The organism is Cellulosimicrobium sp. SL-1 (assembly GCF_011033075.1).
Lineage (GTDB): Bacteria > Actinomycetota > Actinomycetes > Actinomycetales > Cellulomonadaceae > Cellulosimicrobium > Cellulosimicrobium funkei.
Window position 1 is genome coordinate 285,406 of sequence record NZ_JAACJC010000001.1, and the last position, 225,640, is coordinate 511,045.

Genomic DNA, 225,640 nt, shown 5'->3' on the forward strand with positions numbered 1-225,640 from the left:
CCGGTGTTCCTCACGATCGTGACGATGCCGCTCACGTACTCGATCGCGAACGGCATCGGCATCGGGTTCGTCACGTGGGTCCTGCTGCGGACCGCGTGCGGGAGGGCGCGCGACGTCCACCCGCTGCTGTGGGTGGTCGCGGCCGGGTTCGTCGTGTACTTCGTGCGCGGTCCGCTCACCGCGGCCGTGGGAGGCTGAGCCTCGACATCGACCGCACGGCCGACGGGTCGCCCGCTCCTGGGGGTGGCCCGTCGGCGTGCGGGGAGCGGGAAGGGCGAGGCATGGCAAGAACAGCACGGGTGAGCGTCGACGAGCACCGCGCGGACGTCGCGGCCCTCCTCGCACCCCTCGTGGACGCGGCCCGACGCCGCGCCCGCACCGAGGACGTCGACCTCGCCGACGCGCTCGGCCGGGTCCTCGCGGGGGACCTCGTCGCGCCCGTCGCCGTCCCGCTGTTCCGCAACGCGCAGATGGACGGGTACGCCGTCCGCGCCGCGGACGTCGCCGACGCGCGGGGGGACGCGCCCGTCCGGCTGGCCGTGGTCGCCGAGATCGCGGCGGCGCCGGGCGTCCCGCCCCGGCTCGCGCCGGGCACGGCTGCCCGCATCATGACGGGCGCGCCCGTGCCCGAGGGGGCGGACGCCGTCGTGCCCGTCGAGGACACCGCGACCGGGACGTTCGCCCGCACGCCCGCGGGCACGGCGCGCGCGGGCGTCACCGACCCGGCGGCCGGACAGGCCTCCACGACGCCGGCCGACCCGGAGTCCGTCGAGGTCCGGGTGCCGCGGGCGGCGGGCGACTTCGTGCGCGAGGCGGGCTCCGACGTCCGCCCGGGCGACGCCCTGCTGACCGACGGGACCGTCCTCGCGCCGCACCACCTCGCGGCCGCCGCGGCGTGCGGGGTCGGGCGCGTCCGGGTCGTCGCACGTCCGCGGGTCGCGGTCCTGTCGACCGGGTCGGAGCTCGTCGGCCCGGGGGAGGCCCCGGGACCCGGGCAGGTCTTCGACGCCAACGCCGACGCGCTCGGCGCCGCCGTGCGGCGCGCGGGGGGCGACGTGGCGCTCACGGCCCGCTGTGGCGACGACGCCGAGCGGTTCGCCGCCGTGCTCGCCGAGGCCGCTGCGGTCGCGGACCTCGTCGTGACGTCGGGAGGCGTGTCGCAGGGCGCGTACGAGGTGGTCAAGGACGTCCTCGGCGGCGGTGCGTCGTCGGACGTGACGTTCCGCTCCGTCGCGATGCAGCCGGGCGGGCCGCAGGGGTTCGGCACCGTGGACGGGACGCCCGTGCTCACGTTCCCGGGCAACCCGGTGAGCGCGCAGGTTTCGTTCGCGATGTTCCTGCGCGAGCCGCTCGAGCGGGCCGCGGGGCTGCCCGGCGTCGAGCGCGTGCGCGCGGCGGTGCTCGCCGAGCCGCTGACGTCGCCCGCGGGCAAGCGGCAGCTCCTGCGAGGCGCGACCGGCCCCGGGGGCACGGTGCGCGTCGTCGGGGGAGCGGGCTCCCACCTGGTCGCGTCGATGGCGCGCGCGGACGTGCTCGTGGACGTCCCGGCCGACGTGACAGAGTGGGACGCCGGGACCGAGGTGGAGGTGCGGGAGCTGTGACGCAGACGACGGACGGCGGCGCGCCGCCCACGGACCCCAGCCGTGTGACGACGGACGTGCTCGACGACGCCGTGTCGCGCGCCGTCGAGGACGCCGTCGGGGGCCCCGAGTGCGGGGCCGTCGTGACGTTCCGCGGCGTGGTCCGCGACGTCGACGGCGGCCGGGGCGTGACGCGGCTCGACTACGAGGCGCACCCCGACGCCACGGCCGTGATCCGGCGCTGCGTCGCGGACGTGGCGGCCGAGACGGGGCTGCGGGTCGCCGCGGTCCACCGGTACGGCAGTCTGGGGATCGGCGACGTCGCGCTCGTCGCGGCGGCCGCCGCGGGCCACCGCCGGGAGGCGTTCGAGGCCTGCTCGCTGCTCGTCGAGCGCATCAAGGCCGAGGTGCCGATCTGGAAGCGCCAGCACTTCGACGACGGCGTCTCGGAGTGGGTCGGGCTGTAGGACGCGACCCTGGACCGCCCGCGAGACGACGAGAGGCGAGAAGTGGCCCCCGGCCGGAGCCGGGGAGGGGCCACTTCTCGCCTCTCGTGAGCAGTCTGATCCGCCGGGCGACGACGATGTCGGGCGGGGACCCGGCCGTGCGGGCCGGGAGGGGGAGGGTCGGGTCAGCGCTCGGCGGGGCGGTTGTCGAGCAGCATGCCGATGCCGAGGCCGACGGCGGTGCCGAGGACGAGGCCGAACCAGCTGAGCACGACGACCCCGACGACGGCGCCGACGGCCGCGCCCAGGACGCTCTTGGTGCCGGCCTTCCAGGCGGCGGAACGCTCGTCGGTGCGGTAGATCGGGAGCGCGGACGCGGCGTTGTCCTGGGTCGTCGAGGACGCGCCGGAGATCGAGGAGGAGGGGCGGTTGGTGGGTGCAGGAGAGATCGTCGTCACGACATCCATGGTAGGAAGAGACGGCAGCTCTGACCTGGGCTGATGCACCGAGGTGACCGGCTTCACCCTATGATCTGCGCCACCGCCGGCCGCCCGCCTCAGCCGCCGATCGCGCCCATGCTGCGTGTCGTCGCCGCGAAGGCGTCGGCGGCGAGCGTCGGGGCGTCGCTGCCGTGCGCGAGCGGCTTGCGCCACATCGCGCCCTGCCACGCGCGGGCGAGGGCGTCGTCGCGCTCGTCCTCGGCGAGGTCCGCAGAGCGCAGGATCGCGCGCAGGTCGGTCTCGTCGTCGCCGAACAGGCACGAGCGCACGGTGCCCTCGGCGGTGAGCCGGGTGCGGTCGCACGCGCTGCAGAACGAGCGCGTGACGGAGGCGATGACGCCGACCGTCTGGGGTCCGCCGTCCACGAGCCACTCCTCGGCGGGCGCCGACGGGTCGTCGCGCCCGACCTCGAGCAGGTCGAAGCGGGTGCCCAGCACGGCCAGGAGGTCCGTCGCCGACACGAGGTCGGCGCGCGTCCAGCGCCCGTCGGCGTCGAGCGGCATCTGCTCGATGAACCGCAGGTGGCAGCCGTGCTCGACGGCCCACGCGAGGAGGTCGGCCGCGCCCGCCAGAGTCTCGGGCATGAGGACGGCGTTGAGCTTCACCGGCGCGAGGCCGGCGTCGAGCGCGGCGCGGATCCCGGCGAGCACGTCGGGGAGGCGGTCGCGCCGGGTGAGGCGCGCGAAGTGCGCGCGGTCGACCGAGTCGAGGGAGATGTTCACGCGGTCGAGCCCGGCGTCGACGAGCCCGCGGACGCGCTTGTCGAGGCCGATCGCGTTGGTCGTCAGCGAGAGGGACACGCTCGGCGCGGCGTCGCGCGCGGCGCGCAGGATGTCGGCGAGGTCGTTCCGCAGGAGCGGCTCGCCGCCGGTGAACCGGACGTCGGTGATGCCGAGCCGCTCCACCGCGACCCGCACGACCCGGCCGATCTCGTCGGGCGTGAGCAGGTCCTCGCGGGGGATCGCGGGCAGCCCTTCGGCGGGCATGCAGTACGTGCACCGCAGCGAGCACTTCTCGGTGACGGAGATGCGCAGGTCGCGCGCCACGCGGCCGTACCGGTCGACGAGCGCGTCGGTCGCCGGGCGGGCCGGGTCCAGGTCGTCCGGGGCGCCGGAGGGCACGGCGGGCCGCACCCTGGGCATCCCGAGCGAGACGGCGGTCATGGGCCGATCGTAGTCGTCCGTCCCTCCGGGACGGTGACCTGCGCCTCACCGCGTGCTAGCGTGGAGTCCGTCGAGTGGAACTGCAATTCCATTAGACGGAACTTCTCTCCGTGGGTCGGAGGGGGTCCACGGCGGATTCAAGCCCTGTGTTTCGGGCGCGTCACAGCGGACGCGGGCCAGGACACGCAGGGGACTCACCGCAAGGGTTCACTGGAAGGACGCCGGTACGCCGGCACCCTGCGGAAGCGAGGCCACGATGCTCCACATCGTCGACCGGCTCGCCCCCTGGCTCGGTCCGGGGCAGCCGCCCTTCGCCGTGGCGACCGTGGTCGCCGCGTCGGGGTCCGTGCCGCGCCCGGTCGGCACCGCGATGGCGGTCCGCGCCGACGGCGCCGTGCTCGGCAGCCTGTCCGGCGGGTGCGTCGAGGGCGCCGTCCACGCCGCGGCGCTCGACGCGATCGCGTCCGGCACGAGCCACCGCGAGACGTTCGGGTACAGCGACGACGACGCGTTCGCCGTCGGGCTGAGCTGCGGCGGGACGCTCGACGTCCACGTCCAGCCCGTGCTCCCCGACGACGACGCGACGCGCGCCCTGCACGCGCTCGCGGCGCGAGCCGAGCCCGCCCCGCCCGTGGCGCTCGTCCGCCGCATCGACGGCGGCGCGCGCACGGCCGTCGTCGTGGACGACCCGAACGCCGCCGACGAGGCAGCGGTCGCCCGGGCGCTGCGCGGCCTCGTCGGGCCCGACAGCCTGACCGCCGCCGCGGCGCAGGTCGTGGCGGTGCTGCGCGCGGGCGGCACGGCGACCGTGCACGCGGCGCACGGCGGCCCGGGCGCGGCGCCGTCGCCGTCGCCTTCGGAGGGGTGCGCCGCCGCGCCGGCCCCGGCAGGAGCAGCCGCCGACGCGTGCGACGCGGCCGAGCCCGTCACGCTGCTCGTCGAGACGCGGCTGCCCGCGCCGCGCTTCCTCGTGTGCGGGGCCAACGACTTCGCGGGCGCGCTCGTGCGGCACGTCCGGCTCCTCGGCTACCGCGTGACGCTCGTCGACGCGCGCGAGGTGTTCGCCGACCCGCGCCGCTTCCCCGAGGCGGAGGTCGTCGTCGAGTGGCCCGACCGCTACCTCGCCGCCGAGGCCGCCGCGGGCCGGCTCGACGCACGGACCGCCGTCGCCGTCCTCACGCACGACGCGAAGTTCGACGTGCCGCTCCTGCGGCTCGCGCTGGACCTGCCGCTCGCGTACGTCGGCGCGATGGGCTCGCGCCGCTCGCACGCCCAGCGCGTCGCCGCGTTGCGCGCCGAGGGCGTGGGCGAGGCCGCGCTCGCGCGCCTGCGGTCGCCCATCGGGCTCGACCTCGGCGCCGTCACGCCCGAGGAGGTCGCCGTCTCCATCACCGCGGAGCTCGTCGCCACCCGGCACGGGCGCTCCGCCGTCGTCCCGCTCAGCAGCAGCTCGGGCCCGCTCCACGCGGAGCCCGCAGCACGACCGGACGGTGCACCGACGCACCGCCCCCACCCCGAGGAGGCCCCCTGATGGACCTGGGCACCGTCACCGACCTCGTCCCGACCGCCGACCCCGCCGACTGGCGCGAGGGCGACGCGTGGCTCGCGGGCGGGACCGTCCTGTTCTCCTACGGCAGCGAGACTCTCCGGCGCCTGCTCGACCTGACGAGCGCGGGGTGGCCCGCGCTGACCGTCACCGACGAGGGCCTCGAGATCGCCGCGACGTGCACCGTCGCCGAGCTGTGGGCGTTCGAGGAGAGCGCGCAGGCCGCGTCCGTGCGCGACCGGTGGCGCGCGCTGGACCTCGTGCGGCCGTGCTGCGACAGCTTCGTCGCGTCGTTCAAGATCTGGAACACGTCGACCGTCGGGGGCAACGTCTGCACGTCCCTGCCGGCCGGGCCGATGATCTCGCTCACCGCGGCGCTCGACGGCGTCGCGGAGGTCTGGGGGCCGGGCGGCACCCGTCGGGAGCAGCCCGTCGTCGACCTCGTCACGGGCGAGCTGCGCAACACGCTCGCGCCCGGGGAGCTCCTGCGCGCGATCCGTCTGCCGGACCACGCGCTGCGCTCGCGGACGGCGTTCCGCCGCCTGTCCCTGTCCAACCTCGGGCGCTCCGGCGTGCTGCTCGTCGGCCGGGTCGACCCGCCCGACGCCGGGGGCACGTTCGTCCTCACGGTCACCGCCTCGACGCGCCGCCCCGTGCAGCTCCGCTTCGCGGCGGACACGTTGCCCACGGCCGCCGACCTCGTCGCCACGCTCGACGCCGCGGTCCCCGCCGACCTCTACCACGACGACATCCACGGGCTGCCCGAGTGGCGCCGGGACATGACCTACCGCCTCGGCGAGCAGATCCGCGCGGAGCTCGTCGACGGCACGACCTCGGACGGAGGCCTCCGATGACGACGACGCCCGCCCCGCACCCGGCCCCGCCGGTGACGATCGACGGCCGCACGGCCCGCACCGAGCCCCGCGCGGGCCAGTGCCTGCGCACGTACCTGCGCGAGCAGGGCGCGCTCGGCGTGAAGAAGGGGTGCGACGGCGGCGACTGCGGCGCGTGCACCGTGCACGTCGACGGCGTCCCGGTGCACTCGTGCGTCTACCCCGCGCGGCGCGCGGCGGGCCACGAGGTGACGACGATCCAGGGGCTCGCGGCGACGTCGTGCCCGGGCGGTGCCGCCGGGGACGAGCCGGCGGGCGCGTGCGACCACGGCCCGCAGGACGCGCTGCACCCGGTGCAGCAGCAGTTCCTCGACGCGCAGGGCTTCCAGTGCGGGTTCTGCACCGCCGGGATGATCATGACCGCCGCGACGTTCGACGACGCGCAGCGCGAGAACCTGCCGCGCAACCTCAAGGGCAACCTGTGCCGCTGCACGGGGTACCGCGCGATCGAGGACGCGGTCCTCGGGCGCGGCGACACGACCGGGACCGCGCCGGGCACGGGCGAGCGTGCGCCGTCGGGCGGCGACCGGGCCTCTACCTCGCCGGACCGGGGCTCTACCTCGGCGGGGGAGGGCTCTGGCGAGGCGGGCCGGGCGTTCGGGCGCGACGTGCCCGCGCCCGCGGGCCGGGGGATCGTCACCGGGACGGTGCGGTACACGCTCGACGTGGACCCGGCCGACTACCCGGGCCTGCTCCACCTCAAGCTCGTGCGGTCGCCGCACGCGCACGCGCGCGTGGTCGCGATCGACACGACGGACGCGCTCGCGGTGCCCGGGGTGCACGCCGTGCTCACGCACGAGGACGCGCCCGCGACGCGGTTCTCGACCGCGCAGCACGAGCTGTTCACCGACGACCCCGACGACACGCGGATCCTCGACGACGTCGTGCGGCACGTCGGCCAGCGGGTCGCGGCCGTCGTCGCCGAGACCGTCGCCGCCGCCGAGGAGGGGGTGCGTCGGGTCCGCGTCGAGTACGCGCCGCTGCCCGCCGTCGTCGACCCGGAGGAGGCCATGGCGCCGGGGGCGCCGCTCGTGCACCCCGAGCTCGACGCCGCCGCCGCGCGCGTCTCGCGGCCGGAGGCGAACGTCGTCGCCGAGGTGCACAGCGAGCTCGGCGACGTCGAGCGCGGGCTCGCGGAGGCCGACGTCGTGCACGAGGCCACGTACCGCACCCACCGCGTGCAGCACGCCGCGCTCGAGACGCACTGCGCCGTCGCGTCCCTCGACGACGACGGGCGGCTCGTCGTGCGGTCGTCCACGCAGGTCCCGTTCCTCGCGCGCCGCCACCTGGCGCGCGTCCTCGACCTCGACCCGGAGCGCGTGCGCGTGCACTGCGAGCGCGTGGGCGGCGGGTTCGGCGGCAAGCAGGAGGTGCTCACGGAGGACGTCGTCGCGCTCGCGACCCTGCGGCTCGGCCGGCCCGTGCAGCTCGAGCTCACGCGCCGCGAGCAGTTCGTCGGCACGACGACGCGCCACCCGTTCCGCATCCGCGTGCGCGCGGGCGCGCGCCGCGACGGCACCCTCACGGCGCTGCACCTCGACGTCCTCAGCAACACCGGGGCGTACGGGAACCACGGCCCGGGCGTCATGTTCCACGGGTGCGGCGAGTCCCTCGCCGTCTACCGGTGCGACAACAAGAAGGTCGACGCCCACTGCGTCTACACGAACACGGTGCCCGCGGGCGCGTTCCGCGGGTACGGGCTGTCGCAGATGATCTTCGCCGTCGAGTCCGCGGTCGACGAGCTCGCGCGGCAGCTCGGCATGGACCCGGTCGAGCTGCGGCGCCGCAACGTCGTGCGCGACGGCGACCCCATGCTCTCCACGCACCCGACGCCCGAGGAGGACGTGCTCTACGGCAGCTACGGGCTCGACCAGTGCCTCGACCTGGCCGCCGACGCGCTCGCGCGCGGCCGGGCGCGCGACGTCGCCGCGTACGGCGCGCGCGCCGGGTCGGGGCCGGACGTGCTCCCGGACCTCGGCCCGGAGTGGGGCGTCGGGGAGGGGACGGCGCTGTCCATGATCGACACCGTCCCGCCCCGCGGGCACTATTCGCACGCGCGCGTGCGGCTGCGGCCGGACGGGGTCGTCGAGGCCGAGGTCGGGACCGCCGAGTTCGGCAACGGCACGACGACCGTCCACGCGCAGCTCGTCGCGAGCGCGCTCGGGCAGGACGCCGCCGACGTCGTCGTGCGGCAGTCCGACACCGACCTCGTCGAGCACGACACCGGGGCGTTCGGCTCCACCGGCACGGTCGTCGCGGGCAAGGCGTCGCTCGCCGCCGCGCAGGACCTGGCCGAGGCGGTGCTCAAGGTCGCGGCCGGGGTCGCGGGCGCCGCGCCCGGCGACTGCCGGCTCGTGCCCGGCGGCGTCGACTGCGCCGGGACGGTGCTGCCGCTGGCCGACGTCGCGCGCGCCGCCGACGACGCCGGGATCGCGCTCGTCGCCGAGGGTCGCTGGGGTGGCACCCCGCGCTCGGTCGCGTTCAACGTCCACGGCTTCCGCGTCGCGGTGCACCGCGGGACGGGGGAGATCCGCATCCTCCAGTCCGTCCAGGCCGCCGACGCCGGGGAGGTCGTCAACCCCCGCCAGTGCCGCGGCCAGGTCGAGGGCGGCATCGCCCAGGCCCTCGGCGCGGCGCTCTACGAGAACGTGGTGGTCGACGAGACGGGCCGCGTGACGACGGACATCTTCCGCCAGTACCACCTGCCCACGTTCGCGGACACCCCGCGCAGCGAGGTCTACTTCGCGCGGACGTCGGACACGGTCGGCCCGATGGGCGCGAAGTCGATGAGCGAGAGCCCGTTCAACCCCGTCGCACCCGCGCTCGCCAACGCGATTCGCGCCGCGACGGGCGTGCGGTTCACCGAGCTCCCGCTCGCGCGCGACCGCGTCTACCTGGGCATCAAGGCCGCCGCCTCCACCCGCTGAGTGCGGGAAGCAGTCCCGTCCGACGCCGGTCGGCGCGACTGCTTCCCGCACTCAGCGAGGCGTGGGGTCGTCCAGGAGGGCGAGGTCGGCCGCGGTGTCGAGGTCGCGGCCGTCGCCCGGGTGCTCGACGACGTCGACCAGGTCGGCGTGGGCGCGCAGGAAGTCGCGCGCTCCGTGGTCGCCGCGGGCGCTCGCGGCGGCGGGCCCCGCGAGCGCGGCGTCGAGGACGAGCGGGTGCGCCCACCGAGGGCGGTCCGCCCCCGCAGCGTCCTCCGCGGCGCCCCCGGCGAGCCACCGCGACGCGGTCACGCGCCCGGGGCGGTGCGCGGCGAGGAGGCGCGCGACGTCGTCGGGCCCGACGCCGGGCTGGTCCACGTGCGCGACGACGACCCGGGCGGGGGCGCGGCCGAGAGCGGAGGCGACGCCGACGCGCAGGGACGATGCCATCCCGGTGGCCCAGTCGGGGTTGTCGACGACGCGCACCCCGGGCCCGTCGAGCGACGACCCGGCCCGCACGCGCGCGGCCTCGGCGCCGAGCACCACGACGACGGCGTCGCACCCGCCCGCGAGCAGGGTCGCCGTCGCGTGCTCGACGAGCGCCGCGCCACGGTGGGGGAGCAGCGCCTTGGGCCCGCGCCCGAGGCGCGTCCCGGCCCCGGCCGCGAGGAGGACGGCGACGGTGGGTGTCGCGGGCGCGGTCGTCGGCGGCTTCGGCACCTGGCCAGGATAGGTCGCCGCCGACCCGGGGTCGGCGGCCACCGCGACACGGCGGGACGTCGAGCGCGACATCGGCGGTGACGAGCAGCGGGCGGCGTCGGTCCGCACCGCGTACGCCGACGTGATGTTCAAGCTCGTGCTCCTGCCGCTGTGGGTCGCGACGTACGTCTACGCGGGCAGGCAGTGGCAGGTGATGGTCAAGGCGAACACGGGACAGGTGGTCGGGCGGCGTCCCTACAGCGTCGGCAAGATCGTGCTCGCGGTCGTCGCGGGCCTGCTCGTGGTCGCCGCGCTCGTCTGGTGGTACGTGCGCTCGCAGACGTGAGCTGGTCAGTCCCGGCGCGCGTCGTACGCGCGCTGGGACGCCGACACCTCGTCGACCGCGCCCTCGAGGACGTCGATGAGCCCCGAGAGGCTGTCCGCGACGCGGCGCCCGAGGTCGGTGAGGGAGTACTCGACGTGGGGCGGGATGCTCGCCCGCACCTCGCGCACGACGATGCCGTCGCGCTCGAGGGACTGGAGGGTCTGCGCGAGCATCTTCTCGCTGACCCCGTCGATGCGGCGGCGGAGCGCGTTGAAGCGCACCGCGCCGTCGCGCAGGCCCGCGACCGTGAGCACGCCCCAGCGCCCGGTCACGGCCTCGAGCACGTGGCGCGAGGTGCAGCCGCGCTGGAAGACGTCGGCCACCATCGCGTCGGTGGGTCCGGTGTCCTCCGCGGGGCGGGCGTCGGTCGTCATCGCCCCAGGATACGGCGCGCTCGCGCGGACAGCACTGTGAGATTGAACGCACTCGCCTCTGGTTGGCACTTACGAAAAGTAAGCGCATGCTGGTGGTCGTGCGGCCGACCGGCCGCGCTCCCCGCACTCGAAGGAGCCCGCGCATGTCCATCGCCGTCACCGGAGCCAGCGGCCACCTCGGCCGCCTCGTCGTCGAGTCCCTCCTCGCCCGCGGGGCCGACGTGTCCCAGGTCGTCGCGCTCGCGCGCACGACCGCCAAGGTCGCGGACCTCGCCGACCGCGGCGTCGAGGTCCGCGAGGCCGACTACGCACGGCCCGAGACGCTCGCCCCGGCGCTCGCCGGGGTGGACGTCCTCGTGCTCGTCTCCGGCTCCGAGGTGGGGCAGCGCGTCGAGCAGCACCGCAACGTCGTCGACGCCGCGCAGGCCGCCGGGGTCGCGCGTGTCGTCTACACGAGCGCGCCGCACGCGACGACGTCCGCGCTCGTCCTCGCGCCCGAGCACAAGGCGACCGAGGAGCTCCTCGCCGCCTCGGGTCTCGCCACGACGGTGCTGCGCAACAACTGGTACACCGAGAACTACGTCGGCGACGTGCTCGGCGCGCGCGAGTCCGGCGAGATCGTCGCGAGCGTGGGCGACGGCCGCGTCGCGAGCGCGAGCCGCGCGGACTTCGCCGAGGCGGCGGCCGTCGTCGCGCTCGCCGCGCACGAGGACGCGTCCGCGCACGCGGGCGCCGTGTACGAGCTGAGCGGTGACGTCGCGTGGACGTACGACGACCTTGCCGCCGCGGCCGCCGAGGTGCTCGGGCGCCCCGTCGTCTACCGGCGCGTGTCGCCCGACGAGCACCGCGCGCTCCTGCTGGGCGCCGGCCTGGACGAGGGGACGGCGGGGTTCGTCGTCGCGCTGGACGGCAACATCCGCGACGGCCTGCTCGCCGAGGTCACCGAGGACCTGCGCCGGCTCCTGGGTCGCCCGACGACGCCGCTCGTCGACGGGCTGCGCGCCGCCGTCGCGCAGGGCTGAGCCGGACGGCGCGGCCGTCCGGGCGACCGGGCGGCCGCGCGACGGCGTCCGTCAGTGGGACGCCTTGACGACGAGCACGGGGACGGGCGAGTCGAGCAGGACGCGCTGCGTGGTGCTGCCGAGCAGGAACTTGCCGACGGGTGAGCGCTTGCGCGCCCCCACGACGACGAGGTCGGGGGTCGTGCGCTCGGCCTCGTCGATGATCGCCTCGGCCGGGTCGCGGTGCTCGGGGCGGTACGACACCTCGGGGCGCGCGACCTGGGCGGGGAGCGTGTCGAGCAGGTGGGCGAGGCTCGCGGGGACGCCCGCGTCGGCGTCCTGCGGCGTGAGCACGAGGACCGCGAGCGCGGTCGAGCGGTGGACCGCCTCGGCGACGGCCGCCCGGAATGCGGTCTCGCCCTGCGGGGAGTCGTTGTACGCCACGAGGACGGTCATCGCGCGGGCCCTTCCGTCATTCCGTCGTGCTGCGGTTGAACTCTCTCACAGCGCGGCGTCCGTCGCCGGTCGGCGGGTCGCCCCGTCGCCGGAGCCGCGGAGCACCGCGTCGGGCACCGCCAGGGTCGGGGGCAGCAGGGGCGGCACGACCTCCCGCAGGACCGTCTCGATCTCCCGCCGCCGTCGGGGGCCGAGCCGCTCGGCGGGCGCCGTGACGCTCACGGCGGCGACCGGCTGCCCAGCGCGCAGGACCGGGACGGCGACGCAGCTGATGCCCGGCTCGTTCTCCTCCGTCTCCGTGGCGAACCCCGTCGCGCGCGTGGCCTCGCACGTCGCCCGCAGCGCGGCGGGCGTGACGGGGTGGTCCTCGGGTGCGGCGCCGGCGTACCAGGCGAGCGCGCCGTCGTCGAGGGTCCGCTGGGAGAGCAGCGCGCGCCCGAGCGCGGTGGTCGCCGCCGGGCGGCGGCGCCCGACGGCCGACCAGACGCGGACGGCGCGGGCCGGCTCGACCTTGTCGAGGTAGACGATCTCGGTCCCGGCGAGGGTGCCGAGGTGCACGAGCTCGTCGGTCGCGCGGCACACCGCGACGAGCACCGGGTGCAGGAGCGCGGGGAGGTTCTCCTCGCCGAGGTAGACCGTCGCGAGCGCCGTCGCCGCGGGGCCGAGGCGGTAGTCGCCGGTCGTCGCGTCCTGCTCGGCGTACCCGCGGAACCGCAGGGCCGCGAGCGTGCGGTGCAGCGACGCCTTGTGCAGCCCGAGCGAGCGCGCGAGGTCCCCGAGCGCGACGCCGTCGGGGCCGGCCGCGGCGAGCGCCTCGAGCGCGACGAGGGCCTTGTCGACGCTGCCGAGCGGGCTCTCCGCCGACCCCGGGGTGCCCGACGGCGCACGGCCGGCTTCCGCCATGGTGACTCCTTCGCCTAGAGTGCGTTCCGTAGTGAACAACAGGTGTTCACCATAGCGAAACGGAGCCTGGATGTCATCCCTGGGACCCCTGGAGGGGATCGCCCGTGCCCGCGTCGTGCCGGTCGTCGTGGTCGACGACGCGGCGCAGGGCGTCCTCGTCGCGAGCGCGCTGCGAGACGGCGGTCTGCCCGTCGCCGAGGTCACGTTCCGGACCGCCGGGGCGCGCGCGGCGATCGAGGCCATCGCGCGCGAGGTGCCCGACGTGCTGGTCGGGGCGGGCACCGTCGTCACGGCCGCCCAGGTCGACGAGGCCGTCGACGCCGGGGCGCGGTTCCTCGTCTCGCCCGGCCTCTCCGCCGCGGTCGTGCGTCGCGCCCAGGAGCTCGGCGTGCCCGTCGTCCCGGGCGTCGCGACGCCGTCGGACGTCATCGCCGCGCTCGACCTCGGCCTCGACGTCGTCAAGCTGTTCCCCGCGAACGTCGTCGGCGGGCCCGCCGCGGTCAAGGCGTTCTCCGCGCCGTTCCCCGGCCTGCGGTTCGTGCCGACCGGCGGCGTGAGCGCCGCCAACCTGCTCGACTACCTCGCCCTGCCCGCCGTGCTCGCCGCCGGCGGCTCCTGGATGGTCGACGCCGCGCTCGTGCGCGCGGGCGACACCGTCGAGATCACCCGCCGCACGCGCGAGGCCGTCGCGCTCGCCGCGACCGCCCCCCACCCCGCCGAAGGAGCCTGACCCATGACCGACACGACCACCGCCCGCGCCCCGCTCGCCGTCCGCCCCGCGGCCGACTGCGCCTACGACGTCGTCGCGCTCGGCGAGGTCATGCTGCGCCTCGACCCGGGGGAGCGCCGCATCAAGACGGCCCGCCGCTTCGACGTGTGGGAGGGTGGCGGCGAGTACAACGTCGCGCGCGGTCTGCGCCGCGCGTTCGGCCTGCGCGGCGCGATCGTCACCGCGCTCGCGGACAACGAGGTCGGGCGCCTCGTCGAGGACCTCATGCTCACGGGCGGCCTCGACACGCGCTGGGTCCGGTGGCGCGAGGACGACGGCATCGGCCGCACGGTGCGCAACGGGCTCAACTTCACCGAGCGCGGCTTCGGGGTGCGCGGCGCGGTCGGCGTCTCCGACCGCGGCAACACCGCGATCGCCCAGCTCCGGCCCGACGACGTCGACTGGGACGCCGTGTTCGGCGGCGGCGTGCGATGGTTCCACACCGGGGGCATCTTCGCCGCGCTCTCGGAGTCGTCCGCCGACGTCGCGGAGGCGGCGATGGCCGCCGCGCGCCGCCACGGCACGGTCGTCTCCTACGACCTCAACTACCGCCCCTCGCTGTGGAAGGGCATCGGCGGCGTCGAGCGCGCGCAGGAGGTGAACCGCCGCCTCGCGCGGTACGTCGACGTGATGATCGGCAACGAGGAGGACTTCACCGCGTCGCTCGGGTTCGAGGTCGAGGGCGTCGACGAGAACCTCACCGACCTCGACACGTCCGCGTTCCGCGCGATGATCACGCGCGCGGCCGAGGAGTACCCGAACTTCCAGGTCGTCGCGACGACGCTGCGCGGCGTGCGGACCGCGACGGTCAACGACTGGGGCGCGATCGCGTGGTCGCGCGTGCAGGGCTTCGCGGAGGCGACGCACCGCCCCGGCCTGGAGATCCTCGACCGCGTGGGCGGCGGCGACTCGTTCGCGTCGGGCCTCGCGTACGGGCTCATGGAGCTCGGCTCGATCCAGGAGGCCGTCGAGTACGGCGCGGCGCACGGGGCGCTCGCGATGACGACCCCCGGCGACACGTCGACGGCGTCGCTCGCCGAGGTCCGCAAGCTCGCGTCGGGCGGCAGCGCGCGCGTGCAGCGCTGAACCGTCGGCCTCCCGTCTCCCGCCGTGCCGGGCCGCACGTCCAGGGTTAGTGTGGGCGCGCTGTCGGCGGGAGGCGGGAGGTGCGGCGTGGCTGGTGGGGCCTTCGTGCCCGGGCTGCCCCGCCGCGGCGCCGAGGAACCGCCGGACCTGGGCCGAGCCCTGGAGCACGCGCGCATCCTCCGCGCGGCGGGAGACCCGGCCGGTGCCGCCCAGGTCCTGGACCGGGCCTTCGCCGCCGAGGGCGTGCGGACCCGCACCGTCGCCGAGCGCGTCCGGTTCCGCGCCCTGGTGCTCCGTGCCGACCTCGCGCTCGCCCTGCACGACGACGCAGCCGCCGCACGGTTCCTCGAGGGCGCGGAGTGGTTCCGCGCAGGGGCCGACTTCCTCCCGCGCGTGGCCGACGCGCTCGCCGCCCTCGACGACGAGGTGCACCTCGCGGACGAGCTGCGTGACCGCCTCGCGAGCGAGCGCCGCACGGGCTGAGCCGCACCGGCAGACCTGCCCGGCCGGGAACCGCTCGCGCGGGAGCCGCGTTGGACTGCGCAGTACCGGTGCGGGCGCCGACGGCGCCCGGCCCATCTCGCGAGGAGGCAGACATGCTGTGCCCCACCGACCAGACCGTGCTCGTCATGACCGAGCGCAAGGGCGTGGAGATCGACTACTGCCCCACGTGCCGCGGCGTGTGGCTCGACCGCGGCGAGCTGGACAAGATCATCGACCGCTCGGTGGAGAGCGAGATCGCCGCCGAGGCCGCGGGGCCGGCCGCCGCCGTGCCGCCCGCCCCCGCCGCGCCCGCCCCGACGTCGTACCCGCCGGCCGCCGCCGCGGACTACGGCAGCCCCGCCCCGCGCTCCGGGGAGCGGTACGGCGACCGCCGCGACGACGACCGTGACCGCTACCGCGACGACCGGTACCGCGACGACCGCTACGACGAGCGCTCGCGCGACGACCGGTACCGCGACGACCGGGACCGCCGGTACGACGGCCGCGACGGCTACGACCCCCGCTACCGCAAGCGCAAGAAGAAGGAGTCCTGGCTCGAGGACCTCTTCGACTTCTGACGCGCCCCGTGGTCGACTGTCCCGCGTGACCGTCCTCGACTCGTTCTCGCTCGTCGGCCGCACGGCCCTGCTCACCGGCGGCAGCCGCGGCATCGGGCGCGCCGTCGCCCGCGCGCTCGGCGAGGCGGGGGCCCGCGTCGCGGTCACGGCGACCACCGCGGCGGCGGCCGACGAGGCCGCCGCCGCGCTCCGGGAGGCCGGCACCGACGCCCGCGGCTACGTGCTCGACGTCACCGACCGCGAGCAGGTGGACGACGTCGTCGCGCGCGCCGCCGCCGACCTCGGCACGGTCGACCTGCTCGTCAACAACGCGGGCGTGTCGATCGGCGGCGCGGCCCTCGAGATCGGCGACGACGTCTGGCACCGCACGCTCGCCACCAACCTCGACGGCGTCTGGTACTGCTCGCGCGCCGTCGCACGGGAGCTCGTCGCGCAGGGCCGGCCGGGGACGATCGTCAACGTCGGCTCGATGTCCGCGTCGATCGTCAACCGGCCCCGCTGGCAGCCCGCGTACCTCGCGTCCAAGGCGGCGGTGCACCAGCTCACCAAGGGCCTCGCCGCCGAGTGGGCGCCGCACGGCATCCGCGTGAACGCGGTGGCGCCCGGGTACGTGCGCACGGAGGCGTCGCCGGTCGACCAGCCGGAGTACTACGACGACTGCGTCGCGCCCGCCGCGATGCAGCGCTGGGCGGAGCCGGAGGAGATCGGACCGCCCGTCGTCTTCCTCGCGAGCGCGGCGTCGAGCTTCATGACGGGCGCCGTCGTCACGGTCGACGGCGGCTACACGCTGTTCTGACCGGGCGGGCGCCGTCCCGGGTCGTGCGCCGGGCTAGGCTCGGTCCCCGTGCGCGCAGTCCTGGGCAGGTGGGTCGACCCCTTCGTCGTGACCCTGCTCGTGGTGCTCGTGCTCGGGCTCGTGGTGCCCGTGGGGCCGGGCGCGCAGCGCGTGGTCGACGCCGCCGCGGACGTCGCGGTCACCGTCCTCTTCCTCGTCTACGGCATGCGCCTGTCCACGCGGGAGGTCTGGGCCGGGCTGCGCAACTGGCGCCTGCAGGGCGGGATCCTCGCCGCGACGTACGTCGTCTTCCCGGTGCTCGGGCTCGTCACGGCGTGGGCGATCGAGCCGCTCGTCGGGGCGCCGCTCGCGGCCGGCATGCTCTACCTCTCCCTGCTCCCGTCGACCGTGCAGTCGTCCGTGGCGTTCACGTCCGTCGCGCGCGGCAACGTCGCCGGGGCGATCTGCGGCGCGACGGTGTCGAACGTCGCGGGCATGGTGATCACCCCGCTGCTCGTGCTGTGGCTCATGACGGGGACGGGCGGGGGAGCCGACGGGCCCACGGGCGGGCTCGGCGGGCTGCGCACCGTGCTGCTCCAGCTGCTGCTGCCGTTCGTCGTCGGGCAGCTCCTCCAGCCCTGGGCGGGGGACTGGGTCCGGGCGCGGCGCTGGCTCACGCTCGGCGTCGACCGCGGCACGATCCTCGTCGTGGTGTTCGGCGCGGTCGCGGCGGCGTCGTCGGCGGGCGTCTGGTCGAGCGTGTCCGGGTGGTCGATCGTCGCGCTGCTCGTCGTGAGCGCGCTCGTCCTCGCCGTGATGCTCGCGGCCACGTGGTGGGGCGGCGCGGCGCTGGGGCTCTCGACCGAGGACCGGGTCGCGCTGCTCATGTGCGGGTCGAAGAAGTCGCTCGCGACGGGCCTGCCCATGGCGAGCGTGCTGTTCCCCGTCGCGGTCGCCGGCGTCGTGGCGGTACCGGTGATCGTCTTCCACCAGCTCCAGCTCGTCGTCTGCGCCGTCCTGGCGCGGCGCCTGGCCCTCCGCGACTGACGCCCCTGACCCGACTGACGCCGACCATGCGGAGGCGTCCCGTCGCGGCGGCCGGGCGGGCGACGACCGCATGCTCGGCGGGTCCGGGTGGGACTTCCGTCAGCCGCGGGCCGCTACCTGCTCGCGGACCTGGCGCTTGGCGCGCGTGAGCATGCCGTTCATGCCGCCGATGCGCAGCGGGCTCACCGCGCGCGTCAGGCCGATCGACATCGGGAAGTCGTCGGGCACGTCGAGCACCTCCTGCACCGTCAGGCCTGAGAGGCCCTGCGCGAGGATCGACGCGAAGCCGCGCGTCGTCGGGGCCTCGGCCGGGGCGGTCGCGTAGAAGTGCACGACGCCCGCGTCGTCGACCTCAGCGAAGGCCCGCACCGGCGACTGGCACTCCTCGATCCGCTCCAGCAGACCGGGCGCGCTGGCGTAGCGCTCGGGGAGGTCGGGCAGCTCGTTCGCGAACTCGAGCAGCAGCTGGAGGCGCTCGCGCTCCGGCATCGCGAGGAAGTCCTCGCGGATCTCCGCGAGCGTCGCGGGCAGGTCGGGCGAAGCGTCGGAGGGGGAGCTCATGGGGGCGATCCTCGCATCGGGGCCGGGGCGGCGGGACGGCAGTCCCACCGTGCGGAACGCTCCGCGGACGCGTCGTATGCCCGCGGCACGACGACGGCGCGCGGCCCGTCGTGGAGGACGGGCCGCGCGCCGTCGGGCACGCTCGCGCGGGACGCGGGTCAGTTGAGCGACGCCGGGGCCTCGCCGGGCTCCTCGCCCTTGACGATCGGCACGCGCACGGCGTTGCCCCACTCGGTCCACGAGCCGTCGTAGTTGCGGACCTTGTCGAAGCCGAGCAGGTACGTGAGCGCGAACCACGTGTGGCTCGACCGCTCGCCGATGCGGCAGTACGTGACGACCTCGTCGTCCGTCGCGAGGCCGAGGCCGCCCTCCTGGTAGATCGCCTCGAGCTGCTCGCGCGACTTGTAGGTGCCGTCCTCCGCGACCGCCGTCGCCCACGGCACGTTGCGCGCCGTCGGGATGTGGCCGCCGCGCAGCACGCCCTCCTCCGGGTAGTCCGGGATGTGCAGGCGCTCGCCCGTGTACTCCTGCGGGGAGCGGATGTCGACGAGCGGCCCGTTGCCGATGTGGGCGAGGACGTCCTCCTTGAACGCGCGGATCGTCACGTCGTCGCGCTCGACGACCGGGTACTCGACCGCGACCGGCTCGGGGACGTCCGTCGTGACCTCGCGGCCCTCGGCGATCCACTTGCCGCGGCCGCCGTCGAGCAGGCGCACGTCCTCGTGGCCGAACAGCGTGAAGACCCACGCCGCGTAGGCCGCCCACCAGTTGTTCTTGTCGCCGTAGACGACGATCGTCGTGTCGCGCGCGATGCCCTTGCTGCCGAGGAGCTGGGCGAAGCCCTTGCCGTCGATGTAGTCGCGCGTGTCGGGGTCGTTGAGGTCGGTGTGCCAGTCGATCTTCACTGCGCCGGGGATGTGCCCGGTCTCGTAGAGCAGCACGTCCTCGTCGGACTCGACGACGACGACGCCCGGCTCGCCCAGGTGCTCGGCGAGCCAGTCGGTGCTCACGAGGCGGTCGGGGTGGGCGTACTGCGTGATCTTCTCGCTGGTGTCGAGCGGTGCGGGCATGGTGTCCTCCGGCGCGTGGTGGGCGTTCGCTCGTCAGGCTAGGTCGGCCGTCCGCATCACGGAAGGCGGACGACGCATGCTGAGACGGTGTAAACGGACGCTGCGGACGGTGGGGGGTGGGCGCCGTCGGTGCGCGCCCGGAGGACGTCCCGTCCGGATGACGGGCGGTCAGCCCAGGAGCTCGCGCGTCGCGTCGCCGAGCGCCTGGTCGAGCAGCCCGAGACCGAGGTCGAGCTCCTCCTCGCTCACCGTCAGCGGCGGCGCGATGCGGAACACGCCGCCCATGCCGCGGAGCTGTACGACGTTCATGTGGAGCCCGAGCTCGAGCGCCCGCCGGGTGACGAGCGCGCCGAGGGCGTCGGCGCCCTCCTTCGTCTCGCGGTCGAGCACGAGCTCGATGCCCTGGAGCAGCCCGCGCCCGCGGACGTCGCCGATCGTCGCGTGGCGGTCCTGGAGGTCGAGCAGCCCGGCGCGCATGCGGTCGCCGAGCACCCGGACGCGGGCATCCATCCGCTCAGCCTGGAGCACGTCGAGCACGGTGGTGCCGACCGCCGCGACGAGCGGGTCCGAGACGTGCGTCGTGAAGAAGAGGAAGCCGCGCTCGTGCGCGCGCGCCTCGATCTCGGCGCTCGTGACGACGGCGGCGAGCGGGAGCCCGGCACCGAGGGTCTTGGAGAGGGTGAGGATGTCCGGCACCACGGGCTCGTCGCCGTCGCGCCCCTCGAACGCGTACCAGGACCCGGTGCGGCACAGCGCCGTCTGCGCCTCGTCGAGGATCAGGAGCATCCCGCGCTCGTGGCACTTGTCGCGCAGCGCCGCGAGGTAGCCCGGTGGGAGCTCGACGATCCCGCCCGAGCTGAGGATCGGCTCGACGAGGCACGCCGCGAGGCTGCCCGTCGACTGCACGTCGACGAGGTCGAACGCGAGGTCGAGCTGGCGGCGCCAGTCGTGCGTGCCGTCGGGCGCGAGGTGGTCGGGCCGGTACGCGTTGGGCACGGGGACGACGAGGTTGCCGGGCGCCGTCGGGCCGTAGCCGCGGCGGCCCGCGCTGTACGTCGCGGAGGCCGCGGCGTGCGTCATGCCGTGCCACGACCCGGCGAGCGAGACGACCTCGTGCCGCCCCGTGACGAGCTTCGCCATCCGGATCGCGGCCTCGTTCGACTCGGCCCCGGTCGTCAGCAGGAGCACCTTCTCGAGCGGGTCGGGCAGCGTGTCCGCGAGCCGGCGCGCGAGGTCGACGACCGGGCGCGACAGCATCCCGGAGAACAGGTGGTCGAGCGTCCCGACCTGGCGGCGCACCGTCTCGACGATCGCGGGGTGGCTGTGCCCGAGGATCGCGCTCATCTGACCGGACGTGAAGTCGAGGACGCGGCGCCCGTCCGTCGTCGTGACGAAGCTGCCCGCCGCGCTCTCGACGATCTCGGGCGTGAACGGCCCGCCGTACCGCACGAGGTGGCGGTCGGCGTCGGCCCAGAACCGCGCGGCGTCGTCCGCGGCGGCCCGGCCCCCACCGGGGGACGGGGCGGACGGCGGTGCGGGCGCGGGGGAGGGCGGGAACGTCATCCTCCGAGCGTAGGGACGCGCCGCTGTGCGCGACCAGCGCGAGTCTGCGTACAGTCTGTGCGGAGAAACCGCACAGAGAGGAGCGCACGTGCTCAATGCGGCCCGGCTGCAGATCCTCGCGCGGCTCGAGAGCCTCGGGACCGTGCGCGCCGTCGGGACCTCGCTCCACCTGAGCCCGTCCGCCGTCTCCGCGCAGCTCGCCGCGCTCGAGGCCGAGACCGGCGCGCGCCTCCTGGAGCGCACGGGTCGACGCGTCCGCCTCACGCCCGCCGGCCGCACGCTCGCCCGGCACGCGCGCGTCATCCTCGACCAGATGGCCCTCGCCGAGGCCGAGCTCGCCCACCCCGACGGCGAGCCGGCCGGCGTCGTGCGCGTCGCCGCGTTCTCGAGCGCGGTGCGCGCGCTCGTCATCCCGCTCGCGACGCGGCTCGCCGTCGAGCACCCGCGCGTCGAGGTGCAGGTCGACGAGCTCGACCCGCGCGAGAGCGGGCCCGCGCTCCGGCGCGGGGACGTCGACGTCGCGGTGACCGCCGACCTGCTCGACGGCGCGCTGCTCGCCGGGCCCGACGTCGCGACCGTCCCGCTGCTCGAGGACCCGGTCGTGCTCGTCACGGCGCGCGGCGACCGGGCCCCCGGCGAACCGGTTGACCTCGCGCGCCTCGCCGACGCGCCGTGGGCGGCCGACCTCCCCGGGCGCTACCTGTCCACGCTCGTCGAGAGCGCGTGCCGCGAGGCCGGCTTCGAGCCGCGCGTCGTCGCCCGGCTGCCCAGCTACGAGCTGCTGCTCGTGCACGTCGAGGCCGGGCTGTCCGTCGCGCTGCTGCCGGGCCTCGCCGTCGACCCGCGGTACGCCGTCGACGCCCGCCCGCTCCGCGCGCCCCGGACCCGCCCGGTGTACGCGGCCGTGCGCCGCGGGGCCGCGCCGACGGCCGCGACCACCGCCGTCCTCGGCGCCCTGCGCCGCGTCGCGCGCGAGGTCGCCGGTCCCGCGCCGCCCGGCACCGGCTGACGCCCGCTCGCGCCGGATCCCGCGCGACCTACACTGGCCCCAGCACCGCACGACGACGTGGAGGTCCCGTGCCGCGCACTCCCGCACCGCCGCCCCGCTCCGAGGAGCACCCGCGCCGCCCCGACGCGCGCCGCGACCCGCGCTCCGTGCGCGCCGCCTACCGCTCGTTCCTCGACCACGGTGTCCTCCCGCGCGGCGTCCACCCGCTCGTCGCCGACTCGTGGCGCCGGTCCGTGCACAGCGGTGTCGACCCGGAGGCGCCCCGCACCGACTCGGGCCTCGCCCACGACGACCTCGTCGCCTACCGCGAGGCGCACCCGCTCGCGGGCGTCATGCCGGTCGTGCGCGAGCTCGTCGTGGACGCCGCCGCCGACGACGGCCTCGTCGTCGCCGTGTCCGACGACGCGGGCCGCCTCCTGTGGGTCGAGGGTGACCGGGCGCTGCGCGACGCCGTCGACCGCGTCGGGTTCGTCGAGGGGTCGGTCTGGCGCGAGGAACGGGTCGGGACGAACGCGCCCGGCACCGCGCTCGCGACGCGCAGCCCGGTCCAGGTCCTCGGCGCCGAGCACTTCTCCCGGCCCGTGCAGGCGTTCAGCTGCACGGCCGTGCCCGTCCACGACCCCGCGAGCGGGCGCGTCCTCGGGGTGCTCGACGTGACGGGGCGCCAGTCCGCCGCGTCGGGCGTCGTGCTCTCGCTCGTGCGCGCGACCGTGCTGAGCCTCGAGCGCGAGCTCGCCCAGCGCGCCGCGGCGACGGGGCCCGACGACGGCCCGGGCCGGCTCCCGGGACCGCCCCGCGACGGCGCGCCCGAGCTGCTCGTGCTCGGGACGGCGCCCGTGCTGCGCTCGCCGGACGGCCTCGACCACCGCCTGTCGCTGCGGCACGCCGAGATCCTCGTGCTCCTCGCGGCGCACCCCCGCGGGCTGTCCGCCGACGAGCTCGCCGTCCTGCTGCACCCCGGCGAGCTCTCCGACGTGACCGTCCGCGCCGAGGTGTCGCGCCTACGGCGCGTCGCGGGCGCGCTCCTCGCGGGGTCGCGCCCCTACCGGCTCGCCCGGCCTCTGCGAACCGACGCCGACGTCGTACGGGACCACCTCGCGGTGGGCGATGTCCGCGGCGCCGTCGCCGCCTACCGCGCGCCGCTCCTGCCGCGTTCGGGTGCGCCCGCCGTCGAGCACCTGCGCGCGGAGCTCGCGGCCGAGCTGCGCACCGCCGTCGTGGCCGCGGGCGGCGCCGACGTGCTCGACGCGTGGACGCGCACCGACGACGGCGCCGAGGACCACGCCGCGTGGACGCGGCTGCAGCGCGTCGCGGACCACGGCAGCCCGCTGTGGCTGCGCGCCCGCGCCCACCTCGACCTGCTCGACGACGAGCTCGCCTGAGCTCGGGTGGGAGCCGCCCGCTGCAACGGTCCTGCAACCCTGCGCCGCCTAGCGTCGGCCGCACGGCGCGACGAGGCGCCGGGCCGCGCACCGCCGTCGGACGCTCCCCGCCCGACGGCGACCTCCCCCAGGGCGCGGCGAGGACCAGCACTGCGAGTCAGCACTGCGAGGAGGCAGACGATGACGGTCTACGCAGCCCCCGGCACGGACGGGGCGATCGCCGAGTACAAGGCCCGGTACGACCACTGGATCGGCGGCGAGTACGTCGCGCCGGCCGGCGGGCAGTACTTCGAGAACCCGAGCCCCGTGACGGGCCGGACCTTCACCGAGGTCGCGCGCGGCACCGCCGACGACATCGAGCGCGCGCTCGACGCCGCGCACGGCGCAGCCCGGTCGTGGGGCCGCACGAGCGCGACCGAGCGCGCCAACGTCCTCAACAAGATCGCCGACCGCATGGAGGAGAACCTCGAGCGGATCGCCGTCGCCGAGTCGTGGGAGAACGGCAAGCCCGTCCGCGAGACGCTCGCCGCCGACATCCCGCTCGCGATCGACCACTTCCGCTACTTCGCGGGCGCGATCCGTGCGCAGGAGGGGTCGATCTCCGAGATCGACGAGGACACCATCGCGTACCACTTCCACGAGCCGCTCGGCGTCGTCGGCCAGATCATCCCGTGGAACTTCCCGATCCTCATGGCCGTGTGGAAGCTCGCCCCGGCGCTCGCGGCGGGCAACTGCGTCGTGCTCAAGCCCGCCGAGCAGACGCCCGCGTCGATCCTCTTCCTCATGGACATCATCGGGGACCTGCTGCCGCCCGGGGTGGTGAACGTCGTCAACGGGTTCGGCGTCGAGGCGGGCAAGCCGCTCGCGTCCAGCCCGCGCATCCGCAAGATCGCGTTCACGGGCGAGACGACGACCGGCCGCCTGATCATGCAGTACGCGAGCCAGAACATCATCCCGGTCACGCTCGAGCTCGGCGGCAAGTCGCCGAACATCTTCTTCTCCGACGTCGCGGACGCTCGCGACGACTTCTACGACAAGGCTCTCGAGGGGTTCACGATGTTCGCCCTCAACCAGGGCGAGGTGTGCACGTGCCCGTCGCGCGCCCTCATCCAGTCGTCGATCTACGACACGTTCCTCGGCGACGCGATCGAGCGCACGAAGGCCGTGCGGCAGGGCAACCCGCTCGACACCGAGACGATGATCGGCGCGCAGGCGTCGAACGACCAGCTCGAGAAGATCCTGTCGTACATCGAGATCGGCAAGGCCGAGGGCGCGAAGGTGCTCACGGGCGGATCGCGCGCCGAGCTCGGCGGCGACCTCGCGGGCGGGTACTACGTGACGCCCACGATCTTCGAGGGCAAGAACTCGATGCGGATCTTCCAGGAGGAGATCTTCGGGCCCGTCGTCGCGGTGACCGACTTCTCCGACTTCGACGACGCCATGACGATCGCCAACGACACCCTGTACGGGCTCGGGGCCGGCGTCTGGTCGCGGTCGGGCAACACCGCCTACCGCGCGGGCCGCACCATCGAGGCCGGGCGCGTGTGGACGAACTGCTACCACGCGTACCCCGCCGCCGCCGCGTTCGGCGGGTACAAGGGTTCCGGCGTCGGGCGCGAGAACCACAAGATGATGCTCGACCACTACCAGCAGACGAAGAACCTCCTCGTCTCCTACTCGGCCCAGAAGCTGGGCTTCTTCTAGGCCAACCCCACCAGCCCTGCCCGCCCTACCGACCACGGGCTCGGCTCCCTCCCCCCCCGGCCGCCGAGCAGGTGGTCCTGGCTCGTCCGGCCGTCCGGACGGACCAGGACCACCTGCTCGCGGCGCCGGGATCGCCTGGTCGGCCTGACACGTGGAGGGTTTCGTGGCCGACGACGTTTCCTCGGTCCGTCCGGTTGGTGCGCCACCCGCGCGGGTCGCGCTCACCGACGACGCCGCGGCGCTGCTCGCGCGGCTGCGGACGATCCACGGCGAGCTCATGTTCCACCAGTCCGGCGGGTGCTGCGACGGGTCGTCGCCCATGTGCTACCCGCAGGGCGACTTCCTGCTCGGCGACGCCGACGTCCACCTCGGCGACCTCGTCGTCGACGTGCCCGGTCCCGGCGCGCCCCGTCCCGGTGCGGGCGGCCCTGCCGCGGACGGCCCCGCCGCGGCGGACGGCGCAGCGGGCCGGTTCGTCGTGCCCGTGTGGATGAGCCGCGCGCAGTTCGAGTACTGGAAGCACACCCACCTGACGATCGACGTCGTGCCCGGCCGCGGCGCGGGGTTCAGCGTCGAGGCGCCTGAGGGCGTGCGCTTCATCATCCGGTCGCGTCTGCTCACCGACGAGGAGTGGGCGGCGCTCGACGTGGCCTAGGCTGACCTCACCGACGAGCTCTGCGACGGGCTCCAGGACCGGCCCCGCAGCGGGGCCGCGACGGCCCGGGACCGGAGAGGAGGCGGTGCGATGAACGACCTGCTCGTCGTGGCGCGCGACCTCGCCTCCGCGCTCACGCTCCTGCTCGGCACGTCGACCCTCACGGCCACGCTCTTCCTCCTCGGCGCCACCGCCCTCGTCGCGGCCGTGGCTGCCGTGGCCGCGCGCTGGGGCGCACCCCTCGCGCTCGGTGTGGCGGCTCGCCCCGCGGGCCGCCTGCGCGACACGGTCGACGTCGGTCCCGCCGTCACGCAGAGCGACCCGGACGCCCCGGGTCGTGCCCGGCCCCGGGCTCCCGGCCGACCCCTCGGCTGATCACCCGGCCGAGGGACCTCATCGCACCCGCGTCGTTGCGCGGCGTGCTGCTGCCTGCCCACCGCAGGGTGATCGGCGAACGCGTACCCCGCACGTTCGACCGAGGACACCACCATGAACCTGCTCGACCTCCCGCTCGTCTCCACCGTGCTCGACGCCGCGTACCGCGCGCTGATGGGCCTGTCCGACCTGCTCGAACCCCTCGCGGGCGGCGCCGCGGCGGCGGCGGCCGTCGTCCTGCTGACGCTCGCCGTGCGCGCACTGCTCGTCCCCGTCGGCGTGTCGCAGGCGAAGGCGGAGCGCGACCGCGCGCGCCTCGCACCGCGGCTCGCCGAGCTCCAGCGTCGCCACCGGAACGACCCCGAGCGGCTGCGGCGCGCGACCGTGGAGCTGTACACCCGGGAGGGCACGACACCGCTCGCCGGGTGCCTCCCGATGCTGGCCCAAGCGCCCGTGGTCGGGGTGGTCTACGCGCTGTTCCTGCACGCGGAGATCGCCGGGCACGGCAACGCGCTGCTCGGCCACACCCTGTTCGGCGCGCCCCTGGGCTCGAGCCTCGTCGGCGGGCTCGGGGCGGGTGGTGTGCCGACCGTCGTGGTTGCCGGGGTGGTCGTGCTCGCGATCGCCCTCGTCGGCGAGCTCACGCGCCGCGCCTCCCTGCCCGGCGGTCGGCTCGCGCTGCCCCGGACGACGCCCGGCGCCGACACCGGGCCGAGCGTGCCCGGTGCGGCGGTGCTCTCCGGCCCGGGCCTGCAGAACGCGCTGGGTGCCCTGCAGTTCGTCACCGCCGTGATCGCCTGCTTCGTGCCCCTCGCCGCGGGCCTGTACCTGCTGGTGACGGTGACGTGGACTCTCGGGCAGCGCCTCGTCCTGCGCCGCCGGTACCCGCTCGTCCGCGGGGCGTAGCGGAGGCCGCGGGGCTGCCAGCGGACCGCCGGCCGCGCGAGAGTGTCGGGATAGGGCCGACCTGTCGCCCTTGCGCGAGGCCGTCAGCGCGCTCCCCGCAGCCCCGCGGCGACCTGGGGGCGGGCCGCGGCCCGCCCGCGTGTCACAGCGCCGCGAACCGGTCGACGGCGACGAACGCCGCGAGGGCGAGCAGCACCACGTTCGCCGGGACGGCCTTCGCCTCGCCGAGGCGCAGGTGCAGGGGGATCGCGCCGACCTGCGTGAGGGCGAGCCCGACTGCCGCGATCGGCGTGAGCACCGGCGCGACGCCGAGCGCCCAGGGGAGGATCACGCCCACGGCTCCGGCCACCTCGAGCCACCCGATGACGCGCACGCCCGCCGCGCGCTCGGGCGTCACCCAGCGCATCTGCTCCTGGAGCACAGGGATCGGGCGCAAGGCCTTCATGAGCCCCGCGCCGAGGAAGGCGAGGGCGAGCAGACCGGAGGCGATCCACAGGGCGACGTTCATGCGTGAGTCCTTCGAGAGGAGGCGGCGACGGCCCAGGATGGCCGGTCACTCTTTGTGCCTGGGCACATGATGGGTAACCATGAGCACCGGTACAAAAGGCACACCGGTGTGCGTGAGGCACACGGAGCAGCACCCGGAGAAGACGGAGACCCCCATGACGACGACGCCCAGCACGGACGTGCCGGTGGTGCGCGAGCTCGCCGAGCGCCACGGCATCCCGGTCGACCGCGGCTGCGCCGCGGCGGAGGCGACGAGCGAGGTGCGCTCGGTCCTCGACCGGGTGGGCGACAAGTGGAGCGTCCTCATCCTGGGGATGCTCTCCGCCGGCCCGCAGCGCTTCACCGAGCTGCTCCACGGGATCGACGGGATCTCCCAGCGCATGCTCACCCTCAACCTGCGCCAGCTCGAGCGGGACGGTCTCGTGAGCCGCACCGTGCACGCCGTCGTGCCGCCGCGCGTCGACTACGCGCTCACGGAGTTCGGCGAGACGCTGCTGCCGCCGGTGCTCGCGCTCGTCGAGTGGGCGCTCGCCCACACGCGCACCATCCGCGAGAACCGGGACGTGTTCGACGCGCGGCGCCCCGCCGGCTGAGCGACGGCCGACCGGCGAGAGGTCGTCCGGGGGCGGCGCGCGAGGGGGAGCGTCAGCCCGCGAGCGGGTCGGCCGCGCGCAGGTACCAGGGCTCCTCCCGCTCCAGCGACAGCGTCCAGAGGCCGGGGGCGCCCGTGGGCACCGCGAGGCACACGTTGCCGGTCACGGTGTCGCCCGAGCCGATCAGCCCCGTGCCCACGAGCGCCTGCGGCACCGCGCCGCACCCGCCGTCGGCGGGGACACCGTCGTCGCCGACGAACCCGATGTCGACGGCGCCCCACGCGGTCACCTGCGAGCTGAACCCGGTGTAGGTGGCGGTCACGGGCACGATCCAGTACTCGGTGCCGTCGGGCGGCGGACTGTTGACGTCGTCGTGCGCGAGCACCTCCGCGGTCGCCTCGTAGGGCTCCTCGAGGAGGACCTCCCACTCCTCGCCGCCGATCGTGTACCCGTCGAACAGCCACGGGTCGTCGCGCGTGCCCGTGCCCTCCCAGTCGCCCTCGGGCCAGTCCTCGTCCGACCAGCCGTCGCCCGGCCACTCGTCGTCGTACGCGTCGTCGGTCGGGGCCGTGACCCACGCGGCGATCCGGGCGCCCGCGTCCGTCGCGACGCCCGCGGCGAACCCCGTCCCGCCGCCGACGACGAGGCACACGACCCCGACGAGCAGCCCGACGGCCGTCCGAGACAGACCGCCACGCCCCGGTGCCGCGCGCGGCGGGGCCGGCTGGGGAGCGCCGGGGTACGGCGGCCCTGGGTGCGGTGCGAGGGGCTGCGGGGTGCCGGCGTGTGGAGGGCCGGGGCGCGCTGCGAACGGTGGCGCCGCGTACGGGTTCGGGTGCGCGGCCGGGCCGGGGGAGGAGGGCGGCGGGCCGGGAGGGGGCGTCGGCGAGGACGGCGGCGTCACAGGGGTGCTCATGGTGCTCCGGTGTCGTGCGGGCGGGCGCCCGGACGACAGGTGCCACCGTGCGTGGCCGGATGCTCCCACACTGCGGTCCCCGCCGTCGAGGGCGATGGCGCGCGCCCGTGAGCACGCCCTCGGTGCCGCCGCCGGGTGGGCGACGGCACCGAGGCCGTGGAGGGCGGGAGACCGCGCTACGGCTGGTCCACCTCGGAGCCCACGAGGAACTGCGAGTACGCCCCGATGGTGAGGAACGTCGGGAAGTCCTCGGCGAGCGCGACGGCGCGGAACACGTGCGCGGCGTCGTCGATCCGGTTCCCCGGGGTGCGTGGCAGGTCGTCGACGATCTCCGCGAGCAGCGCCTCGACGCGCTCGCGCGTGATCGGCACGCCGTTCTCGGTGCGCGTGCCGGACGCGATCCACTGCCACACCTGCGACCGCGAGATCTCGGCGGTCGCCGCGTCCTCCATGAGGTGGTCGATCGCGGCGGCCCCGACGCCGCGCAGCCACGACTCGAGGTACCGCACCCCGACGGAGACGTTCGAGCGCAGGCCCGCCGCGGTGACGGTGGCCCCGGCCCGGCGGGCCGACCCGATGTCGAGCAGCTCGTGCTGGCCCACCCGGACGTCGTCACGCTGCCGCGAGACCTGGTTCGGCGCGTCCCCCAGCACCGCGTCGAACTCGGTGCGCGCGACCTCGATGAGGTCGGGGTGCGCGACCCACGTGCCGTCGAACCCGTCCGTCGCCTCCCGGCGCTTGTCGGCGCGCACCTGCTCGAACGCGCGCTCGGTGACGTCCGGCCGACGGCGGTCCGGGATGAACGCGCTCATGCCGCCGATCGCGTGCGCGCCGCGCCGGTGGCACGTCTGCACGAGCAGCTCGGTGTACGCGCGCATGAACGGCGCGGTCATGGTGACCTGCGCGCGGTCGGGCAGCACGTACGAGTCGCCGCGCGTGCGGAACGCCTTGATCACGGAGAACAGGTAGTCCCAGCGCCCGGCGTTCAGCCCGGCGCAGTGGTCGCGCAGCTCGTGGAGGATCTCTTCCATCTCGAACGCCGCGGGCAGCGTCTCGATGAGCACCGTGGCGCGGATCGTGCCCTGCGGCAGGCCGAGGTACTCCTGGGCGAGCACGAACACGTCGTTCCACAGTCGGGCCTCGCGGTGGCCCTCGAGCTTGGGCAGGTAGAAGTACGGCCCCCGCCCGCGCGCCACGAGCTCGTGCGCGTTGTGGAACAGGTACAGCCCGAAGTCGACGAGCGACGCCGACGCCGAGACGCTCACGCCCGCCCGGTCGACGTACCGCATGTGCTTCTCGATGAGGTGCCACCCGCGCGGACGGAACACGATCGTCGGGAGGTCGGTCAGCGTCGTCGAACGCAGGCGGTATTCCTTGCGGTGGTCGCCCGAGCCGGCCGTGTGGGTCAGCGTCCCGCGGATCGCGTCGTGCAGCGCGAGCTGGCCCTCGATCACGTTGCGCCACGTCGGGCTGGAGGCGTCCTCGGCGTCCGCGAGCCACACCTTGGCGCCGGAGTTGAGGGCGTTGATCGTCATCTTGGGGTCGGTCGGGCCGGTGATCTCGACGCGGCGGTCCTCGAGGCCCGGCGCGCCGGCCGAGCCCGCGACGCGCCACGACGGGTCGTCGCGCACGGGCCGCGTCGACGGACGGAAGTCGGGGTCGATGCCGTCGGCGACGTCCTGCCGGCGCTGCTGGCGGTCCATGAGGAGCTCGTGGCGGCGTGCCACGAACCGGTCGTGCAGCAGCGTGAGGAAGTCGAGCGCCTCGGGCGTGAGGATCTCGCGGTAGCGCTCGCCGAGCGTGCCGGTGACGCGCAGGGTCCCGGTGACGCGAGGGCCGCCCGCGGGCGCGGGGGTCGACGGGGGAGAGGTGGTCGTGGTCAGCGTGGTCATGGCGTGCTCCGAAGGTCGATGTCGCGAGTAGAGCTCTGGTAGACCGAGGTAGGGCCCTGGTCTCGCGAGGTAGAGGCGTGGTCATGACCAGGCCTCTACCTCGCGGGACCGCTCCTCTACCTCGCGAGGGGCTTAGTGGAACTGGGCGGTCTCGGTGGACCCGGCGAGCGCGAGGGTGGCGGCGTCGGGGTTGAGAGCCGTGGCGACCCGGTCGAAGTAGCCGGTGCCGACCTCCCGCTGGTGGCGGGTGGCGGTGTAGCCGTCGGCCTCGGAGGCGAACTCGGCCTCCTGCAGCTCGACGTAGGCGGACATCGCGCGCTCGTTGTAGCCGCGCGCGAGCTCGAACATGGAGTGCGAGACGGCGTGGAAGCCGGCCAGCGTGATGAACTGGAACGCGTAGCCCATCGCGGCGAGCTCCTTCTGGAAGCTCGCGATCTGGGCGTCGTCGAGGTGCTTCTTCCAGTTGAACGACGGCGAGCAGTTGTAGGCGAGCTTCTTGCCCGGGTGCTGCGCGTGGATCGCCTCGGCGAACGTCCGCGCGAGCTCGAGGTCGGGCTCGCCCGTCTCCACCCAGATGAGGTCGGAGTACGGCGCGTACGCGAGGCCGCGCGCGACGACCGCGTCGAAGCCGGGGCGCACCCGGTAGAAGCCCTCGGACGTGCGCTCGCCGGTGAGGAACGGCTGGTCGCGCTCGTCGACGTCGGACGTGAGGAGGTCCGCGGCGAGCGCGTCCGTGCGGGCGATGACGATCGACGGCACGCCCGCGACGTCGGCCGCGAGACGCGCGGCGTTGAGCGTGCGGATGTGCTGGCTCGTGGGCACGAGCACCTTGCCGCCGAGGTGGCCGCACTTCTTCTCGGACGCGAGCTGGTCCTCCCAGTGCACGCCCGCCGCGCCCGCGGCGATCATCGAGTGCATGAGCTCGTAGGCGTTGAGCGGGCCGCCGAACCCGGCCTCGGCGTCGGCGACGATCGGGGCGAGCCAGTCGCGGTCGGGCCGCTGCCCGTCCGACGCCGCGCGCTCGGCCGCCTCGATCTGGTCCGCGCGCAGGAGCGCGTTGTTGATGCGGCGCACGACGGCGGGCACGGAGTTGGCGGGGTAGAGCGACTGGTCGGGGTACGTCTGGCCGGAAAGGTTGGCGTCGGCCGCGACCTGCCACCCGGACAGGTAGATCGCCTTGAGGCCCGCCCGCACCTGCTGCACGGCCTGGTTGCCGGTGAACGCGCCGAGCGCGGCGACCCACTCCTCGGTGTGGATGAGGTCCCACAGCGTCTCGGCGCCGCGCCGGGCGAGCGTGTGCTCCTCGCGCACGGAGCCGCGCAGCGCGACCACGTCCTCGGCCGTGTAGTCGCGCTGCAGGCCGGCCCAGCGCGGGTCGGTCGCCCACTGCTCGGCGAGCTCGGCGGCGCTCTGCGTCTGGTCACCCGGACGGGCGGACGGGCGCGCGGCGTCGCCGGAGGTCGGGGCGGTGCCGGGGCCGGTGACCGTCGCCGTCGTCGCGACGGCGCCGAGCGGGCGGGCGCCGCCCGCGTACTCGGACGGGGAGCGGCGGCTGACGATGGTGGGCCTGTTCACGGGTGCCTCCTGGTGGTGCGCCGGCCCACGTGGTGCGGGCCGGCCGGGCCGGTCGGTGGACCTCGGCGAGGTCCGTGCTTCGACCTTCCTCCCGCCCGCAAGCCCTTCTCAAGCCAGATCGGACGAAAGAAACGCGGTTCTTCTCTTGTGCGCAAGGAGTGGTGCGTGTCACTCTCAGTCATGGCTATCCCGACGACGCGACCGGCCGGAATCGCGGAACATGCGGAAATCCCGCTCGAGAGCGAGCCCGACGCCCTGACGATCGGCCGCAGGATCCGGCACCTGCGCACCGCTCGCGGCATGACGCTCGACGAGCTCGGCGCCGCGATCGGCCGCGCGCCGTCGCAGGTGTCGCTCCTCGAGAACGGCAAGCGCGAGCCGAAGTTCGGCCAGCTCCAGGCGGTGGCGCGAGCCCTCGGCGCGAGCCTCGACGACCTGCTCTCGCCGGAGCCGCCGTCGCGCCGGGACGCGCTCGAGATCGAGCTGGAGCGCGCGCAGCGCGGCCCGCTCTTCGACGCGCTCGGGCTGCGGCCCGTGCGGGTGGGCAAGTCGCTGCCCACCGACGCGCTCGAGACCATCGTCGCGCTCGAGCGCGAGCTCCAGCGCCTGCACACCGAGCGCGCCGCGACGCCCGAGGAGGCGCGCCGCGCGAACGCGGAGCTGCGCGCGACCATGCGCGCGCAGGACAACTACTTCCCGGAGCTCGAGGACGCGGCGGCCGGGCTGCTCGACGGCGTCGGGCACGCGGGCGGGCCGATGCCCCAGCGCGTCGCGGCCGACCTCGCCGCCCACCTCGGCTTCACGCTGCACTACGTCGGCGACCTGCCGCACTCCACCCGGTCCGTGCTCGACCTGCGCCACCGCCGCGTGTACCTGCCGAGCAACGGGATGCGCGGGCGGTCCAACGCGACGTCGGCGCTGCTCCAGGCGCTCGCGCCGCACGTGCTCGGGCACGCGGAGCCGCGCGACTACCGAGAGTTCCTCCGCCAGCGCGTCGAGGCCAACTACCTCGCCGCGGCGCTCCTGCTGCCGGAGCGGCACGCGGTCAAGGCCCTGCGCGCCGCGAAGGACGCGCGCGAGATCTCGATCGAGGACCTCCGGGACGCGTTCGCGGTGTCGTACGAGACCGCCGCGCACCGGTTCACCAACCTCGCGACGAAGCACCTCGGCATCCCGGTGCACTTCATGAAGGTGCACGAGTCCGGGGTGATCCACAAGGCGTACGAGAACGACGGCGTGCGCTTCCCCGCCGACCCGCTCGGCGCGGTCGAGGGGCAGTACGTGTGCCGGAGCTGGACCGCGCGCACCGTCTTCGCGGTCGAGGACCGGCTCAGCCCGTTCAGCCAGTACACGGACACCCCGAGCGGCACCTACTGGTGCACGTCGCGCGTGCAGGCGTCGGCCGACGGCGAGTTCTCCGTGAGCGTCGGCGTCCCGTTCGCGCACGTCAAGTGGTTCCTCGGGCGCGACACGACCGAGCGGCTCGTGTCCCGCTGCCCCGACGGCGCGTGCTGCCGCCGCCCGCCCGACGACCTCGCCGACCGCTGGGCCGGCCACGCCTGGCCGAGCGCCCGTCCGCACGCGTCGATGCTCGCGGCGATGCCGACCGGCGCGTTCCCGGGCGTCGACCAGACCGAGGTCTTCTCGTTCCTCGAGGCCCACGCGCCGGACTAGCCAGCCCGTGCCTGCGCGCGCTCCGCCCGGTGCGCGCCGTCCGCGCGAGCCGGGTCGGCGGACGCCGGTCGGCCGTCAGCCGATCGAGCCGCCCTCGACGGGGGCGACCATCGCGTCCTTGAGGCGCGCGGTGTCGGCGTCGGTCCAGCCGTCGGGCGCGTGCAGCGCGGCGAAGCCGTCGGCGTACTCGAGCTGGTAGACGTGCCCGTGGCCGGGCGGGATGTCGGACGCGGCCGCGACGAACAGGTCGCCCGTGAGCTGCCAGAACGTGACGAACGGGTACCAGCGCACGTCGCCGAGCACGTCGGGCCCGCGTGGCTCGCGGAGCCAGTCGGGCTCGGACCACAGGGTCTCCGGGCCCCACCAGGTGACGCCGTCGGACGCGTGCTGGAGGTACACGACGCGCGGCTCGTCCCAGCGCGGGCCGGGGCCCCAGAGGTCGGCGACGCCGGTCGCGACCGGGTCGCCCCAGCGGACCTGGCGGCCGTCGTCCACCACGGGGGCGTACTCGAGCGACCCGGGGTCGCGCGCGTCGGTGAGCTCGCGCCACATCGGCGTGAACCCGGGCGTCCCGGTGAACATGGCGCCGTCGGAGCGCGCCTCGACGTCCTGCACGCCGCTGAACGCGCCCTGCATCCCGAACGACCCGAGCGAGATGCCGAACGCGAGCAGGCGCGGGCGGTCGTCCTCGGGCAGATCCGACCACCGCGCGTACACCGCCTCGAACAGCGCCTTCCCCGCGGCGGGCGGGGTCGAGCGGTCGCCGACGAAGCTGATCCAGCTCGGCAGGTAGGAGTACTGCATGCTGGCGATCGCGGTGTCGCCGCCGTGCATGAGCTCGAGCGCCTCGACCATGGCGGGGTCCACCCAGCCGGTCCCGGTCGTGGTCGCGACGACGAGGACGGACCGGTCCCACGCGTCCGTCCGGTCGAGCTCGTCGACGACGCGGGCCGCCGTGGCGTCGAGGTCGCCCTCAGGGTCGAGGCCCGCGTACGCGTGGATCGGCTCGCGCACGTCCGCGGGGTCGACGACGTCGCCCGCCGCGGCGAACGCGCGCAGCTCGTCGAGGGTCGGGCCGGAGACGACGAACTTGCGCCCCTCCGCGCCGAGCGAGTCCCAGGGCTCGAGGGAGTCGGGGGAGCCGGACCGCTCGGGGAGCGTCGGGGGCGTGAGCCGAGGGCTGATCTCGGCGTTCGCCGCCGCGTAGACCGAGTTCAGCGCGCTGAGCGTGCCCGACCAGATGACGCCGTTGAACAGCAGGACCACGACGACGGCGACCGCGACGCCGCTGACGAACCGCGCCACGGGGGCGGGCACGACCTTGCCGACGAGGACGCTCAGCCATCGGGCGACGCGGCGCAGGCCGCGGCCCGCCTGGAGCACGAGCAGCGCGACGGCGAGCGCCGCGAGCAGCGTGACGACCTCGCGTCCGGGGACGTCCTCCGACATGCCGAACAGGTGCCGCAGCTCGATCTGGCGCCGCGCCCCGAGGATCAGCGCCAGCGGCACGAGCACGACGGCCGCCCCGGCGAGCACCCACCACGCGATCCGGCTCGCGCGCGCGGTCCACCGGATCCGCAGCCCGACCTTCACGGCGAACCACTCGACGAGCGCGCCGACGGCGTACCCGCCGACGGCGCTCACGCCCGAGATCACGGCCTGGTAGTACCAGGCGCGCGGGATGAGCGACGGCGTGAACGACAGGCAGAACCAGGCGAGCGCGACCACGAGCCCGGTCGCGGAGAACCGCCGGAGCCACCGCCCCCACGCGCCGTGCCGGGGGCGCTCCTCGTCGACGGGCTCGGGGGCGCGGGTCTCCGTCGTGGTGGGCTGCACCCCGCGATCGTAGGCGCGGCACCCCGAGCCGTCCCCTCGAACGGCCGGGGCGCCGTCGGTCCGCCCGAACCAGGCGAGCCCTATGCCTCGAGCAGCAGCGCCTCGCCCTGGCCCCCGCCGCCGCACAGCCCGACGGCGACGCGCCCGCCCCCGCGGCGCGCGAGCTCGTGCGCCGCGTGCACGGCGAGGCGGGCGCCGGAGGCGCCGATCGGGTGCCCGAGCGAGATGCCGCCGCCGTGCACGTTGACGACGTCCGGCGAGACGCCGAGCACGCGCGTGGAGACCGCGACGACGGTCGCGAAGGCCTCGTTGATCTCGACGAGGTCGAGGTCGTCGACCGTCCACCCGGCCCGGTCGAGGGCCTGCCGGATCGCGCGCGCGGGCTGGGAGTGCAGCGACGTGTCGGGGCCGGCGACCTGGCCCCACGTCCGCACGGTCGCCAGCACCGGCGCACCCGCGGACTCGGCCCGGGCGCGGGTCGTGAGCACGAGCGCGGCGGCGCCGTCGGAGATCTGCGACGCGTTGCCCGCGGTGATGGTGCCCTCGGGGGCGAACGCGGGCCGCAGGCGCGCGAGGCCTTCGACCGTCGTGTCGGGGCGCACGCCCTCGTCGTCGCGCACCTCGACCGGCTCGCCCCGGCGCTGCGGGACGCTCACGGGGGCGATCTCGGCGTCGAACAGGCCGTCCTTCGCCGCGGCAGCGGCGCGCTGGTGCGAGGCCGCCGCGACGGCGTCCTGCTCCTCGCGGGGGACGAACACGTCGCCCACGTTGGTGCGCTCGGTCGAGACGCCCATGGAGGCGTGGTCGAACGCGTCGGTGAGCCCGTCGCGCGCGACGGCGTCGACGAGCGTCGCGTCCCCGAACGCGAACCCGGCGCGCGACCCGGGGAGCAGGTGCGGCGCGTTGGTCATGGACTCCTGGCCGCCGACGAGCACGACCTCCGCCTCGCCGGAGCGGATCATCCGCGTGCCGTCGATGACGGCGGTGAGCCCCGAGAGGCACACCTTGTTCACCGTCACGGCGGGCACGTCCCAGCCGACGCCCGCGGCGGCGGCCGTCTGGCGCGCGGGGTTCTGGCCCGCCCCGGCCTGGAGCACCTGGCCGAGCACGACGGCGTCGACGGCGTCCGCGCCGAGGCCCGAGCGCTCGATCGCGGCACGCGCGGCGACGGCGCCGAGCTCGACCGCGGTGAGCGCGGCGAGCGAGCCCTTGAGGCGGCCCTGGGGCGTGCGGGCGGCGGCGACGACCACGACGTCGTCGGGGGAGTGCGGGGTGGTGGTGCTCACGGCTGGACCTCCAGGGGTGCGGACGGCGGTGTCTGCGCGGGCGCCGGGGGTGTGGTGCCCGCTCGTGCGGCGGCGGCGTCGACGTCGGCAACGGCAGTGTCGACCAGCCCGAGCAGGAGCCCGAGGAACACGTCCGGCTCCTCGAGGTGGGGGCTGTGCCCGACGCCGGGCCGCACCTCCTCACGGTACCGCCCGCCCGCGGCCGCGTAGGCGTCGAGGACGGCCCGGGTCTGGGCGACCATCGGCTGCGGCGGGTGCGTCTCGGCCCCGGGCCAGCCGGGGACGGCGCCGAGCGCGCCGAGCTGCGCGAGGTCGAACAGCGACGTGTCCGAGACGATCGCGTCGGCGTCGCCGCGCACCCACAGCACGGGCGCGGTGGCGCCGGACGTCGCGAAGCCGGACAGGTCGCAGTACTTCGCGCTGATCGCGTTGTTCATGCCGCGCGTCCCGGGGGCCACGCCGGGCCACGTGCCCGACGCCGTCCGGTCGCCCGGGTAGCTGTCGTCGCCCGTGCGCGTGGAGAGCACGGAGTCGAGCAGGAGCTCCTCGAGCGCGCCGAGCGGCTCGCCGAGCGCGGCCGGGTCGGCGACGTAGAAGCGGCGCAGCACGTCGCGGGGCGACCCGGCGTCCTCGCTGCGGTCACCTGCGGCGAGCGCCGCGACGAACGCCGGGTTCGCCGTGCCGCCGCCCGAGCCCGCGAAGTCGGGGGAGAGCGGCGTCCCGGCGACGTCGCGCGTGCCGCCGAACCCGTACGGCGACATGGGCGCCTCGAGCAGGATGCCGTCGAACAGGTCGGGCCGGTCGGTCGCGAGCTGCAGCACGACGCCCGCCCCCGCCGAGTGCGCGACGGCGACGAGCGGGCGCGCGAGGTCGAGCGCGTCGAGGACGGCCGCGACGTCGTCGGCGAAGTCCCGCACGCCCCGGGTCGCGTCGACGGGCCGGGGCTCGGCGTCGCCGTACCCGCGCAGGTCGACGGCGACGCCGCGCACGTCGGCGGGGAGCGCGCGCAGCAGCGGGTCGAAGAACGCCGACGACGAGCAGTTGCCGTGCACGAGCAGGACCGTCGCGCGGGCCGCACCCTCGGCGGCGACCTCGCGCACGTGCTCCCGACCGCGCGGGGTCGGGACGTCGCGGCGCAGCACGTCGCGCGTCACGACGGCGTCCCCGCGGCCTGCGTGGACGGTCCCGGGCCGGCGTCGGCGACGTCGAGAGGGGCGTCGTCGAGCGCGACGGCGAGGTCGGGCTCGGTCGCGGCCCGCACGTCGTCGACGCTCACGCCGGGCGCGGTCTCGCGCAGCACGAGCCCGTCGGGCGTCACGTCGATCACCGCGAGGTCGGTGATGACCCGGTGCACGACCCCGCGCCCCGTGAGGGGCAGCGAGCATGAGCGGAGGATCTTGGGAGACCCGTCGCGCGCCACGTGCTCCATGAGCACGATCACGCGGCCCGCCCCGTGCACGAGGTCCATCGCGCCGCCAGGACCCTTGACCATCTTGCCGGGGATCATCCAGTTGGCGAGGTCGCCCGTCTCGGAGACCTGCATGCCGCCGAGGATCGCGGCGTCGATCTTGCCGCCGCGGATCATGCCGAAGCTCAGCGCGGAGTCGAAGAACGCGGCGCCCGGCAGGACGGTGACGGTCTCCTTGCCGGCGTTGATGAGGTCGGGGTCGACGGCGTCCTCGGTCGGGTACGGCCCGACGCCGAGGATCCCGTTCTCCGACTGGAGCACGAGGTGCTTGTCCTGGGGCACGTAGTTGGGCACGAGGGTCGGCAGGCCGATGCCGAGGTTGACGTACCAGCCGTCCTCGAGCTCGCGCGCGGCGCGCGCGGCCATCTCGTCGCGGGTGAGCGGCACGGCTCAGCCCTCCTTCACGGTGGTCGCGGTGCCCGACGGCGCGGGCGCGGGCTGGTCGGTCGCGGCGGCCGAGCGCACGGTGCGGCGCTCGATCCGCTTGGGCACGTCCGGGCCCACCTCGACGACGCGGTGCACGAACACGCCGGGCAGGTGCACGGCGTCGGGGTCGATCTCTCCGGGCTCGACGAGCTCCTCGACCTGCGCGACGCACACGCGGCCCGCCATCGCGGCGAGCGGGGAGAAGTTGCGGGCCGACCGGTGGAACACGAGGTTGCCGTGCCGGTCGCCGCGCAGGGCGTGCACGAGCGCGAAGTCGGTGGTGATCGCGTCCTCGAGCACGAACTCGGCCTCGCCGGCGAACGCGCCGTCGCGACCGCGCGGGCCGACGCCGAACGTGCGCACCTCCTTGGGTGCGCTCGCCTGCGCGACGCCGCCCGCGCCGTCGTACCGCTGGGGCAGGCCGCCCTCGGCGACCTGCGTGCCGACGCCGGTGCGCGTCCAGAACCCGGCGATGCCCGCGCCGCCGGCGCGCAGCTTCTCGGCGAGCGTGCCCTGCGGGGTGAGCTCGAGCTCGAGCTCGCCCGAGAGGAACTGCCGCTCGAACTCCTTGTTCTCCCCGACGTACGAGCTCGTCATCTTCCGGATGCGCCCCGCGCCGAGCAGGACGCCCAGGCCCCAGTCGTCGACGCCGCAGTTGTTGCTCACGACCCACAGGTCGCGCGTGCCCTGGGCGAGCAGCGCCTCGATGAGCGCGATCGGGTTGCCGCACAGGCCGAACCCGCCGACGGCGAGCGACGCGCCGTCGGGCACGTCCGCGACGGCCTCGGCCGCGGACGCGACCACCTTGTCCAGCCCGGTCCCTCGTGGGGACGCGATCGTGGGGCTCATGCCGTGACCTCCTCGTCACTCGCCGGTCCGGGTCCGTCGCTCGTGACGGCGGCCAGGGCCCGCAGGGTCTCGCCCGCGACGGCCTCGACGCCGGGCGGGCTCATGATGATCGTGTAGTGATTGATACCCGCTACGTCGCGGGTGCGCAGCCCCGGCAGCCGCGCGCGCCACGCGGCGAGGTGCTCGGGGGAGTAGAGGGCCTCGGGCTCGTCGAGCAGGCCGCGCGGCGCGCGCAGCAGCACGAGGGGCACGTCGAGCGGGTGGTCGCCCGCGAGCGCGTCCGCGAGCGGCCCGCCCTCGTAGAGCTCGAGCGAGTCGGCGGAGACCGCCGCGCCCGACGACGCCGGGCGCAGCGCGGGCGCCTCGCCGACGAGGTCGTAGTCGACGTACCCCGCGACGACGTCGGCCCACGGCTCGTCCCACGCGCTCGCGAAGGCGGGGTGCGCGCGCCAGAACCCGCGGTACTCCTCGTGGTCGGCGAACGTGCGCTCGAGGCGCTCGACGGCCGGGCCGAGCAGGGCGCGCAGGACCTCGTCGTGCGTCGCGTCGGGCGCGAGCCCGGTCGGCGGCGGGAGCGGGATACCGCCGTCGACGAGCACGAGCCGGGAGACGCGGCGGGGGTGGCGGTGCGCGAGCACGACGGACACGAACGCGCCCATGGAGTGGCCGAGCGCGACGACGCGGTCGATCCCGAGCGCGTCGAGGACCGTCGCGAGGTCGTCCGCGTGCGCGCCCATGCCGTACGGGCCGGGCAGGCCGTTGCTGCGCCCGCGCCCGCGCAGGTCGGGCGCGACGACGCGCACGCCCGGCAGCGCCGCGACGACGGCCGGCCACGCGCGGTGCGACGCCGTGATGCCGTGCACGGCGAGGACGGTCGGGACGGCGTCGGGCGCGGGGCGCACACCGCCGTCGGGCCGGGCGCCGGGCTCGGGTGCGTGCGGACCGACCGGGTCCCACACGCCGACGCGCAGCCGCCCGCCCGCGACGGGGACGTCGAGCGTCGCGTAGGTGTGGGTCGCGGCGGTGACGTCGTCCGGCGCGGTCGTCGGCGCGGTCACCGGGCGCTCCAGCCGCCGTCGATCGTCCACGACGCGCCCGAGACCATCGACGCGTCCGGGCCGGTGAGCCAGCCGACGAGCGACGCGACCTCCTCCGGCTCGACGAGCCGCCTCACCGCGGACTCGGCGAGGAGCACCGTCGCGAGCACCTCGGACTCGGGGATGCCGTGCACGCGCGCCTGGTCGGCGATCTGCTTCTCCACGAGCGGCGTGCGCACGTACCCGGGGTTGACGCACACGCTCGTCACGCCGTGCGGACCGCCCTCGAGCGCCGTCACCTTGGACAGGCCCTCCAGGCCGTGCTTCGCGGACACGTACGCCGACTTGAACGGCGACGCCACGAGGCCGTGCACGGACGACACGTTGACGACGCGCCCGAACCCGCGCGCGTACATCCCGGGGAGCGCGGCCCGGACCAGCAGGAACGGCGCCTCGAGCATGATCGCGTGCAGCAGGCGGAAGTCGTCCGGGCGGAAGTCCTCGATGGGGCTCACGCGCTGCACGCCCGCGTTGTTGACGAGGACGTCGACGTCGAGCGTGAGGTCGTCGAGCGCGCGCGTGTCGGCGAGGTCCACGACCCACGCCTCGCCGCCGAGCTCGTCCGCGAGGCGCTGCGCGCCGCCGGGGTCGACGTCGGCGACGGTCACGTGCGCGCCGCGCGTGGCGAGCTCGCGCGCGCACGCGGCGCCGATGCCGCTCGCGCCGCCCGTGACGAGCGCACGACGCCCGGCGAGGGTCGGGGCGGTGCCGGGGCCGGTGGCGGGGACGGTCATCGCGCGTCTCCTTCGGTGTCGGTCGAGGTGGCGGGCCTGGTCCCGGTCGGCGGTGCGGTCCGCGGCGCGGCGAGCGCGCGCTCGATGAACTGCATGGTCTGCTCGAACACGTGCGGGGGGACCTCGGCGGCCGCGGTGTCGTACGACGGAGGCTCCGCGCCCTCGTCCCAGCGCCCGCCCCACAGAACCCAGCGCATCCCGACGATCTCGCCGATGCCCATGAGCGCCCACGCGGCGACCTCCGGGTCGACGTCGTGGCCGACCTCGCCGTTCGCGCGCGCCTTGTCGAGCCCGGTCATGTAGCCCTCGACGATGCGCGCGTAGTGGCGGCGCAGCGCCCCGGGCGAGACGAACTCGGCCTGCCGGACGATCCGGTAGAGCGCCGGGTGCTCGGCGGTGAAGCGGAAGAACGCCTCGAACCCCGCGCGCTCGGCGGCCAGGCGCGTCGTCGCCTGCGAGCTCGCCTCGATCATCGCGTGCCGCACGCGGCGGTTGAGGTCGTCGACGAGCTCGTCGAACACGTCGATCTTCGACTCGAAGTACAGGTAGAACGTGCCCTGACCCACGCCCGCGGACTCGGTGATCTTCACGATCGACGCGTCGTGGTACCCGACCTCGGCGAACACCTGCTCGGCCGCGGCGAGGATCTTCGCCCGGGTGCGGTTGCCGCGGGCGGTGCGGGGCTGGGTGCTCATGAGTCCTCCGGGACGGTCACGCGCTCGGCGAGCGAGCGGCGCGACACCTTGTGCAACGACGTGCGGGGCAGGGACGGGACGAGGTCGAAGCGGCGCGGGACCTTGAAGTGCGCGAGCTCGCGGCGGCAGAACGCCTCCAGCTCCTCGGCGTCGGTGGGGTGGCCGGCGCGCGGCACGACGAACGCGGCCCCGACCTCGCCCCACCGGTCGTCGGGGACGCCCACCACCGCCACGTCCGCCACCGCGGGGTGGCGGCGGAGCACGGCCTCCACCTCGGACGGCGTGACGTTCTCGCCGCCGACGATGAAGACGTCCTTGAGGCGGTCGACCACGCGGTAGCACCCGTCGACGTCGCGCTCGACGAGGTCGCCGGTGCGCAGCCAGCCGTCGCGCAGGACCGCGGCCGTGGCGGCCTCGTCGCGGAAGTAGCCCGCGAACACCCCCGGCCCGCGGACCAGCAGCTCGCCCGCCGCGGGCCCGTCGAGGTGGCGGCCCGTCACCGGGTCGGCGACGGCGACCTCGACGTGCGGGTACGGCGTGCCGGCCGAGCCGCTGCGCTCGCGGGCCTGGTCGTCGGGCAGGCACAGCACGTTGGGGCCCGCCTCCGTGAGCCCGTAGCCCTGCGAGAGGGCGACGCCGCGGCGGTGCCACGTGCGCAGCAGCGGCTCCGGCATGGGCGCGCCGCCCACGACGGCGTGCCGCAGCGACGACAGGTCGGCGTCCGCGAAGCCGGGGTGCTCCGCGAGGAGCAGGTAGTTCGTCGGGACGCCCATCATCGTCGTGACGCGGCGCTCGGCGACGAGCTGGAGCACGCGCTCTGGCTCGAACGTGCGCTCCAGGACGACGGTCGCGCCGGTCCACCATGCGAGCAGCGGCTGGATGTTCCACCCGCCCGCGTGGAACTGCGGCAGCACGCTCAGCACGACGTCGTGGCTCGTCAGCTCGACCGTGCGCGAGAGCGAGAGGTTCGTCCAGAAGCAGTTCGCGTGCGTGAGCAGCGCGCCCTTGGGCGTGCCCTGCGTGCCGGACGTGAACACGAGGAGGAGCGGGTCGTCGTCGCGCACGGGCCGGCGCTCCGGCGCGGGCCCCCGCCGTGACGGCGGCGGGACGTGCGCCTCGACGCCGCTGCGCCCGAGCTCCGCCCGCCGGGGCGGGCGGCCGGGCCGCTCCCCGTCGAGCCGGCGCAGCGGGTCGAGCCGGTCGAACGCCGAGTCCGCGAGGCCGGAGAACTCCTGCTCCACGAGCACGAGCGCGGGGTCGGCCTGCTCGACCTGGGCGGCGAGCTCGCCGGGCGACAGCCGCCACGACAGCGGCGCGAGGACGAGCCCGGCCTGCGCGCACGCGAAGAACAGCACGACCTGGTCGGCGCTGTTGCCCGTGACGGTCGCGACGCGGTCCCCGACGCCGTAGCCCGCCTCCCGGAACGCCGCCGCCAGGGCGCTCGCGCGCTCGTGCAGGTCGCGGTAGCGCAGGGTCACGCCGCGGTCGTCGACGGCGACGCGGTCGGGCGTCGCGAGCGCGCGGTCGCGCGTCCAGCGCCCGAGGGTGTGCAGGCCGTCCTGGGCGTCCTGGTGCTGCGTCGTCATGCCACCTCCTCCAGGCGCTCGCGGGCCTCCTCCCGATCCTCCCGCGGGCGGCGGCGCGCGGCGAGGCGCGACGCGGCGCCCGCGATGCCGCCGGGCAGGAACATCACGACGAGGATGAAGAGGGTCCCGAGCAGGAACAGCGGCTCGCTGAGCGGCACGCGCAGCACGGCCGGCAGGTCCGCGACGGCCGCGGAGCTCGCAAGCGTGCCGAGCCGCTGGTCGAGGATCGTGTAGAGCACGCCGCCGACGATCGCGCCCCACCGGGACCCGACGCCGCCGAGCACGACCATGACGAGCAGCGTGAGCGTGAAGTCGGCGGACGTCGCGCGCGGCACGGCGCCGGACTGGAGCAGCAGGTACGCCATGCCGACGACGGTCGCGAGCGTCGCCGCGAGGACGAACACGAGGAGCTTGACGAGGTAGGGGCGCCCGCCGATGACGCGCACGCGCATCTCGTTCTCGCGCGTCGCTGCCGCGACGTGCCCCGCGCGCGACCGCTCGACCCACAGCACCACGAGGTAGACGACGACGAGCACGGCGAGGGCGAGCCAGTAGAGGTTGCGCGTGTTGAGCACGCCCACGAACGCGTCGGGGACGTTCCGGGTCGCGAGCGCGAGGCCCTCCTCGCCGCCGGTCGTGCCCCCGGGGTTGCGGCGCACGAGCACGTTGCCCGCCTGGGCGAACGCGAGGGTGACCATGGCGAACGAGATGCCCGTGACCCGCAGCGAGACGGCGCCGACGACGTGCGCGAGGACGATCCCGCCGACGAGCACGAGCGCCGCGGCGGGCAGGAGCGGGATCTCGGTCGTGTCGAGCACGATCGCGAGCCCGTACAGCCCTGCCGCGAAGTACAGCGCGTGGCCGAAGCTCAGCAGGCCCGCGACCCCGAACAGCAGGTGGTAGCTCAGCGCGAGGGCGCCGACGAGCCAGCACATCGCCATCATCTGGAGCGCGCCGGGCGTGTACGTCGGGCCGGGCAGGACGCCCGGCACGTGGAGCGCGAGCAGCGGGAGGCACGCGAGCACCGCGACGAGCGCGACGCCCGCGAGCGTGCGGACCAGCGTGCCCGACGGCGCCCGGCGGGCGGGTCGGTCGGCGCGCGGTGCGTCGTCGGCGGGGGCGGCCGGGGCCGGGGGAGCGGTCTGGGTGGTCATGCGGCTGCCCTCCCGAGGAGGCCGGTGGGACGGACGAGGAGCACGAGCGCGAGGAGGAGCACGACGAGGAGGTCGCCGTAGCCGAGGTAGTAGTTCGCGAACTGCTGCAGGACCGCGACGAGCACGGACGCGACCGCCGCACCGGTCAGGGAGCCGAGCCCCCCGATGACGGTGACGATGAACGCGAAGATGAGCAGCGACCCGCCGAGGTGCGGGGAGACGTACCCGAAGTACTGCGAGGCGAGGACCCCGCCGAGCCCCGCGGCGGCGCCGCCGACCGCGAAGACGAGCGTGAACGCCTTGCGCACGTCGATGCCGAGCGCCGTGACCATGGACCGGTTCTCGACGCCCGCGCGGATGATGAGCCCGTAGCGGGTGCGCTGGAGGAACAGCACGATCGCGCCGAGCACGAGCGCCGCGGCGCCGATCGCGACGAACCGGTCGTTAGGCACCGGCGCGCCCGCGAGGTCGGTCGTGCCCTTGAGCCATGCCGGGCCGGAGATGAACTCGGGGTCCGACCCCCACATGCCCTCGAACAGCGCGACGGACGCGAGCGAGAGCCCGACGGTGACGAGCACCTGCTCGATGTGCCGCTCGTAGAGCGGGCGGATGAGCAGGAGCTCGGTGAGCGCCGCGGCCCCCGCCCCGACGACGGCCCCGGCGAGCAGCGAGAGCCCGAAGACGCCCCACGAGTCCGCGCCGAGCGAGCGCGCGACGAACCAGCCGCCGAACGCGCCGAGCGTGAGGAACGAACCGTGCGCGAAGTTGAGGACGCCCATGAGCCCGTAGATGAGCGACAGGCCCGACGCGACGAGGAAGTACAGCGCCCCGAGGCCGAGCCCCGTGACGAGGAGGAGGACGATCGTGCTCACCGGGCCACCGCCCCTTCGGTTCCGTGGTGGTCGACCTCGGCGTGCACGCCGAGGAGCTGCTGGACGCGGTCGGGGTCGTCGAGAAGCTCGCGCGCGGGACCGGTGTGCACGACGCGGCCCGCGTCGATCACGACGACGCGCTCGGCGAGCCGCTCGATGACCTCGAGGTTCTGCTCGACGAGCAGGATCGGGACCGTGCGGGCCGCCTCCGCGAGCGCGTCCGACACCTCCCCGACGATCCGGGGCGCGAGGCCCTTGGTGGGCTCGTCGACGAGGAGCAGGCGGTTGGCGTTGAGCAGGGCGCGCGCGAGCGACACCATCTGCTGCTGACCGCCCGAGAGGGTGCCCGCGCGCTGGGCGGCGCGCTGCACGAGGTCCGGGAAGAGCTCGGCGACGAGCTCGCGCCGCGGGTGGGCGTCGCGCTCGGCGAGGCGCAGGTTCTCCGCGACCGTGAGCCCGGCGAACACCTCCCGGTCCTCGGGCACGTACCCGACGCCGCGCCGCACGATCCGGTCCGTGCGCTCGCCGTCGACGCGCTCGCCCGCGAGCAGCACCTCGCCCCGGCGTTCGATCAGGCCGAGCACGGCCTTGAGGGTCGACGTCTTGCCGACACCGTTGCGGCCCAGCACCGCCGTGACCCCGGTGGCCGGGACGGAGAAGGTCACGTCCTCGACGACCTGCTGGCCCGCGATGCGCGCGGACAGCCCGCGCACCTCGAGGACTGGCACGTCGCTCCCGACCGCGGGCTGGGCGGTGCTCCTGCTGCTGCCGCTCATGCTGCCTCTCCTGCCGTGACGCCGAGGTAGGCGCTCTGCACCGTCGGGTCCGCCATGACGGCGTCGGGGGTGTCGCACGCGAGCAGCTCGCCGTGGTGCATGACGGCGACGCGGTCCACGAGCCCCAGCACGACGTCCATGTGGTGCTCGACCATGAGCACCGTGCAGCCGGTCGCGTGCAGGTCGCGGATGACCTCGACGAGGCCGGGCACGTCGGCCGACGACACGCCCGCCATGGGCTCGTCGAGCAGCACGACGCGCGGCTCGGTCGCGAGGAGCACCGCGATCTCGAGCTTGCGCTTGTCGCCGTGCGACAGGTCGCCCGCGGCGACCTCGGCGCGGCGCACGAGCCCGACGGTCTCCAGGTGCCGGTCCGCCTCCCGCGTCGCGGCGTCGCCACGACGCGGGAAGCGCAGCACCGACAGGGCGCCGCCGAGGCGCCCCTGCGCGGCGAGCCGCACGTTCTCCCGGACGCTCAGGCGCGGGAACAGGCTCGACGTCTGGAACGTGCGGCCCAGGCCCGCGCGGGCGCGCGCGGCCACCGAGGTGGTCGTCACGTCCGCGCCCTCGAGGAGCACCGCCCCGCTTGTCGGGCGGTGGATCCCCGAGACCAGGTTGAAGAGCGTCGTCTTGCCCGCGCCGTTCGGCCCGATCACGCCGAGCATCTCGCCCTGCCCGACGGCGAGGCTCACGCCCCGCAGGATCCGCGCGCCGCCGATCTGGAGCCCGAGGTCGCGGACCTCGAGCGCGGGGAGGGTGTGCGGCTCGCCCACGTCAGCCCGCCTCGGCCGGCGCGACGTCGTCGCCCGGCACCTCGGCGACGAGCTCGGGAGCCCAGCCGTCGCCCTCGGCCACGAGCTTCACCTGGTACATCGGCTGGACGAGCGCGTGGTCGGACGCGCGGACCGTCGTCGTGCCCTTGGGGCCGTCGAAGCTCCAGCCCTCGAGCGCGTCGACCATGGCGTCGACGTCGTCGCCGCCCTCGGCGATCGCGTGGACGATCATCTGCGCGGCGACGAAGCCGTCGGGCGTGAAGAGGTCGGCCTGCTTCCCGGCCTCCTCGACGGACGCGAGCATCGCGGCCTCGACCTCGGTGCCCGCGGCGCCGGGGAAGTAGTGGTTGAGGAAGTCGACCTTGCTCGCCGCGGCGCCGTACGCGCCGTAGGTCGCGACGTCGCCGAGCCCGGTGACGACCGTGGTCGCGTCGAGGACGCCCTGCTGGTCCAGGCCCTGCCACATCGCGCCCGACGTCGCCCCGGCCCACGCGACGAACACGAGGTCGGGCGCGGCGTCGACGATCTGGTGCGCGAACGGCGTGAACTCCGTCGCGTCCTCCGGGACGAGCACGCTCGTCACCTCGGCGCCCTGCGCGCCGAGGACGGCCTCGACCGCGGCGAGGTTGCCCTGGCCGAACGCGTTGTCCTGGGCGAACACGACGACCTTCGCACCGTCCGGGTCGACGAACGTGCCGGCGGTCGCCACGTCCTGGAGCGACTGGCGCCCCGAGCGGAACGTGTAGTCGTTGATGCCCGTGAGCGCGTCGACCGCGGCGGGCCCCGAGATGTAGAGCACCTTGTTCTGCTCGGCCTGCTCGGCGAGCTTGAGCGCCACGCCGGACACGACCGTGCCGCCGAGGATCTGGTAGCCCTTGCCGATGAGGTCCTTTGCCTGCCCGACGGCCTTGTCGGGGTCGCCGCCGTCGTCGTGGAACGTCACGTTGACGGGGCGGCCGTCGACCTCGCCCGTGCCGTCGGTCGCGTAGTCGAGACCGGCCTGGAAGCCCTCGTAGTAGGCCTCGCCGTAGGCCGCGAGCGGCCCGGTCTTGGAGTAGATGATGCCGACGTCGACCGGGTCGGCGCTCGTGCTGGTCTCGCCTCCGGCGCTGCCGCCGCCGCTCGCGTCGGTCGGCGCGCAGGCGGCGAGCGCGAGGCTCGCGGCCGCGAGCGCGGCGACGGCGAGCGCCGACCGCTGGGACTTCTTCGTCCGCATGACTTCGCCCTTCGTTGGGTGGTCCTGAGGGGGAGCGCCGCTCAAACATGAGAGGCGATTCAGGTTGCGGGAATCATGGATCCCCGGGCGGCGCGGTGTCAACCCGCGTCGGGAGGGACCGCCGCGCGCCCGGTGTCGCGAGCGCGCCGGTCGCGGCAGGTCTGATGTTGACAGGTGATTCAGGTCACACGTAGCGTCCGGTTCGCCCGGGTCCGGCGCGCGACGGTGCGCGCCACGGCGCGCGAAGCGCCGACGGCGACCCGACCTCGACGTGGAGGTTCAGATGGTCAGGCACTCCCTCAGACAGCGCGCCCGCGCCCGCCGGTGCGCCGTCGCGCTCGCCCTCGGCGCGGCGCTCGCGGTCGTGCTCGCCCCGCTCGTCACCGCACCGGCCACGGCCGCCGGGTCGTGGTCCCAGCGCACGGCCGGCGGGATGACGGTCGAGCTCTACCGGCCGTCGACGGCGCCCGCGCTCCCCGGCGGTCGGGCGCTCATGGTCTCCCTGCACGGGTGCGTCCAGACGTCGCAGGTGCTCAAGAACGGCGGCAACTGGACCGCGACCGCCGACGAGCACGGCATGGTCGTCGCGGTCCCCGCCGCGCCGAACGGCGGTGTCCTGCTCGGCTGCTGGGACTACTACGACACGAACCACAGCCGCACGAACCCCGCGCGGCACGACGACAACCTGCTCGACCTCGTCTCGACCCTGCTGGCAGACGCCTCGCTCGGCATCGACCCGGACCAGGTCTACGTCAGCGGCCTGTCGTCCGGCGGCGGCCAGGCGATGGTCATGGGCTGCCTCGCGCCCGACGTGTTCGCGGGCGTGGGGATCGCGGCGGGGCCGACGGTCGGGACGACGTCGGGCCAGATCGGGAGCGTCGCGACGACGCTCGCGCAGGCGCGCTCGACGTGCCGGACCTTCGCGGGGACGCACGCGGCGGGCTTCGGCTCGCAGGTGACGTCCGTCGTCTTCGGCAGCGCCGACACGACGGTCGCGACCGGGTACGGGACGCTCAACGCCCAGGTCATGGCCGACCTCTACGGAGCCGGGACCACGTCGTCGTTCTCGCTCGCCGGGCTTGCGGGCACGAACCGCGCGGGCACCGGGTCGCTGTGGTCCGACGCCGCCGGCCCGCGCGTCTCGCTGGTCCAGAACACCGGGCTCGCGCACGCGTGGCCCGCGGGCGGCGGCCCCGGAGGGTCCTACGTGTCGACGAACAGCATCGACTACCCGGCCTACCTCACCGACTTCCTGTTCGCGAACAACCGGCGCGTCGACCGCGACCCGGGCCCCGACCCGGACGTCACGGCGCCGACGGTCGCGATCACCGCGCCCGCCGAGGGCGCCGCCGTCTCGGGGACGGTCCGCGTGGAGGTCGCGGCGTCCGACGACCGCGCGGTCGACCGCGTCGAGCTGAGCGTCGACGGCGCGATGCTCGCGACGCTGCGCACCGCCCCGTACGGGTTCGACTGGGACACGACGGCGCTCGCGCCCGGCTCCCACGTGCTCACGGCCCGCGCGGTCGACGCGGCGGGGAACGCGTCGACCGCGCAGGTCGCGCTGACGGTGCAGGCGCCGACCGGGCCGTGGTGCGGCACCGCGACGAACGCGCAGCACCGGGCCGCGGGGCGCGCGATCTCCTACGGCGTGAACCCCTACAACCCGTACTACGCGGTCGGCTCGCTCGCGTACCTCGGCCAGGGCGACGCGACGGTCACGACGCTGCGCGAGGCCGCGCCCGGCCGGTTCGAGGTCGCCGCCGCCTGCTGAGCAGGGCGGGCCCGCTCGGGCTAGTGCTCCAGGCGGTCCTTCGGGTCACCGATGAAGTCGGTGACATCGTCCGGGAGGTCGTCGCGGTTCATGTCGTTCGAGCGGGCCCGGCGGGCGTCCCAGCGCAGCGCGAGCGCGGCCAGCACCGCCGCGACCGTGGACGCCGCGAGGATCGCGATCTTCGCGCCGTCGGTGTGCTCGGCGTCGGGGAACGACAGCTCCGCGATGAGGAGCGAGACGGTGAAGCCGATGCCCGCGAGGAACCCGACGGGCAGGAGGTCGCGCACCCCGATGCCGGCCGCGAGCCGCAGCGGCGTGAAGCGCGTGACGAGCGCCGTGACCCCGAGCACGCCCACGAGCTTGCCGACGACGAGCCCGAGGACGATGGCGAGCACGACGGGCTGCGTCAGCACCTCCCCGACGGGCGTCTCGCCGCCCACGATCGAGACGCCGGCCGCGAAGAACGCGAACACCGGCAGCGCGACGCCCTGCGAGAGCGGGCGCACCGTGTGCTCGAAGCGCTGCGTGCGCGGCTCCCGCTCCCCGTGCACCGCGAGCGCGGGGACGGTGAAGCCGAGCAGGACGCCGGCGATCGTGGCGTGGACGCCCGACTCGTGCATGAACGCCCAGGCGACCACCGCGACGGGCAGCAGGAGCCACCAGCGGGTGCGGCGAGCGCGCACGAGGACGGCGTAGAGCGCGACGGCGAGCAGCGCGAGGCCGAGGTAGCCCCACTGCAGCTCCGCCGTGTAGAAGATCGCGATGACGACGATCGCGAGCAGGTCGTCGACGACCGCGAGCGTGAGCAGGAACGTGCGGATCGCGACGGGGAGCCCGCGGCCGAAGACGGCGAGCACGCCGAGCGCGAACGCGATGTCCGTCGCCGTGGGGATCGCCCACCCGTGCAGCGCGCCCGGGTCGCCCGTGGTCAGCAGGACGGCGACGAAGATCAGGGCCGGCACCGCCATGCCGCCCATCGCCGCGAGCACCGGGACGCCCGCCTGCCTCGGGTTGCGCAGGCTGCCCGCGACGAACTCCTGCTTGAGCTCGACGCCGACCACGAAGAAGAAGATCGCGAGCAGGCCGTCGGCCGCCCATGTCGACAGCGTCAGGTCGAGGTGCAGCGGGGAGGACGGGCCGACGACGGTGCTCGACAGCGTGAGGTAGGACTCGCGCCAGGGCGAGTTGGCCCAGACCAGCGCGAGCAGCGCCGCGCCGATGAGCAGGGCGCCGCCCGTCGTCTCGCGCCCGACCCAGCGGCGCAGGCGTGCACCGGGGGAGGGGCGGTCGGTCTGCGGGGTGGTCGAGGGGCCGGAGGGCAGGGCGGGGTGGGTCATCGTGCTCCCGGGGTCGCTGTCGTGTCGCACGGCCGCGTCGCGGACCGTGGCCGACCAGACTTCCCGGCACACCGCCCACGATTCTACGGGGCGGCGCACCCCTCGCGGTCGACGTGTCCGGCTCGCGGTCCAGTCTCCTGGCGCTCGTCCCGCCGCGCGCGTCAGGGCGGGGTGTCCTCGGCGAGCGCGAGGAGGCGCGTCGTCGTTCTCCAGTTCCGGCCCGTCACCGGGGTCCCGGCCGCCTTCGCGAGGACGGCCGCCGTCAGCCTCGACCGACCGACGCCGTCGGGGTAGGCGACGTAGAGGACGCCGTTCGCGACGACGGCGCGCTCGGTCGTCAGGCGCGGCCCGAGCGCGGCGGCGGCGTCCGGGTCGACCGGCTCCTCGCCCACGTGGACCAGCAGCCCGGCCGGGCGGTCGGCGGCGTCGTCGGGCAGCGGGTTCCCGCGCACGATCTTCCGGAGGCGCTCGGTCGTGAGCACGGCCACGGCGGAGTCGACGCCGAACCGCTCGGCGACGCCGTCGTGCAGGAGGCGCGCGACGTCCGCGGGCGACGACGCACCGGACGACCCCGGCCCGACGACGAGGTTCCCGCTGTTCACGACCGTGCGGGCGTGCGCGAGGCCGAGCTCGCCCGCGAGGTCCCGCAGCGCGGTCGACGGGACCTTCCGCCCGCCCACGTTCACGGCGAAGAGCAGGCAGGCGTACGCCGTCACGACGACGTCCCCGGGCGACGGTGGGACCACGGCGCGGTCTCCTCGAGGCGCGCCGCGAGGGCCAGCAGCAGGGCGTCGTCCCCGTGGTCCGCGCCGAGCATCACCCCGACGGGGACGGTCGCCGCAGACCCGTCGGGGTCGGTGACGCGCGCCTCGCCGAGCGGGAGGGAGACCGCGGGCCGCCCCGTGAGGTTCCAGAGGCTCGTCCAGGGCGTGAACGCCGTCTGCGCCGCGAAGTCGGCGGCCGGGTCGTCGTCGACGCGCTGACTGCCGACGAGCGCGGGCGGCTGCGCGAGCGTGGGGGAGAGCACGACGTCGACGCCCGACCACGCGGCGGCGACCTCGCGCGTGAGCTGCTGCACCCCCGCGAGCGCCGTCGCGTACGCGAGCCCGCTCACCGCGCGCCCGCGCTCGCGCAGCCACCGCGTGAGCGGCACGAGCAGGTGCTCGCGCTCCGGCGGGACGGGTGCCTGGAGCGCCCCGACGGACCACAGCGCCGCGAACGCGTCCCAGCGCTCGGCCCCGAACGGGGGCGGGATCTCGACGACGTCGTGCCCGAGCCGGACGAGGAGCTCCGCCGCTGCGCGGGCGGCGTCGGCGCACGCCGGGTGCACGGGGGCGTCGGCTGCGATCACGGGCTCCAGCAGCAGCCCGACGCGGAGCCGTCGCCCGTCCGGCGGGGCGCCGAGCCGCGCGGTGAAGGTGTCGCCGGGCCAGGGGCGCGCGAGCACGTCGAGGAACGCGGCGGTGTCGCGGACCGACCGGGTGAGGACGCCGTGCGTCGCGAGCCCCGCGCCGTCGACCCCGTACGGGCCCGGGCTCACGAGCCCGCGCGACGGCTTGAGCCCGACGAGCCCGCACGCGCTCGCGGGGATGCGCAGCGAGCCGCCGCCGTCGCTCCCGTGCGCGACGGGGACGACGCGCGCCGCGACCCCGGCGGCCGCACCCCCGCTCGACCCGCCCGCGGACCGCGCGAGGTCCCACGGGGTGCGGGCGGTCGGGCCGACGTCGGGCTCCGTGTAGCAGGGCAGGCCGAGCTCCGGGGTCGAGGTCTTGCCGACCATCACCGTGCCCGCGCGTTGCAGGAGCGTCACGACGCCGTCGTCGTACGGGGCGGGGAACAGATCGATCGCGGCCGAGCCCGCGCGCATCGGCACGCCCTCGACCATCGTGAGGTCCTTGACGGGGCAGGGGACGCCGAGGAACGGCGGGAGGCCGTCGTGGGGACCGGCCCGGCCGTCGCGCCGCGCCGCCACGAGCGCGTCCTGTGCGGCGAGGGCCTGCGTGCGCGCCAGGTCCGGGGTCAGCACGGTGAAGGCGCCGACGGCGGCACCGACCCCGGCGGCGGCGTCGAGCGTCGCGTCGAGGACCTCGACGGGGGAGACGTCGCCGGCGCGCAGGGCACCGGCGAGCGCGGTGGCGTCGAGATCGAGGAGCTCGGGGGCCCTCATGGCTCGTGAACCTACGCGCGCCGTCGCACCCGCGCGACCGCGCGCCCGCGACCCGCGCGCGCGATCTCCGCGCGCGTGACCTCCGCCCGCATGGAGCCCGGCGGTCGACACCGGTCGAGCGGGAGGCGTATATTCCAACCGGAATATTCCAGCCGGGCGCGAGCTCCCCACCCGCCGGCCTGCTACCCCGCCACCCCGTCCCGGAGACCACCGTGACCTCCCCGCGCCTCAGCCCCACGGCGACCCTCGTGCTCGCCGTGCTGCTCGAGCAGCCCATGCACCCGTACGAGATGCTCGTGCGCCTGCGCAAGCGGCGCGACGACCGCCTCGTGCGGCTCAACCCCGGCGCCGTCTACCACGCGGTGGACCGCCTCGAGCGGGACGGCCTCGTCGAGCGCGCGGGCGTCGACCGGGACGGCAACCGCCCCGAGCGCACGCTCTACGCCATCACCCCGGCCGGCGTGGCCGCGCACGACGCCCGCACGCGCGACCTCGTCCGCGAGACGCCGCGCGAGTACCCCGCCTTCCCTGTCGGGCTCGCGCTCGTGCACGACCTCCCGCGCGAGGACGCCCTCGCGCTGCTCCGCGAGCGTCGCGCGGCGCTCGCGGCCGCGATCGACGGGGTGCGCGAGCGCCTCGACGACGTGGTCGCGCGCGGCCTGCCCCGCCGCTACCTGCTCGACGCCCACTTCGAGCTCCACCAGACCCGGGCCGAGATCGCCTGGCTCGACGCGACCGTCGCGGACGTCACGTCCGGCGCGCTGAGCTGGACCGAGGAGCCCGGGCCCGCGTTCCGCCACTCCCGCACGACCTCACCTCAGGAGTCCTCGTGACCACTCCCGCCCCGGGCACCGGCCCGGCCCCGGCACCCGCCGAGGCCGGCTCGCGCGTCGTGCCCCTCGTCGACCTCCACGGCCGCAGCGCCTGGAGCATCCTGCCGCCGCTCATCCTCGGCTTCTTCATGATCATGGTGGACACCACGATCGTGAACATCGCGGTCCCCACGCTCCAGCGCGAGCTCGACGCGTCGCTGGTCGCGGTCGGCTGGGTGAACAGCGCCTACCTGCTCTCGTACGCGGTGCTGCTTCTGCTCGCGGGTCGCCTGGGCGACCGGTACGGGCCCAAGCCGGTGTTCGTCGTCGGCCTGGCGGTGTTCACGCTCGCGTCCGCGTGGTGCGGGCTGTCGGGCTCGATCGGGATGCTCATCGCCGCCCGCGTGGTCCAGGGTGTCGGCGCGGCGCTCATGACCCCGCAGACGATGGCCATGATCACGCGCGTCTTCCCGCCGCGGCAGCGCGGAGCGGCCATGGGCCTGTGGGGCGCGACGGCGGGCGTCGCGACGATCGCCGGCCCGCTGCTCGGCGGGCTGTTCGTCGAGTCGTGGGGCTGGGAGTGGATCTTCTTCGTCAACGTCCCGGTCGGGGTCGTGGCGCTCTGGCTCGCCCTGGTGCGGCTCCCGCGGCTCGCGACGAACAAGCGCTCGTTCGACGTGGTCGGCGTCGTGCTGTCCGTCGTCGGGCTCTTCGCGGTCGTCTTCGGGCTCCAGGAGGGCCAGACGTACGACTGGGGCACGATCACCGGGCCGGTCACGGTGTGGGGCGTGATCGGCGTCGGCCTGCTCGTGCTGGCCGCGTTCGTGCTGTGGCAGCGCCGGCTCGGCGACGACGCGCTGCTGCCGCTGCGGCTCTTCCGCTCGCGCAACTTCTCGCTCGCGAACGTCGCGGGCATGTCCGTGTCGTTCGCGATGATCGGCATCTTCTTCCCGCTGACGATCTTCCTCCAGTCGATCCTCGGGCTGTCGCCCCTGCACGCCGCGCTGGTCAACCTGCCGGGCTCGCTCGTGTCGGGGATCGTCGCGCCGCTCGCAGGCCGCCTGTCCGATCGCGTGCCCGCGAAGTGGGTCGTCGCGACGGGGTTCGGCGTCCTCGCGGTCGCGATCGGCTGGCTCGCGGCGGTCGTCGGGCCGGGCGTGTCGGTGGTGACGATCGTGCTCCCCATGACGCTGTTCGGCATCGGCACCGGGTGCGTCTTCTCGCCGCTCGCGAACCTCGCGACGTCGGGCCTCGACCACCGCACCGCCGGGGCGGGCGCGGGCGCCTTCAACACGACGCGCCAGGTCGGCGGCGTGATCGGGTCGGCGGCGATCGTCGCGACGCTCACCGCGCGCCTCGCGGTGACCCTCCCGGCGGCCGCGCGGGACGCGGCGGCCTCGCTCCCCGAGCAGTTCCGCCAGCAGTTCGTCGACGGGTTCGCGAACGCGGGGTCGCTCCAGGGGGGCCAGGGCGGGTCGTTCGACCTCCCGCCGGGCGTGCCCGACGACGTCGCGCGCCAGGTCACGGACGCCGCGACCGCCGCGTTCCACCAGGGCTTCGCGACCGCCGTCGGGCAGACGCTCGCGGTCACGGCCGTGGTGCTCGTGCTCGGGTTCGTCGCCGCGATCGCGATGGCGCCGAAGCACGTCGAGTACTGACCCCGTCCGGGATCGACCCGACCGTCACGGCGCCGGCCCTCGGAGGGCCGGTCTCGGGCGCTCGGGTCGATCTCGCGCACCGGGGAGTGCGGCCTCCGCGTGAACGGGGGGTTAAACCTCGCGCGGAGGCGTGTCGGGGGTGGTGACCGGAATCACACGGGCGTAGTTTCGAGGAGACGGACGGCACCTTCGCCGTCCTCCGGGAGGCCAGCCGATGGGGTTCACGCTCCGCTCAGGAGGGCCGGCACCGGCGCTGCTGAGCCGTGGCACCCACGGCCCGACGGCCGGTCGCCCGCCTCGCCCAGAGAGAGAACGGCGCGCGTGCGCCGGAGGGGAGCCCTCGTGGTCCATTCCTCACCCACCCCCGGTACCTCACCCACACCGCAGGACGGCGCACCGGACGGCGCGCGCCGGACGTTCGTCGTCGACACGTCGGTCCTGCTGAGCGACCCGCGCGCCATCGGGCGGTTCGCCGAGCACGACGTGGTCCTCCCGGTCGTCGTCATCACCGAGCTGGAGGCCAAGCGCCACCACGCCGAGCTCGGGTACTTCGCGCGCAGCGCGCTGCGCATGCTCGACGACCTGCGGGTCAAGCACGGCCGGCTCGACGCCCCGATCCCCGTCGGCGACGTCGGCGGGACGCTGCGCGTGGAGCTCAACCACACCGACCCGGGCGTGCTGCCGGCCGGGTTCCGGCTGGGGGACAACGACACCCGGATCCTCTCCGTCGCGGCGAACCTCGCGGCCGAGGGTCACGACGTCACGGTCGTGTCGAAGGACCTGCCGATGCGGGTCAAGGCGTCGGCCGTGGGCCTGCGGGCCGAGGAGTACCGGCACGAGCTCGCCGTCGACTCGGGCTGGACCGGCATGGGCGAGATCTCGTTCACCGACGCGGAGGCGGCGGCGCTCTGGGAGCACGAGTCGGTCGAGCTCACGAGCCTGGACCCGGCGGTCGTCGAGGCGGCCGGCCCGCTGCACTGCCACACGGGTCTCGTCGTGCACTCGCCGCGCGGGTCCGCCCTCGGGCGCGTCACCGCGGACAAGCACGTGCAGCTCGTGCGCGGCGACCGCGAGGTGTTCGGGCTGCACGGGCGGTCCGCGGAGCAGCGCGTCGCGATCGACCTGCTGCTCGACGAGAGCGTGGGGATCGTCTCGCTCGGCGGGCGGGCCGGGACCGGCAAGTCGGCCCTCGCGCTGTGCGCCGGGCTGGAGGCCGTCATGGAGCGCCGGCAGCACCGCAAGGTCATGGTGTTCCGGCCGCTCTACGCCGTCGGGGGCCAGGAGCTCGGCTACCTGCCCGGCTCCGAGGCCGAGAAGATGAACCCGTGGGCGCAGGCCGTCTACGACACCCTCGGGGCGCTCGTCTCGCCGCAGGTGCTCGACGAGGTCATCGACCGCGAGATGCTCGAGGTGCTCCCGCTCACGCACATCCGCGGGCGCTCGCTGCACGACGCGTTCGTCATCGTCGACGAGGCGCAGTCGCTCGAGCGCAACGTCCTGCTCACGGTGCTGTCCCGCATCGGGCAGTCGTCGCGCGTCGTCCTCACGCACGACGTCGCGCAGCGCGACAACCTGCGCGTGGGCCGGCACGACGGCGTCGCCGCGGTCATCGAGGCGCTCAAGGGCCACCCGCTGTTCGCGCACGTCACGCTCACGCGCTCCGAGCGGTCGCCCGTGGCGGCGCTCGTCACGGAGATGCTGGAGTCGATCGAGGTCTGACCCGCCGCCGAGGTAGAGGCCTGGTCATGACCAGGCCTCTACCTCGCGGTGCCAGGCCTCTCCCTCGGCGGACCGGGGGTCTCGCTCGCGCGGCGGCGGGTCCGCGGGTGGACGAGGACCACCGCGAGGACGCCGACGACGGCGCCCAGGACCGTGTCGAGCGCGCGGTCGAGCGCGAGTGCCGACGGGTCGGCGGGGTGCGCGAGCGAGGTCATGAGCAGCGCCATGGGCGTGATGGTGAGCATCGCGAGCCCGTAGTGGCGCCCCACGATCGTCTCGGTGACGGTCTGGAGCACGACGACGACGGCGGCCGTCCCCCAGAACCCGAGCGGCGCGGCGAGCAGCGGCCAGGCGAGGAGCGCGCCCGCGACCGTGCCGGCCCCGCGCTGCAGCGCCCGCACGACGGCGTGGCGCGTCGACTCGCCCTGGAGCACCGCGGTCGAGCCCATGGTCGCCCACGCCGCGTGCCCGAGGCCGGCGACGGCGGCGACCGCACCGGCGACGAGCCCGGCGACGCCGACGCGCACGGTCGGGAGCCGCCATGGTCCTGCGGCCCGGGACCGTGCCTGGGCGCGCAGGGTCGTGCGGACCGCCGGGCCGGTGTCGCCGCGCGGCGCGCCGCTCGCGTCGAGCGCCTCCTCGACGGCGTCGAGCTCCGCGGCGAGCGCGGGGACCGCGTCCCGGGTCCGCCACCAGGAGGCGTCGTCCGCGAGGACGTCGCGCGCCCGGGCGACGGCACCGCGGGCAGCATGCGCGGCGTTCTCCGGGGCCCCGGGTCGTTCGGCGGCGCGCACGGCGTCGGCGGCGCGGCGGACGGCGAGGCGCGCGGGCGCCGTCGGGCGGACGAGCACGCCGGCCGTGCACACGAGCCCCGCGAGGAGCGCGCCGAACGCGGCCGCGAGCGCGCGCGGGGCGACGTCGGCGAGCGTCGGTGCGCCCGCGAGGCCCGCGCCCGCGGCGAAGACGACGATCGTCGCGCCGGGCGGGCCCGTGCGGACGAGGAGGCAGAAGGCCGTGGCCCCGGCGGCGAGGAGCGCGACGGCGGCGGTCGTGACGAGCGCGGGCGCGCCCGCCGCGGCGAGGAGCGTGAAGGCCGCGATCGTGCCGGTCATGAGCGTGCCGACGGTCGCGAGGAGCGTGGCCCGACGCCGGTACGGGTCGTACCGCCCGTAGAGCGACGTGAGCGCGCCGAGCGACGCGAACGCCGCGAGGTCGGGGCGCCCGAGCAGGCCCGGGACGGCGATCGCGAGCGCGACCGCGGCGCCGCAGCGCAGCGCGGCGGCGACCGTCGCGTCGGCGGGGCTCACGCGCAGGGCGTCGCGGAGGTGGGCGGGGTCGAGGACGTCCTGGGCGGCGGCGCGCACGGGCGCGAGCGCCGGGCGGGCGGGGGAGGAGAGGGGCATCGACGAACCAGCATAGCGGTGATTCCTCAGTGTTTCACCAGTGAAAGAGTGTGAGGCCCGCCCTATCCTGGGTCCGTGGACTACGTCGACCGCGTGCGCGCGGAGTGGGCTGAGCAGCGGCCGGACCTCGACACCGCGACGTCGGCGGTCGGGGCGCGGCTGCGTCGCGTCGCGGCGCTGCTCGAGGCGGCGCTGGAGCGCTCCGCGGCACGGCACGACGTCTCGCGCGCGGAGTTCGACGTGCTCGCGGCGCTGCGCCGCGCCGGGCGGCCGCTGCGTGCGGGCGAGGTCACGACGATGACCGGCGCCCCCGGCGCGTCGATCACCAAGCGCCTCGACCGGCTCGAGCGCGCCGGACTCGTCGAGCGCACCGTCGCGGAGCGCGACCGGCGCGGCGTCCTCGTCGCGCTCACCGACGCCGGGACGGCGCTCGTCGACGAGGTCTTCCCGCAGCAGCTCGACCGCGAGCGCGCGGCGCTCGTCGACCTCGACGAGGCCGAGCGCGCCGAGCTCGCGCGCCTGCTCGCCGTCGTGCTGCGCCGCCTCGACCCCGTCGACTACTGACGGCGTCGCGCGGTGACCGACGTCACCGCTCTCGGGCGCGGCGGGCGCCGCCGCCGTCGGGCTAAGGTGGTCCGTCTGTCCGACCCCGCGGTTGGAGCGGCCGGGTCTCGCCGAGCGTGACCGGTCCGGGCTGGAAACCCCACGATCCCCTCCCGCGCAGAAGGTCGCCCATGCCTGCACGTCTCTCCCCGCCCTCCACCGACGTCGCACCCGTCCCCGTCCCGACCGACCCCGCACCGAGGGCCGCTGCGGAGCGTGCGCCGTCTGCCCGTCGCTGGTGGGTGCTCGTCGTCCTCGCCCTCACCCAGCTCCTCGTGGTGCTCGACGGCACGATCGTGAGCATCGCCCTCCCGCAGGCCCAGGCGGAGCTCGGGCTCTCCGACGTGCAGCGCCAGTGGGTCGTCACCGCGTACGCCCTCGCGTTCGGCGCGCTCCTGCTGCTCGGCGGACGGATCGCCGACTATGCGGGGCGCAAGCGGACGTTCCTCGTCGGGATGGCCGGCTTCGGGGTCGCCTCGCTGCTCGCGGGCTTCGCGCGCGACGGCGGTGAGCTCGTCGCGGCGCGCGGCCTCCAGGGCGTCTTCGCGGCGCTGCTCGCCCCGGCGGCGCTCGCGCTGCTGACCGTCACCTTCCCCGCCGGCCGTGAGCGCAACACCGCGTTCGCCGTCTTCGGGTCGATCGCGGGTGTCGGCGCGGCCGTCGGCCTCGTCCTCGGCGGGCTCCTCACCGAGCTGGCCGACTGGCGCTGGTGCCTGTGGGTCAACGTGCCGGTGGTCGTCGTCGGTCTCGTCGCGGGCAGCCTCCTGCTGCGCGAGAGCCGCGCCGAGGGCGACAACCGCTACGACGTCCTCGGCGCGGTGCTCGTCGTGCTCGGTCTGGGTGCTCTCGTGTACGGGCTGACCCTCGCCGAGCACAGCTGGACGGCGCCCGGCACGCTCGCCTGCCTCGCGGTAGGGGTCGTCCTGCTCGCCGCGTTCGTCGTCGTGGAATCCCGCACGGCGCAGCCGCTGCTCCCGCTGCGGATCGTGCGGGACCGGGTCCGCGCCGGCGCGTTCCTGCTCCAGGCCGTGGTGGGCACGCTGATGATCGGGGCGCTGCTGTACCTGTCGTTCCACCTGCAGGTCGTCATGGGGCTGCCACCCCTGCGGGCGGGGCTGGGCTCGGTGCCGATGACGCTCGTCATCCTCGTGCTCGCGCCGGTCGTCACGAAGCTCCTGCCCCGGGTCGGGCCGCGGCCGCTCATGGTCGCCGGGCCCGTGGTCGCCGCCGTCGGGCTGCTGCTCCTGAGCCGCGTCACGGTCGGCGGCTCGTACGCCGCCGAGATCCTCCCGTCGCAGGTCGTGCTCGGCGTGGGCCTCGCGCTCGTCCTCGTGCCGCTGCAGAACGTGGCGCTGGCCGGCGTCGCACCGCACGACGCCGGAGCGGCGAGCGCGACCGTCAACGCGGCGATGCAGGTGGGCGGCTCGGTCGGCCTGTCCGTCTTCACGACGGTCTACGCGAACGCCCTGCCCGCCGCCGGAGCGCCCACGACCGCCGATCTCGTGGACGGCTACTCCGCCGTCTTCGTGGCCGCCGCGGTCACGATGCTCCTGGGCGCGGTCCTCGCGTTCGCCCTGGTGCGCGGCCCGAAGGAGCGGCTGCTGCCCGCGGGCGACGAGGTCGCCGTCCACCTCGGCTGAACGACCGCCCGGCCGCTGACCACGGGCGGGCGGCGGTGGAACGGCGAAGGCCGGGCGGAGCGGGTCGTCCCGCTCCGCCCGGCCTCCGTGGTCCCGGGTCGCGGACGCTCAGGCCTGCGGCGGGCGCGTCATCGACAGGACGTCGAGCGCCTCGTCGAGCTGCGCCTCGGTGACCTCGCCGCGCTCGACGAAGCCCAGGTCGATCACGGCCTGGCGGACCGTGAGGCCCTCCTTGACGGAGTGCTTCGCGACCTTCGCCGCCGCCTCGTAGCCGATGACGCGGTTGAGCGGCGTGACGATCGACGGCGACGACTCGGCCAGCGCGAGGGCCCGCTCGACGTTCGCCGTGATGCCCGCGACGGTCTTGTCCGCGAGGACGCGCGACGCGTTCGCGAGGAGGCGGATCGACTCGAGGACGCCCTGCGCGATCACGGGGATCTGCACGTTGAGCTCGAACGAGCCCGACGCGCCGGCCCACGCGACGGTCGCGTCGTTGCCGATCACGCGCGCGGCGACCATGAGCACGGCCTCGGGCACGACGGGGTTCACCTTGCCCGGCATGATCGAGCTGCCCGGCTGCAGGTCCGGGATGAAGATCTCGCCGAGACCCGTGTTCGGGCCGGAGCCCATCCAGCGCAGGTCGTTGCAGATCTTGGTGAGCGAGACGGCGATCGTGCGCAGCGCGCCCGAGAGCTCGACGAGGCCGTCGCGCGAGGACTGCGCCTCGAAGTGGTCGCGCGCCTCCGTGAGGGGCAGGCCCGTGTCCTCGACCAGCAGCGCGATGACGCGCTGGGGGAACCCGGCGGGCGTGTTGATGCCGGTGCCGACGGCGGTGCCGCCGAGCGGGACCTCCGCGGCGCGGGGGAGCGCCGACTCCAGCCGCTCGACGCCGTAGCGGATCGCGGCGGCGTACCCGCCGAACTCCTGGCCGAGCGTCACGGGCGTGGCGTCCATGAGGTGCGTGCGGCCCGACTTCACGACCGTGGCGAACTCGGCGGACTTCGCCTCGAGCGCCTCGGCGAGGTGGCCCAGCGCGGGCACCAGGTCGCGCACGACCCCGGCCGTCGCGGCGACGTGGACCGACGTGGGGAACACGTCGTTCGAGGACTGCGACGCGTTGACGTGGTCGTTCGGGTGCACGTCGCGCCCGAGCGAGCGTGTCGCGAGCGTCGCGAGGACCTCGTTCGTGTTCATGTTCGACGACGTCCCGGACCCCGTCTGGTAGACGTCCACCGGGAAGTGCGCGTCGTGGGCGCCCGACGCGACCTCGTCGGCCGCGGCGACGATGGCGGCGGCGACGTCCTCGTCGAGCACGCCGAGCTCCGCGTTCGCGCGGGCCGCGGCCTTCTTCACGCGGGCGAGCGCCTCGATGTGGCCGCGCTCGAGCGGGGTGCCCGAGATGGGGAAGTTCTCCACCGCGCGCTGCGTCTGCGCGCGGTAGAGGGCCTGCGCGGGCACGCGCACCTCGCCCATGGTGTCGTGCTCGATGCGGTACTCGGTCGTCGGTGCGGCCGTCCCGGCGGCGGCGCCGGGAGCCTCGGGAGATGCAGTCATGGGGCCATCCTGCCGCACCGCGCGCCGGCCCCCGCAACCCGCGTGAGCGAGGTCACGCGGGCTGCGGGGAGGGTCGTGCGCGGGTCGGCGGGCGCTGCCCCGGCGACGAGCGCGCCGGGGCAGCCGCGCAGCCCGGGCCGTGGGGTCAGGCGTCGGCGCGGGGCTGCTCGCCGACGTCGCCCACGACGTCGACCAGGTGCGCGCGGCCCTCGGCGAAGTCGTACTCGACGCCGACGATCGCGCAGCGGCCCTCGGCGACGGCCGCGGCGAGGCCGGCCGAGTAGGAGTGCAGCATGTCGACCGTGTTGCGCACGTGCTCGCGGCGGAGCACGGCGGGGTCGAGGTTCTCCAGCGTGCCGTTCCCGGCGCCCGTGATCTTCGCCACGGAGGGGATGACGCGGTCGACGACGGCCCGGACGAACCCGTTCGCCTGCGCGCCCGTCCGCAGGGTCTCGACCGCCGCGCCCACGGCGCCGCACGAGTCGTGCCCGAGCACCACGACGAGCGGCGCGGACAGCACCTCGACGCCGTACTCGATCGAGCCGAGCACCGTGGTGTCCACCACGTGCCCCGCCGTGCGGACGACGAACATGTCGCCCAGGCCCTGGTCGAAGATGATCTCCGCCGCGACGCGGGAGTCGGAGCAGCCGAACAGGACCGTGTGCGGGTGCTGCGCGGCCGACGTCTCGCGTCGTCGGTCCGCGCCCTGCGACGGGTGCAGCGGGGCGTCGGCGACGAAGCGGTCGTTCCCGGTCCGCAGCGTCGCCCACGCCTCGGCGGGGGTGAGCGAACGGACCGGCTGTGCGGGGGCGGGAGAGGTCATGGCTCCCATCATCGCGCAGGTCGGGGCGTGCCCCGCGTGCCCGTTCGCATGGCGGGCCGCGCCGGGGGGCGGTATCCATGGAGGGTGACACCCCCGGTACTCGGGGAAGCGCGACCGAGGGGAGCTGACGTGCGCCGACGCACCCGAGCGCTCGCCGTCCTGGTCGCCGCGGGGCTCGTGGCGCCGCTCGCCGCGTGCGGCCCGGGCGACGACGGGACGCCGGAGCTCACGTGGTACATCAACCCGGACAACGGGGGCCAGGCCGACATCGCGGCGGCCTGCACCGAGGCCGCCGGGGGCGCGTACCGCATCACGACCGAGCTGCTGCCGCGCGACGCCGCGTCGCAGCGCGAGCAGCTCGCCCGCCGCCTCGCGGCGAAGGACTCGTCGATCGACATCATGAGCCTCGACCCGGTGTTCATCGCCGAGTTCGCCGAGGCCGATTTCCTGGCCCCCGTGCCCGACGACGTCGCGCAGGCGACGACGCAGGACGTGGTGCAGGGCGCGATCGACGCCTCGACGTGGAAGGACGAGCTGGTCGCCATCCCGTTCTGGGCGAACACGCAGCTCCTCTGGTACCGCAAGTCCGTGGCCGAGGCCGCCGGGCTCGACATGTCGCAGCCCGTCACGTGGGAGCAGATCATGCAGGCGGCCCAGGACCAGGACAAGCTCCTGGCGGTCCAGGGCGCCAAGGCCGAGTCGCTCACGGTGTGGATCAACGCGCTCGTCGAGGGCGCGGGCGGCCACATCATCGACAACCCCGAGGCCCCGGCCGACGAGGTGAAGCTCGGTCTGGACACGGACGCGGGCAAGGCTGCCGCAGAGATCATCGGCGGCATCGGCACCTCGGGCGTCGGCGGGCCGGGGCTGCCGAGCGAGGACGAGCCCGCGTCGCTCACCAAGTTCCAGGGCGACCGCGGGTCGTTCATGGTGAACTGGCCGTTCGTCTGGTCGTCCACCCAGAGCGCCGTCGAGGCCGGGTCGCTCGACCAGGCGCTCCTCGACGACATCGGCTGGGCGCTGTACCCGCGCACGACGGAGGGCGAGGACGCCCGGCCGCCCTACGGCGGCATCTCGCTCGGCATCGGGGCGTTCGGCAAGCACACCGACCTCGCGTACGAGGCCGCGCAGTGCATCGTGAGCCCCGAGAACCAGGCCGAGTACTTCGTCACCAACGGCAACCCGGCCGCGAGCATCAAGGCCTACGACGACCCCGACGTCCAGAAGGCGTTCCCCATGTACGACGTCATCCGCGACTCGCTCGACCAGGCGGCGCCGCGGCCGCAGACGCCGTTCTACAACGAGGTCTCCACGGGCCTCCAGCAGACGTGGTACCCGCCCGCGTCGGTCGACCCCGACACGACGCCGCAGGAGTCCACCGAGTTCATCACCGCCGTCCTGCGAGGGGAGCGACTCCTGTGAACGCCGGACCCCCGACCGAGCCCGCACCTCGCGGCCGGCACGCCACCACGCCGTCGACGGCGACCGACGACGCCCCGCCGCGCGGCGGGGCCGCTCCCCGGTCGGGGTCGCGCGGCGCGCCGGACGCCGCCGCCAAGGCCGCGCGCAGCGACCGCTCCCGGGCCGAGGCCCGCCTCGGCTGGTACCTCGCCGGGCCGGCGTTCGTCGTCATGCTCGCCGTGACGCTGTACCCGATCCTCCAGGCCGTCTACGACTCGCTCTTCAACTACAAGCTCACCGCGCCGGACGACCGGTCGTTCGTCGGGCTCAACAACTACGTCGTGATCCTCACGGACGCCGTGTGGTGGCGGGACCTCGGGGTCACACTCTTCATCACGGTCGTCACGGTCGTCATCGAGCTGATCCTCGGCTTCGCCCTCGCGCTCGTCATGCACCGCGCGATCAAGCGCCTGCGCGGGCTCCTGCGCACCGCGATCCTCGTGCCCTACGGCATCATCACGGTGGTCTCGGCGTTCGCGTGGTTCTACGCGTTCGACATCACGTCCGGGTACGTCAACCACTGGTTCGACTGGGTGCCGGGGGTCGGGCCCGACCTCAACTGGTTCGCGCAGCAGGGCACGAGCCTGTTCGTCATCATCGCGTCCGAGGTCTGGAAGACGACACCGTTCATCTCGCTCCTGCTCCTCGCCGGCCTCGCGCAGGTGCCGGGTGACCTGGAGGAGGCCGCGAAGGTCGACGGCGCGACCGCGTGGCAGCGGTTCACCCGCGTCATCGTGCCGAACATGAAGGCCGCGATCATGGTGGCCGTCCTGTTCCGCGCGCTCGACGCGTTCCGCATCTTCGACAACGTCTTCATCATGACGAACGGCGCCAACGGCACCGAGGTGCTGTCGCTGCTGGCTTACCGCACCTCGATCGGCCAGCTCCAGATCGGCATGGGCTCCGCGATCTCCGTGCTGCTGTTCCTGTGCGTCGTGCTCATCTGCTTCATCGCGATCAAGCTCTTCAAGGTGGATCTCGCCGGCGCGAGGGGGGAGAAGTGATGGGCAGCGTCCTCAGCACCAAGGCCAAGATCTGGTGGGCCGTCATCACCGTCGTCGTGCTCGTCGGCGCGCTGTTCCCCGTGCTGTCGATCTTCATGACGAGCTTCAAGGGGCCCAGCGACATCAACTCCGGGACGTTCCTGCCGCCGCAGTGGAGCACCGACAACTACGAGCAGATCCTCGCGTCCGGCGGCTCCGCGCAGGAGCTGTTCCTCTCCGCGCTGCGCAACTCGATCGGCATCTCGCTCATCGCGACGGTCATCGCCGTCGTGCTCGCCACGCTGTGCGCCTACGCGATCGCCCGCCTCGACTTCCCGGGCAAGCGCCTCATCCTCACCACGGCGCTCGGCGTCTCGATCTTCCCCGTCGTGTCGATCGTCACGCCGCTGTTCAACCTCTGGCGCAACATCGGCCTCTACGACACCTGGCTCGGCCTGATCATCCCGTACCTGTCGCTCACCCTCCCGATCTCCATCTGGACGCTCGCGGCGTTCTTCCGCCAGATCCCGTGGGAGCTCGAGCAGGCCGCGCAGGTCGACGGCGCGACGCCGTGGCAGGCGTTCCGCAAGGCGATCGTCCCGCTCGCCGCGCCGGGCGTGTTCACCACCGCGCTCATCGCGTTCTTCATCGCGTGGAACGACTTCGTCTACGGCATCTCGCTCACGTCGACGAGCGCGGCCCGACCGGTCCCGGCGGCGCTCGCGTTCTTCACCGGGGCGTCGTACTTCGAGGAGCCGACGGGCGCGATCTCCGCGGCCGCGGTCGTCGTGACCATCCCCGTGGTCATCCTCGTCGTGCTGTTCCAGCGCCAGATCGTCTCGGGCCTGACCCAGGGGGCGGTGAAGGGATGAGCACCGCGTCCCCGGCCCGCCCCGTCCACCACCGCACGCACTCCCGGTCCGCCGGGCACCGTGCCGCACGCCGAACCCGAGGAGAGAGCTGATGGCGTCGATCACCCTCAAGGACATCGTCAAGCGCTACGGCGACGGCTTCCTCGCCGTGGACAACGTCAACCTCGACATCGCGGACGGCGAGTTCGTCATCCTCGTCGGGCCGTCCGGCTCGGGGAAGTCGACGGTCCTGCGCATGATCGTCGGGCTCGAGGACATCACGGCGGGCGAGCTCGAGATCGACGGCGTGCGCGTCAACGAGAAGGCGCCGCGCGAGCGCGACCTCGCGATGGTGTTCCAGAACTACGCGCTCTACCCGCACCTCACGGTCGCGGAGAACATCGCGTTCCCGCTGCGCCTCGCGAAGGGCAAGCACAGCGAGGAGGAGATCCGGGGGAAGGTCGAGCGCGCGGCCGACATGCTCGACCTGCGCGAGCACCTCGACCGCAAGCCGGCGAACCTCTCGGGCGGTCAGCGGCAGCGCGTCGCGATGGGCCGGGCGATCGTGCGCGACGCGAAGGCGTTCCTCTTCGACGAGCCGCTGTCGAACCTCGACGCCAAGCTGCGCGGGCAGACCCGCACCGAGATCGCGCGCCTGCAGCGCCGGCTCGGCACGACGACCGTCTACGTCACCCACGACCAGACCGAGGCCATGACGCTCGGCGACCGCGTCGCCGTCCTGCGCCGCGGCGTGCTCCAGCAGGTCGCGAGCCCGCGCGGCCTCTACGAGCAGCCGGTCAACCTCTTCGTCGCGGGCTTCATCGGCACGCCGCCCATGAACTTCCTGCCCGGCGAGGTCTCGGGCGGGAAGATCACGCTGCCGTTCGGCGAGTTCGACATGCCGGAGAGCATCGCGACGGCCGTCGGCGACCGCGGCCTGGTGATCGTCGGCCTGCGGCCCGAGCACTTCGAGGACGCGCGGCTCGTCGACCCGGCGAAGAAGGACCGGGGCCACACGTTCGAGGCGCAGATCGACGTCACCGAGTGGCTCGGCGCGGAGCTCTACGCCTACGTCCCGTTCGAGATGCACGAGTCCGTGAAGGGGCAGCTCGACGAGCTGGACCGCGAGCTCGACGGCGAGGGCGTGCGCACGCAGTTCGTCGTGGCGCTCGACTCGGCGTCGCGCGCGCGGGACGGCGACGTGACGGACCTGTGGTTCGACCCGACGAAGATGATGATCTTCGACCCGGAGACGAGCGAGAACCTCACGCGCGACACCGCGGAGGCCGAGCGCATCGAGCAGGAGAACGTCGAGGACCGCAAGCGCTCCCTGGAGCGGGCGCAGAAGCAGGACGCGCAGGTCTGACGCAGGTCTCGGCCGCCCGGGCTCGTGCCCGGGCGGCCGAGGCGTGCCCAGCCTCGTGGCCGCGCTCGTGGGCGGGCTCGCGGGCACGGCCTCGGAGCGGTGACCGGGCTCAGGCGGGGGCGAGCTCCGCGCGTCGCGGCGGGTTGGCCCCGGCGCGCGAGACGGTGACGGCGGCGACCGCGACGCAGCGGCGCAGCACGTCGCCGAGCACGGTGGCGTCGATCGCGCGCAGCGCCTCGCGCCGGTCCGCGCCGAGCAGGCCGGCCTCCCACAGTCCGTCGAGGAGCGCGCCCATGAACGAGTCGCCCGCGCCGACGGTGTCGACGACCTCGACGCGCGGGGCCGTGACGCGCTGCTCGCCGGCCGCGGTGACGGCGACCGCGCCCTCGCCGCCGAACGTCACGACGACGAGCGCCGGCCCCAGGGCGAGCCACTCGCGCGCGACGGCGACCGGGTCCGCGCCCGGCGCGAGCCACGCCACGTCCTCGTCGCTCACCTTGACCACGTCGGCGAGCGCGACGAGCGCCTCGATGCGGGTGCGCGCGTCGGCGGGGTCGCCCATGAGGGCGGGCCGGGCGTTGGGGTCGTAGGTGATCGTCGCGGTGTCGCGCGCCGCGGCGACGAGCGCGCGGACGTCGGACGCGCCGGGCTCGAGCACGGCGGCGATGGAGCCCGTGTGCACGGCGAGCGTGCCGGCGTCGGGAGCCGTGCCCGCGGGGACGCGCCACTCCAGGTCGAACTCGTACGTGGCCGCTCCGTTCGCGTCGAGGTGCGCGGTGGCGACGCTCGTCGTGGGGGCGTCGGTGCTGCCGGGCGTGAGGGTCACGGCCGAGTCGTCGAGCCACGCCCGCACCGCCTCGCCGTGCGCGTCGTGCCCGAGCCACGTGGCGAGCCGGGCGTCCCGCCCGAGCCGGCCGAGCGTGAGCGCGACGTTCGCGAGGCTGCCCCCGGGGTGCTCGGCGACGCTGCCGTCCGCGCGGTGCACGACGTCGACGAGCGCCTCGCCGACGACGAGGACGTGCCCGGCGGGCGCGGCGGCGGGCTGGGCGGGGTCCGTGCTCGTGCTCATGCGTCGTCTCCGGTCGGGTCGTCGGGGTCGGTCGTGCCGCGTGCCGTCGCGTCGTCCTGCGAGCGTGCCGCGTCGAGGCGGGCGCGCGCGCCGTCGAGCCATTCCTGGCAGCGCGCGGCGAGCGCCTCGCCACGCTCCCAGAGCGCGAGCGAGTCCTCGAGCGGCTCGCCCCCGGCCTCCAGCCGGGCGACGACCTGCACGAGCTCGTCGCGCGCCTGCTCGTACGAGAGCGTCGACACGTCGGGCGTGACAGCGTTGTCAAAGGAAGTCACGGCAGTATTCAACCCCATCTGTGCGTCGTGGCCCGACCGGTCGTCGGGCGGGCGGTCCAGAACCGGCGCGGGCGCGTCACGACGCCTCCCGGCCGGGAGCGGGTCCGTCGTCGTGCGCGCCGGTGACCGCCGCGTCCAGCGCGCCGCGCGCGAGACGCACGCGCACCGCGTCGCCCGTCGCGACGTCGCCGGGGGAGCGGACCACGTGCCCGTCGGCCCGCTGCACGACGGCGTACCCCCGCTCGAGCGTCGAGGCCGGGGACAGGGCGCGCACCTGGGCCTCGAGCCGGCCGACCTCGCCCGCCGCGCGCACGAGCCGCGCGTCGAGCGCCCGGCGTGCGCGGTCCCGCAGGCCGCCGACCCGCTCCTGCCGGTCGGTGAGCATCCGCCCGGGGTCGGCGAGCACGGGCCGGGACCGCAGCGCGTCGAGCCCCGCCTGCTCGCGGGACACGCGCCCCGCGATCGCGCTGCGCAGGCGCTGACGGCTCTGCGCGACGCGGGCGCGCTCCTCCGTCACGTCGGGCACCACGCGCTTGGCCGCCGCCGTCGGGGTCGAGGCGCGGTAGTCCGCGACCAGGTCGAGCAGCGGGCAGTCGGTCTCGTGGCCGATCGCGCTCACGAGCGGCGTGCGGCACGCCGCCGCGACGCGCACCAGCGCCTCGTTCGAGAAGGGCAGGAGGTCCTCGACGGCGCCCCCGCCGCGCGCGACGACGATGACCTCCACCTCCGGGTCGGCGTCGAGCGCGCGGATCGCGTCGCCCACCTGCTGCACCGCGTGCGCGCCCTGGACGGCCACCTCGCGGATCTCGAACCGGACCTGGGGCCAGCGGGCGCGCGCGTTGACCACGACGTCGTGCTCCGCCTTGGACTCGCGCCCGCACACCAGCCCGACGACGGCCGGGAGGAACGGCAGCGGCCGCTTGCGGTCGGCGTCGAACAGGCCCTCCGCCGCGAGCACGCGCTTGAGGTGCTCGATCCGCGCGAGCAGCTCGCCCACGCCGACGGGACGGATCTCGCGCGCCTGGAGCTGGAGCGTGCCGCGCCGCGTCCAGAACACCGGCTTCGCGTGCACGACGACGTGCGCGCCCTCCTCCACCGGCGTGCCCTGGAGCACGCGGGACGCGGCCGACACCGGGAGCGACATGTCGAGGTCCGTGTCGCGCAGCGTGAGGAACGCCGTCGACGTGCCCGGGCGCCGGTTGAGCTGGACCACCTGGCCCTCGACCCAGACCGGCGCCATCCGCTCGACGTACTGCTCGATCTTGCGCGACAGGAGCCGGACCGGCCACGGGTGCTCCGCGCTCGTCTCGAGCGCGCGCGCCGGCAGGGGGCCGCGGGCCGCCGGACCGGCGGGCGCGGCACCCGGACGCGGGGCGTCGTCGGGCAGCGGGAGGGAGGCGGTCACGGGACCAGCCTGCCGCACCCCACCCACGCCCACCCAACGCGCCGCGGGACCGAGCGCCCCGACCAGCGCGCCGGCCGCGCGCTCAGGGCGCGAGCAGGTCGACGGTGACGAGCCGGTAGCCCTGCGCGCGCAGGTCGTCGACGATCCCGGGCACGGCGTCGACGGTCGAGGCGTGGATGTCGTGCATGAGCACCACGCTGCCCGGTCGCGCGCCCTCCACCGCGCGGCGACGCGTCTCCGCGGCGTCGCGCGTCTTCCAGTCGAGCGTGTCGAGGTTCCAGAGCACCACCTGGAGCCCGGAGCGGAGCGCGACCGACCGCACGCGGTCGTCGACGTCCCCGTACGGGGGCCGCAAGAGCGTCGGGGTGACCCCCGCGGCGCTCTCGATCGCGGCCTGGGTGCGCGCGAGCTCGTCACGGACGGCGTCGTCGTCGAGCGTCGTGAGCTGCGGGTGGTCCCAGGTGTGGTTCGCGAGCAGGTGGCCGGCGGCCGCCGTGTCGCGCACGACGTCGGGCCGCTTCTCCACGTTGCTCCCGACGAGGAAGAACGTGGCCGAGACGTGCTTCTCCGCGAGCACCTGCAGGAGCCGCTCGGTGTCGGGCCCGGGCCCGTCGTCGAACGTGAGCGCGACGCACCGCTCGACCGCGCAGTCCACGCCCGTCGCCCGCGCCTGGTCGCGCCGCTGGGCGAGCTGGAGCGCCAGCCGGTCCGACCAGACGGCCTCCGTCGCCGCGAGCACCGCGTCGCGCAGCGCCACGGTCTCGGCGACCCGGGCGCCGCCCGGGCCGGCGTCCAGCGTCGTCGTCGCCTGCGCCAGCAGCCCGTCGAGCGTCGTGCGCGTGCCCTCGTCCGAGACGAGGCCTGCCGACTCCGTGAGGACGGGCCGGCCCTCGGTCGCCGCCGCCTCCAGACCGTCGTACGCCCACTGCCGCTGCGCGGTCGCGACGGGCTCCGCCGCCTCGACGACGGCGGTGGCGGCCTCGTCCAGGGCGTCCGCCGTGGGCTCGGAGCCCGTCACGACCTCGACGTGGACGGCGGGGCGCGAGCCCGGGCGCAGCGGGTTCGGGCGGGACAGGGCGTCCACGGTGCGGTCCTCCTCCGGGTAGGTCACCGGGGTCGTGCGGAGCGCGGTGGCCTCCTGGAGCGTCGCGGCCAGGGGCTCGCGGACCGCCGGGTCGTCCACCTGGCCGTCGCTCGCGGCGAGCAGCGCCGCGCCCGCGACCTCCGTCGCGGTCGTCGGGACGAGCCGCGTGAGGTACGCCGCCTCGGCCCGCGCGCGCCCGTCCGTCGCGTCCTGCGTCACGCGCGCGAGCTCGGCGTCGTAGCGCTCGACCGCGGCGACCCACGCGCGGTGCTCCAGCGTCCCGACGACCACGACCGCCGCCGCGACGACGACGAGCAGCAGCGGGACGAGCCACCACCACACGCGGCGGCGCCGTCGGGGCGCGTCGGGCACGGGTGACGTCGTGCCGCCCGGGTCGTCGCTCATGCCCTCGATCTTGGGGGGCGGCGGGACGGACGTCGACCCGGCGCGCCCGGCGGACGGGTGCGACACGCGTGCCGCACGCCGCGCCTGCGGAGGGTCTGTGTGCTCCTCGCGCGCGGGACGTGACGACGTCGGGGCCGGGCCGTGGGTGAGCGGGCTCACCGGGGTCGGGCGACCGCCGCTCGCCTAGACTCGGGAGCGTGAGCGTCCTCCCCGCCGGCTCGTCCGCGTCCCCGACCGACCGCCCCGTCGTGACCCCTGCCGTCGACGGGACCCGCAAGCGCGTCCTGCTGGCGGCACCGCGCGGCTACTGCGCGGGCGTCGACCGCGCCGTCGTCGCGGTCGAGAAGGCGCTCGAGCACTACGGCGCGCCGGTCTACGTGCGCAAGGAGATCGTGCACAACAAGTTCGTCGTCGAGACGCTCAGCGAGCGCGGCGCGATCTTCGTCGACGAGACCGACGAGGTGCCCGAGGGCGCGCGCGTCGTGTTCTCCGCCCACGGCGTGTCACCCGCCGTGAAGGCGGCCGCGGCCGCGCGCAACCTCGACACGATCGACGCCACGTGCCCGCTCGTGACGAAGGTGCACAAGGAGGCCGTGCGCTTCGCGAAGGACGACTACGACATCCTGCTCATCGGCCACACGGGCCACGAGGAGGTCGAGGGCACCGCGGGGGAGGCCCCCGACCACGTGCAGGTCGTCGACTCGCCCGACCACGTGGACGACGTCGTGGTCCGCGACCCGGACAAGGTCGTGTGGATCTCCCAGACGACGCTCTCCGTCGACGAGACGATGGAGACGGTCCGCAGGCTGCGGGAGAAGTTCCCGACCCTCCAGGACCCGCCGAGCGACGACATCTGCTACGCGACGCAGAACCGCCAGGTCGCGGTGAAGAAGCTCGCTCCCGACGCGGACGTGGTCATCGTCGTCGGCTCGGCGAACTCGTCCAACTCCGTGCGCCTCGTCGAGGTCGCGCTCCAGGCGGGGGCCGGGGCGTCGTACCGCGTCGACCACGCGAAGGAGATCGACCCGGCCTGGCTCGACGGCGCGACGACCGTGGGCGTGACCTCGGGCGCGTCCGTGCCGGAGATCCTCGTGGACGACGTGCTCGCCTACCTCGCGGAGCGCGGGTTCGGCGCGGTCGAGGAGGTCCGCACGGCGACGGAGGACCTCATGTTCTCGCTGCCGCGCGAGCTGCGCGCCGACCTCAAGGGCTCGACGGCCGACGGCGGGCGCCCCACCCGCGGCGGCCGCACCTCGCTCTCCGTCCAGCCCGTCTGACGCCCGCGCCGGAGCCCTCCGCGGCCGTCGGCCCCGGGGGAGCGGTCAGGCGCTCGCCCCGCCGGCCGACGGCTCCCGCCGGGGCTCGTCGCGGTCGTCCGGGCGCTCGTCGATCGCGACCACGGACTCGTTGACGGACGCGAGCAGCTCGGGTGCGCTCACCGCGCTGAGCTGCGGGTTCACCGTCGGGGGCGTCGTCAGCTCGTCGTCGACGACGTGCAGGTCCGCGAACCGGCGCGCGCTGACGAGCACGCGCGTCTCGAGCGAGCCGACCGTCCGGTTGTAGGAGTCCGCGGCGCTCTGGAGCTGGCGCCCGAGCTTCGCCAGGTGCGACCCCATGACCGCGAGCCGCCCGTGGAGCTCCTTGCCGAGCGTGAGGACCTGCTGCGCGTTCGTGGCCAGGGCGTCCTGCCGCCACGCGTACGCGATCGTCCGCAGCATCGCGACCATCGTCATGGGCGTCGCGATGACGACGTTCTTCGACACCGCGTGCTCGAGGAGCGACGGGTCCTGCTCGACGGCGGCCGAGAGGAACGACTCCGCCGGGACGAACATGACGACGAACTCCGGTGCCGGGCCGAACTGGTCCCAGTAGCGCTTGGCGCCGAGGTCGTCGACGTGCTTGCGCATGTGGCGGGCGTGGGCGGCCAGGCGGTCCGCGCGCACGGCCGGGTCGGTGGCGCCCTGCGCGTCGAGGTAGCCGAGGAACGCGACCTTCGCGTCGACCACGACCTGCTTGCCGCCCGCGAGCCGGACGACCATGTCCGGGCGCAGCGCGCCGTCGTCGGTCGCGACCTGGTCCTGCTCGACGAAGTCGACGTGGGGGAGCATGCCCGCCGCCTCGACGACGCGCCGGAGCTGGAGCTCGCCCCACGCGCCCCGCACCTGCGACGAGCGCAGGGCCGTCACGAGCTGCGACGTCTCGGCGCGCAGCAGCTCGGAGGCGTCGCGCACCCCGCGCACCTGCTCCGCGAGGCTCCCGTGCGCGGCGAGGCGGGCCCGCTCGGCCTCGGCGACCTCCGCGCGCACCTTCTCCAGCGCCCCGGCGAGCGGCTCGACCAGGTGGCGCACGGCTTCTTCGCGGCGCGCGAGCTCGGCCGCCCCCTGCTCCTGGCTGCGCCGCATGCGCTCCTCCGCCTGCACGAGGAACTGCTCCGTGCCCGCGGCGAGCACCTTGCGCGAGAGCGCCTCGAACTGGGCCTCGAGCCGCCGGTGGTCGCCCTGGATCTCCGCGACGCGGCGCTCGGCCGCGGCCCGCAGCTCCGCGAGCTGCTGCTCGTGGGTGGCCCGGGCGAGGTCGAGCCGCTCGTCCGCGCTGCGCTGGGCCGCGCCGAGCTGGCGCGCGAAGCCCTCGCGCTCCGCCTCGAGCCGTTCGGCGAGGCCCGCGCCGCGCGCCGCGTCCTGCTGCGCCTGGCCCAGGAGCTGGGTGAGACGGCGGACCTCCGCGCCCGCGGCGTCGGGCGAGGCGCGCCGCACCGCGAGCACGAGCGCGGCGCCGACCACCAGCCCCAGCACGAGTCCGACGGCGAAGAGCAACCATCCCGAGGAGTCCATGGCCGCACCCTCCCACGGGGCACCGACAGCACCGTCGGTCGGCGCGCGGGGCGGGCGCCGTCGCGCAGGTCGTGACAAAAGGCACCGCCCCGCGGCCGAGGGCTCGGCTACCTTGGCGCCATGGTCGATCCCCACCCCGCCCCACCTGTCGCGCCCGCCGGCGCGCCCGTCCCCGGCAGCGTGCCGGGCGTCGCGCCCGACCCCCGGCCCACGGCTCCGCCGGGACAGCCCGCGCCCCCGGACCCCACCGCCGCGCTGTCCCTGCGCGCCCTGTGGAAGCGCTTCGGGGAGAAGATCGCGGTCGCCGGCATCGACCTCGACGTGCCGGCAGGCTCGTTCTACGGGCTCGTGGGCCCCAACGGCGCCGGCAAGACGACGACGCTCTCCATGGCGACGGGCCTCCTGCGGCCCGACGCCGGCTCCGCGCACGTCCACGGGACGGACCTGTGGGCCGACCCGGTCGCGGGCAAGCGCCAGCTCGGCGTCCTGCCCGACGGCGTCCGGCTCTTCGACCGCCTCACCGGCGCCCAGCTCGTGACCTACGCAGGCCTGCTGCGCGGCATGGACCGCGACACGGTGGCGGAGCGCACCACGGAGCTGCTCGCGGCCCTCGACCTCGCGAAGGACGCCAACACGTTCGTCGTCGACTACTCCGCGGGCATGACGAAGAAGATCGCGCTCGCGACCGCGCTCATCCACGCGCCGCGCACGCTCGTGCTCGACGAGCCGTTCGAGGCCGTCGACCCGGTCTCCGCGGCCAACATCCGCGACATCCTCGCCGGCTACGTCGCCAGCGGCGGGACGGTCGTGGTGTCGTCGCACGTCATGGACCTCGTCCAGCGCATGTGCGACCACGTGGCGGTGGTCGCGGGCGGGCACGTCCTCGCGGCCGGCACCGTGGACGCGGTGCGCGGCGACCAGAGCCTCGAGGACCGGTTCGTCGAGCTCGTGGGCGGTCGGCAGAGCACGGAGGGCCTCGCGTGGTTGCGCAGTTCGTAAGGCTCAAGCTCACGCTCATGGGGAACGCGTTCCGCCGGAGCGTGTGGCAGACGATCGGCTTCGTCGTGGGTGTCCTCTACGGGCTGTTCGTCGTCGGGATGCTCGTCGTCGGGATGGTCTTCCTCGGCACCGAGGACGCCGCGCTCGCGGGCTCGATCACGATCCTCGCCGGGGCGCTCGCCGTCCTCGGGTGGTGGGTGATCCCGCTCTTCGCGTTCGGCGTGGACGCGACCCTCGACCCGCAGCGCTTCGTGCTGTTCGGCATCCCGCAGCGTCGGCTGCTCGCCGGCCTCGCCGTCGCGGGCGTCGTCTCGATCCCGGGCATCGTCACGGCCCTGGCGGCGCTCGGCGCGTCGTTCGCGTGGTGGCGCACGCCCCTCGCGGTCCTCGCCGCGCTCGTGGGCGCCGTGGTCGCGGTCGCGCTGTGCGTCGTCGGCTCGCGCGCGACGACGACCGCGCTGGCGCCCCTGCTCGAGTCGCGGCGCTACCGCGAGGTCGTGACGATCGCCGCGTTCGTGCCGCTCGTCCTCATCGGGCCCGCGTTCGCGTGGCTGGGGTCCCAGCTGGGCGGGGGCCCGGTCGACGGCGACGCGGTGCGCGGCATGGTGACGCGCCTCGCCGACGTCGCGGCCTGGACGCCGTTCGGCGCGCCGTGGGGGCTCGGCGCCGCGGTGCACGACGGCGCGTGGGGCCTCGCGCTCGCGCGGCTCGTCGTCGCGCTGGCGACCCTCGCGGTCGCGTGGGTCGTGTGGGACAAGGCGCTCGCGCGCGCCCTCGTCACGCCGCCCACCTCCGGCGGGGGCGGCCGCGCCAAGGGCCTCGGCTTCTTCTCGCGCTTCCCGGCGACGCCCACGGGCGCCGTCGCCGCGCGCACCGCAACCTACTGGCTGCGCGACCCGCGCTACTCCGGGTCGATCGCGGTCGTGCCGCTCATCCCCGTCGTGCTGCTCGTCGTCGGCGGCGGCACCGGCTCGGAGATCTTCCTCGCGCTCGCGCCCTTCACGGCGTGGATCCTCGGCTTCTCCATCTCGGCGGACATCGCCTACGACCACACCGCGTTCGCGCTCCACGTGTCGTCGGGCGTCCCGGGGCGGGCGGACCGCTGGGGCCGGGCGCTCCCGGTGCTCGTCGCCGGCGGGGCCGTGACCCTCCTCTTCGCGCTGGTCTCCGTCGCGGTGGCCGGGCGCTGGGACGCGCTGCCCGCGCTGCTCGGTCTCACCGCGGGCACGCTGCTCACCTCGACGGGCATCTCGAGCGCGACGTCGGCGCGCCTGCTCTACCCGGTGCCCAAGCCGGGCGACAGCCCGTTCAAGCAGCCGCAGGGCGCCGCGATGGCCACCCTCGCCGCCCAGACGGTCGCGATGCTCCTCGTCCTGGCGCTGTCGCTCCCGTTCCTCGTCCCGGGCGTCATCGCGATCGTCGCCGAACTGCCCGTGCTCGGGTGGGTCACCCTCGCGGTGGGCGTGGTCGTGGGTGCCGTCGTGCTCGTGCTCGGCGTGCGGTGGGGTGCCCGCACGTACGACCGCCGGGCGCCCGAGCTGCTCCAGCGCGTGCTGTCGTACGCCTGACGCGGGGGCCGGGACCGCGCGCCGCGGTCCCGGCCCGTAGACTCGGCCGACGTGGCACTCACTATCGGCATCGTCGGCCTGCCCAACGTCGGCAAGTCCACCCTCTTCAACGCCCTGACGCGCAACCAGGTCCTCGCCGCGAACTACCCGTTCGCGACGATCGACCCGAACGTCGGCGTCGTGTCCCTCCCGGACCCGCGCCTCGACAAGCTCGCCGAGATCTTCGGCAGCCAGCGCGTCCTGCCCGCCACGGTGTCGTTCGTCGACATCGCGGGCATCGTCAAGGGCGCGAGCGAGGGGGAGGGGCTCGGCAACAAGTTCCTCGCGAACATCCGCGAGGCCGACGCCATCTGCCAGGTGACGCGCGCGTTCTCCGACCCGGACGTCGTCCGCGTCGAGGGCTCGACGGACGCCGAGGGCGACATCGAGACGATCAGCACCGAGCTGATCCTCGCCGACCTCCAGACGCTCGAGAAGACGGTCCCGCGCCTCGAGAAGGAGGTCCGGATCAAGAAGGGCGACGCCGCCCTCCTCGACGCGGCCCAGAAGGCCCAGGCGGTCCTCGAGGCCGGCACGACCCTCTTCCAGGGCGCGGCCGCCGCGGGCCTCGACCTCGCGGACGTCGCGAGCCTGCAGCTCCTCACGGCGAAGCCGTTCATCTACGTCTTCAACACCGACGACGCGGGCCTCGCCGACGAGGACCTCCAGGCGCGCCTGCGCGCGCTCGTCGCGCCCGCCCAGGCGATCTTCCTCGACGCCAAGTTCGAGTCCGAGCTCGTCGAGCTCGAGCCCGACGAGGCGAAGGAGATGCTCGCGGAGTCGGGCCAGACCGAGGCCGGCCTCGACCAGCTCGCGCGCGTCGGCTTCGACACGCTCGGCCTGCAGACGTACCTCACCGCCGGGCCCAAGGAGGCGCGCGCGTGGACCATCCGCAAGGGGTGGACGGCGCCTCAGGCGGCCGGGGTCATCCACACCGACTTCGAGCGCGGCTTCATCAAGGCCGAGGTCGTCTCCTTCGAGGACCTCGTCGAGACCGGCTCCGTCGCCTCGGCGCGCGCGGCGGGCAAGGCGCGCGTGGAGGGCAAGGACTACGTCATGGCCGACGGCGACGTGGTGGAGTTCCGCTTCAACGTCTGAGACGCAGGTCACAGGCCTGGGCGCCCGCCGCATCGTGAGACGCGGCGGGCGTCCGTGCGTCCGGGGCCGGAGGTTTCGCGCGTGTTTCCCGGCCGTCGCGGCCCGGAAACGCGCCCGTACCGGCCAGTATCAACTCGGTAACGATCACCTGCCGCAACCGGGCAAGGGGGAGATCCTTCGCAACTTGCTGGGTAGCGTGGGCCCAAACCGTGGTGGGCATGCCCGTCCACGCGCGCCGGCCGCAGGGCGAGCGTGCGACGGACGGGGCGGCCGAGGGGCGATCGACGTCCGCTCGTCCGCGCCCACCATCCCTTGGAGGAGGAACATTGAAGATCAGGCGCACGAGTGCCGCCCTCGCCGTGACGGTCACGGGGGCACTGCTCTTCTCGGCGTGCAGCGGCACGTCGGGTGAGGGCGAGACCGACGGCGGCGACGACGCGGGCATCAACACCGCGACCGCCGTCACGGTCGCGTGGGAGGCTCCGCTCAACGAGCTCAACCTGAGCTCCCAGAACGGCAACGCGACGCAGAACGCCGTCATCAACTACATGCTCAACTCGGGCTTCAGCTACTACGACGCCGACCTGAACATCGTCAAGGACGAGTCGTTCGGCACGTACGAGAAGCTCTCGGACGACCCGCTGACGGTGAAGTACACGTTCGGCGACGACACCAAGTGGTCGGACGGCACGCCGGTCGACGCGACGGAGATCCTGCTGGACTGGGCCGGTCAGTCCGGCAAGTTCAACACGGTCGAGGCCCAGACGGACGAAGAGGGCAACGTCACGAACCAGGCCGAGGTGGACGCCGGTGTCTACTTCGACGGCTCGGACCCGGGCGTCGCGCTCATCTCGCAGAACCCCGAGATCTCGGACGACAACAAGTCGATCACCGTCGTGTACGACAAGCCGTTCGGTGACTGGGAGCTCAGCTGGACGAACGAGTTCGTCCCGGCGCACGTCGTGGGCCAGAAGGCGCTCGAGATCGAGGACCCGGAGGAGGCCAAGGCCGCCGTCCGCGACGCGATCCTCAACAACGACACCGCGGCGCTGGCGAAGATCTCGAAGTTCTGGAACGAGGGCTTCGAGTTCACCTCGCTCCCCGAGGACCCGTCGCTCTACGTCTCCAACGGCGCCTACACGCTGGAGGAGTACAAGGAGAACCAGTACCTCACGCTCAAGGCGAACCCGGACTTCAAGGGCAAGAACAAGGGCTCGGTCGAGACCATCACGGTCCGGTACATCGACGACCCGATGGCCCAGGTCCAGGCGCTCGAGAACGGTGAGGTCGACCTGATCGGCCCGCAGGCCTCCGCGGACGTCCGCACGGCGCTCGAGGGCCTCGACGGCGTCGAGACCCACTCGGGCATCGAGGGTACGTACGAGCACGTCGACCTGGTCTTCCAGAACGGTGGTCCGTTCGACCCGAACACCTACGGTGGCGACACCGAGAAGGCCAAGGCCGTGCGCCAGGCGTTCCTGCTGACGATCCCGCGCCAGACGATCGTCGACAACCTCATCAAGCCGCTGAACCCGGACGCCGAGGTGCGCAACTCGAACATCCTGCTCCCGGGCTCGCCGAACTACGACCAGATGGTCGCCGAGAACGGCTCGGACTTCTACCCGCCGGCCGGTGACATCGAGAAGGCGAAGCAGCTGCTCGCGGACGCCGGGGTCGCCACCCCGGTCCAGGTGCGCTTCGCGTACAACAACGAGAACACGCGTCGCGTGAACGAGCTCGCGCTCATCACCGACACCGCGGCGCAGGCCGGCTTCGAGATCGTCGACACGGGCCGCCCGGCCGCCGAGTGGGGCACGCTCCTCGCCACCGGCCAGGACCAGTACGACGCGTCGCTCTTCGGCTGGCAGTCGACCTCGACCGCGGTCACCGAGTCGGACGCCAACTTCCGCTGGGCGCCGAACCCGGGCGTCAACAACTACGGCAAGTACAACAACGCCGCCGTGGACGCCGCGCTCGACAAGCTCCAGGTCTCGACCGACCCGGAGGAGCAGTTCCAGCTCCAGCTCGAGGTCGAGAAGAACCTCTGGGCTGACGGCTTCGGCGTGACGATCTTCCAGTTCCCCGCCATCCAGGGCTGGGACGAGAACCTGAAGGGCGTCGAGTCGATCACGATCAGCCCGACGATCTTCCACGGGTTCTGGAACTGGACGTTCGAGGGCTGAGTGCCCTGAGTCCCCTGACGGGCCCTGCCGCCGCCCCGGCGGTGGCGGGGCACGTCCGGGTGTGAGACCGGGGGTCCCGGCGGTCTGTCCGCCGGGGCCCCCGGTCCTCGCGTGCACCCGCCCCGACGCCCAGACCCGCGGCGTCCCGGGCCCTCGGTTCACGACCACGCGAGACCCGCGCGTAGAATCGACCGGCCCCTGACCCGGGGTCCCTACCGACCAGCGAGGTAAGACCTCCGATGTTCTCCTTCATCTCGCGGCGTGTGCTGGCAGGGTTGGCGACCCTCCTCGTGTCCACGTTCGCGATGTACCTGCTCGTCGACGCCGCGATCCGGCCGTACATCTTCGCGGATCTCGAGTCGAGCACGAAGCCCAACAAGGCCCAGCTGATCGCCCAGCGCACCGCCGACCTCGATCTCGACACCCCGTCGGTGATCCGCTACTTCAAGTGGCTCGGCGACTTCGTCACCGGTGACCTCGGCACGGCCTGGCAGAGTGGCCAGTCCGTCTCGACCCTGCTCCAGGGCGCGGTCATCTCGACGATCCAGCTCGTCGCCGCCGCGACCGTCCTCGCCGTGATCTTCGGCGTCATGGTCGGCATCGTCAGCGCGCTGCGGCAGTACAGCACCTTCGACTACCTGACGATCTTCGTCTCGTTCGTGCTCTACTCCCTCCCGGCCTTCTGGGTCGCCGTCCTGCTCAAGCAGTGGGGCGCGATCGGCTTCAACGACTTCCTCCGCGACCCGAACCTCTCGATCCTCGTGATCGTGGGCATCGGCGCGATCTCCGGCCTGCTGTGGTCCCTCGCCTTCGGCGGGACCGCGCGGCGGCGGCTCACGGTCTTCGGCCTGGGCTTCGCGGCGAGCGCGCTCGCGCTGCTCTACCTGCAGCTCTCGGGCTGGTGGGAGAAGCCGAACCTCGGCCCGGTCATCATCGTCGTCACGGGCGCTGCGCTGGCCTTCGCCATCACCGCGCTCGTCTCGGGCCTGAAGAACCGCCGCGCCCTGTACGCGTCGCTCACCACGGTCCTGATCGGGGTCGTCGTCTACTTCCCGATCCAGTCGGTCCTCAAGCAGGTCGACAACTGGTGGATCGTGCTGGTGCTCGCCGTGGTCACCGTCGGCGTCGGTATCGGGGTCGGGTACGCGTGGGGCGGTCCCGACAAGGGCGTGTCCGCGCGTGCCGCCGCCATCACCGCGTTCCTCGTCGGGTCCATGGTCTTCGTCGACAAGGTGATGTCGGTCTGGCCCGCGTACTTCGGCGCACCGGCGATCAACGGCCGGCCCATCCCGACGATCGGCAACAGCACGCCGAACCTCGGCGGCAACTTCTGGGTGCAGGTCCTCGACCAGTACACCCACCTGCTGCTCCCGACGATCGCGCTCGTGCTCATCCAGTTCGCCGGGTACACCCGCTACTCGCGCGCCAGCATGCTCGAGGTGATGAGCCAGGACTACATCCGCACGGCGCGGGCGAAGGGTCTGCCGGAACGGACCGTCGTCATGCGCCACGGGTTCCGCAACACGCTGATCCCGCTCGCGACGATCGTCCCGATCGACGTCATCACGCTCCTGGGCGGCGCGATCATCACCGAGAAGGTCTTCGCCCGGCCAGGTATGGGCCTGCTCTTCCTCAACGCGCTGCAACGCGGCGAGATCGACCCCGTCATGGCGTACCTCGTCATCGTCGCGGCCCTCGCCATCATCGCCAACATCGTGGCTGACCTCATCTACGCAGCCCTCGACCCGCGGATCCGGGTGAACGCATGACCAACACACCGAACGACGCGTCGCAGAGCGGCGCGGTCGAGAACCAGATCGAGCTGCGCGAGGTCGAGGGCCTGTCCCAGGGCCAGATCGTCCGGCGGCGCTTCTTCCACCACAAGGGCGCCGTGGTCGCGCTCGTCGTGCTCATCGGCATCGTCGCGCTCGCGATCACCTCGATCGGCATCGGCGGCTGGCAGGGCTGGTACGCCTACAAGCCGTCCGGGCAGGGGTCCACGTACCCCCTGGTCAACGGCGGTGCACCGTCCGAGGCGCACATCTTCGGCCAGGACGAGGCGGGTCGCGACGTGTTCGCGCGCGTCATGCAAGGCACGCAGACGTCGCTCCTCGTGGTGCTCTCCGTCGGCGTCATCGCGACGATCGCGGGCGTCCTCGTCGGGGCGCTCTCCGGGTACTACCGCGGTCGTACCGACTCGTGGCTCATGCGGTTCACGGACCTCATCATCACGATGCCGGTCATCGTCATCGGTGCGGTGCTGGCCCTGCTCTCGGGCGGCAGCAACGCGCTCATCCTCGGGGGGTTCCTCGGGCTCGTGCTGTGGCCGCCGCTCGCGCGCCTCGTGCGCGGCGAGTTCCTCTCGCTGCGCGAGCGCGAGTTCGTCGACGCCGCCCGGGTCGCGGGCGCGAGCGACGCGCGGATCATCTTCAAGCACATGCTGCCGAACGCGGTCGGCGTGATCATCGTCAACGTCACGCTGCTCATGAGCTCGGCGATCCTGCTGGAGACCGCGCTGAGCTACCTCGGCGTCGGCATCCAGGCGCCGGCGACCTCGCTCGGCAAGCTCATCAGCGACTACCAGGAGGCGTTCGCGACGCGTCCGTGGCTGTTCTGGTGGCCGGGTCTGTTCATCGTCGCCATCGCGCTGTGCGTCAACTTCATCGGTGACGGCCTGCGCGACGCGTTCGACCCCCGTCAGAAGCGCATCCCCTCCGAGCGCAAGATGGCCCGTGCGAAGCGCGTCGCCCGCCCGACGGCCGCCACGGCGCCGAGCGCGACCGGCGAGGCCGGGGCCAGCTGATGACCGCCGTCGTCGCCGCCCGCCCGGGAGGTCGTGGACCTCTCGGGCGGCGCGGCGCGCCGCGGTCAGACGGTGAGCGCCACGACCGTCCCCACCGCGAGCGCGCCCAGCACGGCGAGCTGCACGACGTGCCAGGTCGAGCGGGCGCCGGGGGCGCCCTGGACCGCCCGGTCGAGGTGGCCGGCCGCCGCGAGCATCGCGTGGCGCTGCGTCACGGCGTCGGCCACGGCCTCGGCGCTCGCGCCGGCGACCACCTGCTCCTGGCCGACGGCGCGCCGTCGCGAGCTGCGCAGCCAGCGGGCCGTGCCGCTCGAGCGGGGCGCGGACCACGCGGTCACGCGTCCGCCGGCGTAGCGCACCTCGAGCGAGTAGCGGGTGTCGACGCCCTCGTACGCCGTCCACGGCACGTGCACGGTGCGCGTGACGTTGCGGACCTCGACCCCGCCGTCGGACACCTCGACGGCGGGACGCCAGAACAGCATCCAGACGAGGTACGTCACGAGCGCGGCGGGGAGCAGAGCCCCCAGGACCGCGACGACGTCCCCCGTCACGGCCGTGACCACGACCAGGGCGACGGCGACGGCGCCCGTCGCCAGCGTGAGGACTCGGCCGTACGTCGAACGGAAGACCAGCGTGGGACCCATGCGCCCATGCTCGCAGAGTCGCGGCGCCACGAGCGCCGGCTCCAGCAGGAAGGACACTGATCAGCGTGGCCATCGAGACGTCTCCCGCGGCCCCGGCCGCGCGCCAGGGCAGCCCCGTGCTGACCGTGCGCAACCTCGGCGTGGACTTCTACGTCGACAAGGCCTGGTACCCCGCGGCCGCGGACGTGAGCTACGACCTCCACTCCGGTGAGGTCCTCGCGATCGTCGGCGAGTCCGGCTCGGGCAAGTCCCAGTCGTCGCTCGCGCTGCTGGGCCTGCTCCCGCCGAACGGCCGCGCCAGCGGCTCGGCCAAGCTCGGCGACCGCGAGCTCATCGGCATGTCGCACGGCTCGCTGCGGCACGTCCGCGGCAAGGAGATCTCCATGATCTTCCAGGAGCCGATGACGGCGCTGAACCCCGTCTACACCGTGGGCTTCCAGATCGTCGAGACCATCCGGACGCACTTTAACGTCGGCCCCGCCGACGCGAAGAAGCGCGCGATCGAGCTCCTGCGGCTCGTCGAGATCCCCGAGCCCGAGCGCCGGTTCGACGCGTACCCGCACCAGCTCTCCGGCGGTCAGCGCCAGCGCGCGATGATCGCGCAGGCCCTCGCGTGCGACCCGAAGCTCCTCGTCGCCGACGAGCCCACCACGGCGCTCGACGTCACGGTCCAGGCGGAGATCCTCAAGCTCCTGCGCGACCTGCGCTACCGCGTCGACGCGGCGATCATCCTCATCACGCACGACATGGGTGTGGTCGCCGACATGGCGGACTCGATCATGGTCATGAAGGACGGCCAGGTCGTCGAGCGCGGCACGTCGGCCGAGATCTTCGGCAACCCGCAGCACCCGTACACGGTGCGTCTCCTCGAGGCCGTGCCGCACCTCGGCTCCAAGCGCGGCACGACGACCGCCACGGACCGCGTTCCCGGCGGCGCCCCGGCCCCGGAGCGGCCGCTCGTGCTCGACGCGCAGGACATGGTCATCGAGTACCCGGGCCGCGGCCGGCAGGCGGCGTTCCGGGCGGTCGACGAGGTCTCGCTCCAGATCCACCAGGGCGAGGTCGTCGGCCTGGTCGGCGAGTCCGGCTCCGGCAAGACGACGATCGGCCGCGCGGCCGTCGGGCTGCTGCCCGTCACGGGCGGCTCGCTGAAGATCGTCGGGACGGACATGGTGGGTGCCCGGCCCAAGGACCTCAAGCCGCTGCGCACCGAGGTCGGCATCGTCTTCCAGGACCCGGGGTCGTCGCTCAACCCGCGCCTGCCCATCGGCGAGTCGATCGGCGAGCCGCTCATGCTGCACAAGGGCGTCAAGGGCAAGGAGCTCAGCCGCGAGGTCGAGCGCCTGCTCGACCAGGTCGAGCTTCCCCGGGCGATGCGCAACCGCTACCCGCACGAGCTCTCCGGCGGTCAGCGCCAGCGCGTCGGCATCGCGCGGGCGCTCTCGCTGGAGCCGAAGCTGCTCGTCGCGGACGAGCCGACGTCGGCCCTCGACGTGTCGGTCCAGGCGAAGGTCCTCGACCTCTTCACCGACCTGCAGCGCGAGCACGGGTTCGCGTGCCTGTTCATCTCGCACGACCTCGCGGTCGTGGAGCTCCTGTCTGACCGCATCGCCGTGATGCACAAGGGCAAGCTCGTCGAGGTGGGCGACACGTCGCAGATCGTGCACGAGCCGAAGCACGCGTACACGCAGCGCCTGCTCGCCGCCGTCCCCGTCCCGGACCCGGCCGCGCAGCGCGAGCGCCGCGCCGCGCGCGACGCCCTCCTCGAGGCCGCCGCTCGCGACATCGCGAACGACGAGGTGTCCTCGCTGGCGGACGAGGAGCGCGCGCTCGCCGCGGCGCGCGAGGACGTGGACCATGAGCGCAGCGCCCCGCCCACCGCGGGCGCCGGCTTCTGACCGCACGCTTCACGGCTCGCTGAGCCCTCACGACGCCCCGGGGGCGGCCGCGCACGCGGCCGCCCCCGGGGCGTTCCTGCTGGCAGGACGCGCTCTCCTGCTGCCATGACGGGCGTTCTTGCTGCCGGGCGGGCGTTCCGGTTGCCGGGGCCCGCGCGTCCGACAAGCCTTGAGGCCATGAACGCCCCGCACCACGAGACGCCCCGCGAGCCAGCACGTGACGAGGAGGCCGCGCCGGCGCCCGACGGGGGAGGGGCCGACGCGCCCCGCGACGAGGGCGCCGTGAGGACCGACGCCGCGACGGCCGACGCCGTGACGACCGACGCCGCGACGGTCGACGCCGCGACGGCCGACGCCGTGGCGACGGACGCCGTGGCGACGGACGCCGTCGGGCCGGACACCGGCTCCGCGCCGGTCGTGTCCTCGCACGATCCAGACGCCCCCCGGACGGGTCGGCCGGACCCGCGCGTCTTCTACCCGGCGGCGGGGATCATCCTGGTCTTCGTCCTGCTCACGGTGCTCTTCACGGACACCGTCACGGCGGTGCTGGACACGCTCCAGACCGACGTCATCGGCGCTTTCGGCTGGTACTACGTGATCGTCGTCGCGGGCTTCGTCGTCTTCTCGCTGTGGATGGGCCTGAGCCGGTTCGGCGACATCGTGCTCGGCAAGGACGAGGAGACGCCGCTCTTCCGGCTGCCCGTGTGGTTCGCGATGCTGTTCGCCACCGGGATGGGCATCGGCCTCGTCTACTGGGGCGTCGCCGAGCCGCTCTCGCACTACGTGAGCCCCAAGCCCGGTGTCGAGGGGAGCGACGCGTCGCTCGCCCAGGCCGCGATGGGGCAGAGCTACCTGCACTGGGGCATCCACGCGTGGGCGATCTACGTCGTCGCGGGCCTCGCGCTCGCGTACGCGATCCACCGCAAGGGCCGCCCCGTCTCGATCCGCTGGGCGCTCGAGCCGTTGTTCGGCGAGCGCGTGAAGGGACGCCTCGGCGACGTCATCGACATCGTCGCGATCATCGGCACCGTCTTCGGCGTCGCGACGTCGCTCGGGTTCGGCGTGCTCCAGATCTCCGCCGGGCTCGGCTACCTCGACGTGGTCGAGCCGAGCACCGCGCTGCAGATCGGGCTCATCGTGGCGATCTCGGCGCTCGCGACGCTCTCGGTCGTGTCCGGTCTGGGCAAGGGCATCAAGTGGCTGTCGAACGGCAACATGATCCTGGCCGGTGTGGTCCTGGCGCTCGTGCTGGTCCTCGGCCCGACGCTGTTCCTCCTGCGCGAGTGGGTCCAGTCGCTCGGCTACTACCTGCAGAACGTCGTGCGCCTCACGTTCGACACCACCGCCTTCCAGGGCCAGGCCGGCCTCGAGTGGCAGTCGCAGTGGACGATCTTCTACTGGGGCTGGTGGATCTCCTGGGCCCCCTTCGTCGGGGTGTTCATCGCCCGGATCTCGCGCGGTCGCACGGTCCGCGAGTTCGTCCTCGGCACCCTGCTCGTCCCGACGATCGTCACGACGCTCTGGTTCTCCGTGTTCGGCGGGTCGGCGCTGTACCGCGAGCTCATGGAGCCCGGGAGCATGCTCGTGGACGGCGAGGTCGACACGGACACCGCGCTCTTCCAGCTGTTCGACGGCCTGCCGCTCGGGAACGTCCTCGCCGTGGTGGGGATCGTGCTCATCGTCATCTTCTTCGTGACGTCGTCCGACTCGGGCTCGCTCGTCGTCGACATGCTCGCGAGCGGGGGCAACCCGAACCCGCCCACCTGGAGCCGCATCTTCTGGGCGGGCACCTCCGGCCTGCTGGCCATCGCGCTCCTGCTCGCGGGCGGTCTCCAGGCGCTGCAGACGGCGGCGATCCTCATCGCGCTGCCGTTCTCCGTGGTGATGATCGGGATGGCCGTCTCCACGGTGCGTGCGCTCCGGGTCGAGCACGCCGCGATCCTGCGCGCCGAGCGGCGCGCCGCGCGCGCCGCGCTCACGGAGCACGTGACGACGCGCGTCTCGGAGTCGATCTCCGAGCAGTGGGAGGAGCTCTACCCCGACCGCCCGGACCGATGGCGCGCGCTCGTCCGTCGGCCGCGGCGCAAGACACCCTCCGGAGGAGGCACCACCTGAGGAGCCCTTCCGAACGGTGCACGACGGCGGGCATGGTGTCCCGAGCGCGGACCCGGTAGGATAGCCGGGCCCGGGTGACGGCCCGTGCTCCGTGATGCTGCGGCGGGCCGAGCCCGCCGTCGTGCGCGCTGAGGTGGCCGGCCGTCGTCGCCCCTCGTACCCCACGAAATGAGAACCGTAGATGTCTGTGCGCTCCGACCTGCGCAACGTGGCGATCGTCGCCCACGTCGACCACGGCAAGACCACGCTCGTCGACGCGATGCTGCGCCAGTCCGGCGCCTTCTCCGCGCACCAGCACGTGGACGAGCGCGTCATGGACTCCGGTGACCTCGAGCGCGAGAAGGGCATCACCATCCTCGCGAAGAACACCGCGGTGCGGTACGCCGGCCCGGCGGCCGCCGCGGTGGGCGAGCCCGACGGCATCACGATCAACGTCATCGACACCCCGGGCCACGCCGACTTCGGCGGCGAGGTCGAGCGCGGTCTGTCCATGGTCGACGGCGTGGTGCTGCTCGTGGACGCGAGCGAGGGCCCGCTCCCGCAGACCCGGTTCGTGCTCCGCAAGGCGCTCGCCGCGAAGCTCCCGGTGATCATCGTCGTCAACAAGGTCGACCGGCCCGACTCGCGCATCACCGAGGTCGTCGCCGAGGCAACGGACCTGCTGCTGGGCCTCGCGTCCGACCTCGCGGACGACGTGCCGGACCTCGACCTCGACGCGATCCTCGACGTCCCGGTCGTCTACGCGTCCGCGAAGGCCGGCCGCGCGTCGCTCGACCAGCCGCTGGACGGCCAGCTCCCCTCGAACGAGGACCTCGAGCCGCTGTTCACGACGATCCTCGAGAAGATCCCCGCGCCGACGTACGACGAGGGCGCGCCGCTCCAGGCGCACGTGACGAACCTCGACGCGTCGCCGTTCCTCGGCCGCCTCGCGCTGCTGCGCATCTTCAACGGCGAGCTCCGCAAGGGCCAGGTCGTCGCGTGGGCGCGCCACGACGGCACGCTCCAGAGCGTGAAGATCACCGAGCTGCTGGAGACGAAGGCGCTCGACCGCGTCCCCACGGACAAGGCCCGGCCCGGCGACATCGTCGCCGTCGCGGGTATCGCGGACATCACGATCGGCGAGACGCTCACCGACCCCGACGACCCGCGCCCGCTGCCGCTCATCACGGTCGACGACCCGGCCATCTCGATGACCATCGGCATCAACACCTCGCCGCTCGCGGGCAAGGGCGGCAAGGGCCACAAGGTCACGGCCCGCCAGGTCAAGGACCGCCTCGACGCCGAGCTCGTCGGCAACGTGTCGCTGCGCGTGCTCCCGACCGACCGCCCCGACGCGTGGGAGGTCCAGGGCCGCGGCGAGCTCGCGCTGGCGATCCTCGTCGAGCAGATGCGCCGCGAGGGCTTCGAGCTCACGGTCGGCAAGCCGCAGGTAGTCACGCGCACGATCGACGGCAAGACGCACGAGCCGATGGAGCGCATGACGATCGACGTCCCCGAGGAGTACCTCGGCGCGGTCACCCAGCTCCTCGCCCAGCGCAAGGGCCGCATGGAGACCATGTCGAACCACGGCACGGGCTGGATCCGCATGGAGTTCATGGTCCCGGCGCGCGGCCTCATCGGGTTCCGCACGCGGTTCCTCACCGAGACGCGCGGCACCGGCATCGCGTCGTCCATCTCCGAGGGCTACGAGCCGTGGGCCGGCGCGATCGAGACCCGCACGACGGGCTCGCTCGTCGCCGACCGCGCGGGCAAGGTGACGCCGTTCGCGATGATCAACCTCCAGGAGCGCGGCTCGTTCTTCGTCGACCCCACGCAGGAGGTCTACGAGGGCATGATCGTCGGCGAGAACTCGCGCAACGAGGACATGGACGTGAACATCACCAAGGAGAAGAAGCTCACGAACATGCGGTCCTCGACGGCCGACAACTTCGAGAACCTCGTCCCGCCGCGCCACCTCACGCTCGAGGAGTCGCTGGAGTTCGCGCGCGAGGACGAGTGCGTCGAGGTCACCCCCGAGGTCGTCCGCATCCGCAAGGTCGTCCTCGACCAGACCGAGCGCGCCCGCGCGGTCTCGCGCGCGAAGCGCGCCTGACGCCACCCACGGGGTGACCGTCCCGCAGAGCCAGCAGGCCGCCGTCGTGCCCGACGGCGGCCTGCTGGCCGTCCACGCCCACCCCGACGACGAGACCCTGGCGACGGGCGCGCTGCTCGCGACCTGGGCCCGCGCGGGGGAGCCGGTCACCGTCGTGACCTGCACGCGGGGCGAGCGGGGCGAGGTGATCGACACCCCCGCGCACCCGACGGGCGTCGGGCACCTCGAGGGCGACGGGCCCGCGCTCGCGGCGTTCCGCGAGACCGAGCTCGCCCGCGCGCTCGCCGCGCTGGGCGTGCGGGACCACGTCTTCCTCGACACCGTCACGAGCCCGGTCGAGCCGTCCGACGGCGGCGCGACCGTGCGGTTCGAGGACTCGGGCATGGCCTGGGTCGCGCCGGGCGTGGCCGGCGGGGTCGCGACCGAGCAGCTCCCGCCGCGCGCGTTCGTCGGCGTCCCGCTCGACGTGGCCGCCGCCCACCTGGCGGCGGTGGTCCGGGAGCGCCGTCCCGCCGTCGTGGCGACGTACGAGGCGGGCGGCGGCTACGGCCACCCCGACCACGTCCGGGCGCACGACGTCACGGTCCGCGCGCTCGAGCTCCTCGCCGCGGACGGCGAGCCGCTGCCCGCGCTGTGGCAGGTCGTCGCCCCCGAGACCACGGTGCGCGCGGCGCGCCGCGCGCTCGCCGAGCACCCCGGCGCGCGCGAGCTGCTCGCGGCCGACGCGCGGCTCACGCTCCCGGACCCGGACGAGGCGCTGCCCCCGCTCGCGCGTCCCGACGCGTCGCTGCCCGCGCTCGTCAGCGTGCCGGTGGGTCCCGTGCTCGACGACGTGCTCGGCGCGATGCGCGCGCACGCGACGCAGGTCCAGCACGTGACGGCCGCCGCGGGGGGCGAGCCGGTGCTGCTCGGGTGGTACGCCCTGAGCAACGACGTGCTGGCGCCCGTCCCTTCACACGAGTTCTACGCTCCCTCCGGCCCTGCTCTCCCGAGCGACCAGGTCCCGCCCGGACCCACGCGTTAGCCTGGGGCCCGTGGAGACCGGTATGGGGCGGCTCGTGGGCCGCGGGGTGGCGTGCGCGCTCGTGGGCGCGCTCGTCGGGCTCGTCGGCACGGTCGCGCACCGGGCGCACCTCCTGGGCGTCGACCTCCCGGGCGGGGCCGGGCTCGGCATCGTGCTCGCCCTGCTCACCGTCCTCGCGGCGGCCACCCTGGCCCGCGCCTGGGGCGGGATGGCGGGTCTCCTGGGCTTCGGCATCGGGTGGGTCGTCGCCGTGCAGCTCCTCTCGCTGCAGGGTCCGGGTGGCGACGTGCTCGTGCCGGCCGAGCCCGTGGGGTACGTCTGGATCTACGGGGGCATGCTCGTGGTCGCCGCGGCGGCCTTCCTGCCCCGGTCGTGGTTCAGCGACCGCCCGGTCCGCACGGCCCAGCACGGGCGTCCCACCAGGCACGACGGACCCGAGAACCCCCTCGCGTCCCGCTAGTATTCGCCGTGCGGATCCCCGCACACCCCTCGTCGTCGCGCGGACCGCCGCGCGCCTTTCGTCACGGAGACAGTGGATGGGTCAGCCGACCGACCGAGACGCCGATCTCGACTCCCCTCAGGACGCCGTGCCGGAGCCCGCCGAGACGGTCGAGCCCGCGGCTCCCGAGACGGCGTCCGGCCCCGACGCGCAGCGTGCCGACGCGTCCGGCGACGTCGCCCCGGTCGCTCCCACGCCGACGGACGAGTCCACGAGCGCGTCGACGGACGAACCGACGGGCGCGCCGACGGACACCGCCCCGGACGGCCCCGCGCCTGCGGACCACGGTCCTGAGGGTGCCGGCGCGGCCGAGCCCGGCCCCGTACCCGGCGCGACCCCGGCGGGCGACGCGCCGGCCCCCGGTGCAGCCACCGCCGACGTGTCCGAGGCCGGCTCTCCCGCGGCGGGGAGCCGCCCGGAGGTCGCCTCCTCGGAGCCGCTCGTCACCTCGGAGTCTGTCGCGGTCCCCGAGCAGACGGCCGTGACCCCCGAGCGGACGGCCGCGCTCCCCGAGCAGACGGCCGCGACCCCCGAGCGGACGGCCGCGCAGCCCACCGCCGCCTCGGAGCAGGGCTCCGCGGTGCCGGACGCCGCGAGCCCGGCACCCGCCTCGTCGTCGGACGCCGTGGACGCGAGCCCGGCCACCCACACCACGCCCGCAGCTCCGGCGGACGAGGCACCCGCCGAGACCCGCGCGACGACCGTGACGGACGCGGACGCCGGTGCTTCGGCGAGCGCCGCCCTCGAGCCCGACGCCCAGGACACCCCGGTCGAGAGCGGTCCGGACGCGTCCGTCGCGGAGTCGCCCGTCGCGGGTGCGTCCGCGCCGGGCGGGTCGACGGCCGACCCGACCGAGGCGAGCGGCGCGCCGACGTCGACCACCCCCGACGCGCCGGTCGCCGGCGCTGCCGAGAGCCCGGCCCTCGTCGGCACCCCGGACGGCGGCCCCACGGCCGAGAGCAGCCCGCGGACGGTCGGCGCTCCCGGCGGCAGCGACGCGGACGAGGCCGACGAGGAGCCGTACGTCCCGCGCGTGTTCGCGTTCGACCCGGACGTCCCGGCGGTGCTCGTCCCCGCACCGGGTGCCCAGGCCGACGCCCCGGCCGCCCAGGCCACGGGCACCGCCGACCGGGAGGCCCCGGCGCCCGTCGCCCACACCTCGGTCCCCCCGGACTCCACGACCTCGGACGACACGACCTCGGCCGACACGACCCCGGACGACACGGCCGCGGACGCGACGGCCGCGAGCAGCGCGACACCTGACGACCCGACGTCGGCCGACCGGTCGGCCGACGCGACCGGGGGAGGCCCGGCCGACGAGAGCACGGCCGAGCGGACCGCCGTCGTGCCCGTGAGCTCCGCGCCGGCGGGCGACCAGGGCCGACCCGCGGACGAGGGGAGCGACGCCGCGCCCGACGCGACGCGGGTGATCCCGCCCGTCGACCCGTGGTCGCGGCCCGCGCCCGTCGTGCGCACGTCGATCCTGTCTCCCGCGTCCCCCGACGAGCCGGCGAGCCCGGCGCCGGTCGCCGCCGGCGCGACCGCTCCGGCGGAGGCCCCGGCCGAGGGCTTCGGCGCGACGGCGCAGGCGGTCGCCGCGGGGACCGCCGCACCGAGCGCGTTCACGCCGGTCCCGCCCGACGACTCGCGCGAGGCCTCGCCCTTCGAGGGCTTCGACGAGGACGGGCCGCGGCGCGGCTGGGCCCGCGGGCTGCTGTGGACGGGGATCGCCGTCCTGGTCCTGGGCGGCCTGTACACCGGCGCCCAGTGGTTCTACTCCGACAAGGTCCCGAGCGGGACGAGCGTCGCCGGCGTCGACGTCGGTGGCCTGTCCCGGACGGCGGCCGAGGACCGGCTCGAGTCGGAGCTCGGGCCGCGCGCGGCCGAGCCGATCACGCTCGCCGCGGGCGAGGCGAGCACGACGCTCGACCCGGCGACGGCGGGCCTGACCTTCGACGCCGCGGGCACGGCCGAGGAGCTCACGTCGTTCTCGATGAACCCGGCGCGCCTGTGGCAGCACCTGTTCGGCGGCAAGGACGCGGAGCCGCTGGTCACGGTCGACGACGCGGCCCTCGACGCCCAGGTCGAGGCGCTGCGCGGCAGCCTGGAGATCGAGCCCGTGGACGGGGCCGTGCAGTTCGTCGACGGCGCGCCCACGAGCACGCCTGCCGCGGACGGCTCGGCGCTCGTCACGGACGAGGTGCCCGCGACCATCACGGAGAGCTGGCTCGTCACCGACGGGCCGGTCGAGCTGCCCACCGAGCCCGTCGAGCCCACGATCACGCAGGACGAGACGGACGCCGCGCTCGCCCTGGCGGAGAAGGTCGTGTCCGCGCCCGTCGTCGTCTCCGTCGGCGGCCAGTCGCCGGAGCTGCCCCCCGAGGCGCTCGCCGCGGCCGCCTCCTTCGCGGCGACGGACGGCGTCCTCACCCTGACCTTCGACGGCCCGGCGCTCGTGCAGTCCGTGGTCGACCGGACGAACGACCTGCTCACCGCGGCCGACGACGCGCACTTCGTCTTCCGGGACGGCGTGCCGGTGATCGAGGGCGGCCAGCCCGGCACGACGATCGACCCGGCGGCCATCGCGACGGCCGTCACGACGGCCGCCTCGGGCGACGAGCGCACGGCGACGGTCGAGCTCGTCGAGTCGGACCCGGAGCAGTCGGTCGCGGCGCTCGAGGCGCTGGGGATCAAGGAGAAGGTGTCGGAGTTCTCGACGCCCGTCCCCAACGTCCCCGTCCGCACCGCGAACCTGCAGCGCGGGGCGGAGAAGGTGAACGGGACGCTCGTCAAGCCGGGGGAGACCTTCTCGCTCGTCGACACGCTCTCGCCCATCACGCTCGAGGGCGGCTACTACGCGGCCGGCATCGTCGAGAGCGGGCGCCACACCGAGGGCGTCGGCGGCGGCCTGTCGCAGATGGCCACGACCACGTACAACGCGGGCTTCTTCGCGGGGCTCGAGGACGTCGAGCACCGCCCGCACAGCTACTGGTTCGAGCGCTACCCCGCGGGCCGCGAGGCGACGATCTTCGTGGGCTCGATCGACATGAAGTTCAAGAACGACACCCCGTACGGCGTCCTCATGCAGTCCTGGGTCGGCGGCGGCCAGCTGCACGTCGCGGTCTGGAGCACCAAGTACTACGACGTCGAGACGTCGTCGAGCGGCAAGTCGAACGTGGTCCAGCCGACGACGGTCACGCACTCGGGCGCCGACTGCGCCCCGACGCCCGCGGGCAGCCCGGGCTTCTCCATCACGAACTACCGCAAGGTCTACCGCGAGGGCGAGCTCGTCAAGGACGAGTCCTACCGGTGGACCTACAAGCCGGACAACGCGGTCGTCTGCGAGTAGACCCGGTCCACCCACGAACCACGGAGGTCTCATGCTCGGACGCAGCGAACGGGAGTCGGGAGCGCAGGCGCTGCTCGCGGCCACGGCGGCGGGATGGGTCGACGGCGACCCGACGGAGGCGCTGCTCGACCTCGGGTCGACGACGGCGACGCTGTCGACCGTCGCGAGCATCGACGCGCTGGCCGCCGTCGTGCACCTGGGCCACCCGGCGCAGCCGTCGCACGAGCTCGAGCGCGCGCTGCTCGCGGCGCCGCCGTCGCTCGTGCTGACCGGCGCGTCGGCGGTGCCGTCGCAGTGGGTCTGGGTCGGCCGGTCGACGGCGGCCCGCGACCTGACAGGGCACGTGGTGGTCGACGAGGCGGGCATGCGCGACCGGCGCCACGTGCTGCGCACGATGGGCGTCAGCCCGTCGCTCGTCCCGACCCGCACCACGCTGGAGGAGCGGGTCGCGCTCGCCGGCGCCGACGGCAGCCTCGTCGTGGAGCGCTCGGTGGCCCGCGGGCCGCTCGCCGCGCTCGGCTACGCCGAGCTTCCGGGGAGCGAGCTCCTCGGCGAGGGCGCGCCCGTCTGGTACGGGCTGCTGGAGAGCCGCGACGCGGCGCCTCGGGCGGAGGGCGTCGCCCAGGTGTGGCTCGCGTTCGGGCCCCGGGACGACCACCGCGGCTCGCTCCAGGAGACGCTCGCGCTCGTCGCAGCCGCCGGGATCGACCTCCAGCACCTGCGCAGCCACCGCTCGCAGGCGGGGCCGCACATCTTCTTCTGCGCGTTCTCGTGCCCTGACGCGACGACGCTCGACGCGCTCGTCGCGGGGTTCGGGGAGCGGGGCGTCGCGCACCGGGTGCTCGCGGTCCTGCCCGGGCAGGAGTTCGTGCCCGGCCCGGACGCGCTCGAGCCGCGCTGGGCGACCGCCCCCGACCCCGTCCACGCGTGAGCGTCGGGTACCTCGGCCCCGAGGGGTCGTTCACCCACCAGGCGGCGGCCGCGTGGTCGGCCGAGCACGGCCCGGTGGATGCCGGGCTCGCGGCCCGCGAGACCGTCGCAGACGTGTTCGCGGGCGTGGCCGCGGGCGTGCACGAGCGGGGCGTCGTCGCGATCGAGAACACGGTCGAGGGGTACGTCGTGCCTTCGCTCGACGCGATCGTCGGGAGCGCGAGCGTCGTCGCGGTCGACGAGGTCGTGCTCGACATCTCGTTCGACGCGTTCGCGCGACCGGGCCACGGCGACCTCACCGAGGTGACGGCGCACCCGCACGGGCTCGCGCAGTGCCAGGGCTTCGTGCGCCGGACGGGCCTCGCCCCGGTCGCGGCGTCGTCGAACGCCGCGGCGTGCCGCGACGCCGGCCCGCACCAGGTCGCCCTCGGCCCGACGATCTGCGGTGAGCTCTACGGCCTGGAGACGGTCGAGCGCGCGGTCGAGGACTTCGCGGGCGCGCGCACCCGGTTCCTCGTGCTGGCGCCGCGCGCGGAGGCCGCCGCGGCGCTCGGCCGGGCGCGCAGCGGCGGCGAGACGGCGTGGCGCACGATGCTCGCGGTGACGCCCGTCGTCACGGGACCGGGGGTGCTCGCGCGCATCACCCAGTCCTTCGGCGCGCGGCGCGTCAACCTCTCGAGCCTCATCACCCGCCCGCTCAAGGCGGTCGCGGGCACCTACGCGTTCGTCCTCGTGGTCGACGGCGCGCCCTGGGACGCGCCGGTGCGCGCGGTCCTGGAAGACCTCGTCGGGGCCGGGGACGCGCTCAAGACGCTCGGGGTCGTCCCGGCGCGCGGCGAGCTCGACGGGTCGGTGCGCGCCGACGTCGACGCCGCCCACGTCCCGGTCGGGAGCGTCGACGCGTCGACCGGCGCGGCGGGCCTCGCGACGGGGCTCCTGTGGTGAGCGCCGCGGGTGCCCCGCCGGAGCCTGGAACGTCCCGCTCGGCGGTCCGGGTCGGCGTCGTCGGCCTCGGTCTCGTCGGCGGCTCGGTCGCCCGGCTCCTGCACGACCGCGGGGTCGAGGTGACCGGCTACGACGCCACGGCGACCACGCGCGCGGCGGCGCGGGCTGCCGGTCTGCGCGTGGTCGGCGACGTCGCGGAGGTCTGCGCCGACGAGCCGGACGTCCTCGTGCTCGCCGTGCCGCTGCGCGCCATGCGGGCGGTCGCGGCCGACGTCGCCCGGCACGTGCGGGGCGCGACGGTCGTGACGGACGTCGGGAGCGTCAAGGGCGCGGTGCGCGACGCCGTCCGGTCCGCCGGGCTCGACGCCCGGTACGTCGGGGCGCACCCCATGGCCGGGACGGAGCACTCGGGCTTCGAGGCGTCGGACCCTGCGATGCTCGCGGGCGCGCGCTGGGCCGTGACGGTGGACGCGATCACGCGACCGGACGCGTTCACGAGCGTGCTGCGGCTCGTCACGGGCCCGCTCGGCGGCACGGTGCACGTGCTCACCGACGACGTCCACGACGAGTCCACCGCGCTGGTCAGCCACGTCCCGCACGTCCTGGCCACCGAGCTCCTGGGCGTCGTCGCCGACGCGCCCGTGCGCGACGTCGCGCTGGGCCTCGCCGCGGGCAGCTTCCGCGACGCGACGCGCGTGGGGCGTACCGACCCGCGCCGGACCGAGGCCATGGTCACGGACAACGCCGCGTGGGTCGCGTCCGCGCTGCGCGTCGTCGTGCGCGACCTCGAGCAGCTCGTGCGCGCGCTGGAGACCAACGCGCCCGTGGGGGAGTTCTTCGACCGGCCCGACCCGGTGCGCGCCGCGACGGGCGGCACCGGCGAGCCCGAGCGCGTGGACCTCGACGACGCGGGCACCTGGCGCGAGACGCTCACCGCGGCGGGGGCGCGCGGCGCCGTCGTCGTGGACGTCGAGGACCGGGCGGTCGTCGTCGCCTGAGCGGCCGCCCGCCGGGTCTGGGCGTCGCCCGCGGGTCACGTCGTCGCCAGGCGCCGTCCCCGGGCCCCGTCGACCGGTCGTCCGTCGGCCCCGGTCGTCAGTCCGGGCTCGACGCGGGCCGTCGCGGGGGCCGCGGCGGGACGGGCTTGCCGGCCACGATCGCGTCGAGCGGCACGGAGACCAGGGGAGGGGCGTCGTCGCGCGGGCCGTGGCCGCGGTGCGGCGGGGCGCTGCCGCCCGCGTCCTCGCGCAGCACGAGCGTGGTCGCGGTGGTCTCCACGACCACCCCGATCACGTCGGTGAGGGGCTTGCCCGCAGCGGCGGCGTCGTCGGGCGAGAGCCTGCGGCGGACGACGACCCGCGTCCCCGGCGCCCACGTCGTCCAGGGCGAGTCGGGCACGGGGCGGCTCCTCGGGTCGTGTGACGTTCGTCCACGGGCTGGTCAGAGAGGGTCGGGCACCGCCCGACCTGAGCGATACTAGTCGTGCATGCCCCTGTCATGACCTCGCCCCTCGCCGGGCCGGGTCCGGACGAACCCAGAAAGGTACTCGGTCGTGACTTACGTGATCGCCCAGCCGTGCGTGGACGTCAAGGACAAGGCGTGCATCGAGGAATGTCCTGTCGACTGCATCTACGAGGGCAAGCGGTCGCTCTACATCCACCCGGACGAGTGCGTCGACTGCGGCGCGTGCGAGCCGGTCTGCCCCGTCGAGGCGATCTACTACGAGGACGACGTGCCGACGGAGTGGAGCGACTACTACCGCGCCAACGTCGAGTTCTTCGACGACCTCGGCTCGCCCGGCGGTGCCGCGAAGATGGGTCTCATCGAGAAGGACGACCCGATGATCGCCGCCCTGCCGCCGCAGGCCTGAGCCTCCGGCGCCGGCGCTCGTGGGACTCGCCGACCTCTCCGGTCTCGCCTATCCCTGGGACACGCTGACCCCGTACGCGGAGCGCGCGCGAGCGCACCCCCGCGGCGTGGTCGACCTCTCCATCGGCACGCCGGTGGACACGACCCCCGCCGTGGTGCGCGACGCGCTCGCCGCCGCGTCCGACGCGCACGGCTACCCGACGACGCACGGGACGCCCGCCCTGCGCGAGGCGGTCTCCGCGTGGTTCGCCCGCCGTCGCGGCGTCCCCGGGCTCGACCCCGACGCCGTGCTCCCCACCGTCGGGAGCAAGGAGCTCGTGGGGCTGCTGCCCTCGCTCCTGCGGCTCGGGCCGGGCGACGTCGTCGTGCACCCGCGGACGGCGTACCCCACCTACGACGTCGGCGCGCGCCTGGCGGGCGCGACGCCCCTCGCCACGGACGACGTGGACACGTGGGCCGGGCGCGACGACGTGCGCCTGGTCTGGGTCAACTCGCCGAGCAACCCGACGGGCCGGGTGCTCGATGCCGCGCACCTCGCGCGCGTCGTCGCCGCGGCCCGCGAGGCCGGCGCGGTCGTCGCGAGCGACGAGTGCTACGCGGAGCTCGCGTGGACCGAGCCCTTCACGACGACCGGTGTCCCGAGCCTGCTCGACCCGGCGGTGTGCGGCGGGTCGCACGACGGCCTGCTCGTCACCTACTCGCTCTCCAAGCAGTCGAGCATGGCGGGCTACCGCGCGGCGTTCGTCGCCGGGGACGCGGCGCTCGTCGCGGACCTGCTCGCGACGCGCAAGCACCTCGGCATGATCGTCCCCGCGCCGGTCCAGGCAGCGATGGTCGCGGCCCTGTCCGACGACGCGCACGTCGCCGCGCAGCGGGACGTCTACGCACGCCGCCGTGAGGTGCTCGTCGACGCCCTCACCGGCGCGGGCCTCGTGATCGACCACTCCGAGGCGGGCCTCTACCTGTGGACGCGGCCCGCCGACGAGGCGGCCGGCGACTGCTGGCTGACGGTCTCCGCGCTCGCGGACCGGGGCATCCTCGTCGGGCCCGGGGCGTTCTACGGGACGGAGGGCGCGGGGCACGTGCGCGTCGCCCTCACCGCGACCGACGAGCGGGTCCACGAGGCCGCGGCTCGACTCTCCGGAGGCCTCCCGCTGGCGTGACCTGGATCACAGCGAGTGTGGTGTTCTCGTGACGGTTCCTGATTGGTCACGTGCGGGTGAGGCGGGGTACGGTCGACCGCGCGGCAACGGCGCGAGCAGCAGCAGGAAGGGAACCATGACCACCACTCAGCAGGCGAAGGTCCGCCTCCTCGTCGACGACCAGGCGCAGGACCTGCCCGTGGTCGCGGCGACCGAGGGCAACGACGGCATCGTCGTGTCCTCCTTGCTCAAGTCGACCGGCCTCGTGACCGTCGACCCCGGCTTCATGAACACCGCGTCGTGCGAGTCGAGCATCACGTACATCGACGGCGAGGCCGGCATCCTCCGGTACCGCGGCTACCCGATCGAGCAGCTCGCCGAGCGGTCGAGCTTCCTCGAGGTGGCGTACCTCCTCATCCACGGCGAGCTCCCCGACGCCGCGACGCTCGACGCCTTCGTCGAGCGCGTCAACCGGCACACGCTCGTGCACGAGGACTTCCGCACGTTCATGGGCACGTTCCCGCGCAACGCGCACCCCATGGCGGTGCTGTCGTCCGCGATCAACGCGCTGTCCACGTTCTACCCCGAGTCCCTCGACCCGTTCGACGACGAGACGGTCGAGCTCGCGACGGTCCTGCTCCTCGCGAAGTCGCGCACCATCACGTCGTACCTGCACCGCCGCCGCGTCGGCGAGCCGCTGCTCTACCCGGACTACTCGCGCGGTTACGTCGACGACTTCCTGCGCATGACGTTCGCGACGCCGTACCAGCAGTACGAGGCCGACCCGGTCGTCGTCGACGCGCTCGACAAGCTGCTCATCCTGCACGCCGACCACGAGCAGAACTGCTCGACGTCGACGGTGCGCGTCGTCGGGTCCTCGCACGCGAACCTCTACGCGTCCGTCGCGGCCGGGGTCAACGCGCTCTCGGGTCCGCTGCACGGCGGCGCGAACGAGTCGGTGCTCACCATGCTCGACAAGATCGCTGGCGCGGAGTACGACGTCGACACCTTCATGAAGAAGGTGAAGAACAAGGAGGACGGCGTCCGCCTCATGGGCTTCGGCCACCGGGTCTACAAGAACTACGACCCGCGCGCGGCGATCGTCAAGAAGTCGGCCGACGCCGTGCTCTCCACCCTCGGCAAGAAGGACCAGCTCCTCGACATCGCCATGGGCCTCGAGGAGATCGCGCTCAACGACGACTACTTCATCGAGCGCAAGCTCTACCCGAACGTGGACTTCTACACGGGCCTCATCTACAAGGCCATGGGCTTCTCGCCCGCCATGTTCACGCCGCTCTTCGCGCTGGGCCGCATGCCCGGCTGGATCGCGCAGTGGCGCGAGATGATGAAGGACCCGCAGACCAAGATCGGCCGCCCGCGCCAGGTCTACGTCGGCGAGACCGAGCGCGACTACGTCGCCGTCTCCGACCGCTGACGAGCCCTCCTCCGGACGCCGCGCCCCTCACCTCCCGGTGAGCGGCGCGGCGTTCGTCGTCCGCCCCGTCGGCGACCCGGCGTCGAGACCGACGACGGTCGGTCAGGACGCGTCGGGGACGGCGACGTGGACGCGCAGGGTGCCCGGGTCGAGCGGGGCGAGGTCGGCCGGGTCGGGGGTCGTCCACGTCGAGCCGTCGCGCGACCAGCGGCGGTCGCCGACCTCGACGGCGACGACGTTCGTGGCGTCCGCCGTCGCGACGGCCCACTGGGCGACGGCCCACGCCGACCGCTCGACGCCGCCGTCCTCCGCGGCGCCGGGGAGCGCGGACGCGTCGACCACGACCAAGCCCCCGTCCCCGCCGTCCGACGGCGCGACGCGGACGGCGTCGCCGAGGTCGCGCGCGGCGCGCTCCCGGAACGGCTCGGCGGGGTCGCCGTCGGCCGGGACCTCCTCCGCCGGGACCGCCGCGAGGTCGCACGTGAGCGACGCGGGCGACCAGCCGGTCAGCGCGGACGCCCACGCGCGCGAGCGGGGCTCGTGCTGCGCGTACGCGTCGGGGAACGCGGACCGCTGGACGGTCTGCGCGGCGACGGTGACCTCCATGCCCTCGTAGCCCTCGACCGTCTCGAGCACGTCGTAGAACGTGTTGGTCGAGTAGACGGGGTCCATGATCTCCGCGACGGTTCCCCACCCCTGCGAGGGGCGCTGCTGGAACAGACCGACGGAGTCGCGGTCGCCGTAGTCGATGTTGACGAGCCGCGACTCCTGCAGCGCGGTCGCGAGCCCGATGGTCGCGGCGCGGGCGGGCAGCCCGCGCCGCACGGCAGCCCCGCTGATGAGAGCCGCGTTGTCCGCCTGCGTCACGGAGAGGTACCACGTGCGGCCGTCGGCGGTCGCGGCGCAGCGCTCCGCGACGGGCGTCGCGTCGTCGAGCCGGTTGAGCGCGACCACGACCGCGCCGACCCCCACCGCGGCCACCGTGACGAGGGTGACCGCGGTGCGCAGGGGGCGTCGGCGCGACCGGACGCGCCCCGGCGCCGGGGCGTTCGGGGAGCGCGGGGGCTGCGTCGTCGTCATCGTCGAGGCGGGGCGTGCTCGGGAGGGGCCGGTCAGTTCGCGTGCAGCGCGGCGTTGAGCTCGACGCCCGCGCCGGTCCGCGAGACCGCCTCGACCCCACCGGTCAGCGAGTTGCGCCGGAAGAGGATGCCGGACCGGCCGGCGAGGTCGCGCGCCTTGACGACGAGCGGCTCGCCCGCGGCGTCCTGCTGCCCGACGACCGTCACCTTGGTCCCGGCGGTGACGTACAGGCCGGACTCCACGACGCAGTCGTCGCCGAGCGGGATGCCGAGGCCCGCGTTGGCGCCGAGCAGCGAGCGCTGCCCGACCGAGATGACCTCGCGGCCGCCACCGGAGAGGGTGCCCATGATCGACGCGCCGCCGCCCACGTCGGAGCCGTCGCCCACGACGACGCCCGCCGAGATGCGACCCTCGACCATCGACGTGCCGAGCGTGCCCGCGTTGAAGTTCACGAAGCCCTCGTGCATCACGGTCGTGCCGGCCGCGAGGTGCGCCCCGAGGCGCACGCGGTCCGCGTCGGCGATCCGGACGCCCGACGGCACGACGTAGTCCACCATGCGCGGGAACTTGTCGACGCCGAGCACGGTCACGGGCTGGCCGGTCGCGCGCAGGCGCAGGCGCGTCTCCTCGAAGCCCTCGACGGCGCACGGGCCGTGGTTCGTCCACACGACGTTCGTCAGCACGCCGAAGAGGCCGTCGAGGTTCAGGCCGTGCGGCACGACGAGGCGGTGGGAGAGCAGGTGCAGGCGCAGGTAGGCGTCGGCGGTGTCGGCGGGGGCGGCGTCGAGGTCGACCTCGGTCCGCACCACGACGACGTCCACGCCGCGCAGCTCGTCGCGCTCCGCGAGCGCATCGAGGGACGCGGGGACGGCGGCGTCCGCCGGGGCGGCGCCGAGCGCCGGCGCGGGGTACCAGACGTCGAGGGTCGTGCCGTCGTCGGTGACGGTCGCCAGGCCGAAGCCCCACGCCGTACGCGGCTCGGACGCGCCCGCCGAGGGGGCGGGCGCGGGGGTCGCAGAAGTCATGCGCCCCACCCTATCCGGCGCCGGTAGGGTGCTGGCGTGACCTCTCCCACCCCTGGCACCGGACCTGTGCTCGACCTCCACGGCGACCTCGTCGCCCTGTTCCGCGCGGTGTGCGACGTGCCGTCCGTGAGCGGGGACGAGCGCGCGCTCGCGGACGCGGTCGAGGCCGCGCTGCGCACGGTCGCGCACCTGGAGGTCGTCCGCGACGGCGACACGGTCGTCGCGCGCACGGCGCTCGGCCGGGAGCGGCGCGTCGTCGTCGCGGGCCACCTCGACACGGTGCCGCTCACGGTCCCGCCGAACCTGCCGACGCGCGTCGTCGGCGAGGGCGCGCACGCCGAGGTCTGGGGCCGCGGCACGGTCGACATGAAGGGCGGCGTCGCCGTCGCGCTCGCGCTCGCGGCGGAGCTCGACGCCCCGGCGCAGGACGTCACGTGGGTCTTCTACGACAACGAGGAGGTCGCCGCGGACCTCAACGGGCTCGGGCGCCTCGCGCGCAACCGCCCGGACCTGCTGGAGGCGGACTTCGCGGTGCTCGGGGAGCCCACGTCCGCCGGCCTCGAGGGCGGGTGCAACGGGACGCTGCGCGCCGAGGTGCGCGTGCCGGGCGTCGCGGCCCACTCCGCGCGCTCCTGGACGGGGACCAACGCGATCCACGCCGCGCACGAGGTGCTGGACCGCCTGGCCGCGTACGTCCCCCAGGAGATCGAGGTCGACGGCCTCGTGTACCGGGAGGGGATGAACGCCGTCGGCATCACGGGGGGCATCGCGGGCAACGTCGTGCCCGACGAGTGCGTCGTCACGGTGAACTTCCGGTTCGCCCCCTCCCGCAGCGTGGCCGAGGCCGAGCAGCACGTCCGCGACCTCTTCACCGGGTTCGCGGTCACCCTCACCGACGCCGCGCCCGGTGCGCGGCCCGGTCTCGACGACCCGCTCGCGGCGGACTTCGCGGCGGCCGTCCTCGGCGTGACCGGCGGGGCACCGGCCCCGAAGTACGGCTGGACCGACGTCGCGCGCTTCGCCGAGCTCGGCGTCCCGGCGGTGAACTTCGGCCCCGGGGACCCGCTGCTCGCGCACAAGGACGACGAGCGGTGCCCCGTCGGGCAGCTCGCGCTGTGCCGCGACGCGCTCCGTGCGTGGCTGACGGCCACCCCTGCGGCATAGGCTCGTGACCATGAGCGACACGGTGCGTGACCAGCAGGGTTCCGACGACGGCGTGCCCCAGACGGGCACCGGGTACCGCAAGGGGCCGGTGCTGCTCCGCGGCGACCAGATCCCCGGCCAGACGACGGACCAGCGCCTCCTCGACTCGCGCGGCAACGCGGACTGGGTGCACTCCGACCCGTGGCGCGTGATGCGCATCCAGAGCGAGTTCGTCGAGGGTTTCGGCGCGCTCGCGGAGGTCGGCCCGGCCGTCTCCGTGTTCGGCTCGGCGCGGACCAAGCCGGACCACGCCGACTACGCGCTCGCCGAGGACGTCGGTCGCCTCCTGGTCGACGAGGGCTTCGCGGTCATCACGGGCGGCGGCCCCGGCATCATGGAGGCGGCCAACAAGGGGGCGTCGGAGGCGGGCGGCCTGTCGATCGGGCTCGGGATCGAGCTGCCGTTCGAGCAGGGCATGAACCGCTACGTCAACCTCGGCGTGAACTTCCGCTACTTCTTCGCCCGCAAGACGATGTTCGTCAAGTACGCGCAGGGCTTCGTGGTGCTGCCGGGCGGGTTCGGCACGTTCGACGAGCTGTTCGAGGCGCTCACGCTCGTCCAGACTCACAAGATCACCGAGTTCCCCGTCGCGCTCGTCGGGACGGACTACTGGACCGGCCTGCTCGACTGGGCGCGGACCGCCGTCGTGGGGCGCGGGATGATCAGCGAGCACGACCTCGACCTGGTCCACCTGTGCGACGACCCGGCCGAGGCCGTCGAGTACGTGTGCGACCGCGGCGCCGAGCTGCGCGCGGAGGAGCGCGAGGCGACGGAGGAGCTCGTCCGGGCGCAGGCCGGCGACGCGAGCTGACGGGCGCGGCGCGATGACCGCAGGTCCCGGCGCGCCCGGCTCCGGCGCGGGCGAACCGGGGTCGCACCCGCCCGTCTCGCTGCCGCCCCTCGGGGTGCCGCCGCGCGGCACCTCGCTCGTGCTGCGCGGGCGCGAGCTCGACCGGCCCGCCGTGATGGCCATCGTCAACCGCACCGACGACTCCTTCTACGCCGGGGCGCGCCAGCTCGACGACCGCCAGGCGCTCGCCGCCGTCGAGCGCGCGGTCCGCGAGGGCGCCGAGATCCTCGACGTGGGCGGCGTGCGCGCCGGGGTCGGCCCGGAGGTCACCCCGGCGGAGGAGATCCGCCGCGTCGTCCCGTTCGTCGCCCGCGTGCGGTCGGAGTTCCCGGACCTCCTCGTCAGCGTGGACACGTGGCGGGCGGACGTCGCGCACGAGGCGGCGCTCGCGGGCGCGGACCTCGTCAACGACACGTGGGCCGGGCACGACCCGCGGCTCGTCGAGGTGGCCGGGCAGCACGGGATCGGGGTGGTGTGCTCCCACACCGGGGGAGCGCGGCCGCGCACGGACCCCGTCCGCGTCGCCTACCCTGCCCGCCCCGGAGCGGCCGACCCGCGCGACGGCGTCGTGCAGGACGTCGTGACGACGCTGCGGGCCGCGGCCGAGCGGGCGGTGTCGTGCGGCGTCCCGCGCGCGTCGGTGCTCGTCGACCCGACCCACGACTTCGGCAAGAACACGTGGCACTCGCTGCACCTGCTCCGCCGCACCGAGGTGCTCGCGGGGCTCGGCTTCCCGCTCCTCATGGCCCTGTCGCGCAAGGACTTCGTGGGGGAGACGCTCGACCTCCCGGCCGACGAGCGACTCGAGGGCACGCTCGCGGCGACGGCGGTCGCCGCGTGGCTCGGCGCGCGCGTCTTCCGCGCGCACGACGTGGCGGCGACGCGCCGCGTCCTCGACCTGGTCTCCGCCGTCCGCGACGAGACGGCCCCGGCAGCGGCCCTGCGGGGCCTGGCGTGACGACGCCGCGCACGGCCGCCCTTCCCGCGGCGCGGGCGCGGCTGCTGCGGCCCGCCACCTGGCGGTGGTGGGTGCAGGTGCTCGTGGTCTACGCCCTGGCTCGGGCGGTGAGCGCCGTCGTGCTGCTCGTCGCCGCGCGGTCCCAGGAGCAGAACCTGTGGACCGACGCCGCGCCCTCGTACCTCGCCTACGTCGGTCGGATGTGGGACGCGAGCTGGTACGAGCAGATCTACTCCTCCGGCTACCCGGACACGCTCCCCGTGGGCCCCGACGGCGCCGTGCAGCAGAACGTGTGGGCCTTCTTCCCGCTCTTCCCCGCGCTCGTCCGCGCGCTCGACGCCGTCACGGGGCTCGGCTGGGAGGTGCTCGCACCGACGCTCGCGCTCGCGTGCGGGGCGGGCGCGGTGCTCGTCGTCCATCGGCTCGTCGCGACGGCCGGGGCGGCCGCCGTCGAGCGGCGCCCGGGCCTGCCGCTCGCGACGGTGCTGCTCGTCAGCGTCTTCCCCTCCAGCCCGGTCCTCCAGGTCGCGTACACCGAGTCGCTCGCCCTGCTCCTCGTGGCCGGTGCGCTGCTCCTGCTCGCGCGGCGCCGCTACGCGGGGGCGGCGCTCCTCGTCGTGCTCCTCGGTTTCTGCCGCGCGGTCGCGCTGCCGATGGCGGCGGTCGTGCTGTGGCACGGCTTCGTGCGGTGGCGCCGCGGTGACCTGCGCGGGCCCGACGCCGCCCGGCTGGGCGGGCTGCTCGTCGTCGCCCTCGCGAGCGGGCTCGTGTGGCCCTGGCTGTGCGGCGCGGTCACGGGCGTGCACCAGGCGTACTTCCGCACCCAGGAGGCCTGGCGCGGCGGCGCGGAGGTCGTGCCGTTCGTGCCGTGGGTGGACGTCTCGCGGTGGCTCGCGGGCGACGCCGGCCCGTGGCTCCTCGCGCTCGTGCTCGTGGTGGCCGCCGCGCTCGTGCTCAACCCGGTGGCGGCGCGTCTCGGCCCGGAGATGCACGCGTGGTCCGGGGCGTACCTGGCGTACCTCGTGGCGACCGTCCAGCCGGGTACGTCGCTCGTGCGCTTCCTCCTGCTCGCGTTCCCGCTCGGCGCGGTGACGGCCGGGTGGACGCGGTCGCGCGCGTGGCTCGCGGCGGTGACCGTCGCGTGCGTCGCGGGCCAGGTGTGGTGGGTCTGGTCGCTGTGGCGGCTGGTCCCGCCGTCGGGCTGGCCGCCGTGACCGGGACGCCCGGGATGTCGGCACGCGTGAACTAGACTGTCCCCCGGGCGTCGTCCGAGGTCGGACGCCCCTCCTCGCGCGTGCGGGGTGGACTCGGGACAAACGGAAATGGAGTGCCATCGATGGCTGCGATGAAGCCGCGGACGGGTGACGGACCGCTGGAGGTCACCAAGGAAGGGCGAGGCATCGTCATGCGGGTCCCGCTCGAGGGTGGCGGGCGTCTGGTGGTCGAGCTCAACGCGACCGAGGCCAGCGAGCTGGGTGAGGCGCTCCAGGCCGTGGTGGGCTGATTGCCCGCACGTGAGCGCCGGGTCTCCGGAACCTCGGAGATCCCGCGCGCGCTGCCGGAGGTGGTCGGTGCACGGGGCGCGCTGAGCGACGCCCCGCTCGTCGACGAGGCACAGGCCGACGCGGTCGTGGTCGCCGTCGCGCCGCCGCGCGAGGCGGAGGACGGGCTGCAGCCGCGCGCCGGCACGGTCGACGCGACCCTGCGGTACGGCGTCGACCTCGCCGAGCTGGCCGAGCGTGCGGGCGGCCCGGGCTTCCGCGGCGCGGCCGGCGAGGTCGTGCGCGTGGACCTGCCGCGCGCGCACGTCGGGTCCACGACCCGGCTGCCGTGGGCGGGCCTGCCGCCCCGCCTCCTGCTGCTCGGCGTGGGCGCCGGCACCGCGACGGACCTGCGCCGCGCCGGTGCCGCGCTGGCCCGTGCGTCCCGCGGCCTCGATCGGGTCGTGAGCGCCGTGACCGCGGACGCCGGGGCGGCCGAGGTCCGCGCCTACGTCGAGGGCTACCTGCTCGCCGCGTACGCCCAGCCGCGTCGCGGCGACGCGCCCGCCGGCGCGCAGGACGCCGCCGCGCAGCTCGTGCTGCTCACGCCGCCCGACCGTCCCGACGTGGCGGCACCGATCGAGGCGGCGACCCGCGCGGCCGCCGCGACGTGGCTCGTGCGCGACCTCGCGAACACGCCGTCCGACGTCAAGGACCCGGCCTGGTTCGCCGACCGCGCCCTCGGGCTGGCCGACGCGCTCGGCCTCGACACCACCGTCCGCGGCCCCGCCGAGCTCGCCGCCGACGGCTTCGGCGCGCTCCTCGCCGTGGGCGCCGGCTCGGCGCGCGGGCCCCGGCTCGTCACCGTCACGTACGACCCCGCGGACCACGGCGTGACCCCGGCGACGGACCGCTCCGCGCCGCGGCACGTGGTCGTCGTCGGCAAGGGCATCACCTACGACACGGGGGGCCTGTCCATCAAGCCGCGCGAGGCGATGGTGCCCATGAAGACCGACATGGCGGGCGCCGCCGTCGCGCTCGCCGTCGTGCTCGGGGCCGCCCGGGCCCGCTCGGACCGGCGCGTCACCGCCGTGCTGCCGCTCGCGGAGAACCACGTCGGCGCGGCGTCGTACCGTCCCGGTGACGTGCTGCGCACGTGGTCGGGGCGCACGGTCGAGGTCGCGAACACGGACGCCGAGGGCCGGCTCGTCCTCGCCGACGCCGTCGGGTACGCCGTGCAGGAGCTCGCTCCCGACGTGCTCGTCGACGTCGCGACGCTCACCGGCGCGGCGAGCGTGGGCCTGGGTCGTGGCCACGGAGCCCTGTTCGCCACCGACGACGGGGTCGCCGACGTGCTCCAGGACGCCGCCCGCACGACGGGCGAGCAGGTGTGGCGCATGCCGCTCGTCGAGGACTACGCGGGTGCGCTGCGCTCCGACGTCGCCGACCTGCGGCACGTCCCTGTCGAGAGCCCCGGCGGTGGGGCCATCACGGCCGCGCTGTTCCTGCGGGAGTTCGTGGGCGACGTGCCCTGGGCCCACCTCGACGTCGCGGGACCGGCGCGCGCTACAGCCGACCGGCACGAGGTCGTGGCCGGGGCGACGGGCTTCGGTGCCCGGCTGCTGCTCGAGGCGCTCGACCGGCTCTGATCTCGGCCGGCTCTGACCTCGGCCGGCTCTGACGCGGCGGGTCAGCGGCGGACGGCGAGCAGGAGGCCGTCGCCGCTGGGCAGCAGCGCCGGCAGCACGCGCTCGTCGGACCGGAGCGACCGGCCGACCTCGCGCACGATCGTCGTGACCTCGTCGCGCCGTGCGGGGTCGGCGACGCGGTCGTGCGAGAGCGCGCCGTCGACCGCCAGCACGCCGCCGGGCCGCAGGAGGCGCAGCCCCTGCTCCACGTACTCGGGGTAGCTGTGCTTGTCGGCCCCGACGAGGACGAGGTCGTACGCGCCGTCGGTGAGGCGGGGGAGCACGTCGCTCGCGCGGCCCGGGATCGTGCGCGTGCGGGACGCGGGCACGCCCTCCTCCGCGAACGCCGCCTTCGCCGCGCGCTGGTGCTCGACCTCGACGTCGATCGTCGTCAGCACGCCGTCGGCGGGCATGCCGCGCAGGAGCCAGATCGAGGCGACGCCCGTGCCCGTGCCGATCTCGACGACCGCGCGGGCCGCGAGGGACGCGGCCAGGACCTGGAGCACGGCCCCGACGCCCGGGAGGACCGCGGGGCAGCCGAGCTCGGCCGCGCGGTCGCGCGCCCGCAGGAGGACCTCGTCCTCGGGGACGAACTCCTCGCTGTACACCCAGCTCGCCGCCTTGGCGCTGCGGTGGGTGCCGACGTCGCTGGTGATCAGGTCCTCCTGGTGGTCCGTCGTCCGGCCCCGGGGGCCGGGCCGGCACTGTCTCGGATCGTACCCGCCCCCTCCCACGCCGGCCCGTTCCCGCGCCGCGTGCGTGTGCACGGGCCGTGGACGTCGCGCGCACGTCCCGCGCGAGCCGGGGAACACGCGCCGAGGGCGGGACGTTCTTCTGGGACGATGGACCACGTGGACGACGCACGACCGAGGACCAGCACGCACGGCCAGCAGGACGCGGGCACGTGGGTGCCGCCGTCGTGGGACTCGATCGTGCGCGAGCACTCGGCGCGGGTCTACCGGCTCGCCTACCGCCTCACCGGCAACCGTCAGGACGCGGAGGACCTCACGCAGGAGACGTTCGTCCGGGTGTTCCGCTCGCTGTCGAGCTACACCCCGGGCACGTTCGAGGGCTGGCTCCACCGGATCACGACGAACCTGTTCCTCGACCAGGTCCGGCGCAAGCAGCGCATCCGGATGGAGGCCATGGGCGACGACGACGGGCACTACCCGGCGCGCGCCGAGGCCCAGCCGGAGCGCGGGTTCGAGCACGCGAACCTCGACCACGACGTGCAGCGCGCGCTCGACGCGCTCTCGCCCGAGTACCGGGCCGCCGTCGTGCTGTGCGACATCGAGGGCCTCTCCTACGAGGAGATCGCCGTCACGCTCGGCATCAAGCTCGGCACGGTCCGCTCGCGGATCCACCGCGCGCGCTCCCAGCTCCGCGCCGCCCTGCCGCACCGCGACCCCGCCGAGCGTCCGGCGTCGGACGACGCACCGACCGCCGTGGGCGCGCGGGGGGCGGCGTGACCCATCTCGGCTCGCGGCTCTCCGCGCTCGTCGACGGGCAGCTGTCGCCCGCCGAGGCGGAGCGCGCCCTGGAGCACGTGGCGTGCTGCCCGCGGTGCGCGGCGGAGCTCTCCGCGGCCCGGGCGGCCCGGCGCGCGCTGAGCGCGGCCGGGCCGGTGGAGCCGGCGCCGGACCTCGCCGCGCGCCTGCTCGCGCTGTCCGCCCAGATCCCGCCGACGGACGGCGACCCGCTGCGCGCGGCGCCCGCGCCGAGCGACCCCTGGGCCACGCCCGCGACGCTCCCGCGCGGCGCGTGGAGCGGCGAGGTGCGCCGCGGCTCGCTCCGGCGGCGGGTCGTCGGTCTCGTCGTCGGCGGCGTCGGCGTCGCGGCGGTCGGCCTCTTCGCGCTCGGGGAGAGCCCGCTCGTCACGCCGGACCTGCACCGCAGCGACCCGCTCACCGTGCTCGCGCAGGCCGCGCCCCGGGCCACGGGCGCGCTCGTCGTCGGCGGCGCGCGGACCGACGGCCTGGACGGCGGGTCGGGCGGGGGGACGGTCGCCGACGGCGGCGCGTCCGCCCTCGCGGCGCTCGCCGCGCAGGGCTGGACCTGCCCGACGCCGCTCCCCGAGGGATTCCGCGTGGCCGACGTGCGGGACGACGCGCGGCGCGGCGTGCTGGAGATCGACCTCGAGGCGCCGGGCGGGGAGGCGGTCGTGCGCGAGCAGACCGGCCTGCTGGACACGTCGGCGCTCGCGGGCGGCGAGACGTGGGACGTCGACGGGCGCCGCGTGCACGTGCTGTCCGAGGCCCCGTGGCACGTCGTGTGGCAGTCGGGTGACACGGTGATCGACGTCGTCGCCGACACCGAGCAGGAGACGGTCGCCGCCCTCGTGGCGGCGTTCCCGGCCCGTGACTACGATGCCGGGGTCCCGGCGCGCATCTCCCGGGGCTGGACGACCATGACAGGAGCGCTCGGCACCTCATGACCGACCCCCAGACCGGACCGGAGCAGCCCGGTCCGCGCGACGCCGCGCCGAACCCGTTCGCGCCGCCGTCGGCCTACCGCAGCGTGCCCGTCCCGCCGTCCGCCGAGGCGCCACGGCTCACCGAGGGCGCTGCGTCGGGCCACGCCGCGCCCGCGTACGGTCCGGGACCGGTCCCGCCGCCGCCTGCGGTGCCCGCGCCTGCGGAACCCTCGACCGCGGCGCCCACGGACCCCTGGGAGCGGCTGAGCGCGTTCGGCCAGCCCGAGGCGCCGACGCGCCCGGGCGGGTCCGTCGACCCGACCCTCGTGGGCGTGCCCCGCGGACCCGCCGGCACCGCCCCGCGACGCGGCCTGCGCCCGGCCGCCGTCGCGGGCGTCGCGGTGCTCGCGCTCGTCGCGGGCGCCGTCGGCGGCGTCGCGGCCGACCGCCTCGCCGACCCGCAGCCCTCCGGCTCGTCCGTCTCGGCGCTGCCGCCCGCGAGCGTCGAGCCCGGCGCGGACCGCCCCGACGGCTCGGTGGCGGACATCGCGGCGACCGTGCTGCCCAGCGTCGTCTCGCTCCAGGTCCGCGGGGCCGACGGCGTCGCGACCGGATCGGGCTTCGTGCTGCGGGAGGACGGCTTCATCCTCACGAACAACCACGTCGTCGCGTCGGCCGCCGACGGCGGCGACATAGTCGTGCTCTTCTCCGACGGGCACGAGAGCCCGGCCGAGCTCGTCGGGCGGACGGTCGACTACGACCTCGCGGTCGTCAAGGTCGAGGACTCGGGCCTCACGCCGCTCGCGCTCGGCGACTCCGACGAGGTGGTCGTCGGGGACCCGGTGGTGGCCATCGGCGCGCCGCTCGGGCTCAACGGGACCGTGACCACGGGGATCATCAGCGCGCTCAACCGCCCGGTCCAGGCGGGTGCCGCGGCGGAGACGGCGTTCATCAACGCGATCCAGACGGACGCCGCGATCAACCCCGGCAACTCCGGCGGCCCGCTCGTCGACGGCCGGGGCCAGGTGGTCGGCATCAACTCGGCCATCGCGCAGCCGCCGGGGAGCGGCGAGGCCACCGGGAGCATCGGGCTCGGGTTCGCCATCCCGTCGAACCAGGCCCGCCGGACCGCCGAGCAGCTCATCGCCGACGGCGTCGCGACGTACCCGGTGATCGGCGTGCTCCTCGACCAGCGCTACCAGGGCGAGGGCGTGCAGGTCTCGACCGACGCGCAGTCCGGGACGCCCGCGGTGACGCCCGACGGCCCGGCGGGCGCCGCCGGGATCCGGCCGGGAGACGTGATCCTGTCCATCGACGGCCGGCCCGTCACCGAGTCGGACGAGCTCATCGTCGCGATCCGGGCGAAGGCGCCGGGGGACGCGGTGACCCTGCGTGTGCGGACCGGCGACCAGGAGCGCGACGTGCGCGTCGTCCTCGACGAGGCCACGAGCGAGTAGTCTGTCGGCGTGTTCGGGATCAACGGAGCCGAGTTCGTCGTGCTCCTCATCGTGGCGGTCGTCGTCATCGGTCCCGAGCGCCTGCCGCGCTACGCCGAGCAGCTCGGGGCGTTCGTACGGTCCGCGCGGGGCTACCTGCGTGACGCGAAGTCGCGCGTGGACGCGGAGCTCGGCGAGGAGCTGTCGGACGTCGACTGGGCCAAGCTCGACCCGCGCCAGTACGACCCGCGCCGGATCGTCCGCGAGGCCCTCCTGGACGACGACCCCCTGCCCGAGCGCGTCTCCCCGCCCCGCCCGTCCGCACCCGTCGCGCCGACGGGGCCCGCCCCGTTCGACGACGAGGCCACCTGACCCCGTCGTCCGACCGCGGTACGACGGCGATTCGTTCCGGCGCCCGAGCACCTGTCAGAATGGGGCAATGTCCATCGAGGCGACGCACATCGGTCCGGCACCGGTCCCGGAGACCACGCAGGAGCCCGGGAGCCCGACGGGCACCCGGCCACGGATCCTCTCGGGCATGCAGCCCACCGAGGACTCGCTGCAGCTCGGGAACTACATCGGTGCGCTGCGCCAGTGGGTCTCCCTCCAGGACGCGTACGACGCCCTGTACTGCGTCGTCGACCTCCACGCGCTGACGGTCAACCCGGACCCGGAGCGGCTCCGCGAGCGCACCCGCCGCACGGCCGCCCAGTACCTCGCCGGCGGCGTGGACCCGGACCGCTCGGCGCTGTTCGTCCAGTCGCACGTGCCGCAGCACGCCGAGCTGTCGTGGGTGCTGTCGTGCCAGACGGGCTTCGGCGAGGCGGGCCGCATGACCCAGTTCAAGGACAAGTCCGCGAAGCAGGGCGCCGACGGCACGACCGTCGGGCTGTTCACGTACCCCGTGCTCATGGCGGCCGACATCCTGCTCTACGACGCGGCGCTCGTGCCGGTCGGCGAGGACCAGCGCCAGCACCTCGAGCTCACCCGCGACCTCGCGGAGCGGCTCAACGCCCGCTTCGGCGACGGGACCGCCGTCGTGCCGGAGGCCCACATCGTCCGGTCGGTCGCGAAGATCTACGACCTCCAGGAGCCGACGGCGAAGATGAGCAAGTCCTCGTCCAACGGCAAGGGCGTCATCTGGCTGCTCGACGACCCGAAGGTCGCCGCCAAGCGGATCCGGTCGGCTGCGACCGACTCCGGCACGGAGATCCGCTACGACCCGGTCGCCAAGCCCGGCGTGTCGAACCTGCTGACCATCTACTCGGCGCTCACGGGGCGGGACGTCGAGGCGATCGCCGCCGAGTACGACGGCCAGGGCTACGGGCGCCTCAAGGTGGACCTGGCGGACGTCGTCGTCGACTTCCTCGTGCCGTTCCAGGAGCGCGCGAACACCTACCTGGCGGACCCGGCCGAGCTCGACGCGGTGCTCGCGCGCGGCGCGCAGAAGGCCCGCGAGATCGCGGCCGGCACGCTCGCCCGCGTCTACGACCGCGTCGGCCTGCTGCCCGTGGGCGGGACGACCGCGTGAACCTCCCGGAGCGCGAGCCCCACCAGGTGCGGATCGGCATCGCGATCGAGGTGCCCGAGCCGTTCGCGACGCAGCTCCAGGACGCGCGCGCACGGTTCGGCGACCCGCTCGCGCGGTCGATCCCGCCGCACGTGACGCTCCTCGGCCCGACGGTCCTGGACCGCACCGCGCTCGACACGGCGCGCGCGCACCTGGCCGAGGTCGCGTCGACCGCGGCGCCGTTCCGCCTCCACCTGCGGGGGAGCGCGACGTTCCGGCCCGTCTCGCCCGTGGTGTTCGTCCAGGTGGTCGAGGGCATCGCGGAGTGCGAGCACCTCGAGAGCGCGATCCGCACCGGCCCGCTCGCCCAGGATCTGCGGTTCAACTACCACCCGCACGTGACCGTCGCGCACGAGGTGCCCGAGGCCGCGCTCGACGCGGCGTTCGACCAGATGGCGACCTACGACGCGCAGTTCGACGTCGCCGGCTTCTCGCTCTACGAGCACGGGGACGACGGCGTCTGGCGCCCCGAGCAGGTGTTCCCCCTCGGCGCGGATGCCGCGGGAGCGACCGTCTCGTAGCGTTCGGGGCGTGACGTCGCCCCGCCCCGCCGCCCCGCGCACGCGCGCGCGGGTGGACGCGCTCGTCGAGCGCTGGAAGGACAGCCGGCCCGGCCGCGCGACCTACCGCTACCTGTACGCGCGCGGCGCGCTCCTGTGCGGCGGCATCGCGTACTCCGCGCTGTTCTCGCTGTTCGCCGCGCTGACGATCGGCTACACCGTCTTCATGCGGGTCCTGGGCGGCCGCCAGGAGCTCATGGACGTCGTCTTCGGGGAGATCAACGAGCTCGTCCCCGGGCTCATCGCCCTCGACGGCCAGCCGGGCGCCATCCGGCCCGACCAGCTCCTGCTGGACTCCGGGCTCAGCGTCACGAGCGTCGTCGCGGGCGTGGTGCTGCTCTTCTCCGTCGTGTCGTTCATGTACCACCTGCGCGGCGCCGTGCGGACCATGTTCGGCGTGAGCGACGTCGGCCAGAGCCCCGTGCTCGCCCGGGCGCGCGCCCTCCTCGGGTTCTTCCTCCTCGCGCTGTTCCTCCTCGTCTCCGCCGTCGCCGGCATCGCCGTCACGTCCCTCGGCAACCAGCTCCTCGAGGCGATCGGGCTCTCCGGCGGGCCCGCCGTCCTCGTGACCGGTGCGGGCCTCGTCGTGAGCGTCCTGCTCGACGCGCTCGTCGTGGTCGTCGTCGTGCGGCTCCTCGCCGGGGTGCGGGTCCGACGCCGCGACCTCCTCGTCGGCTCGCTCACCGCCGCCGTCGGGTTCGGCGTGCTCCGCTACCTCGGGTCGTCGTTCGTCGAGAGCAGCGCCACGCGGAACGCCCTCCTGGCGTCGTTCGCCGTCCTCGTGACGCTGCTGCTCCTCGTCAACTTCACCGCGCGCATCCTCCTGGCCGTGTGCGCGTGGATGGCGAACCCGCCGCGCCCGCCCGACCCGGTGCCCGACGGCGCCCGGCACGCGCGCGACGGCCGTCCCGAGCTGCCCGTGCTCGACGGCGACCGGACGACCGACGGCCGTCACCTGCGGGCGCCGCACCACGCCGTCGAGAGCACGCGCGACCACGTCGAGGACAGACGTGACGCTGCCGAGGGCGCGCGTGACGCCGTCGTCCCGTCGACCGAGGAGCACGTCCGCGCCGGTCACGGGTCGCACCGCCCGTGGAGCCCGGTGGTCCGTGGTGTCCGCCGGGCCCGCCGTCCGCGCGGGACGTGACCGTCGCGCTCGGGCGGTAGGTCGAGATCGGCACGCGCTGCCGAGATCGGCACGTGCGGCTGCCGATCTCAGCCGCAGATGCCGATCTCGGTCGGGACTGCCGATCGCGGCCGTGACCGCTGGTCGCGGTGCGGGGCGCGTGGGCGCGGCGTCACCGGGGCACGACGAAGGGCGCCGACCGTGCGGTCGGCGCCCTTCGTGGCGGTGCGGGGAGCGTCAGAACGCGCGGGTGATCATCGCGCGCTTGACCTCCTGGATCGCCTTCGTGACCTCGATGCCGCGCGGGCAGGCCTCGGTGCAGTTGAAGGTCGTGCGGCAGCGCCACACGCCCTCCTTGTCGTTGAGGATCTCCAGGCGCTGCGTGGCGCCCTCGTCGCGGCTGTCGAAGATGAAGCGGTGCGCGTTGACGATGGCGGCGGGGCCGAAGTACTGGCCGTCGGTCCAGAACACCGGGCAGGACGACGTGCACGCGGCGCACAGGATGCACTTGGTGGTGTCGTCGAAGCGCTCGCGCTGCGCGGCCGACTGGAGGCGCTCCTTGCTCGGCTCGTTCCCGGACGTGATGAGGAACGGCATGATCTCGCGGTACGACGCGAAGAACGGCTCCATGTCCACGACGAGGTCCTTGACCACGGGCAGGCCCTTGATGGGCTCGACCGTGATCGGCTTGTCGGGGTTGACGTCCTTGAGGAGCGTCTTGCACGCGAGCCGGTTGCGGCCGTTGATGCGCATCGCGTCCGAGCCGCACACGCCGTGCGCGCACGAGCGGCGGAACGTCAGGGAGCCGTCGTGCTCCCACTTGATCTTGTGCAGCGCGTCGAGGACGCGGTCGGTGCCGTGCGCCTGGACGGTGAACTCGTCCCAGTACGCCTCCTCGCCGTGCTCCGACTCCGGGGAGTAGCGGCGGACGCGGAGCGTGACCTCGAACGAGGGGATCTCCCCGGCCTTGGGCTCGGTGGCCGGGCTCTCGAGTGTGGCAGTCATCAGTACTTCCGCTCCATGGGCTCGTACCGGGTCTGGGTGACGGGCTTGGAGCCCAGGGCGACCTTGTAGCCGTCGAACTGCTCGACGTGGTCGAAGTAGCCCGCGACGTGCCCGTCGGCGACGTCGCTGGCGGACGTCGGACGGCGGTAGGCCATCGTGTGCAGCATGTAGTTGGTGTCGTCGCGGTCCGGGAAGTCCTCGCGGTAGTGGCCGCCGCGGGACTCCTTGCGGTTGATCGCCGCGACCACGGTGACCTCGGCGATGTCGAGGAGGAACCCGAGCTCGATCGCCTCGAGGAGGTCGGTGTTGAACAGGCGGCCCTTGTCCTGCACCGACACGTTCTTGTAGCGCTTCTGCAGGTCGCGGATGTCCGCGAGGGCCTGGTTGAGCGACTCGCCCGTGCGGAACACCTGGGCGTTGGCGTCCATCGTCTCCTGGAGCGCCTTGCGGACGTCGGCGACGCGCTCGCCGTCGGGACGGTTGCGCATCTCCTCGAGCTGCGCGACGACGGCCGCGGCGGGGTTCTCCGGGAGCTCGCTGTACGACGCGGTCGCGGCGTAGGCGGCGGCCGTGCGGCCGGCGCGCTTGCCGAAGACGTTGATGTCGAGCAGCGAGTTGGTGCCGAGACGGTTGGAGCCGTGCACGCTGACGCACGCGACCTCACCGGCGGCGTAGAGGCCCTTGACGACGTTGTGGCTGTCGCGCAGCACCTCGGCGTCGACGTTCGTCGGGATGCCGCCCATCGCGTAGTGCGCCGTGGGGTACACGGGCACGGGCTCGGTGTACGGCTCGATCCCGAGGTAGGTCCGGGCGAACTCGGTGATGTCGGGGAGCTTGGCGTCGATGTGCGCGGGCTCGAGGTGCGTGAGGTCGAGCAGGACGTAGTCCTTGTTCGGCCCGGCGCCGCGGCCCTCGCGGACCTCGTTCGCCATGGACCGGGCGACGATGTCGCGCGGCGCGAGGTCCTTGATGGTGGGGGCGTAGCGCTCCATGAAGCGCTCGCCGTCCGCGTTGCGCAGGATGCCGCCCTCGCCGCGGGCGGCCTCCGACAGGAGGATGCCGAGGCCCGCGAGGCCGGTCGGGTGGAACTGGAAGAACTCCATGTCCTCGAGCGGCAGGCCGCGGCGGTAGGCCAGGGCCATGCCGTCGCCCGTGAGCGTGTGCGCGTTGGACGTCGTCTTGAAGATCTTGCCCGCGCCACCGGTGGCGAAGATGATCGCCTTCGCCTGGAAGACGTGGATCTCGCCCGAGGCGAGGTCGTAGGCGACGACGCCGGTCGCGGTGACCGTCTCGTCGTCGGGGATCTCGCCCGCGGAGAGGTCGTGGTCGGTGATGAGGTCGAGGACGTAGAACTCGTTGAAGAACTCGACGTCCTGCTTGACGCACTGCTGGTAGAGCGTCTGGAGGATCATGTGACCGGTGCGGTCCGCGGCGTAGCACGAGCGGCGCACCGCGGCCTCGCCGTGGTTGCGGGTGTGCCCGCCGAACCGGCGCTGGTCGATGCGGCCCTCGGGCGTGCGGTTGAACGGCAGGCCCATGCGCTCGAGGTCGAGGACGGCGTCGATGGCCTCCTTGGCCATGATCTCCGCGGCGTCCTGGTCGACGAGGTAGTCGCCGCCCTTGACCGTGTCGAACGTGTGCCACTCCCAGTTGTCCTCCTCCACGTTCGCGAGCGCGGCGCACATGCCGCCCTGCGCGGCGCCCGTGTGCGAGCGCGTGGGGTAGAGCTTGGAGATGACGGCCGTCCGGACCTTGCCGGACGACTCCAGCGCCGCGCGCATCCCGGCGCCGCCTGCGCCGACGATGACGACGTCGTACTGATGGGTTTGCATCGGGGTCGATGCCTCCTGGGAGAGAGCCGGGTGGAGCGAGAGGAAGACGGGGGCGTGCGGTGGTGCGGTGCTCAGGCCGTGCAGAACGACGCGAGCAGCTCGGCCGGGGCGTTCGCGGGGCAGGGCTCGAACGTGAAGATCACGAGGGTGCCGAGGACCGTGACGATCGTGAAGGCGAGGTACAGCGCGAGCTTGAGGACGAGGCGAGTGCCGTCACGCTCGGCGTAGTCGTTGATGATCGTGCGGACGCCGTTGGTGCCGTGGAACATGGCGAGCCACAGCATGAGCAGGTCCCAGATCTGCCAGAACGGCGAGGCCCACTTGCCGGCGACGAAGCCGAAGTCGATCGCGTGCACGCCCTCGCCGACCATGAGGTTGACGAACAGGTGCCCGAAGATGAGGACGATCAGCACGACGCCGGAGGCGCGCATGAAGATCCAGCTGTACAGCTCGTAGTTGCTGCGCGTGGCCTTGCGGCGCTTGTACGGGTCGCGCGGGCTCGCGACCTCGACCGTGGGTGCGGCGGCCATCAGTGCCCCCCTCCGAAGACGTTCATCAGGTGGCGCGGCAGGAACCCGGCCATCGTCACGACGAACAGGCCGACGACGACCCAGAGCATCGTGCGCTGGTACCGCGGGCCCTTGGACCAGAAGTCGACCAGGATGATGCGGATGCCGTTGAAGGCGTGGAAGACGATGGCCGCGACCAGGCCCGCCTCACCGATGCCCATGATCGGCGTCTGGTACGTCCCGATGACGGCGTTGTACGCCTCGGGCGAGACCCGCACGAGCGCCGTGTCGAGCACGTGCACGAGCAGGAAGAAGAAGATGAGCACGCCGGTCACGCGGTGCGCGACCCACGACCACATGCCTTCGCGGCCGCGGTAGAGCGTGCCGGCTGGTGCACTGGGCACTTTGGGGGCCTCCTGTGGCGAGATCAGGGGGAGATGTCACGTTCCGGCCGTGGTCCGGAACTCCCTCAGTCCGGACCCCGGGACCGTCGTCGGCATCGGTCTCAGGGCTTCCACCATAGTGACATCGACGTCATGATGCGGACCGCCGGGTGCGGCGGAACGGCCCCGTGCCGTGGGTTTGTGACTGATCCCACAGCCCGCGGGGGAACTGCGGCCCTCACTATGCTGGCCCTCATGGCCTCTTCGCCGCACGACTCCTCCGGCCCGTCCGGGTCGCCGATCCCCGGCTTCTTCGCCGTCGTCCCCGCGGGAGGCGCCGGCACCCGGCTGTGGCCGCTCTCGCGGGCGGGCTCCCCGAAGTTCCTGCTCGACCTCACCGGCTCGGGGCGCTCCCTGCTCCAGGCGACGGTCGACCGGCTCGTCCCGCTCGCGGGGGAGGAGGGCGTCGTGCTCGTCACGGGCGACCGGCACGTCGCGTCGGCGCGCACGCAGCTCCCGGGCCTGCCGGCCGAGAACGTGCTCGCGGAGCCGTCGCCCCGGGACTCGATGGCGGCCATCGGGCTCGCCGCGGCGGTGCTCGAGGAGCGGCACGGCGACGTCGTCGTCGGGTCGTTCGCCGCGGACCAGGTGATCACGGGTCGTGCCGCCTTCGAGTCCTCGGTGCGCGAGGCGGTGGAGGCGGCGCGCGCCGGGTACGTCGTGACGATCGGCATCGCGGCGTCGCGGCCGTCGACGGCGTTCGGGTACGTGCACAGCGGCGCCCCGCTCGGCGTCGCGGGCGCGCCGAGCGCGCAGCACGTGCGCGGCTTCACGGAGAAGCCGGACGCCGCGACCGCGCAGCGCTACCTCGCGTCCGGGGAGTACCGGTGGAACGCCGGCATGTTCATCGTGCGCTCGTCCGTGCTCCTCGGGCACCTCGCGGACCAGCGTCCCGAGCTCCACGACGGCCTGCGCGCGATCGCGGCCGCGTGGGACGGCCCCGACCGCGACCGCGTGCTCGCGGAGCGGTGGCCCGCGCTCGAGCGGATCGCGATCGACCACGCGGTGGCCGAGCCGGTCGCCGCGGTCGGGGGCGTCGCCGTCGTCCCCGGCACGTTCGGGTGGGACGACGTGGGCGACTTCAACTCCCTCGCCGCGCTCCTCCCGTCCGTCGACGGTGCCGGCTCCAAGGTGCTCGGCGACACGGGGCGCGTCGTGCGCCGCGAGAGCGCGGGCTCGGTCGTCGTGCCCGCGAGCGACCGGGTCGTGACGGTCCTCGGTCTCGACGACGTCGTCGTGGTCGACACCCCCGACGCGCTCCTCGTCACGACGCGGGCGCGCGCGCAGCAGGTGAAGTCGATGGTCGACACGGTGCGCGAGCTCGGGATGGACGAGCTCCTGTGAGCGCCGACGTGACCCTCGCCGCCCGCATCGGGGCCGCCGTCGCGTGCCACGTGGACGAGGTCGTGGCGATCCGCCGCGACATCCACGCCCACCCCGAGGTCTCGCGCGCCGAGACGCGCACCACGGCGCTGCTCGCCGACCGCCTGCGCGCGGCGGGCCTCGAGCCACGGCTCCTGCCGGGCACGGGGCTCGTGTGCGACGTCGGCCCGGAGCCGGGCACGACCGCCGCGGGCGTGCCCGACGGCGCGGCCGTCCCGGAGGGCCGCGTCGCACTGCGCGCGGACATCGACGCGCTGCCGCTGCAGGACCGCTGCGGCCTCCCGTGGGCGTCGACCGTGCCCGGCGTCGCGCACGCGTGCGGCCACGACGTGCACACGGCCGTCGTGCTCGGTGCCGGGCTCGTGCTCGCGGACCTGCACGCGCAGGGCGAGCTGCGCCGCGGCGTGCGGCTCGTGCTCCAGCCCGCCGAGGAGGTCCAGCCGGGCGGGTCGCTCGACGTCCTCGCGGCCGGGGCGATGGACGGGGTCGACGAGATCTACGCCGTGCACTGCGACCCGAAGGTCGACGTGGGTCGCATCGGCACGCGGATCGGCCCGATCACGTCGGCGTCCGACGAGGTCTCCGTGACGATCGCCTCCCCGGGCGGCCACACGTCGCGACCGCACCTGACCGGCGACGTGGTGTACGCGCTGGGCCAGGTCATCACGCAGGTCCCCGCGGTGCTCGGCCGTCGGCTGGACCCGCGCTCGGGCGTGAACCTCACGTGGGGCGCCGTCCACGCGGGCTCCGCGCACAACGCCATCCCGAGCACCGGGACGGTCCGCGGCACCCTGCGCTGCCTGGACGTGCGCGCGTGGGAGTTCGCGGGGCAGGTGCTGCACGACGCGGTGGAGCAGGTCGTCGCGCCGTACGAGGTCGAGGTGACCGTGCACCACACGCGGGGCGTCCCGCCCGTCGAGAACGACGAGCGCTGCACCGGCCTGCTCGAGGCTGCCGCGCGCGACGTCCTGGGCCCGGACAGCGTCGTGCTCACCGAGCAGTCGCTCGGGGGCGAGGACTTCGCCTGGTACCTGACGAAGGTGCCCGGGGCGATGGCCCGCCTCGGCACGCGGACGCCGGGCGGGCGCAGCTACGACATCCACCAGGGCGACCTCCAGGTGGACGAGCGCGCGATCGGCCTGGGCATGCGGCTTCTCGCGCGCGTCGCCGCGGGCCAGGACGGGTGAACCGGTCCCGACCCGTGGACAGGGGTGTGTCACGCCTCAGACGCAAAGTGACGCTTGCATAACGAAGCGCCCGCGTTACCGGCAAGTAACGTGCTGGACCCCTCGGGCTGATTAGTCTTCGGTCCTATAGAGGCCGACGGACCGGTCCTCCCGTGCAACGGTGCTCGGGAGGGCCCAGGGGTCCTTCCCTGCGCGGCACTGCTACGAGAACGACAGGAGCTATCAGGTGAAGAGAGCGACTCAGGTCACCGCCCTCGCGGCGGTCGCCGCGCTCGCGCTGGCCGCGTGCGGCGCCGCGCCCGAGGACGACGAGACCACCGGCGGCGGCGACAGCACCGCGGGCGGCAACTCCGACTTCTCCGCGTGCATGGTCTCCGACGCCGGCGGGTTCGACGACCAGTCCTTCAACCAGTCGGGCTACGAGGGCCTCGAGAAGGCCAAGACGGAGCTCGGCATCACGACGCACGAGGTCGAGTCCCAGGCGGACACCGACTACGGCCCGAACATCGACAGCCTCGTCCAGCAGGGCTGCAACCTCATCATCGGCGTCGGCTTCCTCCTCGAGGACCCGATCCAGTCGGCGGCCGAGGCCAACACGGACGTGCACTTCGCCCTCATCGACTCGGCGTTCAGCAACCCGGGCGCCACGGCGGACGACCCGCCGGAGCCGGTCGAGATCGACAACGCGAAGCCGATCCTCTTCAACACCGCGGAGGCGGCGTTCCTCGCCGGCTACCTCGCGGCGGGCATGACGGAGACGGGCACGGTCGCCACGTTCGGCGGCATCCAGATCCCGTCGGTCGCCATCTTCATGGACGGCTACGTCGACGGCGTGGCGAAGTACAACGAGGACAACGGCACCGACGTCAAGGTGCTCGGCTGGGACAAGGAAGCGCAGACCGGCACGTTCACCGGCGACTTCGACAACCAGGCGAACGGCCAGAACGTCACGCAGGGCTTCATCGACCAGGGCGCGGACATCATCATGCCCGTCGCCGGCCCGGTCGGCCTCGGTGCCGCCGCGGCGGCCGAGAGCGGCGGCGCGAAGATCATCTGGGTCGACTCGGACGGCTTCCTCACGACGGACTACGGGAGCATCATCCTCACGTCCGTGATGAAGCAGATCGGCCCGGCGGTCTTCGACACCGTGAGCGAGTCGGCGGACGGCAACTTCACCAGCGAGCCGTACGTCGGCACGCTCGAGAACGAGGGCGTCGGCCTGGCGCCGTTCCACGACTTCGAGGACGCGGTCCCGGCCGAGCTGCAGGACCAGCTCGCCCAGTACCAGGAGCAGATCATCGCGGGCGACCTCGTCGTCGAGTCGCCGAACGCGCCGTGACGCGACGCTGAACCCGCCGGCCGCCCACGGGCGACCGGCACCGGTGGCCCGGGCCCAGCGCCCGGGCCACCGTCATGACGACGACGGTGTCGTCGGGGCCGCGACGACGCGCCGCGCTCCCGCGGGTGCGGTTCGATGGAGTACCTCGACGGGATCGAGGTCGACACCGCGGTACGACTGCGAAGCACGAGGAGAGGCAGACCGGTGAAGCTGGAGCTGCGAGGGATCACGAAGGTCTTCGGGTCCCTGGTCGCCAACGACCACATCGACCTGGTCATCGAGCCCGGCGAGATCCATGCCCTGCTCGGGGAGAACGGGGCGGGCAAGAGCACGCTCATGAACGTGCTGTACGGGCTGTACGACCCGGACGACGGGCAGATCCTCGTCGACGACGTGCCCGTGCAGTTCGCCGGCCCGGGCGACGCGATGGCCGCGGGCATCGGCATGGTGCACCAGCACTTCATGCTGGTCCCGGTGTTCACGGTCGCCGAGAACGTCGCGCTGGGGCACGAGCCCGTGAAGGGCGCGGGTCTCATCGACGCGCGGCGCGCGCGCCGCCTCGTCCAGGAGATCTCGGACCGGTTCGGGTTCGAGGTGAACCCGGACGCGATGGTCGAGGACATCCCCGTCGGCGTGCAGCAGCGCGTCGAGATCATCAAGGCCCTGTCGCGCGACGCGCGCGTCCTCATCCTCGACGAGCCGACCGCGGTCCTCACGCCGCAGGAGACGGACGAGCTCATCGCGATCATGCGCGAGCTCAAGGCGGCGGGGACGTCGATCGTCTTCATCACGCACAAGCTGCGCGAGGTGCGCGCCGTCGCCGACCGCATCACGGTCATCCGTCGCGGCAAGGTCGTCGGCACCGCCGACCCGAGCGCGAGCGAGACCGAGCTCGCGTCCCTCATGGTCGGCCGGTCCGTCTCCCTCGGGGTCGACAAGGCGCCCGCGGAGGACGGTGACACCACGTTCCACGTCGACGAGCTCACGGTCATGGACGACGCCGGCACGGCCGTCGTCGACCGCGTGAGCCTGGAGGTCGCGCGCGGGGAGATCCTCGTCGTCGCGGGGGTCCAGGGCAACGGCCAGACCGAGCTCACGGAGACGATCGTCGGGCTGCGCAAGCCGGTCGCGGGCTCGATCCTGCTCGACGGCAAGGAGCTCGTGGGGCGCAGCGTGTCCCAGGTGCTCGAGGCGGGCGTGGGCTACGTGCCCGAGGACCGCAGCACCGACGGGATCATCGGGACGTTCTCCGTCGAGGAGAACCTCGTGCTCGACCTCGTGACGTCCGCGCCCTACTCGCGCGGCGGCGCGCTCGCGCGCGGCACGATCCGCGCGAACGCGGAGCAGCGCATCGGCGAGTTCGACGTGCGCACCCAGTCGGTCGAGACCCCGGCGGGCACGCTCTCCGGCGGCAACCAGCAGAAGGTCGTCCTCGCGCGCGAGATGTCGCGCCCGCTGCGCCTGTTCATCGCGTCGCAGCCGACGCGCGGCCTCGACGTCGGCTCGATCGAGTTCGTGCACCGGCGCATCGTGCAGGAGCGCGACAACGGCACCCCCGTGATCATCGTGTCGACGGAGCTCGACGAGGTGCTCGCCCTCGCCGACCGGATCGCCGTCATGTACCGCGGCCGCGTCGTCGGGGTCGTGCCCGGCGACACCGACCGCGACGTCCTCGGCCTCATGATGGCCGGGGTCCCGCTCGAGGAGGCCGTCGTGCAGGCCGCCGAGCACCACACGACCCTCGGCGAGGCGGACGCCGTCGCCGAGGACGCGCCGTCGGGCGCCGCACAGGACGCGGCCGCCGCCCGCGAGGAGGAGATCCAGTGACCCAGCAGGCCACGCCCGACGACGCGTCGGCGCTCCCGCCGACGGCGGCACCGCCGAGCGACCCCCAGAAGCCGGAGGCGCCGGCCGGGCAGGGCGTCCTGCGCGAGATGCTCGAGAGCAGCTGGCTCGTCTCGCTGCTCGCGATCGTCGCCGCGCTGATCCTGGGCGGCGTCCTCATCGCGGCCGCCGACCCCGCGGTCCAGGAGGCGGCGTCCTACTTCTTCGCGCGCCCCTCGGACTTCTTCCAGGCCGTCTGGGACGCGGTGTTCGGCGCGTACGCCGCGCTCTTCCAGGGCGCGGTCCTCAACGTCGACGCGCCCGACGTCTCGCGGGCGCTGCGCCCCCTCACCGAGACGATGACGGTCGCGACGCCGCTCATCCTCGCGGGCCTCGGGCTCGGCATCGGCTTCCGCGCGGGCCTGTTCAACATCGGTGCGCAGGGCCAGATCATCCTCGGCGGCATCTTCGCCGGGTTCGTCGGCTGGACGTTCGCGCTCCCGCCGGGGCTGCACCTCCTGCTCGCCGTGCTGGGCGCCGCGCTCGGCGGGGCTCTGTGGGCGAGCATCGCGGGCGTGCTCAAGGCCCGCACGGGCGCCCACGAGGTGATCGTCACGATCATGCTCAACAACATCGCGATCTACCTCGTCGCGTACCTGCTCACGACGAAGCCGTTCCAGGCGCCGGGCAGCTCCAACCCGATCAGCCCGCGCATCCCGGGGAACGCGCAGTTCCCGCTGCTGCTGGGCGAGGGCTTCCGCCTCCACGCGGGGTTCGTCCTCGCGCTGCTCGTCGCGGTCGGCGTGTGGTGGCTCATGGAGCGCTCGACGCTCGGCTTCCGCTTCCGCGCCGTCGGCGAGAACCCGCACGCGGCCCGGACGGCAGGCATGTCGGTCCCGTGGACGACGGTGTGGGTCATGGCCATCGCGGGCGCGCTCGCGGGCCTCGCGGGCAGCGCGCAGGTCCTCGGCACGGAGCACGTCCTCACGGCCGGCGTCGCGGCGAGCTTCGGGTTCGACGCGATCACGGTGGCGCTGCTCGGGCGGTCCCGTCCGCTCGGGACGGTGCTCGCCGGCCTGCTGTTCGGCGCACTGCGCGCGGGCGGGTTCGTCATGCAGGCCCGCACGGGGACGCCGATCGACATCGTCCTCGTCGTGCAGTCGCTCATCGTGCTCTTCATCGCCGCGCCGCCGCTCGTGCGGGCGATCTTCCGCCTCCCGACCCCGGGCGGCCCGACGCGCGCCGAACGGCAGGCAGCCCGCCGCCGCGCGAAGGCCGTCCCGACCACGACGACCACCCAGGAGGCCGGAGCATGAGCACCGCGACCACCACCCCGGCACCGGCCGCCGCGCCGGAGCGCGCGGCCAAGCCCCTGCCGCCCATCAGCTGGAAGGCCCCGGTGGCGTACGGGGTCATCGGGCTGCTGGCCCTCGTCGTCTTCGCGCTGCTCCCCGCGGGCGGCCAGCAGACGACGTTCCGCCTCTCGACGGCGAAGGACTTCTTCCAGATCGAGCCGATCACGGTGAGCTCCACGGGGGCGGCGCTGTTCCTGTCGATCCTCGCGCTGCTCCTCGCCGGCCTGTCGTTCTGGGCCGCGCGCGACCGGCGCAAGGTCGGCGTGTGGCTGCCGATCGTGTACGGCGTCGCGATCGTCTTCGCGTTCCTCTCCTGGGCCGGGGCCGGGAAGTCGGCGATCCCGCTGACGGGCCTGCTCCAGGGCTCGCTCTTCCTCGCGGTCCCGCTCGTGTTCGGCGCGCTGTCCGGCGTGCTGTGCGAGCGCGTCGGCATCATCAACATCGCGATCGAGGGCCAGCTCCTCGCGGGGGCCTTCCTCGCCGCGGTCGTCGCCTCGCTCACGTCGTCGGCGTACGCCGGCCTCATCGCCGCGCCGATCGCGGGCGCGCTCGTGGGCGTGCTGCTCGTGATCTTCTCGGTGAAGTACTGGGTGAACCAGATCATCGTCGGCGTCGTGCTCAACGTGCTGGTCGTCGGCGTGACGAGCTACCTCTACTCGACGGTCCTCAGCGCGGACCCGGCGACGTGGAACTCGCGCAACCCGCTGCCCGTCATCGAGATCCCGGTGCTGTCGCAGATCCCGGTCGTCGGGCCGGTGCTGTTCCGCCAGACCCTCCTCGTGTACCTCATGTACGTGGTCGTGATCCTGCTGCAGGTCTTCCTGTTCCGCAGCCGCTGGGGCCTGCGCCTGCGCGCGGTCGGCGAGCACCCGAAGGCGGCCGACACCGTCGGCATCAAGGTCAACGCGACGCGCGTGCGCAACACGATCCTCGGCGGCGCGGTCGCCGGCCTCGGCGGCGCGTTCTTCACCGTCGCCGCGGGGCTCGCCTTCGGCAAGGAGATGACGGGCGGCAAGGGCTTCATCGCGCTCGCCGCGATGATCCTCGGGCGCTGGAACCCCGTCGGCGCGCTCGTCGCGGCGCTCCTGTTCGGGTTCTCGGACAACCTCCAGACGGTGCTCGGCATCGTCGGGACGCCGATCCCGAGCCAGATCATGCTCATGACGCCGTACGTCGTGACGATCTTCGCCGTCGCCGGCCTCGTCGGGCGCGTGCGCCCGCCGGCCGCCGAGGGCATCCCCTACGTCAAGTGAGGACGGCATGACGGACGTGCACGACGGCGGCACCCGGCCGGGCGGGGGGACGGACCCGGACGGGTCCGCCGCCGGGCCGGCCGTCGACTGGGACGCGCTGCGCACCGCGGCGCGCGACATCATGACCCGCGCCTACGCGCCGTACTCGGGCTTCCCCGTGGGCGCGGCCGCGCTCGTGGACGACGGCCGCGTCGTCGTCGGCTGCAACGTGGAGAACGCCGCGTACGGCGTGACGCTGTGCGCGGAGTGCTCGCTCGTGAGCTCGCTCGTCGGCTCGGGCGGCGGCCGCCTCGTCGCGTTCGCGTGCGTCGACAAGCACGGCGCGCCGCTCATGCCGTGCGGCCGGTGCCGCCAGCTCCTGTGGGAGCACGGGGGGCCCGACCTGCTGGTCGAGACGGTGCGTGGTATCAAGACGATGAGGGACGTGCTGCCCGACGCCTTCGGGCCCGAGGATCTGGAGGAGCGCTCGTGACCAGCGACGACGTGGCCACGCAGGACGGCATCGAGGACGACGGCGAGGACCGCGGCACCGAGGGGCCGGCGCCGGAGGCGTTCGACGCGGTCGACGTCATCCGGACCAAGCGCGACGGGGCGCGGCTCGCGCCCGAGCAGATCGACTGGGTGATCGACGCCTACACGCGCGGCGTGGTGGCCGAGGAGCAGATGGCCGCCCTCGCGATGGCGATCTACCTCAACGGCATGGACCGCGCCGAGATCGACCGCTGGACGCAGGCGATGATCGCGTCGGGCGAGCGCATGGACTTCTCGGGGCTCTCGCGCCCGACGGCGGACAAGCACTCGACCGGGGGAGTCGGCGACAAGATCACGCTGCCCCTCGCGCCGCTCGTCGCGGTGTACGGCGTCGCGGTGCCGCAGCTCTCCGGCCGCGGCCTGGGCCACACGGGCGGCACGCTCGACAAGCTCGAGGCGATCCCCGGCTGGCGCGCGGCGCTGACCAACGCACAGATGATGAACGCGCTCGAGCACGTCGGCGCCGTGATCTGCCAGGCGGGCTCGGGCCTGGCGCCCGCGGACCGCCTCCTCTACGCGTTGCGCGACGTCACGGGCACGGTCGAGTCGATCCCGCTCATCGCGAGCTCGATCATGAGCAAGAAGATCGCGGAGGGCACGGGCGCTCTCGTGCTCGACGTCAAGGTCGGCTCGGGCGCCTTCATGAAGGAGCTCGGCTCGGCGCGCGAGCTCGCGCGCACGATGGTCGACCTCGGGACCGACGCCGGCGTGCGCACGGTCGCGCTGCTCACCGACATGTCGACCCCGCTCGGCCTCACCGCGGGCAACGCGCTCGAGGTGCGCGAGTCCGTCGAGGTGATGAAGGGCGAGGGGCCGCAGGACGTCGTCGACCTCACGGTCGCGCTCGCGCTCGAGATGCTCGCCGGGGCGGGCCGCCCGCAGGACGAGGACGACGTGCGCCACGCCCTCCTGGGCGGGCGCGCGCTCGACAAGTGGCGCGAGATGATCGCGGAGCAGGGCGGCGACTCGCGCGCCCCGCTGCCCGTCGCGCGCGAGCGCGAGCACGTCGTGGCCGACCGCGACGGGGTGCTCGAACGGCTCGACGCGTACGCCGTCGGGGTCGCCGCGTGGCGCCTCGGGGCAGGCCGGGCCCGCAAGGAGGACCCGGTGCAGGCGGGCGCGGGCGTCGAGCTGTTCGCCAAGCCCGGGGACACCGTCCGCAAGGGCCAGCACCTCATGACCCTGCACACCGACACCCCGGAGCGCTTCGAGCGCGCGGTGCAGGCCCTCGACGGCGCATGGTCCGTCGCGGAGCCCGGCACCGTGGTCGAGCGCGGCTCGGTCGTCCTGGACCGCGTCGACTGAGCGTGTCGGCCGACGAGCAGGGCCCGCCCGAGCCGGCCGACACGCGCCGGCCGCGGTCGGTCTACGGCGTGGGGACCGAGCCCGACGCGCGGTTCAGCCTCGCCAACGAGCGCACCGCCCTCGCGTGGGTGCGCACCGGGCTGGGCCTGGTCGCGGGCGGCGTCGCGCTGACGTCGTTCGCGACGTTCGCGGGCATGGCGGGCCTGCTCGACGTCGTCGCGGGCGTCGCGTGCCTCGCCGGCGCCGGGTTCGCGGGCTACGCGCTCGTGTCGTGGCGCCGTAACGAGCGGGCCCTGCGGCTGCGGTGGCGCCTCCCGGCGCCGAGCGGCCTGCCGGTGCTCGTCGTCGGCGTCGTCGTGCTGGCCCTGCTGCTCGCGGGCTACGCCGTCGGGGCGGCGACCGGAGGGTGAGCGTGCCGTCGGGGGAGCCCGGCGCCGTGCCGCCGCGGGACGAGGGGCTGCAGCCCGAGCGCACGGCGCTCGCGTGGCAGCGCACGGTGCTCGGGGTCGTGGTCGGTGCGCTCGTGCTCGCCGCCGCCGGGCTGCGCTCCGGCTCCGTGGTCACGGTGTGCGCGGCGGTCGCGGTGGCCGTGCTCGCGCTCGTCCCCGCGGTGCTGCGCCCGCCGACCGGCGGGCTCCCGCGCGACGGGCGGCTCCACTCGTGGTCGTTCCTCGTGCGCGTCGGCGGCCTCGTCGTCGTGCTCGCCCTCGTGGGCGCGGCCTGGGCGTTCGGCCGGGTCCTCGGCGGTGCCGCGTGAGGCGCGGGCCGGGGGCGCTGCGGGCGACCGACGTCGCGCGCCTCCTCCCGGCACGCACCCTGCCGCCGTCCCCGCCGCCTGGCGCCTACGCGCCCGACGCCGCGACCCCCCACGTGCTCGACCTCGCGCGCCGCGCAGGGCACCCCGAGCACCGCGTGCGCGCGCTCGCGACGACCCTCGACGGGCTGCGGCCCGCGGACCGGCGTGCCGTCGTCGACCCCCTGCGCCGGCTCGACCGGCCCGACGAGGGGCTCACGGTCCGGACGCTGGAGATCGCGGGCGCGCCCGCGCGCCAGACCGACGGCACGACATGCGGCTCGGCCGTGCTGGGCCTCCTCGCCGCGGCGGGCGACCCGGTGCTCGCCCTGTGGCTCGCCACCGGGCTGCGCCCGGGGGACGCCGCGCGGCACGACCCGGCGGACGCTCGCGCCCGGGGCGGCGTCGAGCGTTTCAGGACGCTCCAGCAGGCGCTCAAGCGCCGCACGAACCGGCGCGCGCTCGGGCCGCTGCCGTGGCCCGCGGCGCTCGGGACGCCGCCCTGGGGCGCCGCCCGGACCGCACGCCACGCGGACGTGCGGTTCGTGGACCGGGTCGTCGCGGGGCCGGGCGCGGAGCGTGTCGTGGGCGCCGCGCTCGCGGCGGCGGCGCGCGGCGTGCCCGTGCCGCTCTTCACCGGGGGAGACCTCGCGCTCGGGCTCGCGACCGCCGTCCCGCGCCACGTCGTGCTCCTCACCGACGCCGACGCCGGGGCGGGATGGTGCCGGGTCTACGAGCCGTCGTCGGGCACGCTCCGCACCGTCGCGGCGGGCGCGCTCCTCGACGGTGCCCGGGTGCCCGCCGTGCGCCGCGCGCTCGGGGGCTGGCCGCACGTGTGCTGGGCGCTCCTGCCCGACGGCCGCGCTGGCGAGGGGGCGCGCCCGGCGGCAGGATGGGCGCAGCCGCCACGACCGTGGTGAGCACGCCGATCGTCGAGGAGGAGTCGCGATGAGCACCGTGCCCGGGAACGACGCATGGCGGGACGCCGGACTGGACGAGCAGGGCGAGGACGCCGTCAGCCTGGTGGAAGAGGTCGAGGACGACGACCCCGGGGTCGAGGACCCCGTGCACGAGGTCGACGAGTACCAGCCGCGGACCCCACGCCCCGACCTGGAGGGCGAGGCCGCCGAGGCCGACGTCGTCGAGCAGGCGTCCGCCGTGCCGGGCAGCGACGACGACTACGCCTGACCGTCCGCACCCGGCCGGTGCGCTCGGCGCGAGGCGGGGCGTACCGGCCGGTACCGTGAGCGCATGACCACCGAGAACGCCCCGCTGACGGTCGACGTCATCCGCGCGCTGCCCAAGGTCGTGCTGCACGACCATCTTGACGGCGGGCTCCGCCCCGCCACGATCCTCGAGCTCGCCGCCGACGTGGGGCACCAGCTCCCCGCGGACGACGCCGAGGCGCTCGGCGCCTGGTTCGCGGAGTCCGCGGACTCCGGGTCGCTCGTGCGCTACCTCGAGACGTTCGACCACACGATCGCCGTCATGCAGACGCGCGACGCCCTCGCCCGCGTGGCGCGCGAGGCGGTGCTCGACCTCGCGCGCGACGGCGTCGTGTACGCCGAGCAGCGCTGGGCGCCCGAGCAGCACCTCCAGCGCGGCCTCACCCTCCAGGAGACGGTCGACGCCGTGCAGTCCGGCATCGAGCAGGGCGTCGCCGAGGCGGCCGCCGAGGGGCGGACCATCCGCGTCGGGCAGCTCGTCACCGCGATGCGGCACGCCGACCGCTGGTCGGAGATCGCGGAGCTCGCCGTCGCGAACCGCGGGAACGGCGTCGTCGGGTTCGACATCGCGGGCGCGGAGGACGGCTTCCCGCCCTCGCGCCACGTCGAGATCTGGCGCTACCTGGCCGAGCAGGACTTCCCCGTGACGATCCACGCGGGCGAGGCGGCGGGACCGCAGTCGATCGCCGAGGCCGTGCACCTCGGCCAGGCGAGCCGCATCGGCCACGGCGTGCGCATCGTCGAGGACATCGCGTTCGACCCGGAGTTCCCGCACAGCGCCGAGGGCGAGCCCGGGACGGCCGCGCTCGGCCTCCTCGCGCACTGGGTGCGCGACCACCAGATCCCGCTCGAGCTGTGCCCGTCGTCGAACGTGCAGACCGGGGCGGCGACGTCGATCGCCGACCACCCGATCACCCGCCTCAAGGAGCTCGACTTCGCGGTCACGCTCAACACCGACAACCGGCTCATGTCGCGCACGACGATGACCCAGGAGATGGCGCTCCTCGTCGAGCACGCCGGCTGGACCATCGACGACCTCGCGGACGTCACGATGACCGCCGCGTGGAGCGCGTTCGTGCACCACGACGAGCGTCGTGCGCTCGTCGACGACGTGATCCTCCCCGGCTACCAGCAGATCGAAGGAGCGCAGCTGTGAGCGACGCGACCGGCACGCAGCCCCTGGACGCGGCGGGCCTGGCCCGCTTCGTCGACCACACGCTGCTCAAGCCCGAGGCCACCCCCGCGGACGTCGCGGCGCTCGTCGAGGAGGGCGTCCGCCTGGGCGTCTACTCCGTGTGCGTCTCCCCGTCGATGCTGCCCCTGGACCCGGCGACCACGCGCGAGCGCGGGCTGCTCGTCGCGACGGTGTGCGGCTTCCCGTCGGGCAAGCACCACAGCGACGTCAAGGCGTTCGAGGCCGCCCGGTCCGTCCGCGACGGCGCCGACGAGGTCGACATGGTCATCGACGTCGGCGCGGCCAAGGCCGGCGCCTGGGACGCGGTGCGCGACGACGTCGCGGCCGTCCGCGCCGCCGTCCCTGCGGACAGGGTCCTCAAGGTCATCATCGAGTCCGCCGCGCTCACGGACCACGAGATCGTCGAGGCGTGCCGCGCGTCCGAGGCGGCTGGCGCGGACTTCGTCAAGACCTCGACCGGGTTCCACCCCGCGGGCGGTGCCTCCACGCACGCCGTCTCGATCATGGCCGAGACCGTCGGCGGTCGCCTGGGCGTCAAGGCGTCCGGCGGCGTCCGCACGCTCGCCGACGCCCTCGCGATGATCGAGCACGGCGCCACGCGCCTCGGGCTGTCCGGCACCGCCGCCGTCCTCGCGGGGTTCGACGGCGCGGACGCCCCCGCCGGCGGGGACGCGGGCTACTGACGCCGTGGCACGTCTCCTCGACCTGTTCCTGGCGGAGGCGGGACCGGCCACCCGCGCGCGGGTGGCCGCATGGTCGGCCTCGGGCGACGGCTGGACCGAGATCCCCGGAGACGTCGTGGACGTCGAGCTCTTCCGGGCGGAGCGCGTCGCCGTGATCGCCGGGGTCCTCCCGCCCGACGGCGAGGAGCGGGTACCGCTGGACGCGTTCCTCGCCGCCGTCGCGCAGGCCTGACGAGCCGGGGTCCCCGGTCACCGGAACGTTCCGGCGACCGGGGACCCCGGCTCGTGGTGGCTCAGAGGCCGAGCGCGCGCGTCATGTCGGCCTTGACGCGGTCGAGGCGGTCACGGGCGAAGGCCCGGGCCGCGGTGAGGTCGTCGTGCGAGGCGTCCGGGGCGACCGGGACCACGACCTCGAGGTAGCACTTGACCTTCGGCTCCGTGCCGCTCGGGCGCACGATGACGCGCGTGCCGTCCGCGGTGAGGATCCGCACGCCGTCCGTCGGCGGGAGCCCGTCCAGGCCCGCGGAGAGGTCGGTGACGTCGGAGACGCCGGCCCCCGCGAGGGTGCGCGGGGGAGCGGCCCGCAGGTGGGCCATCGTCTCGCCGATGCGGTCGAGGTCCTCGAACCGGGCGGAGAGCTGGTCGCTCACGTGCAGGCCGTGGGCGCGCGCCAGGTCGTCGAGCGCGTCGACGATCGAGCGCCCCTCGGCCTTGAGGCGGTTCGCGAGCTGCGCGACGAGCAGCGCCGCGCTGATGCCGTCCTTGTCCCGGACGTGGGCCGGGTCGACGCAGTAGCCGAGCGCCTCCTCGTAGCCGAACACGAGGCCGTCGACGCGCGAGATCCACTTGAACCCGGTGAGCGTCGTCGCGAAGCCGAGCCCGTGCGCGGCCGCGATCTTGCCCAGCAGCCGCGACGACACGATCGAGCAGGCGAGCACGCCTCCCGGGGCGCCCGACGCGGCGACGCGGCGCGCGACGTCGTCGCCCAGGAGCGCGCCGACCTCGTCGCCGTGCAGCATGCGCCAGCCGTTCGACCGGGCCGTCTCCGCGCCCTGGTAGGTCCCGACGCGCGGGTCGAGCACCGCGACGGCGCACCGGTCGGCGTCGGGGTCGTTGGCGAGCACGACGTCGGCCGCCGCGTCCTGCGCGACGGCGAGCGCGAGGTCCATCGCGCCCGGCTCCTCCGGGTTGGGGAACGCGACGGACGGGAAGTCGGGGTTCGGGTCGAGCTGCTCCTCGACCGGCACGACCGTCGTGAAGCCCGCGTCGCGCAGGACGTGCGCGACCGTCTCGCCGCCCACGCCGTGCAGCGCCGTGGTGACGACCTTGAGGTCGCGCCGTGCGCCGTCGGACAGCGCGAGGACCGACCGCTCGTAGGCGACGACGACCTCGCGGTCCAGCACGGTCCACCCGGACGACGCGCGCGGGACGGACCGCGCCGGCCCGACGGCCGCTATCGCGGCGGCGATGCGCGCGTCGTAGGGCGGGACGATCTGGGCGCCCTGGCCCGAGTCGGTGACGACGCGGCCGCCGAGGTAGACCTTGTACCCGTTGTCGGCAGGCGGGTTGTGGCTCGCGGTCACCATGACACCCGCGTCGGCGCCGAGGTGGCGCACCGCGAAGGCGAGGACGGGCGTCGGCAGGGCCGACGGCAGGACGAGCACGTCGAGGCCCGCCGCGGTGAGCACGGCCGCGTTGTCCACCGCGAACGTGCGGGAGCGGTGCCGCGCGTCGAACCCGACGACGACGCGCGGTCGCGCCGCGCCGCCCGCGCCCGCCGGGCCCAGGGTGTCGAGCAGGTAGGCGCCCAGGCCCGCGGCCGCCCGGATCACGACCGCGCGGTTCATGCGGTGCGGCCCCGCCTCCATGCGCCCGCGCAGGCCCGCCGTGCCGAACTCGAGCGGGCCGGAGAACCGGTCCTGCAGGTCGGCGAGCGCCCGCACGCGCACGTCGTGCTTGCGCGGGTCGGGGGAGTCGACGAGCTCGAGCAGACGGCGCAGCTCGTCCTGGTCGCTCGCGTCGACGTCGTCGTCGATCCACGCCGTGACGCGCGCGAGGAACGCCGCGTGGTCGGTCCCCGGGTCGAAGGTCGGGTCGTCGGCCGGGTCGGCCCGGTGCCCCGCAGTGCGGTCCGTCATGTCACACCAGCTTCGCGATGTCGGCCAGGAGGGCGCTGATCCGGGGTCCCGCGGCCTGGCCGGCCTCGATCACCTCGGCGTGGGAGAGCGGCGTCGGGCTGATCCCGGCGGCGAGGTTCGTCACGAGCGAGACGCCGAGCACCTCCAGGCCGCAGTGCCGGGCCGCGATGGCCTCGAGCGTCGTGGACATGCCGACGAGGTCGGCGCCGAGGATCCCGGCCATCCGGACCTCGGCGGGCGTCTCGTAGTGCGGCCCGGGGAACTGGGCGTACACGCCCTCGGGCAGCGTCGGGTCGACACGGTGCGCGAGCTCGCGCAGGCGCGGGGAGTACACGTCGGTGAGGTCGACGAACGTCGGCCCCTCCAGCGGGCTGCGGGCCGTGAGGTTGATGTGGTCGGAGAGGAGGACGGGCGTGCCCGCGCCCCACTCCTGGTTGAGCCCGCCGCAGCCGTTCGTGAGGATGAGCGTCTCCGCGCCGGTCGCGGCGGCCGTGCGCACGCCGTGCACGACGGCGCGCACTCCCTTGCCCTCGTACAGGTGCGTGCGCGAGCCGAGCACGAGGGCGTGCCGCACGGAGCCGTCGGCGCGCTCGACCCGGATGGACCGTGTCACCGAGAGGTGCCCCGCGACCGCGGGTGCGGAGAAGCCGGGGATCTCGTGCGTCGGGACCTCGGCGACGACCTCGCCGAGCAGCTCCGCGGCGCCGCCCCAGCCCGACCCGAGCACGAGGGCCATGTCGTGGCCGTCGACCCCGGTGGCCTGCGCGATGTGGTCGGCCGCGGCCCGGGCCACGAGGAAGGGGTCGGTCGCGGGATCGTCGAGCGGGGGTGTGCTCGGAGGCGTCGTCGTCATGGTCGCAAGGCTAGTCCGTCCCCGGGCCCGCGACCTGACGAGCACCGCCGCCCCGCGCGGCACGCCGGACCTGCCGGGACGTCTCGCATGCTGACACCGAGGGACGCGACGGCCTGACAGAATGTCCGGCGTGACGCACGTGAGCATGGACTCCTCGACCGCCCCGGACAGCACCCGCATCGTCGTCGTGGGGGGTGGGCCCGGCGGCTACGAGGCCGCCCTCGTCGCCCGTCGTCTCGGCGCCGACGTCACCGTCGTCGAGCGCCACGGGCTCGGCGGCGCGGCCGTCCTGACGGACGTCGTCCCCTCGAAGACGCTCATCGCCACCGCCGACTGGATGACGATCGCCGAGCGCGCCGCCGAGCTCGGCATCCGCCTCCCCGTCGACACGGCCAAGGCGCAGCACCCCGCGATGCGGCGGCACATCGTCGACCTCGAGGCCGTGAACACGCGCGTCATGGCGCTCGCGGCGGCGCAGTCCGCCGACATCCACGCGCGGCTCGAGCGCGAGGGCGTGCGCGTCGTCATCGGCGAGGGCCGGCTCGACGGCCCCGAGCGCGTCGTGGTCGACGCGCCCGACGGCACCGACGGCCCGCTCGCGCTCGACGCGGACGTCATCCTGCTCGCGCTCGGCGCGACGCCACGCGTGCTCCCGACCGCGCAGCCCGACGGCGAGCGCATCCTCACGTGGACGCAGCTCTACAACCTCTCCGAGCTCCCGGAGCGGCTCGTCGTCGTGGGGTCGGGCGTCACCGGCGCCGAGTTCGCGGGCGCGTACAACGCGCTGGGCTCGGACGTCGTGCTCGTGTCGAGCCGTGACCGCGTGCTCCCCGGCGAGGACGCCGACGCCGCCGAGCTGCTCGAGGGCGTGTTCCGCTCGCGCGGCATGACGGTCATGTCCCGCTCGCGCGCCGAGTCCGCCGAGCGCACCGAGGACGGCGTGCGCGTCACGCTCTCCGACGGCCGCGTCGTCGAGGGCTCGCACGTGCTCATCGCCGTCGGCGCGATCCCCTCGACGAGCGGCATCGGCCTCGAGGAGGCCGGGGTCCGGCTCACGCCCAGCGGGCACGTCGAGGTCGACAAGGTGTCGCGCACGTCGGTGCGCGGGATCTACGCCGCGGGCGACTGCACCGGCGTGCTGCCCCTCGCGTCCGTCGCGGCGATGCAGGGCCGCGTCGCCATGTCGCACGCGCTCGGCGACGCCGTCGTGCCGATCAAGCTGCGCACCGTCGCGGCGAACATCTTCACGGCGCCCGAGATCGCGACCGTCGGGTACAGCGAGGAGCAGCTCAAGGCGCAGAGCAGCAAGTACGTCACGACGGTCCTGCCGCTCGCGCGCAACCCGCGCGCCAAGATGCTCGGGATGCGCGACGGCTTCGTCAAGCTGTTCGCCCACCCGGAGGCGGGGGTCGTGCTGGGCGGCGTGGTCGTCGCGCCGCGCGCGAGCGAGCTCGTGTTCCCCATCACGCTCGCGGTCTCGCACCGCCTCACGGTCGACGACGTCGCGTCGGCCTTCACCGTCTACCCGTCGCTCAGCGGCTCGATCGCCGAGGTGGCGCGCATGCTGCACCACCGGGAGGACTGAGCACCCGCAGGCGGTCCCGGCGGGCGGAGCGCCTCAGCCGAGCGCGGCGACCAGCCGACGGGCGCTCGCGGCGGGGTCCTCGGTGCCCGTGACGAGCGTGCGGTGCGCGAGGCTCCGCGTGCCCGGGTCGTCGAACCACTCGGCGAGGAAGTCGTGCCCCGCGGGTCGCCAGTCGGTGCCCTTGGCGGCGAGGGAACGGGCGCGCAGCACGCCGAGCGCGTGCTCGCGGTCGGTGCTCGGCAGCACGAGGACGACGTGGGGGACGGACGCGAGCGCGGCGCGGACGCGGGCGAGCTGCACGGGGTCGGTGTACGACGCGTGCCCCGCGCCGAGCGCCAGCACCGAGCCCGGGTGCTCCGCGACCGCGCGCTCCGTCGCATGCGCGCGGGCCGGCTCCCACTCGCGCTCGGCCGCCACGCGGCCCACGACGCCGACGCGCTCGACGAGCCGCTCGACGCTCCAGCCGACCTCCGGGTAGTAGCGGTCGGCCACGGCGTCGAGGTCGACGAACGGCACCCCGAGCCGCTGCGCGACGAGCGCGCCGAGCGTCGACTTGCCGGTCGCCGCGGGACCGAGCAGGACGAGGACGGGCGCCGGGGGACGAGCGTCCGGCACGTCAGAGCCGTCCGTCGAGACGCAGGCTCCCGTCGGCCCAGGCGAGCTCGGTGAGCTGGAAGCCGGGGAACGTGTGCTCGAGCACGCCGCCCAGGAGCGCCTGCACGTCGACCGCGACGCGCGCCTCGGGCAGCACGCGCACGGCCTCGGGCGGCAGGCCGTGCGAGCGCAGGGCGCCCTGCAGCGGCGCCTCGACGAAGCCGAGGAGCTTGTGGGCGGGCAGGCCGGCCGCGCTCGCCTCGACCGCGAGCACCGCCGTGCCCGCGACGACGGACTCCACCCGCAGTGTCGCGCGGACGACCGGGACGAGCCGGGCCGCGAGCCGGAGGGCCGACGGCGGGTCGGGCACCTCGCGCAGGTCGACGACGACCCGCACGTCGTCGCCCTCGCTCGCGACCGACCGCACGTACGGCGGCAGGCCGCCCGTCGCGCGGGCGATCTCGACGGCCTCGGTCACGGTCAGCTCGATGCGCACCCGTCGACCCTAACCCGCCGCCCCGCGCCCGGGTCGGGCCGCGGGCGCCGGGATCCCGGGCCGAGGTGGCCGGGACGGTCTCAGTCCTGCGCGCGGAGCTCGGCGAGCAGCGGGCGGTGGTCGGACGCCGTGACGTCGAGGACCTCGACCGACCGGAACGTCACCGCGGGGGAGCCGAGGACCCAGTCGATCCGGTGCGCCGGGGCCACGGCGGGCGACGTGAGCGCCGTGGGGTCGCCCGCGACGTCCTGCCCGCTCTCGAGACCGGCGTCCTCGAGGAGGGCGATCTCGTCCCAGCCGGGTTCCGCGTTGAGGTCGCCCGCCAGGACGTACGCGTCCCCGACCGGCTCCGCGGCGAGGAGCGCGTCGAGCTGGTCGAGCCGGGTCGGGGTGTTCTCCTCGCGGTGCTGCACGTGCACCGACGTGACGCGCACCGGGACGCCCGCGGCGTCGACCGTCGCGGAGACGGCCGAGCGCTCCTGGGGACCGGCGCCGTAGGGGAGGGCGTGGCGCACGACGTCGGTGAGGTCGCCCCGCAGCGGGTCCCAGAGGATCGCGTTGCCGAACTGGCGGTCGGCCGCGGGCGCGAAGACGACCCGCATGCCGGTCGCGCGCGCGAGGTACGTCGCCATGTCGGCACCGCCGCCGAGCACCCAGCCGCGGGACACCTCCTGGAGCGTCACGACGTCGGCCCCGGACTCCGTGATCGTCGCCGCCATCGCGTCGAGCCGGACCGACGGGTCGGCGCTCACGCCGTAGTGCAGGTTCCAGTCCAGCAGCCGGAGGTCGCCCACCGGGTAGTCGGCGACGGCGGACGTCGTCGTCGGCACGTGGACCTGGGAGACGCCGACGAGCGCGAGCAGCGCGACCGCGCCCCCGAGGGCGAGCGCGAGCGGCCCGCGCTCCCGAGGGGCGGGCCGCTCGTCGTCCGGGGTCGGCGCGGCGCGGTGCGCACGCCTCCCCGCGACCACGGCGGGGACGGCCACCGCGAGCGCGGCCGCGACGGGCAGCAGGGTGTGAGGGAACGGCAGCGGCACGTCGTACTCGAGCTGGTAGCCCAGCAGCGGGACGGCGACGCCGAGACCCGCGGCGCTCGCGGCGCCGGCGAGCCGGAGCCACGTGAGCGGCAGCGCCGGGCGGGTCAGCGCGAGGGCGAGCGTGCGCCCCGCGACCGGGACCAGCAGCACGAGCAGGGCGAGGAGCACCCAGCCCCACGCTCCCGGCCCGTCGACCCGGGGGACCGCGAGCAGGACGACGGCGACGCCCACCACGAGCACCGCGGGCGGGAGCCACACACCGGGCCGGGACCGCGCGGGTCGCGGGACGGCCCAGGCCGTGAGCAGCGCGGCGACGGCGAGCCCGGTGACCGCGAACGGGAGCGAGACGCCCGTCTGCGCCGCCGCGAACGCCGGGTTGGCCAGCACCTGCACGGCGAGCGCGACGAACGGGCCGAGCACCCACAGCCCGCGCGACCCCGGCAGGGCGTCGCGCCGGCGCAGCACCCACGCGCAGGCGAGCGCCGCCCCCGTGATGGCGGCCGTCACGACCCACGCGCCGACGTCGGCCCGCCAGTAGGCGTCCCACGTGCCCAGGGCCGCGCTCAGCGCCGCGGCGAGGAGCGCGCCGAGCACGACGCCCAGGGCCACGAGGCGGCCCCGCGCGAGGCCGTCGGCCGCGCCGGGGCGGGCGCCGCTCACGAACCCCGCCACGAGGACGAGCACGCCGATCCCGAGCGCGACGGTCGCCAGGCCCACGCCGTACCGGACGAGCCCGAGGTCCGCGCCCGAGGCGATCGCCGTGCCGAGCCCCTGGAGCACGAGCCGCGCCACGACGAGCGCGGAGACGGCGAGCAGCACGACGCGGCCGGTGAGCTCGAGCCGCGCGGCGATCATCGCGACGAGCAGCCCCGGCGCCGCGTACGTCGCGAGGGCCGTCAGGGCCACGGTGACGACCCCCGCGGAGAACGCGTGGTCGAGCAGCGGGCCGCTCGACCGCACGAGCTCGACCACGGTCGCCGTGACCGTGACGACGAGGAGCAGGAGGGCGAGGTCGGCGCGGTCGCGCGGGACGACGGGGGCCGGCGCGGGGTTCACGAGGTGTGACGCTACCGCCATGGGCGCGCGCGGCACAGGACGGCCGGCGTGCGGGCGGGCGGCGTCGGTGCTCGGGACGCCGCCCGGGCCCTCAGTCCTCGGACGGGCCCTCGAGCAGGGCACGCAGCCCCGGCCAGGCGTCCGCGAAGGCCGGGAGGAGGTCGAGGCCCGCGACGTCGTCGACGGGGACCCACCGGACCTCGATGCTCTCGGCGTCGGTCGCACGCGGCTCGACCGGCGTGCCGTCCACGACCTCGGCGAGGACCGTCGTGTACCGCCACGGGCCGTGGTCGAGCACGCGCTCGCCCACGACGCGCACGGCCGCGGGGTCGATCCCTGCCTCCTCCTCCGCCTCGCGCAGGGCTCCCTGCGCGGCGGTCTCGTCCGGCCCGACGGCGCCCCCCGGCACGCCCCACGTCCCGCCCTGGTCGGACCACGGGGCCCGGTGCTGGAGCACGACGTCGGTCGGCCGCCCGGTGCCGTCGCGCCGGGCGAGCAGCAGCCCGGCCGCCCCGAACAGCCCCCAGTGCCGACGTCCGCACGCGCACTCGACCCAGCCGTCGCCCGGCTGGAGGTGGCGGGGGAGCCGGGTCGGCGGCTCGTCGGGGTCGCGGGGGGCGGTCGGGATCGTCACGAGCCCCATGCTGCCAGCCCGGTGCCGTGCCCCGCCGCGCGCGGCGGTGCGCCGTCGGCGAATTCCGTGGACCGTGCGGGTGGCGCCCGGCACGATGTCCGGGTGAGCCATACGCCGTACGAGAACACCGACGCCGCGCCCGCGGACGCCGTCGACCGTCCCGCCGAGGACGACACGCTCGCCCGGCCCCGGTGGCGCCGGGACACCGCGGTGTTCCTCTCGGGGCAGACGGTCTCCCTGTTCGGCTCGATGCTCGTCCAGTACGCCGTCATGTGGCACCTGACGATCGAGACCAAGTCCGGCTCGGTGCTCGCGCTGAGCACGCTGTTCGGGTTCCTGCCGCAGGCCGTCGTCTCCATCTTCGGCGGCGTGTGGGCGGACCGGGTGAACCGCAAGGTGCTCGTGATCGCCGCCGACGCCACGATCGCCGTGACGACGCTCGCGCTCGCGCTCCTCATGCTGGGCGGGGCCGACGACCTCTGGCTCATCTACGCCGCGCTGGCCGTCCGCTCGACGGGCGCCGGCGTCCAGACCCCGGCCGTCGCGGCGCTGCTCCCGCAGATCGTGCCCACGAGCAGGCTCCTGCGGGTCAACGGCATCAACCAGTCGATCCAGTCCGCGATGATGCTCCTCGCCCCCGCGGTCGCTGCGGCCCTGTACGCGAGCCTGTCCCTGGTCGCCGTGTTCTTCGTCGACGTCGTCACCGCCGCGATCGGGATCGGGCTCCTCCTGCTCGTGCCCGTCCCGACCCTCGCGCGCGCCGCCGCGGGTGAGCGCGCCGGGTACTTCGACGACCTCGTCGAAGGGTTCCGCTACCTCGGGTCGCACCCGTTCGTCCGGTGGGTGCTGGGCCTCTACGCCGTCGTGTTCCTGCTCATCGTCGCGCCGTCGTACCTCACGCCGCTCATGGTCGCGCGCACCTTCGGCGAGGAGGTCTGGAAGCTCACCGTCAACGAGGTCGCGTTCTCCGTCGGGATGCTCCTCGGGGGCGTGCTGCTCGCGACGTGGGGCGGCCTCAAGAACCGGATCGCGATGATCGTCGGCTCGACGTTCGTCTTCGGCCTGCTGTCGGTCGCGATGGGCGTCTCGACGAACATGTGGGTGTTCTTCGTCTTCATGTTCCTGCTCGGGCTCTCCGTGCCGCCCTTCTCCACGACGTCGATGACCGTGCTCCAGGAGACCGTCGAGCCGGAGCGCCAGGGCCGGGTCTTCGGGTTCGTCGGCATCGTCATGGCGGTCTCGATGCCGCTCGGCATGGTCGTGTTCGGCCCGCTCGCGGACCGCTTCTCCGTCGAGTCGTTGCTCGTCGTCTCCGGGGTCCTCATGTTCGTCGTCGTGACCGTCGCCGTCGCGCTGCCCTCGGGACGGCGGGCGATGCGCGCCGCCGCCCAGCCCGGCTGACAGCAGGCAGACGGCGAGCTCGGCACCCGCGGTCAGGATCGGCAGTCGGTGCTACCGAACTCGACCTCGGGTGCCGAGCTCGGTCGGAGGTGCCGATCTCGGGACGACCGCGTCCACCCCGACAAGGTGCCGGGGCGGGACGCGCAGGTCAGTCGACGATCTCGCAGATGGCGGTGCCCGAGCTGACGCTCGCGCCCGCGGTCGCCGAGAGCGAACGGACGGTGCCGGCGCGGTGGGCGAGGAGGGGCTGCTCCATCTTCATCGCCTCGAGCACGACGACGAGGTCGCCCTCGGCGACCTGGGTGCCGTCGGCCACGGCGACCTTGACGATCGTGCCCTGCATGGGCGAGGCGAGCGTCGTGCCGGACCCGCCGCCGTTGGACTTCGCGGCGCTGCGGCGCGCGGGGCGTCGGGCGGCGTTGGCGGTGCGGGCGCGCCCGGCGGCCATGCCGAGCCCCGCGGGGAGCACGACCTCGAGCCGCTTGCCGCCGACCTCGACGACGACGCGCTCGGTGGCGAGCGGCTCGTCGTCCTCGTCCACGGGCGCCGCCGGGGCCGGTGCGAGCGTGGCGAGCCGGTCGGCGAACTCGGTCTCGATCCACCGGGTGTGCACGCGGAACGGCTCGTCGTCGGTGGGGACGAACGCCTCGGCGTCGAGCACGGCTCGGTGGAACGGGACGACGGTCGGGATGCCCTCGACCTCGAGCTCGCGCAGGGCGCGGCGGGCGCGCTGGACGGCCTGCTCACGCGTGGCGCCGGTGACGACGAGCTTGGCGATCATCGAGTCGAACGCGCCGGAGATCGTGTCGCCCTCGACGACGCCGGAGTCGACGCGCACGCCCGGCCCGGACGGGAAGCGCAGGCGCGTGATGCGCCCCGGGGCGGGGAGGAAGTTGGCCGCCGGGTCCTCGCCGTTGATGCGGAACTCGATCGAGTGGCCGCGCACCTGCGTGGAGGTGTACCCGAGCGGCTCCCCGGCGGCGATGCGCAGCTGCTCGCGCACGAGGTCGATGCCGGTGACCTCCTCGGAGACGGGGTGCTCGACCTGTAGGCGGGTGTTGACCTCGAGGAAGGAGATGGTGCCGTCGGCGCCCACGAGGAACTCGCACGTCCCGGCGCCCACGTACCCGGCCTCCCGGAGGATCGCCTCGGACGCCTTGTACAGCTCGGCCTCCTGCGCGGCGCTGAGGAACGGCGCGGGAGCCTCCTCGACGAGCTTCTGGTGGCGACGCTGGAGGGAGCAGTCGCGCGTGGAGACGACGACGACCGTGCCGTGCTCGTCGGCGAGGCACTGGGTCTCGACGTGCCGGGGGGTGTCGAGGTACCGCTCGACGAAGCACTCGCCGCGCCCGAACGCCGCGGTCGCCTCGCGGACGGCGGACTCGTAGAGCTCGTCGATCTCGTCGGTGGTGCGCGCGACCTTGAGGCCGCGGCCCCCGCCGCCGAACGCTGCCTTGATCGCGATGGGCAGCCCGTGCTCGGCCGCGAACGCGTGGACCTCGCTCGCGTCGGCGACCGGGTCGGGCGTGCCGGGCACGAGGGGGGCGCCCGCACGGTGCGCGATGTGGCGGGCGCTCACCTTGTCGCCGAGCGCGTCGATCGCGGCGGGCGGCGGGCCGATCCAGACGAGCCCGGCGTCGAGCACGGCCTGCGCGAACTCGGCGTTCTCGGCGAGGAAGCCGTACCCGGGGTGCACGGCGTCGGCGCCGGAGCGGCGCGCGACGTCGAGCAGCTTCGCGATGTCGAGGTAGGTCTCGGCCGCGCGCGTGCCGCCGAGCGCGAACGCCTCGTCGGCGAGGTGCACGTGCAGGGCCTGGCGGTCGGGGTCGGCGTAGACCGCGACGGACGCGATGCCGGCGTCGGCGCACGCGCGCACGATCCGGACGGCGATCTCGCCACGGTTGGCGACGAGGACCTTGCTCAGGGGGCGGGTGGGGTTCGCGGGCACGGCTCACGGTAACGCGTGCGCACGGCGCGGTTCACGCTCCTGCGCGCGGTACCGGACAAGATTGGAGAACAAACCAAGCCGCGCCGAGGGCGGTTGTCGGAAACCTCCATAGCGGCCCGTCCCTGGGCTCCGTGAGGTGCGCGGCGTTGTCCGGCCTCGACAACGGGCGCCGCGCAGCGCGTCAGGCGCGCAACGCGTGCCAGGCCACGCCGACCTCGCGCAGGAGCGACCGCACGAGCGGCAGGCTGATCCCGACGACGCCGTGGTGGTCGCCCTCGATCCGCTCGACGTACGGGCCGCCGAGGCCGTCGACCGTGAAGGCGCCGGCCACGTGGAGCGGCTCGCCGGTGGCGACGTAGGCGTCGATCTCGTCGTCGGCGAGGTCGGCGAAGTGCACGACGGTCGAGCTCGTCGCGCCGACGGCGTCGCCCGTGCCCCCGGCGTCGGCCGGGCGCAGGTCCACGAGCCAGTGCCCGGTCTGCAGGACGCCGGCACGGCCGCGCATGGCGCGCCAGCGGGCGCGCGCGTCGTCCGCGTCGGCGGGCTTGCCGAGCACCTCGCCGTCGAGCTCGAGCATCGAGTCGCACCCGACGAGCAGCGCGGCGTCGTCCTCCGGCGTCCCTGGGGCGGTCGCGTCGAGCGTGCGCACGACCTCCTCCGCCTTGGCGCGCGCGAGCACGAGCACGGCGTCGACGGGCGCGAGCCCGCCACGTTCCGCGGCGGCGTCGCGCAGCACGGCGTCCTCGTCGACCCCGGACACGCGCACCAGCGGGTCGACGCCGGCCGCACGGAGCGTCGCGAGGCGGGCGGGGGAGCGGGAGGCGAGGAGCAGTCGGAGCACCCGCGCAGACTACCCGGCGCGGCTCGCGGCCCCGGCTACGCCAGGAGCAGCGCGGCAGCGAGGAGCACGACGGGCGAGCCGACCGTCGTGACGAGGATCGTGTCGCGCGCGAGGATCTCGCCGCGCCCGAACCGTGCCGCGTAGTTGTAGACGTTCTGCGCGGTGGGCAGTGCGGCGAGCGTGACCGCCGAGGCGACGGCCGCGTCGTCGAGCCCGAGCACGAGCCGGGCGACGACGAACGCGACCACCGGCATCACGACGAGCTTCGCGGCGCTCGCGACGCCGACGGCCGCGCGCGGCTCGCCGCGCCGGAGCGGGCGCGTGCCGTGCAGCGACATGCCGAACGCGAGCAGGATCATGGGGATCGCGGCGCCGCCGAGGATGTCGAGCGGGGCCATGACCGCGACCGGCGGCGTCCAGCCGCTCACGGAGACGACGGCGCCCGCGAGCGACCCGAGGATGATCGGGTTGCGCACGGGCTGGGCGAGCACGAGCCGCCACGACGTCCGTCCGGTCGTCGTCGCGTCGAGCACGAGCAGCGTGAGCGGCGCGAGCACGAGGAGCTGGAGCAGGAGCACCGGCACGACGGCCGTCGCGTCGCCCAGCACGTAGACCGCGACGGGCAGGCCGATGTTGTTCGCGTTCACGTATCCCGAGCCGACGACGCCGACCGTCGCCTCCGGGGCTGGCAGCCGCAGCCAGAGCCGATCGACGGCCACGAAGACGCCGGCCGTGACGACGGCGGAGGTCGCGGCCACCGCGAGGGGCGCATGGAACAGCGCGCCGACGTCGGCCCGGGCGAGGACGGTGAACAGCAGCGCCGGGCTCGCGACGAAGAATCCGACGCGGTTGAGCGCGGTCCGTGCGTCGGGGCCCCCGACGTCGAGACGTGCGGTGACGTACCCGGCGGCCACGACGACGGCGATGACCGCGAAGCCGGTGAGGACGGCGCCCATGGGCTCAGAGCACCCGGGCGCCCACCGGCCCGGGACGGCGCGCCGCCGTCCCGGGCCGGCCGTGCGCGGGGGTCACGACGAGAGCGCGTCGCGCAGCACGTCGAGGCCCACGGAGCCGAGGTTGAGCGCACGCTCGTGGAACGCCTTCGCGTCGAACTGCTCGCCGCGGGACTGCGCCGCGGCGCGCGCGTCGTCGCGCGTGGCCTCCCACAGGCGCTGCCCGACCTTGTACGACGGCGCCTGCCCCGGCCAGCCGAGGTAGCGGTCGAGCTCGAACCGCACGAACGAGTCGGGCATGTTGACGTTCGCGCGCAGGAACGCGAGCGCCTTGTCGGCGTCCCACGTGCCACCGCCCCACTCCTGCGGGGCGGGGAGCCCGAGGTGCACGCCGATGTCGAGCACGACGCGCGCGGCACGCATGCGCTGCGCGTCGAGCATGCCGAGGCGGTCGCCGTCGTCGTCGAGGAACCCGAGGTCCGCCATGAGGCGCTCCGCGTACAGGGCCCAGCCCTCGCCGTGGCCCGAGACCCAGCACGCGAGGCGGCGCCACGTGTTGAGCGTCGCGCGCGCGTACACGGCCTGGCCGCACTGCAGGTGGTGGCCGGGGACGCCCTCGTGGTAGACGGTCGTCTTCTCGCGCCACGTGTTGAACTCGGTGACGTCCGCGGGCACGGACCACCACATGCGGCCCGGGCGGCAGAAGTCGTCGCTCGGCGGGGTGTAGTAGATCCCGCCGGTCTGCGTCGGCGCGATCATGCACTCGAGGTCGAGCACCGGCGCCGGGATGTCGAAGTGGACGCCGTTCAGCGCGGTGACCGCGGCGTCCGAGGTCTCCTGCATCCAGGCCTTGAGCGCGTCCGTGCCGAGCAGCTTGCGGCTCGGGTCGGCGTCCAGCGCCGCGACCGCGTCCTCGACGCTCGCGCCGGGGCCGGCGATGCGGCGCGCGATCTCCTCCTGCTCCGCGACGACGCGCGCGAGCTCCTCCAGACCCCACGCGTACGTCTCGTCGAGGTCGACCTCGGCGCCGAGGAACGTGCGCGAGAAGAGGGCGTAGCGCTCGCGGCCGACGGCGTCCTCGGTGCGGGCCTGCGGGGCGAGGGTCGTCTCGAGGAAGTCCGCGAGCCGGCCGTACGCCTCGCGCGCGGCGGCGGCGCCGTGCTCGAGCTCCTTGCGCACGAGCGAGCACGCGGCGGAGTCGTCGAGGACGGCGTCGGCCTCGGGGCCCGAGACGAACGTCGTGAAGAAGGAGCCCTGCGGGTCGGCGAGCTCGCGTGACTGCGCCACGCCGATCCGCACCTGGCGGATCGCGGCGACGTTGCCGCGCGACGCCGCCTCCGCGAGCGACGCCATGTAGCCGTCGATCGCGCCGGGAAGGCCGTTCAGGCGGGCCGCGACGTTCTCCCACGCCTCGACCGTGCCCGTCGGCATGATGTCGAAGACGTCGCGCAGCTCCTGCACGGGCGACGCGATGTTGTTGAGGCTCGCGAGCGGCTCGCCGGCCTCGTGCAGCTCGAGCTGCAGGCCGATGCGCTCGCGCATCGCCGCGAGGGTGACGCGGTCGACGTCGTCGACCGGCTCGAGGCCGTCGAGCTCGCGCAGCACCGCGCGGTCGGCCTCGGCGCGCGCCTCGTGCCCGGCGGGGGACAGGTCGGTGACGAGGTGGTCGTAGCCGGACAGGCCCATCGAGGTGGCGGCCAGCGGGTCGAGCTCGGCGACCTGCGTGACGTACGCCTCGGCGACGGCGTCGATCGGCGTGGGAGTGCGGTCGGGGGTCCCGGCGGAGGCGCCGGCGGTGGTGGTGGTGGTGTCGCTCACCCGGACGAGACTACTCGGCGCGGGGCGGGCGCTCCGTCGGATCCTCCGGGACTTTCGGCCCGTCCTGAGGTGCCCCGTCGCCCGCGACCGGGCGTCCCCCGCGCAGCGCGGCGAGCAGGTCGTCGGCCCAGTCACGGTGGTAGCGCACGAGCAGCACGCCGGTCGCGTCCTCGTCGTCGGTCGCGTGCCAGACGGCGACCGGGTCACCCGGGCGCGGGCCCGCCGTGCCGGTGGGCGCGACGACGCGCACCGGGCGCGCCGTCGCCGCGCCCGAGCTCGTCGTGACGACGAGCGTCCCGCGCACGTCGTGCGCACCGGGCTGCGGGGCGTCGGTGGCCGGTGCGGGCACGGTGAGCGTGCCCGTGGCCCGGACGGGGGCGGCGAGCAGCGCGTCGCGACCGCGCGCGAGGCGCGCCGTGGCGCGGTCGTCCTGGTAGCGCACGAGCGCGAGCACGGCCGTCAGCAGCAGGCCGAAGGTCGCGACGACGACGAGCGCCTCCGGCACGGGCCAGCCGCGCGACGCGCCCGCGCGCTGGTAGACGAGGAGCGCGACCGTCGGCACGAAGGCGACCGCCCAGGCCCAGCGTCGCCACGCCGCGACGGGCGCGACGGGCGGCAGCGCCGTCGGGTCGGTCTCGACGGCGTCGGCCGTCGGAGCCTGCTCCACGAGCACCGCCCGCTCGGGCAGCCGACGCACGCGCGGGGAGGTGCCGGGCGTCGTCACGAGCGCAGGCTCCAGCGCCAGGAGTCGGCGTTGTGCCGTCCCGAGCGCCCACCGAAGCTCTTCGCCGTCGCGCCGTCGCCCGTCCCGCGCAGCACGCGCGCCCGGTTGGTCCACTCGTCCACGGGCGCGACGTCGTCGGGCACGTCGCCGGCCGCGGCCGCCGCGGCGAGCCCGGCCACGAGCGCGGCGACCTCGAGATCGTCGGGGGCGCCGCGCACGACGCGGACGCTCGGGGCACCGGGCACCGGCTGCTGCTCGCTCACGCGTCGTCCTCGTGCTCGTCCGTGCCGCGGACCACGCCCCACTCCGGGACGTCGTAGCCCGCCTCGGTGAGGCGCGCCTGCGCCTCGTGGCCCCACGAGTCCAGCAGCCCGACGACGTCGTCCAGGTCCGGGCCGCCGGGGCGCGAGACGACGACGTACTCCAGGGTGAACGTGTCGTCCTCCAGGTCCGCGGGCGCGGCGTCCGCGTCGTCGGCCTCCTCGCCCTCCGTCGGCTCCCACACGGACGACGTGAGGTCGGGGTGGATGCCGAGCGCCTCGTGCAGCACGTCGAAGAGCTGGGCGTTGAGCGCGCCGACGCGCGCCTCGAGCGCGAGGACGCGCGGGTCCTCGTCCGCCTCCGACGCCCCGAACTCGGCGCGCACCCCCACGGCGGTGCCGACGTACTCGTGCAGCGCCGCGGCGAGCGCGTCGACGACGGCGTGCATCGGTGCCGGGTCGACCGCGCCGAGCGGCGCGGGGCCGTGCGTGGCGTCCTCGTGGCTCATGACCGTCCTTCTCTCGGGCCGCTCGTGCGGCGGGTCGTCGGGGGCGTGCGGTCCGCGACGCTCACAGGGGGATGTTGCCGTGCTTCTTGGGCGGCAGGCTCGCGCGCTTGGTCCGCAGCGCCCGCAGCGCACGCACCACCTGCACGCGCGTCTCGGACGGGCGGATCACCGCGTCCACGTAGCCGCGCTCCGCGGCGTCCCACGGGTTGACGATCGCGTCCTCGTACTCGGCGACGAGGCGCGCGCGCTCCGCCTCGACGTCGTCGCCCGCGTCGGCCGTCCGCTTGAGCGCCGCGCGCTGCAGGATGTTCACCGCGCCGCCCGCGCCCATGACGGCGACCTGCGCCGTCGGCCACGCGAGGTTGACGTCCGCGCCGAGCTGCTTGGACCCCATGACGATGTAGGCGCCGCCGTACGCCTTGCGCGTGATGACCGTGACGAGCGGGACCGTGGCCTCCGCGTAGGCGTAGATGAGCTTCGCGCCGCGGCGGATGATGCCCTGGTGCTCCTGGTCGACGCCCGGCAGGAAGCCCGGGACGTCCACGAGCGTGAGCACGGGGATGTTGAACGCGTCGCACGTGCGCACGAACCGCGCCGCCTTCTCGGCCGCGTCGATGTCGAGCGTGCCCGCCATCGCGAGCGGCTGGTTCGCGACGACGCCGACCGACTGGCCCTCCACGTGCCCGAACCCGACCAGCACGTTCTTCGCGAACAGGGGCTGCACCTCGAGGAACGCGCCCTCGTCGAGCACGTGCTCGATCACCGTGCGCATGTCGTACGGCTGCGAGTCCGAGTCCGGGACGAGCGCGTCGAGCTCCTCGTCCTCCTCCGTGACCGCGAGCTCGACGTCGTCGGGCAGGAACGACGGCGCGTCCGACAGGTTGTTCTGCGGCAGGTACGACACGAGGTGGCGCACGTAGTCGATCGCGTCGTCCTCGTCGCTGCCCAGGTAGTGCGCGACACCGGACCTCTCGTTGTGCGTCAGGCCGCCCCCGAGCTCCTCGAAGCCCACGTCCTCGCCCGTCACCGCGCGGATCACGTCCGGCCCGGTGATGAACATGTTCGACGTCTTGTCGGCCATGACGATGAAGTCCGTGAGGGCCGGGGAGTACACCGCGCCGCCCGCGCTCGGGCCGAGGATGAGCGAGATCTGCGGGATCACGCCCGACGACGCGACGTTGCGGCGGAAGATCTCCGCGAACTGCGTGAGCGCCGCGACGCCCTCCTGGATGCGGGCCCCGCCGCCGTCGGAGATGCCGATGAGCGGCACCCCGGTGCGCAGCGCGAGGTCCTGCACCTTGGTGATCTTCTGCCCGTGGACCTCGCCGAGGCTGCCGCCGAACACCGTGAAGTCCTGCGAGTACACGCACACCTGGCGGCCGTCGATCGTGCCGTGACCGACGACGACGCCGTCGCCCGCCAGCCGCTTCTTCTCCAGACCGAAGTTGTGGGAGCGGTGCTTCGCGAACGCGTCGAGCTCGACGAAGCTCCCCTCGTCGAGGAGCGCGTCGATGCGCTCGCGGGCCGTCTTCTTGCCGCGCGCGTGCTGCTTGGTCCGCGCTGCCTCCTCGGGCAGCCCGACCGCCTCCGCACGACGGCGGTCGAGGTCGGCGAGCTTCGCCGCGGTCCCGGTGAGGCGGGGCGCGTCGGCGCTCTCGGTCGTCGCGGGCGAGGTCGTCGCAGAGTCCGTCACGCACCCGAGCCTAGTTGGAGGATCGCACCCACTCGATGCGGCCGCCGCCAGCACCGCGGGGGCCTGGGTTGGTGGGTACCCACAACTCGGCCGGTCGCAGGTCGGCCGGTCCCCGCCTCGTGCGGCGCCCGCGCGGTGCGCGAGGATGGCGGGCATGGCGACCGCGCACGACCCCGAGACCCCGTCCGGCGACGAGCGACCCCCGCTGCGGGCCGACTTCCTGCGCGAGCTGCTCGTGGCGCCCGCCGGGCCGCTCGCCCGGCTCGAGGTCGTGCCCGAGTCCGCGTCCACCAACGCGGAGCTCGCGGACGCCGTCGCGCGCGACCCGGCGGCGTGGCCCGCTCCCGCGCTCCTCGTCGCCGAGCACCAGCCCGGGGGCCGCGGCCGGCTCGGCCGCTCGTGGACGACGCCGCCCCGCACCGCCCTGCTCGGCTCCCTCCTCCTGCGGCCCGACGTGCCGCGCGAGGCCCTGAGCTGGCTCCCGCTGCTCGCCGGGCTCGCGACCGCCCGCGCGCTGCGCGCCACCGCCGGCGTCGAGGCCGTCGTCAAGTGGCCCAACGACGTCCTCGTCCCCGACCCCGGCGCGGGCGAGCCCGCACCGCTGCGCAAGGTCGCCGGCATCCTCGCCGAGGTGCTGCCCGACGGCGGGGTCGTCGTCGGCGTCGGGCTCAACGTCGCGCAGCGGCGCGACGAACTGCCCGTCCCGACCGCCACCTCGCTCGCCCTCGCCGGAGCCGCGACCACCGACCGGGAGGTCGTGCTCGTCGCGCTGCACGAGGCCTTCGGCGAGGTCCTCGCGCGCTGGCAGGACGCCGGGGGCGACGCGCACGCCGCCGGGCTCGACGCCGACTGCGCCGAGGTCAGCGCGACGCTCGGCACGCGCGTGCGCGTCGAGCGCGTCGCGGGCGGGGACGTCGTCGGGCTCGCGACCGGGCTCGCCCCCGACGGCGGCCTCGAGGTCCGCCTCGACGACGGCACGACGACCGTCCACCACAGCGGCGACGTGCACCACCTGCGCCCCCACGCCTGACCGGCCCCCGACGGCCCCCCGAGATCGGCGGTCCGCGGCCGGATCGGCGGTCGTGCGTGCCGATCTCGCGTGCGCCTGCCGACGTCGACGAGCCCGGCCGAGGAATAGGATCGCCGGGTGCCAGTGGACCCGGAGAACGAGCTCGCCCCCGCACCGTCCGCGACGACCGCGGAGGACGGCGCGCCGACCACCGAGGCCGAGGCGACCGAGGCGGTGCTCGACGAGGCGCTCCTCGGCGGACCCCGCACCCTGACCGTCGAACGGCTCGCCGAACGGGCCGGCGTCGACGAGGACCGCGTCCGCGCCTACTGGCAGGCGCTCGGCCTCCCGCTCACCGAGGGCGAGGAGCACGCCTTCACCGAGCGCGACGCGCAGGCGCTCGCGGACGTGTTCGCGTTCGCCGAGCAGGAGCAGCTCGACCAGCGCGCGCTCACGACGCTCATCCGTTCGACGGGGCACACGACCGAGCGCCTCGTGCTGTGGCAGGTCGAGGCGCTCGTCGAGCACCTCACGCGGCGCTTCGACCTCGACGACACGAGCGCGCGCCTGCTCGTGCTCGACCGGCTGCCCGAGCTCGCGCCCGTCCTCGAGGAGCAGCTCCTGCACGCGTGGCGGCGCCAGCTCGCGGCCGTCGCCGGGAGGTTCGCGGTCGAGTTCTCCGACGCCCGCGCGACCGCGGTCGACGAGCACGAGCTCCCGCTCCCGCGTGCGGTCGGGTTCGCGGACATCGTCTCCTTCACGCAGCGCACGCGCGGGCTCGGCTCGAGCGAGCTCGCCGAGTTCGTGCAGCTCTTCGAGACGAGCGCGCGCGACGTCATCACCGCGGCGGGCGGTCGCGTCGTCAAGACGATCGGCGACGCGGTGCTCTACGTGGCCGACGACGTCGCGACCGGCGCGCGCGTCGCGCTCGGCCTGGCCGCGGCGGGCGGCCGCGAGGAGGACGTCGACGTGCCGCCCGTGCGCGTGAGCCTCGTATGGGGCCGCGTGCTGTCCCGGTTCGGCGACGTGTTCGGCCCGAGCGTCAACCTCGCGGCGCGACTGGTCGACATCGCCGACCCGACGACCGTGCTCGTCGACCGCGAGACCGCGGGCCTGCTCGCCGGCGACCAGCGGTTCGCGCTCACGGCGCAGCCCGAGACGGAGGTGCAGGGTCTCGGCACGATCGAGCCCGTGCGCCTCCAGTGGGCCTACCGCGGCTGACCGGCTGCGCCGGTTGCGCGGTCGCCGACGTCCGCCCGCCAGGGTAGGGCCCGGTCAGACGGCCTCGAGGAGCCCCGGGCCGTCGTTCGTCACCGAGTTGACCAGGGTCGAGATCTCGCGCGCGACCATGGGGACGTCGTCGTGCGGGCCGCCGAGCCCGAGGAGGTCGGCGGCGCCCCGCGCGTCGACCGCCGGGTCGAGCCACGCGTCCCAGGCGTCGGACGGCAGGGCGAGCGGCATGCGGTCGTGGATCTCGGCGAGGTAGGGCGCCGCGTCGGTCGTGATGATGGTCGTCGAGACGAGCCAGCGGTCCGGGTCGTCGTCCGCCTTGGTGCGGTCGCGCCAGAACTCGTAGAGCCCCGCGAACGCGGCGCTGCGCCCGTCGCCGGGCGCGATCCAGTACGGCTGCTTGGGGACCTTGCCCCGGCGCGCCGGCGCGCCCGTGGACCCGGCGGGGGACGCGCCGTCGGGCAGGACGCGCCACTCGTAGTAGCCGTCGGCGGGCACGAGGCACCGTCGCACGCCGAACGGCTTGGCGAACGCCGGCTTGTCCAGGACCGACTCCGCGCGCGCGTTGATCATCCGCGCGCCGCCCTTCGGGTCCTTCGACCACGACGGCACGAGGCCCCAGCGCGCGAGCCGCAGCGAGCGGCGCACCTCTCCCGTGTCCTTCGCGGCGCGCTCGACGACGATCCGCACCGGGTCCGTCGGCGCGAGGTTCCACGACGGCGGGAGGAGGCGCGCGTCGTCGGCCACGTCGGCGATCGCGAACTCGTCCGCGAGGTCCTGGGCGTCCCGGAAGGAGGCATAGCGTCCGCACATGCCTCCAGGGTGCCGCACGCCACCCACGCTCGCGCCGGGCCGGCGGGCGCGCGCACGGGGAGGGCCGCCGGGGGAGAGCAGGGTCACGCCCGGAAGCCCGGTCCGCACGCGATCGAATCGTTACGATGGGAGTCATGCCACCCTCCTCGGTCGACCCCGCCGTGCCCCGACCGAGATCGTCCGCCCGCTGGGTCCTGCTCCTCGGCGCGCTCGCCACGCTGCCCGCGCTCACGGTGGACATGTACCTCCCGCTCCTGCCCGAGGTGGGCGCCGAGCTCGGTGCGCCCGACTCCCTCGCGCAGCTCACGCTGTCCGGCATGCTCCTCGGTGGCGCGGTCGGGCAGCTCGTCATCGGGCCGCTCTCCGACCGCTACGGCCGTCGTCTGCCCGTGCTCGTCGGGCTCTCGCTGCACGTCGTCACGTCGCTCCTGTGCGCGTTCGCGCCCAACATCGGCATCCTCGTCGGCCTGCGCGTGCTCCAGGGGTTCTTCAACGCGTCCGCGTCCGTCGTCGCGATCGCCGCCATCCGCGACCGGTTCACCGGGTCCGACGCCGCGCGCGTCCTGTCGCGGCTCATGCTCGTCATCGGGCTCGCGCCGCTCCTCGCGCCCTCCATCGGGTCGTTCATCGGCGCGCACGCCACCTGGCGGGCGGTCTTCTGGGTCCTCGCGCTCGGCGGCGTCGTCCTCGGCGCGATCGTCCTGTTCTTCATGCCCGAGTCCCTGCCGCTCGAGCGGCGTCGCCCCGCCGGGGCGCGCACCGTCCTGCGCGGGTACGCAGGCCTCCTGCGCGACCGGCACTTCGTCGCGCTCGCCGTGCTCCCCGGCCTCGGGCAGGCCGTCCTCATGAGCTACGTCGTCGGCTCACCCTTCGTCCTGCAGGAGGGGTACGGGCTGAGCCACGGGCAGTTCGCGCTCCTGTTCGCCGTGAACGGCATCGGGCTCGTGCTGTCGGCGCAGGCGAACGCCGCGCTCGTCCGCCGCGTCGCACCCGTGCGGCTGCTGCGGACGGCGCTCGTCGTGCAGGGCGTGTTCGCCGTCGGCCTCCTCGTGGTCGCCCTGACGGGGGCGGGCGGGATCGTCGGGATCGTCGCCGCGCTGTTCCTCGTCCTGTCGATGCAGGGCCTCATCCCCGCGAACGCCTCCGCGCTCGCGCTGACCCGGCACGGCGAGATCGCCGGCACCGCCGCCGCGGTCATCGGCGCGTTCCAGGCAGGCGTCGCGGGGCTCGTGAGCCCGCTCGTCGGCGTCCTCGGCGGCGACGCCGTCGCGATGTCCACCGTCATGCTCGGGGCGGTCGTCGCGTCGATCCTCGTGCTCGCGCTCGCCACGCCGGCGTTCCGCCGCGGGGGCTGGCACACGCCCGTCTGACCCGGTCTTCGCCGCCCTTTCACACGTCCTCCCGCTGGTCCGGCGCACGCATTCGCGCCCGACCCTCTACTCTCGGACCGTGCCGAAGACCGCCCCCGCCTCGCCGCCCGCACGCGCGAGGTCCCGCGCGACGCAGGAGACACGCTCCCGCAAGGGGGCGACGGACAAGCCCGCCGGGGGCCCGCACCACGCCCGCGCGCTCCGCTCGCACCGCGTCGCCCGCGCGATCGGGCTGGTCCTCACCGGCGCGTTCGTCTTCCTGGCCGTCGGCGCCGGAGCCGTGTACCTCGACCTCAAGTCGAAGATCACCGTGAGCGACGTGTCCGAGTACGTGGTCGGCATGCCGACCGAGGAACCACCGAAGGACCCGTCCGACCCGTTCGCCGGCAAGGCGCTCAACATCCTCGTCATGGGCACGGACTACCGCGACGCCGAGAACGCCGCGCTCGCGGGCGAGGAGGAGGGAATGCGGTCCGACACCACGTTCATCGTGCACGTGTCCGGCGACCGCACGCGCATGGAGGTCGTGTCGATCCCGCGCGACTCGCTCGTCGACCTGCCCGCGTGCAAGCTTCCCGACGGGTCGATGTCCTCGCCGCGCCGCAACACCATGTTCAACGAGGCGTTCCAGATCGGGTCGGGCGGCGTCGACGACATGGACGCGGCCGCCGGCTGCACGATCTCGTCGGTCTACAGCCTCACGGGCGTGCCCATCACCAACCACGTCGTGGTCAAGATGACCGGGGTCGTCGGCGTGGTCGACGCGATCGACGGCGTGACCATGTGCTTCCCGGAGCCGATCAAGGAGGATCCGCGGTACGGCACCCTCGACCTGCCCGCCGGCGAGCACACGCTCAACGGTCACGAGGCGATCGGTTTCCTCCGGGCACGGCACGGCAAGGGCATGGGACTCGAGATGGGCTCCGACCTCACGCGCATCGCCCGGCAGCAGGCGTTCATCGACTCGGCGGTGCGCGAGCTGCTCTCGCAGAACATCATCACCAACTCGCCCCAGCTCTACGGGGTCATCGAGGCCGTGCTCGGCTCGATCAGCGCGGACCCCACCATCGCCGACCCGACGGCGCTCGCCGGGCTCGCGTTCAGCCTGCGGGCCATCAAGCCCTCCGAGGTCGTCTTCACCCAGGTCCCCGTCGTGGACGCGGCGAGCGACCGCAACCGCGTCGAGTGGACGGCGGAGGCCGACGCGATCTGGCAGCGGCTGATCGACGACGCACCCCCGCCCGGCCACGAGCCCGTCACGGACCCGCGCGACGACGCCACGGCCCCCGCGGACGGCGCGACCGACCCCGGAGCGGGGACCGACCCGGGCACCACCGACCCCGGGACCGGTGCCGTCGACCCTGGCACGGGCGCGACGGACCCGGGAGCGGGGACCGACCCGGGTGCCGGCGCGACGGAAGCGCCACGCGACGGCGTGTGCCCCTGACGTCGCTCAGGGCCGCGACGCGCCGAGCGCGGCCAGGCGTCGCACGGCCTCGTGCAGGACGTCCTCGCGCTTGACGAACGTGAACCGGACGCGCGACGCGAGCGCGCGCGCCGTCGTCGACCCCGGGGTGCAGAACGCGCTCACGGGGACGGCCACGACGCCCGCGAGGGCGGGCAGCTCGCGGCACAGCGCGGTGCCGTCCTCGACGCCGAGCGCGGCGCCGTCGGCGATGACGAAGTACGTGCCCTGCGGCACGACGACGTCGAACCCCGCGCGGACCAGGCCCTCGCACAGCAGGTCACGGCGTGCGGCGAGCGAGTCGGCGAGCGCGCGCGGGGTCTCGTCGTCCGCGAGCGCGTCGGCGATCGCGGGCTGGAACGGCGCGCCCGACGTGTAGGTGAGGAACTGCTTCACCGTGCGGACCGCCGTGACGAGCGGCTCGGGGCCGTGCAGCCACCCCACCTTCCACCCCGTGAACGAGAACGTCTTGCCGGCCGAGGAGATCGTGATCGTCCGCTGCCGCATCCCCGGCAGGGTCGCGATCGGCACGTGCCGGGCGTCGTCGAACGTCAGGTGCTCGTACACCTCGTCCGTGACGACCACGACGTCGTGCCGGCGCGCGACGGCGGCGATCGCGTCGAGCTCGTCGAGGTCGAGGACCGTGCCCGTCGGGTTGTGCGGCGAGTTCACGACGATCAGGCGCGTCCGGTCGGTGACGGCGGCGCGCAGCGCGTCCACGTCGAGCCGGAAGCGGTCGGGGCCGGGGAGCAGGGGGACCGTGACGTGGCGCGCGCCCGCGAGCGCGATGCACGCGGCGTGGGAGTCGTAGAACGGCTCCAGCGTCACGACGTCGTCGCCCGGCCCGGCGAGCGCGAGGATCGTCGCCGCGAGCGCCTCGGTGGCGCCCGTCGTCACGAGCACCTCGGTCTCCGGGTCCGGGTCCAGGCCGTAGTGGCGGAACTGGTGGCTCGCGACCGCGTTGCGCAGCTCGAGGACGCCCGGGCCCGGCGGGTACTGGTTGTGGCCGTCCTCGATCGCGCGCACCGCGGCGTGCTTCACCGCGGCCGGGCCGTCGACGTCCGGGAAGCCCTGCCCGAGGTTGATCGCCCCGGTGCGCTGCGCGAGCGCCGTCATCTCGGCGAAGATCGTCGCCGCGACCGCGCCGTCGGCGCCCAGGAGGCCCGTGGCGCGCGCGGCGGCCTGCCAGCGGCCGGGCGGGAGGTCCGTCATGGCCCGACCCTAGCCGTCGCGACGACCACGATGTGGGACGCCGGAAGGGGGGTCCCCTCTCGACGGCGCGGGATTCCGGGGCGCCCGCGACCTTGTCCACAGGGGCGGTTCACGGGGGCGCGTCCATGCCCTACTCTCTGGCGCAGATCGTTGACGACCGGCGGGGCAGCCGGCCGACGGAGCAGGGGGAATGCTCGACATGTCTACGGACACGCACGCCGTCGGCGTGCTCGAGGGCGAGGTGCGCGAGCTCGTCCGACGGCGCGGGGTGGACCCCGCGCGCGACCGCGCGGCCGTCGACCAGCTCGTGCGCGACGTCGTCGCGGACTACGAGACGCGCAGCGCGCTCGGGGCCGTCGTGCCGCTCGCCGACCCCGCCGCTGCCGGTCGTGCGGTCGTCGACGCCGTCGCCGGGCTGGGGCCGCTCCAGCCCTACCTCGACGACCCGGAGATCGAGGAGATCTGGATCAACGCGCCCTCCCAGGTGTTCGTGGCGCGCAGCGGCTCGTCGGAGCTGACGACGACGATCCTCACGGCACAGCAGGTGCGCGACCTCGTGGAGCAGATGCTGCGGTCGTCCGGGCGTCGGCTCGACCTGTCGAGCCCGTTCGTCGACGCGTGCCTGCCGGGCGGGGAGCGGCTGCACGTCGTCATCCCCGACGTCACGCGCAGCGAGTGGGCGGTGAACATCCGCAAGCACGTCGTCCGGGCGTCGCACCTGGACGACCTGGTCCGGCTCGGCGCGCTCCCGCCCCAGGCCGCCGCCTTCCTCGACGCGTCCGTGCGGGCCGGGCTGAACATCCTCGTCGCGGGAGCCACGCAGGCGGGCAAGACGACGATGCTCAACGCCCTCGCCGGGTCGGTCCCGCCCGCGCAGCGCGTCGTCACGTGCGAGGAGGTGTTCGAGCTGCGCTTCGCCGTGCGCGACGTCGTGTCGCTCCAGTGCCGGCAGCCGAGCCTCGAGGGCACGGGCGAGATCCCCCTGCGGCGCCTGGTGAAGGAGGCGCTGCGCATGCGCCCGGACCGCATCGTCATCGGCGAGGTCCGCGAGGCGGAGAGCCTCGACCTGCTCGTCGCGCTGAACGCCGGAGTCCCGGGGATGTGCACGATCCACGCGAACTCCGCCCGGGAGGCGATCACCAAGATGTGCACGCTGCCCCTGCTCGCGGGCGAGAACGTCTCGGACCGCTTCGTGGTGCCGACGGTCGCGTCCGCGATCGACCTCGTCGTGCACCTGGGCGTCGACGCCGACGGGCGTCGCGGCGTGCGCGAGATCCTCGGTGTGACGGGCCGCGTCGAGCAGGGCGTCGTGGAGGCCGCGGAGATCTTCGTCCGCTCGGGCGACCGTCTGGTGCGCGCGGGCGGTTTCCCGCCGCGCGCCGAGCGCTTCGCCCGCGCGGGCATCGACCTGGCAGCGGTCCTGCGGGCGGGCCCGGCCGGGGCCGACGTGCTCGACGGCGCCGCGCCGACGAGGGTGGGCTGACCGTGGGCGTGGCGGTGGGCCTCCTCCTCGGCGCGGGGCTGTTCTGCGTCTGGTGGTCGTTCTGGGCGCCCGGGCCCCCGCGCGTGCGTCGTGCCGACGGGTGGGCGGCACGCACGCAGGACCTGCTCGTCCAGGCCGGCGCACCGGCAGTGACACCCGGTGCCCTGGTGGTCGCGAGCGTCGGCGTCGGGCTCGTCGTCCTCGTGGTCGGGACCGTCCTCGCGCGGTCGTGGACGATCGCGGCCTGCTTCGGTGTGATCGCCGCGGGAGCGCCCTCCCTCCTCGTGCGGTCCCGCGCCCGGCTGCGGCGTGCGCGGCTCCGGGAGGTCTGGCCCGAGGTGCTGGACCACCTGTCCTCGGGCGTGCGCGCGGGGCTGTCGCTGCCCGAGGCCGTCGGTCAGCTCGGCGAGCGCGGTCCGGTCGAGCTGCGCGAGCCGTTCACCCAGTTCGCGCGGGACTACCGCGCGTCCGGCCGGTTCGGGGAGTGCCTCGACCTGCTCAAGGACCGGCTCGCGGACCCTGTCGCCGACCGCATCGTCGAGGCGCTCCGCATCACGCGGGACGTCGGCGGCACCGACCTGGGTCGCCTCCTGCGCACCCTGTCTACCTTCTTGCGCGAGGACGCCCGCACGCGCGGTGAGCTCGAGGCCCGCCAGTCGTGGACCGTGAACGGGGCGCGACTCGCGGTCGCCGGCCCGTGGGTCGTGCTCGGCTTCCTCGCGACGCGCCCGGAGACGGCGGCCGCGTACAACACGATGGCGGGTGCGGTCGTCCTGGCCGCCGGCGCCGCGTGCTCCGCGGCGGCGTACCAGCTGATGCTGCGGATCGGGCGGCTGCCCGAGGAGGAGCGGGTGCTGCGATGAGCGCCGTCGACGTGTCCTGGACCGGTGCCGCGCTCGGCGCGCTCGGCGGGCTGGGTGTCCTCCTCGTGGTCGCCGGGCTCCGGGGGCGGTCAATCCGGCTCGACGAGCGGCTCGCGCCCTACCTGCGCACCCACGACCGCACGTCCGTCCTGCTGCGCGACCACCCCGTGCGATCACCCTTCCCGACCCTCGAACGACTCCTCGCGCCGCTGCTCGCCGACGCGGGCCGCGCGCTGGAACGGTTCGGTTCGACGGCGTCCGACGTCCGGCGCCGCCTCGACCGTGCCGGCCGCGGACGCAGCGTCGAGCAGTTCCGCGCACGGCAGCTCGTGTGGGGCGTCGTCGGGCTCGGCGGCGGGACGGCGCTCGCCGTGCTGCTCGCGGCGACGCGGGGGTTGTCCGTCGCCGCACTGGTGGTCCTCGTGCTGCTGTGCGGCGTCGGCGGTGTGCTCGCGTGCGACCACGCGCTGACCCGCGCCGTGCGACGTCGGGAGGAGCGCATGCTCGCCGAGTTCCCCACGGTCGCCGAGCTCCTGGCGCTCGCGGTGAACGCGGGCGAGGGGCCGGTCGCCGCGCTCGAGCGCGTCGCGACCACCGCGCACGGCGAGCTCTCCGGCGAGCTGCGCACGACCCTCGCGACCGTGCGTGCCGGGACCCCGCTCGCCCGGGCGCTCGAGCAGCTCGCCGACCGCACCGGGCTGCCGAGCCTCACCCGTTTCGCGGAGGGTGTCGCGGTGGCCGTGGAACGGGGGACCCCGCTCGCCGACGTGCTGCGGGCGCAGGCGCAGGACGTTCGTGAGTCGGGACGTCGCGCGCTCATGGAGGCGGGCGGGAGGAAAGAGGTCGTGATGATGGTCCCGGTCGTCTTGCGATAGGCGTATCCCTTAGACGCCAAACAAGCGCGCTCCGGAGTGAACGAAATCGTTGCGCCTCGCCTTCGCGCTCTCGCGTCTTGCGATCGCTGCCACCCACTCCATACGCGCACGCTTCACGAGGTCCGGGGCGACGCCTGGGTCTGCCTCTAGCCGATCGAAGCGCGCCTTCGCCTCGTCGACCAGGGCCGTCGCTGCCCGCAGATCGTCCTCTAGCTTCACGCGGTGCTGCTTCGCGTTCAGACTCTTGGCGGCCTGTGAGTCCTGGTTCGTCTGACCCTGCCAGTAGGCGATGAAGGGGCGACCCGTATCCTCGTTCCACTGGACGACAGGCGTCGGCACCGTCGAGAAGCCGCCCAGCGAACGGATCTCCCAGCCCGCCTCGGCGAACTCGCGCACGAGCGTCTGCAGGTCGTCACGTGTCATGGAGACACGCTCGTCGGTGGACGGAGTTTGTGCTGGCGGCTGGGTCGTGTCTGCGTCAGAACCCGGCCCTGGTGCCGGGTCCGTCCCGGGCGAGGGCGCAGGGACTGGATCGACGTTCGCTAGCGCGTCCTGCGGCCCCGTGGGGTCGAACTTTGCTCCCGTCCCACCGGGGGCCGAGACCTCCCGAAGGTTCTTGATGCGCTCGGAGATCGGCGAGCGGAAGACCAGGACGGCCAGTACGACGACTGCAGGCCACAGGAGAGCCGCCAGGAAGTCAAGAAGGTTCATGAGCGGAATCCTGGCACCCGCACCGCTCTCCTGGCTCGGACCCGCCTGCGTGCCACGTATCACACGGCGTTTCACCCCCGTACGTCTGTCAAGGCCCCTCCCCATGGGGCATGATCAGCCCATGGACACCACGCGAGGATCAAGGGCGACCCTCGACCCGGTCGGCGAGTTGGACTCGGTCGCAGCCAAGTACGAGGAGTATCTGGTGCTCGCCAGGATCACGGAGATTCCTGGTATCGACGTCAACGGGCCTGCCGAGGTTTACGCTCCTCGGTCGGAGCCGTTGACCCTGAGCATCGCTCGTATCTAGTTCCGGGCATGCCTTCCTGGAACGAACTGCTCGCTCAGGTCGGGGGGCAGGAAGAGGCCGAGCGCCCAGCGTGGTTGCTCGCGGAGATGACCAAGACGCTTCAGCGCGTAGGCGCGTTGCGGGCGGGCGATGGCGGTGCGCCTCGCAACGTCCTGATGTACGCGTCGGCGTTCCTCCAGAAGGGTGCGGCTCCCGGCGAGCACCTCATGATCACGTCTGAGGACATCAACGGCTACATGACTGTGATCCACGGTATGGACTGCAGTCGAGGACTCACCTTGCTCCTGCACACCCCTGGCGGAGTGACCAACGCGGCGGAGACTGTCGTTGCGTACCTGCGGTCAAAGTTTGACGACGTTGAAGTCGTCGTCCCAGCGTTGGCCATGTCGGCCGGGACGATGATCGCCCTCGGAGCCGATCGAATCGTTATGGGTCGGCAGAGCCAACTTGGACCCATCGACCCGCAGATCGGGGTCGCGCCCGGGCGCACGGTGTCGGCGCGCGCCGTCGTTGAGCAGTTTGAGCGGGCGCGGAAGGAAGTGGCAAAGGACCAGACGATGGCCCATGTCTGGGCACCCATCGTCGCTAGCTTGGGTCCAGCGCTGCTCCAGGAGGCGCAGAACAGCCTCGACTACTCAGAGTCGATGGTCGCGAAGTGGGTAGCGGGATGGATGTTGAAGGACGAGGCGGACGCTGACAAGGCCGGTCGAGCTGTCGCTCGACACTTCAACGACGCGAGCACTCACAAGAGTCACGGGAGACGGATCGACAGGGACGAGGCCCGGGAGCGACGAGTAGTCGTAGAGGATCTCGAGGCTTCGCAGGGCGTCCAGGAGGCGGTGCTGACCGCCTATCACCTGATGACGATCCTCTTCGAGCAGACTTCCTTTACCAAGATCCTCGGATCCGACGTGGGAAAGAACTGGATCAAGAACTGGAACTGAGCCGCTCTTCTTGGCAGCGACGTCGGGCTCGCCGGACGCCGTTGCGCTCGGCGCGGATGAGCAGGGCCCGGAGCACGACGTCGCGGCGGTCGGCGGTGTGCTCCAGGAGCCCGAGCCCGGTACGCGCCTTCGACTCGGCGTCCAGGAGCCGGGCGAGGCCGACGAGGGTGTCGGTCTGCTTCAGGGCCTGGAAGCGGAGCCACTCCAGGATGTCCCGGAGCGCGGGGTCCAGCGGCTCGGGCTTGTCCGACTCCTCGGGCGCGGTGGTGGTCATGGCTGCCTCTCGTGGGTCCGCGGGGACCGAGGGGGGCATTTCGAGGAACCCCGGCACCGGCGGTGGTGCGCCGCCCCGGGAGTGTGGTCGGGGCGGCGCACCGGTCAGGGGGTCGTCTCGGCGACGTGCGCGACGGCGAACGCGGCGGGCTGGGTGACGTTGAAGCCCACGCGGGCCTCGGCACGGAACCGGACGGTGTTGTTCGCGAACAGGTCCCCGCCGTCCGACCAGGTGACGTCGAGCGTGCCGCGCTCCGCGAGGACTCCGGCCTGGAAGTCCCCGAGGATCGCGGTCCCGGCGGGGACGACATCGGTGATGACGCACGGCACGCCGAACAACAGCGGCGTGACTCCGGCCGCGAACGACGGCGCGTACAGGAGCCGCCCGTCCGCGTCACGGAGCAGTTCCACGGCCTCCCAGTCCGCCGGGTTGAGCGCGTACGCAGTGGGGACGAAGGCCGCGCTCTGGAGGACCGTCAGGGCCTTGCGGAGCGTGGTGAGCGCGTCGGTGGCGAACGCGACGTCCTGGACGCCCTCCTGTGCGGACGGCCCCGCCGAAGACTGTTCGGGCTGGCTAGGCACCCGGAGGTGCCCTCGCGGACGAGGTGGCGGACGGATCGACCGGGTGCAGGTTCGTGCCTGCTCGGCTCTCGCGACCACATCATCGAGCGGTGTCGTCACGGCCAGGCTAGCGACCCGCTCCGCGGTCCTCCAGTGTCCAGCCGGCTGGGACGCTCAGGTGAGGTCGGCCAGGAACGCCTCCCACGTCGTGCCCGCAACCCCGGACCGGTGGGCTTGCTCGATGAGCACGATCAGCACACCGATCACCTTCCGTGCGTCCTCCAGACTCAACTGGTCGAGTGCGTCGTCCAGCATGGCGATGCCCTCGGGCGATCCGTCCTCCGCCTTCCGCAGCATGGCCGCGATGTCCCGGCTGTTCAGCGCGCTCGACTCGTTCATCTCGTCCTCCTGGGGTCGGTCTTCAACAAAGTGGGTCGTTCTGTGCAGGCCGCCGTGCGGCGACACGTACCTGTCCGTCGAGGGGGGTCCTCGATCTGTGCATCGGCGCGCTCTACGCGCCGTACACGTCCGGAAGCCGGTGACTCCGTGTGACGATCTGGCCCCCTCCCGGTAGCCGAGACGTCGGGCTCGTCTCCCGCTCGGTCTTGCGGCTCTCGCGCGGCGGGCTCGGCTTCGAGCTCCACTCGGTCGCGGTTGTCGTCGGTCGTCGAGGTCGACGGGTTGGGTCTGACCGACTGGGGAGCGGCAGGCGAGGCGGGGTCCCCGATGGCCGAGTGGATTGACGAGCTCAAGGCTGACGACGTCGTCACGGAGGCTGTCACCTGCTTCGGGTAGGTCGCGTGCTGGGGGGCTAGCGGTCATGCCCCTTCTCCTTCGGTGGTGCCCGTTCGAGGATCGAGCGGGAGCGTGGGCTGCTCAGCACGAAGCAGACGACGGCGCTGGTACCGGCGGTGCGCCGGGCGGCAGCGGCGGGTGAGTCCGGGCTCGGACAGCCACTCACCGCACACGGCGCACTTCTCCTGCGGCGGCAGCGTCGGGGTTGGGGTCATCGGTCGGCTCCCGCCGCGAGCCGGGAGCGGAGGACCTTCAACGGGTCACGTGCTCCGTCGAGGCCCTGCTCGGTCCGGGTCTTGATCTCCAGGTAGCCGGTCCAGGGGTCACCACCGCCGAGCCGATACGCGTCCGCGATGAGTTCGGGAATCTCCAGGGGCAGGTTTCGCTGCCTGCGCAGCGTGAGGAGTGCTCGCTCGGCGTTCGGGTGGTGGGGATGAGTCGTCGTGATCCTTCCCCCGCCCGTCGCCGCGTCGGGGGCGGACGCACCTCGCCCGCGCGAGGGGTTGGGTAGTGGTTCTTGTAGTGGTTCCCGCCTCTGTGAGGGGAGTCTGGGAGTCCCCGTTTTGAGAACACTGGTGTCCTCAGAGAGGCGTCTGGGAGCGTCCAGACTCCTCTGTGGAGGGCCGCTGGTGCCGTTCCAGACACCCCTGTCGGGGGCTGCTGGAGCAGACTCAGCCGTCTCTGTCGGGGGCGTCTGGATGGAGTTGGGGACCGTGAGCTGATACCGGGTCGAGCGGTGCTGGCGCGCCTGCTCAACGACGACGAGCCAGCCACTCGCGCGAAGCCCTGCAAGGGCACGGTCGACTCCGTTGCGGGAGAGCCCCGTGAGGCTTTGGAGCCGCGCGCGCGTTACCCAAACCAGTTCGGTCCCTCGGCTCGCATGCCGCGCGAAGCACAGGGCGACCAGCCGCTCGGTCGGGCGCAGCGACGAGTCCCACACGGCGTCCTCGAAGGCACGCCGGGGTGTCACGACCCGACCCCTCGCCACCTGTCGGTCGCCCTCGATACGCTGGGCACGACCTTCGCGGACTGGGTGTCTTGGGGGGTCACGACGCCGCTCCTGCCGCCGCCGGGGCGGCGTTCCCCTGCGCGGCTCACGAGGTGCCTCCTCGCCGACGTCGGGGCTTGCGGGCGGCCTCTTCGGCGGCCAGGCGCTCGGCGGCCATCTCCCGGGCGATGGGACCGAGGATGCGGACTATGGCCGCGCGCTGCTCCTCCGTGAACGGTGGAGCAGCGGCGACGATCACATCGGCGCGCGCCTCTATGCGGGCCTGGGTCTTGGAGTCCGTCATTGCCGGACTCCGCCCATGAGCAGGTTCGCGACCTCGCGGCGCTGGTTGAGCGTGAGGGTGGGGTCGGCGGCGAGCACCTGCCGGACGTGCCGGGTGAGCATCGCGGTCGCGAGGACGCGACGGGCGTGGACGAGGTCGGGATCGTCGGCCGGTCGCCGGTGGGCTAGCGAGGCTACGGTGTTCCGCAGCCGGACGATGTTGGGCTCGTCCTGAACGGTGGGATCGGACATCTGGACGCTCCAGGCACGGGATGACGTCCACCCCGCCTAGGTGGCTGGAACGTTCCCGATCGAGGCCTGCTCCTCGCCGTTGCGAGGGGGCCTCCCGTCTGGAAGCGCGGTCCTCCTAAGACGCTAGTGCGCTTGGACACCTTCGTCCATACGCACTGGAGACGACTGGTGCGTCAGTCGAACCAGGAGATGTCCAGTGCTGGAAGCCCAGCCCGCGCGGCTCTGTCGACCCTTTCGACCGTGGTGCTCGGGGACCAGTTCGGAGTGCGTCGGCAGGCGTGGCACCAGAACTCCACGGTGCCCTGGACAGGAGCGGGGGGCGTCTCGACCCGCCTGCTCGACCGTCGATGCCACGCGTACGTCATGAGCACAGTCGGGGGTTCGCCCGCGCGCCAGGCGAACGCGAAGGGCAGCACCAGTCGCTCGTGTTGCCCGCGGTCGGTGCAGACGACGGGAATCGTCGTGAAGCCGTCCATGGCGTCCATGCGGGGGACCGTAGCCTGTGCTTCGGGGGTCTTGCGGGCGCGGTCAGGCGCGTCCGGCGACGGTAGACACCTTCCAAGCGATGTCCACCTTCTCCGGGTCGAACGTCCTGCCCGGACCTTGCGGCTGGATCACCACCGAGAACAGGTGCCGGATCAGAGCACGCCGCTTCTCCAGGGGCGCGCGCTCCCACATCTGCTCCGGCGTGTCGTCGGCGTCCTTCTTGGTCACAAACTCCGAGAACTCCGGTGCGGGAGCCGCCGCCCGCATTCGTGCCCGGGCGTCCGCGATCTTCGGCTGGATGGTCACGTTCAAGCGCTCGATCATGCGGACGGCCGTCTCGGGGTCGCCGCTCCCGAGGGCGTCCACGGCTCGGGCGAGTTGGGCCTGGAGTGCGTCGACCTCCTCCTCGGCAGCTCGCATGGCCTCGGGGTCGCCGCCGAACAGCGCGGGCGCGTCCGGCTGGGCAAGACGCTTGACGATCACTGTAGTGACGAGACGCTCCACGTCCTCCGCGACGCGGCGGACCCGTAGGCACTCCCGGCACTGGTAGGCGGGCTTCTGCCGCCCCGTGACGATCCGCATCATGCCGCCGCACAGGCCGCACACGGCGATCCCGGAAAGCAGGTGCTTGACCTCCGCCCCGCGGTTCGTCCGGCGGGTCGGGTCGGTGAGCAGCGCGACGAGCCGTGCCTGCTGCTCGGCGCTCCACAGCGGCTCCCACCGCCCCGTGCCGATGACCTTCCCGTTGTGCGTCCGCAGACCGGCGTTGCGCTCGCGCAGGAGGAGTTGTCGGACGCTCGTGGCGTTCCACGTCATCGTCGCCACCTTCGTGCTCCCCGGCCGGGAGTGCGCGGCGGGGGTGGGCAGCTCGCGGTCGTTGAAGTCCTTGACGATGGACCGGATTGACTCCCGGTTGAGCACGCGCCGGGCGACTTCATCGAGGATCGCGGCCTGCTCCGGGTGACGCGCCTCCTGGCCGTCCACGACGTGCCAGCCGTACGGGACGAAGCCGTGCCGCTTGCCCTGCTCCGCCTTCTGCTGGAACGTGCGCTTGGTCCGCTCGCTCGTCTCCTCGGCCTCCTGCGCATCCCAAGCGGCGAGGGTTCGCGCCACGGCCCTTCCCTGGGAGGTGTTGAGGTTCAGGTCGCCTAAGGAGCGGGTGACGATCCGCAGCCCCCGCGCCTCGACCAGGGCGATGAGGTCCTCGAACTCCAGCGGCCGACGGGTCAGCCGGTTCGACTTGTCCCCGATGATCACGTCGAAGTCCCCGGCCCAGGCGCGCCGCAGCATCTCCTGGTAGAGCGGGCGAGGCTTCCGGCTCCGGGTGGACGCGCCCACGTCGTTCTCAACGTACTCCGCGACGACCTCGTAGTCGTGCCGTTCGGCGTAGGCCCGGATGTCCTCATCCTGCCTCGCGACGCCGTCCCCGAGGCCTGTTCTGTCGCTGCTGATGCGCGTGTAGATCGCTGCTCGTAGTCCCATACTCCTAAGATACGCCTATCGCATACCCGTCCCCGTCGTCTTCCTCATCCTCCCCGTGACGGTGGTCTACGCCGTCTTCCCGTCGCTCGCGACCCTGCGGCTCGGCTTCTGAGCAGCAGCGACCAAGTGTCCGGGACGACCGCCCGGCACGACCGATCGAAACGACGACGAAGGAGAACCATGCAGGGGTGGAATCGAGGGAACCAGGCGGTGCGCGCCGCAGCGCGCGGCGCGCTCGGGCGGCTGACCGGTCAGGACCCGGAACGCGGCGACGTGCCGGGCTGGGTGCTCATCACCCTGATGACGGCCGGGTTGGTGATCGCCCTCTGGGCCGTCGCCGGGCCGGCGCTGACGCAGGCCTTCAGCAACGCCATCTCGAGCGTCGGCGCCCCCTGAGATGGTGCGTCGCGGTGGTCCGGGAGCCGGCGTCGAGGACCCGGAGCGGGGCTCCGCCGTCGTCGAGTTCACCCTCGTCTCCGTCCTCGTGCTCGTGCTGTTCCTCGGGGTCGTCCAGGTCGCGCTCGCCGTCCACGTGCGCGCGACGCTGGTGGACTGCGCGGCGGAAGGTGCCCGCGTCGCGGGCCGTGCCGACCGTGGCCCGCACGACGGTGCGGACCGCACGCGCGACCTCGTCGTGTCCGCGCTCTCGGCGCGGTACGCGCAGGACGTCGTCGCGCGCCGGACCGTCGTGGACGGTCTGCCCGTCGTCGAGGTCACGGTGACCGCGCCGCTCCCGGTCGTCGGACTGCTCGGCCCGGCCGGAGCACTCACCGTCCGCGGTCACGCGCTGGAGGAGGCCCCGTGACGCGCCTGCTCGCTCGGCTCCGCGCGAGGCTGACGGGGCAGCGCGCGGACCGGGGGAGCGCGGTCGTCGAGTTCCTCGGTGTCGCGCTCGTCCTCCTCCTGCCGGTCCTGTACCTCGTGCTCACGGTGGGGCGGGTGCAGGCCGCGACGTTCGCCGTGGAGGGCGCCTCCCGCGAGGCGGCGCGTGCGTTCGTCACGGCGCCGTCGAGCGACGACGGGGCCCGGCTCGCCTCGGCGGCCGTGGCCCTGGCGCTCGACGACCAGGGTTTCTCCCCGGCCACCGACGGCCTGACGATCTCCTGCTCGTCACGGCCCTGCCTGGAGCCGGGCGGCGAGGTGACGGCGCACGTCCGGCTCGACGTGCCGCTCCCGCTCGTGCCCGAGCTCGTGCGGGGGGTCGTCCCCCTCGTGGTCCCCGTGGAGGCGCGGCACGTCGTGTCCGTCGACGCGTACGCGGCGAGGCGGCCGTGAGCGCCCCGCCACCCCTGGGCACCTCGACACCCGGGGGCGCACCCGGACGCGGTCCCGGGCGGCGGTCCGGCGCAGTCGGGCGCGGTTCGGCGGCGCTCGTCGCGCGGCTCCGGGGCTCGAACGAGCGGGAGAAGGGCCGCATCCTGCTGCTCACGAGCGCGTTCGTGGCGTTCGCGCTGCTCCTCGTGACGGTCGTGGTGAGCGCCACGGAGGTGCACCTCGAACGCAAGCGGCTCTACGCGCTCGCGGATGCGCTCGCCCTCACGGCGGCCGACTCGACGACCCCTGAGACGTTCTACTCCGGCAGCGCGGCGCCGCCGGTCGAGGGTGCCGTCCTCACGCTGACCGACGCCGGGATCCGCGCGGACGTCGACGACTATCTCGTCCGGAACCCCGCGGCGCTCGCCGGTCTGAGCGAGGTCGTGGTGACCGACGCGTCGACCGGCGACGGGCGCACGGCGTCGGTCGGCCTCGCCGCGCGGGCGCGACCCGCGATGATCAGCTGGGTGACCGGGGCGTGGAGTGATGGCATCATCGTGCGTGCAGAGTCACGTGCCAGAGCGTGGTGAGCACCTGTTGCTGTTCGACGAAGAACGTCCAGGGAAAGGAATACCGCAGCGTCGCGTGAGCGCGCTCGCGCGCCTTTGTTCACTTTCTTAACTTTGGATGGCCACTTCTGGTTCGGCCCTGTCAAAACCCCAGGTTCGCCGCTATGGTGATCCGGTCCGACAACAACTCCAACGATGGAGAGCTACAACATGAACGCACGAGCAACGAAGAAGCTCGTCGCCGGGGGTGCCCTCGGTGCGATGCTCATCGGCACGGTCGCCCTCGCGTCCGCCGCCTCCGCCGACCCGGTGGACGGCACCGACGTCGACGTCTCCGTGGAGATCGAGTCCAACGTGGAGCCGGGCAACCTCGCCCTCACCGTCGCCGCGAGCTCGACCACGCTGACCGAGGCCGACGAGTCGTCGGTCGAGGGCACGCGCGAGTTCAACGGTGCGCTGCCGGAGGTCACCGTCACCGACACGCGGACCGAGGTGCCCGAGGGCGCCTACTGGTACGTGCTGGGCAGCGCGTCGGCCTTCACGGGTGACGCGGGCGAGATCGGTGCCGACAACCTCGGCTGGGCCCCGACCCTCGTCGACGGTGGCGACACCGGCCTGGTCTCCGAGGGCGAGCCGGTCGAGCCCTCCCTCGAGAACGGCCCGGGTCTCGTCGACCAGGAGCTCCTGGTCTCGACGTTCGACTCGGCCGAGGTCAACCCCGAGGGTTCCTGGACCGCCGGCGCGAACCTCACGCTGCGCACGGGTGAGGACGTCGCGCCGGGCGCGTACAACTCGACCATCACGCTGTCCCTGTTCGAGGACTGAGCCGTCCCGACGTCCCGGTGACCGGTTCCGACCGGGCACCGACCGAGTAGTCACACGACGGGTCGCACCGTCCCGCACGACCACGGTCGTGCCGGGCGGGCGACCCGTCGTCGTACGGAGAGAAGCCCCTGCGTGATCCCCGCACCAACGCACCCCGCCCGCACCGGGTCCCCGTCCCGCCGCCGCGGGCGTCGTCTCGTCCTGGCCGCGACCGCCCTCGCCCTCGGCCTCCTGCCCGCGACCCCGCTCGCCGTCGGCGCGTCCGCGACGACCGCCGCCACGAGCGCGCACGCCGGCGTCACGAACGCGCAGGCCGACGTCGTGAGCGCTCTGCCGACGGCGCTGCCCCTCGACACCGAGGACCGCATCACGTGGGGCGCCAAGCCCGCGGACGCGAACGGTCCCGACGGGCGTCGCGGCGTCGACCTCGTCGCCGACCCGGGCACGACGGTCGAGGAGCACATCGCCGTCTCGAACTTCAGCGACGTGCCGGCCACGTTCGCGCTCAAGGCCGCGGACGGCTACCTCACCGCCAACGGGCGCTTCAACATGCTCTCCTCGGACCAGGAGTCCACCGACGCGGGGACGTGGTTCACCGTCCAGGAGAGCGTCGATGTGGGCCCGAAGGAGACGGTCGTCGTCCCGTACACGATCACGGTCCCCGAGAACGCGACCCCGGGCGACCACCCGGCGGGCATCGCCGCGTCGGTCACGAGCACGGGCGGCGGCGAGGGCGGGACGAGCGTCGGCGTCGAGAGCCGTGTCGGGTTCCGCGTCACGACGCGCGTCACCGGCGAGGTCCAGCCCGCGCTCGCCGTCGAGGACGTCAAGGCGTCCTACGCGCCGTCGTGGAACCCGTTCGCCGCGGGCGACCTCAGTGTCTCCTACGACGTCGCCAACGACGGCAACGTGCGCCTCGGCGCCGAGGGCCAGGTCGCGACGTCCGCACTCTTCGGCGCCGTGACGGACGAGGCGACGGCGGAGCCGCTCGGGGAGGTCCTGCCGGGCGGATCCCTGCGGAGCAAGGTCGCGTTCGCCGACGTCTGGCCGCTCGGACCGGTCAGCACGACGATCACCGTCACGCCGACGGTCGTCGGCGACGACCAGGTGGACGCGCAGCTCGACCCGGTCACGGTCACCGTCACCACGTGGGCGGTCCCGTGGCCGCAGCTCCTGCTCCTCGCGATCGTCGTGGTCGTGATCGTGGGCGTCCGGGACGACCGCCGACGTCGGCGCCAGCGCCTCGAGGCGATGCTCGCGAAGGCGCGCGACGAGGGCCGCCAGCAGGCGACGACCGCCGAACCGACGCCGTCGACCACGGGCGGCTCCGCCGCGCAGGGCGGCACGAAGGACTGACGGCGACGCGCCGTCGGGCGCGCCTCGCCCGGCGGCGCCGCACCCCGCGCCGCACCCTGGTGACGAACCCCCGCGGCGGCCACGCGCACGGACCCCGCGCGGAGCCCCCGCGCTCTCCCCTCGCTGGCCTCGCGACGGCGCCGACCGCGCGCGGGGTCGCGTAACCTTGAACCTCGTGGCCACCATCGACTTCCCGTCCGAGATCAAGGCGCTGCGGAGCACGCTCGAGTCCATCGAGAGCGTGAGCGACCCGGAGGAGCTGCGCGCGACGATCGCGAACCTCTCGGAGAAGGCGTCGGCGCCCGACCTGTGGGACGACCCCGACGCGGCGCAGAAGGTGACGTCGGCGCTCTCCGCCGCGCAGTCGGAGCTGGACCGGGTGAAGAAGCTCGGGCAGCGCATCGCCGACGTCGAGACCCTGGTCGAGATGGGCCAGGAGATGGAGGACGAGGACACCCTCGTCGAGGCCGAGAACGAGGTCGCCGCCATCCGCAAGGACCTCGACCAGCTCGAGGTCCGCACCCTGCTCGCCGGCGAGTACGACGCGCGCGAGGCCGTCGTGACGATCCGCGCGGGCGCCGGTGGCGTCGACGCGGCCGACTTCGCGGAGATGCTGCTGCGCATGTACCTGCGCTGGGCGGAGCGCCACGGCTACCCGACGACGGTCCTCGACACGTCGTACGCCGAGGAGGCCGGGCTCAAGTCCGCGACGTTCGAGGTGAAGGCGCCGTACGCGTTCGGCCACCTGTCGGTCGAGGCGGGCACCCACCGCCTCGTGCGCATCTCGCCCTTCGACAACCAGGGCCGTCGCCAGACCTCGTTCGCGGCGGTCGAGGTGATCCCGCTCATCGAGCAGACGGACTCGATCGAGATCCCGGAGTCGGAGATCAAGGTCGACGTGTTCCGGTCCTCGGGCCCGGGCGGGCAGTCGGTCAACACGACGGACTCCGCGGTGCGCATGACGCACATCCCGACGGGCATCGTCGTCTCGATGCAGAACGAGAAGTCGCAGATCCAGAACCGCGCCGCGGCTCTCCGCGTGCTCCAGTCCCGCCTGCTGCTCGTGCGCCAGGAGGAGGAGAACGCGAAGAAGAAGGAGCTCGCGGGCGACATCAAGGCGAGCTGGGGCGACCAGATGCGCTCCTACGTGCTGCAGCCGTACCAGATGGTCAAGGACCTGCGCACCGAGCACGAGGTGGGCAACCCCTCGGCGGTGTTCGACGGCGACATCGACGGCTTCATCGAGGCCGGGATCCGCTGGCGCCGCGGGGTGCAGAAGGAGGCCTGACCTTCCGCGGCCGCCCCGGGCCGATTGATCCGAGCAACGGATCGATGCACCCGGGCGCGGCGTGTCCGCCCCGCCGGGCCGGAGACACATGCCTACCCTCGGGATCGTGCGACGAACCCCGTTCGTCCACGGATCGACCCCCGACCCGAGGAACGTGCCGCTGTGATCCGCTTCGAGAACGTCACCAAGGTCTACGCGCGCGGCGCGAGGCCGGCCGTCGACGACGTGTCGTTGGAGGTCCGGCGCGGCGAGTTCGTCTTCCTCGTCGGCGCGTCCGGCTCCGGCAAGTCGACGTGCCTGCACCTCGTCCTGCGCGAGGAGCGCCCGACGAAGGGCAAGGTCTTCGTGGCGGGCCGCGACCTCGGGTCGATGTCGAGCTGGAACGTCCCCAAGCTGCGCCGCCAGATCGGGGTGGTGTTCCAGGACTTCCGCCTGCTGCCCAACAAGACCGTGTTCGAGAACGTCGCGTTCGCGCTCCAGGTGATCGGCAAGCCGCGCCACACCATCGCCATCACGGTGCCCGAGACGCTCGAGATGGTGGGCCTCGCGGGCAAGGAGAAGCGTCGCCCGCACGAGCTCTCCGGCGGTGAGCAGCAGCGCGTCGCCATCGCGCGCGCCATGGTCAACCGCCCGCCGATCCTGCTCGCCGACGAGCCGACCGGGAACCTCGACCCCACGACGTCCCTCGGGATCATGCGCCTGCTCGACCGCATCAACCGCACCGGCACGACCGTCGTGATGGCGACGCACGACGAGGAGATCGTCAACCAGATGCGCCGCCGCGTCGTCGAGCTCGACACCGGCACGCTCGTGCGCGACCAGGCGCACGGCTCGTACGGCGCCCGCGGCCAGGTCATCCCCGACCCGACGTCCGGCCCGGCGCCCGAGTCGGCGCCGACCGCCGTCGTGCGCCGGACCGCACGCCCGTCCGCGGCGCCCGACCCGGCGTCGTCCTCGACGCAGGACCCGGCCGAGGCGCCGGACCGGACGCCGGCGACCGGCGCGACGCCCGCGGTCGACGCGTCGGGCCGGCCACCGCTGCCCCGGCGACGCTCGACGCGTCGCCACGTCGACGCGACGGCGGGGGAGTGAGCGGCGTGCGACTCCAGTTCATCCTCGCGGAGCTCGGCCAGGGCCTGCGGCGCAACGTCTCCATGGCCGTCTCCGTCGTGCTCGTCACCTTCGTCTCGCTCACGTTCGTCGGGTCGTCGCTGCTGCTCCAGGCGCAGATCGGCAAGCTCAAGGACGACTGGTACGACAAGGTCGAGGTGTCCGTCTTCCTGTGCCCGGCGGGGTCACCGTCGCCCACGTGCGCGGCCGGGGAGGCCACGCCCGAGCAGATCGCGGCGATCGAGGACCTGTTCGACACCGAGCTCGGCGACGAGATCCAGACGGTGTACTTCGAGTCCAAGGACGACGCGTTCGCGGCGTTCACCGAGCGCTACCCCGACGGGTACCTCGGCACGCAGCTCACGGTCGACGACATGCAGGCGTCCTTCCGCCTCAAGCTCACCAACCCGGAGAACTACGAGGTCGTCAACGACGTCGTGACGGGGCGGCCGGGCGTCGAGGTGGTCGAGGACCAGCGCCGCATCTTCGACTCGCTCTTCCTCGCGCTCAACCGCGCGTCGCTGCTCGCGGCCGGCCTCGCGGCGGTCATGCTGCTCGCCGCCGTGCTGCTCATCACGACGACGATCCGCCTCTCCGCGCTGAGCCGACGGCGCGAGACGGGCATCATGCGGCTCGTCGGGGCGTCGAACCTGTTCATCCAGCTCCCCTTCCTCCTCGAGGGGGCGATCGCCGCCGTGCTCGGCGCGGTCCTCGCGGTGGGCGGGCTCTGGGTCGGGGTGAAGTACCTCGTCACCGACTGGCTGTCCCAGTCCGTGACGTGGGTGGCCTACGTCGACGAGGCGGACGTGCTGCGCATCGCACCCGTGCTCGTCGGGATCGCTTTCCTGCTGGCGGCCGTGTCCTCGGTCGTCACGCTCAACCGCCACACGAGGGTGTGAGATGACCCGGGACCTCCGCCGCGCGACAGCGGCTCTGATCACCACGACCCTGCTCCTCGTGGGCGGCGTCGCCTCGGCGTCCGCCGACGACATCGACGACCGCCGCGCCGCGGCGGAGCGCCGCCAGTCCGAGATCCTCGGCAGCCGCGAGCAGCTCCAGTCCGAGCTCGAGGACACGGACGCGGCGCTCGCCCAGGCCGTCGTCGACCTCCAGGCCATCGAGGCCCGGCTGCCCGTCGCGCAGGCCGAGCTCGACGCCGCCCAGGCCGAGGTCGAGCGGACGCAGCGCGAGGCGGAGCTGCTCGCGCAGCGGCTCGAGGACGCGCTGGGCCAGGAGGCCGCGATCAGCGCAGAGATCGAGCGCGGTGCGACCGAGGTGGCCGACGCCAAGTCGAGCATCGCCGAGATGGCGCGCCAGGCGTACCGCGGTCAGGGAGACGTCTCGAGCCTCGGCATCGTCACGGGTGCGCAGAGCACCGAGGAGTTCATCGCGGAGTACGCCGTCTCCTCGACGGCGGCACGCAGCCAGTCCCGCTCGCTCCAGGAGCTCCTCGAGGCGGAGTCCGTGTCGCGCAACCGCGAGGCGCGCCTCCAGGCGGTGCGCGAGACGGTCACCGACCTCAAGCAGCAGGCGGACGAGAACCTCGTCGCCGCCGAGGCAGCCCGCACGGCCGCGGCCGACCGCAAGGCCGAGGTCGAGCAGCTGATCGTCGACCAGCAGGCCAAGAAGGCGACGATCGAGGAGCGCAAGTCTGCGGCCGAGGCGAAGGTCGCCGAGAACGAGGCCGCGCAGCAGTCCCTGCAGAGCGAGATCAAGGGCATCATCGCGGAGCAGGCCGAGCGTGACCGCAAGGCCGCCGAGGAGGAGGCGCGCCGCCAGCAGCAGAGCCAGCAGTCCGGCGGCGGCGGTGGCGGCGGGGGCGGCGGGTCGTCCTCCGGCGGGGGTGGCGGCGGGGGCGGGGGTTCGTCCTCCGGCGGCGACCGCGGCAGCATCTCGAGCTTCCTGTCGTACCCGACGGCGGTGCCCTACGTCACCTCGAGCTACGGGATGCGGCTGCACCCCATCCTCGGCTACTACCGCCTGCACGCGGGGACGGACCTGCGGGCCTACTGCGGCACGCCGATCATGGCGTCCGGCCCCGGGACGGTCGTCCACGCCCAGTGGCGCAACGGGTTCGGCAACCAGGTGCTGATCAACCACGGCACGGTGGGCGGCAAGAACCTCATGACGAGCTACAACCACCTCACGCGCTTCGCGGTGTCGTCGGGTCGGACTGTCAACAAGGGCGACGTCATCGGGTACTCGGGCAACACCGGCCTCTCGGGGGCGTGCCACCTGCACTTCGAGGTGTACGTCAACGGGTCGACGATCGACCCGATGTCCGTGCTGCGCTGACCGGGCCGGGTCGCGCTCCGGGCGTCGCGCCCGACCCGTCCCGGCCCCCGCGCGACCGCACCCGGGGGATAATCGGTACCGGGCGCCGTCGGGCACCCGTACGCTGGGGCGCCCGCACGGCTCGGGGCCGGCGCACGGACGGTGCCCCGGACGAGCACCCGGGCGACAGCACCGACAGCAGAGAAGGACGGTAGGACACGGATGGCGAAGGACAGCGGCCGCAAGGTCGTCGCCAGCAACCGCAAGGCACGCCACGACTACGTGATCGAGGACGTGTACGAGGCGGGGATCGTCCTGTCCGGGACCGAGGTCAAGGCGCTGCGGATGGGCAGGGCGTCGCTCGTCGACGGCTACGTCGCGGTCGACCGCGGCGAGGCCTGGCTCGAGAACGTCCACATCCCCGAGTACACCGAGGGCACGTGGAACAACCACGCCCCGCGCCGCAAGCGCAAGCTGCTCCTGCACAAGGAGGAGATCCTGCGCCTCGAGTCCAAGACGCGCGAGAAGGGGCACACGATCGTGCCCCTCGCGCTGTACTTCCTCGACGGCCGCGCCAAGGTCGAGATCGCGCTCGCGCGCGGCAAGAAGGAGTACGACAAGCGCCAGGCGCTCCGCGAGAAGCAGGACAACCGCGAGGCGCAGCGCGCCATGCGGCAGCGCGAGCTGCGCTGACGCCGCGCGGGGCGTCCCGCACGCGGTTCCTGTGCCCGACGCCGGCCCCACCCGCTGGTGACGCCGTCGCCCTCGACGTACGGTCGAGGGCGAGACGACGACCGCGAACCAGGAGGCCCCATGGTCAAGCTCCGCCAGTACATCCCGCGCCTCGCGGCGGGGGCGTACATCCTCAACTCCGGCCTGAGCAAGCGCGGTGCCGACGAGGAGACCGCGCAGGGACTGCACGGGATGGCCGCCGGCACGTACTCGTTCCTCGGGGACGTCGAGCCGAAGCAGTTCACCAAGACCCTGTCGACCGCCGAGATCGCGCTCGGCGCGGCCCTCGTGGCGCCCTTCGTCCCGACCGGTCTCGTCGCCGTCGGGCTCGGCGTCTTCTCGGCCGGCCTCGTCGGCATGTACCTCAAGACGCCGGGCATGACGCGCGAGGACGGGGTGCGACCCACCGAGCAGGGGACCGGGCTCGCGAAGGACGTGTTCCTCCTCGGGATCGCCGGCGGGCTGCTCGTCGACTCGCTGAGCCGGAAGAAGTAGCCGCGACGCGGGTACCGGCGGTGCGCGACCGCCGGTACCCGGCCGCGCGGAAATATCCGTGCGGGGCACGGCGTTGATCGCGTAGGCTGGACCTGCTGCACGAGGTCCGGGTCCGCCCGGGCGTCGCGCAGTGCTTGACAACTGCACAGGGGGTGATCGGTTTCGACGGTGGTCGTGCTTCGAGGAGAAGCGGGCCGAGGATGCAGGCTTATCTCGTAAACGATGTCTGCAAAACACAGGTGCCGATAACAAGCGCACCGACTTCGCCCTCGCCGCCTGAGCGAGCCCCGAAGTCCGTCAGCCCGAGCTAGCTCTCGACTCGGATCCTGGCGTCATCTAGAGAGCCACTGCTCGCAGTCCTCGTCACCGGGGCTGCGGGGACTTTCAGGTGACTGAGCCCGTCCGCATCTTGTCTGCGTGAGTGCGGGGGCCGAGAAAAACGACAGCAGACTGCGCCCGGAGAAGTCCTCGATCGGCGTCACCGGACCGGGGTTCGATTCCCCGCACCTCCACCCCTGCGGCGACGGCCCGCACCCCTCTCGGGGTGCGGGCCGTCGTCGTACCGGCGCTCTGTGCGGTCACCAGCCGTGGCGCTCCCAGGCCGCCGCCGCCTCGTCGCCCTCGAGCCACTCGAGGCGCAGCCGCCGCCCCCGCACCTCGAGCCGGGCGTCGTCGTCACGAGGGAGCGGGGGCGCGCCGGGGTCGTCGCTGTACAGGTCCTCGTCGTCGCCCGCGCCGTCGAGGTGGGCCCGCCACTGCACGCGCGGCTCCGGGTTGACGTGCCGGGGGAACGTCTGCGGCCCGACCGTGTCCCAGTGCGTGCACACGCGCGTCACGAGGTGACCGGCGAGCCGGGCCGTGCCCTCGTCGTCGGCCCACAGGCGCGCGACGCGACCGGTGCCCTCGGGGGCGACGGGCTCAGTCACGGGCGGACGCCCCGACGAGCGGAGCCCGCCCCGACGACGGCGCCTGCGGGTCGTCGTCCGGCCCCGTGCCGCCGTCGTCGGCCGGGGGAGCGCCGCCGTCCTGCGCACGACGGCGGACCCGGCGCAGCACCCAGCGCACGACGAGCAGGACGAGGCCGACGACGACGAGCCACGGGAGCAGCGCGCCGAGGACGACGACCAGGCCGTTGAGCGTGGTCAGCAGAGCGTTCCAGCCGTTCTGCAGCCCGCCGAGAAATCCGCCGGGGGCGAGCTGCTCCGTCGGCACCACCTGCACGACGGTGACGTGCAGCGTGGACATCGAGACCTGGTCCGTGAGCGCGGCGCGCTGCGACTGGAGCGACTCGAGCTCCGCCTGGCGCGTCGTGAGCTCCTGCTCGGCGGCGAGCAGGTCCGCGGTCGTCGCGGCGTCGCCCATGAGCGTCCGCAGGCGCTCGACCGACGTGGTGAGCGCCGCGACGCGGGCGTCGAGGTCGCGCGCGGTGCCGGTCACGTCGACCGCCTCGATCGCGAGGTCGCGCACCTCGCCGACCTGACCGAGCGCGTCCACGGTCGCGGTCGTCTGGGCCGCCGGCACGCGCACGGTCAGCTCGGCCGTGGGTCGCGCGTCGCCCTCGGGCTCGGACTGCCGTCGGCTCTCGACCCGCCCGCCCGCGCTCTCCGCGAGCTCGGCGACCTGCTCGGCAGCCGCCGACGGGTCCTTCGCGACGACGGTCACCGAGCCGGTCGTGACGATCTCCCGGTCCGCCTCGACCACGGCGTCCTCGTCGCCGGTCGTGATCCCGGCCGGGGCGCCGGACGAGGCGTCGGTGCCGTCGACCACCGCCGCCTCGGACCGCGCGCCGGAGTCGAGGGCGGCGTCGCCGACACCCGGCGTCGCGGAGCAGCCGGCCAGGAGCGCGCCGCCGAGCACCAGGGCGGCGACGACGGCGAGAGGGCGAGTGGTCCGCATGCTGCGAGGGTAGGGGGCCAACCGCGCGAACCGGACAGCCGCACCCACATCGTGACCGTCTTGTGAACTGTCCGTGATCCGACCGTCGCCCGGCGCCGTGCGGACGCGCCGGTCAGCGCGCGAGGATGGGCGCGTGCTCGTGTGCTGCGGACTCGTGACCCTCGACGTCGTCCAGGTCGTCGACGCCCTGCCCGGACCCGACGAGAAGGTCGTCGCGCGGTCCTTCGCCGCGACCTTCGGCGGCCCGGCCGCGAACGCCGCGGCCACCGCCGTCGCGCTCGGCGTCCCGACGGCCCTCGTGACCGCCGTGGGCCACGGGCCCCTCGCCGCGGTCGTGCGGGCCGAGCTCGAGTCCTCCGGCGTCACGCTCGTCGACGCGGCGGACGGCGTCGCCGGGGCGGTGCAGCCCGCGGTCTCGACGGTGCTGGTCACGCGTGCGACCGGCGAGCGCGCGGTCGTGAGCACCAACGCCTCCGGCTTCGGCGACCTCACCGATGCGCGGCTCGTCGCGCCGGGTCGCACGACGGACCCGCTGGACGAGCTCGGCCCCGGGGACGTGCTGCTCCTCGACGGCCACCACCCGGGGCTCGCGCTCCGGGTCGCGCGCCGCGCGCGGGAGCGCGGGTGCGCCGTCGTGCTGGACGGGGGCTCCTGGAAGCCCGACGCGCCCGCGATGATCGGGCTGTGCGACGCCGTCGTCGTGTCGGCGGACTTCCGGCCGCCCAGCGTCGCGACGGACGACGTGCTCGACGCCGTCGCCGCGCTGGGCCCTCGGTTCGTCGCGCGGACCCGCGGTCCGCGGCCCGTCGAGGTGCTCGACGCGGGGGAGAGGTACGAGGTCGCGGTCCCGCGGCCGCGCCGCGTGGTCGACACCCTGGGTGCGGGCGACGTGGTCCACGGCGCGTTCGCCGCGGCGGCGGCGCACGGGTCGTCGTGGCGCGCGGCGCTGGAGGACGCCGTGCTGGTCGCGTCCCGCTCGGTCGAGCACGCCGGTGCGCGGGGCTGGATCACCGCGACGTCGTGACGTGCGGGGCCGTGGGACCAAGGTCCCGGGTCGTGGCCTACTCGGCTACATTTCGGTCACGAAGCCGGGAGGGAGTTGACAGCCACTTAGTAAAGGCAGTCTACTAACAAACATGACAACGGCAGTCACCGGCACCGGCGCACCGAGGAGGCGACTGAGCACAGGGCTCAGGCCGACCTCCAAGGTGCTCCCCGAGCACGCTCGGGCCCACAACCGGTCGCTCGTGCTGCAGCACCTGTTCCACGAGGGGCCCACGTCGCGCGCCGACCTCGCGCGCGCCACCTCGCTCACCCGCGTGACCATCTCCGACCTCGTCTCCGTGCTCATCGCCGAGGGCCTGGTCGAGGAGCTCGGCGTCCGCCCGGGGCAGCGCGTGGGCAAGCCCGCGATCCTCGTCGGCATGCGCACGAGCGCGTACCAGATCGTCTCCGTCGACCTCACCGACGACGAGGTCCTGCGCGGCGCCGTCGTCACGCTCACGGGCGACTTCGTCGTCCGGCAGAGCCTCGCGGTGGACGGCCGCACCGGCACCGAGCTCGTCGACCTCCTCATGCGCTTCTGCCGCGGCCTCATCGCGTCCGCGACCCAGCCGGTCATCGGCGTGGGGATCGGGTCGCCCGGCGTCGTCGACGCCGAGGGCCGCGTCATCGAGGCGCCGAACCGCCGCTGGTACGACGTCCCCCTCGCGGCCCAGCTCACGGAGCGGCTCGGGCTCGCGGTCCACGTCGCCAACGACGCCAACATCGCCGCGCTCGGCGAGTTCACGTTCGGGGGAGCGGCCGGGGACGGCCTGCTCGTCCTCACGGTGGGCGAGGGCGTGGGCGCCGGCATCATGGTCGACGGCGCACGCGTGCACGGGCACGCCGACGCCGCCGGCGAGCTCGGCCACGTGACCGTGGTCGAGGACGGCGAACCGTGCGCCTGCGGGCGCCGCGGCTGCCTGGAGACCGTCCTGTCCGTGCCGGCGCTGCGCCGCGCGGTGGACGGGCTCGACACCGAGGCTTCCGACGCCGTGCTGGCGTCGGTGGGCAGGACGCTGGGCATCGCCCTGGCCCCTGTCGTCAGTGCGCTCAACCTCGCGGAGGTGCTCGTGAGCGGTCCTGCGGACCTGCTCGACGGCCCCCTGCGCGAGTCGGCGTTCGAGACCATCCGTTCCCGCACCATGCCGGTCATCGGCAGCGGGCTGCAGGTGCGGATGGCCACGCTCGACGAAGACGTCGTCCTCGCTGGGGCCGCCGTCCTCGTCCTCTCCGGACAGCTGGGGGTCTCGTGAGCCGACGACGCTCCGCCTGACCCACCCTGCCCGACCGGGGCGCGGGCCACGACCCGCCCCTCACGACCTCCTGGGACCCCCAGTGCAGCACCCCCGGGAACGCAGTAACACAGCAGCACCCCTGCACACGCTCGATTACGCAGGACTCCTGCCACACCTCCGGTGGGGGCATCGCCGCCACCACCAAGAATCACCGAGAGGAAGCACCCAGTGAAGAGGAACCGTCTCGTCGCCGCCTCCGTGGCGTCGACGATCACCCTGGCGCTCGCGCTGACCGCCTGCAGCACCGGCGGCGGGAGCGACGACAACGGCTCCGGCGACGGCGAGTCCGCCTCCGGCGACATCCGCGTCTGGCTCAACGGGTCGGACACGCCCGACGCCGCGCGCGACTACCTCAAGACCACGTTCGAGGAGGAGAACCCGGGCAGCACCCTCACCATCGAGGAGCAGTCCTGGACCGGCCTCGTCGACAAGCTCACCACGTCGCTCTCCGGCTCCGACAGCCCGGACATCGTCGAGGTCGGCAACACGCAGTCCCCGGCGTTCACGTCGGCCGGCTACTTCCGCGAGATCACGGAGGACGAGTTCCAGTCCCTGGGCGGCGACGACCTGCTCGGTGGCTTCGTCGAGGCCGGCGACTGGGAGGGCAAGCACTACGCCCTCCCGTACTACGCCGGCTCGCGCGCCGTGTTCTACACCCCGCAGGTCACCGGCTCCACGCCGGTCCCGACGACGCTCGACGAGTACGTCGCGACGGCGAAGTCGCTCAAGACGGACACGGTCTCCGGCGTCTACTGGCCCGGTCAGGACTGGTACAACGCCCTGCCCTTCGTCTGGGAGAACGGCGGCTTCATCGCCGAGCAGAACGACGACGGCGAGTGGGAGGCCGGGTTCTCCTCGGAGGGCGGCCTCGCCGGCCTCGCGCAGGTCCAGGACCTCATGACGAACGCGTCGCTCGCGCCGAAGGACGGCCAGGAGACCGATCTCCAGGTGCCGTTCTGCGAGGGCAAGGTGGCGTTCGTGTCGGCCCCGACGTGGATCGCCGGCACCATCAAGACCTCGGCCACGCCCGAGGACCCCAAGACCACCCCCGGGTGCCTCGAGACCTACGGCTCCGACCTCGCGGCGTTCCCGCTGCCCGGCAAGACCGCGGGCGAGCCGGCGGCCGTGTTCGCCGGTGGCTCGAACATCGCCGTCGCGGCGAAGTCCAACAACCCGGACCTCGCGTACAAGGCGTTCGAGATCATGATGAGCGACGAGTACCAGACCATCCTCGCCCAGGCGAACATGATCCCGGCGAAGAAGTCGCTCGCGAACCAGGTGCCGCAGGACAACCCGATCGCCCAGGCGGGCGTCGAGGCGGCGCAGAACGCTCGCCTCACCCCGGCGTCCCCGAAGTGGGCCGACGTCGAGGCGCAGAACGTGCTCCAGAGCGCCTTCACGAAGATCGCCAACGGCGACGACGTGCAGACGGTCGCCGAGGAGCTCGACGCGAAGATCGAGTCGATCCTCAACAGCTGAGCCGGTCCGACGGTGCCCGGTGACCGCCGGGCACCGTCGGAGGCTCGAGCCGTCAGGGGTGGGGACTCCTTCGCCGGAGCCCCCACCCCTTCCCATGACGAGCCCCGGAGGCACGTCGCCTGCGCACCACCGCGCAACCCCTGACGGAGTGAGGAAATGAGCTCAACCACCCTCGAACCCCGCACCGAGCGCTCCGGCGCGCCCGTGCGGCCACCCAAGAAGCGGCGTCCACCGATCCTGCCGTGGACGCTCCTCGTCCCCAGCCTCGTCGTGCTCGGCATCCTCGTCGGATACCCGCTCGTGCGGCTCGTCATCATGTCGTTCCAGGAGTACGAGCGGGCCCAGCTCATGGGCCAGCCCGCCGAGTGGGTCGGCTTCGACAACTACGTCCAGGTCCTCACCGACGTCGACGGCTTCTGGACCGTGCTCCTGCGCAGCTTCGTGTTCATGGTCGCGTGCGTCGTCCTGACCATGGTGCTCGGCACGCTCATCGCGCTGCTCATGATGCGTCTCGGCAAGGGCTTCCGCCTGCTGGTCTCGGTCGGGCTGCTGCTGGCGTGGGCCATGCCGGCGCTCGCCGCGACCATCGTCTGGGGCTGGATCTTCGATACCCAGTACGGCGTCATCAACAACCTGCTGACCACGATCACGGGCGACAACTGGATGGGCCACTCGTGGCTGCTCAACCCGCTCCAGTTCTTCCTCATCGCGACGATCGTCATCGTGTGGGGCGCCGTGCCGTTCGTCGCCTTCACGATGTACGCGGGACTGACGCAGATCCCCGGCGAGGTCCTCGAGGCCGCCCAGCTCGACGGCGCCCGCCCGGTTCAGCGGTTCCGGCTCATCATGGTCCCGTACGTCCGGAGCATCATCACGGTGCTCATCGTGCTGTCGATCATCTGGGACCTGCGCGTCTTCACGCAGATCTACGCCCTTCAGGGCGTGGGTGGTGACCGCGACAAGACGAACACGATCGGCGTGTACATCTACCAGATGGGCATGGCCCAGGGGCACTACGGGCTCGCGGGCGCCATCTCGGTGATCTTCGTGTTCATCATGCTCGGCATCTCGTTCTACTACGTGCGCCAGACGGTCCGGGAGGAAGAACTGTGAGCACCGTCCAGACCACCCCCCGCGCCGCGGTCCGGCACGCGTCTGCCGCAACGGGCCCTGCCCCTCGCGTGAGCCGTGAGAAGCAGCGCAAGAAGCTGGCGAACGTCGGCTACGCGATCCTGGCGATCATCGTCTTCGTCTCGTCGGTCTTCCCCGTCTACTGGATGATCAACACGTCCTTCCTGCCGTCGAGCCTCGTGCGCGGGACGGAGCTCAAGTTCTTCCCGACGCCCGACGTCTTCACGCTGAACAACTACGTGACGGCGATCACCGACGAGACCCGCGCTCCGTTCATCCCGGCGATGGGGAACTCGCTCACGGTGACGTTCTTCACGCTCGTCATCGCCATGGTCCTCGGGTTCCTCGCGTCGCTCGCGGTGACGCGGTTCCGGTTCAAGGGCCGCCGCACGTTCATCCTCGCGATCCTCGTGGTACAGATGATCCCGGGCGAGGCGATGATGATCTCGATCTTCCGGATCATCGACAACTGGCAGATGCTCAACACCATCGTCGGCCTGGGGATCGTCTACGTGTCCGGCGTGCTGCCGTTCACGATCTGGACGCTGCGCGGGTTCGTCAACGGCGTTCCCGCGGACCTCGAGGAGGCCGCCATGATCGACGGGTGCTCGCGAGGCAAGGCGTTCTGGAAGATCACCTTCCCGCTCCTGGCCCCCGGGCTGGTCGCGACGGGTGTCTTCGCGTTCATCCAGGCGTGGAACGAGTTCGTCATGGCCCTGATCATCATGCAACGCCCGGAGTCCATGACCTTGCCGGTCTGGCTGCGCACCTTCCAGCAGGCGACCCAGGCGACCAACTGGGGCGCGCTCATGGCCGGCTCGGTGCTCATCGCCATCCCGGCGGTGGTCTTCTTCCTCATCGTCCAGGGTCGGATGACCGGTGGCCTCGTCTCGGGTGCGGTGAAGGGCTGACGTGAGCGACCTGAGCACGGCTGCCTCGCTCGACGGCGAGGCGGCCGCAGCCCTGGCCGGACGCCCCGGTCCCGGGACCGCGTCACGGCGCGGCCCCGCGGGACCGGGCAGCGCGGTGGGCCTCGACATCGGCGGCACCAAGGTGCTCGCGGCCTTCCTCGGCCCCGACGGGGTCGCGCGCGAGACGCTGCGGCTGCCGACGGTGCGCGGACCGGAGGGCGTCGTGTCCAGCGCGGCGCGCGCGGTCCGCGAGGTGGTCCGGCGCGCCTGCGGTGACCTCGCGGACGTCGACGGCGTCGGTGTCGGGGTCCCCGGGCTGGTGGACCCCGCCGACGGCTCCGTCGTGCACGCGGTGAACCTCGGCATCGAGGGCGGACGCTTCGCCCTCGCCGAGGCGCTGTCCGCGGAGCTCGGCGGCGTCCCGGTCCAGGTCGACAACGACCTCAACGTGGCCGCCCTCGGTGCCTCGCACCTGCGCGGCGCGGAGGGGGAGGACCTCGCGTTCCTCGCTCTCGGCACCGGGCTCGCGGCCGGCATCGTGCTCGGCGGCGAGCTCCGCCGTGGCGTGAGCGGCGCGGCGGGGGAGATCGGGCACATCCCGATCGACCCGCGCGGGCCCGAGTGCGCGTGCGGGCAGCGCGGGTGCGTGGAGGTCTACGCGTCGGGCTCCGCCGTGTCGGCGCGCTGGCCGTCGCGCCACGGCAGACCGGCCCCTGCCGAGCTCTTCGAGGCCGCGGCCGCGGGCGACCCGGAAGCGATCCGGATCAAGGACGAGTTCGCGTCCGCCGTCGCCTCCGCCGTGCGGATCCTCGAGCTGACGGTGGACGTGCGCCACGTGGTGCTCGGCGGCGGCGTGTCCGCGCTGGGCCAGCCGCTGCTGGACGCGGTCCGCGACGCGCTCGACGCGCAGTCGAGCACGTCCCCCTTCCTGTCTTCGTTGCGTCTGTCGGAGCGGGTCTCCCTCGCTCCGTCGGACGTCCCGGTCGCCGCCGTGGGCGCTGCTCTCGTCGGCCGTCGAAAGGTGTTGTGATGGAGGTCGTGATCGCTCCGGCGGAGCGGTTGGCGGTGCTGGCTGCGGATGCCGTGGAGGCGGTGGTGCGGTCGGGGCCGGGGGCGGTGCTGGGGTTGGCGACGGGGTCGTCGCCGTTGAAGGTGTATGACGAGCTGGTGCGGCGTCATGTGCAGGAGGGGTTGTCGTTCGCGGGGGTGCGGGCGTTCATGCTGGACGAGTACGTGGGGTTGCCGGTCGATCATCCGCAGCGGTACCGCAACGTGATCGAGACGGAGATCGCCTCGCGGGTGGACTTCGCTCCGGGTGCGGTGCAGGGTCCGGACGGTAACGCGGAGGACCTGGTGGCGGCGTGCGCGGCGTACGAGGAGTCGATCGCGGGGGCGGGGGGTGTGGACCTGCAGATCCTGGGGATCGGGACGGACGGGCACATCGCGTTCAACGAGCCGGGGTCGAGCCTGGCGTCGCGGACGCGGATCAAGACGTTGACGGCGCAGACGCGCGAGGACAACGCGCGGTTCTTCGGTGACGACGTGGATCGGGTGCCGCGGCACTGTCTGACGCAGGGTCTGGCGACGATCATGTCGGCGCGGCACCTGGTGCTGCTGGCCACGGGCAAGGGCAAGGCGGAGGCGGTGCACCAGCTGGTGGAGGGTCCGGTGAGCGCGATGTGGCCGGCGACGATCATGCAGATGCATCCGCACGCCACGGTCCTGGTCGACGACGCGGCGGCCTCGCGCCTGCAGCTCGGCGACTACTACCGCCAGACGTACGCGTCCAAGCCCGACTGGCAGGGCCTCTGACCCGACGGGTCGACGACACCTCGCGGGAGCTCCCGCGACACCGAGCCGCCCGTCGGCGCGCGGTCCACGCCCCTGGACCGTGCGTCGGCGGGCTTCGTCGTCTCCCGTCCCCGCGGCCCGTGGTCCGCGCGGCGGGTGTCGCACGGCGCGCGGACCGGCCGCGGCGACGGCCGCCCGACGTGTGGGCGTCGCGACGTAGACTTCACTCCATGATCGAACTCCGCGCGAGCACGCCACCCGGGGGTCCCGAGGACCCGTTCCGGACTCCTGCGACCGAGCCGACGACCGGCACGTCGACCGGGGTGCTCGAGCGCGAGGAGACGCGCGAGCAGACCGAGCCCGGCGACCACGAACGCTTCGCGCACTACGTGCGCAAGGAGAAGATCATGCAGTCGGCGCTCTCCGGCAAGCCGGTGATCGCGCTGTGCGGCAAGGTCTGGGTGCCCGGCCGTGACCCGAACAAGTTCCCCGTGTGCCCCACGTGCAAGGAGATCTACGAGGGACTGCGAGACCCGCAGGACGGCGAGGGTGACTCCGGCAAGTGAGCGCGGAGCACCACACGACGTCCACCGGTCACTCCGCCCCCGACTCCCGTAGCAGGACCTCGCCGCCGGCACCCCAGAGCCCGTCCTCCGCGGCGGCGTCGCACCTCTCGCCGGCGTTCCCGCGGCGCGCCCCGTGGGGCTCGGCGTCCAAGCTGCGCGCCTGGCAGGCCGAGGCGCTCGAGCTGTACCGCACGCGCGCGCCGCGCGATTTCCTCGCCGTCGCGACACCCGGCGCGGGCAAGACGACGTTCGCGCTGCGCGTCGCGACCGAGCTCCTGGAGCAGGGCGTGGTGCGGCGCGTGACCGTCGTCGCCCCGACCGAGCACCTCAAGCACCAGTGGGCCGACGCCGCGGCGCGCGTCGGCATCCGGATCGACCCGAACTTCCGCAACAGCCAGGGCCGGCACGGCGCGCACTACGACGGCGTCGCGCTCACGTACGCGCAGATCGCCGCGAAGCCGGCGCTGCACGCGGCGCGCACGACGGCCGACCGCACGCTCGTCATCCTCGACGAGGTGCACCACGGCGGCGACGCGCTGTCGTGGGGCGACGCGGTGCGTGAGGCCTTCGAGGACGCGACCCGGCGCCTCGCGCTCACGGGCACGCCCTTCCGCTCGGACACCGCGGCCATCCCGTTCGTCGAGTACGAGCGCGGCCCCGACGGCATCCGGCGGTCGCGCGCCGACTACACGTACGGGTACGGCGACGCGCTGCGCGACCACGTCGTGCGGCCGGTGCTGTTCCTGTCCTACTCGGGCAACATGCGCTGGCGCACGAAGGCCGGCGACGAGGTGAGCGCGCGTCTCGGCGAGGCGCTCACCAAGGACATGACGGGCCAGGCGTGGCGCACCGCGCTGGACCCGAACGGCGAGTGGATCCCGTCGGTCCTCGCGGCCGCGGACAAGCGGCTGACCGAGGTCCGGCGGGCGATCCCCGACGCGGGCGGCCTCGTCATCGCGACCGACCAGACGGACGCGCGTGCGTACGCGGGCCACCTCGCACGCATCACCGGGAAGTCGCCGACGGTCGTCCTCTCGGACGACGACGGCGCGAGCAGCCGCATCGAGGAGTTCTCCGACGGCGACGCGCGCTGGATGGTCGCCGTCCGGATGGTGTCGGAGGGCGTCGACGTCCCGCGGCTCGCGGTGGGCGTGTACGCGACCTCGACCGCGACGCCGCTGTTCTTCGCGCAGGCCGTCGGGCGGTTCGTGCGTGCCCGCAAGCGCGGCGAGACGGCGTCGGTGTTCCTGCCCAGCGTGCCGCACCTGCTCGAGCTCGCGAACGGGCTCGAGATCGAGCGCGACCACGCGCTGGACCGGCCGCTCACCGCGGAGGAGCAGGGGGAGGGGTTCAACCCCGAGGACGCGCTCCTCGCCGAGGCGAACCGCGAGGACAAGGCGTCGGGCGAGCTCGTCCAGGGCTCGTTCGAGGCGCTCGAGGCCCAGGCGTCGTTCGACCGCGTGCTGTTCGACGGCGGCGAGTTCGGCACGGGCGCGGACGTCGGCTCGGACGAGGAGCTCGACTTCCTCGGGCTGCCCGGTCTGCTCGACGCGGACCAGGTCACGACCCTCCTGCGTCAGCGGCAGGCCGACCAGATGAGCGCGCGCTCGCGCACCACGCAGTCCGCGGAGCGCGAGCGGGCCGAGATGGACCATCGGCGCGCCGCGGAGCTCCGCAAGGAGCTCCAGCAGCTCGTCTCGGCGTGGTCGCGCCGCAGCGGGCAGCCGCACGGGTCGGTGCACACCGAGCTCCGCCGCCGCTGCGGCGGGCCCGAGGTCCCGCTCGCGACGGTCGAGCAGCTCGACGCGCGGGTCGCGACGGTGCGCGGCTGGTTCGTCGGGAAGCGGTAGCCCGCGCGGCCCCGGCGGCCGGGCGCGCACGCCCGGCCGCGACCGGGTCGCGGCCCGGTCGGGGAGTCAGGACAGCGTGTGCACGACCGTCGGGATCGCCGGGTCGCCGGCGGAGAGGCGGCGCGCGCCGCGGGGCAGCTCGGCGCGCGCCTCGCGGTGGCGGTGCGCGGCGTTCTCCACGCCGTACGACCCGACCCAGCGCGAGTCGACGGCGCCGTCGACGACGAGGGGCACCTGGAGCCGGCGGAGATCGACGTCGTCGGGCTCCCACTCCTGCACGGCGAGGTCGGCACCCGTGACGACGACCTCCTCGACCGCGCGCCCGTCGGCGTCGTAGCGGCGGGCGGCGCACTTGCGGCCGCCCGTGCTCGTCTTGGCGGTGGACGCCTTGGCGACGGGCTGGAGCACGCCGCTGGAGTCGGCGCGGGCGACGAGCTTGTAGACCATGCCGCACGTGGGGGCGCCGGAGCCGGTGACCAGGGAGGTGCCGACGCCGTAGGAGTCGACGGGCGCGGCGGCGAGCGACGCGATGGCGTACTCGTCGAGGTCGGAGGTCACGGTGATCTTCGTGTCGTGCGCGCCGAGGGCGTCGAGCTGGCGGCGCACCTCGACGGCGAGGACGCCGAGGTCGCCGGAGTCGAGCCGCACGGCACCGAGGCGGCCGCCGGCCGCCTCGACGGCGTTCTCGACGCCGCGGCGCACGTCGTAGGTGTCGACGAGCAGCGTGGTGCCGGGTCCGAGGGACGCGACCTGCGACGCGAAGGCGGACTTCTCGTCGTCGTGCAGGAGCGTGAAGGCGTGCGCGGCGGTGCCGATGGTCTCGAGGCCGTACCGGCGGCCCGCCTCGAGGTTCGACGTCCCGGCGAACCCGCCGACGACGGCGGCCCGCGCCGCGGCGACGGCCGCCTGCTCGTGCGCGCGCCGCGCCCCCATCTCGAGGCACGGGCGCTCGACGGCGGCGCTCGTCATGCGGGACGCGGCGGACGCGACGGCCGAGTCGTAGTTGAGGATCGACAGGACGAGGGTCTCGAGCAGCACCGCCTCGGCGAACGTGCCCTCGACCGTCATCACCGGCGACTGGGGGAAGAAGACCTCGCCCTCGGGGTACCCGGTGATCGTCCCGGTGAAGCGGTAGCCGGCGAGGAACTCGAGGGTGCGGTCGTCGACGACGGACTGCGCGTGCAGCCAGTCGAGCTCGGCGGCGGAGAAGCGGAACGACGACAGCGCCTCCAGGACCCGCCCGGTCCCGGCGAGGACGCCGTACCGCCGACCCGGCGGGAGGCGGCGCGTGAAGACCTCGAAGAGGCAGTGCCGGCCCGCGGTGCCGTCGGCGAGCGCCGCCTGGAGCATCGTCAGCTCGTAGCGGTCGGTGAGGAGCGCGGTCGACGCACCGGGCTGGTACGTCGGCTGGTACGACGGCCGCTGCGTCGGCGAGGCGGAGGGGGCAGCGCTGTCGGTCGCGGGGAGGGCGACGCTGCCCGGGTCGGCGAGGCTCATGCGGAATACCGTAGGGCAGCGACCGCCGCGGTGGGCGCCGACAGGCCCGCGAATAGAGTGGTGACGTGAGACCCCACCCGATCTTCACCCGCCCCGCTGCCGCGCGGGCCTCCCTGACCGTGCCCGAGGAGGCGGTCCGCACCGAGGAGGCGACCCGGCTCGACAGCCCGTGGGTCACCCTCGTGTGGAACGACCCGGTCAACCTCATGAGCTACGTCGCGTACGTGTTCGAGTCGTACTTCGGGTACTCCACCGCGCGCGCCCACGAGCTGATGATGCAGGTGCACCAGGAGGGGCGGGCCGTCGTGTCCACGGGCGACCGCGAGCGCATGGAGGTCGACGTGCAGGCGATGCACTCGTTCGGGCTGTGGGCGACGCTCCAGAAGGACGGCGAGCAGTGAGGCCGTTCCGCGCGGAGGCGCACGGGTACGTCGCCGAGCTCGAGCCGTCGGAGCGGATCGTGCTGGCGCAGCTCGCGGGCGACGTCGCGCAGATGCTCCAGGAGGGCGTCCCCGGGCGGGCGTCGGACGCGCCGGGCCGGTCCGCGCCCGACGACGCGTGGTCGCCCCCGGGCTGGACGGGCCCGACGCCCGGTGGGGGCGGGACGGACGCGACGCCGCCCCCGGACCCGGCCGTGCGCCGTCTGCTCCCGGACGCGTCGGACGACGTCGAGGTGGCGCACGAGTTCCGGCGCTTCACGCAGGACGACCTCGCGGCGCGCAAGGTGGGCCGGCTGGTGCTGCTCGGCCGGATGCTCGTGGACTCCGAGCCGGCCGAGGCGGCGCCGTTCGTCGTCGGGCGCGAGGAGGCGCAGGACGTCGCGGGCGCCCTGACCGACGTGCGCCTCGTCCTGGCCGAGCGCCTGGACCTGCGCACGGACGAGCAGGTCGAGGGCCTGTACGACGAGCTGGACCGGGAGGGCGACGACGGCCCGGACGACGGCGAGGTCGGGGGCGCGCCGCGCCGCTTCCTCGTGAGCGTGTTCCTCCTCACGGGGCTGCTCCAGGAGTCGCTCGTCGACGGCATGCTCGCGGACCTGCGGGCGGGGCGGGGCGGTCCGCGCCCCGGGCCGCGGGGCTGAGCGTGGCGGGGACCTGTGGGCGCTGCCACAGCGGCGTGCGCGTGGTTCGGGGCGCCTGGCGCGGGGCGGCGACAGTAGGCTCGGCCGGGTGAACGACGCTCCCATCGGGATCTTCGACTCGGGCGTGGGTGGCCTGACCGTGGCACGCTCGATCCTCGACCAGCTCCCGAACGAGGCCCTCCTCTACATCGGGGACACCGCGAACAGCCCGTACGGGCCGAAGCCGCTCGCGGCGGTCCGGGCGATGGCGCTGGCGATCATGGACCAGCTCGTCGACGACGGCGTGAAGATGCTCGTCATCGCGTGCAACTCCGCCTCGTCCGCGGTGCTGCGCGACGCGCGCGAGCGGTACACGCAGCGCCACGGCCTCCCGGTCGTCGAGGTGATCCTCCCGGCGGCACGTCGGGCCGTGGCCGCGACGCGGTCGGGGCGCATCGGCGTCATCGGGACGCGGGCCACGATCACGTCGCGCTCGTACGAGGACGCGTTCGCCGTGACCCCCGGCCTGACCCTGACGACGCAGGCGTGCCCCGAGTTCGTGCCGCTGGTCGAGCAGGGCGTGACGTCGGGCCCCGAGGTGCTGGAGGTCGCGCACCGCTACCTGGACCCGGTGAAGGCCGCGGGCGTGGACACGCTCGTGCTCGGGTGCACGCACTACCCGCTGCTGACGGGCGCGATCTCGTACGTCATGGGCGACGAGGTCACGCTCGTGTCGAGCGCGGAGGAGACCGCGAAGGACGTGTACCGCACGCTCGTCGCGCACGACCTCGAGCGCTCGCGCGACGCGGGGCCGCCGCAGCACCGGTTCCTCGCGACGGGGAGCGCGGAGCCGTTCGAGCACCTCGCGCGCCGGTTCCTCGGCCCCGAGGTGCTGAGCGTGGAGGCGGCCTGATGCGTCTCGTCACGGTCGGGTGCTCGGGTTCGTTCGCGGGCCCGGCGTCGCCCGCGTCGTCGTACCTGGTCCAGGTCCCGGCCGCAGAGGCCGCGGCCGCGGGGTTCGAGGCGCGCGACTGGAACGTCGTGCTGGACCTGGGCAACGGGTCGCTGGGCGCGCTGCAGCGGTTCGTCGAGCCGCTCGACGTCGACGCCGTGGGACTGTCCCACCTGCACCCCGACCACTTCGTCGACGTGTGCGGCCTGTACGTGTACCTGCGCTACCACCCGGTGCGCGGCTCGACCCGCACGGGCGTGCCGAGCCGGCTCACGGTGCTGGGCCCGGCGGGCACGGCCGCCCGCATCGAGGCGGCGTACGGCGCGGAGCCGGGTGACGGCGTGACGGAGGAGCTCGACGTGCGCGCGTGGGAGCCGGGCGCGCCGGTCCGGGTCGGCCCGCTCGCCCTCGAGCCGTACCGCGTGTTCCACCCGGTCGAGGCGTACGGGGTGCGCGTCACCGGGCCGTCCACGCTGCGCCCGGGGGAGAGCGCCGTCCTCGCGTACACGGGGGACACGGACGCGTGCGACGGCGTGGTCGAGCTCGCGCGCGACGCCGACCTGCTCCTGTCGGAGGCGGCGTTCCACGAGGGCCGCGACGACGGCGTCGAGCGGGGCATCCACCTCACGGGGCGGCGCGCGGGCGAGGTCGCGACCGCGGCCCGCGCGCGCCGGCTCGTGCTCACGCACCTGCCCGCGTGGAACGACCCCGAGCGCTCGCGCGCCGAGGCGCGGGAGACATACACCGGCCCGGTCGACGTCGCCACGACGGGCGCGGTCTTCGACCTCTGACCGCTGAGCGCGGGGACGAGCCACCGTCGGCAGCCCGGGAAGATGCGACCATCCACCGCGCTCAGCGGTGGGCCGGGGGTCGGTAGGGTGGCGGCATGACCATCCCCTCCTCGTCTCCGGGCACGGCCGCGCCCCTCCGCGCCGACGGCCGCACGCCCGACCAGCTCCGCCCCGTGACCATCACCCGCCACTGGCTCGACCAGGCCGAGGGCAGCGTGCTCGTCGAGTTCGGCCGCACGCGCGTGCTGTGCGCGGCGTCGTTCACCGAGGGCGTGCCGCGCTGGCGCAAGGGGTCGGGCGAGGGCTGGGTCACCGCCGAGTACGCGATGCTGCCGCGCGCGACGAACGAGCGCAGCCAGCGCGAGTCGGTCAAGGGCAAGATCGGGGGGCGCACGCACGAGATCTCGCGGCTCATCGGCCGGTCCCTGCGCGCGATCATCGACGTCTCCGCGCTCGGCGAGAACACGATCGTGCTCGACTGCGACGTCCTCCAGGCCGACGGCGGCACACGCACCGCCGCGATCACCGGCGCCTACGTCGCGCTCGCCGACGCCGTCGCGTGGGGCCAGCGGCACGGCCACATCAAGGGCGGCAAGCCCGTGCTGACCGACTCCGTCGCGGCCGTGAGCGTCGGGATCATCGACGGCACGCCCATGCTCGACCTCCCGTACGTCGAGGACGTCCGTGCCGAGACGGACATGAACGTCGTCGTCACGGGCTCCGGGACGTTCGTCGAGGTGCAGGGCACCGCGGAGCACGCCCCGTTCGACCGCGCCGAGCTCGACGCGCTGCTCGACCTCGCGGTGGCCGGCACCGCCGACCTCACGGCGATCCAGCGCGCGGCGCTCGCGGCGGACCCGCGGTGAGCGGCACGCCCGAGGCGACCGGCGTCGTCGTGCCCGACGGCGCGCGACTCGTCCTCGCGACGCACAACCCGGGCAAGATCGCCGAGCTGCGCGCGATCCTCGCGGCCGAGCTCGACGCGCACCCGGGGCTCGAGCTCGCGCCCGAGGCGATCGTCGGCGCGGGCGACGTCGGCGCGCCCGAGCCCGTCGAGGACGGCGTGACGTTCGCCGAGAACGCGCTCATCAAGGCGCGCGCCCTCGTCGCGGCCACCGGGCTGCCGGCCGTCGCGGACGACTCCGGTCTCGCCGTCGACGTGCTGGGCGGCGCACCCGGGATCTTCTCGGCGCGCTGGGCGGGGCGGCACGGCGACGACGTCGCGAACCTCGAGCTCCTGCTCGCGCAGCTCGGCGACGTGCGTGCGGAGCACCGCGCGGCCGGTTTCGTGTGCGCGGCGGCGCTCGTCACGCCCGACGGCACCGAGGTCGTGCGGACGGGGGAGATGCGCGGGACCCTGCTCACCGCGCCGCGCGGCGCGAACGGGTTCGGCTACGACCCGATCCTCCTGCCGGACGAGCAGCCCGGCGCGGGGACGGCCCGCTCCGCGGCCGAGCTGAGCCCGGCGGAGAAGAACGCGATCAGCCACCGCGGCAAGGCGTTCCGCGCTCTCGCGCCGGACGTCGTCGCGGCGCTCTCAGCGCGGTAGGGGGCGGCCGGCGAGCTCGCGCTCGCGGCGTCGGCGGTCGCCCGGCCGCAGGACGCCGACGAGCGCGACCACGCCGCGCCAGCCGAGCATCGTCACCGCGAGGAACCCGAACGACACGAGCTGGAAGGCCGGGGCCACGCCCTGGTCGGTGAGCACGCGCAGCAGGACGCCCAGCGCCCACGTGCAGCCCCAGACGACCACGCCCGTCGGCCACAGGGCCCACGGCCGACGCCACGCGCGCGTGACGAGCCAGCCCAGCGCGGCGCCCGCGGCGAACGGCCACGCCACGACGAGCAGCCGCGTCAGGCCCTCGTCGGCGGAGTGCGTCGCGAGGCCGCCGGTCGCGAGCGCGAGGACGCACGCGACGTCGGCCAGCGCGGCGAGCACGACGAGCCCGGGGCGACGAGGGCGCGGTCCGGTGGGCGCGAGGTCGGTCATGCTCCCGACGGTACCCCGCCCGCGGGACCGTCTCCGCACGGCCCGGACCGGCCCTGGCGGGTCGATCCCGGGACGCGGAGGGTCGATCCCCAGGAACATAGGGTGGTCCCCGTGCACCTCGCCGCCGACGACCTCGCCTTCGCCTACCCCGGACGCCCCGTCCTCGGCGGGGTCGGGCTGCGCGTCGCCGCGGGGACGCGGCTCGGGGTCGTGGGGGAGAACGGCACGGGCAAGTCGACGCTCCTGCACGTGCTCTCCGGCGACCTCGCGCCCGGCCGCGGGGAGGTGCGCCGCGCGGGCTCGCTCGCGCTCGTCGAGCAGGAGCTCGCGATCGCGCCGGGCCAGACGGTCGGCACGCTCGTCGCCGCGACGCTGAGCGGGCTGCGGGCGGTCGCTGCCGAGCTCGAGGCGGCGGCCCGGGACTTCGACCACGAGGCGGGCGACCTCGCCGAGCTCACGGAGATCCTCGCCCGCGCCGAGCACCTCGCCGTGTGGGACGCGGACCGCCGGGTCGACGTCGCGCTCTCGCGCCTCGGCGCGTGCCGCGACCGGGACCGCGAGCTCGCGACCCTGTCCGTCGGCGAGCGCTACCGCGTGCGGCTCGCGTGCCGGCTGGCCGAGCGCGCCGACCTGCTCCTCCTCGACGAGCCGACCAACCACCTCGACACCGGCGGGATCGACTTCCTCACCGGCGAGCTCGTCGCGTGGCGCGGCGGCGTGGTGATGGTCACGCACGACCGCCAGCTGCTCGACGACGTCGCGACCGAGATCCTCGACCTCGACCCGGCGATGGACGGGAAGCCGGTGCTGTACGGGCAGCCGGGCTACCTCTCCTACCGGTTCGCGAAGAACCGGGCGCTGCACCGCTGGCGGCAGCGGTTCCGGGCGGAGCAGAAGCGCGCGGAGAAGCTCGCGGCGGTCCTCGACGCGTCGTACGAGGGGCTGTCCGACGAGTGGCGCCCGCCCAAGGGCAGCCAGAAGCACCGCCGCGCGACGCGCGCCCGGATCCACGTCAAGGCCGCGGACCGGCGCCTCCAGCAGCTCGAGGCCGAGGCCGTCGAGGTGCCCGTGCCGCCCCTCCAGCTCGTCTTCCCCGAGCTCCCCGCGATGTCGCCGGGCTGGGAGCCGGGCGACCCGGTGCTCGAGCTGCGCAGCCCGCGCGTCGGGCCCGACGGCGGAGCGCGCCTCGACCTGCCCGGGACCCGGGTCGCGCTCCCTCCCTCGGGGCGTCTGCTCGTGACCGGGCCGAACGGCAGCGGCAAGTCGACGTTCCTCGCCGCGCTCGCGGGCCTGGTGCCGCTCGACCGCGGCACCCGGTCCGTCGTCGACGGCGCGCGGCTGGGCGTCGTCGCGCAGGAGGGCCCGGCGCTGCCCCCGGAGGCGGAGGACCGCACCGGGTTCGACGAGTACGCGCGCGAGGCGCTCGACCTGCTCGACGCGGGCCGCCTCGACCCCGAGCACCTCGTCCCCGTCGCGTTCCTGGGCCTGCTCACGGAGGAGGACCTGGAGCGGCCGCTGCGCGAGCTGTCCGCGGGGCAGCGCCGACGGTTCGACCTCGCCCGCGCGCTCCTCGCGGCGCCGCACGTGCTGGTCCTCGACGAGCCGACCAACCACCTGTCGATCGACCTCGTCGACGAGCTCACCCAGGCGCTGCGCGTCACGCCCGCGGCGGTCGTCGTGGCGACGCACGACCGCCGCATGCGCGAGGACCTCGACGACTGGCCCCGGCTCGAGCTCGGCTGACCCGCAGCGCCCTCAGCGCCGGACCGGCCGGAGCGTCGTGGCCAGGGGGCGGGCGGGCCCGGCTGGTCAGCGGCCCTCGGCCGGGCTCTCCGCCGGGACGAGCACCTTGCCCAGCGCGCGACCCCACGCGCGCGCCCGGTCGAGCTCGCCGTCGTCCAGGGGTCCCTCGACGTCGCCGACGTAGAACGACGCGGACGGGACCACGAGCCGGAACCCCGCGCGGCGCATCGCCCTGGCGGCGCCGCGGGCTGCCGAGCCCGGGAGCGAGCGGACCTTCGTCGCGCGCGTGTCGAACGTCGCGGCGAGCCGCCCCTCCTCCTGTGGCGGGAGGGACTCCACCCACTCGCGCAGCCCGGTGGCCCGGTCGGAGACCGGGCCCGTCGCGCGCTGCACCGCCTCGGCGCGGGTCGCGGGGCGCGTCATGCCCAGGGCGTGCGTCGGGCCGCCGGCGACCACCAGCTGCACGTGGCGCAGGGCGTCCGGGTGGGCGGCCGGGTCGGTCACGTCGACGACCTCGACGCGCACCGTCTCGCACAGCCCCTCCGCGATGGCCTGCGCGACGCGTTCGCTGTTGCCGTACATCGACTCGTAGACCACTGCGGCGTCCATCGCGCTCACCCCTTCGTCGACCGCCCGTCCGGACCGGACGGGTCCCCTCCCTCCAGCGTCCGGCTCCGAGGGCGCGAGGCCCAGGGCCGACGGGAACGAGCGTGCGGGCCCTTGGTCCCGGGCGCACTGCCGGGGCGCGAGAGGGTCAGGGCGCGGGGCGCAGGCGGGAGTCGACGAGACGCACGACCCACGCGAGGGCGAGGAAGACGACCGCCACGACGGCGGTGTTGACGAGCGCCCGGCCGAGGCCGAGCTCGCCCACGTCGAGGAACGGGTAGGGGTACCAGCCGACGACGGCGCCCCGGACGAACGTGTACGCGATCCACGCGAGCGGGTACGCGACGGACCACCAGACCGTCGCGGCGTCGACCCGCGGGCGCGGGCCCACGAGTCCCCACGCGGCCACCGCGAGCAGCGGCGCGACGAGGTGCAGCAGGAGGTTCGAGACCTGGCCGGCGCTCGTCAGGTCCTGCAGACCGCGCAGCACGGTGTTGTAGACGATCCCGGTCACCGCGATGCACAGCAGCGCGTCGAGGCGCGCGACGCGGAAGACGGTCCCGTCGCGCGCGGGTCGCGCCGCGAGCAGGACGGAGACGACCCCGACGAGCAGGTTCGACTGGATCGTGAAGTAGGAGAACAGGCGCACGAGGCGCTCGGCCTGGCTCGGGGCCGTGCCGGGACCGTCGACGAGCGCGATCGCGACCTCCAGGAAGACGCCCGTGAGCGCCGCGACGGCGACGAGCGCGTGCAGGGTGCGGGCCACGACGTGCCGGCCCGCGTCGACCCGGACGCCTGGCGCGTCGGTCACGGCAGGCGGCCGACGTACGCCATCGCCTGGCGCAGCAGCACCCCCTGGCCGCCGCGCATCTCGAGCTGGACCTCGTCGCTGCACGCCTGCTCGGGCGTGAGCCACGCGAGCTCGAGGGCGTTCTGCTGCGGCCGGCAGTCGCCCGTCACCGGCACGACGTACGCGAGCGAGACCGCGTGCTGGCGGGGGTCGTGGTAGGACGTGATGCCCGGCGTCGGGAAGTACTCGGCGACCGTGAAGGGCTGCGGGGACGCGGGCACCTGCGGCAGCGCGACCGGGCCGAGGTCCTTCTCGATATGGCGCAGCAGCGCGTCGCGGATGCGCTCGTGGAACATGACCCGCCCGGAGACGAGGGCCCGCGTCATCATGCCCTCGGGCGTCACGCGCAGCAGGAGCCCGACCGCGACGACGTCGCCCGAGTCGTCGACCCGGACGGGGACGGCGTCGACGTAGACGAGCGGGAGCTGGGCGCGCGCGACCGCGATCTCCTCGGCGCTGAGCCAGCCCGCGGGGCGCGGGTTGTCGTGGGAGAAGTCGTCGGGCGGGAAGTCGGCGGTGTCGGTCACGCGACTGTTCTACCCCGAGCGGTGCGGCGGGGCGAGTCCGCCCCGGGCGCCACTGCCCGGTCGTGCGGCCTTCACGCGGTGCCGGGCGCCTCGGCGTGCGGCTCGGAGACGCGCGCCACGATCTCGACGAGCGCCTGCTCCGCGACCGGTGCGGGCAGCACCTCCATGAGGGCCATGAGCGGGGCGAGGCGGTCGGGCAGGACCGACGCGCGCGGCCCCCGGTCGTCGTCGCCCTCGGGCCCGCCGTCGTCCGCGGCGAGCACCCCGACGAGCGCGCCCCACATCTCGTCGGCGGTGGGGGCGGCTCCTGGCGCGAACCCCCCGGCGAGCGCGGCGAGCACCCCGCTCACGTCGGGGCGCCCGGCGCCGCGGACGGCGTCGGCGCCCGCGCCGAGCGCGGCGACGAGGCCGTCGAGACCGGCCTCGGTGACGGGCGTGACGGTGAGGTGGGTCGTGTGCGGCAGGCGCGTGCCGTCGTCCTGGACGAGCCCGGGCTGCGGCTGGAGCACCCACCCGAGGGACCGGACGGCGTCGGCCCACAGGTGCGGGTCGACGCGCCGCTCGGGCGGCACGGACTCGTCGGTCGCCACGGCGACGAGCGGGCCGGTGGGGCGGCCGACGACGCGGAGCCCGTCGATCGCGTCCACCGCCGCGCGCAGGGCGTAGGTCGCGCGCACGCACCGCGCGGTGAGGGCCGTGTACCCCGCGGTGCCGAGGGCCTGGCTCACGGCCCACGCCGCGGCGAGCGGCGCGGCGGAGCGCGACCCGGACAGCGTCGGGTTGACGACCGGGTACCCCGGCCAGCCCGTCGTCGCGAAGAACTGCCGGCGCTGGCGGTCGCGCCCGCGCACGAGCAGGACGGACGCGCCCTTGGGCGCGTAGCCGTACTTGTGCACGTCCGCGGAGATGCTCGTCACGCCCGGCACGGAGAAGTCGAACGGCGACACCTCCTCGCCCCCGGCCGCGGCCCAGAACGGCAGCACCCAGCCGCCGACGCACGCGTCCACGTGCACGGGCACGCCGCGTGCGGCGGCGGCCTCGGCGACCTCGGCGACCGGGTCGACGACGCCGTGCGGGTACGACGGCGCGGACACGACGACGAGCGCGACGTCGTCGGCGTCGAGCGCCGCGACGAGGTCGGCGGCGGCGGGCGTCCCCGTGACCGGGTCGACGGGGACGAGCGTGAGGTCCACGTCGAGGTGCTGCGCGGCCTTGCGGAACGCCGCGTGCACGCTCACGGGGGCTACGACGCGGGGCCGCACGTCCGGGTGCTCGGCGCGGAACCCCTCGCGCGCGATCTTCACCGCGAGCAGGCAGCTCTCCGTCCCGCCGGACGTCACCGAGCCCACGACGGCGTCGGGCCCGTCGGCCGGCCCGTGCAGCATCGTGCGCGCGAACCCGAGGAGCTCGCTCTCCATGACGGCGACCGACGTGAACGTCGTGGGGTCGAGCCCGTTGACCGGCTGGACGGCCCGCGCGGCGGCGGCGGCGAGCTCGTCGAGCTCCGCGAGACCGGGGTCGTAGACGTAGGACAGGACGCGTCCGCCGTGCGTCGGGGCGTCGGCCGCCCGGAGCGCGGCGAGCCGGTCCAGGATCCCGTCGGTGCGCAGCGGCACCGCGTCGGCGGGCCGCGGCAGGGTGCCGGGGACGGTCGCTCCCGCGTCAGTCACGGGGTCGGTCGGTCGGGGCGTGGTCACGCGGCAGCTCCGGTGCTGTGTCGTCGATGTCCCCCCTGCGCAGACCGTATCGCACGAGCGGGACGAGGCTCAGCAGGACGAGCGCGGCGGGCACGACCGAGAAGGAGAGCGCGATCCCGTCCACCGCCGCGGCCGGCTGGGCGACCGTCTCGCCCGCCCGCGTGGACACGTACCCGGTGATCCCGAGGACGAGCGAGAGCACCGCGGCACCGAGCGCCATGCCCGTCGTCTCGCCCGCCGTCCACACGCCGCCGAAGGCGCCGCCGCGGCCCTCGCCGTGCGTCCGCGCGTCGTGCGCGATGGCGTCGGGGAGCATCGCGAGCGGCAGCGCCTGCATGCCCGCGTACGCGACGCCGGCGAGCGCGGTGGGGACGTAGACCCACGCACCGGGTGCCCACACGAGCGGGACCATCCCGAGCGCGGCGACCGCGAAGAGCACGGTCGCGACGACGAACCCGCGCTCCTTGCCGTCGCGGCGCGCGAGCCGGGTCCACAGCGGCATGCAGAGCAGCGCGGGCGCGACGAGCGCCGCGAAGAGGTAGCTGACGGCCGCCTCGTCGCGCAGCACGTACCGCGCGACGTACGCCGCTCCGGCGAGCATGAGCCCCGTCGCGACGGCCTGGAGCACGAACGCGGCGAGCAGGGTGCGGAACGGGCGCGAGCGGCGCAGGGCGTCGACCGCCTCACGCACGGCGAGGGTCCAGGCGCGCGACGCCGATGCCGGCGCCGTCGAGCCCGTGGCGGTCCCGGGTGAGGCGGTGGTCGCTCCGGCCGAGGCGGTGGTCGCTCCGGCCGAGGCGGTGGTCGCGCCGGCCGGGGGAGCGGGCGTGCCGGCGCCGCGGGGTGCGCGCGGGGCGACCCGCGCGGCCACGAGCATCCCGGCGCCGATGACGACGCCCGACACGACGCCCATGACGAGGTACCCCGATGTCGAGTCCCCGCCTCCGCGCAGCGCCGGTCCGCCCGCCCCGAACAGGAGGATCGCGAACGCGAGCGTCGCGACGCGCCACGCGAGCAGGCGGGTGCGGCCGTCGTACGTGGGGTCGAGCTCCGCGGGCAGCGCGATGTACGGCACCTGGAACAGCGAGAACGCCGTCGCGGCGAGCAGGAACGCGACGAGCACCCAGATCGCGGCGGCGGTCGGCCCGGCGGCCGCGGGGACGGCGAACGTCAGCGCGAAGAGGACGGGCAGTGTGAGGGCGCCCAGGGTCATGAAGCGACGGCGCGACCCGGTGCGGGCCAGGTCGCGGTCCGACCCGTAGCCGATGAACGGGTCGACGACGACGTCCCACACCTTGGCGCCCGTGACGATGAGCCCGGCGACCGCCGCAGGTACCGCGAGCGCGTCGGTGAGGTACACGAGCAGGACCAGGCCGGGCAGGGTGCCGAACCCGCCGGTGCCGACGGACCCGGCGGCGTAGCCCGCGATCGTGGTGCGCGAGAGCCGGTGCGCGGTGGTGTCGTGCGTCACAGGGGCAGCGTAGAGGGTGCGCGGGCCGGGCCTGCGCGGTCGTGCGCGGGGAATACTCCGGGCAAGGTGTGTGCTCTACGTAGCAGACCCCCAAGCCCCCAGGAGGAACATCCATGGCCACGCAGACGCTCACCGAGTCCACGTTCGAGCAGACGATCAAGGAGAACGACATCGTCCTGGTCGACTTCTGGGCCGACTGGTGCGGACCGTGCAAGATGTTCGCGCCCGTCTTCGAGGCGTCGTCGGAGGAGAACCCGGACGTCGTGCACGGCAAGATCGACACGGAGGCCGAGCGCGGCCTGGCCGCCGCCGCCAACATCACGTCGATCCCGACGCTCATGGCGTTCCGCGAGGGCATCCTCGTGTTCTCCCAGCCCGGCGCGCTCCCGGCCCCGGCGCTCAAGCAGGTCGTCGACGCCGTGAAGGGCCTCGACATGGAGGACGTGCGTCGTCAGATCGCCGCGGCGAGCGACGGCTCCCCGGCGCAGGACGCCTGAGCCTGCACGACACCACGACGGCCCGGCACCCTCGGAGGGTGCCGGGCCGTCGTCGTGTCGTGGGCCGTCTCGCGCGCGGGCGCTGCGTAGCAGGTGTGGAGCCGGTGCCCGTACCGGCAGGGGGCAAGTGGTGCGGGCACCGGCTCTGCCACCACGGTAGACACCGACCTGGACGGTCGTCCAGGTCGGGTGCGGGTGAATCCGGGGAGTGCTGCCGTGCCGTCACGACGGGGACTCCGGCGGGGTCGGGGAGGGTGCGCGAGGCGGGACTCGAACCCGCACGTCCGAGGACACCAGGACCTAAACCTGGCGCGGCTGCCAGTTACGCCACTCGCGCGCGGTGGTCAGTCTACGGCGCGGGCGGCGCGGCCCTGGCGGCCGGTGCGCGTCGCTCGACGCGCACCGGGCCAGGACGGCGCCGCCCGGGTGCGCTACCTCGGGTCGATGCCGAGGTCGCGACGGAGCTTCGCGACGTGGCCCGTGGCCTTCACGTTGTACTGCGCGAGCTCGACCTTGCCCTCCGGGTCGACGACGACCGTCGAGCGGATGACGCCCACGACCGTCTTGCCGTAGAGCTTCTTCTCGCCCCACGCGCCGTACGCCTCGAGGACGGACCTGTCCTCGTCCGACACGAGCGGGAAGGTCAGGTGCTCGGCCTCGACGAACGCGGCGATCTTGTCGACCGGGTCGGGGGAGACGCCGACGACCGAGTACCCCGCGCCCTGGAGCGAGGCGAGGTTGTCGCGGAAGTCGCACGCCTCCGTCGTGCAGCCGGGCGTGCCGGCCGCGGGGTAGAAGTAGACGACGACGTGCTTGCCGCGCAGGTCGGAGAGCGTGACGGTGCTGCCGTCGGCGGCGGGCAGGGAGAAGTCGGGAGCGGTGTCGCCGACGGTGAGGCGCGTGGACATGGATCTCCTTCGGTCCGGCCAAGGTGTGGTTCGAGCGTAGGTGAGGGTGGGCGGCACCGGTAGCGTTGTCGCTGTGAGCAAGACGACGTCCGCCCCCGCCACCGCCTCGTCCCGCCCGTCGCCGTCCCGGCCGGCCGCCCGCGACCTCCCGATCCGGATGCTGCACGACCGGCTGCTCGTGGACCCGGAGGTCGACGCGAGCGAGCGGCAGAGCTCGGCGGGGCTCGTCATCCCCGCGACTGCCGTGGGCCCGAAGCGGCTCGCGTGGGCCGTCGTCGTCGCGGCCGGTGAGCACGTGCGACAGGTCGCGGTGGGGGACCGCGTGCTGTTCGACCCGGACGAGCGCGCCGAGGTCGAGCTCGGCGGCAAGGACCTCGTGCTGCTGCGCGAGCGGGACGTGCACGCCGTCTCGCAGGAGGTCGAGGAGGACGGCCCGACGGGGCTGTACCTCTAGCCGGGGCCGCTGCGCGGGCTCGCCGGGCCGTGTCGCCGACGTCACACGGGCGCGGGCGGAACGGATTTTCCCGGCGCGCCCGCGGCTGCTAGTGTTTTCTCTCGCGCGCCATTAGCTCAATTGGCAGAGCAGCTGACTCTTAATCAGCGGGTTCGGGGTTCGAGTCCCTGATGGCGCACCACCACCGATCGGGCCGTCCGCATGGCGGGCGGCCCGAGCCGTGCCGGTCGAGAGCCGGCGCGGCCGGGCGGGCCCGGTCTCCTCGCGGAGATCGACGGTCCTGGCCGCTGGTAGTGTTCCCTCTCGCGCGCCATTAGCTCAATTGGCAGAGCAGCTGACTCTTAATCAGCGGGTTCGGGGTTCGAGTCCCTGATGGCGCACCCTTCCTGACCAGGCCGTCCACCTCCGGGTGGGCGGCCTTCGTCGTCCGCCGCCCGGGCGATCCGCCCTCCCGCTCCACCCGTGCCGGTCGCCCGCCGCAACCGTCGCCGTCCGTTTCGCCGGAGTTCGCCCGGCACCGACCTCGTGTTCACGCCCGCCGGGAAGGGTCCGGTGCGGGCGTCGTCGCCGCTCGGCAACGTCGCCCGTCGACCCGTTCGCCACGGAAGGGAACCACGATGGACACGTCTGTGCCCACGCACAGGACTTCGGGACGCGCCGAGAGAGGCAGCGAGAGACGCACCGAGAGACGGACCGACGGCGGCGCGCGGCGCCGCGCCGCGGTCGCCGGGGCGCTCGGGGCGGTGCTCGTCGCCGGCCTGCTCGCGCCCGGCGCCGCCGCCGCGACCGCCCCGGGAGCCTCCCCGACCCTCGACCGGACGGCCGCCCGGTCCACCGGGGCCGCCCCGGAGACGCGGCCGGTGCTGAGCCCGACGACCGGCACGTTCCTCGACGGCACGGTGCGCGTCGCGGCCGACCCCGTCCGCGCGGGCGATGCCGTCACGGCGCTCGCGGTCGACGGCACCGCCCTCGACGCCTCAGCGACGCCCGCGACGGCGCGCCTGCTGTTCGACGTCGGCAGCAACTCGATCGAGAAGCGGTACGGCAGCCACGTGCTCGTCAACGGCGAGCGCCTCGAGCTCGACCGCGACATGGTGTCCGAGCGCGTCGCGCTCGACGTGCCCGCGCAGTGGCTCGTGCCGGGCGAGAACCGGGTGCGGTTCGTCGTCGGCGCGGTCACGACGTCGTGCGGCACGAACTACGACGACTACGACCTCACGGACGTGTCGCTCGAGCTCCTGGGCGAGACGGCCGACGGCTCCGCCAACAGCTTCTCCTACGCGTTCGGCGACGGCTCGTGCGGCACGAACACGTCGCGCGTCCTCTCCGCGGACCTCACGTTCGACCTCGACCAGGACCCGGCCGCGACGACCGGCCTCGCCGCGGAGCTCGACACCACGACGCTCGAGAACGGCGCCCACACGCTCACCGCGACGACCGCGTCGGGCGCGAGCGCGACGAGCGCGGTCACCGTGAACAACGGCGCCCCGGGGGCGCCCGTGATCCTCCCTGCGGACGGCGCGCTGCTGCACGGCCCGCAGACCGTGCTCGCCACGCCGCCCGCCGGGGGCGAGCCGCCCGTCGGCATCGAGCTGGACGGCGCCCCGTTGACCACCGTCGCGACGCTCGGCACCGGCTCGTCGCGGTTCGTCTTCACCGTGGGCTCGAACTCGATCGAGGCCCGCTACACCAACCACCTGCTCGTCAACGGGCAGCGCATCGACCTCGCGGACCGCGACTACGTGAGCGAGACGGTGCGGATCGACGTCCCGAACGCCTTCCTGTCCCCGGGCCGCAACGTCGTGCGCTTCGTCACGGGCACGTACCCGACGGCGTGCGGCGACAACCGCGACGACTTCGCGATCTCCGGGATCGCGCTCGACGTGACGGACGGCACGGCGACCGGCGTGGGCATCGCGCCGTCGTACTCGATGGGCGACGGAGACTGCGGCACGAGCACGACGAAGCCGCGCGAGGTCGACCTCGCGTTCGACGTGACGCGCGACGCCGACGCGCCCGCGACCGGCCTGCGGGCCGACGTCGACACGACGACGCTCGCCGACGGCGAGCACACGATCACGTCGGCGACCGCCGCGGGTGCGGCCGCGCGCCGGACGGTGACCACCGACAACACCGGTCCCGCGATCGTGTCCAGCACGCCGGCGGCGGGGGCGGAGCTCTCGAGCGCGACGAGCCTCGCGGTCGAGCTCGCGGACGCGTCCGGCGTCCTGTCCGGCCCCGACGTCACGCTCGACGGCGAGCCGCTCGAGCTCGGCGCGCCCGTCGGCCCGGGGCTCGCCCCGGGTGCGCACACGCTCGTCGTCACCGCGACGGACGTGCTCGGGAACGCGAGCACGCACGAGATCGCGTTCACGAGCCTCGGCGTGCCCGACGTCCCGACCGACCTCGCGCCCGCGCACGGCACGCGCGACGTCGCGGGGAGCATCGACCTGTCCGCGCGCGTCGCGGCGCCCGGCGGTGGCGACGTCACCGCGACGTTCTCCCGCGCCGACGTCACCGCCCCGGCGCTCGTCGCGCAGGGCGAGTCGGCCGAGGTCCCGACGACGCTCCCGGTCGAGGGTGAGCAGCCCGCCGCGGCGGACGCGCTCGCCCCGGGCGACGACCTGACGCTCGACTCGCCCCCGAGCCGCGACGTCACCTACCAGCGCTTCGAGCTGCCCGCCGAGGGCTCGACCTCCGGCCAGGTCGTGCGCTGGGAGGGCGTCGTGGACCCGCAGCGGCTCGCGACGCTGCACGTGTGGGACGGCGAGCGGTGGGAGCCCCTCGCGTCCACGCGCGGCGCGGTCGAGGGCACGACGTCGCTGAGCACCGTGCTCCGCGACGGCGCCGCGACCGACGGGACCGTGCACGTCCTCGTCACGGGCACCGACCCCTTCGCCGACGACATCGCCGCGGGCGGGTCGCGCGACGAGACCGACTTCGCGCCCCGCGAGGACTACGACTTCTCGCTGGTCCACCTCACCGACACGCAGTACCTCACCGAGGGAGCGGTCGAGCAGGAGACGGCCGAGGAGCGCGCCGTGTGGGCGCAGGCCTACACGGACCTCACGCAGTGGGTCGTGGACAACGCCGAGGCGCGCGGGATCGCGTACGTGGGTCACACGGGCGACGTGAACGAGAACTACACGCGCCTGCCGGCCGACGACGCGATGGCCGCCCAGGTCCGGGGCGAGTACGCGTTCTCCTCGTCCGCGCAGCAGATCCTCGACGACGCGAACATCCCCAACGGGGTCCTCGCCGGCAACCACGACAACCTCACGGGCCAGGACAACGGGCCCGGGGCGCTGTTCAACGAGTTCTACGGCCCCGAGCGCTACGAGGCCCTGTCCGCGCGGTGGGAGAACGCGTCCTACGGCGGGCCCTGGCGCGAGGGCGACAACCAGAACCACTACGACCTGTTCAGCGCGGGCGGGCTCGACTTCGTCGCCGTGTACCTGTCGTACGGGGTGACGGACGAGGAGGCCGCGTGGGCCGACGCCGTCCTCGAGCAGTTCCCCGACCGCAACGCGATCGTGCTCACGCACGACTACCTCGTGCCGAGCTCGAACCCCGACGGTCGGGACTCCGAGATCTCGACGCCCGACGGCCGCCTCGTGCACGCCAAGGTCGTCGAGCCCAACCCGAACGTCTTCCTCGTCCTCGCGGGGCACCGGCACGGCGTGGGCATCAACGTGCGCCAGGACGTCGGGACGCCGGGCAGCGGGGTCGTCGAGCTGCTGGCCGACTACCAGTTCTACGAGGTCACGGCCGAAGAGGCGGGGCTCACGGAGATCGGCGGCTACGCGCCCGACGAGGGCCTGCGGCTCGGCGCGAGCTTCCTGCGCCTGCTCCAGTTCGACGTCGACCGCTCCGAGATGATCGTCGACACCTACTCGCCGTGGCTCGAGAACTTCGGCGCCACCGAGTACGACGACGAGCAGCGCTACGACGGCCGCGAGGACGACTTCACCGTCCCCGTCGACCTCACGTCGCGCGTCACGAGCCTGGCGACCGACGCCGTGTCGCTCTACGCGCCGGGCGAGGAGGTCGGCAGCGTCACGGTGCCGTCGGGGGAGGTCGCGACCGTCACGTGGGACGGGCTCGAGCCGGGCGCCGCGCACGCGTGGACCGTCACGGCCACCAGCGCGGGCGGCGGCACCGCCGTCTCGCCGGTGAGCACGTTCACCACGGCGCCCGCCGAGGACGGCCTCGTCGTCGAGACGACGGCGCGAACGCAGTGCCTCGGCGGCACGGCCTACGTCGCCGTCCGGGCCCGCAACGCGGACACCGTCCCGGTCGACGTCACGCTCAGCACGCCGTACGGCGAGCGCACCGTCACGGGCGTGCGACCCGGCGCGTCGGCCTACCAGGCGTTCTCCGTCCGGGCGTCCGACGTCGCGGCGGGCACCGCGCACGTCGCCGCGAGCGGGGACGGCCGGTCGTCCGCCGCGGACGTCCCGTACGACGCGCTCGCGTGCGGCTGACACCGCGCTGATCCGCCGGCGTCGCGCCGCTGACGCGGCGCCGACGGCACGACGGCGGCCCCCGGACCGGACGGTCCGGGGGCCGCTGCGTCGCCTGCCCGGTCCGCAGGGGGAGCGGGACGGTCAGACGGCGGCCCACCCGCCGTCGCTGTGCAGGACGGCGCCCGAGACGTTGGCCGAGTCGTCCGACAGGAGCCACGTGATCGCTGCGGCCAGCTCCTCGGCGCTCGCGGCCGGCGGGACGGTCGTCGCCATGACCGGTCCGAGCCGCTCGCCCGCGTACTGCGAGCGGAAGGGCGCCTCGATGCTCGTCGCGACGGCCCCGGGGGCGACGACGTTCGCCCGCACGCCCCGGGGCGTGTAGAAGAACGCCGTGCTCTTCGTGAAGCCGACGATCGCGTGCTTCGACGTCGCGTACGCGGTGCCCGACGCCGACGCGCGCGAGCCCGCCTCCGAGCCGACGTTGACGATCGATCCCTTCCCCGCCTCGAGCATGAGGGGCAGGACCGCACGCGTGAGGCGCATGACCGCGGTGACGTTGACGGTCATGACGAGGTCCCACGTCGCGTCGTCGAGCTCGGCGGTCGGCAGGAAGCCGTCCATGATCCCGGCGACGTTGGCGAGGGCGTCCACCCGGCCGCCCGCGGCGGCGACCACCGCGTCGACCGTGGTCTGCGCGCTCACGTCGCCCGCCACGGTGACGAGAGCGTCCGTGCCGACGTCGGCGACGAGCTTGTCGAGGCGGTCCTCCCGGACGTCGGTGGCGACGACGCGTGCGCCCTCCGCGAGCAGCCGCTCGACCGTCGCGCGGCCGATGCCGGCGCCCGCGCCGGTGACGATCGCCGTGCGGCCCTCGAACCTGCCCGGGACGTGGTTGCTGACCATGACGGCTCCTTCCGTCCGCGCCGGCACTGCCGTCGACCGGCGTCTGCTCCCATCCCAGCGCCCGCGCGCCCGCGCGCGCGAGAGCCGATCGTCCTCACCTGGGCGCCGGTGGTCCCGAGCGTGCGGGCGGGGGTAGGGTCGGCGTCGTGACGCACCCGTCCGTGACCCCCTGGTGGCCGGCCGCCTGACGGCCGGTGACCTCATCCGGCCGTGCCCCGACGACGTGGGCGGCCTCGGTGAACCCGGTGCGCGCGTCGTCGGCCCAGCGGCCGTCCCCCTGAGCTGGAGCCGAGCATGACGACACCGCAGACCCCGCCGACGGCCCTGCCCGTCCGGTCCCTCGAGCCGACGGGCGCCGAGGTGCCCTCGACCGTCCCGACGCACTGGTACAACCTCGCGGCCGACCTCCCCGAGCCGGTGCCCCCGCACCTGCACCCGGGCACGCGCGAGCCCCTCACGCCCGACGACCTCGCGCCGCTGTTCCCGCTCGCGCTCGTGCAGCAGGAGGTCACGACGGAGCGCTACGTCGAGATCCCGCAGACGATCCGCGAGATCTACGCGCTGTGGCGGCCGTCGCCGCTCGTGCGCGCGCGGCGCCTCGAGCGGGCCCTGGGCACGCCGGCCCGGATCTACTACAAGTACGAGGGCGTGAGCCCGGTCGGCTCGCACAAGCCGAACACCGCCGTCGCGCAGGCGTACTACAACGCGCTCGAGGGCACCACGAGGCTGACGACCGAGACGGGCGCGGGCCAGTGGGGCGCGTCGCTGTCGTTCGCGGGCGCGCTGCTCGGGCTCGACGTCGAGGTGTGGCAGGTGCGCGCGTCGTACGACTCCAAGCCGTACCGGCGCGCGCAGATGGAGGTCTACGGCGGGATCTGCCACCCGTCGCCGTCGGACCTCACGGAGGCAGGGCGCGCGATGCTCGCCGCGGACCCCGAGACGACCGGCTCGCTGGGCATGGCGATCAGCGAGGCGGTCGAGACGGCCGCGAAGGACCCCGCGGCGCACTACGCGCTGGGCAGCGTGCTCAACCACGTGATGCTGCACCAGAGCGTCATCGGCCAGGAGGCGCTCGTCCAGCTCGACGAGGCGGGCGAGGGCGCGCCGGACGTGGTGTTCGGCTGCGCGGGCGGCGGGTCAAACCTCGCGGGCCTGACGTTCCCGTTCCTCGGCCGCAACCTGCGCGAGGGCACGACGACGCGGCTCGTCGCGTGCGAGCCGGCCGCGTGCCCGTCGCTCACGCAGGGCGAGTACCGCTACGACTTCGGCGACGTCGCGGGCCTCACGCCGCTGCTCAAGATGCACACCCTCGGCAAGGACTTCGTCCCGCCGGCGATCCACGCGGGCGGCCTGCGCTACCACGGCATGTCGCCGATGGTTTCGCACGCGGTGCACCTCGGGCTCATGGACGCCGTCGCGGTCGACCAGGACGAGGCGTTCACGGCCGGGACGCTGTTCGCGCGCAGCGAGGGCATCATCCCCGCGCCGGAGTCGACGCACGCCGTGGCGGCGGCGGTCGCGCACGCGCGCGCGGCGACGGAGCCGGAGGTGATCGTCCTCGGGCTGTCGGGCAACGGGGTGCTCGACCTGCCCGCGTACGCGGCGTACGTCTGACGGGCCGGGCGCCTCGCGCGGCACGACCCCCGCGAGGCGCCCGTACCCTGGTGCGGTGCCCGAACCGACCCCCGAGACCCTCGACGAGCCCGTGACCGGCGCCCCCTCCGCGACCCCGGGGACCGGCGACGCCCGACCGCGCTACCGCACCCAGCCCGTGTCGTTCGTACGGCGCAGCGGCCGCCTCGCCCCGCGCCAGCAGCGCGCGTGGGACGCGTACCGCGACCGCTACGTCGTCGACGTGCCTCGCGACGTCGCGCGGACGTCCGTGGACCCGGACCACGTGCTCGACGTCGCGGCGACCTTCGGGCGTGACGCGCGCCTCGTCGTCGAGATCGGCTCGGGCCAGGGCGAGGCCGTCGTCGCCGCCGCCGAGCGCGAGCCGGGCACGGACTTCCTCGCCGTCGAGGTCTACGCGCCCGGGCTGGCCCAGACGGTGCTGCGCGCGTCGCAGCGCGACCTGACGAACGTGCGGCTCGTCCAGGCGAACGCGGCCGAGGTCCTCGCCACCACGCTGCCCGCGCGGAGCGTCGACGAGCTCTGGGTCTTCTTCCCCGACCCCTGGCACAAGTCCCGCCACCACAAGCGCCGTCTCGTGACGCCGTCGTTCGCGGCGCTCGCCGAGCGCGTCCTGCGCGCGCCGGGGAAGGGGGACGACGCGCGCCCCGGCGGGACGCTGCGGCTCGCGACCGACTGGGCCGAGTACGCGGAGCAGATGCTCGAGGTGCTGGACGCCGCGCCGGGGCTGCGTAACGTGCACGGTCCGGGGAACGCCGCGCCGCGCTTCGAGGGCCGGGTGCTCACGGGGTTCGAGCGCAAGGGCGAGGCCGCGGGGCGCGTCATCACGGACCTGGAGTACGTGCGGGTCTGACGCTCGGTACGGCCTCGCGACCGGCCGCGCGCGGTCCTTGCGGACAACAGTGATCTACGGCACATTGTGCCGGGGGCGGAAGGTCGCCCCGGGCACGCAGTGTCGCGTGCGGTCGCGTCGACAGGCGACCGTCCGCGGGGTGCGGGCTCTCTGTCTGTCCACGGAATGAGCCAACGGAGGCGTCATGACCGACGTGACGGCCGCCCCCGGACCGGGGCCCGCCGAAGAGACCGACTACCAACGGGTGCAACGCTCGCCCGAGTTCCAGGACCTGCGCCGACGCTTCCGGAACTTCGTGTTCCCGATGACCGCGCTCTTCCTCGTGTGGTACTTCGTCTACGTGCTGCTGGCGAACTACGCGCACGACCTCATGAGCGTCCGCGTGTGGGGGAACGTCACCGTCGGGCTCCTCCTCGGGCTCGGCCAGTTCGTGTCCACGTTCGCGATCACCATGATCTACGCGCGCTGGGCCAACAAGCGCTTCGACGCCCAGGCGGACGAGCTCCGCCGGGAGATCGAGGAGGACGAGCTGTGAGCGCGCACCTCCTGGCCGCAGAGGCCACGGACGTCGGGAACCCCGTCGTCAACGTCGCGATCTTCGCCGTCTTCGTCGCCGTGACGCTCGTCATCGTGCTGCGCGCGTCCCGGCAGAACAAGTCGGCCGCGGACTACTACGCGGGCGGGCGGTCGTTCACCGGGCCGCAGAACGGGACCGCCATCGCGGGCGACTACCTGTCCGCCGCGAGCTTTCTCGGGATCTGCGGCGCCATCGCGATCAACGGCTACGACGGGTTCCTCTACTCGATCGGCTTCCTCGTCGCGTGGCTCGTCGCGCTGCTGCTCGTCGCCGAGCTCCTGCGCAACACCGGCAAGTTCACGATGGCCGACGTGCTGTCCTTCCGGCTCAAGCAGCGGCCCGTGCGCATGGCGGCCGCGCTCGCGACCCTCGCCGTCGTGTTCTTCTACCTGCTCGCCCAGATGGCGGGGGCCGGCGGCCTGGTGGCGCTGCTGCTCGGCGTCGACTCCACGGCGGGCCAGAGCGTCGTCGTCGCGGTCGTCGGCGCGCTGATGATCCTCTACGTGCTGGTCGGCGGGATGAAGGGCACCACCTGGGTCCAGATCATCAAGGCCGTGCTGCTCATCGCGGGCGCCGCCGTCATGACGGTGTGGGTCCTCGCGAAGTTCGGCTTCAACCTGTCTGACCTGCTCCAGGGCGCGATCGACAAGGCGGGCCCGGGCGGCGAGGCGCTCATCGAGCCCGGCAAGCAGTATGGCGCCACCGGCACCACGAAGCTCGACTTCCTGTCGCTCGCCCTCGCGCTCGTGCTCGGCACCGCCGGCCTGCCGCACGTCCTCATGCGCTTCTACACCGTGCCCTCTGCCAAGGAGGCCCGCCGGTCGGTCGTGTGGGCGATCTGGCTCATCGGCATCTTCTACCTGTTCACCCTCGTGCTCGGGTACGGGGCGGGCGCGCTCGTGGGGCCGGAGACGATCAGCGCCGCACCAGGGGGCGTGAACTCCGCGGCACCCCTGCTCGCGTTCGCGCTCGGCGGCGAGATCCTCCTCGGCTTCATCTCCGCCGTCGCCTTCGCGACCATCCTCGCCGTCGTCGCCGGGCTCACGATCACCGCGGCGGCGAGCTTCGCGCACGACATCTACGCGAACGTCATCAAGCGCGGCGAGGTCAAGCCCGACGGCGAGGTCAAGGTCGCGCGCATCACGGTCGTCGTCATCGGGATCCTCGCGATCCTCGGCGGCATCTTCGCGCAGGGCCAGAACGTCGCGTTCCTCGTGGCGCTCGCGTTCGCCGTCGCGGCGAGCGCGAACCTGCCGACCATCCTCTACTCGCTGTTCTGGAAGCGGTTCAACACCGCGGGCGCGCTGTGGAGCATGTACGGCGGCCTGATCTCGTGCGTGGTGCTCATCGCGTTCTCGCCCGTCGTGTCCGGGAAGGTCGACCCGGTGACGGGCGCGAGCCTGTCGATGATCAAGAACACGGACATCGACTTCGCGATCTTCCCCCTGAGCAACCCCGGGATCGTCTCGATCCCGCTGGCGTTCCTCCTCGGGATCGTCGGGACGCTCCTCAGCAGGGAGAAGCCGCACCCCGAGAAGTTCGCCGAGATGGAGGTGCGCTCGCTCACCGGGGCGGGCGCCGAGAAGGCGACGGTGCACTAGCCAGACGGCGGCCCCTCGCGTGCAGGACGCCCTCGGCCCCGGGCCGGGGGCGTCCGCGCGCGGCAAAGCCCTCGCGCGGTGGGCCGGCCGCGTCGTACGGTCCCGCCATGCCCTCCGCGACCCCAGCCCTCGCCGTCCCGGGCGAGGAGACGCCGGTCCTCGTCGTCACCGGGGCGATGGCCTCCGGGAAGTCCACCGTCGCCGACGCGCTCGCCCGGACGTTCCCGCTCGCCGCGCACGTGCGCGGGGACCAGTTCCGGCGGTTCGTGGTCAGCGGCCAGGCGTCGACGGCGCCGCCCGTGTCCGCCGAGGCCCGGGCCCAGCTCGACCTGCGGCAGGCTCTCGCGGCGCAGGCGGCCGACACCTACGCCGCCGCCGGCGTCACGGCCGTGGTCCAGGACATCCTGCTCGGTCCCGACCTCGCGCGGTTCACGGCGCGCGTGCGCACCCGGCCGTGCTTCGCCGTCGTGCTGACGCCGGACGCCGCGACCCTCGCCGCTCGCGACGCCGGCCGCCACAAGCAGGCCTACGGGGCCTGGACCCCGGAGGAGTTCGCCGCCGCCGCCCGCGCGACCCCCGGCGGGCTGCACGTCGACACGACCGGGTGGACGGTCGCGCGGACCGTCCGGCACGTGCTCGACCGGCTCGACGAGGCACGGGTCGCCTGACCCGCCGCCGCACCGCCGGGCGGCGACGGGACCCTCGCGCGAGGATGGGGTCCATGACGTCCGAGGCGCAGCAACCGACCACTCCTGACGAGACCTACGACGTGATCGTGATCGGCGGCGGGCCCGTCGGCGAGAACGCCGCCGACCGCGCGTCGCGCACCGGCCTGAGCGTGGCGCTCGTCGAGGCCGAGCTCGTGGGCGGCGAGTGCTCGTACTGGGCGTGCATGCCGTCCAAGACGCTCCTGCGCCCGGGGGCCGTGCGGGCCGAGGCGCGGGGCGTCCCGGGCGTCACCGTCGGGGACGACCTCGACGTCGCCGCCGTCCTCGCGCGCCGCGACCAGATGGTCTCCGACTGGGACGACTCCGGCCAGGTCTCCTGGGTCGAGGGTGCGGGCCTCACGCTCGTGCGCGGGCTCGGGCGGATCGTCGGCCCGCGCCTCGTGGAGGTCGTCGCCGAGGAGCCCGACGCCGACCCGGACGACCTCCCGCGCACCCGCCGGCTCGCGGCCCGCCACGCGGTGATCGTGGCGACCGGCAGCGTGCCCGTCCTGCCCGACGTCCCCGGGCTCGCGGACGCGAACCCGTGGACGAGCCGCGAGGCGACCGCGGTCGAGGACGTGCCCGAATCGCTCGCGATCGTCGGCGGGGGAGTGGTCGCCACCGAGATGGCGGTCGCGTTCGCCGACCTCGGGGCACGCGTGACCGTGCTGTCGCGCGGCGGCCTGCTCGGGCGCACCGAGCCCTGGGCGGGCGAGGCGGTCGCCGCGTCGCTGCGGGACCTGGGGGTCGACGTGCGGCTCGGCGTGTCGACGGAGGCCGTCGAGCTGCTGCCCGACGGCGGCGCGCGCCTCGCCCTCGCGGCCGCCGGTCCCGCGTACGGCGGGGACGCGCCCGACCTGTCGCCCGTCACCGCCGAGCGCGTGCTCGTCGCGACCGGTCGCGTGCCGCGTACGCAGGACCTCGGCGTCGACTCCGTCGGGCTCGCGCCCGGCCGCGCGCTGGACGTCGACGACACGATGCTCGTCCAGGGTCTCGGGCCGGACGCCGGCACCGGGTGGCTGTACGCGGCGGGCGACGTCACCGGTCGCGTCGCGACGACCCACCAGGGCAAGTACCAGGGCCGCGTCGCGGGCGACGTCGTCGCCGCGCGCTTCGGCGACCCCGACGCCGAGGACGCCCCGACCGCGGGCGAGCGGCCGCCCGCCGTCGGCGCCGACCCCGAGCCGTGGTCGCGGTTCGCCGCGACCGCCGACGCCGTCGCCTCGCCCCAGGTCGTGTTCACGCGGCCGGAGGTGGCCGCCGTCGGGCACACCGAGTCGTCCGCGCGCGACGCGGGCCTCGACGTGCGCGTCGTGCGCTACGACCTCGCGAACGTCGCCGGCTCCTCGGTGCGCTCCGCCGACTACGCGGGCAGCGCGCAGCTCGTGGTCGACGCCGCGCGCGAGGTCGTCGTCGGCGCCACGTTCTTGGGACCCGACGCGGCGGAGATGCTGCACGCCGCGACGATCGCCGTCGTGGGGGAGGTCCCGCTGCGCCGGCTGTGGCACGCCGTGCCGTCGTACCCGACCGTGAGCGAGGTCTGGCTGCGCCTGCTCGAGGAGTACGGGCTGTAGGGACCGTCCGGCGCGGGCCCGGCGCCCGCGCCGCGGCCCGGTCGCCTAGGCTCGGGGACGTGACGACCGAGACCACCGCCCCGCGCGTCGCCCTCGCGACGTGCTCCGTCCTCCCGCAGCTCGACCCCGACGACGCGCCGCTCGTGCGGGCGCTCGACGCCCGGGGCGTCGCGGCGCAGCCCGCCGTCTGGGACGACCCCGACGTGGACTGGGCCGCGTTCGACGCCGTCGTCGTGCGCTCCACGTGGGACTACTCGGCCCGGCGCGACGAGTTCGTCGCGTGGGCGAACCGGGTCCCCCGCATCCTCAACGCGGAGCAGGTGCTGCGCTGGAACACCGACAAGGGCTACCTGCGCGAGCTCGAGGGCGCGGGCATCCCCGTCATCCCGACGCTGTGGCTCGACCCGGCGCGCAACCTCTCCTCGCGCGCGATCCACACGCGCCTGCCCGCCCAGGGCGACTTCGTCATCAAGCCCGTGGTCAGCGCAGGCGCGAAGGACACGGGCCGGTACCAGGCGGGCGAGGCGCACTCGCGCGGGCTCGCGATCCAGCACGCCAAGAACCTGCTCGTCTCCGGGCGCGAGGTCATGGTGCAGCCCTACGTGACGAGCGTCGACACCGCGGGGGAGACGGGCCTCGTCTTCGTCGACGGCGAGTTCTCGCACGCCGTGCGCAAGAACGCGCTGCTCACCGGCCCGCACCGCCCGACGCGCGGCCTGTACCAGCAGGAGGAGATGAGCCCGTTCACCGCGTCCGACGAGCAGCTCGACGTCGCGCGGCGGGCCTTGGCCGTGGCGGCCGACGCCGTCGGCGGCGGCGACCCGGCGAGCTTCCTCTACGCGCGCGTGGACGTCGTCACGGGCAACGACGACGGCGGCGTCGTGGTCATCGAGCTCGAGCTCACCGAGCCGTCGCTGTTCCTCGCGCTCTCCCCGGGGTCTCTCGACCGGTTCGCCGACGCGATCGCGGCGCGCGTCGCGCGCTGACCCGCACAGGCCCGTCCACGCACGACGGCGGCCCGTCCCGATCCCGGGACGGGCCGCCGTCGTCGTGCGGTCAGGCGAGGCCGTTCTCGGACAGCCAGTCCGCGGCGATGTCCTCGGGCGAGCGCTGGTCGACCGTGGACTCCACGTTGAGGGCGACGAGGCCCTCGGGGGTGAGCGCCTCGCTCACCGGGTTGATCACGTCCGCGATCTCGTCGGCGATGTCCGCGTTGACCAGCGGCACCACGTTCGAGGCGAGGAACAGGCCCTCCGGGTCCTCGAGCGTGACGAGCTTCTCCGTCTGGATGCGCGGGTCCGCGCTGAACACGTTCGCGATGTTCACGGTCCCGGCGACGAGGTCCTGGACGGTCGTGTCGCCCGTCGCGACGAACGACACGTCGACCCCGTAGACGTCCTTGAGCCCCTGCGGGCCGTAGGGGCGCTGCTCGAGCTCCGCAGGGCCGCCGAGCGTGAGCGGCACGTCGAGGCCGGCGAGGTCGGACAGGCTCGTGAGGTCGTTCTCCGTGGCGAACGCCTCGGTGACGTTGTAGGAGTCCTGGTCCGTGGCGGTCGACTGGTCGAGGACCGTGAGGCCGTCGGGCAGGGCCTCCTGGAGCGCCGCGTACACGTCGTCGGGCGACGTCGCCGTGGTCTCCGGGTCGAAGAACTGCAGCAGGTTGCCCGTGTACTCCGGGAAGAGCTGCACCTCGCCGCTCTCGAGCGCCGGCATGTACGCGTCGCGCTGGCCGATCGAGAAGTTGCGCTCGACCGTGAAGCCCTCCGCTTCGAGCGCCTGCGCGTAGATCTCCGCGATGATCTCGTTCGAGTAGTAGGCCTGCGAGCCGACGACGATCGTGTCGGACGAGGCGCTGCCGCCGCCGTCGGAGCTCGTGGTGTCCTCGGCGAGCGGGTCGGACCCGCCGCCGCAGGCGGTGAGGGCGAGGACGGCGGTCGCCGCGGTGGCGACGAGGGCGGCGGTGCGTCGGGTGGTGCGCATGTGTCTGCCTTTCTGAGGGCCGTCCCGGGGACCGGGAGGGGTCGGTTCGGCGCGTGCGGCGGGGGAGCGCTGTCCGCGTCAGGCGGTGGTGGGTTCGGGGGCGCGGCGGCGCCGCCGGGACGGGGAGTCCTCCGCGGACCGGCCCGCCGTGACGCCGCGCGGCACGACGACCCGTTGGAGGATCGCGAACAGCGCGTCGAGCACGACGGCCAGCACCACGATGACGAGGGCCGCGCCGAGGATCTGGGAGAAGTCGCGGATCTGGATGCCCTGCACGATGTAGAAGCCGAGACCCCAGTTGCCGACATAGCCGGCGAGCGTCACCGTGGCCACGACCTGGAGCGTCGCGGACCGCAGCCCGCCGATGAGCAGCGGGAGGCCGAGCGGCACCTCGGCCTGGAACAGCACCTGGCGGCCGGTCATGCCGACGGACCGGGCGCCGTCGACCACGCGCCGCTCGACAGCCTCGATACCGGCGTACGCCCCCGCGAGGATGGGCGGGATCGCGAGGAGGACGAACGCCGTGATCGACGCGGCGACCTTGTGGGTCACCCCGAGCACGAGCACGAGCAGCAGGACGAGCCCGAACGAGGGCACGGCGCGCGCCGCGCCCGAGAGGGCGACCGCGACCTCCCGCCCGCGCCCGGTGTGGCCGATCGCCCAGCCTGCGGGGATAGCGATCGCCGCGGCGATCAGCACCGCCACGAACGTGAACGCGAGGTGGGTCCAGATCGCCTCGGGCAGCGGGAGCGCGCCGGTGAGCCGGTCGGGGGAGAAGATCCAGGCGACCGCGTCGGAGAAGACGTTCATGCGCGCACCTTCCGGGACCAGGGCATGACCGCTCGCCCGGCGAGCACGAGCAGCAGGTCGACGAGCAGGGCGATGACGACGACCGCGACGACGCCGGCGAGGATCTCGGGGACGATCTGCCGCTGGTAGCCGTTGGTGAACAGGTAACCGAGGTTGTCGATCCCGATGAGGATGCCGACCGTCGCGAGCGAGATGGTCGAGACGGCCGTGACGCGCAGCCCGGCGAGCACCACCGGGCCGGCGAGCGGGAGGTCGACCTGCCAGAAGCGTCGCCACGGCCCGTACCCGACGGCGAGGGCCGCCTGCCGGACCGTCGGGTCGACCGACGCCAGGGCGTCGGCGACGAACCGCGTCATGATCGCCACCGCGTAGATCGTCAGTGCCACCACCAGGTTGACCTCGGACAGGAAGCTGATGCCGAGGAGCGGCGGGAGCAGCGCGAAGAGCGCGAGCGACGGGATCGTGTAGAGCAGCCCGACGAGCGTGAGCACGAGACCCCGCGTGAGGCGGAACCGGAACGCGAGCCAGCCGAGCGGGATCGAGACGACGAACCCCAGCACGATCGGCACGACGCACTGGCGCAGGTGCTCGACAGTCAGACGGCCGATGAGGTCGACGTTGTCCAGGACCCAGGTCATGCGCCGTCCTCGGGGGCGTCGCCGACGAGCACGCCCTGGGTCCGTCCCGCGCCGTCGACGAGGACCGTGCCGTGGTCCGTCCGCTTCGTGCGCAGCGCACGACGGCCGCGCTCGGCACCGATGAAGCTCGCGACGAACTCGCTCGCGGGGTTCTCGAGGATCTCGCTCGGGGACCCGATCTGCGCGATCTGCGCCCCCTTCTCGAGGATCACGACCTGGTCGCCGAGCAGGAAGGCCTCGTCGACGTCGTGCGTGACGAAGACGACCGTCTTCTCCAGCTCCCGCTGCAGCCTGATGGTCTCGGTCTGGAGCTCGGCCCGCACGATCGGGTCGACCGCGCCGAACGGCTCGTCCATGAGCAGGATGTTCGGGTCCGCGGCGAGCGCGCGGGCGACGCCCACGCGCTGCTGCTGGCCCCCCGAGAGCTGGCTCGGGTAGCGGTCGGCGAGCGCCCGGTCGAGGCCGACCGTGTCGAGGAGCTCGAGGGCGCGCTCGCGCGCCTGCCTCCGGGGCGTGCCCTCGAGCCGCAGGACCGTCGTCACGTTGTCGACGACCTTGTAGTGGGGGAGCAGCCCGCCGTTCTGCAGGACGTACCCGATGCTGCGCCGCAGCTTCACCGGGTCGCGGTCGAGGACGGAGCTGCCGTCGATCTCGATCGTGCCGGACGTGGGCTCGACCATCCGGTTGATCATGCGCAGGAGCGTCGTCTTGCCGCTCCCGGAGGAGCCGACGAGCACCGTGGTGCGGTGGGGTGGGATGACGAGGTCGAAGTCGGCGACCGCGGCCGTGCCGTCGGGGTACGTCTTCGTGACCGATCGGAACTCGATCATGGGGCGCTGCCTCCCGACAGTCGGTGAACGGCCTCCACCCAACCACGACCGCGGTTCGGCTCGTCAAGCGCAATGCCGCGCGTCCCCCAGACCGTACGACGAACCACCGACACGCCGCACCCGGACCGCGCGGGCAGCCTCCGCACGGGTGCGGCGGCCGCCCGCGCGCGTCCGGCGGGCCGCGCGGATTCGCCCGTGACGTGCGTCACGCAACGCCCTATCGTGGCGCTGTGCCGCACCTCGACGCCCTCCTCGCCTTCGCGCTCGCCTCCCTCGTGCTCGTCGCGATCCCGGGCCCGAGCGTGCTCTTCGTCGTCGGCCGCTCGCTCACGCTGGGCCACCGCGGCGGCGTGCTCAGCGTG

215 protein-coding genes, 3 tRNA genes and 1 other RNA gene (2 of these 219 running past the window's edge) are annotated in these 225,640 nt (G+C 74.3%); 132 read left to right on the forward strand and 87 right to left on the reverse strand.

The window, feature by feature from the left end; all coding sequences use genetic code 11:
- The 3 genes from GWJ10_RS01270 to GWJ10_RS01280 all read left to right on the forward strand — a co-directional run.
- On the forward strand, positions 1-198 hold the final stretch of the coding sequence (locus tag GWJ10_RS01270; protein ID WP_163184551.1) for an NCS2 family permease. The gene continues 1,278 nt to the left of window position 1, outside the view; 198 of the gene's 1,476 nt are visible here — the last part of the coding sequence; its start codon lies beyond the left edge, outside the window; it ends in the stop codon at positions 196-198.
- A 101-nt stretch (positions 199-299) separates the two neighbouring features.
- A complete protein-coding gene (gene glp, locus GWJ10_RS01275) occupies positions 300-1,601 on the forward strand; it encodes a gephyrin-like molybdotransferase Glp (RefSeq protein ID WP_241005617.1) in 1,302 nt (433 codons plus the stop codon).
- Positions 1,598-2,047, forward strand: a complete 450-nt coding sequence (locus GWJ10_RS01280) for a molybdenum cofactor biosynthesis protein MoaE (protein WP_082774251.1) — start codon at positions 1,598-1,600, stop codon at positions 2,045-2,047. Before glp ends, GWJ10_RS01280 begins: the two co-directional genes overlap by 4 nt.
- Before the next feature lie 164 nt (positions 2,048-2,211).
- Here the strand turns inward: GWJ10_RS01280 and GWJ10_RS01285 are convergent, their stop codons facing one another.
- A complete protein-coding gene (locus GWJ10_RS01285) occupies positions 2,212-2,484 on the reverse strand; it encodes a hypothetical protein (protein ID WP_163184555.1) in 273 nt (90 codons plus the stop codon).
- 98 nt (positions 2,485-2,582) lie between these two features.
- Positions 2,583-3,689, reverse strand: coding sequence for a GTP 3',8-cyclase MoaA (gene moaA, locus GWJ10_RS01290; RefSeq protein ID WP_163184557.1), 1,107 nt, complete (start codon positions 3,687-3,689; stop codon positions 2,583-2,585).
- A 256-nt stretch (positions 3,690-3,945) separates the two neighbouring features.
- Between moaA and GWJ10_RS01295 the strand changes: the two genes are divergently transcribed.
- From GWJ10_RS01295 to GWJ10_RS01305, 3 genes are read left to right on the forward strand one after another with little or no spacing between them, the layout of a single operon-like run.
- Positions 3,946-5,220: an XdhC/CoxI family protein gene (locus tag GWJ10_RS01295; RefSeq protein WP_163184559.1), complete on the forward strand. Its 1,275-nt coding sequence runs from the start codon at positions 3,946-3,948 to the stop codon at positions 5,218-5,220.
- Complete coding sequence (locus tag GWJ10_RS01300) at positions 5,220-6,089, forward strand: FAD binding domain-containing protein (protein ID WP_163184561.1); 870 nt, start codon at positions 5,220-5,222, stop codon at positions 6,087-6,089. The genes GWJ10_RS01295 and GWJ10_RS01300 overlap by 1 nt, the downstream gene beginning before the upstream one ends.
- A complete protein-coding gene (locus tag GWJ10_RS01305) occupies positions 6,086-9,055 on the forward strand; it encodes a molybdopterin cofactor-binding domain-containing protein (protein WP_163184563.1) in 2,970 nt (989 codons plus the stop codon). The genes GWJ10_RS01300 and GWJ10_RS01305 overlap by 4 nt, the downstream gene beginning before the upstream one ends.
- Before the next feature lie 51 nt (positions 9,056-9,106).
- On the opposite strand, the gene GWJ10_RS01310 is transcribed toward GWJ10_RS01305, so the two are convergent.
- Complete coding sequence (locus tag GWJ10_RS01310; protein WP_346773813.1) at positions 9,107-9,904, reverse strand: nucleotidyltransferase family protein; 798 nt, start codon at positions 9,902-9,904, stop codon at positions 9,107-9,109.
- Between GWJ10_RS01310 and GWJ10_RS01315 the strand changes: the two genes are divergently transcribed.
- Complete coding sequence (locus GWJ10_RS01315) at positions 9,897-10,097, forward strand: hypothetical protein (RefSeq protein ID WP_163184565.1); 201 nt, start codon at positions 9,897-9,899, stop codon at positions 10,095-10,097. The two genes, GWJ10_RS01310 and GWJ10_RS01315, sit on opposite strands and share 8 nt — an antisense overlap.
- A 5-nt stretch (positions 10,098-10,102) precedes the next feature.
- Here GWJ10_RS01315 and GWJ10_RS01320 read toward each other — a convergent pair whose 3' ends face one another.
- A complete protein-coding gene (locus tag GWJ10_RS01320) occupies positions 10,103-10,510 on the reverse strand; it encodes a helix-turn-helix domain-containing protein (RefSeq protein ID WP_031316645.1) in 408 nt (135 codons plus the stop codon).
- Between the two features lie 143 nt (positions 10,511-10,653).
- On the opposite strand from GWJ10_RS01320, the gene GWJ10_RS01325 reads away from it, so the two are divergent.
- Positions 10,654-11,532, forward strand: a complete 879-nt coding sequence (locus GWJ10_RS01325) for an SDR family oxidoreductase (protein WP_163184567.1) — start codon at positions 10,654-10,656, stop codon at positions 11,530-11,532.
- 51 nt (positions 11,533-11,583) lie between these two features.
- Here the strand turns inward: GWJ10_RS01325 and GWJ10_RS01330 are convergent, their stop codons facing one another.
- Both GWJ10_RS01330 and GWJ10_RS01335 read right to left on the reverse strand, forming a co-directional pair.
- Entirely contained in the window at positions 11,584-11,967 is a 384-nt protein-coding gene (locus GWJ10_RS01330) for a universal stress protein (RefSeq protein WP_034653722.1), read from the reverse strand.
- A 45-nt stretch (positions 11,968-12,012) separates the two neighbouring features.
- The gene (locus tag GWJ10_RS01335; RefSeq protein WP_163184568.1) at positions 12,013-12,870 is read right to left on the reverse strand and encodes an IclR family transcriptional regulator; all 858 of its coding nucleotides are present in this window, start codon (positions 12,868-12,870) and stop codon (positions 12,013-12,015) included.
- Between the two features lie 70 nt (positions 12,871-12,940).
- On the opposite strand from GWJ10_RS01335, the gene eda reads away from it, so the two are divergent.
- The 6 genes from eda to GWJ10_RS01365 all read left to right on the forward strand — a co-directional run bounded on the left by eda (position 12,941) and on the right by GWJ10_RS01365 (position 17,608).
- On the forward strand, positions 12,941-13,600 hold the full coding sequence (gene eda, locus GWJ10_RS01340; RefSeq protein ID WP_076405178.1) for a bifunctional 4-hydroxy-2-oxoglutarate aldolase/2-dehydro-3-deoxy-phosphogluconate aldolase: 660 nt from the start codon (positions 12,941-12,943) through the stop codon (positions 13,598-13,600).
- A 3-nt stretch (positions 13,601-13,603) separates the two neighbouring features.
- The gene (locus GWJ10_RS01345) at positions 13,604-14,725 is read left to right on the forward strand and encodes a sugar kinase (protein WP_163184570.1); all 1,122 of its coding nucleotides are present in this window, start codon (positions 13,604-13,606) and stop codon (positions 14,723-14,725) included.
- A gap of 87 nt (positions 14,726-14,812) precedes the next feature.
- On the forward strand, positions 14,813-15,208 hold the full coding sequence (locus GWJ10_RS01350; protein WP_128957539.1) for a hypothetical protein: 396 nt from the start codon (positions 14,813-14,815) through the stop codon (positions 15,206-15,208).
- A 113-nt stretch (positions 15,209-15,321) separates the two neighbouring features.
- Positions 15,322-15,786: a zf-TFIIB domain-containing protein gene (locus GWJ10_RS01355; protein ID WP_163184572.1), complete on the forward strand. Its 465-nt coding sequence runs from the start codon at positions 15,322-15,324 to the stop codon at positions 15,784-15,786.
- Positions 15,787-15,811: 25 nt separating this feature from the next.
- Positions 15,812-16,582 carry an SDR family oxidoreductase gene (locus GWJ10_RS01360; RefSeq protein ID WP_163184574.1) on the forward strand — a complete coding sequence of 257 codons (771 nt, stop codon included), beginning with the start codon at positions 15,812-15,814 and terminating at the stop codon, positions 16,580-16,582.
- A 48-nt stretch (positions 16,583-16,630) separates the two neighbouring features.
- Positions 16,631-17,608: a bile acid:sodium symporter family protein gene (locus tag GWJ10_RS01365; RefSeq protein ID WP_163184576.1), complete on the forward strand. Its 978-nt coding sequence runs from the start codon at positions 16,631-16,633 to the stop codon at positions 17,606-17,608.
- 99 nt (positions 17,609-17,707) lie between these two features.
- Here the strand turns inward: GWJ10_RS01365 and GWJ10_RS01370 are convergent, their stop codons facing one another.
- From GWJ10_RS01370 to GWJ10_RS01380, 3 genes are all read right to left on the reverse strand, one after another.
- Entirely contained in the window at positions 17,708-18,169 is a 462-nt protein-coding gene (locus GWJ10_RS01370; protein ID WP_021482841.1) for a SufE family protein, read from the reverse strand.
- 158 nt (positions 18,170-18,327) lie between these two features.
- Positions 18,328-19,239, reverse strand: coding sequence for a sulfurtransferase (locus GWJ10_RS01375; RefSeq protein ID WP_021483735.1), 912 nt, complete (start codon positions 19,237-19,239; stop codon positions 18,328-18,330).
- Between the two features lie 168 nt (positions 19,240-19,407).
- A complete protein-coding gene (locus GWJ10_RS01380) occupies positions 19,408-20,802 on the reverse strand; it encodes an aspartate aminotransferase family protein (RefSeq protein ID WP_163184578.1) in 1,395 nt (464 codons plus the stop codon).
- Positions 20,803-20,890: 88 nt separating this feature from the next.
- Between GWJ10_RS01380 and GWJ10_RS01385 the strand changes: the two genes are divergently transcribed.
- The 6 genes from GWJ10_RS01385 (at position 20,891) to yidC (ending at position 26,833) form a co-directional block, all read left to right on the forward strand.
- Positions 20,891-21,811 (forward strand): LysR family transcriptional regulator, encoded by a 921-nt coding sequence (locus GWJ10_RS01385; protein ID WP_163184580.1) that lies wholly within the window; start codon positions 20,891-20,893, stop codon positions 21,809-21,811.
- Positions 21,812-21,879: 68 nt separating this feature from the next.
- On the forward strand, positions 21,880-23,193 hold the full coding sequence (locus GWJ10_RS01390) for a GAF domain-containing protein (protein ID WP_163184582.1): 1,314 nt from the start codon (positions 21,880-21,882) through the stop codon (positions 23,191-23,193).
- Between the two features lie 180 nt (positions 23,194-23,373).
- On the forward strand, positions 23,374-24,897 hold the full coding sequence (locus GWJ10_RS01395; RefSeq protein WP_034653685.1) for an aldehyde dehydrogenase family protein: 1,524 nt from the start codon (positions 23,374-23,376) through the stop codon (positions 24,895-24,897).
- Between the two features lie 163 nt (positions 24,898-25,060).
- Positions 25,061-25,552, forward strand: coding sequence for a DUF779 domain-containing protein (locus tag GWJ10_RS01400; protein ID WP_163184584.1), 492 nt, complete (start codon positions 25,061-25,063; stop codon positions 25,550-25,552).
- A 90-nt stretch (positions 25,553-25,642) separates the two neighbouring features.
- Positions 25,643-25,927, forward strand: a complete 285-nt coding sequence (locus GWJ10_RS01405) for a DUF6412 domain-containing protein (protein ID WP_163184585.1) — start codon at positions 25,643-25,645, stop codon at positions 25,925-25,927.
- A gap of 114 nt (positions 25,928-26,041) precedes the next feature.
- Entirely contained in the window at positions 26,042-26,833 is a 792-nt protein-coding gene (yidC, locus tag GWJ10_RS01410) for a membrane protein insertase YidC (RefSeq protein ID WP_163184587.1), read from the forward strand.
- Between the two features lie 142 nt (positions 26,834-26,975).
- Here yidC and GWJ10_RS01415 read toward each other — a convergent pair whose 3' ends face one another.
- A complete protein-coding gene (locus GWJ10_RS01415) occupies positions 26,976-27,341 on the reverse strand; it encodes a DoxX family protein (protein ID WP_163184590.1) in 366 nt (121 codons plus the stop codon).
- Between the two features lie 154 nt (positions 27,342-27,495).
- On the opposite strand from GWJ10_RS01415, the gene GWJ10_RS19970 reads away from it, so the two are divergent.
- Positions 27,496-27,933, forward strand: coding sequence for a helix-turn-helix domain-containing protein (locus GWJ10_RS19970; protein ID WP_163184592.1), 438 nt, complete (start codon positions 27,496-27,498; stop codon positions 27,931-27,933).
- Positions 27,934-27,985: 52 nt separating this feature from the next.
- Here the strand turns inward: GWJ10_RS19970 and GWJ10_RS01425 are convergent, their stop codons facing one another.
- From GWJ10_RS01425 to aceA, 3 genes are all read right to left on the reverse strand, one after another.
- Positions 27,986-28,585, reverse strand: coding sequence for a hypothetical protein (locus GWJ10_RS01425; RefSeq protein WP_163184594.1), 600 nt, complete (start codon positions 28,583-28,585; stop codon positions 27,986-27,988).
- Positions 28,586-29,025: 440 nt separating this feature from the next.
- Positions 29,026-30,741 carry a malate synthase A gene (aceB, locus tag GWJ10_RS01430; RefSeq protein ID WP_163184596.1) on the reverse strand — a complete coding sequence of 572 codons (1,716 nt, stop codon included), beginning with the start codon at positions 30,739-30,741 and terminating at the stop codon, positions 29,026-29,028.
- Between the two features lie 132 nt (positions 30,742-30,873).
- Positions 30,874-32,316 (reverse strand): isocitrate lyase, encoded by a 1,443-nt coding sequence (aceA, locus tag GWJ10_RS01435; protein WP_241005618.1) that lies wholly within the window; start codon positions 32,314-32,316, stop codon positions 30,874-30,876.
- 180 nt (positions 32,317-32,496) lie between these two features.
- Here aceA and GWJ10_RS01440 point away from each other — a divergent pair, with 180 nt between their 5' ends.
- Positions 32,497-33,990 carry a helix-turn-helix transcriptional regulator gene (locus GWJ10_RS01440; protein WP_163184846.1) on the forward strand — a complete coding sequence of 498 codons (1,494 nt, stop codon included), beginning with the start codon at positions 32,497-32,499 and terminating at the stop codon, positions 33,988-33,990.
- Positions 33,991-34,065: 75 nt separating this feature from the next.
- Here the strand turns inward: GWJ10_RS01440 and GWJ10_RS01445 are convergent, their stop codons facing one another.
- The 14 genes from GWJ10_RS01445 to GWJ10_RS01510 all read right to left on the reverse strand — a co-directional run bounded on the left by GWJ10_RS01445 (position 34,066) and on the right by GWJ10_RS01510 (position 48,758).
- Positions 34,066-35,826, reverse strand: a complete 1,761-nt coding sequence (locus tag GWJ10_RS01445; protein WP_206158301.1) for an alpha/beta hydrolase — start codon at positions 35,824-35,826, stop codon at positions 34,066-34,068.
- 80 nt (positions 35,827-35,906) lie between these two features.
- Complete coding sequence (locus tag GWJ10_RS01450; RefSeq protein ID WP_163184598.1) at positions 35,907-37,112, reverse strand: acetyl-CoA C-acetyltransferase; 1,206 nt, start codon at positions 37,110-37,112, stop codon at positions 35,907-35,909.
- Positions 37,109-38,266, reverse strand: a complete 1,158-nt coding sequence (locus tag GWJ10_RS01455) for an alpha/beta fold hydrolase (protein WP_163184600.1) — start codon at positions 38,264-38,266, stop codon at positions 37,109-37,111. The genes GWJ10_RS01450 and GWJ10_RS01455 overlap by 4 nt, the downstream gene beginning before the upstream one ends.
- Positions 38,263-38,967 carry a CoA transferase subunit B gene (locus tag GWJ10_RS01460; protein WP_277394937.1) on the reverse strand — a complete coding sequence of 235 codons (705 nt, stop codon included), beginning with the start codon at positions 38,965-38,967 and terminating at the stop codon, positions 38,263-38,265. Before GWJ10_RS01460 ends, GWJ10_RS01455 begins: the two co-directional genes overlap by 4 nt.
- A 3-nt stretch (positions 38,968-38,970) precedes the next feature.
- Positions 38,971-39,855, reverse strand: coding sequence for a CoA transferase subunit A (locus GWJ10_RS01465; protein ID WP_163184602.1), 885 nt, complete (start codon positions 39,853-39,855; stop codon positions 38,971-38,973).
- Positions 39,852-40,913, reverse strand: coding sequence for an alpha/beta hydrolase (locus tag GWJ10_RS01470; protein WP_163184604.1), 1,062 nt, complete (start codon positions 40,911-40,913; stop codon positions 39,852-39,854). The genes GWJ10_RS01465 and GWJ10_RS01470 overlap by 4 nt, the downstream gene beginning before the upstream one ends.
- Positions 40,910-41,686: a 3-hydroxybutyrate dehydrogenase gene (locus GWJ10_RS01475; RefSeq protein WP_163184606.1), complete on the reverse strand. Its 777-nt coding sequence runs from the start codon at positions 41,684-41,686 to the stop codon at positions 40,910-40,912. The genes GWJ10_RS01470 and GWJ10_RS01475 overlap by 4 nt, the downstream gene beginning before the upstream one ends.
- Positions 41,683-42,381, reverse strand: a complete 699-nt coding sequence (locus GWJ10_RS01480) for a TetR/AcrR family transcriptional regulator (protein WP_163184608.1) — start codon at positions 42,379-42,381, stop codon at positions 41,683-41,685. The genes GWJ10_RS01475 and GWJ10_RS01480 overlap by 4 nt, the downstream gene beginning before the upstream one ends.
- Entirely contained in the window at positions 42,378-43,967 is a 1,590-nt protein-coding gene (locus GWJ10_RS01485) for an AMP-binding protein (protein ID WP_076405206.1), read from the reverse strand. Before GWJ10_RS01485 ends, GWJ10_RS01480 begins: the two co-directional genes overlap by 4 nt.
- Positions 43,964-45,121 carry a branched-chain amino acid ABC transporter permease gene (locus GWJ10_RS01490; RefSeq protein ID WP_163184610.1) on the reverse strand — a complete coding sequence of 386 codons (1,158 nt, stop codon included), beginning with the start codon at positions 45,119-45,121 and terminating at the stop codon, positions 43,964-43,966. Before GWJ10_RS01490 ends, GWJ10_RS01485 begins: the two co-directional genes overlap by 4 nt.
- The gene (locus GWJ10_RS01495) at positions 45,118-45,993 is read right to left on the reverse strand and encodes a branched-chain amino acid ABC transporter permease (protein WP_021482276.1); all 876 of its coding nucleotides are present in this window, start codon (positions 45,991-45,993) and stop codon (positions 45,118-45,120) included. Before GWJ10_RS01495 ends, GWJ10_RS01490 begins: the two co-directional genes overlap by 4 nt.
- Positions 45,990-46,769, reverse strand: coding sequence for an ATP-binding cassette domain-containing protein (locus GWJ10_RS01500; RefSeq protein WP_021482277.1), 780 nt, complete (start codon positions 46,767-46,769; stop codon positions 45,990-45,992). The genes GWJ10_RS01495 and GWJ10_RS01500 overlap by 4 nt, the downstream gene beginning before the upstream one ends.
- Positions 46,766-47,542, reverse strand: a complete 777-nt coding sequence (locus GWJ10_RS01505; protein WP_085388287.1) for an ABC transporter ATP-binding protein — start codon at positions 47,540-47,542, stop codon at positions 46,766-46,768. Before GWJ10_RS01505 ends, GWJ10_RS01500 begins: the two co-directional genes overlap by 4 nt.
- 1 nt (position 47,543) lies before the next feature.
- On the reverse strand, positions 47,544-48,758 hold the full coding sequence (locus GWJ10_RS01510; protein ID WP_076405209.1) for a substrate-binding domain-containing protein: 1,215 nt from the start codon (positions 48,756-48,758) through the stop codon (positions 47,544-47,546).
- Positions 48,759-49,041: 283 nt separating this feature from the next.
- Here GWJ10_RS01510 and GWJ10_RS01515 point away from each other — a divergent pair, with 283 nt between their 5' ends.
- Positions 49,042-50,529 carry a PHB depolymerase family esterase gene (locus tag GWJ10_RS01515; protein ID WP_163184612.1) on the forward strand — a complete coding sequence of 496 codons (1,488 nt, stop codon included), beginning with the start codon at positions 49,042-49,044 and terminating at the stop codon, positions 50,527-50,529.
- Between the two features lie 20 nt (positions 50,530-50,549).
- On the opposite strand, the gene nhaA is transcribed toward GWJ10_RS01515, so the two are convergent.
- The 3 genes from nhaA to GWJ10_RS01530 all read right to left on the reverse strand — a co-directional run bounded on the left by nhaA (position 50,550) and on the right by GWJ10_RS01530 (position 54,033).
- Entirely contained in the window at positions 50,550-51,866 is a 1,317-nt protein-coding gene (gene nhaA / locus GWJ10_RS01520) for a Na+/H+ antiporter NhaA (RefSeq protein ID WP_163184614.1), read from the reverse strand.
- A gap of 161 nt (positions 51,867-52,027) precedes the next feature.
- Entirely contained in the window at positions 52,028-52,612 is a 585-nt protein-coding gene (locus tag GWJ10_RS01525; protein ID WP_163184616.1) for a DUF1697 domain-containing protein, read from the reverse strand.
- Positions 52,579-54,033, reverse strand: coding sequence for an amidase (locus GWJ10_RS01530; RefSeq protein ID WP_163184618.1), 1,455 nt, complete (start codon positions 54,031-54,033; stop codon positions 52,579-52,581). The genes GWJ10_RS01525 and GWJ10_RS01530 overlap by 34 nt, the downstream gene beginning before the upstream one ends.
- Before the next feature lie 212 nt (positions 54,034-54,245).
- Here GWJ10_RS01530 and GWJ10_RS01535 point away from each other — a divergent pair, with 212 nt between their 5' ends.
- The 3 genes from GWJ10_RS01535 (at position 54,246) to GWJ10_RS01545 (ending at position 58,222) form a co-directional block, all read left to right on the forward strand.
- Complete coding sequence (locus GWJ10_RS01535) at positions 54,246-54,866, forward strand: helix-turn-helix transcriptional regulator (protein WP_051028208.1); 621 nt, start codon at positions 54,246-54,248, stop codon at positions 54,864-54,866.
- 59 nt (positions 54,867-54,925) lie between these two features.
- Positions 54,926-56,503 carry a DHA2 family efflux MFS transporter permease subunit gene (locus GWJ10_RS01540; RefSeq protein ID WP_277394938.1) on the forward strand — a complete coding sequence of 526 codons (1,578 nt, stop codon included), beginning with the start codon at positions 54,926-54,928 and terminating at the stop codon, positions 56,501-56,503.
- A gap of 342 nt (positions 56,504-56,845) precedes the next feature.
- The gene (locus tag GWJ10_RS01545; protein ID WP_163184622.1) at positions 56,846-58,222 is read left to right on the forward strand and encodes a PhoH family protein; all 1,377 of its coding nucleotides are present in this window, start codon (positions 56,846-56,848) and stop codon (positions 58,220-58,222) included.
- 38 nt (positions 58,223-58,260) lie between these two features.
- Here GWJ10_RS01545 and GWJ10_RS01550 read toward each other — a convergent pair whose 3' ends face one another.
- Positions 58,261-59,625: an FUSC family protein gene (locus GWJ10_RS01550; protein ID WP_163184624.1), complete on the reverse strand. Its 1,365-nt coding sequence runs from the start codon at positions 59,623-59,625 to the stop codon at positions 58,261-58,263.
- Between the two features lie 75 nt (positions 59,626-59,700).
- On the opposite strand from GWJ10_RS01550, the gene GWJ10_RS01555 reads away from it, so the two are divergent.
- Together GWJ10_RS01555 and GWJ10_RS01560 are read left to right on the forward strand one after the other, a co-directional pair.
- Positions 59,701-60,189 carry a MarR family transcriptional regulator gene (locus GWJ10_RS01555; RefSeq protein ID WP_061267618.1) on the forward strand — a complete coding sequence of 163 codons (489 nt, stop codon included), beginning with the start codon at positions 59,701-59,703 and terminating at the stop codon, positions 60,187-60,189.
- A gap of 170 nt (positions 60,190-60,359) precedes the next feature.
- Positions 60,360-61,868: an MFS transporter gene (locus GWJ10_RS01560; protein ID WP_163184626.1), complete on the forward strand. Its 1,509-nt coding sequence runs from the start codon at positions 60,360-60,362 to the stop codon at positions 61,866-61,868.
- 108 nt (positions 61,869-61,976) lie between these two features.
- On the opposite strand, the gene GWJ10_RS01565 is transcribed toward GWJ10_RS01560, so the two are convergent.
- Positions 61,977-63,422, reverse strand: coding sequence for a class II fumarate hydratase (locus tag GWJ10_RS01565; RefSeq protein WP_043659762.1), 1,446 nt, complete (start codon positions 63,420-63,422; stop codon positions 61,977-61,979).
- A gap of 145 nt (positions 63,423-63,567) precedes the next feature.
- Complete coding sequence (locus GWJ10_RS01570) at positions 63,568-64,245, reverse strand: carbonic anhydrase (protein WP_043659766.1); 678 nt, start codon at positions 64,243-64,245, stop codon at positions 63,568-63,570.
- A gap of 129 nt (positions 64,246-64,374) precedes the next feature.
- Here GWJ10_RS01570 and GWJ10_RS01575 point away from each other — a divergent pair, with 129 nt between their 5' ends.
- The 4 genes from GWJ10_RS01575 to GWJ10_RS01590 all read left to right on the forward strand — a co-directional run bounded on the left by GWJ10_RS01575 (position 64,375) and on the right by GWJ10_RS01590 (position 68,906).
- Positions 64,375-65,667: an extracellular solute-binding protein gene (locus tag GWJ10_RS01575; protein ID WP_043659768.1), complete on the forward strand. Its 1,293-nt coding sequence runs from the start codon at positions 64,375-64,377 to the stop codon at positions 65,665-65,667.
- Entirely contained in the window at positions 65,664-66,710 is a 1,047-nt protein-coding gene (locus tag GWJ10_RS01580; RefSeq protein ID WP_163184628.1) for a sugar ABC transporter permease, read from the forward strand. The genes GWJ10_RS01575 and GWJ10_RS01580 overlap by 4 nt, the downstream gene beginning before the upstream one ends.
- Positions 66,710-67,561: a carbohydrate ABC transporter permease gene (locus GWJ10_RS01585; RefSeq protein WP_163184630.1), complete on the forward strand. Its 852-nt coding sequence runs from the start codon at positions 66,710-66,712 to the stop codon at positions 67,559-67,561. Before GWJ10_RS01580 ends, GWJ10_RS01585 begins: the two co-directional genes overlap by 1 nt.
- A 91-nt stretch (positions 67,562-67,652) precedes the next feature.
- On the forward strand, positions 67,653-68,906 hold the full coding sequence (locus GWJ10_RS01590) for an ATP-binding cassette domain-containing protein (protein ID WP_163184632.1): 1,254 nt from the start codon (positions 67,653-67,655) through the stop codon (positions 68,904-68,906).
- 109 nt (positions 68,907-69,015) lie between these two features.
- Here the strand turns inward: GWJ10_RS01590 and GWJ10_RS01595 are convergent, their stop codons facing one another.
- The 4 genes from GWJ10_RS01595 to GWJ10_RS01610 all read right to left on the reverse strand — a co-directional run bounded on the left by GWJ10_RS01595 (position 69,016) and on the right by GWJ10_RS01610 (position 73,141).
- Positions 69,016-69,975, reverse strand: coding sequence for a carbohydrate kinase (locus GWJ10_RS01595; RefSeq protein ID WP_061267622.1), 960 nt, complete (start codon positions 69,973-69,975; stop codon positions 69,016-69,018).
- The gene (locus GWJ10_RS01600) at positions 69,972-70,247 is read right to left on the reverse strand and encodes an exodeoxyribonuclease VII small subunit (protein WP_241005619.1); all 276 of its coding nucleotides are present in this window, start codon (positions 70,245-70,247) and stop codon (positions 69,972-69,974) included. The genes GWJ10_RS01595 and GWJ10_RS01600 overlap by 4 nt, the downstream gene beginning before the upstream one ends.
- Positions 70,248-70,323: 76 nt before the next feature.
- Complete coding sequence (gene xseA / locus GWJ10_RS01605; protein WP_206158314.1) at positions 70,324-71,634, reverse strand: exodeoxyribonuclease VII large subunit; 1,311 nt, start codon at positions 71,632-71,634, stop codon at positions 70,324-70,326.
- A 100-nt stretch (positions 71,635-71,734) separates the two neighbouring features.
- Positions 71,735-73,141, reverse strand: coding sequence for a polysaccharide deacetylase family protein (locus tag GWJ10_RS01610; RefSeq protein ID WP_163184636.1), 1,407 nt, complete (start codon positions 73,139-73,141; stop codon positions 71,735-71,737).
- A gap of 248 nt (positions 73,142-73,389) precedes the next feature.
- On the opposite strand from GWJ10_RS01610, the gene GWJ10_RS01615 reads away from it, so the two are divergent.
- A complete protein-coding gene (locus GWJ10_RS01615; protein ID WP_061267687.1) occupies positions 73,390-74,418 on the forward strand; it encodes a 4-hydroxy-3-methylbut-2-enyl diphosphate reductase in 1,029 nt (342 codons plus the stop codon).
- A gap of 45 nt (positions 74,419-74,463) precedes the next feature.
- Here the strand turns inward: GWJ10_RS01615 and rmuC are convergent, their stop codons facing one another.
- A complete protein-coding gene (rmuC, locus tag GWJ10_RS01620) occupies positions 74,464-75,972 on the reverse strand; it encodes a DNA recombination protein RmuC (protein ID WP_081600197.1) in 1,509 nt (502 codons plus the stop codon).
- Between the two features lie 120 nt (positions 75,973-76,092).
- Between rmuC and GWJ10_RS01625 the strand changes: the two genes are divergently transcribed.
- From GWJ10_RS01625 to GWJ10_RS01650, 6 genes are all read left to right on the forward strand, one after another.
- Positions 76,093-76,971, forward strand: coding sequence for an ABC transporter ATP-binding protein (locus GWJ10_RS01625; protein WP_081895765.1), 879 nt, complete (start codon positions 76,093-76,095; stop codon positions 76,969-76,971).
- Positions 76,953-78,539, forward strand: a complete 1,587-nt coding sequence (locus GWJ10_RS01630) for a hypothetical protein (protein WP_163184637.1) — start codon at positions 76,953-76,955, stop codon at positions 78,537-78,539. The genes GWJ10_RS01625 and GWJ10_RS01630 overlap by 19 nt, the downstream gene beginning before the upstream one ends.
- A 51-nt stretch (positions 78,540-78,590) precedes the next feature.
- Positions 78,591-79,676, forward strand: a complete 1,086-nt coding sequence (gene ychF / locus GWJ10_RS01635) for a redox-regulated ATPase YchF (RefSeq protein WP_061267627.1) — start codon at positions 78,591-78,593, stop codon at positions 79,674-79,676.
- A gap of 326 nt (positions 79,677-80,002) precedes the next feature.
- Entirely contained in the window at positions 80,003-81,859 is a 1,857-nt protein-coding gene (locus GWJ10_RS01640; protein ID WP_061267628.1) for an ABC transporter family substrate-binding protein, read from the forward strand.
- A 239-nt stretch (positions 81,860-82,098) separates the two neighbouring features.
- Complete coding sequence (locus tag GWJ10_RS01645) at positions 82,099-83,628, forward strand: ABC transporter permease (protein ID WP_061267629.1); 1,530 nt, start codon at positions 82,099-82,101, stop codon at positions 83,626-83,628.
- A complete protein-coding gene (locus tag GWJ10_RS01650; protein WP_061267630.1) occupies positions 83,625-84,662 on the forward strand; it encodes an ABC transporter permease in 1,038 nt (345 codons plus the stop codon). The genes GWJ10_RS01645 and GWJ10_RS01650 overlap by 4 nt, the downstream gene beginning before the upstream one ends.
- A gap of 65 nt (positions 84,663-84,727) precedes the next feature.
- Here GWJ10_RS01650 and GWJ10_RS01655 read toward each other — a convergent pair whose 3' ends face one another.
- On the reverse strand, positions 84,728-85,306 hold the full coding sequence (locus GWJ10_RS01655; RefSeq protein ID WP_076405224.1) for a PH domain-containing protein: 579 nt from the start codon (positions 85,304-85,306) through the stop codon (positions 84,728-84,730).
- Positions 85,307-85,371: 65 nt separating this feature from the next.
- Here GWJ10_RS01655 and GWJ10_RS01660 point away from each other — a divergent pair, with 65 nt between their 5' ends.
- The 9 genes from GWJ10_RS01660 to GWJ10_RS01700 all read left to right on the forward strand — a co-directional run bounded on the left by GWJ10_RS01660 (position 85,372) and on the right by GWJ10_RS01700 (position 99,156).
- Entirely contained in the window at positions 85,372-87,204 is a 1,833-nt protein-coding gene (locus tag GWJ10_RS01660; protein ID WP_076405225.1) for an ABC transporter ATP-binding protein, read from the forward strand.
- Between the two features lie 177 nt (positions 87,205-87,381).
- On the forward strand, positions 87,382-89,319 hold the full coding sequence (locus tag GWJ10_RS01665) for a BCCT family transporter (RefSeq protein WP_206158302.1): 1,938 nt from the start codon (positions 87,382-87,384) through the stop codon (positions 89,317-89,319).
- A gap of 181 nt (positions 89,320-89,500) precedes the next feature.
- Positions 89,501-91,411: a translational GTPase TypA gene (gene typA, locus GWJ10_RS01670; protein WP_021479795.1), complete on the forward strand. Its 1,911-nt coding sequence runs from the start codon at positions 89,501-89,503 to the stop codon at positions 91,409-91,411.
- 13 nt (positions 91,412-91,424) lie between these two features.
- Positions 91,425-92,435 carry a PIG-L family deacetylase gene (locus GWJ10_RS01675; protein ID WP_241005620.1) on the forward strand — a complete coding sequence of 337 codons (1,011 nt, stop codon included), beginning with the start codon at positions 91,425-91,427 and terminating at the stop codon, positions 92,433-92,435.
- 10 nt (positions 92,436-92,445) lie between these two features.
- A complete protein-coding gene (locus GWJ10_RS01680; protein WP_206158303.1) occupies positions 92,446-92,895 on the forward strand; it encodes a DUF6113 family protein in 450 nt (149 codons plus the stop codon).
- 76 nt (positions 92,896-92,971) lie between these two features.
- Positions 92,972-96,283 (forward strand): VanW family protein, encoded by a 3,312-nt coding sequence (locus GWJ10_RS19550; RefSeq protein ID WP_206158304.1) that lies wholly within the window; start codon positions 92,972-92,974, stop codon positions 96,281-96,283.
- A gap of 31 nt (positions 96,284-96,314) precedes the next feature.
- Positions 96,315-97,214 carry a hypothetical protein gene (locus tag GWJ10_RS01690; RefSeq protein WP_061267634.1) on the forward strand — a complete coding sequence of 300 codons (900 nt, stop codon included), beginning with the start codon at positions 96,315-96,317 and terminating at the stop codon, positions 97,212-97,214.
- Entirely contained in the window at positions 97,211-98,158 is a 948-nt protein-coding gene (locus GWJ10_RS01695; RefSeq protein WP_240696653.1) for a prephenate dehydratase domain-containing protein, read from the forward strand. Before GWJ10_RS01690 ends, GWJ10_RS01695 begins: the two co-directional genes overlap by 4 nt.
- Positions 98,155-99,156: a prephenate dehydrogenase/arogenate dehydrogenase family protein gene (locus GWJ10_RS01700; protein ID WP_163184639.1), complete on the forward strand. Its 1,002-nt coding sequence runs from the start codon at positions 98,155-98,157 to the stop codon at positions 99,154-99,156. The genes GWJ10_RS01695 and GWJ10_RS01700 overlap by 4 nt, the downstream gene beginning before the upstream one ends.
- A gap of 97 nt (positions 99,157-99,253) precedes the next feature.
- On the opposite strand, the gene GWJ10_RS01705 is transcribed toward GWJ10_RS01700, so the two are convergent.
- Positions 99,254-99,556: a hypothetical protein gene (locus GWJ10_RS01705; protein ID WP_163184641.1), complete on the reverse strand. Its 303-nt coding sequence runs from the start codon at positions 99,554-99,556 to the stop codon at positions 99,254-99,256.
- Positions 99,557-99,710: 154 nt separating this feature from the next.
- Between GWJ10_RS01705 and fdxA the strand changes: the two genes are divergently transcribed.
- The 3 genes from fdxA to GWJ10_RS01720 all read left to right on the forward strand — a co-directional run bounded on the left by fdxA (position 99,711) and on the right by GWJ10_RS01720 (position 102,604).
- Entirely contained in the window at positions 99,711-100,028 is a 318-nt protein-coding gene (gene fdxA, locus GWJ10_RS01710) for a ferredoxin (protein ID WP_024841122.1), read from the forward strand.
- A gap of 19 nt (positions 100,029-100,047) precedes the next feature.
- Complete coding sequence (dapC, locus tag GWJ10_RS01715; protein WP_163184642.1) at positions 100,048-101,190, forward strand: succinyldiaminopimelate transaminase; 1,143 nt, start codon at positions 100,048-100,050, stop codon at positions 101,188-101,190.
- A 115-nt stretch (positions 101,191-101,305) separates the two neighbouring features.
- Complete coding sequence (locus tag GWJ10_RS01720; RefSeq protein WP_021482791.1) at positions 101,306-102,604, forward strand: citrate synthase; 1,299 nt, start codon at positions 101,306-101,308, stop codon at positions 102,602-102,604.
- Positions 102,605-102,706: 102 nt separating this feature from the next.
- On the opposite strand, the gene GWJ10_RS01725 is transcribed toward GWJ10_RS01720, so the two are convergent.
- Positions 102,707-103,684, reverse strand: coding sequence for a hypothetical protein (locus GWJ10_RS01725; RefSeq protein ID WP_206158305.1), 978 nt, complete (start codon positions 103,682-103,684; stop codon positions 102,707-102,709).
- A gap of 32 nt (positions 103,685-103,716) precedes the next feature.
- Positions 103,717-104,709 carry a 2,3,4,5-tetrahydropyridine-2,6-dicarboxylate N-succinyltransferase gene (gene dapD, locus GWJ10_RS01730; protein ID WP_163184644.1) on the reverse strand — a complete coding sequence of 331 codons (993 nt, stop codon included), beginning with the start codon at positions 104,707-104,709 and terminating at the stop codon, positions 103,717-103,719.
- Between the two features lie 36 nt (positions 104,710-104,745).
- On the opposite strand from dapD, the gene dapE reads away from it, so the two are divergent.
- The 6 genes from dapE (at position 104,746) to GWJ10_RS01760 (ending at position 110,850) form a co-directional block, all read left to right on the forward strand.
- Positions 104,746-105,873 (forward strand): succinyl-diaminopimelate desuccinylase, encoded by a 1,128-nt coding sequence (gene dapE / locus GWJ10_RS01735; RefSeq protein ID WP_061267637.1) that lies wholly within the window; start codon positions 104,746-104,748, stop codon positions 105,871-105,873.
- Positions 105,874-105,883: 10 nt separating this feature from the next.
- Positions 105,884-106,723, forward strand: a complete 840-nt coding sequence (locus GWJ10_RS01740) for a TIGR00730 family Rossman fold protein (protein WP_061267638.1) — start codon at positions 105,884-105,886, stop codon at positions 106,721-106,723.
- 13 nt (positions 106,724-106,736) lie between these two features.
- Positions 106,737-107,720, forward strand: a complete 984-nt coding sequence (gene folP, locus GWJ10_RS01745) for a dihydropteroate synthase (RefSeq protein ID WP_163184646.1) — start codon at positions 106,737-106,739, stop codon at positions 107,718-107,720.
- Positions 107,717-108,934, forward strand: a complete 1,218-nt coding sequence (locus tag GWJ10_RS01750; RefSeq protein WP_163184648.1) for a hypothetical protein — start codon at positions 107,717-107,719, stop codon at positions 108,932-108,934. Before folP ends, GWJ10_RS01750 begins: the two co-directional genes overlap by 4 nt.
- A gap of 122 nt (positions 108,935-109,056) precedes the next feature.
- Entirely contained in the window at positions 109,057-109,224 is a 168-nt protein-coding gene (locus GWJ10_RS01755; RefSeq protein WP_064506638.1) for a DUF3117 domain-containing protein, read from the forward strand.
- A 60-nt stretch (positions 109,225-109,284) separates the two neighbouring features.
- Positions 109,285-110,850, forward strand: a complete 1,566-nt coding sequence (locus tag GWJ10_RS01760) for a M17 family metallopeptidase (protein ID WP_241005621.1) — start codon at positions 109,285-109,287, stop codon at positions 110,848-110,850.
- 41 nt (positions 110,851-110,891) lie between these two features.
- Here the strand turns inward: GWJ10_RS01760 and GWJ10_RS01765 are convergent, their stop codons facing one another.
- Entirely contained in the window at positions 110,892-111,545 is a 654-nt protein-coding gene (locus GWJ10_RS01765) for an O-methyltransferase (RefSeq protein ID WP_061267694.1), read from the reverse strand.
- 195 nt (positions 111,546-111,740) lie between these two features.
- On the opposite strand from GWJ10_RS01765, the gene sigE reads away from it, so the two are divergent.
- The 7 genes from sigE (at position 111,741) to GWJ10_RS01800 (ending at position 118,015) form a co-directional block, all read left to right on the forward strand.
- Positions 111,741-112,358 (forward strand): RNA polymerase sigma factor SigE, encoded by a 618-nt coding sequence (sigE, locus tag GWJ10_RS01770; RefSeq protein WP_241005622.1) that lies wholly within the window; start codon positions 111,741-111,743, stop codon positions 112,356-112,358.
- Entirely contained in the window at positions 112,355-113,323 is a 969-nt protein-coding gene (locus GWJ10_RS01775) for a zf-HC2 domain-containing protein (protein ID WP_061267641.1), read from the forward strand. Before sigE ends, GWJ10_RS01775 begins: the two co-directional genes overlap by 4 nt.
- Positions 113,320-114,759, forward strand: a complete 1,440-nt coding sequence (locus GWJ10_RS01780) for a trypsin-like peptidase domain-containing protein (RefSeq protein WP_163184650.1) — start codon at positions 113,320-113,322, stop codon at positions 114,757-114,759. Before GWJ10_RS01775 ends, GWJ10_RS01780 begins: the two co-directional genes overlap by 4 nt.
- 9 nt (positions 114,760-114,768) lie before the next feature.
- Positions 114,769-115,110 (forward strand): twin-arginine translocase TatA/TatE family subunit, encoded by a 342-nt coding sequence (locus GWJ10_RS01785; RefSeq protein ID WP_163184652.1) that lies wholly within the window; start codon positions 114,769-114,771, stop codon positions 115,108-115,110.
- Positions 115,111-115,177: 67 nt separating this feature from the next.
- Positions 115,178-116,269, forward strand: coding sequence for a tryptophan--tRNA ligase (gene trpS / locus GWJ10_RS01790; protein WP_076405236.1), 1,092 nt, complete (start codon positions 115,178-115,180; stop codon positions 116,267-116,269).
- Entirely contained in the window at positions 116,266-116,829 is a 564-nt protein-coding gene (locus GWJ10_RS01795; protein WP_061267643.1) for a 2'-5' RNA ligase family protein, read from the forward strand. The genes trpS and GWJ10_RS01795 overlap by 4 nt, the downstream gene beginning before the upstream one ends.
- Before the next feature lie 10 nt (positions 116,830-116,839).
- Positions 116,840-118,015: a YhjD/YihY/BrkB family envelope integrity protein gene (locus GWJ10_RS01800; protein WP_163184653.1), complete on the forward strand. Its 1,176-nt coding sequence runs from the start codon at positions 116,840-116,842 to the stop codon at positions 118,013-118,015.
- 216 nt (positions 118,016-118,231) lie between these two features.
- On the opposite strand, the gene GWJ10_RS01805 is transcribed toward GWJ10_RS01800, so the two are convergent.
- From GWJ10_RS01805 to sdhC, 4 genes are all read right to left on the reverse strand, one after another.
- On the reverse strand, positions 118,232-118,999 hold the full coding sequence (locus GWJ10_RS01805) for a succinate dehydrogenase iron-sulfur subunit (RefSeq protein WP_021481376.1): 768 nt from the start codon (positions 118,997-118,999) through the stop codon (positions 118,232-118,234).
- Positions 118,999-120,831: a succinate dehydrogenase flavoprotein subunit gene (gene sdhA / locus GWJ10_RS01810; protein ID WP_076405240.1), complete on the reverse strand. Its 1,833-nt coding sequence runs from the start codon at positions 120,829-120,831 to the stop codon at positions 118,999-119,001. Before sdhA ends, GWJ10_RS01805 begins: the two co-directional genes overlap by 1 nt.
- Positions 120,832-120,902: 71 nt before the next feature.
- A complete protein-coding gene (locus GWJ10_RS01815) occupies positions 120,903-121,361 on the reverse strand; it encodes a succinate dehydrogenase hydrophobic membrane anchor subunit (protein ID WP_021481378.1) in 459 nt (152 codons plus the stop codon).
- Positions 121,361-121,744: a succinate dehydrogenase, cytochrome b556 subunit gene (gene sdhC, locus GWJ10_RS01820; protein WP_021481379.1), complete on the reverse strand. Its 384-nt coding sequence runs from the start codon at positions 121,742-121,744 to the stop codon at positions 121,361-121,363. The genes GWJ10_RS01815 and sdhC overlap by 1 nt, the downstream gene beginning before the upstream one ends.
- A 234-nt stretch (positions 121,745-121,978) precedes the next feature.
- Between sdhC and GWJ10_RS01825 the strand changes: the two genes are divergently transcribed.
- From GWJ10_RS01825 to GWJ10_RS01895, 15 genes are all read left to right on the forward strand, one after another.
- Positions 121,979-123,127, forward strand: coding sequence for a mannose-1-phosphate guanylyltransferase (locus GWJ10_RS01825; RefSeq protein ID WP_061267646.1), 1,149 nt, complete (start codon positions 121,979-121,981; stop codon positions 123,125-123,127).
- Entirely contained in the window at positions 123,124-124,353 is a 1,230-nt protein-coding gene (locus tag GWJ10_RS01830; RefSeq protein WP_163184655.1) for an amidohydrolase, read from the forward strand. The genes GWJ10_RS01825 and GWJ10_RS01830 overlap by 4 nt, the downstream gene beginning before the upstream one ends.
- Before the next feature lie 226 nt (positions 124,354-124,579).
- On the forward strand, positions 124,580-125,692 hold the full coding sequence (locus GWJ10_RS01835) for a BMP family ABC transporter substrate-binding protein (protein WP_061267648.1): 1,113 nt from the start codon (positions 124,580-124,582) through the stop codon (positions 125,690-125,692).
- Positions 125,693-125,896: 204 nt separating this feature from the next.
- Complete coding sequence (locus GWJ10_RS01840) at positions 125,897-127,519, forward strand: ABC transporter ATP-binding protein (protein ID WP_061267649.1); 1,623 nt, start codon at positions 125,897-125,899, stop codon at positions 127,517-127,519.
- A gap of 107 nt (positions 127,520-127,626) precedes the next feature.
- Positions 127,627-128,832 (forward strand): ABC transporter permease, encoded by a 1,206-nt coding sequence (locus GWJ10_RS01845; RefSeq protein ID WP_082774437.1) that lies wholly within the window; start codon positions 127,627-127,629, stop codon positions 128,830-128,832.
- The gene (locus GWJ10_RS01850) at positions 128,829-130,124 is read left to right on the forward strand and encodes an ABC transporter permease (protein WP_061267651.1); all 1,296 of its coding nucleotides are present in this window, start codon (positions 128,829-128,831) and stop codon (positions 130,122-130,124) included. Before GWJ10_RS01845 ends, GWJ10_RS01850 begins: the two co-directional genes overlap by 4 nt.
- A 7-nt stretch (positions 130,125-130,131) precedes the next feature.
- Complete coding sequence (locus GWJ10_RS01855; protein WP_076405248.1) at positions 130,132-130,596, forward strand: cytidine deaminase; 465 nt, start codon at positions 130,132-130,134, stop codon at positions 130,594-130,596.
- A 29-nt stretch (positions 130,597-130,625) separates the two neighbouring features.
- Positions 130,626-131,960 (forward strand): thymidine phosphorylase, encoded by a 1,335-nt coding sequence (locus tag GWJ10_RS01860; protein ID WP_163184856.1) that lies wholly within the window; start codon positions 130,626-130,628, stop codon positions 131,958-131,960.
- 2 nt (positions 131,961-131,962) lie between these two features.
- The gene (locus GWJ10_RS01865) at positions 131,963-132,370 is read left to right on the forward strand and encodes a DUF202 domain-containing protein (protein WP_061267652.1); all 408 of its coding nucleotides are present in this window, start codon (positions 131,963-131,965) and stop codon (positions 132,368-132,370) included.
- A 2-nt stretch (positions 132,371-132,372) separates the two neighbouring features.
- Positions 132,373-132,717: a DUF202 domain-containing protein gene (locus GWJ10_RS01870; RefSeq protein ID WP_137280227.1), complete on the forward strand. Its 345-nt coding sequence runs from the start codon at positions 132,373-132,375 to the stop codon at positions 132,715-132,717.
- A complete protein-coding gene (locus tag GWJ10_RS01875; RefSeq protein WP_163184659.1) occupies positions 132,714-133,673 on the forward strand; it encodes a hypothetical protein in 960 nt (319 codons plus the stop codon). The genes GWJ10_RS01870 and GWJ10_RS01875 overlap by 4 nt, the downstream gene beginning before the upstream one ends.
- A 28-nt stretch (positions 133,674-133,701) precedes the next feature.
- Complete coding sequence (locus GWJ10_RS01880; protein WP_009863298.1) at positions 133,702-133,941, forward strand: hypothetical protein; 240 nt, start codon at positions 133,702-133,704, stop codon at positions 133,939-133,941.
- 63 nt (positions 133,942-134,004) lie between these two features.
- On the forward strand, positions 134,005-135,135 hold the full coding sequence (locus GWJ10_RS01885; protein WP_163184661.1) for an adenosine deaminase: 1,131 nt from the start codon (positions 134,005-134,007) through the stop codon (positions 135,133-135,135).
- On the forward strand, positions 135,132-135,857 hold the full coding sequence (gene deoC, locus GWJ10_RS01890; RefSeq protein WP_163184663.1) for a deoxyribose-phosphate aldolase: 726 nt from the start codon (positions 135,132-135,134) through the stop codon (positions 135,855-135,857). The genes GWJ10_RS01885 and deoC overlap by 4 nt, the downstream gene beginning before the upstream one ends.
- 4 nt (positions 135,858-135,861) lie before the next feature.
- The gene (locus GWJ10_RS01895; protein ID WP_061267657.1) at positions 135,862-136,089 is read left to right on the forward strand and encodes a hypothetical protein; all 228 of its coding nucleotides are present in this window, start codon (positions 135,862-135,864) and stop codon (positions 136,087-136,089) included.
- Positions 136,090-136,150: 61 nt separating this feature from the next.
- On the opposite strand, the gene GWJ10_RS01900 is transcribed toward GWJ10_RS01895, so the two are convergent.
- Positions 136,151-137,995, reverse strand: coding sequence for a phospho-sugar mutase (locus tag GWJ10_RS01900; RefSeq protein ID WP_163184665.1), 1,845 nt, complete (start codon positions 137,993-137,995; stop codon positions 136,151-136,153).
- A gap of 1 nt (position 137,996) precedes the next feature.
- Positions 137,997-138,848, reverse strand: a complete 852-nt coding sequence (locus GWJ10_RS01905; protein ID WP_163184667.1) for a purine-nucleoside phosphorylase — start codon at positions 138,846-138,848, stop codon at positions 137,997-137,999.
- A gap of 145 nt (positions 138,849-138,993) precedes the next feature.
- Here GWJ10_RS01905 and GWJ10_RS01910 point away from each other — a divergent pair, with 145 nt between their 5' ends.
- Positions 138,994-140,433 carry an NAD(P)H-quinone dehydrogenase gene (locus GWJ10_RS01910; protein WP_163184858.1) on the forward strand — a complete coding sequence of 480 codons (1,440 nt, stop codon included), beginning with the start codon at positions 138,994-138,996 and terminating at the stop codon, positions 140,431-140,433.
- Positions 140,434-140,466: 33 nt separating this feature from the next.
- On the opposite strand, the gene GWJ10_RS01915 is transcribed toward GWJ10_RS01910, so the two are convergent.
- The 4 genes from GWJ10_RS01915 to GWJ10_RS01930 all read right to left on the reverse strand — a co-directional run bounded on the left by GWJ10_RS01915 (position 140,467) and on the right by GWJ10_RS01930 (position 144,259).
- Entirely contained in the window at positions 140,467-141,048 is a 582-nt protein-coding gene (locus GWJ10_RS01915) for a shikimate kinase (RefSeq protein ID WP_163184669.1), read from the reverse strand.
- Position 141,049: 1 nt separating this feature from the next.
- A complete protein-coding gene (locus GWJ10_RS01920) occupies positions 141,050-141,523 on the reverse strand; it encodes a hypothetical protein (protein WP_061267660.1) in 474 nt (157 codons plus the stop codon).
- Between the two features lie 80 nt (positions 141,524-141,603).
- Positions 141,604-143,616, reverse strand: a complete 2,013-nt coding sequence (locus tag GWJ10_RS01925; protein WP_163184671.1) for an endonuclease/exonuclease/phosphatase family protein — start codon at positions 143,614-143,616, stop codon at positions 141,604-141,606.
- A gap of 91 nt (positions 143,617-143,707) precedes the next feature.
- Complete coding sequence (locus GWJ10_RS01930; RefSeq protein WP_206158306.1) at positions 143,708-144,259, reverse strand: NUDIX hydrolase; 552 nt, start codon at positions 144,257-144,259, stop codon at positions 143,708-143,710.
- A gap of 201 nt (positions 144,260-144,460) precedes the next feature.
- On the opposite strand from GWJ10_RS01930, the gene GWJ10_RS01935 reads away from it, so the two are divergent.
- Complete coding sequence (locus GWJ10_RS01935) at positions 144,461-145,651, forward strand: MFS transporter (protein WP_240696662.1); 1,191 nt, start codon at positions 144,461-144,463, stop codon at positions 145,649-145,651.
- 148 nt (positions 145,652-145,799) lie between these two features.
- On the opposite strand, the gene GWJ10_RS01940 is transcribed toward GWJ10_RS01935, so the two are convergent.
- The 8 genes from GWJ10_RS01940 to GWJ10_RS01975 all read right to left on the reverse strand — a co-directional run bounded on the left by GWJ10_RS01940 (position 145,800) and on the right by GWJ10_RS01975 (position 154,397).
- Positions 145,800-147,599 carry a biotin carboxylase N-terminal domain-containing protein gene (locus tag GWJ10_RS01940; RefSeq protein WP_241005623.1) on the reverse strand — a complete coding sequence of 600 codons (1,800 nt, stop codon included), beginning with the start codon at positions 147,597-147,599 and terminating at the stop codon, positions 145,800-145,802.
- 181 nt (positions 147,600-147,780) lie between these two features.
- Complete coding sequence (locus GWJ10_RS01945) at positions 147,781-148,440, reverse strand: nucleoside triphosphate pyrophosphatase (RefSeq protein ID WP_163184675.1); 660 nt, start codon at positions 148,438-148,440, stop codon at positions 147,781-147,783.
- Between the two features lie 35 nt (positions 148,441-148,475).
- Complete coding sequence (locus GWJ10_RS01950; RefSeq protein WP_061267665.1) at positions 148,476-149,396, reverse strand: AEC family transporter; 921 nt, start codon at positions 149,394-149,396, stop codon at positions 148,476-148,478.
- Between the two features lie 72 nt (positions 149,397-149,468).
- Positions 149,469-151,211 carry a DUF885 domain-containing protein gene (locus GWJ10_RS01955; protein WP_163184677.1) on the reverse strand — a complete coding sequence of 581 codons (1,743 nt, stop codon included), beginning with the start codon at positions 151,209-151,211 and terminating at the stop codon, positions 149,469-149,471.
- A 10-nt stretch (positions 151,212-151,221) separates the two neighbouring features.
- On the reverse strand, positions 151,222-151,935 hold the full coding sequence (locus GWJ10_RS01960) for a hypothetical protein (RefSeq protein ID WP_163184679.1): 714 nt from the start codon (positions 151,933-151,935) through the stop codon (positions 151,222-151,224).
- Positions 151,932-152,198 (reverse strand): acyl-CoA carboxylase epsilon subunit, encoded by a 267-nt coding sequence (locus GWJ10_RS01965; RefSeq protein WP_082774434.1) that lies wholly within the window; start codon positions 152,196-152,198, stop codon positions 151,932-151,934. Before GWJ10_RS01965 ends, GWJ10_RS01960 begins: the two co-directional genes overlap by 4 nt.
- A complete protein-coding gene (locus tag GWJ10_RS01970) occupies positions 152,195-152,704 on the reverse strand; it encodes a hypothetical protein (RefSeq protein WP_061267668.1) in 510 nt (169 codons plus the stop codon). The genes GWJ10_RS01965 and GWJ10_RS01970 overlap by 4 nt, the downstream gene beginning before the upstream one ends.
- A gap of 61 nt (positions 152,705-152,765) precedes the next feature.
- Positions 152,766-154,397 (reverse strand): acyl-CoA carboxylase subunit beta, encoded by a 1,632-nt coding sequence (locus GWJ10_RS01975; RefSeq protein WP_061267669.1) that lies wholly within the window; start codon positions 154,395-154,397, stop codon positions 152,766-152,768.
- Positions 154,398-154,551: 154 nt separating this feature from the next.
- On the opposite strand from GWJ10_RS01975, the gene GWJ10_RS01980 reads away from it, so the two are divergent.
- Both GWJ10_RS01980 and GWJ10_RS01985 read left to right on the forward strand, forming a co-directional pair.
- Complete coding sequence (locus GWJ10_RS01980) at positions 154,552-155,427, forward strand: biotin--[acetyl-CoA-carboxylase] ligase (protein WP_076405272.1); 876 nt, start codon at positions 154,552-154,554, stop codon at positions 155,425-155,427.
- Positions 155,428-155,640: 213 nt separating this feature from the next.
- On the forward strand, positions 155,641-156,627 hold the full coding sequence (locus GWJ10_RS01985; protein ID WP_051027504.1) for an adenylate/guanylate cyclase domain-containing protein: 987 nt from the start codon (positions 155,641-155,643) through the stop codon (positions 156,625-156,627).
- A gap of 54 nt (positions 156,628-156,681) precedes the next feature.
- Here the strand turns inward: GWJ10_RS01985 and GWJ10_RS01990 are convergent, their stop codons facing one another.
- Positions 156,682-157,449 carry an SOS response-associated peptidase gene (locus GWJ10_RS01990; protein WP_163184681.1) on the reverse strand — a complete coding sequence of 256 codons (768 nt, stop codon included), beginning with the start codon at positions 157,447-157,449 and terminating at the stop codon, positions 156,682-156,684.
- A gap of 134 nt (positions 157,450-157,583) precedes the next feature.
- On the opposite strand from GWJ10_RS01990, the gene GWJ10_RS01995 reads away from it, so the two are divergent.
- Positions 157,584-158,819: a multidrug effflux MFS transporter gene (locus tag GWJ10_RS01995; RefSeq protein WP_061267672.1), complete on the forward strand. Its 1,236-nt coding sequence runs from the start codon at positions 157,584-157,586 to the stop codon at positions 158,817-158,819.
- A gap of 79 nt (positions 158,820-158,898) precedes the next feature.
- Complete coding sequence (locus GWJ10_RS02000) at positions 158,899-160,266, forward strand: LCP family protein (protein ID WP_241005624.1); 1,368 nt, start codon at positions 158,899-158,901, stop codon at positions 160,264-160,266.
- Positions 160,267-160,272: 6 nt separating this feature from the next.
- Here GWJ10_RS02000 and GWJ10_RS02005 read toward each other — a convergent pair whose 3' ends face one another.
- Positions 160,273-161,496, reverse strand: a complete 1,224-nt coding sequence (locus GWJ10_RS02005; RefSeq protein WP_163184683.1) for a pyridoxal phosphate-dependent aminotransferase — start codon at positions 161,494-161,496, stop codon at positions 160,273-160,275.
- Between the two features lie 199 nt (positions 161,497-161,695).
- Here GWJ10_RS02005 and GWJ10_RS02010 point away from each other — a divergent pair, with 199 nt between their 5' ends.
- Genes GWJ10_RS02010 through GWJ10_RS02020 form a run of 3 tightly spaced genes read left to right on the forward strand, consistent with a single transcriptional unit; the run spans position 161,696 to position 164,717 of the window.
- Positions 161,696-162,979, forward strand: a complete 1,284-nt coding sequence (locus tag GWJ10_RS02010; RefSeq protein WP_163184863.1) for an ATPase, T2SS/T4P/T4SS family — start codon at positions 161,696-161,698, stop codon at positions 162,977-162,979.
- Between the two features lie 2 nt (positions 162,980-162,981).
- A complete protein-coding gene (locus GWJ10_RS02015; RefSeq protein ID WP_163184685.1) occupies positions 162,982-163,842 on the forward strand; it encodes a type II secretion system F family protein in 861 nt (286 codons plus the stop codon).
- Entirely contained in the window at positions 163,839-164,717 is an 879-nt protein-coding gene (locus tag GWJ10_RS02020) for a type II secretion system F family protein (protein WP_163184687.1), read from the forward strand. Before GWJ10_RS02015 ends, GWJ10_RS02020 begins: the two co-directional genes overlap by 4 nt.
- Before the next feature lie 9 nt (positions 164,718-164,726).
- On the opposite strand, the gene GWJ10_RS02025 is transcribed toward GWJ10_RS02020, so the two are convergent.
- Positions 164,727-165,428 (reverse strand): hypothetical protein, encoded by a 702-nt coding sequence (locus GWJ10_RS02025; protein ID WP_163184689.1) that lies wholly within the window; start codon positions 165,426-165,428, stop codon positions 164,727-164,729.
- Between the two features lie 121 nt (positions 165,429-165,549).
- On the opposite strand from GWJ10_RS02025, the gene GWJ10_RS02030 reads away from it, so the two are divergent.
- A complete protein-coding gene (locus GWJ10_RS02030) occupies positions 165,550-165,738 on the forward strand; it encodes a hypothetical protein (protein WP_163184691.1) in 189 nt (62 codons plus the stop codon).
- 8 nt (positions 165,739-165,746) lie between these two features.
- A complete protein-coding gene (locus GWJ10_RS02035; RefSeq protein ID WP_163184693.1) occupies positions 165,747-166,682 on the forward strand; it encodes a serine protease in 936 nt (311 codons plus the stop codon).
- On the opposite strand, the gene GWJ10_RS02040 is transcribed toward GWJ10_RS02035, so the two are convergent.
- The 7 genes from GWJ10_RS02040 to GWJ10_RS02075 form a co-directional block, all read right to left on the reverse strand.
- The gene (locus GWJ10_RS02040; protein ID WP_163184695.1) at positions 166,666-166,956 is read right to left on the reverse strand and encodes a hypothetical protein; all 291 of its coding nucleotides are present in this window, start codon (positions 166,954-166,956) and stop codon (positions 166,666-166,668) included. The genes GWJ10_RS02035 and GWJ10_RS02040 overlap by 17 nt on opposite strands.
- Before the next feature lie 104 nt (positions 166,957-167,060).
- Entirely contained in the window at positions 167,061-167,537 is a 477-nt protein-coding gene (locus GWJ10_RS02045; protein ID WP_163184697.1) for a phage major capsid protein, read from the reverse strand.
- 153 nt (positions 167,538-167,690) lie between these two features.
- Positions 167,691-167,915, reverse strand: a complete 225-nt coding sequence (locus tag GWJ10_RS02050; RefSeq protein ID WP_163184699.1) for a hypothetical protein — start codon at positions 167,913-167,915, stop codon at positions 167,691-167,693.
- A 1,490-nt stretch (positions 167,916-169,405) separates the two neighbouring features.
- Positions 169,406-169,603 carry a hypothetical protein gene (locus GWJ10_RS02060; protein ID WP_163184703.1) on the reverse strand — a complete coding sequence of 66 codons (198 nt, stop codon included), beginning with the start codon at positions 169,601-169,603 and terminating at the stop codon, positions 169,406-169,408.
- The gene (locus GWJ10_RS02065) at positions 169,600-169,833 is read right to left on the reverse strand and encodes a hypothetical protein (protein ID WP_163184706.1); all 234 of its coding nucleotides are present in this window, start codon (positions 169,831-169,833) and stop codon (positions 169,600-169,602) included. Before GWJ10_RS02065 ends, GWJ10_RS02060 begins: the two co-directional genes overlap by 4 nt.
- 173 nt (positions 169,834-170,006) lie before the next feature.
- The gene (locus GWJ10_RS02070; RefSeq protein WP_163184708.1) at positions 170,007-170,318 is read right to left on the reverse strand and encodes a hypothetical protein; all 312 of its coding nucleotides are present in this window, start codon (positions 170,316-170,318) and stop codon (positions 170,007-170,009) included.
- Positions 170,319-170,361: 43 nt separating this feature from the next.
- A complete protein-coding gene (locus tag GWJ10_RS02075; RefSeq protein ID WP_163184710.1) occupies positions 170,362-171,801 on the reverse strand; it encodes a recombinase family protein in 1,440 nt (479 codons plus the stop codon).
- A 180-nt stretch (positions 171,802-171,981) separates the two neighbouring features.
- Here GWJ10_RS02075 and GWJ10_RS02080 point away from each other — a divergent pair, with 180 nt between their 5' ends.
- From GWJ10_RS02080 to ssrA, 13 genes are all read left to right on the forward strand, one after another.
- Positions 171,982-172,197: a hypothetical protein gene (locus GWJ10_RS02080; protein ID WP_061267677.1), complete on the forward strand. Its 216-nt coding sequence runs from the start codon at positions 171,982-171,984 to the stop codon at positions 172,195-172,197.
- 4 nt (positions 172,198-172,201) lie between these two features.
- Positions 172,202-172,606: a TadE/TadG family type IV pilus assembly protein gene (locus GWJ10_RS02085; RefSeq protein ID WP_241005625.1), complete on the forward strand. Its 405-nt coding sequence runs from the start codon at positions 172,202-172,204 to the stop codon at positions 172,604-172,606.
- A complete protein-coding gene (locus GWJ10_RS02090; protein WP_241005626.1) occupies positions 172,603-173,076 on the forward strand; it encodes a TadE/TadG family type IV pilus assembly protein in 474 nt (157 codons plus the stop codon). Before GWJ10_RS02085 ends, GWJ10_RS02090 begins: the two co-directional genes overlap by 4 nt.
- Positions 173,073-173,645, forward strand: a complete 573-nt coding sequence (locus GWJ10_RS02095) for a hypothetical protein (RefSeq protein WP_241005627.1) — start codon at positions 173,073-173,075, stop codon at positions 173,643-173,645. The genes GWJ10_RS02090 and GWJ10_RS02095 overlap by 4 nt, the downstream gene beginning before the upstream one ends.
- 189 nt (positions 173,646-173,834) lie before the next feature.
- Positions 173,835-174,449, forward strand: a complete 615-nt coding sequence (locus tag GWJ10_RS02100; protein WP_076405409.1) for a hypothetical protein — start codon at positions 173,835-173,837, stop codon at positions 174,447-174,449.
- 132 nt (positions 174,450-174,581) lie between these two features.
- A complete protein-coding gene (locus GWJ10_RS02105) occupies positions 174,582-175,805 on the forward strand; it encodes a DUF916 domain-containing protein (RefSeq protein ID WP_206158307.1) in 1,224 nt (407 codons plus the stop codon).
- Between the two features lie 175 nt (positions 175,806-175,980).
- Positions 175,981-177,093, forward strand: a complete 1,113-nt coding sequence (prfB, locus tag GWJ10_RS02110) for a peptide chain release factor 2 (protein WP_163184712.1) — start codon at positions 175,981-175,983, stop codon at positions 177,091-177,093.
- Positions 177,094-177,255: 162 nt separating this feature from the next.
- Positions 177,256-178,185 (forward strand): cell division ATP-binding protein FtsE, encoded by a 930-nt coding sequence (gene ftsE, locus GWJ10_RS02115; protein WP_163184714.1) that lies wholly within the window; start codon positions 177,256-177,258, stop codon positions 178,183-178,185.
- Positions 178,186-178,190: 5 nt separating this feature from the next.
- Positions 178,191-179,102 carry a permease-like cell division protein FtsX gene (gene ftsX / locus GWJ10_RS02120; RefSeq protein ID WP_061267705.1) on the forward strand — a complete coding sequence of 304 codons (912 nt, stop codon included), beginning with the start codon at positions 178,191-178,193 and terminating at the stop codon, positions 179,100-179,102.
- Position 179,103: 1 nt separating this feature from the next.
- Positions 179,104-180,498 (forward strand): M23 family metallopeptidase, encoded by a 1,395-nt coding sequence (locus tag GWJ10_RS02125; RefSeq protein ID WP_163184716.1) that lies wholly within the window; start codon positions 179,104-179,106, stop codon positions 180,496-180,498.
- A 201-nt stretch (positions 180,499-180,699) separates the two neighbouring features.
- Complete coding sequence (gene smpB, locus GWJ10_RS02130) at positions 180,700-181,170, forward strand: SsrA-binding protein SmpB (protein ID WP_021482407.1); 471 nt, start codon at positions 180,700-180,702, stop codon at positions 181,168-181,170.
- Between the two features lie 120 nt (positions 181,171-181,290).
- A complete protein-coding gene (locus GWJ10_RS02135; protein ID WP_021482408.1) occupies positions 181,291-181,704 on the forward strand; it encodes a hypothetical protein in 414 nt (137 codons plus the stop codon).
- 148 nt (positions 181,705-181,852) lie between these two features.
- Positions 181,853-182,219: a transfer-messenger RNA gene (gene ssrA, locus GWJ10_RS02140) on the forward strand.
- Between the two features lie 63 nt (positions 182,220-182,282).
- Here ssrA and GWJ10_RS02145 read toward each other — a convergent pair.
- Entirely contained in the window at positions 182,283-182,630 is a 348-nt protein-coding gene (locus tag GWJ10_RS02145) for a hypothetical protein (RefSeq protein WP_163184718.1), read from the reverse strand.
- Positions 182,623-183,600: a DUF4349 domain-containing protein gene (locus GWJ10_RS02150; protein ID WP_076405292.1), complete on the reverse strand. Its 978-nt coding sequence runs from the start codon at positions 183,598-183,600 to the stop codon at positions 182,623-182,625. Before GWJ10_RS02150 ends, GWJ10_RS02145 begins: the two co-directional genes overlap by 8 nt.
- Positions 183,601-183,733: 133 nt before the next feature.
- On the opposite strand from GWJ10_RS02150, the gene GWJ10_RS02155 reads away from it, so the two are divergent.
- The 9 genes from GWJ10_RS02155 to GWJ10_RS02195 all read left to right on the forward strand — a co-directional run bounded on the left by GWJ10_RS02155 (position 183,734) and on the right by GWJ10_RS02195 (position 193,667).
- On the forward strand, positions 183,734-184,624 hold the full coding sequence (locus tag GWJ10_RS02155) for a PfkB family carbohydrate kinase (RefSeq protein WP_163184720.1): 891 nt from the start codon (positions 183,734-183,736) through the stop codon (positions 184,622-184,624).
- A gap of 112 nt (positions 184,625-184,736) precedes the next feature.
- Positions 184,737-185,897 carry an ROK family transcriptional regulator gene (locus GWJ10_RS02160; RefSeq protein WP_051027709.1) on the forward strand — a complete coding sequence of 387 codons (1,161 nt, stop codon included), beginning with the start codon at positions 184,737-184,739 and terminating at the stop codon, positions 185,895-185,897.
- A 210-nt stretch (positions 185,898-186,107) separates the two neighbouring features.
- Complete coding sequence (locus GWJ10_RS02165) at positions 186,108-187,418, forward strand: extracellular solute-binding protein (protein ID WP_076405296.1); 1,311 nt, start codon at positions 186,108-186,110, stop codon at positions 187,416-187,418.
- Between the two features lie 156 nt (positions 187,419-187,574).
- The gene (locus GWJ10_RS02170; protein ID WP_061267685.1) at positions 187,575-188,531 is read left to right on the forward strand and encodes a sugar ABC transporter permease; all 957 of its coding nucleotides are present in this window, start codon (positions 187,575-187,577) and stop codon (positions 188,529-188,531) included.
- Between the two features lie 68 nt (positions 188,532-188,599).
- A complete protein-coding gene (locus GWJ10_RS02175; RefSeq protein ID WP_061267707.1) occupies positions 188,600-189,460 on the forward strand; it encodes a carbohydrate ABC transporter permease in 861 nt (286 codons plus the stop codon).
- Position 189,461: 1 nt separating this feature from the next.
- Positions 189,462-190,490 (forward strand): ROK family protein, encoded by a 1,029-nt coding sequence (locus GWJ10_RS02180; RefSeq protein WP_240696649.1) that lies wholly within the window; start codon positions 189,462-189,464, stop codon positions 190,488-190,490.
- Positions 190,490-191,272: a glucosamine-6-phosphate deaminase gene (gene nagB, locus GWJ10_RS02185; protein WP_163184722.1), complete on the forward strand. Its 783-nt coding sequence runs from the start codon at positions 190,490-190,492 to the stop codon at positions 191,270-191,272. Before GWJ10_RS02180 ends, nagB begins: the two co-directional genes overlap by 1 nt.
- Positions 191,273-191,481: 209 nt before the next feature.
- The gene (locus tag GWJ10_RS02190; RefSeq protein ID WP_021482851.1) at positions 191,482-191,817 is read left to right on the forward strand and encodes a DUF3039 domain-containing protein; all 336 of its coding nucleotides are present in this window, start codon (positions 191,482-191,484) and stop codon (positions 191,815-191,817) included.
- Positions 191,814-193,667, forward strand: a complete 1,854-nt coding sequence (locus tag GWJ10_RS02195; RefSeq protein WP_043652576.1) for a DEAD/DEAH box helicase — start codon at positions 191,814-191,816, stop codon at positions 193,665-193,667. The genes GWJ10_RS02190 and GWJ10_RS02195 overlap by 4 nt, the downstream gene beginning before the upstream one ends.
- Before the next feature lie 66 nt (positions 193,668-193,733).
- On the opposite strand, the gene GWJ10_RS02200 is transcribed toward GWJ10_RS02195, so the two are convergent.
- A complete protein-coding gene (locus tag GWJ10_RS02200) occupies positions 193,734-195,164 on the reverse strand; it encodes a nicotinate phosphoribosyltransferase (RefSeq protein WP_163184724.1) in 1,431 nt (476 codons plus the stop codon).
- A gap of 113 nt (positions 195,165-195,277) precedes the next feature.
- Between GWJ10_RS02200 and clpS the strand changes: the two genes are divergently transcribed.
- The 6 genes from clpS (at position 195,278) to rdgB (ending at position 199,516) form a co-directional block, all read left to right on the forward strand.
- Positions 195,278-195,565: an ATP-dependent Clp protease adapter ClpS gene (gene clpS / locus GWJ10_RS02205; protein ID WP_206154435.1), complete on the forward strand. Its 288-nt coding sequence runs from the start codon at positions 195,278-195,280 to the stop codon at positions 195,563-195,565.
- Positions 195,562-196,245 (forward strand): DUF2017 family protein, encoded by a 684-nt coding sequence (locus GWJ10_RS02210; protein ID WP_163184726.1) that lies wholly within the window; start codon positions 195,562-195,564, stop codon positions 196,243-196,245. The genes clpS and GWJ10_RS02210 overlap by 4 nt, the downstream gene beginning before the upstream one ends.
- Before the next feature lie 88 nt (positions 196,246-196,333).
- Positions 196,334-197,137, forward strand: a complete 804-nt coding sequence (murI, locus tag GWJ10_RS02215) for a glutamate racemase (RefSeq protein WP_163184728.1) — start codon at positions 196,334-196,336, stop codon at positions 197,135-197,137.
- Complete coding sequence (locus GWJ10_RS02220; protein ID WP_163184730.1) at positions 197,137-197,967, forward strand: MBL fold metallo-hydrolase; 831 nt, start codon at positions 197,137-197,139, stop codon at positions 197,965-197,967. The genes murI and GWJ10_RS02220 overlap by 1 nt, the downstream gene beginning before the upstream one ends.
- Before the next feature lie 95 nt (positions 197,968-198,062).
- Entirely contained in the window at positions 198,063-198,833 is a 771-nt protein-coding gene (rph, locus tag GWJ10_RS02225; RefSeq protein ID WP_043652567.1) for a ribonuclease PH, read from the forward strand.
- Positions 198,830-199,516 carry an RdgB/HAM1 family non-canonical purine NTP pyrophosphatase gene (gene rdgB, locus GWJ10_RS02230; protein ID WP_061268533.1) on the forward strand — a complete coding sequence of 229 codons (687 nt, stop codon included), beginning with the start codon at positions 198,830-198,832 and terminating at the stop codon, positions 199,514-199,516. Before rph ends, rdgB begins: the two co-directional genes overlap by 4 nt.
- Here the strand turns inward: rdgB and GWJ10_RS02235 are convergent.
- The gene (locus GWJ10_RS02235; protein ID WP_081896078.1) at positions 199,505-199,954 is read right to left on the reverse strand and encodes a DUF3054 domain-containing protein; all 450 of its coding nucleotides are present in this window, start codon (positions 199,952-199,954) and stop codon (positions 199,505-199,507) included. The two genes, rdgB and GWJ10_RS02235, sit on opposite strands and share 12 nt — an antisense overlap.
- A 111-nt stretch (positions 199,955-200,065) precedes the next feature.
- On the opposite strand from GWJ10_RS02235, the gene GWJ10_RS02240 reads away from it, so the two are divergent.
- Complete coding sequence (locus GWJ10_RS02240; RefSeq protein ID WP_163184875.1) at positions 200,066-201,697, forward strand: ABC-F family ATP-binding cassette domain-containing protein; 1,632 nt, start codon at positions 200,066-200,068, stop codon at positions 201,695-201,697.
- A gap of 66 nt (positions 201,698-201,763) precedes the next feature.
- On the opposite strand, the gene GWJ10_RS02245 is transcribed toward GWJ10_RS02240, so the two are convergent.
- The 5 genes from GWJ10_RS02245 to GWJ10_RS02265 form a co-directional block, all read right to left on the reverse strand.
- Entirely contained in the window at positions 201,764-202,306 is a 543-nt protein-coding gene (locus GWJ10_RS02245; protein ID WP_034655787.1) for a flavodoxin domain-containing protein, read from the reverse strand.
- Between the two features lie 145 nt (positions 202,307-202,451).
- A complete protein-coding gene (locus GWJ10_RS02250) occupies positions 202,452-203,114 on the reverse strand; it encodes a Pr6Pr family membrane protein (protein ID WP_241005628.1) in 663 nt (220 codons plus the stop codon).
- Positions 203,111-203,680 (reverse strand): NUDIX hydrolase family protein, encoded by a 570-nt coding sequence (locus GWJ10_RS02255; protein WP_009863909.1) that lies wholly within the window; start codon positions 203,678-203,680, stop codon positions 203,111-203,113. Before GWJ10_RS02255 ends, GWJ10_RS02250 begins: the two co-directional genes overlap by 4 nt.
- Before the next feature lie 71 nt (positions 203,681-203,751).
- Complete coding sequence (locus tag GWJ10_RS02260) at positions 203,752-205,377, reverse strand: aminotransferase class V-fold PLP-dependent enzyme (RefSeq protein ID WP_346773814.1); 1,626 nt, start codon at positions 205,375-205,377, stop codon at positions 203,752-203,754.
- Positions 205,343-206,848 carry an MFS transporter gene (locus GWJ10_RS02265; RefSeq protein ID WP_163184732.1) on the reverse strand — a complete coding sequence of 502 codons (1,506 nt, stop codon included), beginning with the start codon at positions 206,846-206,848 and terminating at the stop codon, positions 205,343-205,345. Before GWJ10_RS02265 ends, GWJ10_RS02260 begins: the two co-directional genes overlap by 35 nt.
- Positions 206,849-206,961: 113 nt before the next feature.
- Between GWJ10_RS02265 and trxA the strand changes: the two genes are divergently transcribed.
- Positions 206,962-207,345 (forward strand): thioredoxin, encoded by a 384-nt coding sequence (gene trxA / locus GWJ10_RS02270; protein WP_021482401.1) that lies wholly within the window; start codon positions 206,962-206,964, stop codon positions 207,343-207,345.
- A 255-nt stretch (positions 207,346-207,600) separates the two neighbouring features.
- Here the strand turns inward: trxA and GWJ10_RS02275 are convergent.
- Together GWJ10_RS02275 and bcp are read right to left on the reverse strand one after the other, a co-directional pair.
- Positions 207,601-207,682: transfer RNA gene (locus tag GWJ10_RS02275), tRNA-Leu, on the reverse strand.
- A 94-nt stretch (positions 207,683-207,776) separates the two neighbouring features.
- Complete coding sequence (gene bcp, locus GWJ10_RS02280; RefSeq protein ID WP_061268538.1) at positions 207,777-208,253, reverse strand: thioredoxin-dependent thiol peroxidase; 477 nt, start codon at positions 208,251-208,253, stop codon at positions 207,777-207,779.
- Positions 208,254-208,410: 157 nt separating this feature from the next.
- On the opposite strand from bcp, the gene GWJ10_RS02285 reads away from it, so the two are divergent.
- From GWJ10_RS02285 to GWJ10_RS02300, 4 genes are all read left to right on the forward strand, one after another.
- Positions 208,411-208,707: a co-chaperone GroES gene (locus GWJ10_RS02285; protein ID WP_009862228.1), complete on the forward strand. Its 297-nt coding sequence runs from the start codon at positions 208,411-208,413 to the stop codon at positions 208,705-208,707.
- A gap of 105 nt (positions 208,708-208,812) precedes the next feature.
- A tRNA-Lys gene (locus GWJ10_RS02290) sits at positions 208,813-208,888 on the forward strand.
- A gap of 126 nt (positions 208,889-209,014) precedes the next feature.
- Positions 209,015-209,087 (forward strand) — tRNA-Lys (locus tag GWJ10_RS02295).
- Positions 209,088-209,450: 363 nt separating this feature from the next.
- Positions 209,451-213,191 carry a metallophosphoesterase gene (locus tag GWJ10_RS02300; protein WP_163184734.1) on the forward strand — a complete coding sequence of 1,247 codons (3,741 nt, stop codon included), beginning with the start codon at positions 209,451-209,453 and terminating at the stop codon, positions 213,189-213,191.
- Between the two features lie 123 nt (positions 213,192-213,314).
- Here the strand turns inward: GWJ10_RS02300 and GWJ10_RS02305 are convergent, their stop codons facing one another.
- Positions 213,315-214,076 carry an SDR family NAD(P)-dependent oxidoreductase gene (locus GWJ10_RS02305; protein ID WP_024842147.1) on the reverse strand — a complete coding sequence of 254 codons (762 nt, stop codon included), beginning with the start codon at positions 214,074-214,076 and terminating at the stop codon, positions 213,315-213,317.
- A 294-nt stretch (positions 214,077-214,370) separates the two neighbouring features.
- On the opposite strand from GWJ10_RS02305, the gene GWJ10_RS02310 reads away from it, so the two are divergent.
- The 7 genes from GWJ10_RS02310 (at position 214,371) to GWJ10_RS02340 (ending at position 222,006) form a co-directional block, all read left to right on the forward strand.
- The gene (locus tag GWJ10_RS02310) at positions 214,371-215,690 is read left to right on the forward strand and encodes a TrpB-like pyridoxal phosphate-dependent enzyme (protein ID WP_043654086.1); all 1,320 of its coding nucleotides are present in this window, start codon (positions 214,371-214,373) and stop codon (positions 215,688-215,690) included.
- Between the two features lie 91 nt (positions 215,691-215,781).
- Positions 215,782-216,561 (forward strand): tRNA (guanosine(46)-N7)-methyltransferase TrmB, encoded by a 780-nt coding sequence (gene trmB, locus GWJ10_RS02315; protein ID WP_163184883.1) that lies wholly within the window; start codon positions 215,782-215,784, stop codon positions 216,559-216,561.
- A gap of 184 nt (positions 216,562-216,745) precedes the next feature.
- Positions 216,746-217,096, forward strand: a complete 351-nt coding sequence (locus GWJ10_RS02320; protein ID WP_021482757.1) for a DUF485 domain-containing protein — start codon at positions 216,746-216,748, stop codon at positions 217,094-217,096.
- The gene (locus GWJ10_RS02325) at positions 217,093-218,739 is read left to right on the forward strand and encodes a cation acetate symporter (RefSeq protein ID WP_086151449.1); all 1,647 of its coding nucleotides are present in this window, start codon (positions 217,093-217,095) and stop codon (positions 218,737-218,739) included. The genes GWJ10_RS02320 and GWJ10_RS02325 overlap by 4 nt, the downstream gene beginning before the upstream one ends.
- 107 nt (positions 218,740-218,846) lie before the next feature.
- Complete coding sequence (locus GWJ10_RS02330) at positions 218,847-219,407, forward strand: AAA family ATPase (RefSeq protein WP_163184736.1); 561 nt, start codon at positions 218,847-218,849, stop codon at positions 219,405-219,407.
- Between the two features lie 53 nt (positions 219,408-219,460).
- A complete protein-coding gene (locus GWJ10_RS02335; protein ID WP_163184737.1) occupies positions 219,461-221,020 on the forward strand; it encodes an NAD(P)/FAD-dependent oxidoreductase in 1,560 nt (519 codons plus the stop codon).
- A gap of 59 nt (positions 221,021-221,079) precedes the next feature.
- Positions 221,080-222,006, forward strand: a complete 927-nt coding sequence (locus GWJ10_RS02340; RefSeq protein WP_163184739.1) for a hypothetical protein — start codon at positions 221,080-221,082, stop codon at positions 222,004-222,006.
- Between the two features lie 70 nt (positions 222,007-222,076).
- On the opposite strand, the gene GWJ10_RS02345 is transcribed toward GWJ10_RS02340, so the two are convergent.
- The 4 genes from GWJ10_RS02345 to GWJ10_RS02360 form a co-directional block, all read right to left on the reverse strand.
- The gene (locus tag GWJ10_RS02345) at positions 222,077-223,000 is read right to left on the reverse strand and encodes an ABC transporter substrate-binding protein (protein WP_061268544.1); all 924 of its coding nucleotides are present in this window, start codon (positions 222,998-223,000) and stop codon (positions 222,077-222,079) included.
- 78 nt (positions 223,001-223,078) lie between these two features.
- Positions 223,079-223,810 carry an ABC transporter permease subunit gene (locus GWJ10_RS02350; protein ID WP_163184741.1) on the reverse strand — a complete coding sequence of 244 codons (732 nt, stop codon included), beginning with the start codon at positions 223,808-223,810 and terminating at the stop codon, positions 223,079-223,081.
- Complete coding sequence (locus GWJ10_RS02355; protein ID WP_043654098.1) at positions 223,807-224,448, reverse strand: ABC transporter permease subunit; 642 nt, start codon at positions 224,446-224,448, stop codon at positions 223,807-223,809. The genes GWJ10_RS02350 and GWJ10_RS02355 overlap by 4 nt, the downstream gene beginning before the upstream one ends.
- Entirely contained in the window at positions 224,445-225,278 is an 834-nt protein-coding gene (locus GWJ10_RS02360) for an ATP-binding cassette domain-containing protein (RefSeq protein ID WP_034654058.1), read from the reverse strand. The genes GWJ10_RS02355 and GWJ10_RS02360 overlap by 4 nt, the downstream gene beginning before the upstream one ends.
- Before the next feature lie 230 nt (positions 225,279-225,508).
- On the opposite strand from GWJ10_RS02360, the gene GWJ10_RS02365 reads away from it, so the two are divergent.
- Positions 225,509-225,640: the 5' end (the start) of a LysE family translocator gene (locus GWJ10_RS02365; RefSeq protein WP_163184743.1), read on the forward strand. It continues 510 nt past the right edge of the window; 132 of the gene's 642 nt are visible here — the first part of the coding sequence; the start codon lies at positions 225,509-225,511; its stop codon lies beyond the right edge, outside the window.

Bases quoted from the DNA above. Each gene is read 5' to 3' on its own strand.
- moaA (WP_163184557.1), bottom strand. From the start codon at position 3,689: ATGACCGCCGTCTCGCTCGGGATGCCCAGGGTGCGGCCCGCCGTGCCC.
- GWJ10_RS01295 (WP_163184559.1), top strand. From the start codon at position 3,946: ATGCTCCACATCGTCGACCGGCTCGCCCCCTGGCTCGGTCCGGGGCAG.
- GWJ10_RS01300 (WP_163184561.1), top strand. From the start codon at position 5,220: ATGGACCTGGGCACCGTCACCGACCTCGTCCCGACCGCCGACCCCGCC.
- GWJ10_RS01305 (WP_163184563.1), top strand. From the start codon at position 6,086: ATGACGACGACGCCCGCCCCGCACCCGGCCCCGCCGGTGACGATCGAC.
- GWJ10_RS01315 (WP_163184565.1), top strand. From the start codon at position 9,897: ATGTTCAAGCTCGTGCTCCTGCCGCTGTGGGTCGCGACGTACGTCTAC.
- GWJ10_RS01320 (WP_031316645.1), bottom strand. From the start codon at position 10,510: ATGACGACCGACGCCCGCCCCGCGGAGGACACCGGACCCACCGACGCG.
- GWJ10_RS01325 (WP_163184567.1), top strand. From the start codon at position 10,654: ATGTCCATCGCCGTCACCGGAGCCAGCGGCCACCTCGGCCGCCTCGTC.
- GWJ10_RS01330 (WP_034653722.1), bottom strand. From the start codon at position 11,967: ATGACCGTCCTCGTGGCGTACAACGACTCCCCGCAGGGCGAGACCGCA.
- GWJ10_RS01335 (WP_163184568.1), bottom strand. From the start codon at position 12,870: ATGGCGGAAGCCGGCCGTGCGCCGTCGGGCACCCCGGGGTCGGCGGAG.
- eda (WP_076405178.1), top strand. From the start codon at position 12,941: ATGTCATCCCTGGGACCCCTGGAGGGGATCGCCCGTGCCCGCGTCGTG.
- GWJ10_RS01345 (WP_163184570.1), top strand. From the start codon at position 13,604: ATGACCGACACGACCACCGCCCGCGCCCCGCTCGCCGTCCGCCCCGCG.
- GWJ10_RS01355 (WP_163184572.1), top strand. From the start codon at position 15,322: ATGCTGTGCCCCACCGACCAGACCGTGCTCGTCATGACCGAGCGCAAG.
- GWJ10_RS01370 (WP_021482841.1), bottom strand. From the start codon at position 18,169: ATGAGCTCCCCCTCCGACGCTTCGCCCGACCTGCCCGCGACGCTCGCG.
- GWJ10_RS01375 (WP_021483735.1), bottom strand. From the start codon at position 19,239: ATGCCCGCACCGCTCGACACCAGCGAGAAGATCACGCAGTACGCCCAC.
- GWJ10_RS01380 (WP_163184578.1), bottom strand. From the start codon at position 20,802: ATGACGTTCCCGCCCTCCCCCGCGCCCGCACCGCCGTCCGCCCCGTCC.
- GWJ10_RS01395 (WP_034653685.1), top strand. From the start codon at position 23,374: ATGACGGTCTACGCAGCCCCCGGCACGGACGGGGCGATCGCCGAGTAC.
- GWJ10_RS01405 (WP_163184585.1), top strand. From the start codon at position 25,643: ATGAACGACCTGCTCGTCGTGGCGCGCGACCTCGCCTCCGCGCTCACG.
- yidC (WP_163184587.1), top strand. From the start codon at position 26,042: ATGAACCTGCTCGACCTCCCGCTCGTCTCCACCGTGCTCGACGCCGCG.
- GWJ10_RS01415 (WP_163184590.1), bottom strand. From the start codon at position 27,341: ATGAACGTCGCCCTGTGGATCGCCTCCGGTCTGCTCGCCCTCGCCTTC.
- GWJ10_RS19970 (WP_163184592.1), top strand. From the start codon at position 27,496: ATGACGACGACGCCCAGCACGGACGTGCCGGTGGTGCGCGAGCTCGCC.
- aceB (WP_163184596.1), bottom strand. From the start codon at position 30,741: ATGACCACGCTGACCACGACCACCTCTCCCCCGTCGACCCCCGCGCCC.
- GWJ10_RS01440 (WP_163184846.1), top strand. From the start codon at position 32,497: ATGGCTATCCCGACGACGCGACCGGCCGGAATCGCGGAACATGCGGAA.
- GWJ10_RS01465 (WP_163184602.1), bottom strand. From the start codon at position 39,855: ATGAGCCCCACGATCGCGTCCCCACGAGGGACCGGGCTGGACAAGGTG.
- GWJ10_RS01475 (WP_163184606.1), bottom strand. From the start codon at position 41,686: ATGACCGTCCCCGCCACCGGCCCCGGCACCGCCCCGACCCTCGCCGGG.
- GWJ10_RS01480 (WP_163184608.1), bottom strand. From the start codon at position 42,381: ATGAGCACCCAGCCCCGCACCGCCCGCGGCAACCGCACCCGGGCGAAG.
- GWJ10_RS01485 (WP_076405206.1), bottom strand. From the start codon at position 43,967: ATGACGACGCAGCACCAGGACGCCCAGGACGGCCTGCACACCCTCGGG.
- GWJ10_RS01490 (WP_163184610.1), bottom strand. From the start codon at position 45,121: ATGACCACCCAGACCGCTCCCCCGGCCCCGGCCGCCCCCGCCGACGAC.
- GWJ10_RS01500 (WP_021482277.1), bottom strand. From the start codon at position 46,769: ATGAGCGGCAGCAGCAGGAGCACCGCCCAGCCCGCGGTCGGGAGCGAC.
- GWJ10_RS01510 (WP_076405209.1), bottom strand. From the start codon at position 48,758: ATGCGGACGAAGAAGTCCCAGCGGTCGGCGCTCGCCGTCGCCGCGCTC.
- GWJ10_RS01515 (WP_163184612.1), top strand. From the start codon at position 49,042: ATGGTCAGGCACTCCCTCAGACAGCGCGCCCGCGCCCGCCGGTGCGCC.
- nhaA (WP_163184614.1), bottom strand. From the start codon at position 51,866: ATGACCCACCCCGCCCTGCCCTCCGGCCCCTCGACCACCCCGCAGACC.
- GWJ10_RS01530 (WP_163184618.1), bottom strand. From the start codon at position 54,033: ATGAGGGCCCCCGAGCTCCTCGATCTCGACGCCACCGCGCTCGCCGGT.
- GWJ10_RS01550 (WP_163184624.1), bottom strand. From the start codon at position 59,625: ATGCCCCTCTCCTCCCCCGCCCGCCCGGCGCTCGCGCCCGTGCGCGCC.
- GWJ10_RS01560 (WP_163184626.1), top strand. From the start codon at position 60,360: ATGCCTGCACGTCTCTCCCCGCCCTCCACCGACGTCGCACCCGTCCCC.
- GWJ10_RS01565 (WP_043659762.1), bottom strand. From the start codon at position 63,422: ATGACTGCATCTCCCGAGGCTCCCGGCGCCGCCGCCGGGACGGCCGCA.
- GWJ10_RS01570 (WP_043659766.1), bottom strand. From the start codon at position 64,245: ATGACCTCTCCCGCCCCCGCACAGCCGGTCCGTTCGCTCACCCCCGCC.
- GWJ10_RS01585 (WP_163184630.1), top strand. From the start codon at position 66,710: ATGGGCAGCGTCCTCAGCACCAAGGCCAAGATCTGGTGGGCCGTCATC.
- GWJ10_RS01590 (WP_163184632.1), top strand. From the start codon at position 67,653: ATGGCGTCGATCACCCTCAAGGACATCGTCAAGCGCTACGGCGACGGC.
- GWJ10_RS01595 (WP_061267622.1), bottom strand. From the start codon at position 69,975: ATGAGCACGAGCACGGACCCCGCCCAGCCCGCCGCCGCGCCCGCCGGG.
- GWJ10_RS01610 (WP_163184636.1), bottom strand. From the start codon at position 73,141: ATGAGCGACGACCCGGGCGGCACGACGTCACCCGTGCCCGACGCGCCC.
- rmuC (WP_081600197.1), bottom strand. From the start codon at position 75,972: ATGGACTCCTCGGGATGGTTGCTCTTCGCCGTCGGACTCGTGCTGGGG.
- GWJ10_RS01625 (WP_081895765.1), top strand. From the start codon at position 76,093: ATGGTCGATCCCCACCCCGCCCCACCTGTCGCGCCCGCCGGCGCGCCC.
- GWJ10_RS01645 (WP_061267629.1), top strand. From the start codon at position 82,099: ATGTTCTCCTTCATCTCGCGGCGTGTGCTGGCAGGGTTGGCGACCCTC.
- GWJ10_RS01650 (WP_061267630.1), top strand. From the start codon at position 83,625: ATGACCAACACACCGAACGACGCGTCGCAGAGCGGCGCGGTCGAGAAC.
- GWJ10_RS01655 (WP_076405224.1), bottom strand. From the start codon at position 85,306: ATGGGTCCCACGCTGGTCTTCCGTTCGACGTACGGCCGAGTCCTCACG.
- GWJ10_RS01665 (WP_206158302.1), top strand. From the start codon at position 87,382: ATGAACGCCCCGCACCACGAGACGCCCCGCGAGCCAGCACGTGACGAG.
- typA (WP_021479795.1), top strand. From the start codon at position 89,501: ATGTCTGTGCGCTCCGACCTGCGCAACGTGGCGATCGTCGCCCACGTC.
- GWJ10_RS19550 (WP_206158304.1), top strand. From the start codon at position 92,972: ATGGGTCAGCCGACCGACCGAGACGCCGATCTCGACTCCCCTCAGGAC.
- GWJ10_RS01690 (WP_061267634.1), top strand. From the start codon at position 96,315: ATGCTCGGACGCAGCGAACGGGAGTCGGGAGCGCAGGCGCTGCTCGCG.
- GWJ10_RS01720 (WP_021482791.1), top strand. From the start codon at position 101,306: ATGACCACCACTCAGCAGGCGAAGGTCCGCCTCCTCGTCGACGACCAG.
- GWJ10_RS01725 (WP_206158305.1), bottom strand. From the start codon at position 103,684: ATGACGACGACGCAGCCCCCGCGCTCCCCGAACGCCCCGGCGCCGGGG.
- dapD (WP_163184644.1), bottom strand. From the start codon at position 104,709: ATGACTTCTGCGACCCCCGCGCCCGCCCCCTCGGCGGGCGCGTCCGAG.
- GWJ10_RS01740 (WP_061267638.1), top strand. From the start codon at position 105,884: ATGAGCGACACGGTGCGTGACCAGCAGGGTTCCGACGACGGCGTGCCC.
- folP (WP_163184646.1), top strand. From the start codon at position 106,737: ATGACCGCAGGTCCCGGCGCGCCCGGCTCCGGCGCGGGCGAACCGGGG.
- GWJ10_RS01755 (WP_064506638.1), top strand. From the start codon at position 109,057: ATGGCTGCGATGAAGCCGCGGACGGGTGACGGACCGCTGGAGGTCACC.
- GWJ10_RS01780 (WP_163184650.1), top strand. From the start codon at position 113,320: ATGACCGACCCCCAGACCGGACCGGAGCAGCCCGGTCCGCGCGACGCC.
- trpS (WP_076405236.1), top strand. From the start codon at position 115,178: ATGTCCATCGAGGCGACGCACATCGGTCCGGCACCGGTCCCGGAGACC.
- GWJ10_RS01805 (WP_021481376.1), bottom strand. From the start codon at position 118,999: ATGACTGCCACACTCGAGAGCCCGGCCACCGAGCCCAAGGCCGGGGAG.
- sdhA (WP_076405240.1), bottom strand. From the start codon at position 120,831: ATGCAAACCCATCAGTACGACGTCGTCATCGTCGGCGCAGGCGGCGCC.
- GWJ10_RS01815 (WP_021481378.1), bottom strand. From the start codon at position 121,361: ATGGCCGCCGCACCCACGGTCGAGGTCGCGAGCCCGCGCGACCCGTAC.
- GWJ10_RS01825 (WP_061267646.1), top strand. From the start codon at position 121,979: ATGGCCTCTTCGCCGCACGACTCCTCCGGCCCGTCCGGGTCGCCGATC.
- GWJ10_RS01845 (WP_082774437.1), top strand. From the start codon at position 127,627: ATGCTCGAGAGCAGCTGGCTCGTCTCGCTGCTCGCGATCGTCGCCGCG.
- GWJ10_RS01850 (WP_061267651.1), top strand. From the start codon at position 128,829: ATGAGCACCGCGACCACCACCCCGGCACCGGCCGCCGCGCCGGAGCGC.
- GWJ10_RS01855 (WP_076405248.1), top strand. From the start codon at position 130,132: ATGACGGACGTGCACGACGGCGGCACCCGGCCGGGCGGGGGGACGGAC.
- GWJ10_RS01880 (WP_009863298.1), top strand. From the start codon at position 133,702: ATGAGCACCGTGCCCGGGAACGACGCATGGCGGGACGCCGGACTGGAC.
- GWJ10_RS01885 (WP_163184661.1), top strand. From the start codon at position 134,005: ATGACCACCGAGAACGCCCCGCTGACGGTCGACGTCATCCGCGCGCTG.
- GWJ10_RS01900 (WP_163184665.1), bottom strand. From the start codon at position 137,995: ATGACGGACCGCACTGCGGGGCACCGGGCCGACCCGGCCGACGACCCG.
- GWJ10_RS01905 (WP_163184667.1), bottom strand. From the start codon at position 138,848: ATGACGACGACGCCTCCGAGCACACCCCCGCTCGACGATCCCGCGACC.
- GWJ10_RS01910 (WP_163184858.1), top strand. From the start codon at position 138,994: ATGGACTCCTCGACCGCCCCGGACAGCACCCGCATCGTCGTCGTGGGG.
- GWJ10_RS01930 (WP_206158306.1), bottom strand. From the start codon at position 144,259: ATGGGGCTCGTGACGATCCCGACCGCCCCCCGCGACCCCGACGAGCCG.
- GWJ10_RS01950 (WP_061267665.1), bottom strand. From the start codon at position 149,396: ATGGGCGCCGTCCTCACCGGCTTCGCGGTCATCGCCGTCGTCGTGGCC.
- GWJ10_RS01970 (WP_061267668.1), bottom strand. From the start codon at position 152,704: ATGAGCCACGAGGACGCCACGCACGGCCCCGCGCCGCTCGGCGCGGTC.
- GWJ10_RS01980 (WP_076405272.1), top strand. From the start codon at position 154,552: ATGGCGACCGCGCACGACCCCGAGACCCCGTCCGGCGACGAGCGACCC.
- GWJ10_RS01990 (WP_163184681.1), bottom strand. From the start codon at position 157,449: ATGTGCGGACGCTATGCCTCCTTCCGGGACGCCCAGGACCTCGCGGAC.
- GWJ10_RS01995 (WP_061267672.1), top strand. From the start codon at position 157,584: ATGCCACCCTCCTCGGTCGACCCCGCCGTGCCCCGACCGAGATCGTCC.
- GWJ10_RS02005 (WP_163184683.1), bottom strand. From the start codon at position 161,496: ATGACGGACCTCCCGCCCGGCCGCTGGCAGGCCGCCGCGCGCGCCACG.
- GWJ10_RS02010 (WP_163184863.1), top strand. From the start codon at position 161,696: ATGTCTACGGACACGCACGCCGTCGGCGTGCTCGAGGGCGAGGTGCGC.
- GWJ10_RS02020 (WP_163184687.1), top strand. From the start codon at position 163,839: ATGAGCGCCGTCGACGTGTCCTGGACCGGTGCCGCGCTCGGCGCGCTC.
- GWJ10_RS02025 (WP_163184689.1), bottom strand. From the start codon at position 165,428: ATGAACCTTCTTGACTTCCTGGCGGCTCTCCTGTGGCCTGCAGTCGTC.
- GWJ10_RS02030 (WP_163184691.1), top strand. From the start codon at position 165,550: ATGGACACCACGCGAGGATCAAGGGCGACCCTCGACCCGGTCGGCGAG.
- GWJ10_RS02035 (WP_163184693.1), top strand. From the start codon at position 165,747: ATGCCTTCCTGGAACGAACTGCTCGCTCAGGTCGGGGGGCAGGAAGAG.
- GWJ10_RS02040 (WP_163184695.1), bottom strand. From the start codon at position 166,956: ATGACCACCACCGCGCCCGAGGAGTCGGACAAGCCCGAGCCGCTGGAC.
- GWJ10_RS02050 (WP_163184699.1), bottom strand. From the start codon at position 167,915: ATGAACGAGTCGAGCGCGCTGAACAGCCGGGACATCGCGGCCATGCTG.
- GWJ10_RS02060 (WP_163184703.1), bottom strand. From the start codon at position 169,603: ATGACGGACTCCAAGACCCAGGCCCGCATAGAGGCGCGCGCCGATGTG.
- GWJ10_RS02065 (WP_163184706.1), bottom strand. From the start codon at position 169,833: ATGTCCGATCCCACCGTTCAGGACGAGCCCAACATCGTCCGGCTGCGG.
- GWJ10_RS02070 (WP_163184708.1), bottom strand. From the start codon at position 170,318: ATGGACGCCATGGACGGCTTCACGACGATTCCCGTCGTCTGCACCGAC.
- GWJ10_RS02075 (WP_163184710.1), bottom strand. From the start codon at position 171,801: ATGGGACTACGAGCAGCGATCTACACGCGCATCAGCAGCGACAGAACA.
- GWJ10_RS02080 (WP_061267677.1), top strand. From the start codon at position 171,982: ATGCAGGGGTGGAATCGAGGGAACCAGGCGGTGCGCGCCGCAGCGCGC.
- GWJ10_RS02100 (WP_076405409.1), top strand. From the start codon at position 173,835: ATGAACGCACGAGCAACGAAGAAGCTCGTCGCCGGGGGTGCCCTCGGT.
- GWJ10_RS02125 (WP_163184716.1), top strand. From the start codon at position 179,104: ATGACCCGGGACCTCCGCCGCGCGACAGCGGCTCTGATCACCACGACC.
- smpB (WP_021482407.1), top strand. From the start codon at position 180,700: ATGGCGAAGGACAGCGGCCGCAAGGTCGTCGCCAGCAACCGCAAGGCA.
- GWJ10_RS02135 (WP_021482408.1), top strand. From the start codon at position 181,291: ATGGTCAAGCTCCGCCAGTACATCCCGCGCCTCGCGGCGGGGGCGTAC.
- GWJ10_RS02150 (WP_076405292.1), bottom strand. From the start codon at position 183,600: ATGCGGACCACTCGCCCTCTCGCCGTCGTCGCCGCCCTGGTGCTCGGC.
- GWJ10_RS02160 (WP_051027709.1), top strand. From the start codon at position 184,737: ATGACAACGGCAGTCACCGGCACCGGCGCACCGAGGAGGCGACTGAGC.
- GWJ10_RS02170 (WP_061267685.1), top strand. From the start codon at position 187,575: ATGAGCTCAACCACCCTCGAACCCCGCACCGAGCGCTCCGGCGCGCCC.
- nagB (WP_163184722.1), top strand. From the start codon at position 190,490: ATGGAGGTCGTGATCGCTCCGGCGGAGCGGTTGGCGGTGCTGGCTGCG.
- GWJ10_RS02190 (WP_021482851.1), top strand. From the start codon at position 191,482: ATGATCGAACTCCGCGCGAGCACGCCACCCGGGGGTCCCGAGGACCCG.
- GWJ10_RS02200 (WP_163184724.1), bottom strand. From the start codon at position 195,164: ATGAGCCTCGCCGACCCGGGCAGCGTCGCCCTCCCCGCGACCGACAGC.
- GWJ10_RS02220 (WP_163184730.1), top strand. From the start codon at position 197,137: ATGCGTCTCGTCACGGTCGGGTGCTCGGGTTCGTTCGCGGGCCCGGCG.
- rph (WP_043652567.1), top strand. From the start codon at position 198,063: ATGACCATCCCCTCCTCGTCTCCGGGCACGGCCGCGCCCCTCCGCGCC.
- GWJ10_RS02235 (WP_081896078.1), bottom strand. From the start codon at position 199,954: ATGACCGACCTCGCGCCCACCGGACCGCGCCCTCGTCGCCCCGGGCTC.
- GWJ10_RS02245 (WP_034655787.1), bottom strand. From the start codon at position 202,306: ATGGACGCCGCAGTGGTCTACGAGTCGATGTACGGCAACAGCGAACGC.
- trxA (WP_021482401.1), top strand. From the start codon at position 206,962: ATGGCCACGCAGACGCTCACCGAGTCCACGTTCGAGCAGACGATCAAG.
- bcp (WP_061268538.1), bottom strand. From the start codon at position 208,253: ATGTCCACGCGCCTCACCGTCGGCGACACCGCTCCCGACTTCTCCCTG.
- GWJ10_RS02285 (WP_009862228.1), top strand. From the start codon at position 208,411: ATGCTGCACGACCGGCTGCTCGTGGACCCGGAGGTCGACGCGAGCGAG.
- GWJ10_RS02305 (WP_024842147.1), bottom strand. From the start codon at position 214,076: ATGGTCAGCAACCACGTCCCGGGCAGGTTCGAGGGCCGCACGGCGATC.
- GWJ10_RS02310 (WP_043654086.1), top strand. From the start codon at position 214,371: ATGACGACACCGCAGACCCCGCCGACGGCCCTGCCCGTCCGGTCCCTC.
- GWJ10_RS02320 (WP_021482757.1), top strand. From the start codon at position 216,746: ATGACCGACGTGACGGCCGCCCCCGGACCGGGGCCCGCCGAAGAGACC.
- GWJ10_RS02330 (WP_163184736.1), top strand. From the start codon at position 218,847: ATGCCCTCCGCGACCCCAGCCCTCGCCGTCCCGGGCGAGGAGACGCCG.
- GWJ10_RS02335 (WP_163184737.1), top strand. From the start codon at position 219,461: ATGACGTCCGAGGCGCAGCAACCGACCACTCCTGACGAGACCTACGAC.
- GWJ10_RS02345 (WP_061268544.1), bottom strand. From the start codon at position 223,000: ATGCGCACCACCCGACGCACCGCCGCCCTCGTCGCCACCGCGGCGACC.
- GWJ10_RS02350 (WP_163184741.1), bottom strand. From the start codon at position 223,810: ATGAACGTCTTCTCCGACGCGGTCGCCTGGATCTTCTCCCCCGACCGG.
- GWJ10_RS02355 (WP_043654098.1), bottom strand. From the start codon at position 224,448: ATGACCTGGGTCCTGGACAACGTCGACCTCATCGGCCGTCTGACTGTC.
- GWJ10_RS02360 (WP_034654058.1), bottom strand. From the start codon at position 225,278: ATGATCGAGTTCCGATCGGTCACGAAGACGTACCCCGACGGCACGGCC.